Raw genomic sequence first — 230,686 nt, forward strand, 5'->3', positions numbered from 1 at the left:
AAGTGCCGGAAGGAAGTTGACCCTCGTGACCGGCCCTTTCCGCATGTCTTGCGGTCAGACTTTTGACGCGGCGCGCCCGGTGTTGTGACACAAAGCGCGGAAAAACTTCGGTGGGTCAAAGCCCGGTTTCCCAATAAAAATCGGGCGGTCGCCGATGGAAGCAACCGCCCGATTTGAGGAAGACCTGTGTGGGGGATACAGGGTGCCTGGTATCAGCTTTTGACGGCCTGAAGGGCGGTCAGAAGCGAAAGCATGTTGTCGGGAACATCGCTTTTGGCAATCTTCGAGGTCGCGACCGAGTCTGCCATCGTATCGACCGAATAGATCTGGATGACGCCCTGATTGGTGGCGGCCTGCGAGGTGATGCCGATCTGCTGCTGTGCGCTGACGGCGTTTTCATAAAGAATGCCGGTGGAATGTGCGAGGGACTGGAAGATCGAGCCCATTGCCATTGCCGGGGCGTCGCCCAGAACTTTCACGTTAGCCTGGGTGACTGCATCAGTGATCTGACCATTTACCGGGGTCGGAATCGCCATTGTAAAGTCTCCTTCGTGTGCTTGTGCTGTGTGCTGCTTGCTGTTGTGATCCTGACGGGGTTTCGCCGTCCCGTTTTCAGTCTAAAGACGTTGGCCCTGTTGGGTTGTGACGCGTCTTTTTATTTTATCGTCGGTTTTTTCAGTGCCCGTGGGGCTGTCCCCGTGTTTGTCCGGGGTTGAAAAAGGTTTGCTCGGTCCAGACCGGTTCTGATCGGTGCAGGACAGACGGATTATTGAATGCCCGCCCCTCTGAGATGTTCGCGGGCCAGCTGGACGCGCTTGCGCACCGCGCAATTGCTTAATCCAAGGGCCTCGGCAATCTCGTCGTAACTGCGATCCTGAACACATCGCATCAAAAGCGGTTTGCGCAATTTTTCATGCATCGCCAGAAGGGCCGTTTCCAGCTGATCAAGTTGTTCACCTGCCAGATAGGATTCCTCGGGGCTTGGAATGATCGGCGCTGTCATCGGGGAAGCCGGGGTATCGGCGCTGCCATGTGTTTCTTCACGATATTCGGCCTTGCGGCGGTTCTGGCGGTGCAGATCAATACAGGCATTATGGACAATCCGTGAAAGCCAGGCGCGGTGGTTGCGGATTTCGTCCATGGAATCTTCGAACTTGGTGGATGCCTTGACCATCGCCTCGGACAGCGCATCCTGCGCATCATCCATATTGCCCGACATCAGTTTCAGACACTGTTTTAAAAGACTGTCCTGCTGATCAATCCAGAGCGGCCAGAAATTGGGGGCGGCTGGTCCGGTATCACCGTCGAGATCCGGACCCGGATGCCGGGCGGGATTTGGCCACGCGTCTGATCGGCTATGGTCGGGGGCTCCCGTCGGGGAATGGGGCGGAATGTCGGTTGTGCCCGGCATGGGTTGGCGCAGATCCGGTTGAACAAGGCCGCTTGGCAGAAGCCCGCGCAAAACATCCATCGGGTTACTGCCCGATCCGTTAAAACCGGGAAGTGCGCCAGCAATGATATCTTCGGGGCGCGGGCCGGTATTTGACGGCTCCAGTCCCGGGAAACCCGCAAGCGGGTTGAAATCGGCCGGATAACCGGGCGGGGGACTGTGTCGGGGGGCCGGTATTTCCGATTGCGCAGTCGGTATGTGCATTTCTGTCGGATGGACAGGTGTTTGCTGCGCCTGACGTTCTGTCGCTGCTGCCAGATCGGCTGCCACCGTTGATCCAAAGGACATTTGTGTCGTGCGCTGGATAACCGATGCGGGATCAAGGGCAAAAGAAGATATATCTTCGTTGCCATCGACAGTTTGTCTGTCCTGTCGGGCAGGGGACAGGGCAGGGTTCTTCCGGGTGCCGAACTCGCCATCGTTGTCGCCCGCTCTGCAAGCTGCAGGGTCGGTTGTGCGAAGCCTGTCGAGATAGTCTTCGGCGATGCGCGCCCGTTGATCGGGTTTTAACCGCGACCAGATGGATGTGACGTTATCGCCGTCTGCCATCGCCTGACCCAAAGTTTGTTCAAGGCTATGAACGAAATGCAGTTCGACCTCGGTCAGACCTGCCTCTTCCTGTTGGTTGGTTTTTTCGTTCTGCACTATGGACCCCTCCAGTTGATAGATTGCAACCATAGGCTGTTTAAGTTATGCGGCCTTTATTATGACGTGAAAGCTAAGTGATTGTGAATAAAAGTTATAGTGCAATTATAAGTTGTGTAATGGTGCATGTCCTTGCAGCCTGCTTCTTCCGGCCCAAGAGAGTTTTAAGGCGCTTGTTTCTGCCTGATTGTGCGTTTCTTCCGAGCGCTGCTTTGTGTCGCTCTATCCACATTTCAGGCGCGCATCAGGGATGCCGGACCATCTTCCGGGTCCGCTCCGCTGTTATAGTGATCAACCTTTCTTTGGAGATCGTGAATTTCCGGAACTGTCTTTGCCTTTGGGCATGTTCGATGCTGTGGATTGATCCTGTGCCGGAAAGGCATCGGCAAGGGCAGCTTCGACCTTCTCTGAAAGCAATTGCATCCGCAAATCAATTTCGCGGGTAATGATGTTTCGAATTTCACTGGCGATATCAAACATGATCTGCTGATCGCCATGAAGGTTCGCCTGTGATGACATTTGCGGAGCACCTTGTGCGGGATAACCGTTTTGCGGGACCGGGGCGCCGACCGGGGGGCGGGGGCTTGTGGCACCTGATCTGACCTGGTCGGTGTGGTTCGAAATCGTATAGCGTTGATCAAGAACCTGTTCACGGGCGCGCTCGGCGGCCTGTGTCATGGCTTTCTGCGTTGCCAGATATTCCTGATTGAAGGCCTTCCTGACCGCGTCCTTGCGGTCACTGGCCGTGGCAATATCCCTGTGCGCCTGATCCGACATCAGGTGCCTCCCTTGGTGCTGTTGTTATTGTCAGTATTGCTACTACTGCCCTTTGCTGCCCGGCCGGACGATTTGGCGGTCGCGTTGCCGGTGTCTGATGACCCGGATTTATCGGTGCTGCTGTCTGGATCGCTGGCAGCACCCTTGGTCGATGCATCGGCTGTCGGGCTGCTATCCTTGGATGTGCCGGTCTTGGCCGTGCTGGCGGTGGCGTCCGGCTTGGCGTCTGTTTGTGTCGTGATCGTCGCCGGATCGGTCAGGACAAAGCCATACTGCGCCAGATCACCCTCGTCCGGGCTTGTGGCCAGTCCTGTAAGACAGGTTTCAAGTCGGCCATTGCTGTTGGACACCATGCTTGCGGCCTTGCAGGCAGAGTTATCGCTCTGTCCGGCACAGGTCAGGATGGCGGTGGGTGTGCAGGTGCGCGCCTCGGTCAGAAGCTGTGCCGTGACGTTAAAGCCTGTTTCCTGATCATAGCGCACCAAAGCAACAAGGCTGGCCCCCTTGTCTCCTTCGCTGGGCGGTGTGATCTGAACGCGGAACGGAATGGTATAGTTGGGACCGGCCAGAATATTGCCGCCGACAATCGGGCTGGGCAGGGTGCCGGTATATTCAAACTGCACAGGGATCGGAGCGCGATCGGCAAAGATCAACCGGATCAGGGCAAGGTTGGGAACCGTGCCGCTTGCAATCGATCCCACCGATTGTTCAAGATGCAGGGCAAGCGGCCCGCCACCATAGACCGGAACCTCGGAAACCCGGTTCTGTGCGTCATCCTTGGCCGTGCTGTCAAACATCAGGGCGCGCAACTGCGATGGCGCCGATGTTGGTACCGAGACCGACAATTCAGATTGCGCATCCGCCGACTGACCGACCCGCAAGCGCCAGCCTTTCAGACTTTGCGGCAGATCATCAGCAACAAGCCGTGCGCCGACGGCAGTTTGCGCACTTGTCCGCCCCGCCGAAAGTGGATGGCCCTGTGCCATCGAAATTGTCCAGTCGGGGTCACCGGTTGCGTCCGATGTATTACCGCTCAGGCGGGGCATTGACGTTCTGAACATGTCATCGGCAATGACCGGTCCGTTCAGATCGGTGCTGCTGCCATCACGATTGGTGATCGTCACCCCCCACTGCGCCTGTGTCGAGGTTTCGCCAGTCGATGACGTGTCAAAGAACGGATTATTCATTGCGGGTGCCTCGCTGTTAGACGGTTTGCCGGGCGGAGAATTTGTCTGGGCTGTCCCGGCGATCACGCTGGTCGGGTCCGGGATGGCATCGTTGAAATTCGGGCGCGGAGTGGTCGAACCGGGGCGACCCGGATCGTCGAACAGAAATCGTTGAATGATTTCAAAGGCCGTTTCACCGGGTTGGGACAGACCCGCGTCCTGATTTGCCGGATGTGACGGGGATGATGCATCTGCACTTTGCGGCGACGTGCCCAGAAGGCCGAATTCGTGGCACAATGCCGTCATGATATCGAGTGCAGCCTGCGGTTCATTAAGCGGACCCTGACCAAGCCCGTCCTGGGCCTCGACCGGTTCAGTCAGGCCGTTCTCGGCTGCTGCCGGGCCTGCTTCATGCAAATTCGCACTGCGATCAGTTGTGCCTGATGCCGGTTTTGTCTGATCGGGTTTGGGCGCGTCACTGTCTGTCATGCATGCATTCCCCAGTGTTGCCCCTGCAGCGGGTCTTGTGCCGGATGAACGGCCACCATCTATCTGCAAGGATTTAAACGGTTCCATGCATTCAGACGTGCAGGGCCGGGGAATGTGACAAAGATTGCACTTTTGCGGGGAAACGGGGCTGATTTCTGCAATTTCGTAAATCAGTCGTAATCAACGGCAGAAAGCCGGGATTTTCTTTTGGATGAGGAGCTGGTTTACGAATATTCGTAAACGTCAGAAACACAAAACCCGCCGAAGATGCAGTAAGCTGCGTCTTGGCGGGTCTTGGGTTTTACAAAATGGTGCTGGTGATAGGATTTGAACCTACGACCTACGCATTACGAATGCGCCGCTCTACCAGCTGAGCTACACCAGCACGATTCATTTTGTGGCGCGGAAAATACGGACAATCACCGGGCTTGGCAAGTGCTTTATTGTTCTTTTTGCCCACAAGCTGCTGCGGCGCAGCCATACCTTAAAATCAGGGCAGGAAGACATAATATCACATTGACCACGCTGTAATTATACGGCTTAGATGTGCGCCGTCCGAATTCGCGCATTGGGGGGCAGGATATGTGCCGTTGGCTAAGTTACGTTGGTGATCCGGTTTATCTCGAAAAGTTGGTCTTTGAGCCGCGCCATTCACTGGTCGAGCAAAGCCTGCATGCCGAACAGGCCAAAACACCCACCAACGGGGACGGCTTTGGCATTGGCTGGTACGACGAACGCCCGACACCGGGGCTTTATCGTGAAATCCTTCCGGCCTGGAATGATCCGAACCTGCGCGCATTGGCCCATCATATCCGTTCGGGCCTGTTCTTTGCCCATGTCCGGGCCTCGACCGGAACGCATACCAGCCGCACCAATTGTCATCCCTTCGCGCACAGCAACTATCTTTTCATGCATAACGGCCAGATCGGCGATTACCCGCTGGTCCGCCGGTCACTTGAAGGTATGATTGAAGACGAATTTTATGAAGGCCGTCAGGGATCAACTGATAGCGAGCTGATCTTTTGCCTGATGCTGACACTTGGCCTGAAAGACGATCCGCATCGTGCCATCCGCCGCACGATTGAAGTCGTCGAAAATGAAATGAAGGTACGCGGGGCGACTGCCCCGTTCCGTTTCACCGCCTGCCTGTCCAATGGCAAAAGTGTCTGCGCCATCCGTCATGCCAGTGACGACAAACCGCCATCACTTTACTGGCGCAAACGCGACGACCACGTGATTGTCGTCTCCGAACCGCTTGATACCGAAACCGCAAGCTGGACGGCGGTTGCGCCGAACCACACCCTGCATGTCGAGGGTGATCTGGTCGTGACCGAGGACGCGACACTGGCCTGTCATTAAGCCATTGCGTGCCAGACCTTACGTTACAACGACAATCTGACTGCGTGCCTTGACCAGTGCGCGTTGCAGGGCGTCGCCCGGTGCGGTGTTTAAAAGAACCGTTTGAAAATCGCTGGCATGGCCGTCGCGGCAGAGCGCCTTGCGGCCGACCTTTTTCTCGTCGATCATCAGGATCGCGTGATCGCAACAGCTTACAAGCGCGCGGCGTGCGCGGACTTCATCCATGTTGAAATCAAGCAGATCACCGTCATCCGTCATGCCGCCGACACTGACAATTCCGTAATCGGCGCGAAGCCCCCCAAAGAAATCAGCGCTATCCGCCCCGATGATATCAAGATCACGGGTGCGTACCGTGCCGCCCGCCAGGCGCAGTGTGACGTTTGGCGCGTTTTGCAATGTCAGGACCACATGCAGGTTATTGGTCAGCACTGTCAGATTGCGGTGCGATGATAAATGCTGGGCGGCGAGTTCGGCAGTGGTGCCGGTGCCGATGGCAATCGTGCAGCCCTCGGGGATCAGTTCGGCGACCCTGGCGGCAATCGCCATCTTGCCCGACCGGTTCCAGACTTCGCGTTTTTCATAGGCCGAGTTATCGGGATCGGGTGCCGGGCCCGCCAGCCCATGGCGGCGAAACACACGCCCCTGTTCCTGAAGATCGCGCAGGTCGGTGCGAATGGTCTGGACCGATACATTGAACCGGCGTGCAAGTTCCTCGACCGCCATAAAGCCACAGGATTTAACAAGGGTGACAATGCGGTCACGGCGACGGTCAAGCGGCACGGGATCAGGAATTTCTGACACTATTGTTTCTTTCGTTCGAAAGTCGTGGTTTCGTTTGTGTCGTGATTATAAACAGGCCAGATTGCGGCTGGAAAGGCCGGTATACCTATTGAAACAATTAATTCTTGGTGTTGTCACACAACTGTTATCGAAATCCATATAGCTTCCGGGTCGAAACGTTTTCGAACGAAACCTTATTTTCGACCAAGGGATGCCGATCATGCGTAACGTTCTTCTTGCTGCTGTCGCGACTGCTGCGATGATGCTGCCGGTTGTTGGCCAGGCTGCTGAAAAGCTTGTTGTCTATACCAGCCAGCCTAACCAGGATGCCCAGACCACTGTTGATGCCTTTATGGCTGCCAACCCGGATATTGAAGTTGAGTGGGTCCGTGACGGCACCACTAAACTGATGGCGAAACTGCGTGCGGAAATTGCCGCAGGCGACCCGCGCCCGGATGTTCTTCTGATTGCCGATACCGTAACGCTCGAAGGCATGAAACAGGAAGGTCTGCTTCAGGCTTATAAATCGGCCGAAGCCAAGTCCTATGAAGACGCGCTTTACGATGCCGAAGGCTATTACTATTCCACCAAGCTGATCACCACCGGTATTGTTTACAACACCGCGGCAAAGGCACCGACTTCGTGGACGGATCTGTCGAATGCAGATGCGAAGAACAAGATCGTCATGCCAAGCCCGCTTTATTCCGGTGCGGCCCTTATCCATCTTTCGACCCTGACCGAGAACAAGGATCTGGGTTGGGATTACTATCAGGCACTGGCCGCCAACGAAGCCCGCGCACAGGGCGGTAACGGTGGCGTCTTCAAGGCCGTTGCTTCGGGTGAAAAGCCGTATGGTGTGGTTGTCGATTTCCTTGCCATCCGTGGCAAAGCCAAAGGTTCGCCGGTTGATTTCGTCTTCCCGAAAGAAGGCGTAACTTATGTGACCGAGCCGGTTGCGATCATGAAAGACGCCAAGAACGTTGATGCTGCGCACAAGTTCGTTGACTTCGTCCTGTCTGATGCGGGTCAGAAGCTGGTTCTTGATATGGGTTATATCCCGGCCCGCAATGACATGGCCCTGCCAGAAGGCTTCCCGGCCCGCAAGGACATCAAACTGATGGACTTCAACCCGGCTATCGCTCTTGAACAGGCAGAAGCGAACAAAAAGAAATTCGCTGACATCTTCGGGGCTGAGTAATGCAGGCTACAGGTCGCCTTCGTGGCGCTCTGCCTGGCATCATGACCAGATCCACAGGCAACCGGTCTTCGGACCGGTTGCTTTACTGGTTGCTGTTGCCGGTCTTTGTGATTTCCATTTTACCGATTGTCCGGCTTGCCTTTGAGGGCGTTTTTGTCGGTGGTGTGCCGTCGCTTGATTATTTCCGGGATGTTCTGGGATCGGGCGCAACATGGCAGGCAACCGCCAACAGCCTTTATACGGCGGGTCTTGGGACGATCATTTCGCTGGTGATTGGCGGGGCATTTGCCTTTCTGGTCGCGCTGACCGACGTGCGCGCCAAGGCCGCACTGGTGTTCTGTTTCATGATCCCGATGATGATCCCGCCGCAGATCACGGCCCTGAGCTGGGTGCAGCTGACCGGGCCAAGCAGTGCGCTGTTAAACGCCTTTGGCATCGCACCACCCATGGGATCGCCACAGCCGCTTTATTCGGCTGAGGGCATTGCGCTTTTGCTGGGGATCCAGCATGCCTCCATCGTGTTCCTGACATTGCGCGCCAATCTGCGCATGATCCCGAGCGAACAGATCGAAGCCGCCCGGCTTGCCGGTGCGCGTGGCGGGCGCTTGTGGTGGCAGATCATTTTGCCGCTGACCAGTCCGGGGCTGATTGCCGGAACGGCGATGGCCTTTGTCACGGCCCTTGGCAATTTCGGCATTCCGGCGATGCTGGGTATTCCGGCCAATTATCCAACCTTGCCGACCCTGATTTATCAGAAACTGGCCGGGTTCGGCCCGTCAGTTCTGGGCGAGGTATCGGTTCTTGCCATGCTGATCGGGGCGATTGCGATTTGTGGTGTCGCCATCCATCACCGGCTGCTTGCCAACCGTGATTACCGTCTGATGGGGATGGTCGGGCGTCCGCTTGATATCCGCCTGGGGGCGCGGCGTTCATTGATTGAAACCGTTCTTTGGGTCGTTCTGGTGGCCATTCTGGTGGTGCCGTTAATGGCGCTAATTGCCACGTCGCTGGTTCCGGCATTTGGTGTGAAGCTTAATTTCAGCAATTTCAGCTTTGATGCCTTTAACGAAGTTCTGTTTGTTCAGCCTTCGACGATCCGTGCCTTTCATAACAGCTTCATGCTGTCGGTGGGCGCGGCGATGACGCTGGTTCTGGTCTGTTTGCCACTGGCCTATGTGATGGTGCGCAAACCTTCGAAACTGACCAAGCTGATCAATCTTCTGGTCGAAGTGCCCTATGCGCTGCCCGGTGTGGTTCTGGCGATTGCCTGTATCTTGCTGTTCATCAAGATCCCGCTGATCGAGATCAGCCTCTATGGCACGCTGGGCATTATCTTTATCGCCTATCTCGCACGTTTCCTTGTGATTGCGCTGCGCCCGGTGATGAACAGTTTCACCCAGCTTGACCCGGCTCTTGAAGAAGCAGCCCAGGCCTGCGGTGCCGGCATCTGGCGGCGCTTGCGCGATGTGTTGTTGCCGCTGGCGGCACCATCGGCGGCAGCCGGGGCGTTGCTGGTGTTCCTGACCGCGTTTAACGAACTGACCGTTTCGGCCCTTTTGTGGTCGGCGGGCAATGAAACGCTGGGTGTTCTGATTTTCAATCTTGATGACAGTGGCGACACCGTTCTGGCCTCGGCCGTGGCGGTTCTGGTCGTGCTGGTTGTGATCGCGTTGATGAGCTGTTTTCAGCTGGCTTCGCGTCGTTTGCCCAAGGGAGTTGTGCCATGGCAGACATAAATCTTTCGCGCATTACAAAATGCTTTGGTGATTACCGTGCCCTTAATCAGGTGTCGCTTGATATCGCCGATGGTGAATTCGTCGCCCTGCTTGGCCCGTCGGGCTGTGGCAAAACGACGTTGCTTCGATTGCTTGCCGGATTTGAAGAACCCGATGACGGGCAAATCTCAATTGGCGGGCAGGCGGTTGCCGATCCTGCCAACGGTCTGATGGTCAGTCCCGAAGACCGCAATCTTGGCATTGTGTTTCAATCCTATGCCCTGTGGCCGCATATGTCGGTCGCCCGCAATGTCGGTTATCCGCTTGAAGTGCGTGGCATGAACCGTGTCGAACGTGATCGCCGCATCTCTGATGCGCTCGATATCGTTGCCCTTGGTCCCTATGCGGATCGCAGTCCTGCAGAACTTTCCGGCGGGCAGCGTCAGCGTGTGGCACTGGCACGGTGTCTGGTGATGGAACCACGTGCGGTGCTTCTGGATGAGCCGCTGGCAAACCTTGATGTGCATCTGCGTGAAACCATGCAGCAGGCGTTTCTTGATTTCCATCGTCGTACCGGGGCGACGATGATCTACGTGACCCATGATCAGGCTGAAGCGATGGCAATGGCCGACCGGATTGCGGTGATGGACAAGGGCCATATTCGCCAGATGGCCGCCCCTGAAACGCTCTATCGTGAACCTGCCGATCATATGGTGGCGGGTTTTGTCGGGGCCGGGTCGGTCCTGCCGATAACCGGTGTTCAGGTCGAAGATGGCGGGACATGTTCAGTCAGGCTGGGCGATACCCGGATTGCCGCGCGCGTTTGTCCGAAACTGGCCAATAGCGGTCATATCAACGGGCAGGCGGGGTTGTGCCTGCGTCCCGAAGATGTCTGGGTCGAAGACAGTGCGCCCTTGCGTGGCAAGGTCGAGGACTGCGTTTATCTGGGCGGGCGGTTCCGTTTGTCGGTCCGGATTGATGACGATCACACCTTGCCGGTTTATGCCAGCCGCCGTGCCAGGGTTGGCGAACCGGTCGGGCTTAAAGTCGCCGACGGATGGGTGTTTGACCGGCTAGCAGGTGAGGTTGCCTGATGTCTGCCCGCATGCGTGTTCTTTCCGGGCTTGGCGAAAAAGGCCCGGCCTGTTTGCGACTGGAATTCTTTAACCGGCGCTGGATGCTTGATTGCGGTGTCGGCCCGGAAAGTGATCAGGGTTTTGATCCGGCATGGCTTAACAAAGTTAACGCCGTTTTCATTACCCATGACCATGTCGACCATATCGGAGCTGCTGACGAGATCGTGGCGGCTGGCCTTCCGATCTATTGTACCGAAGTTACCGCACGATCCTTGCCCAAGGGGGCAAATGTCATTCCCTTGCCGCCCTGCGGGGAAATTCAGGTCGATGGTGTTACGGTGACCACTGGGCGTACCGGTCATTCCTTTGGCGGGGTGTGGCTGCATTTAGAACTGGGGGGCGGGTTGCTTTATTCCGGCGATTTCTGTCAGGAATCCGATTACTTCCTGTATGACAGTCCCCCGGATGCCGCGACTGTGATGCTTGATGCCTCCTATGGCATGGAACAACTCAGCCAGCAGGTCCGGATTGACAGTCTTCTGACCACCATGACCAAGCTGGATGGCCAAATCCTGTTTCCTGTGCCGCCAAGTGGCCGAGCCGCAGAAATGGCGCTTTTGTTTGAAAGTCACGGCCTGACCGACTGGTCGATGGATGATCGCTGCTATGGGCAGGTCAAGCAGGTGCTTGATGCCCATGGATCAGATTATGTGAATGCCGATGCCATCCGGCGTCTGCGCGGGCTTAAGGACAAGGCAAAGCATTTCAATCCCGATGCCCGGTTGCTGCTATGTCATGCACCGTGTGCGACCTATGGCAAGGCGCGCGAACTGATTGACAAATGGCGTGATGCCGGACGACTTGGGGCAAGTGCCCATGTGATCTTTACCGGCTTCATGCCGATTGAAGCCCGCAAGATGGTCGAAAAGGGCCATGCGCATTTCCGGCGCTGGAACGTTCATCCACTGGCACGTCATGTCATTGAGCTCGCCAATCAGTGTCACGCCATGCAGGTGGTCCCGCTTTTCAATAGTTGTCCCGAGGATTTTGGTCTTGTCGACGGGTTCGACGGGCGGCTACAGCTTGCTGATCGGTTCTATTTGTAATGGGTTGCGATCCATTTCGATATTCAAACGGGTGATGCCTGATCATGATTTATGCTGCTGAGAAGTTCGAATTTCCCAAATTGCCGTTTGTCTTCATCCGGCATGGGGAAACCGATGCCAACCGCGCAGGTATCATTGCAGGTTCTAACGAACCGCCCCTGAATGACACCGGCCGCGAACAGGCAACCGCGATTGCGCCCCTGATGGCGCAGGCAAGATGGCGGGCGGTTTATGTCAGTCCACAAGACCGGGCGCGGACAACGGCAAGCCTTGTTCTGCCCGACTATGAGGCCAAGGTACTTGATGGTCTGCGCGAACGGCATTGGGGCGATCTTGAAGGTCGCCCGATTGCGGAATTGTGCCCGCGCTTTGAAACCCCGCCCAATGGCGAAGGGTTTGATGCCATGTGCCAGCGCGTTTCCTTTGCCATGCAACAGGCATTGGCAGAAGTCAGCGACGACCTGACCGTTGTTGTTGCCCATTCCGGTGTGGCGCGCTGCATTCTTTATATGACCGGGTTCGAGGCCGACGGGCCGCGTGTCCCCAATGCCACCCCGATCCTGTTCCGTCCGGTTCCGACCGGATGGGAATATGACTATCTGACTGAAACCCTGATCAAGGAGATCTCCGCGTGACCAACGCAAACGCCGATGCGCAACAAACCCGACCGACTTCTGTGACTGCACGGGATGCGGTGGTGTTTGATATGGATGGAACACTCGCGCATTTCGATGCCGATGCCCTGGGGCATCTGGTTCACGGTGTGGAAAAACAGTGGGATGCGTTTTTTGACGCGATGGACCATGCAAAGCCGATTGAAAATATCGAACGGCTTTTGCGTATCCTGCATGCGTCGGGCCATGCGATTTTGATCTGTTCGGGCCGCCCGGCAGGCTGGCAGCATCGATCAGAATCCTGGCTGCGTGCGCATAATATTCCGTTTGATGGCATGTATCTGCGCCCCGTCGACGCCGATCACCGCACCGATGAAGAGGTCAAGGAAGACCTTCTGGCAAAGATCATCGACGACGGGTTTAATCCATGGCTTGTGGTCGATGATCGCAGGTGCGTGGTCGATAAATGGCGCGATATGGGCCTGACCTGTTTGCAATGTGCGCCGGGTGATTTCTAGGGGCACGGCAAATCCTCATACAAATAAAAAGACCGGCTTTGCGCCGGTCTTTTTATTTCTGATTAATCGAAAAGGTGGCGATAGTCGCCATATCCCTCGGCCTCAAGATCATCGACGGTGACAAAGCGCAGCGATGCGGAATTGATGCAATAACGCAATCCACCACGATCACGCGGCCCGTCCGGGAAGACATGGCCCAGATGGCTGTCACCATGTTTGGACCGGACTTCGATGCGGCGCATGCCATGTGTATTGTCTTCGCGGGCAATGACGTGATCGGACTCAACAGGCTTTACAAAGCTTGGCCAGCCACAGCCGGAATCAAACTTATCACGCGATGTGAAAAGCGGTTCACCCGAGACGATGTCCACATAAAGCCCATCTTCCTTGTGATCCCAGAAATCATTGCGGAACGGCGGCTCTGTGCCGCTTTCCTGTGTCACATGATATTGTTCCGGGGACAGGTCTGCGATGGCGTCCGGGTCTTTGTGATATTTGCTCATATTCGGTCACTTCACATCTTTGGTCATCGGGATAGCTGAATTTCTCGTTCCCAAAGATGGTCGGATTATCGCGATTGTCCAGTGGCTTCACACCAATGTGACGGGGGATGTGATATCTGGCGGGCGTCTTGGCTTGGCTTAGCTTAGCCCTGGCACCATGGCTGACGCTTTGTCTTGCCGTCATAGGGGCGGGCAAGGCCGTTATGGATCAGTTCAAGATCAAGCGGGCTGCCGTCAATACGCACAGATGCCACGACGCGTCCGCCATACCGGCCCCATTCAGGTTCACAGAATTCAACTGATTTGGCTGTTTTCAGACGGTCACGTGCATAATCACGGGCCTTTTGCGCCAGTTGCTTTTCGCTTTCACATTTTCCGCGGATTTCGGGCGTATCAACACCGCGTACACGCACCGACATATTGGCGATCTCGCCGGGCAGACCGGGAATGGCGACATAGATCGTATCGCCATCATAGGCATATTCGCCCTTATGTTCACGTAGCGGCCAACCATAGCATGCAGCGCTGGCCGGGATGGCGGTCACCACTGTGCCGATGGCAACAAGCGTGATGAGTGCGCGCTTGGCAAGTCGCGGATTTGGAGAGGGCTGGGGTATCATATAGCCGTACTTACAGTTTGAGGCGGGGCAGTATTTGGGCGGCGCGCTGTTCGACCGGGCCCTTGCGAATTTCGACCAGTTCATAGCCGCATTCATGATAGGTCCGGCACAGCACGACATATGTTCTGACGGCTTCAGAGAAGCTTTGTGTTCGCGCGCTGTCGGTTTTGTATATTTCCGACCAAGGCGGCAGAACAAATGCCGTCTTGTGATAGCGATAGGTCCGGATCGCGTTCATCAATCCCTGATCTTCGGGAAGTTTCGATAACCTCCGATGGGCCAGGGTGTCGGGTAGACCGCGATCACAAAAAACGGTTCGCGGATGGGATTGAATGGCTTCTTGCCAGGCGCGGATCGAGCGGCGGCACATCAATCCCGCATAGGCGTCATTATCCCCCCATGGCAGGGCATTGCCCCCGCGTTCCTGCTGTTCTTCGATGATCGCACGCGCAACCTCGGGACTGGTGTCAAAGCCCCGTTCATGAAGATGATTGATCAAAGTGGTTTTGCCGACACCGGGGCCGCCGGTGATGACAACAAGGTTGGATGTTATAGGCGTTTGCATTCGTGTTTGTCTCCGCGAGCACGCCTTTTGGTCATGCTTTGCGGCAAGGTGATGGCAATATTGTTGTTGGTTTTTGACCCGCACCGGACATGTGCGGAATGCGCTTTTGACGGCGTTGGCAGACCTTGTCAACGCCAAAGGAAAAGCTGTGATTTTTCAGATGATTGGTCGGCGGTCACAGGCTCAGGAACAGCCTTCAAGCAGCGTGATCGCATCCGTTCCGGCATGAATGGCCGTGACAAGACCATCTTCATTCAGTTCAAAACGAATGCCTCGTGATTTGGCTGTGTCCGCCCACCAGGTGATGTAGCGGGCATCGGCCCCGAGATATTCGTGATCTTCCTCGATCAGGTCCTTGTCGCCAAAGGCGGCAAAAACGTCGTCACGGGTTGCGCCAAGGGCAATGCCGTTGACGGTTTTGACCAGGCTGGTCGCCACGTCATATTCATCAGCATAAAGCGAAATCCGGGCAAGCTTGCCATCAAGTACCAGATATCCCAATCCGGACGGATCAAGGTTGCGTTGCAGATAGGTGCAATTTTCATCGTCACCGGCGATAAACTGGTCAAGCTGCGGACCAAGCGTTTTGCGCAATGTTGCCTGATCCCAGCCAATCATGACGGGCCCGTATCCCTGCTCTGAAAGAGAAGCAAGGCGGGTCGCGATGGCATCCGATATTTCCAGATCAATAATCGCCGTGCCGTGTTCGATGCGTACCTTGCCGGGTTTTACGGTTTGATGGAGATGGAGCTGCGTCCATTGTGTGTTTTCCGGCCAGTCCTTTGGAAAGGCCAGATTGCTGGTTGGTTCAAGGCACAGCTGATCGGCCTTGCCAAGCACGTCCTTGTGGCGGGCGCGCACCGGGGACGGAATATCCATGCAGATGGTTTGCGGAATATCTTCCATCCAGCTCACCGGAATGCCCGGACCGTCACAGATTTCCGGATCGGGACGCAATTCGCAATAGGACGGAACGATGCTGTCCATTGCGAAATCAAGGCGCATGCTGTCCTTGCCTGCTGCGGAAATCACGGCGTCAAGGGCATCTTCAGCGGGTTCAAACCACTGATACTGCGTGATTGCCCATGCGGTGGTGCCACGTAAATCCATCAACGCAAATGTCGGGCCTTCCGGGTGCGGTTCTTCGGATTCCGTTGCCATCGCAAATGATGCGACAAACGGACCGCAAACAGCGATCAGGGTCCCCAGATAGTGTGCGATGCGCGGCATATATGATTCTCGACCAGAATATATTTTGTTGTATGACAGTAGCTTACGTCAGTCTGGCTGTAACGCACAGAATTTAACCAAATAACCGATCCGGATATATTGGCCTAAAGCAGCGGTTTTTCTATACGGGCAAGAACATGATCCGATACCAGCTGGGCAGACGGGGACAGACGATGACCACGCGCGGTGATCAGGCTGTAGGGTTTGATTTCAATCATCCCGTCAAACGGAAGTTCGGTAATGAGCCCGCCGCTTGCCAGAAGGGTTGTGACTTCCTCGGCCATCGGCGCAATGGCATCGGTATCGGCAAGCGTTGCAAGCGTCACCAGCAAGGATGCCGAGTTCAGGCTTGAATGCGGCAAGGGAAGATGGCGCGAAATAAATACGTCTTCGATGGTTCGACGCATCAGGTTGCCCGGCGGGGGCAATATCCATTCGAACTTGGCCAGTCGGGCAAGGGTGATCGGCTTGTTGGCTTCAAGCAACGGGTGTCCCGTGCGCACCATCAGGCGGATTTTTTCGCTGCGAATTTCGCGGATGTTGAATTGCCGTGGATTCATGTCCTCGGGCACGCGACCAATGACAAAGTCATGATCGCCTGCCAGCAAATCCTTGATCAGTAAATGCGACGGACCAACACTGACATGGGCTTCCAGTAACGAGTTGACCGCCTGCACGCTGCGAATGGCCGGAACGACCAGATCCACCGCCGCTGCCGTCACCGCACCGACAAAAACCGTTCCGCCGCCATGCTTGATGTCTTCGATTTCGCGTTCGGCCTCGCGGATTTCGATCAGCATGCTGCGTGCTCGCCGGGCAAGGGCGCGGCCGGCATTGGTCATCTCGATCCCGCGCGGGCTACGCACGCACAGCCGCGCTTCAAGGATGTTCTCCATTTCCGAAAGCAGTCGTGATGCCGCTGGCTGGGAGGTTTTAAGCATGTCGGCAGCCAGACTGATCTGCCCGGTTTCTTCCATGGCTACGATCATGCGCAGATGGCTGAGCTTGAGCCCGCGTTGAAACAGGTTTCCTGATCGGAAAAGCAAGGACTTGGCAGAGCTCAGTGGCTGGTTATTTCGAAACTCGGACATGGTTGTTCCTCCCTTGGTGGGGATTGTATTATATCAATTTTGATATGCAAGTTTCGAAATTACTTATTTGATTGTTATGTTGTGCCTCTGAATAATGGCGCCGTGTCCTTTGGGAAATGGGATGCATTATCAATTGAAAACAAAGACACGACATGTTCAGGCGCAATTTGCCTGAGAAAGTCGGGCACCAAAAATGGCTGATATGCCGTGTCTTGTAGGGAGGATAGCTATGAAACGTCTCAGTGCCGTAATGGCAGGGGTCGCCTTTGGTGCGGCCGCAATGATGAGCCCGATGATTTCTGGCGGTTATGCACATGCCGCCGAAAAAGGCTATGTCGGGATCGCAATGCCGACCAAATCTTCGGCACGCTGGATTTCTGATGGCAACTCGATGGTCGAGCAGTTTGAAGCAGCCGGTTACAAAACTGACCTTCAATATGCAGAAGACGACATTCCGAACCAGCTCTCGCAGATCGAAAACATGATCGTTAAGGGCGTTGATGTTCTGGTGATTGCCGCAATCGATGGCACAACTCTTTCGAACGCGCTGGAAAATGCTGCTGCTGCGGGCATCAAGGTCTTTGCCTATGACCGCCTGATCCGCGAAAGTGCCAATGTCGACTACTATTCGACCTTCGATAACTTCAAGGTTGGTGTTCAGCAGGCGACCTCACTGGTTGACGGTCTGGCTGCTGCGGGCAATCCGCCTTACAATGTTGAACTGTTCGGCGGTTCGCCGGACGATAACAACGCTTATTTCTTCTATAATGGTGCCATGTCCGTTCTTCAGCCGCTAATTGACAGCGGTGATGTCGTGATCAAATCCGGCCAGATGGGCATGGACAAAGTTGGTACCCTGCGTTGGGACGGTGCGGTTGCACAGGCACGTATGGATAACCTTCTTTCGGCATATTACACCGACGAACAGGTCGATGGTGTTCTGTCGCCGTATGATGGTCTGTCGATTGGTATTCTCTCCTCGCTCAAAGGGGTCGGTTACGGTTCTGGCGACATGAAAATGCCGGTCGTTTCCGGTCAGGATGCTGAGCTGCCGTCGATCAAGTCGATCCTTGCTGGCGAACAGTATTCCACCATCTTCAAGGATACCCGTGAACTTGCACGTGTAACCGTTTCCATGGTTGACGATGTTCTTGCCGGTCGCGAGCCGACCATCAACGACACCAAAACCTATGACAATGGCGTCAAGGTTGTTCCTTCCTACCTGCTTGAGCCGGTCATGGTTGACAAGTCCAACTGGGAAGAAATCATTCTTGGCTCTGGCTACTACACTGCAGAAGAAGTGAAGTAAGTCCCGACATTCGTATGGAACCCGGTGTGCTGTCTGATAGGGCAATCTACCGGGTTCTATCGTCTCGAAGAATGTCTGCGAACGGGTCCTGTTTTGCTGTAGCCTGAAAATACAGCACACTACAAACAGGTGTGATACCCGAAGGGTTTCCCCAAAGAAAACCAAGACAGCAAAGACCAAAATAGACAGAGGCGTTGTCAGGCGACTGACAGCAGTGGGAGGACCGGATGGATACCATCCTGGAAATGAAGAACATCACCAAGACCTTTCCGGGTGTAAAGGCGCTGGATGATGTCAGCATCAAGGTTGAACGTGGTGAAATCCACGCGCTTTGCGGCGAGAACGGTGCAGGTAAATCCACCCTGATGAAGGTTCTGAGCGGGGTTTATCCGCACGGTACGTATGAAGGCGATATTCTTTACGATGGCGGCGTACAGGAATTCAAAGATATCCGCGATAGCGAAGAACGCGGCATCATCATTATCCACCAGGAACTGGCGCTGGTGCCGTTACTGTCGATCGCAGAGAACATCTTTCTGGGCAATGAAATTGCCGAAAACGGCATTGTAAACTGGCCGGCGACCTTTGCGCGCACGGGGGAGTTGCTCAAAAAAGTCGGGTTGAAGGAAAATCCGGCGACGCTTGTGACAAATATCGGTGTCGGCAAACAGCAGCTGGTCGAAATTGCCAAGGCGCTGTCCAAAAAGGTCAAGCTTCTTATCCTTGACGAGCCTACGGCAAGTCTTCAGGAAAATGACAGCCAGAAGCTTCTGGATCTGCTGCTGGAGTTCAAGGCGCAGGGCATTACATCTATCCTGATTTCGCACAAGCTTAACGAGATCAACCGTGTTGCAGACCGCATCACGATTATTCGTGACGGTAAATCGATCTCGACCCTTGATGCCCGTGCAGGACAGATTACCGAAGACGATATCGTCAAGGACATGGTCGGGCGTGACATGGCGCACCGCTATCCGGAACGCACGCCCAATATCAGCAGCGAAAAACTTATGGAAGTCCGCAACTGGTCGGCAACCCATCCGCTGCATCCCGAACGCAAGGTCGTTGACAATGTCAGCATTGATGTTGCTGCGGGCGAGGTTGTCGGGATTGCCGGTCTTATGGGGGCAGGCCGTACCGAACTTGCCATGAGCATCTTCGGCAAATCCTATGGCACCGACATTTCGGGTGAAGTTCTGATCAAGGGCAAACCGGTTGATGTTTCGACCGTGGAAAAGGCGATTGCATCGGGACTGGCCTATGTCACCGAAGACCGCAAGGAAATGGGGCTGATCCTTGAGGAAAGCATTACGACGAATATCACGCTGGCCAATCTTGGCGGGGTATCGGAACGTGGTGTGCTCAATGACGGGGCGGAACGTTCCGTCGCCGAGGATTATCGCCAGAAAATCAATATTCGCACGCCCAATGTCGGGCAGAAGGTTGTCAATCTTTCGGGCGGGAACCAGCAGAAAGTCGTTTTGTCGAAATGGCTGTTTGCAGCACCCGAAGTCCTGATCCTTGACGAACCGACGCGCGGCATCGATGTCGGTGCGAAATACGAAATCTATACGATTATCAACCAGCTGGCTGCCGACGGTAAGGGGGTCATCATGATCTCGTCGGAAATGCCGGAGCTTCTGGGCATGTGCGATCGCATCTACGTCATGAACGAGGGTGAGATCAAGGGACAGCTTGCAGCAAAGGATGCAAGCCAGGAAGCAATCATGCGCATGATCCTGAAAGCGTGAGGAACAGACAATGACGGATACTGATAACAAATCAATTGGTTACTACTTGCGCACCCATATCCGCGAATACGGGATGGTTGTTGCGCTGGTGGCCATTCTGGCCTTTTTCCAGGTTCTGACCGATGGCATCATGCTCAAGCCGGTTAACCTGACAAACCTGTTCCTTCAGAACAGCTACATCATCATCATGGCCGTTGGCATGTTGCTGGTGATTGTCGGTGGGCATATCGACCTTTCGGTTGGCTCGGTCGTTGGTTTTGTCGGCGCACTGGCTGCGGTGATGATCGTGAACTGGGATCTGCCGACAGTCTTTGTAATTCCGGCCTGTCTTGTGGTTGGTGCGATCATTGGTGCTGCACAAGGATACTGGGTGGCCTATTGGCGCATTCCGTCCTTTATCGTGACCCTTGCCGGGATGCTGGTGTTCAAGGGCCTGACGCTGGCCCTTCTGGGTGGTGCGTCGGTTGGTCCGTTCCCGTCTGAATTCCAGGCGATGTCTTCGGGCTTCCTGCCGGACTTCTTTGGCGGGTTGATCGAAGGCCGCTTTAACGTCTTTTCCATGACGATTGGTGTGGTTCTGGCTGCTCTTTTGCCGATCCTCGGTCTGCGTTCGCGTGCCAAGCAGGCGAAGTTTGCAGCCGTTGACGAACCGATGGCGTTCTTTGTTGCCAAACATGCGGTTGCCGGTGTGGCGATTCTGTATGTCACCTATTTGCTGTCGACCTATCGCGGTCTGCCAAACATTCTGATCATCATGGCGCTTCTGATTGCGATCTTCACCTTTATTACCAACTCCACGACCCTTGGTCGTCGCATCTATGCGCTGGGTGGTAACGAGAAAGCCGCAAAGCTTTCAGGGATCAATACCAAACGCCTGACCTTCTTTACCTTTGCCAATATGGGCATGCTTGCGGCCCTTGCCGGTCTGGTTTTTGCCGCACGTCTGAATACAGCCACACCAAAAGCCGGCCTTGCGTTCGAGCTTGATGTGATTGCGGCGGTGTTTATCGGTGGCGCATCCATGTCGGGTGGTGTCGGCAAGGTGATTGGTGCGGTGGTTGGCGCCCTGATCATGGGCGTGATGAATAACGGGATGTCGATCATTGGTGTCGGTATTGACTGGCAGCAGGTGATCAAGGGTCTGGTGCTGCTCGCAGCAGTGATCTTCGACGTCTACAACAAGAACAAGGCTTAACAATACCATGACGCGGAACGACGCAGATCTGGGTGAAAACAGCCAACAAAGCCGGTTGGGTGCCAGTTTGTGTCGTTCACAGTCCCCTGTGCGGTCTTTGGGGTCGTACATTTCCGGACCCGTCTCGATAATAAGTCAAAAAGGAAAACGGGCATGACGAAGTTCAAACCGGCACCCTGGCCGCGGGTTTTAAGATCACAAGAAGGTTGGTTCGGCGGAACCAGCAAGGACAATATCTATCATCGCAGCTGGATGAAGAACCAGGGGCTGCCCTCGGATCTGTTTGATGGCCGTCCGGTGATTGGTATTTGCAACACATGGTCGCAACTGACCCCGTGTAATGCCCATCTGCGCGATCTCGCCGAACGGGTCAAGCACGGGATTTACGAGGCAGGCGGTCTGCCGCTTGAATTTCCGGTCTTCTCGGCTGGCGAAAGCACACTTCGCCCGACCGCAATGATGTTCCGCAACCTCGCCGCCATGGATGTTGAAGAAGCCCTTCGCGGAACCCCGCTTGACGGTGTGGTTCTGATGGTGGGGTGTGACAAGACAACGCCATCGCTTCTGATGGGCGCTGCCAGTGTCGATATCCCGGCAATCGTGGTTACCGGTGGTCCGATGCTTAATGGCAAATGGCGCGGTCAGGATATCGGTTCGGGAACCTCGCTCTGGCAACTTTCCGAAGACCGCAAGGCAGGCAAGATCAGCACCGAGGATTTCCTTGAAGCCGAAATCGCCATGTCGCGTTCGCCCGGGTCGTGCAACACCATGGGCACAGCATCAACCATGGCCAGCATGGCCGAAGCCCTTGGGATGGCGCTTTCGGGTAATGCGGCCATTCCGGCGGTCGATAGCCGTCGCCGCGTGATGGCGCATATCACCGGCCGTCGTATCGTTCAGATGGTCAAGGATGACCTTAAACCGTCTGACGTCATGACCAAGGAAGCATTTGAAAACGCCATTCGCGTCAATGGTGCAATTGGCGGTTCGACCAATGCGGTTATCCATTTGCTGGCGATTGCCGGACGTGTTGGCATTGACCTGAGCCTTGATGACTGGGATCGCCTTGGCCGTGATATTCCGACCATTGTCAACCTTCAGCCGTCTGGCAAATATCTGATGGAAGAATTCTTCTATGCCGGTGGGTTGCCTGTGGTGATCAAGGCACTGGCCGAGGCCGGAAAGCTGCATAATGATGCGCTGACGGTTTCGGGCGAGACCATGTGGGATCAGGTCAAGGACGTTCAGAACTGGAATGACGATGTTATTCGTCCGTTCGAAAAAGCTTTGACCGAAAGTGGCGGTATTGCGGTGGTCAAAGGCAATCTTGCTCCGAACGGCGCGGTTCTTAAGCCTTCGGCGGCAACACCGGCTCTGCTGACCCACCGTGGTCGTGCGGTGGTATTTGAGGATATCGACGACTACAAGGCCAAGATCTATGACGAAAGCCTTGATATCGATGAAACCTGCATCATGGTTCTGAAGAACTGCGGTCCGAAAGGCTATCCGGGCATGGCAGAAGTCGGCAATATGGGCCTGCCGCCCAAAGTGCTCCGCAAGGGAATCACCGACATGGTGCGTATTTCAGACGCGCGCATGAGCGGCACGGCATATGGCACCGTGGTCTTGCATACCTCGCCAGAGGCCGCGGCAGGTGGACCGCTTGCTGTGGTTCGGAACGGTGACATGATCGAGCTTGATGTGCCCAATCGCCGCCTGCATCTTGATATCAGCGACGAAGAACTGGCGCAGCGCCTTAAGGACTGGAAAAACACCGTCCCGGTTCCGGCCAGTGGTTATGCATCGCTCTATTACAAGAGCGTTATCGGCGCAGACAAGGGGGCCGATTTTGACTTCCTTGTCGGTCATCGCGGCAAGGAAATCCCGAAGGACAGCCATTAGGATTCAGGGTTTCAATCATACCCGTAATCAAAACCCGGTCGGCAACAAGGTCGACCGGGTTTTGTTTTAGGTTATGGCAAAGGCCAGATGACGTTGTTGGGCGCGTCACCGTCATGGGTGATCAGGAGTTTGCCGTCGACCAGTTCCCAACTCACGAAATAGGCACCGGTCACATCAATGACGGGTGTTGATTGCTGTGCCGGGGCAATCAGGCGGGCACGTTGTGAATGCGCGCCTTTGTGACAGACCAGCAAGAAGGCGGTTGTGTCTCTGACATCGGGTTCGGTGAGGACAAAGATGCCGTCCTGATTGCAATTATCTTCGTCGCCTTCACACATGAAGCAACCAAGGTCCTCGGCAATTTCGTCGCCAGTGTTCCAGTCACGGATAAACAGGGTTTGGTTCCCCTGTTTGGTGCTGAGTTCCCATTGGTATGGGGTATGCAGAACAATGACGGTTTGATCCTGCACTTCCCCCTGACGACTGGATGCCTCGTCCAGTACAAGTCCGCCCTTGGCCGGGTTTCCCTGATCAGATTGCTTTGCAAATGCGGCCAAAGGAAATGCCAACATCGCATAGGTGAACAGACCAAAACATCCGGCGCGCAGGAATGAGTGCATGGGCAATGCTCCGAGAAGTTTAATGTTGGGGCGTTTCAGACCGCTTCAAGTCCTGTGATGGATTTGATGGCTTCGGGCAGATTTTCATAGGCCGTGACGACGGCATCGGCACCCAGGGAATTTGCGCGGGTGTCATCAACTTCGAAGGCGACGGCGATGGCATGGACATTGGCATCACGGGCCGAATTCACGTCATTTGCATGGTCTCCAACCATGATAGCGATATCATCGCTGTCGGGTTTGTGCCCAAGCTGATCAAGGACAAAATGCAGGAAGCGCCCATCGGGTTTTTTGACTTCGAATGAATTGCCGCCTGCAATCACGGTAAACAGCTCGGCAATGCCAAGCTTGTTCAAAATCGCCTTGCAGGGGCCTTCGGGTTTGTTTGATGCAAGCGCAATGGTCCAGCCGTCAGCTTTAAGTTGGCGCAACACGTTTTCCGCATTCTCGTAAAGCCGTGTATAGGCATAATCGGTTTCAACATAACGATTGTTGAAGTCGATATTAAGTTCATCAAGTGTGGCATCGTCCGGCGTTTGATCGCGTTTGGCAAAGGCGCGTTTGGTCAGCATCCAGGTGCCATCACCCAGCATGGCTTCGATATCATGTCGAGTGATGGCGGATAATCCGTGCGCATCAAGCAATCCGTTCATTGCAACCAACAAATCCTCGACCCCGTCAATCAGGGTGCCGTCGAGGTCGAACATGATGAATTTTGCCATTTGGGCGGGGCTCCGTAAGGGGGTGGTTTGAGTGTGGTGACTGATTCAGAGGAACTTAACCGAGTTTGTGCCATTAACAAACGGTAACATCCGCTAACAGGCGGTAACAAAACGTGATTCTTTATGGGCTTTTGCAGCAAAAGAATATGTTCTAAGACTTGCTGCAAATCAGATTACCCGCGCTGTTGTAACCGACATGCGCGAAGCAGGAACAGGGGATGCTGCATCAAAAATGCGGCAAGCGGATTGATAAATGTCACTTGAGCTAAGTGTTATCGTTTTGGCTGCCGGTATGGGCACGCGTATGAAAAGCGCATTGCCCAAAGTCATGCACAAGGTTGCCGGCAAGCCGATGGTCAATCATGTCATTGATACGGCAGCCAAGCTGTGTGCGGCCAAGACAATGGTCGTCGTTGGCCCCGATATGCCCAAACTGATTGAAACGGTTTCCCCGCATCCCACGTTTGAGCAAACCGATCGTCTGGGAACCGCCCATGCCGTTCTTGCCGCCAAGGATGGTTTGGCCGGGCTCAGTGGCAACGTTCTTGTTCTTTATGCCGACAGCCCGCTTTTTACCGCCGAGACGCTTGAACGTCTGGTGGCCGCCCGCGAAGCTGGCGATCACGCGGTTGCTGTTCTTGGCTTCCGACCGGATGATCCCGCCGGTTACGGTCGCTTGGTGACGGATCCTGCATCTGGTGAATTGCTGGCGATTGTCGAAGCCAAGGAATGCGATGCGGCCCAGCGGGCACTTAACTTCTGCAATTCCGGTGTGATGTGTTTCCGCGCCGAAGATATGCTGACCACTCTTGAGGCGATTGATAATGCCAATGCCAAGGGTGAATTCTATCTGACCGATGCCGTCGCAGTTTCTCGCGCGGATGGCAAAAGCTGTGTTGCCATCGAAGTCGACGAGGAAGAAACACTTGGCGTTAATTCCCGTGCCCAGCTGGCCGTTGCCGAAGCCATCATGCAGGATCGTTTGCGCAAGGCTGCCATGGAAGACGGCGCGACCCTGATTGATCCGGCATCAGTGTTTCTGTGTGCCGATACCAAACTTGGTCGAGACGTTATAGTTGAACCGAATGTGGTTTTCGGACCGGGGGTCACGGTTGGCGATAACGTCGTGATCAAGGCGTTCAGCCATCTTGAAAGCTGTGTCGTTGGCGAGGCTGCCGATATCGGCCCTTACGCCCGTTTGCGTCCGGGAGCCGAAATCGGCGCAGGTGCCAGGGTTGGCAATTTTGTCGAGATCAAGAAAGCCATTGTTGAAGATGGCGCCAAGGTCAATCACCTCAGCTATATCGGTGATGCGCGCGTCGGGGCAAAGGCCAATATCGGTGCCGGTACGATCACGTGCAACTATGACGGCTATCGCAAGCAGCATACCGATATCGGCGCGGGGGCCTTTATCGGATCAAATTCGGCGCTTGTTGCGCCGGTTGAAATTGGTGATGGCGCGATTGTCGGTGCCGGGAGCACGATTACCGGAAAGGTTGAAGCCGATGCCCTGACACTGACCCGGGCAGAGCGCATTGAAAAAGCAGGATGGGCGGCAAAGTTTCGCGAGAAAATGCACGCGCTCACCGGCAAGAAATAACTGTAACTCCGATATCGAACTGGTCATGTGACGAACGAGCACGTCCGACCAAAACTGAAGCGATTTGAAGCAGGAATAAACGAATATGTGCGGTATCATCGGGATTATCGGCAGTGACATTGTTAGCGAGCGTATTCTTGAGGGGCTCAAGCGCCTTGAATATCGTGGCTATGACAGTGCCGGGATCGCAACGCTGGTTAATGGCGATATCGAACGCCGTCGTGCCGAGGGCAAACTGATCAATCTTGCCAACCGTCTGGAACAAAGCCCGCTTGCAGGCGACGTCGGGATCGGTCACACCCGTTGGGCGACCCATGGCGTTCCGACGGAGAACAACGCCCATCCGCATACCGATGGCAAGGTTGCTGTCGTTCATAACGGCATCATTGAGAACTATCAGGAAATCAAGGCAGAGCTCTCTGCCAAAGGACGCGTCTTTGCCACCGATACCGATACCGAGGTGGTTGTTCATCTGGTGTCCGATTTCCTCGATCAGGGCAAGTCACCGCGTGACGCCGTTGCTGCCACCCTGCACCGGATCGAAGGCGCCTTTGCGCTGGTGATCATGATCGCGGGTCATCACGATGTGATCTTTGGCGCGCGTCGAGGTACTCCGCTTGCTGTCGGGCTCGGTGAGGGGGAGATGTATCTTGGCTCGGACGCCATGGCGCTTTCGCATCTTACCAACAAGCTGATTTACCTCGAAGAAGGTGACTGGGTCGAGATGACCCGTGATTCTGTTCAGGTTCGCGATGAAAATGATGTTGATGTGACCCGCGAAACCAAACTGTCGGCCGTTTCTGGCGCGATGATGGGCAAGGGCAATTACAATCACTTCATGCAGAAGGAAATCTTCGAGCAGCCTGCGGTGATCGGCGACACCCTGCACGCGTTCATCAACCCGGCGACCCAGACCATCAAACTGCCTGATATGCCGTTTTCGTTTGCCGATGCGACCCGCCTGACGATTGTTGCCTGCGGCACGTCTTTCTATGCCGGTCTGGTGGCAAAGCACTGGATCGAACGTTATGCCGGTCTGGGCGTCGATGTCGATGTTGCATCCGAGTTCCGCTATCGCTGTCCGCCGCTACCCAAAGGCGGTGTGGCACTGTTCATTTCGCAATCTGGTGAAACGCTCGATACCCTTGCAGCCCTTCGGTATGCGAAGTCCAAAGGCCAGAAGATCGTCTCGATCGTCAATGTGCCGGAAAGCACGATTGCCCGTGAAAGTGACGTGGTGCTTCTGACTTATGCCGGTCCGGAAATCGGCGTTGCATCGACCAAGGCATTTACCACGCAGCTCACAGTTCTGGCCTGCCTTGCAGTGACCATCGGGCGCGAAAACGGCACCCTTGCCAAGGACGAGGAAGCTGCCATCGTCAATGCCCTGACCGAAGTGCCAAAACACGCGGCCGAAGTCCTGCATCATGACGAGGCGCTCAAGAAACTGGCGCTTGATATTGCCGATGCGCGCGATGTTTTGTATCTCGGGCGCGGGCTTGGCTATCCGATTGCGATGGAAGGGGCGCTCAAGCTCAAGGAAATTTCCTATATCCACGCCGAAGGGTACGCTGCGGGCGAGATGAAGCATGGTCCGATCGCCCTGATTGACCAGTCGGTTCCGATCATTGTCATTGCGCCGTCTGACGAGCTGTTTGAAAAAACCGCCTCAAACATGCAGGAAGCCGCCGCACGAGGTGGGCGCGTGATCTTTATCTCGGACGCGCCGGGGCTTTCGAAACTTGGTGATATGGCATCTGCAACGGTGGAACTGCCCAAGGTTGCCGATTTCGTCGCACCGATCCTTTATACCATCCCGGTTCAGATGCTGGCCTATCACGTTGCAGTCCATAAGGGCACCGACGTTGATCAGCCGCGCAATCTTGCAAAGTCGGTAACGGTCGAATAAGCCCACTTTTCATATCAGACACCATCAAGCCGGATGCCTTTGCATCCGGCTTTTTTATTGAGCGGCTCTCATGTGTGTACGCTGGTCGCAGCAACGCCGGGCATGAAAAGTGGCATGAATGCGTTGGAACGCGCCATTAAATTGACGGATTGAACCGCCAATACAGTTCGCAAGTTTTCCATGAATGATTGCAGTGCCTTGCACTGAATTACACGCAGCTTGCAGACAAAGAGTTCACGATGAGAATTATTGTAACAGGCGGTGCCGGTTTCATCGGTTCGGCAGTTTGTCGGCTTCTGGCCGGTCGGGATGACTGTGAAATTCTCAATATCGACAAGCTGACCTACGCGGCTGACCTTCGTGCGCTTGAAAGTGTGTCCGGACAGAGAAACTATCGATTTTGTCAGGAAGATATTTGCAACAGAGACGTCGTCGAAAAGCTGTTTGCGGATTTCAAACCAACAGCTGTCATGCATCTTGCTGCAGAAAGTCATGTTGATCGTTCGATTGATGGTCCAGCTGCGTTTGTGCAGACCAATATCGTTGGCACCTTTACCTTGCTCGAAGTGGCGCGGACCTATTTTGATACATTGACGCCCGCCGGGCAAAGCGCGTTCCGATTCCATCACATATCTACAGATGAAGTTTACGGTTCACTGGGTGATGACGGTTACTTCACCGAACAAACCGCCTATGCGCCAAACTCTCCTTATTCCGCAAGCAAGGCGAGTTCTGATCACTTGGCGCGTGCCTGGCATCAGACGTATGGATTGCCGGTTCTGATTAGTAATTGTTCGAACAATTACGGCCCATACCAGTTTCCGGAAAAACTCATTCCGCTGATGACAATCAAGGCATTGCAGGGCGGTAAACTGCCCGTCTATGGCACCGGTATGAACACACGCGACTGGTTGCATGTTGATGACCATGCAGAAGCTTTATTCGCCATCCTCACACGTGGAAAGGTTGGTGAAAAATACAATGTTGGCGGAGGCAACGAGGTCAGAAATATCGACCTTGTCCGGGCGGTTTTTGAGACGGTAAGGCAGCTTAAACGAGGTGATCAGAGCGGCCGGTTCGAGGATGTTCTTGAGTTTGTTGAAGACAGACCGGGGCATGATTGGCGCTATGCAATTGATGCGACCAAAATGCGCGATGAACTGGGCTGGAGCCCGAAATACAGTTTTGACACCGGGGTGCGCCAGACAGTGCAGTGGTATGTCGATCATCAATCCTGGTGGGAACCTCTTCTGAAAAAGCAGAATGCGATTGCACGATCCGGACTTGGGACGGAGAAGCGCAATGATTAGGGCGCTTGTTTTTGGACAGAATAGCCAGTTGGCCGGATGTCTCGCGCAAGAGGAAAGCAGCTTCTCAGATGTTGAGTTGAATTTCATCGGGCGCAGTTGCTGCGATCTTGAATATCCATCGGACATTGCCGCAGTTGTCGACAAAATACGTCCGGATATTGTCATCAACACAGCTGCCTATACGGCAGTTGATCTTGCCGAAAGCGAACCTGATCGTGCACTTGCAATCAATGCGACGGCAGTGAAAGTAATGTCCGAACAGACTGCAAAGCATGCAATTCCGTTCATTCATTTTTCGACGGATTATGTCTTTGATGGAAATGCCAGAAGACCTTATGTCGAGACGGATCGCGTTGCTCCGCTGGGCATATATGGGCAAACAAAACTTGCCGGAGAGCAAGCGGTTCGTGACCTGAACCCGAGACATCTGATTTTCAGAACCTCATGGCTCTATAGCCCGTTTGGCAAGAATTTCGTCAAAACGATGTGCCGCCTTTTGGCCGAGACCGATGAAATCAAAGTCGTTGACGACCAGATCGGATGCCCGACAAGCGCACTGGATTTGGCGCGCATTGTCTTGCAGGTTTTGCCGGTCATCGTGACTGACGGGTTTCGGGGATTTGGCACCTATCATGTGGTTGCGAATGAACCGGTAAATTGGTGCGCTTTTGCCCGTCGCATTCAGGTTCTTGGCGCAGACGTGTTCGGACCTGGCTGGTCGGGGGCGGATTGCCAAATCACACCCGTTCGCTCGGATCAGTTTCCGAGTGCGGTCAGGCGACCGGCCTATTCCGTCTTGTCAAACCGGAAGATCAGGGAAGACTTTTGTGTCGATTTTCCTTCTTTGACGGAAAGCCTCGGACGCGTACTGGCCGTTCTTGAGAAGGATGACCGCCATGCGTAAGGGGATCATTCTGGCCGGGGGCACCGGATCGCGGCTTCATCCTTCGACACTGGTCGTGTCAAAGCAATTGCAGCCTGTCTATGACAAGCCGATGATCTATTACCCGCTTACAACATTGATGCTTGCGGGGATCACGGAGATTCTTGTGATCAGTACGCCAAATGATGTTCCCCTGTTTCGGGAATTGTTGGGCGATGGCAGCCAGTGGGGGATTCGTCTGGATTATGCGGTGCAGACGGAACCACGCGGTCTGGCCGATGCATTTATTGTTGGTGCGGATTTCATCGGTGACGATACCTGTTGTCTGATACTTGGCGATAACATCTATTTTGGTCATGGCCTGACAGAGTTGCTGGCAAATGCCATGCAGCACCAAGAGGGGGCGACCGTGTTTGCCTATTTTGTCCATGACCCGGAACGCTATGGCGTGGTCGAGTTTGATCGCAATGGTATCGCCCTTGATATCGAAGAAAAACCGACTGTGCCGAAATCCAACTATGCAGTGACAGGGCTGTATTTCTACGACCGCAATGTCATTGATATTGCCCGATCCATAAAGCCATCGGCGCGTGGTGAACTTGAAATCACCGATGTTAACAAGGCCTATCTCGAACGTGGTGCATTGCGGGTCGAGAAAATGGGGCGCGGATATGCATGGCTTGATACCGGGACGCACGGGGCGATGCTTGATGCTGCGAATTTCGTTCGGACCGTTGAAAATCGTCAAAGTCTCAAGATCGCTTGCCCGGAAGAAATCGCGTTGCGCAATGGTCTGATTTCACTCAATCAGTTTGAGGAGCTGACCGCGCAATATAGTGCGAGCTCCTACAAGACCTATTTGCAAACTGTGTTGAAAACCTACGATCAGATGTAGGGATATCAGAAATCCGGGTCTTTACAGTAATCGGCAAAGCTCATTGCCGCCGCATCCTTGGCAGACAGGGTCACGTCATCAGTACCGAACGGCCAGGAAATACCGATGTCGGGGTCGTTCCACATGATTGCCCGTTCGCTTTCAGGCGCGTAAGGAGCAGACACCTTGTAAATGACTTCTGTATCAGCTTCGAGCGTTGCGAAACCGTGGGCAAATCCCTTGGGAACAAAGATCTGGTTCCAGTCATCAGCGCTGAGTTCAGCAGAAACCCATTTGCCAAAGGTCGGCGAATTTTTGCGAATATCGACGGCGATATCAAGGATGCGACCATGAACAACGCGGACGAGTTTGTCCTGGGCAAAGGGCGGGCATTGGTAATGAAGGCCGCGTAAAACCCCGGCTTCGCGCGAAAGTGAATGATTGTCCTGAACAAATTCGACTGAAATGCCTGCTTGGTTAAAGCGTGACTGACTGTAAGTTTCGGAGAAGAAACCCCGTTCGTCACCAAACTTTCGCGGAAAGAGCAACTTAATGTCGGTGATATCAAGTGTTTCAATCTGCAATGTTTCGACCCTATGCTGTGTTTTGTCGTCAGATGAAGGTTGGCTCAAAGGTGTTGCTGGTCCAGCCGCTCGCGTTTTGTCCGGATATGAAAGGGCAGTCGATGCAATTTCGTTTGCGCTATGTCCCGGTGCTTCTTGCTGGTTTTCTTTCAGCATGTAGTAGCCATCAAAGTGGCGTTTCTGTGGTCTCATCACCAAGTTGTTCACAGCAGCTCGGCGAGTTCGATGCGTTGATTGCCGATCAGGGGAAAAGAAATGTCGGTGCGGCACCTGTTGCCGGATACCGGTTTCTGCGGGCCAACCGAAATTCGGTGCTGATGGGCAAGCAGGTCGGGACCGCCATAGCGCAAGGCGCTCGGGGTGAGCCGTTGTTTGCCGACTGGGTGGCGCAGATGCGCGCACTTGATCGTGACGCGCGGGCAGACGAGCTGCGCAATCTTCCTGTTGCTGCGGAACTGTCTCTGACAGAAGTCGAAAACTGTGCGAGTCAAATGGCTGCGGGACTGACCATCGGTGATTACGCGTCGTTGTCCAAGGCGGTTTTCGTGCCTGATGACTATCTCGATTTTCAACGCATTGCCGGGTTTTATCCGTTAACAGCCTTTGCCGCGCATTTGGGCTATGAAAGCTGGAAGCGTGATAATTTTGCAAGCTTTGATCTGTCCGAAGAGGCCTTGCAGGCTTCTGGTCCCTGGCAGCGCTATCGTGCAGACGGGCAGGGAGATGCAGGGCAAGACGCCATCGCGATCAAAGCAATTGAAAAAGATGCCTTTGGCCGGATCATGCCAACGCACGCCGAGCTCAAATCGCTTGCCGAACGCTATGCGCCAGAATTTCGGATACGCACGCTGACAAGCAGTGATCGTATCGGTACACCGGCCCTGCCATCGCGTGAGGGCTTGTCGATTGTCGATCTTGATCGCCCTGCAATCTATTACCGACTCAGCCATACCTGGTTTAATAACCAATGGCGTCCGCAAATCATCTATTCGGTCTGGTTCCCAGAGCGACCGGCACAGGGAATGTTTGATATTCTCGCCGGGCATCTTGATGCATTGATCTGGCGCGTCACCCTTGATGGAGAAGGGCATCCTCTGATTGCGGACAGCATTCATGGGTGTGGCTGCTATCATATGTTCTTCCCGACATCGTCATTGCAGCGAATTGTGGCACCCGAAGATGGTGATATTCGCGAGACGGCTGAAAGCCCGGCCGGTGCTGTACCGTCGGCGACCCTTGCCCGTCCGGTGCTGTGGGTTGATGCGATCAGTCACTATCTTTTGGCCGTGACTCCGGAAAATTCAGACGTGAAGACCCTGGCGCCCATAAAGGCATCAATGCAGCCAGAGCAATCACTTGTGAGCATTCCGCTCAAAGATGGCAGCGGATATGAAAGCCTTTATGATGAAGACGGTTTCGTCCCGGGCACCGAAAGAATGGAACGTTTCATCCTGTGGCCAATGGGGGTGGACCGGCCCGGCGCAATGCGCCAGTGGGGCCATCATGCAACCGCCTTTGTCGGACGCCGACATTTTGATGAGCCAGCATTATATGAGCGCTATTTCGAACTTCGCTGACTGAATGTTGCGATCTTGTAATTGCAAGGACATGTGGGTCGGTTCGCAGCGAAATATTTTTGTACGGCAGGGTTGTGCGGGTTGATAGAAAATGGTGTGATCAGCAGCCCTTCGTGGAAGACGGTTTTTTGTTCGGTTTGAATCACCGGAAATGCGTAAAAATCGTGACATTTCTGCGTCTTTTTACATCTTCCTATTGACTTTAAACAGGCACTCCAATAAATGCTGTTAGCACTCGCCGGGGGTGAGTGCTAATACGGGCTCATCCCGGTTAGTCTTAGTTATTAACGAGCCTTAGCTTTAACACGGAGTTGTCTAAAATGAAGTTCCGTCCGCTGCATGATCGAGTACTGGTACGTCGTGTCGAGTCCGACACCAAAACTGCCGGTGGCATCATTATTCCGGATACCGCCAAAGAAAAACCGCAGGAAGGCGAAGTTGTCGCTGTTGGTTCTGGCGTTCGCAAAGAAGATGGCTCGGTCGTAGCCCTCGACGTCAAGGCAGGTGACAAAGTCCTGTTCGGCAAATGGTCGGGTACCGAAGTCAAGGTCGACGGCGAAGAGCTGCTGATCATGAAAGAATCCGACATCATGGGCATCATGGAATAAGTCAGCCCTTTGGGTGACTTAAGTCCACGTTCATCCGTCTCATAGAGAGGAAAGAATATTATGGCTGCTAAAGAAGTAAAATTCTCCACCGATGCACGCGCCAAGATGCTGCGCGGTGTCGACATCCTGGCAGATGCTGTCAAGGTGACCCTCGGCCCGAAAGGTCGTAACGTTGTTATCGAGAAGTCCTTTGGCGCTCCGCGCGTAACCAAGGACGGTGTTTCTGTCGCCAAGGAAATCGAACTTTCTGACAAGTTCGAAAACATGGGCGCACAGATGGTTCGCGAAGTTGCGTCGAAAACCGCCGATCTGGCTGGTGACGGCACCACCACCGCAACCGTTCTGGCACAGGCAATCGTTCGTGAAGGCAACAAGGCTGTTGCTGCCGGCATGAACCCGATGGACCTGAAGCGCGGTATCGACCTCGCGACCTCCAAGGTCATCGAATCCATCCAGGGCCGTGCACGTAAAGTTGCTGGTCGCGATGAGATCGCCCAGGTTGGTAACATCTCTGCTAACGGTGACCGTGAAGTCGGCGACATGATCGCTGAAGCCATGGAAAAAGTTGGCAACGAAGGCGTTATCACCGTTGAAGAAGCAAAAGGCCTGCACACCGAACTCGACGTTGTCGAAGGCATGCAGTTCGACCGTGGTTACCTGTCTCCGTACTTCGTAACCAACCCGGAGAAAATGGTTGCAGAAATGGATGCTCCGTACATCCTGCTCTTCGACAAGAAAATCTCCTCGCTGCAGCCGGTTCTTCCGCTGCTCGAAGCTGTTGTTCAGACCGGCAAGCCGCTTCTGATTATTGCTGAAGACATCGAAGGCGAAGCTCTGGCAACCCTGGTTGTCAACAAGCTGCGCGGTGGTCTGAAAATCGCTGCTGTCAAAGCACCGGGCTTCGGCGACCGTCGTAAAGCAATGCTCGAAGACATCGCGATCCTTACCGGTGGTCAGGTTGTTTCCGAAGATCTCGGCATCAAGCTTGAAAGCGTTACGCTTGACATGCTCGGTACCGCGAAATCGGTTACCATCACCAAAGAAGAAACCACCATCATTGATGGCGCTGGCGAGAAAGCACAGATCGAAGGCCGTGTTGCCCAGATCCGCGCTCAGATCGAAGAAACCACCTCTGATTACGATCGTGAAAAACTGCAGGAACGTCTCGCGAAACTCGCAGGCGGTGTTGCAGTGATCAAGATCGGTGGCGCTTCGGAAATCGAAGTTAAAGAACGCAAAGACCGTGTTGACGATGCTCTGCACGCGACCCGCGCTGCTGTCGAAGAAGGCATCGTTGCTGGTGGCGGTACGGCTCTTCTGTACTCTGTCCGTGCGCTTGACGGTCTCGAAGGTGAAAACCATGACCAGACCATCGGTGTTGACATCGTTCGCCGTGCCCTTCAGGCACCGGTTCGTCAGATCGCAACCAACGCTGGCGTAGACGGCGCGGTTGTTGCTGGCAAACTGCTTGAGCAGGACGACATCGAGTTCGGTTATGACGCTCAGAAGGGCGAATACACCAACCTGATCAAAGCTGGCATCATCGACCCGGCCAAAGTTGTTCGTACTGCCCTGCAGGACGCAGCTTCGGTCGCTGGTCTGCTGATCACCACCGAATGCATGATCGCCGAGAAAGCCGAAGACAAACCGGCTGGCGCACCTGACATGGGTGGCATGGGTGGTATGGGCGGCATGGGTGGCATGGGCTTCTAAGCCTTACCAACCAACCGACCTTTGCACTACAGGAAGGGCTCCGCAATTGCGGGGCCCTTTTTGCGTGCAGGTCAGAGAAATAAAAAAAGCCCGGCACATTGTTGTGCCGGGCTTTTGGTGGTTCAGATCAGCCAAACAGCTTTTTAAGGCTGCGCGGCTGACAGCGCAGATATTGCGGGGCAGCTTTGACTTCGGCCCCAAGGGTTGCTGCTGCGTGCCAGGGCCAGCGCGGGTCATAAAGGATGCCGCGCGCAAGGGCGATGGCATCGGCCTGACCGGTAAAGGTGATGGCTTCTGCCTGTTCGGCCTCGGTGATCAGGCCAACCGCAATGGTGGTCATGCCGGTTTCTGCCTTGATACGGGCTGCAAACGGAACCTGATAGTTCGGGCCAAGCGGGATTTTCTGATCAATGTGCAGGCCGCCGGACGAAACATCAATGAAATCGCAACCGCGTGCATGAAGCAGTTTGGCAAGTTCAACGCTTTGATCAATGTCCCAGCCGTCATCAACCCAGTCGGTGGCCGAAATACGGATACCCAGCGGGTAGTCGGTGCCGACTTCTGCGCGGATGGCGTCATAAATCTCAAGAACGATGCGCACGCGGTTTTCAAACGATCCGCCATATTCATCGTCACGCTTGTTCGAATGAGGGGACAGGAACTGATGGAGCAAATAGCCATGGGCAGCGTGGATTTCGATGGCATCAAAACCGATGCGGATCGAACGTTTTGCACTTTCGACAAAGGCCTGCACGATTTCGGAAATGCGCGACTTTGAAAGGGCTTCGGGGATCGGGTCGCCCTCGCGGAACGGAACAGCCGACGGTGCGCAAACTTGCCAGCCATTGGCATGATCCGGAGACAGTGCATGCCCACCCAGCCAGGGTTTCTCGCACGATGCCTTGCGTCCGGCATGGGCCAGTTGAACGGCGACTGGCATGTCAGAGTGGCTGCGTACCGCAGAAATGGTTCTGGCAAGGGACGCTTCGGTTTCGTCATCCCACAGACCTACATCGCCATAGGTGATGCGACCTTCGGGTTCGACGGCAGTTGCTTCGATAATCAAAAGTCCAGCGCCCGACTGGGCAAGGTTGCCCAGATGCATCGGATGCCAGTCCGAGGTTTTGCCGTTTTCAGCTGAATACTGGCACATCGGCGCAATGATGACGCGGTTGTCCAGGGCAAGCTTGCCCAGTGACAATGGTGAGAAAAGGGTACTCATGGATCTTCCTTGTTAAGGAGGTCGGCCATAAGCCGACAAACAATGAGAAGAAGCTAATCCGGTCAGGGGATGAGTGCCAGTCTCTGATTTGATTTTTCGAAAAAAGTTCGTCCGGATAATGTGTTATTGGCCATTCAGGTCGGCGGAATGCAAAAAAAGCAAAAAAAAATGCATGACGCCACTTGCGGAAAAAATCCTGTGCTCTATCTCAAGTTTGCAAAGGGGCATGGTGCCCTGATACGCGTCAAGGTTGCAGCCTAGTCTGGACTGATGGCGCAAGAATACTCGTCTGTAATGGAGGGTACTAATGACTGGTCTTCAGACTCTTAATGGATCCGCACGTCGTCTTGCAACTGCACCGACCTATGGTGATCCTTTCTCGCTTCTTTCCCGTGATTTCGATCGTATGATTGGCTCGATCTTTGGTGATCGTGCAACTGCATCAAAGGCGGTTGCAGATGGTCAGGAAGCAGCTCAAACTCTCTTGAGCCCGCGTATCGATGTTCACGAAGCCGAAGATCATATCGAACTGTCTGCCGAACTTCCCGGCGTTGAGCAGGATGATGTGGATGTGTCGGTTCTCGACGGTGTTCTGACCATCACCGGTGAAAAGAAATCCACCCGTGAAACCAACGAGGGTGCCCGCGTTGTTGAACGCAGCTTTGGCAGCTTCAAACGGTCATTCCGTCTGAATGATACCATTGATGTCGATAACATCACGGCGTCGTTCAAGAATGGTGTTCTGGTACTTACTCTCCCCAAAGTAGCAGAACAAAAGCCCGAGCCGCGCAAGATTGCTGTGAACGGCTAGGACTTGTTTGTCTCTCCTCCCTGAGAAGCTTTCCCTGTCTTGCCTGACGGGCGGTACTTGCCGCCCGTCTTTTTTTGTCTGGCTGCTCACATGCGATGAGGCTCCCCGTCTTCTGGTGCATCCGGATTATCAGAGGAGAAAGCCCGATGAGCAGTACGCTTGGCGATTTGGCCAATGATTATGCAGCCGCATACAAGGCCGATATCGCGTCCTTTCGAACTGAAACGCAAACCGAACAGCTTTGCGCCATTGCCACGCGCGTCGCACAAAGCTGCTCGGCCGTTGAAACCAGCAGCAAGCCTGTTTCAGTTGCGCAAAGCGAGATTTCCGGTGCGATCATCATCGGCGAGGCAACCGCGAAAAAGCTTGCCAAGGATGATGCCGCCTGGATTGCACGGCAGGCTGCTGTCAGTCAGACCGATCTGCGCAAGAAGGCCGAAGAACAGCAGGCGCGTGACCTGACCCTTCTGTCCAGTCTCAAGGAACTGTCGGGGAAGCTTGAAGGCACCGGCGCAACCGATAGCGGTTATGAGCAATCGGTCGAAGGATTTGAAGACACGCTTGCATCCGGCGCGCTGGTGGCTTCTTAACGCCGACGGCACATTCATTGAGGCCGGTCCCGTGCAGTGATGTCGGGACCGGCCTTATTCTTGTCATTACGGGGTCGGCAGGGCGTTTTGGGTGTTGATCAGATTATTGGTATTCCACCAGTTCTCGATGCGATCAGCAAAGGCCTTGTTATCTGATGCAGCCCACTGGTTTTTCCTGAGTTCGAGATAGGTGAAGGTGCCACCAGCATCATATCCCTCGCCAGCCCAGTCGCGCCGTACCCGAATGGCCGCGACCACGTCCTTATAAGCGACATTAAGGACCGCAAGCTCGCGCGCATAAAGGTTCTGGCGTGCCATCTGGCGTTCGGTCGCGCCAAACCTGGCAGCATTGCCATAGACCCGTTGCTGGATGGAATAGGTGGGGCACCAGTATCCACGCAAACGCACGCAGTAAACCCATGTCTCGGCAGCAGGATCCGGCTGATCAGGAACCTTTGGCGGGAAGAGGGCGCCGATTTCATGCGTACCTGACAGACACACGGCCGTATAATGCGCAAGATCCTGATCAGCCTTGCGATAAACAATGGCCGGGGTTGCGGGGGATGTCCCGCGCCGGGAAAAGCCGTGGCCGAAAATTTCATCGGGGGTGCGCGTATCCCCGCGCCATGCATAAAGGGCCCGGCTGCTTTGGGATGTGTTGCGTTTCAGATCGGGTGGCACCCAAAGATAGTCGACATAGGCAAATACAGAACGTTCATTTGACAGCAAAGCCCAGAAATCATCTGCGCAATTTGTCCCGTAAACCTTTTGTGTCTGTCCAGAATTTTCGAGATCCACATTCTCGATATAAAGCTCGATACCGCCGATTTTCTCTGTTGTCATGTCATGCCTCGTTTAAATCACTCCGATGCATTCCGACGGTGAGACAATGAAGCTGTGAGAAACGGGTAAACCGGGTCTGGACAAAAGCAAAAGGCCGGGTATGTGATCACCCGGCCTTAATCTGAATTCAGGAAACGGCTGGAGCCTGTCAGGCTTTGCGATACCCGGTCTTGTGATCTAGCGGCATGTCAAGAAGCCCGGTCGCATCAAACTGTTCAAGTGCTGATGTCCAGGGGGCGAGGTCGATATTCTGTGCCTTGATCCATTCCGGATTGTAATAGGTGTCGCAATAGCGATCCCCGCCATCACACAACAAGGTCACGACCGATCCGGTTTGCCCGGCCTTTTTCATTTCCGTGATCAGTGACAGGGTGGCAATCAGGTTGGTGCCGGTTGACCCGCCGCAGCGACGGCCAAGATGACGTTCAAGATAATGCAGGGCGGCAAAGCTTGCGGCATCGGGAATGCGATACATGCGATCGACAACGGTCGGATTGAAGCTTGGCTCGACACGGGGACGGCCAATGCCCTCGACGCGCGATCCCTTGGTGCCGGTCACCGAACAGTCGCCGGTTTCATAGGCATCATAAAAGACCGAGTTTTCCGGATCAGCCACGCAAAGCTCGCAGCCTTGCCCCAATGTCCGGCCATAACGGACATAGCGACCGATGGTCGATGATGTGCCGCCCGTACCCGCACCGACGACAACCCAGCGCGGAACCGGATGGGGTTCACGTTTAAGCTGATCAAAGATGCTTTCGGCAATGTTGTTGTTGCCGCGCCAGTCGGTTGCGCGCTCGGCATAGGTGAACTGGTCCATGTAATGGCCGTCAAGTTCGCGCGCCAGGCGTTGGGATTCTTCATAGATCTGACCGCTGTGATCTACCAGATGGCTTTCTCCGCCATAAAATGCGATCTGGTCGATTTTCTGTTGCGAGGTCGATTTCGGCATGACGGCGATAAAACGCAGGCCAAGCAGGCGTGCGAAATAGGCCTCTGACACGGCGGTTGATCCGCTTGATGCCTCGATAACCGGCGTGTCCCTGGTGATCCAGCCGTTGCACAGGCCATAGAGAAACAGCGAGCGCGCCAGACGGTGCTTGAGACTGCCAGAAGGATGGGTCGACTCATCTTTAAGATACAAGCCAATCCCGTCAAGTTTCGGCAGATCAAGGCGGATCAGGTGGGTGTCTGCCGACCGGTTGAAATCAGCTTCGATCTTGCTGATGGCGTCAGCCACCCATTGGCGGTCATATGTCATTTAACATCCTGGCGTCAGGTTGGATCACATCATGGCGAACATGAAAATCGCGAATGGGCACTTGTGTAGGGGATTATAATACAAAAAACTACAGTGAAATTGTGTCGATACATTTTGGCGATCTGACAATTTTTAAGAGATTGGGCTTGCTAACACTTTTTTCAAAGCTAACCTTTATAATTCAAGGTTCCCGATTCCTTCGACCAGACCGGATGGCGCTAAATCATGGCTGTTGACGATAAAGACCCGTTTTCCAAGCGGCATGGTGCATCAGAAATTGGTGCGGCCTATGACGTGCCGGTGCGCGTTTCGACGGTGATTGGCAAAAGCCAGATTCAGGTCGCGCAATTGATGCGTCTGACCCGTGGTGCGGTTCTTGAACTTGACCGTCGGGTTGGGGAACCCGTTGATATCTATGTCAATAACCGGCTGGTTGCGCGTGGCGAGCTGGTGGTGGTGGACGAAAATCTTGGTGTGACGATTACCGAAGTGGTCAAGACCGGCACAATCATCGAGACCCATCATTAGACGCGATACTGCCAGACAGACAGGCACGGGATAGAAGTTTTAAGGCCGCATGATGCGGCCTTTTAATTTGGAATGAATCCTTCCGTCTGAAGACGTTTGTCGATGCGCGTGATTTCCTCAGGACGCAGGCGGGCTTCAAGTGCCGAGACCGCGGCCATCGGGTCCATCGGGGTTTCAAGGTTCAGGCCCGGCGGCAAGGTGATCGGGCCAAGTGTGGCGCGCCTTAGCCAGTAATAGGCTTCTGCCTGGTTTTCTTCCTGCCCCCAGCCGCGTTCAAGCAGGGCGCCATACATGAACTGGGCGGCGTGATTGTCGGCCTTTGCGCCAAGTTCGAAATAGTGGGCCGCTTCAACAAAGTTCTGACGCACACCGCGCCCGTGGAAATATTGCGTGCCAGTCAGAAAGGCAGCATCCCCGTTTCCGGGATCAGCTTGCAAGGCGCGCTTGAAATATTCAGTGGCGCGGAACTGGTCATAATTCACGCCGTGCCCGTTGTAATACAAAAGCCCGATATAATAGATCGCGCCGCTATGATTGGCGCGCGCGGCCTTGTGAAACCATTTGACGGCTTCCGGATAATCGGGGCGTCCCATGTCTCCGCGATAGTTCAAAAGTCCCAGCGCATATTGTGCATAAGGGTCATCATTCAGGGCTGCGATTTCCCACTGCTGTCTGGCTTCGCTGAAGTCCCCGGACTGATAGGCGTAATAGCCGGTCTGATATTCGCGGCTCATTTTGCTGGCTTGGGCGGGGGTAGGCGTAAGGGCCAGCAAGAAGGCTGAGCTGATCAGGGCCGCAATTGTTGCGAGCCTGATGGTAGTCGAAACAGGGAGACGCACTTTTTTGTCCGCTTTTTTTGTAATCAGGAATTGTTTTTAAACAGCGGGACGACTTTACGCGCGCGCTTTTCGATGGCCTCGAGAACGTTGGTGATATCAGAACTTTGCTTGATTCGCTCGCCACTATGAAGTGCCAGATATTGTCCGGCATTCTTGTGTTCGCTGCCCAGCTTGATCACGGTGAAAAGCGGTGTTTCATGCGTGGAACGGAAAATCGAAAACATTGCCATGCCGTCAAGATGGTCAATCGCGTAGTCGCGCCAGGCACCACTTGCAACCTGGCGGGAATAGGTATTCATGAGCCGCATCAGTTCGGACCGGTCAAAATGTACAAAGCTTTTGGCTTTGCGATATTTTGCCAAATCGAACAGTGTTCCCATGTCATTCTCCGACAATGTGATCGTCTGGTTGCCCTGACCTGAAAGCAGAACATGACAACCATATGACACGGTAGCGCGGATTGACTTTCGCCTCAAGTTTCAATGGGCATTAACCGGTTCACAACGCGTGTGGCCGGTTTGAATATCCCAGGAAAATCAGGTGATTGGCTGTTAAAGGCTGCGTGATCTCGTCGGCGGCCAGTCAACGGTTTGTGCCCCGGTATTATAGGGGTCAGGCGTGCGATAGCAATTGACGGCTGCCAGCGTACGATAGCAATAGAGCGGGGTTTCGGGGACCGGATCCTTTTTGCAATAGGATTTACCGTCAAGCTTGCGGATGGTTGAGCAATCCTGACCGGTCGAAAGCGACACCACATGGTCAATCAGGGTTTTGTCGGTATTGATGATACTGACAACGTCAAAGGCCAGATACCATTCCCCGCCTGTGAAGATGCTGGTTCCGGCAATGTCAGACATTGTGGTGCTGCAGCCAGAAACGCCGGTTCCCAACAATGTTGCAAACAGCCCGGCCAGAATACGTTGTCGAATGACACGCTTGGCATCATGCCGGCTATACACTTTCTGACGACGTTCCATGGTGTCTCCGTCCATCTACCGGGCAATTTTGACCGATAGCATTGTGAAATCTGTTCCCTTGACTGTTAACAAAGCAAGCCCCGTGCCGGATTTGTCGTCATCTGTCCCTGTTCTTGTCATATGGGCAGGGTTAGGTTTGTTTTCAGTCGTTTTGGAGCTTTTCGCTGATCATTTTATGCTGATGATGATGTGTGGAAAATCTTTCAAACCGGTTTAAATCCGCCTGATCGGTCCGCGGGAACAGGCAATTCTTTCCCTGCATCGGTAAATTTGCCCCGATTTTGCCCAAAATGCGGACTTAACTGCTGGATGAAAAAGTACGGAAACAAGCTTTGCACTGGCCAGATACAGGCCATATAGCGGCAATCGGGCAAAATAATTGGCCGATTGCCGGGTTTGGCTTCGAGCAGACTTGACCCTGTACGTGCTGGCGCGTTAAATCCTTGCCAGAATTAATTCAGATAAGCGGGCAGGTTGCCCGCTTTATTGTGACCGGATTGGAGCCGTTTTCGTGGTTGATATTTTCCAGGAAGTCGAAGAAGACCTGAAGCGCGAACGCACAGAAGAACTGTGGCGCAAATACGGGAAATATGTCATCGGCACTGCTGCTGTGATTGTGTTGGGGGTTGCCGGTCGTGAAGGCTGGAAAACTTATGAACACACCACCAGCATCGAAAATGGCACCCGCCTTGCCAATGCTGTCGAACTGGCAAATGCAGGTGACGACAAACAGGATGCCGCGCTTGAAGCGCTTGATGCGATTATTGCCGACGGAAATGCCGGTTTTGTTGCCCTTGGTCATTTCCAGAAAGCCGCAGTTTACCTGCGTGCCGGTGCCGTTCCGTCCGCAGTGACCGAACTTGAAGCGATTGCTGGCAACTCCGAAATTGATGACGTTTACCGTGATCTTGCTGTGGTTCAAATTGCGATGAACAGCGCAAATGAAACCAATGCCAAGGACCTGATCACGCGTCTTCAACCGATCGCGGTTCCGGAAAACGCCTGGTACTATTCTGCGCGTGAAATGATTGCCTTGCTGCATGTTGCCTCGGGTGAAGTTGATGCAGCCAAACCGCTTCTGACGGAAATTGCCGATGACAATGAAGCACCGTCAGGCATGCGCGCACGCGCAAGTGAACTTCTCAAGGCCGTTGGTGCCTAACAAGGTCCAGACAGGATGGCCGGGAACAAACCCGGCCACCATGACGACAGCTTGAATCAGGGGAAACGGTTTTGACCACACGCGGTATTAAGTCAGTTCTGTGCGTAATGGGAATGACAGGCCTTTTGGCCGGGTGTTCGGGTTGGCTTGGTGGCGAAGAAGAACCGCCATTGCCGGGTGAACGCATCTCGGTTCTTGCCCTGCAAAGCACGGTTCAACCCGATGTCGAACTGTCTGACCAGCGTGTGATCCTTCCGGAACCCGAACCGATGGTCGACTGGCCGCAGAATGGCGGCTATCCGAGCCATGCCCTGCATCATGTCGGTCTGGATAATGACGTTCTCAAGCAGGACTGGTCGATTGATATCGGCGAGGGGTCAATGGATGACAACCTTTTGCTTAATCAGGCGATCATTGCGCGCGGTGTGATCTTTACCATTGATGCCAGTGCCGAAGTGCGTGCATTTGCTGCCAATAACGGCAAAAGAATCTGGTCACTCGAACTGGCGCCCGAAGACGAAGAGGACAGCACGCTTCTTGGCGGTGGTCTGGCCTATGAGCGCGGGATCATCTATGCCACCACCGGCTTTGCCGAGATCGTTGCCATTGATGCACCAAGTGCCAAGGTTCTGTGGCGCAGCCAGGTCAGTGCACCGATGCGTTCGGCGCCGACAGTGCGCGGTGGTCGTGTCTTTGCCATTACCATTGATAACCAGACCATCGCGCTCAATGCGATGACCGGTGAAACGCTTTGGAACCATCGTGGTGCAGCCGAAGGCGCATCCTTTATCGGTGGTGCAAGCCCGGCGGTTGATCAGGGTGTGGTGATTTCGGCCTATTCGACAGGCGAGATTTATGCCCTTCGTGTTGAAAACGGTCAGGTGATCTGGTCGGATGCACTGGCCGGTGCAGGACGTACCGATGCGGTGTCGGCAATTGCCGATATTCGCGGCCTTCCGGTCATTGATGATGATCTTGTGATTGCGACAAGTAACTCCGGTCTGACCGTTGCGATTGACCTTCGTACCGGCTATCGGGTCTGGGAACTGGAGGCCGGTGGCATCCAGTCGCCATGGGTGGCCGGCGATTACGTATACCTGCTAACCAACACAAATGATCTGATTGCCTTGCGTCGGAAGACCGGACAGGTTAAATGGGTGACGGTTCTGCCACGTTTTGTCGATCCCGAAGACCAGGAAGAGCCGATTGTCTGGACAGGTCCGGTACTGGTCGGTGACAGGTTGATCGTAGGTAACGAGCAGGGCGAAGTGATGACTGTTTCCCCTTATAGCGGTGACATTCTCGGCAAGGATGAGGTATCCGGGCCGATCACATTGCCGCCATCGGTTGCAGGTGACAGCCTTTACTTCCTGACTGCGGATGCCGATCTAATCGCATATCGCTGATCAGTCAGTTCGAACATAGAGTTTTTCGCAAGGTTTCCTTGCAGGATTTGCGATGCGCCGAGGGCAGTGAAAGCCGTCGGCGCATAACGCCTTTTATAACGAGAGTCTGAAAGTCAGATGTCGCTTAAAGTTGCCATTATCGGTCGCCCCAATGTCGGGAAGTCGACCCTGTTTAACCGTCTGGTCGGCAAAAAGCTGGCTTTGGTGGACGACCAGCCTGGCGTGACCCGTGATCGCCGCTATGGAAAGGCGCGTCTGGGCGATATGTCGTTCGACATTATCGATACCGCCGGTCTGGAAGAAGCATTCGATGATTCGGTCGAAGGCATGATGCGCCAGCAAAGCGAGAAGGCGTTCGAGGAATGCGATGTTGCGCTGTTCCTGATCGACGCCCGTGCAGGCCTGACCCCGCTTGATAACCATTTTGCCGACTGGCTGCGCAAGCGCCACAAACCGGTCTATGTCATTGCCAACAAACACGAAGGCAAGGATCAGGATCCGGGGCTTTACGAGGCCTATGGCCTTGGTCTTGGCGATGTCGCACCAATTTCAGCCGAACATGGTCTTGGCATCGAGCTTCTGTATGATTTGCTCGAACCCCATTGGAAAGAATGGAAAGACCGCGAGCGTGTTGCCAAACAGCATGCCCGCGAAGCGGCGGCCGAGGCGGCTGGTCTGGAAGATGAAGATAGCGACGATCTGATTGACGAAGACGGCTTTGCCGATGACGAGGGCGAGGTCTTCCCGTCCTTTGAAATCGAATTTGACGAAGATGACGAAGACGAAGATGGTGAACTGATCGTCGAAGGATCGCGCGATAATTCGAAAATTCAGCTGGCAATCGTTGGTCGCCCGAACGCAGGAAAATCCACACTTCTCAACCAGCTTCTGGGTGAAAATCGTGTGATGACCGGCCCGCAGGCGGGCCTGACCCGTGATTCGATTGCGGTTGACTGGTCCTATGAAGGTCGTCCGATCCGTCTGGTCGATACAGCGGGTATGCGCCGCAAGAAAAAGATCGATGACCGTGTCGAACGGCTTTCGGTTGCCGATACCCTGCGCGTCATCCGGTATGCACAGGTCGTTGTTCTGATGCTTGACGCGACCAATACCCTAGACAAGCAGGACCTCACGATTGCCCGTATGGTACTTGAAGAAGGCCGAGCCCTGATCATTGCGGTCAACAAGTGGGATGCTGTCCGCGACAAGGCAGAAGTGATGCAGGCCCTGCGTGACAAGCTTGATACGTCTTTTGCACAGGCCAAGGGTATTCCGGTTCTGGCATTCTCGGCATTGACCGGGCGCGGCACCGACAGCCTGATGCCAACCGTGCTTGATCTTCACGATATCTGGAGCCGCCGTATCCCGACTTCACAGCTTAACCGCTGGCTGGAAGCAACCACCGAACGGCATCTGCCGCCGGTCATTTCGGGGCGTCGTATTCGCCTGCGCTATATGACCCAGGCGAAATCGCGTCCGCCAAGCTTCTTTATCAACTGCTCCAAGGCGGCTGAACTGCCCGAAAGCTATACGCGTTACCTGATCAATGGCTTGCGCGAAGATTTCGACATGCCCGGCGTTCCGATCCGTATCTATCTGCGCAGCAGTGATAACCCTTATGCCAAGAAGAAAAAGAAACGCTAGTTTCGGGACTTCTTGTTCAACACATGAAAAAGCCGCCCTTGGTCAACAGGGGCGGCTTTTTGTCTGTCTGTATCGCGGACCGATCAGTTTTTGGGGATCGACGGGCCGTTATCGATGATTTCGCGGATATGTTCGGGCAGGTCTTCTTCGGTGAAGCTTTCCTGAATGTCACCATCCTGCACAAAGGCAAAGATATCGGCGATGTCCTGTCCGGAAAAATCAATCTGATAGCCAAGGTCGGCCTGTTGCAGATGAAGCATCGATTCTGCACCGCGCCACATGCGTGCAAAGAACTCGAACGGTTCACGCGCGATATTCATGTTGGATGCATCAAGTCCGGGGCCGATATCGCCCCCGACATTGTTGACTGCATGACAAACCACGCAGCCACGCTCCGCAAACAGGTCCTTGCCGCGTTCTGCATCCATTTCGCTTATGGCGGCGCTCGTCGAGCCGTTGTCGGCTGTTTGCGCCTCTGTGGCATTTGGCAGGGTCAGGGGTGTTGCAATGATCAATGCCAGGCCAAAAGTCCCCAAAGGAGAAAGAATGCAGTTACGAAGCGCCTGTTTCATGGCTATTCCCAGATTGTTTGTTGCGGGTTGCGGCCATGCTAACGACCCGGGGCGGGTAAATGCAATCAATTGATGGTGCGGGCAAATTTTAAATGGTCTCCCGGGTCATGAGCGGGGATCATCACCCGGGAAAACGGCCTAGTGTCGGGCAGGCGGATTAAGCAGCGCAAAGCCATCCTGCGTGTAATAGGGATAATGCGGATAGGGCGGTGTGCGATCACTGACCCGGTTAAGACGGGCGATCTGACCCTTGTCGAGCGACCAGCCGATTGCGCCAAGATTATCAATCAGCTGTTGCTGATTGCGTGCCCCGATAATCACCGAGGAAACGGTCGGGCGTTGCAACAGCCAGTTAATGGCAACCTGCGGAACGGTTTTGCCGGTCTCGACCGCGATCTCGTCAAGAACATCGATGATGTCGTAAAGTTTTGCGTCATCGACAGGCGGGCCGAACTGACTGGTTTCATGCAAACGGCTTTGGGTCGGGGCGGGTTTGTTACGGCTGATCTTGCCGGTCAGCCGTCCCCAGCCAAGCGGGCTCCAGACCAGTGCGCCAAGTCCCTGATCCTCACCAAGGGGCATCAGGTCCCATTCGTAATCCCGACCAACCAGTGAATAATAAACCTGATTGGCAACATAGCGTGACAGACCGTGGCACTCAGCAATAGAAAGCGATTTCATGATCTGCCATCCGGCAAAGTTTGAAACCCCGATATAACGGATTTTCCCGGCCCGGATCAGATCATCAAGGGTAACAAGAACTTCCTCGATGGGGGTATGGGCGTCAAAGGCGTGAAGTTGCAGCAGATCGATATAATCGGTGCCAAGGCGCGACAGTGCCTGTTCGGTGCCGGCAATCAGGCGGCTGCGCGCGGTGCCATAGTCATTGGGCCCCTGACCCATCGGGAGGCCGAGTTTGGTTGAAATCATGACCTGATCGCGCCGTCCCTTGATCGCCTGACCCAGAACGGTCTCGGATGCGCCATCGGAATAAACATCGGCACTGTCAAAAAGACTGGCCCCATGTTCGAGGCAGATATCAATCAGGGATGCGGCTTCGCGGGCATCCGTTGTGCCCCAGTTTGAAAACAGCGGACCTTGTCCGCCAAAGGTGCCCGTGCCGAGCGAAAGGGCGGGAACCCGAAGGCCGGACCGGCCCAGTTGCCTGTATTCCATATTCAGTCTCCTGAGAGGTGATCGTTTGAACTGGTGCGAATATGGACAGGGGATCAATTTTCAACTAGTACGACCTAAGGAACATTATTTGTGAGTTGAATTCCAAATGGCGCGTCTTGACACAAACCGGTCCGGGGAAATGGAAGTCTATGTCCGTGTGATCGAACGGGGCGGGTTTTCTGCCGCGGCGCGTGATTTCAAGATGACACCATCTGCCGTCAGCAAACTTGTCGGGCGGCTCGAAAGCCGCCTTGGCGTGCGGCTGCTCAACCGGTCGACGCGGAAATTGCAACTGACACCGGAAGGACAGCGGTTCTACGACCGTGCGGTCAATGTTCTGGCGGAACTGAGTGATGCAGAGGACGAAGCGGCAAGGGCCGTTCAGCCGCGTGGCAAGCTTCGCGTCAGTGTGAATATGCCGGTCGGTTTGTATCGCATCTTGCCGCTTGTTCCGGTTTTTCAGGCGCGCTTCCCCGATATCGATCTTGATATCACCGTCAGTGACAAGGTTGTTGATTTGTATGAGGAACGGGCAGATGTCGCCATTCGCAGTGGTCCTTTGCCGTCATCCGGCCTGATTGCGCGCAAGCTGGGACAATGCCGCATGGTGATTGTCGCCTCGCCGGATTATCTGGATGGGGCTGGCACGCCCCGCACTGTCGAGGATTTAAGTGAGCATCAATTGATCGGCTATAACTTTCCGCGTGCGATCAGTGAATGGTCGTTTGATGATCACGGGACGATCAAGACAGTCATGCCCGGCGGCAAGGTCTGTGTCGGGGATGCGGAAAGCGCGCGTCAGCTGGCCGTTGCGGGCGGTGGCGTTGCCCGTCTGGCGGCTTTTCATGTCAGAGACGATGTGGATGCAGGAAGGCTATGTGTGCTGCTTGAGGCGTTTAACCCCGGCGGCGGCGTTGATATTCATGCTGTCTATGTCGGGCAGGGCGGGCTTATGCCTGCGCGCGTGCGGGCATTCCTAGATTTCTGTATTGAAAATGTCGATCTGAACTGAAAAAGGCCTGGCAAAATACCCGGCCTTTGAAAATTGCGCTGGTTCGAAGCTTAGTAAGCGTCAACCACTTCGCCATGTTTGGTGCAGCTGGTTTCTGCCAGATCGACAAACACGTCGGTGATGCTGTCAGGTGTCGGAAGCGACTGCGGATCTTCACCCGGATAGGCTTCTGCACGCATTTTGGTGCGGATACGCCCCGGATTGACCAGATTGACACGGACCTTGCTATCATCGAGCTCCTGCGCATAGGAAAGCACAAGGGCCTCAAGGGCCGCCTTGGTGGCAGCATAAAGCCCCCAGAAAGCACGGCCCTTTGCCGATGCGTTCGAGGTCACGAAAATCGCACGGCCAGCATCGGAAAGCTGCAGCAGCTTGTCGACAGTACGGATCAGACGGAAGTTCGACGTCACATTGGTTGCAACGGTATTGTCGAAAATCTGCGTGTCGATATGGCCAACCGGTGCCAGTTCCCCCAGAAGGGCGGCATTGCCAACAACGATATCAAGCTTGCCGAACCGTTCAAAAATGGTCGGGCCAATGGCATCAACCTTTTCAAACATGGTCAGATCAATCGGAAGCAGCGAAATCTTGCCACCTGCGTCGGTAACTTCGTCGCTCAGTTCTTCAAGCGCGCCGACATTGCGACCAATCGCGATGACATGTGCGCCTTCGGCGGCAAAGCGTTTGGCAACAGCATAACCGATCCCGTGCGAGGCACCGGTAATCAGTGCCACGCGCCCTTCAAGACGTTTGGTTTCGGTCATGCAGATTGCCTTTCAACCAGCTGGCTCAGCTTGCGGTCCTTGTTTTCGGCATTGTGATCCGTCAGACGGATCGGATAGTCGCCGGTAAAGCAGGCATCACAGAATGCCGGGCTGTCATTGTCGCGGCCCGGAAGACCGGTCGCACGATACAGCCCGTCAATGGTGACAAAGGCAAGGCTGTCCACACCAATGATCTTTGCCATGCTTTCGATGTCGTGATTGGCCGCCATCAGTTTGTCTTTGGACGGGGTATCAACGCCATAGAAGCACGGGTTCATGGTCGGCGGGCTGGTGATGCGCATATGGACTTCGGCGGCACCGGCCTGACGGACCAGATCAACAATCTTGGTCGAGGTGGTGCCACGCACGATCGAGTCATCAACCAGAATAACGCGCTTGCCCTTAAGCTTGCCGGGGTTGGCGTTATGTTTCAGCTTCACGCCAAGATGGCGGATCTGATCGGTCGGTTCGATGAAGGTACGGCCGACATAGTGGTTGCGGATGATGCCCAGTTCGAACGGGATACCGCTTTCGTCGGCGTAGCCAAGGGCGGACGGAACACCTGAGTCGGGGATCGGCACGACAACGTCGGCTTCAACAGCAGACTCACGGGCCAGTTCACGACCGATATTCTTGCGCACGTCATAAACGCTTGTTCCTTCGACGATACTGTCGGGGCGGGCGAAATAGACATGCTCGAAAATGCAGAAGCGTGATTTGACCGGTTTGAACGGCTTGATCGAACGAAGACCTTCATCGGTGATTTCGACGATCTCGCCCGGTTCGATGTCGCGGATGAATTCCGCGCCAACAATATCCAGACCGACCGTTTCCGACGACAGGATATAGGCATCATTGAGCTTGCCGAGAACCAGCGGGCGGACACCAAGCGGATCACGTACACCGATCAGTTTCTTCTGGGTCATCACGACCAGAGAATAGGCACCTTCGACCTGACGAACCGCATCGATCAGGCGATCAATGATTTTCTCGTACAGGCTGGTTGCGATCAGGTGAATAAAGGTTTCGGTATCCGAGGTCGACTGGAAGATCGACCCGCGTTTGACCAGACGGTCACGTACCGCAAGCGAGTTGGTCAGGTTACCGTTATGGGCAATCGCCAAACCGCCAAATTCAAAATCGGCAAAAAGCGGCTGAACGTTACGAAGGCCTTTGCCACCTGCGGTGGAGTACCGCACATGGCCGACGGCACGCTGGCCGGGCAGGCTTTTGATTACGTCTTCCGAACCAAAGATATCACCAACCTGGCCAGAAGCCCGGTGGGCAGGAAAATCTTCGCCGTCATAGGAAACGATACCAGCAGCTTCCTGTCCGCGGTGTTGCAAGGCATGAAGGCCAAGAGCCGTCAGAGCCGCCGCATCGGGGGAGCCAAAAACGCCAAAGACGCCACATTCTTCACGTAGCTTGTCGTCATCAAATGGATTGGTGGTCAGCATGAGTGGGTTCCGCTCTCTCGCCGGTGGCGCACGGACAACGTATTCTCTACGAAACCCACACGCCTCACTCGTTAGTGGTCGCCTCAATCAGGCGATCCAAATCATCGCGCGAGGGCCTTGTATACCCGTTTAGGGGCTTGGGTCCAGTCCCTTTTGGCTCCGGACCAAGAAGTTGACGATAGGTTTGCTCATTTGCATCGGCCTTGCGCTGAGCGCGCTCAAGCTCTTGGGCCGTGGTATCGAAAATTTCGTCAGGAGCCATGCGCATAATGAGGAACGCACCTTCCTCAAGAACCGGGCGTGTGCGGGCGTCGCGAACCCAGTCAGGTTGCGAATCTGCGGGCAGAAGCCAAGACAATGCCAAAAAGCCGATACAGACGATCAGGGCGCCGCGCAAAAGACCAAAAACAAAGCCCAGCGTGCTGTCGAGACTATCAAGACCGGAATTCTGAACAGCCCGACCGATCCGGCCGCTGATGAACGAGAAAATCAGAAACGTGATCAGAAACAGGCCAACACCGGTTGCCAGATCGGCAATCAGTTCGGACGGGATCAGATCGCGCACATAGGGTCTGGCAACCGGATAGCCATAAAGCGCACACAGACCAGCCCCCAGCCAGCCCATCATCGACAAGGTTTCATGGATAAAGCCGCGGAAAAAGGCAAACACACCCGAGATCAGCAAGATGCCGACAACAATCAGGTCAAACACATCGCGTGCGCCAAGATCGGGTAGGGCGGAGAAATCCATCTGTTCTTAAACCTTGTCAGTCAATCAGTCTGGGGACGCACGGGCGAGCTCAATACATGCCTTCGCGCGGGCGTACCTTGTCGCGGACATCGTCGCCGAATAGATTTACCAAATCCTGAAGATGGCCGATTTCGGTCTGATTGAGGCCCTTGATCGACAGCTTCTTCTTGCCCTGTGTCCCGTTTTTGGGGGTATAGGCATTGCCAAAGCCAAGTTTGGTGGCTTCTTTGAGCCGCGATTCGAGTTGTCCGACCGGACGAACTTCGCCCGAAAGACCGATTTCACCAACAATCACGGTCTCGGCAGGAACCGGGGCATCTGCCACGGCCGAAATAAGGGCGGCGGCAACCGCCATATCGGCGGCCGGTTCGCCAACCCGCAGGCCACCAGCGACATTAAGATAAACGTCAAACTGGCTGAGCGGTAATCCGCAACGGGCATCCAGAACGGCAAGGATCATGTTCATGCGCGCAGAATCCCAGCCAACAACCGCACGACGTGGTGTCGCAAGGGCCGATTGCGCGACCAGCGCCTGGATCTCGACCAGCATCGGACGGGTGCCTTCCAGCCCGGCAAAGACCGCTGTTCCACTGACCGGTGCGTCGCGATCGGCAAGAAACAGGGCAGACGGGTTCGGAACTTCGACCAGACCGGCGTCGCCCATTTCAAACACGCCAATTTCATCAGTCGCGCCAAAACGGTTTTTCACCGCGCGCAGAATGCGGAACTGATGGCCACGTTCGCCTTCGAAATACAGAACCGTATCGACCATATGTTCCAGAACGCGCGGTCCTGCGATCTGGCCTTCCTTGGTGACGTGACCGACCAGAAGCACGGCAAAGCCCTTGCGCTTGGCAAGGCGGATCAGTTCCAGTGCGCAGGCGCGGACCTGTGACACTGTGCCCGGCGCGCTATCAAGTGTGTCGGCATACATGGTCTGGATGGAGTCAATGACCACGACTTCGTGGCTGCTGGATTCAAGGGTGGTTATGATATCACGCAGGCTGGTCGCGGCCGCAAAATCGACTTTGGACTTCTCAAGCCCCAGACGGGCCGCACGCATGCGAACCTGGTCAACCGCTTCCTCGCCCGAGATATAGGCGCATTTGTGCCGGGCGGCCATCGCGCCAACGGCTTGAAGCAGGATTGTCGATTTCCCGATCCCCGGATCACCACCGACCAGCAATGCCGATCCCGGTACAAGTCCGCCACCACAGGCGCGATCAAGTTCGGTGATGCCGCTTATGATGCGTTTGGGACTGGCGCTTTCGCCCTCAAGGGCGACGAATTCGATGGTTTTACCCTTGGCACCACCGGCAATGCCACCCGCGGCCTTCGGGCCGGTTTCAACGCGTTCTTCCTCGATGCTGTTCCATTCGCCACATCCATCGCAACGGCCGGTCCATTTGCGGTATTCGGCACCACAGTTCTGACAGATGAAACGGCTTTGGGTTTTGGCCACAGAATACTCCGATGGTCGTTAAGGTGGTCAGTAAATGCTTTGCAGGTGTGCGGGGCTTCTGGCGGACTAGAGGTGCTTGAGATCAAGCTCCAGCGGGCCTTCGATATCACCGGCAACGAACTGCTTCAAATAGGGGTTGTCGGACTGATCAATTTCGCTGACCGGACCATCCCAGATGATCTTGCCCTGATAGAGCATGGCGACGCGATCGGCGATCTTGCGCGCACTTGCCATATCATGGGTGATGGTCATCGCACTGGCACCAAGTTCGCGGGTGCATTTGACAATCAGGTCATTGATGATGTCGCCCATGATCGGGTCAATGCCGGTGGTCGGTTCGTCAAAGAACAGGATTTCCGGCTCGGTCGCAATGGCACGGGCCAGACCGACACGTTTTTGCATGCCACCTGACAAAGACGCCGGTGACATATTGGCAATTTCCGGACCCAACCCGACATCGGCAAGGCGTGCAATGGCAACCTCGCGTGCCTCACGCGGTTTCATGCCGCGCCCTTCGATCAGGCCAAAGGCGACATTTTGCCAGACCGAAAGGGAATCAAACAGGGCAGCGCCCTGAAACAGCACGCCGGTTTTCGCAAGCATTGCGTCGCGTTCTGCCTGGCTGGCATCGGTCATCTCGACACCGTCAACGGTGATCGATCCCTGATCCGGGTTCAGAAGGCCCAGCACGCATTTCAGCGTTACCGATTTGCCGGTGCCCGATCCGCCGATGATGGCAACGGATTCACCCGGCGCAACGTCAAGATCGACACCCTGAAGCACCTGTTTGGGGCCAAAGGCCTTGTGAACATTGCGAAGCGATATTTTGGCAGGGCTGGTCATAATGCGTTCACCGGCCCTTATCGCGAAAAGAAGAGTTCGGTGACGATATAGTTCGAAATCAGGATCAGGATGGAACTTGATACAACCGCATTCGTCGTCGCCTGGCCAACGCCCTGCGCACCGCCACGCGAATGATACCCGTGATAGCAGCCCATCAGCGTGATGATGAAGCCAAACACCGCCGCCTTGACCAGACCCGAGACAACATCAAGCTGTTCAAGATACTGGAACGTGTTGCGGATATAGGACCCGTCATTAAAGCCAAGCTTGTTCACACCAACCAGATAGCCGCCAAGAACCCCGATAATATCCCCGATCAGAACCAGAACCGGCAGGGTGATCAGACCGGCAATAACGCGCGGAACCACCAGATATTTGAACGGATTGGTCGAAAGGGTGACAAGCGCGTCGATCTGTTCGGTAACCCGCATGGTGCCGATTTCAGCTGCAATTGCTGCACCGACACGGCCAGCCACCATAAGACCGGCCAGAACCGGACCCAGTTCGCGGGTCATGGAAATGACAACCACGGTGGCAACGGCACTTTCGGCAGAAAAGCGCGAGAACCCCGAATAGGATTGCAGGGCCAGAACCATCCCGGCAAACAGGGTGGTCATGGCAACCACCGGCAACGAGAAATAGCCGATCTCGCGCATCTGTTTGAAAATGAGACGGAAATAGATCGGCGGCGTAACCATATGGCCAACTGTCCGACCTGCAAACACTGTCACGCGACCAACAAGGGCCAGAAAGGTCAGAAAGATATGGCCAACCGGCGCAAAGATCGGCATCTGTACTTCGAAGTCCCCTGTTATCGGCCTGCCAACATAGTCTGGCCAGTTTTTATGGATCAGCTTTCTGTATAGACCCGCCGATAGCGATGTCCAAGCGAAGTTAGTATCTCGTAACCGATTGTACCAGCAGCAGATGCGACATCGTCAACCGTCATCTTGTCATCCAGAAGCGATACCATATCACCGGCCTTGAGGGGCTTGCCCGGAAGATCGGTGATATCAACTGTGATCGCATCCATCGATACACGCCCGACATAGGGGACTTCGTGCCCTTTGATCAGCAATTTTCCGGCATTGGACAAGGAGCGCAGCCAGCCGTCAGCATAACCAAGAGCAATGGTTGCAATCCTGGATTTGCGTTTGGCCTGCCATGTCGCGCCATAGCCGACAGTCTGTGGTTCGTTGATTTCGCGAACTTGCAGAACCTTGACCTTAAGGTTTACCACAGCGCGCATCGGGTTTGCGGCTTCGGGTGTCGGGTTGCCCCCCCAAAGTGCATAGCCCGGACGGCAGAATTCGAGATGATATTCCTTGTCGCGGAAAATGGCCGACGAGTTACAGAAGCCGCGCGGGGCAGGCGGAAGCCTGCGATACCATTTCATGAACAGGTCATACTGTTCCTTGGTGATCGGGTTTCCGGCTTCGTCTGCTGCGACCGGGTGGGTCATGTAACCGGCCTTTTCAAACCCGTAAAGCAGGGATGAATAGCGATCAACCAGATGGCTGACATCAAGCGGGGTCAAGCCAAGGCGGCTCATGCCGGTATCGAGATGAATAAAGGCCGGGGCAGGGCGTTCATATTCGCGGCACAGATTTGACCAGCGTTCAATCTGTTCAAGATCGTTCAGGACCGGAATGACATCATTCTCGATGAAGAATTCCTCGTCGCCGGGCAGCACGCCATTGAGAACTGCGATCCGTCCGCCGCCCCGCAGAACCGGAAAAAGTTCGGCGGCCTCGTTGGCCTGTGCGACGAAGAACAACCGGCATCCCTGCTTTTTGAGAACCGGAACAATGGTATTTGCACCAAGACCATAGGCATCTGCCTTTACCACAGCGCCACAGGTGCGCCCGGTATAACGTTTGGTCAGGATCTTGTAGTTGTCGGCAACTGCTTTCAGATTGATCTGCAGTTCCGCGCACTCGGCAGCACGGCCGACGGCGGGAAGAACGGTCATTCGTAAATACCCCGTGGAATCCAGTTACGGATGGGCGTTACCCCAATCCTTACTCATATTCTTCTTCAATGTGATCAAGATCGCCAAACTTGGTGTAGTTCCCGTCAAAGAACAGGCGGACATTGCCCACCGGGCCGTGACGCTGCTTGGCAACAATTACCTCAGCGGTGTTGTAGACATGGTTCAAACGTTCCTGCCACTGCGCATAGCGTTCACCGAACTTGTCGGTGGCTTCTTCCGGGCGTTGGGCCGGTTCGGCACGTTCGAGATAATATTGTTCGCGATAGATGAACATGACGACGTCGGCGTCCTGCTCGATCGAGCCCGATTCACGAAGGTCAGAAAGCTGCGGACGTTTGTCTTCGCGCTGTTCAACCGCACGCGAAAGCTGTGACAGGGCAAGAACCGGAACTTCGAGTTCCTTGGCAATCGCCTTGAGCATACGGGTAATTTCCGAGACCTCCTGCACGCGACCGTCACCACGGAAGTTGGTTGGCGGTGCCAGAAGCTGAAGGTAATCGACGACGATCATCGCCAGGCCGTGCTGACGTTTCAGTCGGCGACAACGGGTACGCAGGGTAGATACCGGAAGGGCGGGCGTATCGTCGATATAAAGCGGAACAGTATTGAGTTCCTGTGTCGCCAGAAGCAGGCGTTCGAAATCCTGTTCGTTCAGGTCACCACGGCGCATATTATCGCCCGATACCTCGGCGGCCTGCGAGAGAAGACGACCGGCAAGCTGTTCGGCGGCCATCTCAAGCGAGAAGACGGCAACCGCACCTGTACGGACCTCGTCACGGGGGTCTTCACCTGCTGCGCGGTTCTGATGCGATGCGATGGCGGCGTTAAAGGCAACGTTCATCGCAAGGGCTGTTTTACCCATCGACGGACGACCCGCAAGGATCAGCAAGTCTGATGGATGCAGACCGCCCAGCTTGCGGTCAATGTCACGCAAGCCGGTGGTCACGCCAACAACGCGACCGGCGTTCTTATAGGCGTGATCGATATTCTCATAAGCCTTGGCCAGTGCAGGACCAAAGGCCACAAAGCCCGATTCAGCAGCCCCTGCCGTCGCCAGCGAGAACAGTTTCTGTTCTGCCTTTTCGATCTGGGTGGTGGCATCGGTATCAAGTTCGTGCTTATAGGCCTCGTTGACCACATCTTCGCCAAGCTCGATAAGCTCGCGCCGCAGATAAAGGTCATAGATCAGTTTGCCGTAATCACCGGCATTGATCACCGAGACAAGGTTGTTTGACAGTTCTGCCAGATATTGCGCCCCGCCGATTTCAGCAAGTTCCTCATCCTGCTTGAAATACGCCTTGAGCGTGACCGGGTTGGCCAGTTGGCCACGTTCGATCTGCTTGCCGCAGGCTTCGAAAATGCGGCCGTGCCGGGCATCTGCGAAATGTTCCGGTCGCAGGATGTCTGAAACGCGCTCATAGGCGGCGTTATTGTTCAGGATCGCGCCAAGAAGGGCAGCCTCTGCCTCAAAGTTATGAGGAGCCATGCGTTCGAGCACCATGTCGGTGTCGGCACCGTGGTTCATATCCAGAGGAGCGAAAAGGGCGTCAAGATTGGGATCTGTCATGGGCGGAAAAGGTATCAGTCATCCGGTTGGCCGCAAAGAGTTAATCGGTATAACTCATAGCGGGTATTCCGCAAGCGCAGAGGTCGACCGCAGTGCAGGTTTTTGATCCCGTTCGGGAAATCTGTTCCGACAATGGTCCAATGAACGCACCGGACAAAAGAAAACGGCATATCCTTGCGGATATGCCGTCTCTTGAATGGTCTTGGAAGAAAACCTGCAATTAAGCGTTGGTTTCTTCTTCGCCTTCAGCAGCTTCGTCAGCCATGTCAGCCGGAACGTCTTCTTCGAAGAGTTCTTCAGCAGCTTCCAGAGCTTCTTCAGCTTCCATCTCGTCGATGGTGCCAAGAACTGCGCCGCCTTTGCGGAGCTGTTCTTCAGCGTCTTCTTCAGAACGTGCAACGTTGGCAGTTACTTCGATAGCAACTTCCGGGTGCAGGTTGATTTTGACCTGGTGCAGACCAAGGTTTTTGATCGGCTGATCAAGAACAACCTGGGTACGAGCAACAGTGAAACCGGCTTCGGTTACTGCGTTTGCGATGTCGCGTGCAGTTACCGAACCGTAAAGCTGACCGACGTCGGATGCCTGGCGAACGAGGGTAACAGCGAGTTCACCCATGTTCTCGGCAACCGCTTCGGCGTCTTTGCGGCGGTCAAGGTTGTCAGCTTCGAGCTGTGCTTTCTGTGCTTCGAACACAGCAAGGTTTGCTTTGGTTGCACGAAGGGCCATGCCCTGCGGCAGCAAGCGGTTGCGGGCGTGGCCCGGCTTGACGGAGACTACGTCACCCATCTGACCGAGTTTTTCTACCCGCTGGAGCAGAATAACTTCCATCACCGATCCTCCTCATTGCTACGGGTCATCGGTTCTTTCCCCCGCAGCCTGATTAAATGCTCAATAATTCCAAGTCCGGTGATCGCAACAAAGGACCAACTGGACAGAACCGCGACGATGTAAAACACCGTCAGTATCATACGTTTTTGCGGCCATCGGGCTGCCTGCCCATGCACCAGTGCCAATCCCTGAAACAGGAACGGCACTGCCAGTACCACCGCGACGTTTCGCGCCACATAGGCCAGGGATCCATCGGCAAAGCCGACCGTAAACCCGGCCAGGGCGAACGCAAACAGTGACCAGCCAGGCAAGGCGAAAGTCGCCATTCTTGGTGTCGGACGCAGGTTTTTGCCTGCACGCACCAGAATTGCCTGTGCGATTGCCGCATTGGCGAACAGCATCATCAGCCAGCTCACCGCAGCAATCGCCGGGAAGTAAACCTGGAACATGCCAATCAGACCCTGAACATCGGATGTCATAGGGACACCCATTTCCGAGTACATCTGGCTCAGGAGCTTCGAAATGAGTTCCTGAATGTCCAGACCTTCCGCCGTCAAAGTCCCGGTAATGAAGATCATCACCGTTGCGACCATGACGGCCATGGCACTTACGACAATTCCGGATGGAAGAAAGGCAACATTGCCATTTTCATCTTTCCGGATGACCAGCGCCATGCGGGTCAACAACATCGCCGGTCCGGCAAACACGATCATAAAGACCGTGAAAGGCAGCAATCCCCCCAGAAGAACGAGGGCACTGCATGCGGCTACTGCCGCAACCAGCAGGCGTTTGGGTCCTTGCCAAAGTCCCGTAAGGAACAGCGGCAAATGCCCGAAATATGAGAGCAAAAGCGCAATCGGATTTCCTGATAGAACCAACAGGAACAGAACGGCACTGCCCAGTCCTGAACCAATCGCTATGAGGGTGTCACGTTGCATCATTTACTCCCGGCCCGAGACCACAAAAGGGTCTCTTGCCGACTGCCTCAGACCTGGTCTGCGTAGGGCAGCAGCGCCAGGAAGCGTGCACGTTTAATGGCTTTTGCCAGTTCGCGCTGCTTCTTGGCCGAAACCGCAGTGATACGGCTCGGAACGATTTTGCCGCGTTCGGAAACGAAACGCTGCAGCAGTTTGACATCTTTGTAGTCAATCTTCGGCGCATCATCACCCGAGAACGGGCAGGATTTGCGACGACGGAAAAACAGACGACGTCCAGCCATGATATTATCTCCTCGCTATCTGTTAGCCGTGCTGACGGGGACCGCCACGGCGATTACCGCCACGACCGCCGCGCTCGTCGCGGTTACGCAGAATGGCAGACTGTTCTTCTTCGAACTCGTCAACCTTGACAGTCATCTGACGCAGAACGTCTTCGTTCAGGCGCATCTGACGCTCATATTCCGCGATCACATCTTTTTCAGCTTCGATCTGGAAGAGAGTATAGTGGCCTTTGCGGTTCTTTTTGACACGGTATGCCAGGGAACGCAGACCCCAATATTCGGTTTTAGCGATCTTGCCACCGAGACCTTCGATGGTCTGGGTCAGCTTTTCGTTCAGGCTTTCGACCTGTGCGGTCGAGAAGTCCTGACGTGCGATAAACACGCTTTCGTACTTGCTCATAATACTCCTAATCACTCCTTGTGGCTTATCTCTTCCGTACATGACCTCATGTCATGCAGGCATAGCCGGGCAATCCCGGCAAGGAGCCGTGAGACGGCGGAATATACACTTTTCGCCCATTAGTGCAACGCCAAATGCACGTTTTCCACAGGCAGGCACACAGAGCGCGAAAACTTCAATGCGTGTTGGTTTGTATCGGGTTGTGACCATTTGGGGGCATATTGTCAGTGTTGCACTTTTCAGGAAGCCGATATGCGTGAACTGGTTCACACTTGAAACGAAAAATTCAAGCGAGTAGGCCTTGTTGCATTCGTTGTGCCGGTAACTGACGCGCCCTGTTGATTATTCCTGTTCAGCTACAGGGACGGGCCGGGTGACGCGTATCGAGCGTTCTTGTCCCGAATACCGGTTCTGCAGTCCCAAGTTTCATGACACGCGGATTTGTAATGCCAGAGCCTTCTATTGATGCTGCGTCTTCACGCCGGGCATCGTTATTCAATTTATGTTTACTTGCGTTATGTGTCGGTATCGTCACCGGGTACGGAGCAGTGGCGTTCCGTGCTCTGGTCGCCCTGATCCATAACATCGCGTATTTTGGCGTCTTCTCTATTGAATATGATGCCAACCTTTTGACCGAGCCGAGCAGCTGGGGGCCTTTATTCATTCTGGTGCCTGTCATCGGCGGGATGTTCGTGGTCTTTCTGGTCAATAATTTCGCCCCCGAGGCCAAAGGCCATGGCGTTCCCGAAGTGATGAACGCCATTTATTTCGAACAGGGCCGTATTCGCCCGACGGTCGCACTGGTCAAATCAATCGCGTCGTCGCTTTCAATCGGCACTGGCGCATCGGTTGGTCGCGAAGGCCCGATCATTCAAGTCGGATCGGCGCTGGGTTCAAGTATCGCCCAGATTTTCAGGCTGCAGACCGGCCAGCGCATAACGCTGCTTGCGGCCGGGGCGGGCGCAGGTATTGCGGCGACCTTCAATACACCACTTGGTGCCGTGCTGTTTGCCATCGAGCTGATGATGCCCGAAGTTTCTACCCGTACATTTTTGCCGGTGGTGATTGCAACCGGGGCTGCGACCTATATCGGACGGATCTCATTTGGTTTGGCACCAGCCTTTGACGTGCCCCTTGCTGCCGTCCCGCAAGTGTCGGCAATCGATCTTCAGGCGCTTGTTGTTTATGTCGTGCTTGGTCTTCTGTGTGGTGTTGCGGCCTGGATGTTGATCCGCTCGATGCTGATCACTGGGGCATTTTTCAAGAAAATGCCGGGAAATGATTACACCCGTCATGCGGTTGGCATGCTTTCGGTCGGTATTCTGATGTATGTCCTGCTGCTGACGGGTGGCAATTATTATGTTGACGGTGTCGGCTATGGCACGATCCAGCATATCCTGCGCGGGGCGATGACTTCCTTGCCGCTGCTGGTGATCCTGTTCTTTGCCAAGCTCTATGCAACCTCGGTCAGTATCGGTTCCGGGGCGTCGGGTGGTGTGTTCTCGCCATCCCTGTTTGCTGGGGCAACGCTTGGCGCAACTTGCGGCGTGGTCGGCAATATGATCTTCCCCGAAGCAGGCATTACGCCTGTCGAGTTCGCACTTGTCGGGATGGGTGGGGTTGTTGCGGCTGGTACTGGTGCGGCAATGACCGCGATCATCATGATCTTCGAGATGACGCGCGACTATAATATAATTGTACCGCTGATCGTCGCCGTTGCCATTGCGCTTGGTTTCCGTCGCATGATCATCAGCGAGACGATCTATACGTCCAAGCTGGTTCTGCGTGGACGTCATATCCCCAAAGAGCGTCATAGCAACATGTTCATGGTTCATCCGGTCCGCGAGGTCATGACAACCAGACAGCTTTATGTCGAAGCGGCGCTTCGGGTATCGGAAATCATCGACAAGATCGGCTCATCCCCGGAACCAAATCCGATGATTGTCCTCGAAGGAGACAGGATTGCCGGTGTTATTCCTGATCAGACAGCTTTGTTCTCGGTCGTTGGTGACAAGGGCAACAAGACGCTTAAGGAATTGATCGGCGAAGATTTCGTCGTCGTTGTCGATGACATGAACATGTATGACGTGATCAAACGTATGGAACGCCGCAAGGCGCGCGCCGCTGTTGTGGTGAAGCCGTGCCGTGGTGTGCCGCGTCAGGATGATGTTTGCGGTGTGATTACCAAGTCGCATATTGCGGACAGCGTGGTTTCGAGCATGCAGCACTATATTGGCTAAGTTCCAAGAACAATGGGCGAATTTGTGCGCTGCACGATAGGGAGTCCTTCATGAAAGGCAGCAAACATGTCATACATGTTTGCTGCCTTTTAACTTGAAATCATGAATTTCCGTGCCACCTTGTTTGCAAGGTTTGGATATGACAGCCAAAAAACCGCATCTGTCCTTGACAGCGGAGGCGGGCACGTTATCAAGGGTGGCTCAATTTTAAGGCCGATTATTCGGCACAGCCTTCGTAGAAGCGGACAAGGGTATATTTGATATAATGACACGCGCACTCGTTTTCCCCGGTCAGGGGTCGCAAGCGGTTGGTATGGGGAAAGAACTGGCAGAAGCATTCCCGGTTGCCCGCGAAGTTTTCCAGGAAGTCGATGACGCACTTTCCCAAAAACTGAGCGCATTGATGTTCGAAGGTCCGGAAAACGAACTGACCCTGACTGAAAACGCGCAACCCGCGTTGATGGCCGTCAGCCTTGCTGTTACCCGCGTTCTTGAAAAAGAAGGTGGCTTCATGCTGACCGACAAATGCGATCTGGTCGCGGGCCATTCACTGGGTGAATATTCTGCGCTTGCTGCGGCCGGGACCTTTGCGATTGCCGATGCCGCCCGTCTTCTGAAAATCCGTGGGCAGGCCATGCAGGCCGCTGTTCCGGTTGGTGTTGGCGCGATGGCGGCCCTTCTTGGTCTTGATTATGCCGATGCTGTTGCGGTTGCAGAAGAAGCCGCACAGGGCGAAGTCTGCACCGCGGCCAACGATAATGCCAGCGGACAGGTTGTTGTTTCGGGCCATAAGGCCGCTGTCGAGCGCGCGATCGAGATCGCCAAGGGCAAGGGCGCGAAACGCGCAGTTCTTCTGCCGGTATCCGCACCGTTCCATTGCCCGCTGATGCAGCCGGCTGCGGATCGTATGGCCGAGGCCCTTGGTACTGTCACCATGAATGCGCCGGCAAAACCGGTTGTTGCGAACGTGACAGCAGAAAAAACTGATGATCCGGAAACCATTCGTAAACTCCTTGTGGAGCAGGTTTGCGGCACGGTGCGCTGGCGTGAGTCTGTTCTTTACATGAAAGAACAGGGCATCACCGAGCTGGTCGAGATCGGCGCAGGCAAGGTTCTGACCGGTATGGTCCGCCGTATTGATCGTGATCTGAGCGGCACTGCCGTAAATGGTCCGGCAGATATCGAAGCATTCCTTGGCACTCTTTAGAGTGTTCCGAGAAAAGACGAACCCAAAGGGAATTAAAGTTAATGTTTGATCTTGCAGGGAAAACAGCACTCGTAACGGGCGCGACCGGCGGTATCGGTGGCGAAATCGCCAAGGTTCTGGCGCAGGCCGGTGCGAAGGTTGCTCTGTCGGGTACCCGTCAGGAACGCCTCGAAGCGGTTGCTGCCGACATCGGTGAAAATGCCGTTGTTGTTCCGGCCAACCTTTCGGACTCTGAATCGGTTGATGGTCTGATCAAGAATGCCGAAGAGGCCCTTGGTGGTCAGCTTGATATTCTGGTCAACAATGCGGGCATCACCCGTGACCAGCTTGCCATGCGTCTGAAAGACGAAGACTGGCAGGCGGTTCTTGATGTCAATCTGACCTCGGCTTTCAAGCTTGCGCGCAATTCGCTGCGTGGCATGATGAAGCGCCGTCATGGCCGCATCATCAACATCACCTCGATTGTCGGTGTGACCGGTAACCCGGGGCAGACCAACTATGCGGCGGCCAAGGCTGGCATGATCGGCTGGTCGAAATCGCTGGCACAGGAAGTTGCCGCACGTGGCATCACGGTAAATTGTGTGGCACCAGGTTTCATTACCACGGCTATGACAGAAGAACTCGGAGACGCTCAGAAAGAAAAGCTTTTGGGTGGTATTCCGGCAGGTCGCATGGGCGACAGCAAAGAGATCGCAGCAGCGGTTCTGTATCTCGCAAGTGACGAAGCTGCTTATGTCACGGGACAGACCTTGCATGTGAACGGCGGAATGGCGATGATTTAACCCGTTGCGGGTTGCCTACTTTTCTGCTTAAAAGGGGCCGCTATACCAAATATTGAAACCGGCAATTGTTTGTTGTCGGTTTCCGGTTCCCGGGAAGTCCTTCAATAGGGGGAATAAACGGGCACCACGTAAACACTAACTGACAGAAAACCTATTGAAGGATTTGAGCTATGAGTGATGTCGCAGATCGCGTGAAGAAGATCGTTGTCGAGCACCTCGGTGTTGAAGAAGACAAGGTCACTGAAAACGCAAGCTTCATCGATGATCTGGGCGCAGACAGCCTGGACACCGTTGAGCTGGTTATGGCGTTTGAAGAAGAATTCGGTTGCGAGATTCCTGATGACGCGGCTGAAAAAATTCTGACCGTCAAAGACGCGATCGACTTCATCGAAAAGGCGAACGGCTAATCTTGCCGTGAGACATGGGCGCCAGAGGGCATCCTCAGGCGCCCTTTTCGTCTTTGCTGGATTCATAAAATAAAGGCGTAATGCGGGATGAGACGCGTAGTTGTTACCGGACTTGGTGCTGTAACGCCGCTTGCTAGCGGTGCACAGAATACCTGGCAGAAATTGCTGAACAGCCAATCCGGCATCAAAGCCATCGATACTTTCGATGTGTCCGATATCCCTGCCAAAATCGCAGGCCTCGTGCCGCGCGGTGAGGGTGACGGACTTTTCAACGCGGAAGATCATGTCTCGATCAAAGACATGAAGAAAATGGACGATTTTATCGTCTATGGGATTGCCGCTGCAGATCAGGCACTGGCTGATTCGGGCTGGAAACCGGAAACCGACGAAGATCAGGAAGCCACTGGCGTTCTGATTGGTTCTGGTATCGGTGGCCTTCCGAAAATTGCCGAAGCTTCGGATCTCGTGAATAACGGCAAGACCCGCCGTGTCAGTCCGTTCTTCATTCCGTCATGCCTGATCAACCTGGTTTCTGGCCAAGTTTCGATCAAACACGGTCTCAAAGGTCCGAACCATGCGGTGGTAACTGCATGTTCGACCGGTGCACATGCCATTGGCGACGCATCGCGCATGATCATGCTTGGCGATGCGGACGTTATGGTTGCCGGTGGTGCAGAAGCTGCTGTTTGCCGTCTTGGCATGGCTGGTTTTGCTGCTGCGCGTGCGCTTTCGACCGGTTACAACGACACCCCGACCGAGGCATCCCGTCCGTGGGATCAGGGCCGTGACGGTTTTGTCATGGGCGAAGGTGCTGGCTGTGTCGTTCTTGAAGAATACGAACATGCCAAGGCACGTGGTGCGAGGATTTATGCAGAAGTCGGCGGCTATGGCATGTCGGGCGATGCGTATCACATCACCGCACCGGCCGAAGACGGCAATGGTGGCTTCCGCTCGATGCGCAATGCGCTTCGCAATGCGGGCGTGAACCCGGAAGACGTCGACTATGTCAACGCACATGGTACCTCGACTCCGCTGGGTGACGAAATCGAACTGGGTGCGGTCAAGCGTCTGTTTGGTGACCAGGCAACCAAGCTGTCCATGTCTTCGACCAAATCGGCAACCGGTCACCTTCTGGGTGCGGCGGGTGCGATTGAAGCAGTGTTCTCGATCCTTGCGATCCACGAAGGTGTCGTTCCGCCGACCCTGAACCTGCGCAATCCGTCCGAAGCCTGCAAAGGTATCGATCTGGTTCCGCTTGAAGCAAAACAGCGCAAGGTCAATGTTGCTCTGTCGAACTCGTTCGGCTTTGGCGGCACCAATGCCTCGCTGGTATTCAAGGCCGTTTAAAACAGCAGAGCCAACCTTAACGGGAGCTATCCCTTGAAGCGTTTTCTGCTTGTTCTTGGCTTGCTAATCATCACCGCCGCACTCACCATTGGTGGGGCGGCGGTGTATGTTTATGTGCAATACACATCGCCAAGCAAACTTGTACAGGACCGTGACATCATTATCCCGCAAGGGACCGGTGTTCGCGGCATTGCAGAGATTTTTCGACGCGAACAGATTATTGATGAGCCGCTGATCTTTATGGCTGGCGTGCGGGTTAGCGGGCTGGATCGCTCGCTCCGGGCGGGGGAATACCACTTCCCCAAACGGGTAAGCCCGAAGCAGGCTGCCGAAATCCTGGCCAATGGTGAAACAGTTAACCGGTTTGTCACCATTCCCGAAGGTCTTCGGTCGGGTGAAATTGTCGCGCGAATCAATCTGGTCGATGGATTAACTGGCGAAATCACCGAAATTCCCAAAGACGGTACTCTGTTGCCCGAGACCTATCAATTCTCTTATGGCGATTCCAAGCAAAGCATCCTTGACCGGATGCGGGCTGCCCATGACGAGATGGTCGAGCAACTTTGGCCGGGGCGCGACGCCAATCTGCCGTTTGATACAATCGAGGAGGCCCTTGTTCTGGCCTCCATCGTCGAACGGGAAACAGGTGTTGCCGCCGAGCGCGCCCGGGTGGCTGGTGTCTTCATCAACCGGCTTCGGATCAACATGCGTTTGCAGTCCGATCCGACGGTTGCCTATGCTATCAGTCCGGATAAACGTCTTGAACGGTCGCTGACGCGCAAGGATCTGCGTTTTGAAAGCCCGTATAACACTTATGTGACCGCGGGTTTGCCTCCGTCACCAATCACCAATCCGGGACGTGAAGCCTTTTATGCGGTTCTGCATCCGGCAACCACGAAAGAGCTTTATTTTGTGGCTGATGGTACGGGCGGGCACGCCTTTGCCCGGACCCTTAAGGAACATAACCGCAATGTCGCCAAATGGCGGCGCATCCGCGACGGTCAGTGACCGGGATTTTCAATCCGGATACAAAACAGGCGGCAATCCGATTGGGTTGCCGCCTTTGTTTTTCATTGATCCTGACAACTCAGGCTTCAGCATCCTGATTGCGGGAGGATGCCTTTCGCGGAACCCGGTTGGCGACCAGATCAAGAACCCATTGCGGGGTTATTTTCAGCAAGCCGATAATCATGTTCATTTGCCAGGGAAAGGCGATCATGCCGCGATTGCGTTCCAGTCCGCGGGCGATTTTGCGTGCGGCCTTCTCGGCCTGCATGAAGAACGGCATGGGAAAGTCATTGGCGTCCGTGATGCGGCTTTTGACAAAGCCGGGGCAGATGACATTGACCTTGATCCCTGTCGGAGCCAGTGCGCCCCGCAAACCTTCGCCATAGACGCGCACAGCGGCCTTGCTGGCGCAATATGCCGGGGCAGAAGGCAAGCCACGCCAGGACGCCTGCGAGGACACCAGCGCGATCTGACCACGCCCACGGACGCGCATGGCCGCGATTGCCGGATCGATGGTGTTCAGAACACCCGCGACATTGGTCGCCAGGATATCCCTTACCTGTTCGGGGCTTTCGCCACGGCCGCCTGTCCCGGCGGATATACCGGCATTGGCGACCACGAGACTAAGTGGGGCCAGCTCGTCACAATGGGTGACATAGGCGTTCATGGTTTCGCGGTTGGTCACATCAAGAATATCGGCATAGACATTGGCACCGGCAGCACGACATTCATTTTCAACAAGCCGCAAGCGTGTTTCATCCCGACCACTGATGAACAAAGTCACCCCGGTGCGGGCAAAATGTCGGGCAAGTGCGGCGCCAATACCGGAACTGGCACCGGTAATCAGGATGGCGTGATACTGAAAGGACATGGTTGCTCGAATACAGTTCTGAAATGCGGTTTATCGAATTTTGCGGACCATGATGCAGCAATAGGGCAGCATTATGAAATACATGCAACCGATACCATATTGTTGATATCGCACAGTCTGCAAGTGTTGGCCCTTGGCGTTACCGGGGGCAAACGTTATAAACGCGCAAACATGAAATTATACTGGATGGGAATATGACCGTTTCAAGCATGACCGGCTTTGCCCGCACTGATGGTGCGGCCGATGGATTTGGCTGGACCTGGGAATTGCGCAGCGTCAATGGCAAGGGGCTTGATGTGCGTGTGCGCCTGAATGGCGGGTTCGAGCGGCTTGAAGCCAAGGTCCGTGATGCGGTGTCCCAGCGTTTCAAACGCGGCAATATGGGCGTGACGCTTAATGTTGTACGCTCGGCGGACACCGGCGCGTATAGCGTTAATCGTGAATTGCTCGCAGAGCTTGTTTCAATTGCCGAAGAATTCGACAATACCAGCAGTCTGTCTTCCGGCACGATTGCCGACCTTCTTAATGTGCGGGGTGTTCTTGAGGCGGTTGAAACGCAGGAAGATGAAGCAACCCGTGACGCACGCGATGATGCCGTGCTTGCCAGCCTTGCAGATGCGATTGAGCAGATGGCCGATCATCGTGCCGAAGAAGGACAGAAGCTTGATGCGATGCTGCGCGGGCATGTCGACAATATCGAAGAAACTGTGACGCGGGCCGAGAATTGTGCTTCCGCGCGCGGGGACGCGATCAAGGAACGCCTGAAACGTCAGATCGAAGAATTGATGGATGCCGGGAAGTTCGATCCGGAACGCCTGCATCAGGAAGCTGCCCTGCTTGCGACCAAAGCCGATATCCGCGAGGAAATTGACCGCCTCAAGGCCCACATCTCGGCTGCGCGCGACATGCTGACCAAGGGCGGTGCCATCGGGCGCAAGCTTGATTTCCTGTGTCAGGAATTCAATCGTGAAGCCAATACCTTGTGCTCCAAGGCCAATGACATCGAACTGACCACTTGCGGGATGGAGCTTAAGGTCATCATTGATCAGCTCCGCGAGCAGGTCCAGAACGTTGAATAAGCGGGCAGGGAAGGAAACACGATATGATTGATCCTCACAATCGCCGTGGCGTGATGTTGGTATTCTGTGCTCCGTCGGGTGCAGGCAAGACAACCATCACCCGTCAGCTTCTGGAAAAAGACGACAAGATTTCGCTGTCAGTTTCGGCAACCACCCGTGCCGCCAGACCGGGCGAAGAAGAAGGAAAACATTACTTCTTCAAGTCCGTCGATGATTTCAAGCACATGATTGCCGATGATGAATTGCTCGAATGGGCCGAGGTTTTTGGCAATTATTATGGCACCCCGGTTGCTCCGGTCGAAAAGGCCCTGTCAGAAGGGCATGACGTTCTGTTTGATATCGACTGGCAAGGTGCGCGCCAGCTGCGTGACAAGGGTGGAGCCGATGTCGTTTCGGTCTTTATCTTGCCACCGTCTTCTGGGGAACTTGAACGTCGCCTGCGTGATCGTGGTCAGGACGCGGATGATGTCATCATGAAACGTATGGCAAAGGCCGGCGCAGAAATCAGCCATTGGGAAGAATTCGACTATGTTCTGATCAATGATGATCTGGAACGTTGCCTCGCCGACGTGCAGCATATCATTGGTGCAGAGCGCATGAAGCGCACAAGGCAGTCCGGATTGCCGGGCTTTGTCAAAAAGCTTCTGACCGACTGAGCCGCAAACAGGAAAATGGCCGCTTTACGAAGCGGCCATTTCATCATGAGCCTGGGTCAGGCGAACAAAGTCCGCGACACTGAGTTCTTCTGCGCGGGCCGTTTCGGTAATCTCGGCCTTCGCAAGCAATTCACCGACATTGACGTTTAGCGTCTTGAGACTGGCACGTAACATCTTGCGGCGTTGACCAAACGCGGCCTGTGTGATTTTGGCAAGACTGGCCAGATTGATGTCCGTACCACGGTCCGGTTTCGGGCGCAGCTGCACCACAGCTGATGTGACTTTGGGCGGTGGTGTAAAGGCACTGCGATGGACATCAAACAATATGTCGCAGTCACAGAGATACTGGCAAAGTACGGACAGGCGGCCATAGGCCTTGCTTTTGGGACCTGCGACAACGCGTTCGGCGACTTCCTTCTGGAACATCAGGGTCAGACTGGCAAACTGATCAATTTGCATCAGCCAGCCCAGCAAAAGCTGGGTTCCGACATTATAGGGCAGGTTGGCGACAATCTTGCGCGGGGCAGGGCCAAGTTTGGTGACATCGACTTCCAGTGCATCACCATCAATGACATGTAATGCACCGGGGTAATGATTGCTGATTTGCTCCAGCACCGGTTGGCAACGCGGGTCACGTTCAATAACGGTCAGGTTCTTGGCGCCGTTAAACAGCAAGGCGCGTGTCAGACCACCAGGCCCCGGTCCGATCTCGATCACCGTCGCATCGTCAAGCGGTGCCGCAGCGCGCGCAATACGTCCGGTCAGGTTCAGGTCAAACAGGAAATTCTGACCGAATTTTTTCTGGGCAGACAGGCCATGTGTAGCAATGACTTCGCGCAGCGGCGGCAGGCCGTCATTGGCAAGTGTCCCCGATTGGGTGGTTTCTTCCGACACGTGGGTCAGGCTCCTGTCAAAAGACGTTTCTCGGCCATTTCCGCAGCCATTTTAAGGGCTGCAATCAGGCTGTCCGGGCGCGCAATACCTTGGCCGGCAATATTCAATGCCGTGCCGTGATCGGGCGATGTTCTGATAAAGGGCAATCCGAGCGTCACATTTACACCGCCATGGAAATCAAGCGTCTTGACCGGTATCAGGGCCTGATCGTGATAGGGGCACAGGGCGACGTCGTAATTCGTGCGGGCTTCTTCATGGAACATCGTGTCGGCTGGCATAGGGCCAATAACGTCCAGCCCCTTTGCCCGCAATGTTGCAATTGCGGGGGCCATGATCGTTTGTTCCTCTGTTCCCATTGTCCCGTCTTCTCCTGCATGCGGATTAAGCCCCGCAACGGCAAGGCGTGGGGTCGCGATGCCAAAATCACGCTGAAGGGCGGCAGCTGTAATCTCGCACTGCTCAATAATCAATTCCGGTGTCAGAGAGTTCATGACATCGCTTAGGGCGATATGGATGGTCAGCGGCACGACGCGAAGCTTGGAATTAGCCAGCATCATCACGGGTATTGTACCCGGTCCAGCGAGCTCGGCAAGGAACTCGGTATGACCCGGATGTTTGAAACCCGCCGCATATAGCGCACTTTTTTGAATTGGGTTGGTAACCACAGCACTCGCAGCACCATTGCGGGCGAGATCCACGGCCTTGGTGATACTTTCGATTACCACGTTCGCGGTGCTGGCCGAAGCAATACCGGTGACAGCCGGGCTTTCTACGTCAGCAATTGCAAGCACAGGTAATGCGTGATCAAAGACCGACGCGGTTTCAGCGATGTCTGAAATGACCTTAAGGGGAACGTCTTTGCTGTGTTCCCGGCAAGCATTCTCAAGAATGCCAAGCGGGGCAAGAACGCAAAAAGGTGCCAGTCCGTCATCATGACGACGCAGCCATGCCTTCAGGCTAAGCTCTGGTCCGATACCGCCAGGCTCACCGATGGTCAGGGCAATCGGCGCGATTTTGGTCATCTGGTTTCCGTCTTCGCAATGATCACATGCGGATGTCGATAAAGGCCTGTCGGCGCAATTCACGAAGCTTGCGACGGGCAAGAATGTCAAGGCGCTCCATCATCAGCCGGTTCTCGATATCCCTGCGGTCTGGCAAATTGCTTTCCTCGGTCTTGTTACAGATCATGACCAGAAGGGCTCCGCCATCAACCTGAACAATATTGGACGGTTGTCCGGGCTTGAGGTTTGTGATGGCCTGTGCGACCGGACCGGAAAGTTCGCTTGGAGAAATGCCTTTCATCTCACCGCTAAGGTCCGAGCCAAGATCAACGGCGACATTTGCCAGGGTCTGACAGCTATCCGCTGTTTCCCGGGTGTTTCTCAGCACAGCCAGCTTTGCATCAATCTGATCTTTGGGCATGTCAGCGCTCAGAGGTACGAACAACTGATAAAGATCAAGCCTGACATCTGTAACGGCGCCTTCGTCGCCAACCCGACGATCAAGCAGCTTGATGATGTAGTAGCCTCGGATCGTCTGTACCGGTGCACTGACTTTTCCCGGTTCAAGCTGGTTGACGACCTGTTGCAGGTCGCCTGAAAGCTCGCCTGCATACAACCAGCCAAGATCACCACCGGTGGCGGCACTTGCACTTGCCGAGAACTGGCGGGCAAGGGCACTGAAATCAGCTCCTTGGTTCAAAGCACCGAGAATTTCCTGGGCAGTCTGGTAAACACGTGTGCTGTCTTGCGGATTGTCGACCGGAAGAAATATCTCCTGAACGCGGTTACGCGGTTTTCCCTGATTGCTGATAATCCTTTCCAGGTTATCATCAATTTCCGCATCGGAAATTTCGATCTGACTGCGCATGGAGCCAAGCAGTTTTTGCCAGGCAACCTGTGGGCGGATCTGGTTTTCGATCGTGCCCGGTGCGATCCGGCGCTGTTCAAGGAAGGCATCAAGCTTTCCATCCGGAAGCCCGGCATTTTGCTCGATCATGGATTTACCGCGTGCGATATCAGCATCTGTAACCTCAATGCCGCGACGCTCTGCTTCCTGCATCTGCAGGGTCTCATTGATCAGCTGCTGCAGGATCTGGGGCGCGATCTCATTGCTTTTTTCAGGTGTCATCTGAATATTTGAGGACACGGCAACAAGCTTGATGCGCTCGACCAGATCAATGATCGAGATCGGGTCATCATTGACAACAGCTGCAACGCCGACAGGCGACTGGGCTTTGGCTGGTGTACCCAGAGCAAAACCCATGGACAGAACCAAAGTCGCGCAGACGTTTGCAAATTTGAAAATTGGAAGTTTGGAAATCATGTTTTCTTACAATCCGGCTGCGGAGGCGACTTCACCAAGGGTTTTGAATACCAGACGGAACAGGAATTCATCAGACTCGCCAAGATCCTGATCCTGATAGAATGTACGACGGATACGTCCATCAAAGATAAAGCATTCATCTTCATATACAAAACCGATGCCGTATTCCAGAGGGTCAGACTGATCAATGTCATAGCGGCTATAGGCCATTCCCGACCAGTAGTCAGAAAACTGCCTGTCTGCTCTGAAATAGAGCTCTTCACGTTCGTTAAATTCCTCGCTTCCGGCATCATCGGAGAAATGAATGTAAGTTGCATTGATACGCAATGTATCCAGAGATCCCGCCGTAGCTGTTACCTGATTGCGTCGGGAAGAGAGGTTCTCGTTATCTAGGCGGTAGCGATACGTGAGATCCAGATAGTTGCTAGGGGCAACTGTGACCCGGCCCACATAGTCAGACAAATGCTCATCAAGGCCGGAGCCTTTGGCAAATGTGTCGTTTTTATTTGCGCGGTAACTTTGCCCGAACATGGCGCTGGTATAACCACCATTCGGTCCATAGACTCCCCATTCGACACCGTAACTTGCTCTTAAGCCATCTTCTGCGCGGTCGATGCCACCGAAGCGGTCGTGGGAGAACAGATTAATGTCGTCAAATTCGAAAGACTGAGAATCCTCATTGGGAATTTCTCCGGGGTTTCCGCCGTTGGGGGACCAGGCAACCATGGCAATTGGTGTTATGACCTGATGATAAAGTCCCTGATCATTGACGAACGGCATCTGCCAATCAAGTGCTGCTAACGGAAGCACGCGTCCAGTGTATCCGCTGTAATTGTCTTGTCCGTTACGTTCGACATCGGAAACCATATAGCTATCACCACGAACAGATAAACTCAGTTTGGTGACATCTCCCATGGATCCAACATGAGGAAGTTCCCACCCGACTTTTGCGGACGCGCGATGAGAATTTGTACCTTCCTTACGTGTGAGTGACAGGCCATCCAGGTCAAGTGTCGTAAAACTGCCATATTTTGCCGGTTGGGTTTGCCCATGGAATTGCATGTGCGGCAGGACAACTGGTGTTGTGTCCCTGTCATCACTGGATTTCAAACCCTGAAAATAATAGCTGTCAATGCGTGTGTAGCTGGCGCCCCGGAAACCTTCTGTAAACAGGTTTGACGTCAATACCGACGGAGACTCAAAGCCATATCTGGAAAGATATGTCTTTTCACTTACTTGTTCAGCGTCAAAACCCCAGCGCCAGGTAGGATCAATGTCAAAACGCCCTTCGGCATCTATGTGCCCTTGCCAGTCATCATTGCTGTCTTGCGTGACGCTACCGAAAGCCTCCAACTCTCCTGAATCAAATCGTTGACGATACTCAGTAGCAAGCAGCGGTCCTTCATCTGCTGTATAGGTTGGTGTTAAGGTCATATCCTTGCTCTTATCAATCGCCCAGTAATAGGGTTGACTGAAATAGGAGCCAACATAGCTGGTGCTGCCAAAGGACGGAGCAAGTAGACCAGACTGACGTTTTACAGTTGGGTCAGGGTGTTCGAAATAAGGCGTGTACATGATTGGTACACCTGCTACCTCCAGCCGGGCATCCTTGTATTCTACCGTTTTGTTTTCAGCATCATGCAAAACACGTGCAGCCCTGATGCGCCATAACGGCGTGCCTGCTCGTCCATCGTCCTCCTGACAGACTTTGCAGGGGGAATAGACTGCTTTGGCGATTTCAGTGTAGTTGCCTGCACTTCGACGTGCACCGGTTCCTGCAATACGGGTGTTCTCATCAAGCAAAACATAGATATCTTTGACGATACCGTTTTTAAAGTCACCGCTAAGTTCAACATAGCTTGCAAACGTAACTTCCCCGGTTGGTTCGGTGATGCTGACATTGCCAGAGGCTGTCAGTACATCCTGACTTCGGTCGTAGTTGACGGTGTCAGCAAGAAGTATGCGACCGTCGCGTGAAATTTCGACATTGCCGCGTGCAGTCACAGTTTGCAGCTCGCGATTATAGTCGACTTCATCAGCACTAAACAGAATAGCTGGTTCCTGCTGCTCTGGTTGCTCTGAGGCTGCGCCCTGGGCATATGCGTAGTTGAGGCTGAAGTGCCCGGCCATCAAAAATACGCCACAACCCAGTATGGTGCTCGTTGCCAGTCTTTTTATCATTCCCCCCGCAATGGCCATCTGTCTAGCCATCCTCAAGATGTAGCAATGTCGAAATCCCCAGTAGCAAAGATATACCGGCAGGTGCCCAAGCGGACAATATTGGTGGAATGCCACCCGACACACCAAGTGCCGAGATGACATCTGTGCAGAAATAAAGAATGAACCCTGTCGTCACCCCACCACCGATAACAAGGGATGCCCGCCTGCGTCGAGAAAATTTAAGGCAGAAAGCCGCCGCAATGAGAACCATCGCACATAGAAGGAGAGGTCGTGATAGCAGGCTGTGGAAATGAATTCGGTGTCGGGTCGCGTTAAAGCCTGCACGCTCAAGCAAATTGATAAATGGTCTTAAATCCCAGAAAGACATGGTTTCAGGTGATGCAAAACTATCCTGAATCTTGCGCGCTGTCAGGTTGGTTGGAAGTTTCAGGTTGTTCGAGAATACGCTAGCCTTCCCCGGAGTGAATGTCCATGCATCATAAAAATGCCAGGTACCGGGCTCGAGAACTGCACGTGCAGCATCAATTCGTGTGGTGAAGTCATCAGAATTCTGGAAACGAAAAATGGTTACATTTCGCAGATCAATCTGGTCGCCTTGCTGACTGCGTACGGCCCGGGCATAAATGACGGCTTGCCCGTCCTGCGTGCCCTGACGCAGCCAAAGTCCGCTCGAAGACAGGTTCATCACATTGACGTTATTCTGCAAGTAGCGTGCTTCGAGCGTTTCATAGCGCTGTAGAAGGATCGATGACAGTGGATTAAGCGCTCCGACCTGAATGCTGCCAAGGATCAGGGCGCATAGGATCGGCGGCAATAAAAACTGCCAGGCCGAAACGCCGGCTGCACGTGTAACTACCAGTTCCTGATTGCCGGTAAGTTTCCAGAAGGAGAACATCGATCCGAACAGGACGGCAAAGGGCAGAACTTTTTCCGTCATGAAGGGAATGCGGCTGGTCGCCATTTGCAAAACGATGCCGACTGTCGCGTCCGGTTTGCCGCCAGCACGCCTTAGAAGTTCGATCGTGTCGCCAATCAGGATAAGGCCGATCAGAAGGGCCAGAATAGCGAGAACAGACAACAGAACATGCTTGCCGAAATACCATGTCAGAAGCGGTGAAATTCTCATGCTTCGGCCTCTTCTGCGGTCGCGCGTTTGGCGCGGATCTGAGGTCCGCGGAATGTCCAGTAAAGCCCCAGGATGATCGGCAGGAAAGCGTTGACATACATCAGGGGTATCAGTGCCGGGTTTTTAGCAGCAAGGTTTTTCATCGCAATACCAAGGGCCTGACAAAGCACCATTACACCGATCGCGATGAGCAACCGACCAGTCTGTCCGCGACGTGAAAAGCTGCTCGAGACCAGAACCGCAAGCGCAATGCTGGCAAAAGCAATGGCATTCAATGGCGATATCAAACGATCATGCCCTTCCGCCCGGAAAGCATCAATGTCGTTTGGATTAACATCGGGGGTCGTGGCCGTCAGGAGATTGTAGACGTCGCGCTCACGTGCTTCGCGATAACGCATTGCCGGGTCTTCCGAGCTTTGAGCGATATCGACGGCATAACGGTCGAAATACAGGATCGACATGGTGCCGTCTTCCGGGTTCACTTCCTGACGGTTGCCATCAAGGAGGACTATGCGCGGGCCATCATCTGTACGTAGCAGCGCGCCATGCTTGGCCATCATGGTTGTTTGGCGATCCGGATTGCGAGAATCATGAACCAGAATACCGAGCAATTCATTGTCACGGCCGACTTCGCGCACATAGACTGTCAGACCATCAAGTTCCGTGAAGCTGCCTTCCTGTAAAAGGACAGAAGAAAAGTCATTGCGGATCGAAAACTGCAACTCTTTGAATTGTTGATAGCTATAGGGCAGATAAAACAGCGTCAGGAAATAACAGACGGCTGTCGAAATCAACGCCACCATCAGTGCCGGTTTGGCCAACGCCCACTGGTTTAACCCGGCTGATCGCATGATAATCAGCTCGCGATCCTGAATAAGCTTGTTGTAGGTGAAGACAATCACGAAGAACAAGGAAATCGGGATGATGATCGTCAAAAAGCTTGGCAGCAACAACGAGGTTAGCTGCAAAAACACCGAGATCGACAGGCCCCGGTTCACGATCATTTCGACAAAACGCAGGCTTTGCGATAGCCAAATGACACAGAGAAGTCCCAGTGTCACAAACACCATCATAATCAGCTGCTGTTTAAGCATATATCGGGTTAAGCGATTCATCGGGCGGATTATAGAGAAGCAATCAAAAACCGAAACAGGAAATTATCGCCAAATAGGGACAAACCGTACGGAATTTCCGAATGTTGGCGTTTATGAACGCTTCGATGATGTGGGCCGATAGGTGAGGTAGAAAAGGGTGCGCCATCGTCATCTACAGAGAACAATGGCGCACGGCAATCTCGGCAAAGAGTTTGTCAAAATAGTGGCTGGGTTTCGTGCAACTCGATCGAAGTACAATTTTTAATCTGCGTTGCCATAAAGGTCGCTTCGGGAAGCAACTGGTCAAAGAAGAACTGACAACTTTTGAGTTTGGCAGCTTGGAAGCTGTCAGAAACACCGTTTTGTGACGCAACGCTCATGGCGCGTAACATCAACCATCCCGAAATACACAAAGCCGCCTGCCGAGCATATGGTGTAGCAAGCACCTGCATCATCCTGTCATCGGCACTGCACCTTTCAATGACGATGGCAGTGCTTTTTCCCAGCTCATCAAGCGCGTTCGAAAGCGTTCCTGCAGCCTGTTTGGCATCTCCGTTCGTCACATCGGCAATGGTTGCGCGCATGTCCGAGATCAGCGCGCCAAGTGCCCCTGCCTTGTCGCGCATGACCTTGCGTCCAATGAAATCAAGCGCTTGAATACCGTTGGTTCCCTCGTAAATCGGGGCTATGCGGGCGTCACGCAGATGTTGGGCTGCACCGGCTTCCTCGATAAAGCCCATGCCGCCATGCACCTGAACACCTAAAGACGCATTATCCACGCCAAGATCTGTTGACCATGCCTTGACCAGCGGGATTAGCAAATCAGCACGCGCCTGTGCGTTGGCACGTGCCTCGTCATCTTCCAGATGATGGGCAAGATCAAGCTGTGCTGCTGCATAAAGCGAAAGAGCACGTGCCGCCTCGGTCGAGGACCGCATGCGCATCAGCATACGCTGAACATCACCATGGATGATGATCGGCGCATCGTCGCCGGTTTGCGGATCGCGTCCCTGTTTGCGGTTGCGGGCATATTCAAGTGCCTGCTGGTAGGCGCGTTCTGATATGGCAACACCTTGCTGACCAACTGCCAGACGGGCATTGTTCATCATGGTGAACATATATGCCAGGCCCTTGCCTTCTTCCCCGATAAGGTAACCGGTGGCACCTCCCTGATCGCCAAATGATAAAACCGCTGTCGGGCTGGCATGAATGCCAAGCTTGTGTTCAAGCGAAACACAGGTGACATCATTGCGCGCACCGATTTCACCAGAGTCCGATACAATGAATTTCGGCACAATAAACAGCGAAATGCCCTTAACTCCGGCCGGGGCATCCGGTGTGCGGGCCAGGACAAGATGCACGATATTTTCGGTCATATCGTGGTCGCCATAGGTGATGAAAATCTTTTGTCCGGTGATTTTGTAGGTTCCGTCGCCAGTCGGCACTGCCATGCTGCGAACTTTTGAAAGATCCGACCCTGCCTGTGGTTCGGTCAGATTCATGGTGCCAGTCCATTCGCCACTGATCATGCGTGACAGATAAAGGACGCGCTGATCTTCCGAGCCATGTGCGCCAAGTGCCTCAATCGCACCGGCGGTGAGCATCGGACAAAGCGCAAAGGCCATGTTCGATGCTTGCCACATTTCGGCAACAGCGGCACCAAGAAGGATCGGAAGCCCCATGCCACCTTCGGCCTCGGGGGCGGAGATGCCCTGCCATCCGCCTTCGCAGAATTGCGCATAGGCCTCTTTCCAGCCAGATGCAGTGCGCACCGTGCCGTTTTCAAGAAGCCGGGCGCCTTCCTGATCGCCAATTCTGTTGATTGGCGCGAGAACTGAGGACGCAAACTTTCCTGCTTCTTCCAGGATGGCGTCGACAAGGTCAGGACTGGTTTCGGAAAAGGCCGGAAGGTCGGCAACCGTATCAAGGCCGATTACGTTATGAATCAAAAACCGAAAATCGGAAACTGGCGGCGTAAAATCGCTCATGAAAAAAGACGTCTCCCTGAATTGTGAGCCGCCCGCTCGGTGTAGTCGGCTTTGTGCCGACTTTGATTGTTTGGCCGCAGCATAACGCTGCAATGCACCAAGATCGAGTCTGTTTCGACCCGGTGATGAAAAAACCGTCTTCGACATTGGTTGAAGGCTGTTTGTGCTGCCCTACTGGCAAAACGCCCAAAAGCTTCCGATATGTGAGTTCAAACAAGATTGATCAGCAGTTGATCAAATTCCGTCGGGAAATCCGCGCCGAGGGGTCGCCAATCGCGAAAAGGCAGGCTAGACTTGCCGCAATCAAGTCGCATTCATATTCGATTAACGTCGAAAACAAGTGCACATGTACCATCGGGAAGAATGCGGGTTTCGATCCGGAACTGAAGTTGCAAGACAGGAGTAGGCTATTGCTGCGCAAAGGATTATTGCCAATTTTGTTTGCGGTATTGATTTCGTTTGCCGGAACGAGGTTGGTCGCCTGTGCCGGGCCTGCCTGGCCAAGTGATGAAGAACGCAAGTTTCTGGATGCCTACCGTGACAGCGTAACCGCCGGTGCGACAGACGAGCAATTTGCCCATGCAGACAAGCTTTATGTCGAGGCCCTTCAGGTTCTTTCCGAACAGTATGTCGAAAAAATCGATCGCGTTGCCTTTGTCGAAAACAGCATCGCAATGCTGGGTGATATCGAGACAGAGGATAAAACACCGGTCGGCATTGTCGGTGCGGTTCTTGATGACAGCTTGCACAATCTTGACCCCCACAGCGCCTATATGACGGACGACATGTTCCGTCGCCTGCAGGAAAGTACAGAAGGCAGCTTTGCCGGGGTCGGGATTGTCATTGCGCTTGATGATGAAAAACGCATCCGGATCGTATCGCCAATTGATGATACGCCCGCCGCGCGGGCCGGTTTGCGTCCCGATGATCGTATTACCCATATTGATGGGTATCAGATGACGGGTGAACCGATTTCCGAGGCCGTGCGCCGGATGCGCGGGCGGGTCGGGGATCCGGTTACCCTGACAATCCAGCGTGTCGAGGACAGCTTTGATGTCACCGTCAAACGCGCGCGGATCGAAGTGCCATCTGTCAGTGCCGGTATTATTGATCAGGATATCGGATATATCCGCGTATCGCGTTTTGACGCAACCACACTGGATCAGACACAGGAATATCTTGCCGAGCTTGAAGACAAGGTCGCCAATCCGCGCGGGATCATCGTCGATTTGCGACGCAATCCGGGCGGGTTGCTTGATAGCGCGGCCGATATTGCTGATCAGTTTCTGACCGACGGGCTGATCGTTGCGACCGAGGGCCGGGGAGAACGCAAATTACGCAGCTACGAAGCAGATCGGGCCGATTACTTTGAAAAGGTGCCGATGGCAATTCTGCTTGATCGCGGCTCGGCATCCGGGGCGGAGCTTATGGCGGCGGCCCTGCGTGAAAACGGACGCGGGGTGATCATCGGCGAACGTTCGTTTGGCAAGGGGTCGATGCAGCGGATCATGCCTCTGACATCGGGTGGTGGTCTTAAAATCACCACGGGATATTACACGACGCCCGAAAATCATATCGTTCAGGGCAATGGTGTGATCCCTGATATCGAAGTCAATCGTGCCGATGACGACGAATTCGAACGTGAAGTGGATCTTGCCAATGCCTTGCCATCGCGTCGTCGTGATCCGCGCCAGTCACTGGCAAAGCTTGATGCCAAAAGCTGTGAACAGGACATCGTGATTGAGCGGCTTGGCAAAAACAATCGCGAGAATCTTCAGGAAGAAATGCCAAAAGGCGATGACTCCTATCGGGATTCTGTCCTTGAATGTGCGGTCGGCTATTTCAATGATGGTCCGCTGGCATCCTATCGCAATCAGGTGGAGCCGCTGCTGCGCGCCGGTCTGTAAGGCAAGCGGGAGCCTGTGTATAAAAAAAGCGCGGCCCGAATGGGTCGCGCTTTTGTTTTTGGCTATGTCGATATGATTACCCGCGGGCAAGCAGATCAATCAGGCTTGATGTATCCCAGCGATTGCCGCCACGTTCCTGCACCTGTGCATAGAACTGATCGACAAGGGCCGTTACCGGCAGGCGTGCGCCATTGCGTTTGGATTCTTCAAGGCAAATTCCAAGGTCCTTGCGCATCCAGTCAACGGCAAAGCCGAAGTCGAATTTGTTTTGAACCATGGTGCTGCCACGGTTTTCCATCTGCCAGCTGCCTGCGGCACCCTTGGAAATCACATCAAGAACCTTTTCCATATCAAGACCGGCTTTCACACCGAAATTAACACCTTCTGAAAGGCCCTGAACCAGACCGGCGATGCAAATTTGGTTGACCATTTTGGTCAGCTGGCCAGCGCCACTTTCGCCCATCAGTTTGCAGGAACGGGCAAAGGCATCAATAACCGGGGCAGCCCGGTCAAAAGCCGCCTGATCGCCGCCGCACATGACGGTCAGAACTCCGTTCTCTGCGCCAGCCTGACCACCGGAAACCGGTGCGTCGATAAAGGAAATGCCCATTTCCTTTGCCGCGGTGTAAAGTTCGCGGGCAACGTCGGCTGACGCGGTGGTGTTGTCGATCAGAACCGCACCCTTGTCCATGCCGGCAAACATGCCGCCATCGCCCAGCATGACACTGCGCAGATCGTCATCATTGCCAACGCAGGAAAAGACGAATTCGGCCCCTTTGACCGCTTCGGCCGGGGTCGGGGCGGATGATCCGCCATATTCGGATACCCATTTTTCTGCCTTGGCTGCCGTACGGTTATAAACAGTTACGTCATGACCTGCTTTTTGCAGGTGACCGGCCATCGGGTATCCCATGACACCCAGACCGATAAATGCACATTTTGCCATTGTTTGCCTCCCAAATACTGATGGTCACCAGTAAAGGTTGCGAGGCGGGCAATGTCAATGAAGGCAAATGTTACCGCGACAATGTTTTCACGATCTGGAAGACCAGAGGCCGTGATAGCTTCTAGTCCTCGTCAAGCTCTTCGGCGACGCTATGGATGATGCGCCGGTCGTAGACCAGAATTTCTGGCCGCTTTCCGGGATAGTCGAACTGGGACAGATAAAATCGCATGGCATTGATGCGTGCGCGTTTCTTGTCGTCGGATTTGACAATGGTCCACGGGCTGTCGGTGGTTGATGTGTGGAAGAACATGTCGCGCTTGGCTTCGGTATAGGAGTCCCAAAGATTCTGGGATGCCAGATCAACCGGGCTGAGTTTCCATTGTTTCAACGGATCGTTCTTGCGCTGTTTGAACCGTTTGGCCTGTTCTTTTTTGCTGACCGAGAAATAGAATTTGGTCATGCGGATGTTCGACCGGATCAGCATTCTTTCAAGTTCAGGGACAGATTGCAGGAATTCACTGACATCAAACATGCTGCAAAAACCCATCACCCGTTCAACCATGGCCCGGTTGTACCAGGAACGGTCAAACAGCGCCATTTCGCCACCACTTGGCAGATGTTCAATGTAACGCTGGAAATACCATTGGGTCAGTTCCCGGTCGTTGGGTTTGCCAAGAGCGACAATGCGCGCACCGCGCGGGTTCAGGTGTTCGGTGAACCGTTTGATGGTGCCACCTTTTCCGGCGGCGTCACGTCCTTCGAAAATGATCAGGGATTTAAGGTTTTCGGCCTTGATCCAGTTTTGCAATTTCAGAAGTTCGATATGAAGAGGGGCGATCAGTTCAAGATATTGTTTGCCAGGCATCTTCTTGGCGCGTGCCATGGGATCAGCGCTGATATCAGGCGGGAGATCACCGTTGGGAGCCGTGATGACAAAGTCAGCCTTTGATGGTTTGTCATCGAGGCGGTCCATTGTCATGTTCTCGGCATCAAGCAAAAATCGATCCTTGGTTTCCTTGTCAAGCCCGGTAAGAGCGGCCGTCTTGTTGGCGGCAGCACGGCTTTTGCCTGTATGACGGGTTGCTGCGCGCACCGGCTCGGATTCATTTCTGTTCGAGGATGGCGTCGACTTTTGGTGGGTTTTTTTGCTCTCACTCATGTCCGGAAATCCAAAGTTCTTGATGACCACTTTGAAAAGTTTGCGGGATAAAGCAGTAACTTGCAATGAACTGGATCAATTTATCCGGGTGGGCCGTGTATCGTCTGATCACTAAAAAAAGAAACCCGGTCGATCAGGGGATCAACCGGGTCTTGGCGGATTGTGCTGGTGGCACGAAGGGCGGACCTGTTCTGACTGTGAAATCCGTGGGGGCGGAAGCAAAGCAGGTCCGACTGGTGTTAAAGCAGCCGGAAAGACTGCCGGTATTCTTCCTCGGCATCGGCGCGCGTCAGTCCGATATCAAGAAGTTGTGCGTCAGACAGCGACATAAGGGTTCTGCGTTGACGGCGGATTTCGACAAACCGGGAGTACCGGTCTGAGAGGCTGTTGAGGGCTGCGGTCAGATGCGATGGACGCAGCATGGTTGCAACGATTGAAAGCGTATTTTGCGCGTTCTGGTGAGACTCCCGTGACGCAGGAGCAGGGCAAGCCGTGTAAGCCATGATCTTCTCCATGAGTTAATATTGCTAATGCAATGTTTGCTGTGAAAACCATATTGCTGATATATTTGGTTGATGACAAACGACGATTTCTGATCAATCGGATTAGCTCAACTAATTCATGAATTCGGAGAAGCCAGATGCGACTTCCGCCATTGCAGTCCCTGCGTGCCTTTGATGCCGCTGCCCGCCATCTCAGCTTTACCAAAGCGGCCGAGGAGCTGTTTGTGACACAGGGTGCGATCAGCCAGCAGGTGCGCCAGCTTGAAGACTATCTTGGTTTCAAACTGTTTCACCGTTTGCCGCGTCAGATCTATCTGACTGAGGAAGGGGCACAGCTGGCCCATGCCACAACAGCCGGCTTTTCTCGAATTTCTGATGAAATCGAACGTTTGATGCTGGTCGAGGAAACCGGCGTGGTTACCGTCAGTGTTCTTCAAAGTTTTGCCGTGAAATGGCTGGTGCCCAGACTGGGATATTTCCGTGAAGCCTATCCCGACATCGATGTGCGTATTCATGCCGATGACCGGATGGTTGATTTGCGCACCGAGGGCATTGATCTTGCCGTGCGGTTTGGGAATGGCAAATATCCGAACCTGCATTGTGAAATGCTGATGCGCGATGAATCGTTTCCGGTATGCAGCCCGGCCTATCTTGCAAGCAATCCCGGCCTGAAAACCCCCAAGGACATTGCGGGCCATCAACTGCTTCATGACGCAACGGCGGTGCTTGACCATCCCCATGCCGCAGACTGGGAATTCTGGCTTGATGGAGTTGGCGTCAGCGGCGTGGATGTCAGTCGCGGCCTTCGATTTAATTCGGGAGACATGGTTATTCAGGCCGCACTGATGGGGCAGGGGATCGGCATGGCGCGGACAAGTCTTGCCGCCCTTGATCTTAAGGCCGGAAATCTTGTTCGGCCCTTTCCGCAAACAGTGGCGTCAAACGGGGCCTATTATCTGGTTTATCCGGAAGAACATCTGCGGCGGCCGCGTGTGCAGGCCTTTGTCAACTGGCTTAAGCAGGAAGTCGCAGCAACCCTGCGCGAGATTGACGATGACGGGGCCATGGCCCCGGTCTGAACGCCGAAAAGGGCGCGATCAAATCAAACCAAGATCTCGCAATTCGTCGGCCATGTCGTCGGGCAGGGTTTCGGTGCCGCCCCCCTGCTTGTCATCGGGCGGGCATTTGTCGGCGGTCAGATAGCGCCATCCCTGAAATGCGCGATGCGGATAGGGGCGGGTTTCAATCAGCTCGGGATCAAGCACGATGCGGCAATATTTCGTGCCTTCCTCATTGACGAACTCTTCCAGGTCGATGACGCGCTGACGGCATCGTATAGCCCCTTTGAAAACCCAATAGATCGATCCGCCATCAAGAATTTCGTCGCGGCGTTTCGGTGTCATCCGCGTGGTGTGATAAACCCGGCCATAAGCAGACTGGAACCATGTTTGCCATTCGCGCAAACCTTCGGGTGTTTCTGTTCCGACGCTGAGCTTGATGATGTGAAGGGGCATTTTTCAGGCTTCTTTTGAGGTCGTTTCATCGCGGGGCAATATTCTGTGTCCTGACCTAGAACCAGTACGATCAGGGGTCAAGGGTGGATTAATTAAACACATAAAATTGTGTAATTAAGTATATTTAACAAAAAAAACTTGACCATTTGAGGTTAATCAGACAAATTCTTGTGCAGAAAAGGTCCCGCCATAGGACCAAACCCGAGAGATATACAGGCTGAGAGAACCGAATGTCCCTGCAAGTTGTCACGGCAAACCGTCTGGGTGACGGGTTGGTGGTGTTCCTGACCGCTGATGGTGGTTGGAGCGAGAACATCAACGATGCCCGCGTTGCCGACGGAAAAGATGCCGCCGAGGCGATCCTTGCCCAGGCAAGCGCCCCTGAGCTCGACGTCGTGATCGTCGGGCCGTATCTGATTGATGTCGAACAGCAGGACGGTGGACTGGTTCCGACAAAATACCGCGAAGTTCTGCGCACCAAAGGCCCAAGTGTCCGTGAAGACCTTGGCTATCAGGCGGTATAAGGAGAGACCCCATGTATCGTTACGACGATTTTGACCGCCAGCTTGTTCAGGAACGCACCGAGCAGTTCCGTGAACAGGTAAAACGCCGTCTGGCCGGTGACATCACCGAAGAACAGTTCCGCCCGCTGCGTCTTATGAACGGTGTGTATCTTCAGCTGCACGCCTATATGCTGCGCGTGGCCATTCCCTATGGCACCCTGCGCGCCGATCAGCTGCGTGAGCTTGGTTCGATTGCGCGTAAATATGACAAGGGCTATGGCCATTTCACCACGCGCCAGAACATCCAGTACAACTGGCCGAAGCTCGATGAAATCCCGGATGCGCTGCTTGATCTTGCCAATGTCGAGATGCATGCGATCCAGACGTCGGGCAACTGCATTCGTAACACCACGACAGACCAGTATGCCGGTGCGGCAGCTGACGAGATCGAAGATCCGCGTCCCTATTGCGAACTGATCCGTCAGTGGTCGACCTTCCATCCGGAATTCACCTATCTGCCGCGTAAGTTCAAAATCGCTGTCACCGGTTCGCCCAATGACCGTGCAGCGGTGAAGGTGCACGATATCGGCCTTCGCATGCATCAGAACGAGGCTGGCGAGACCGGCTTTGAAGTGATCGTTGGTGGTGGCCTGGGCCGTACGCCATTTGTTGGCAAGACCATCCGTGACTTCATCGGCAAGAACGACCTGTTCTCGTATCTCGAAGCCATCCTGCGCGTTTATAACCGTTTTGGCCGTCGCGATAACAAGTACAAGGCACGGATCAAGATCCTCGTTCACGAGGAAGGCATCGATAAAATCCGCGATCTGGTCGAAGAGGAATGGGCACAGATCAGGGACGGATCGCTTCGTGTCAGTGACGAGGAAATTGCACATTACATCGCGCAGTTCACTCCGCCTGCCTTCGAAACCCTGTCTGATGATGACGCCGATTTTGAAGTTCACAAGGCTGCAAACCGTCGCTTCTTTAACTGGGTGCGTTCGAATGTGATCGAACACAAACAGCCGGGCTATGCGATTGCCAACGTATCGCTGAAACCGATTGGCGGTATTCCGGGTGACGCGACTGATAGCCAGATGGAACTGGTTGCCGATCTTTCGGAAAAATACAGCTTTGGCGATGTCCGCGTGACCCATGAACAGAACCTTGTTCTGCCGCATGTGAAGAAAGCCGATCTGTTTGCGCTTTGGACTGCACTTGATGCGGCGGGGCTTGGTACGGCAAACCTCGGTTACGTGACCGATATCATTTCCTGCCCGGGGCTTGATTACTGCGCCTTGGCAACCGCGCGGTCTATCCCGCTGTCACAGCGTATTTCCGAGCGTTTCGGCGATCTGGATCGTCAGCACGATATCGGCGAACTCAAGATCAAGATTTCTGGCTGCATCAATGCCTGTGGGCATCACCATGTGGGTCATATCGGTATTCTTGGCCTCGATAAACGCGGTAAGGAATTCTATCAGATCACTCTTGGCGGCGATGCCAGCGAAAATGCCGAGATCGGCAAGATCGCCGGTGCCGGTTTCTCCGAAGCCGAAGTCGTTGATGCCATCGAAAGTCTGGTGACCAAATATATTGATATCCGCGAAAGCGGCGAACGTTTCATCGACACCTATCGTCGTGTCGGCATGGACCCGTTCAAGGAGGTGCTTTATGGCGATCGTTAAGAATGACAGCGTGATCGAACAGGAATGGGTCACGGTTGATGCCGAGGGCGATCTGCCATCCAGCGATGAAAACCTGATTGTACCGATGGCACGTTTCATGGAAGAGCGTGACCACCTTTTGGGGCGCAATGGTGGTTTGGGCGTGCAGCTTAATCCCGGTGATACGCCCGAAGATCTGGCAGATGACCTTGATCGCCTCTCGATCATCACGGTGAACTTCCCCGCCTACACGGATGGACGCGGCTATTCATATGGTCGTGTGTTACGAGAACGGATGGGCTTTACAGGGGAGCTTCGTGCGATTGGCGACGTGCTTCGTGACCAAATTCTTTATATGCATCGCTGCGGCTTCGATTCCTATGACCTCAAGGTCGATGGGGAAACAGCCCTGACCAAGGTGCGCGCTGCCCTGAAGGAAATGTCTGTCTATTACCAGCCGACTGGCGATGGTCGCGTGACAGCACAGTCGCTGCGCGAACGTCGTCGTGTCGCATTGGATCAGAAAGCTTCCTGACCACTTGATCCCAGTAATCACGTCAAGGGCACCAAGGTTGGTGCCCTTTTTCATTGGCGGAGCTGCAATCTTTGGTTGTTGTGTTGTTTGATGGATGGCTCTTTGGTGTAATTCAGAGTTTGAGGTTGTGATATCGGTCACACATTTTGTGACGAGGCCTATGGTGCTGCTTATATTCAACTTATCGAAGTTTATTCTGATAACGTTGCTTGTCGGGGGCTTTTCATGATCGGGGCATTCAATAATCTTAAAATATCGACCAAGGTTTTCGGTGGCTTTGGCATGGTATTGCTTTTGCTTGCCGGTATCGCTTTGCTTGGTGTTTTGTCTATTGCCAGCGTCAGCGACGATTTCGTCCGTTATCGTCAGGTTGCCTTGCAATCAAATCAGGCAGGACGTGTACAAGCTAATCTTCTGGAGGCACGGGTTTCAGTCAAAGATTATCTGCTAACGGGCAGTTCGGCTTCCGCCGATAAGGTGAAGGAACGTCTTGCATCGACGCTGGCACTTAATGAAGAGCTCTTTGCTCACTTATCGGAGCCGGAGCGCAAGGCAGTCGTCGAGGACGCGGAAAAGAATCTCAAAATATATGCAGAGACCTTTGACAGGATCCTGTCCATGCCTGCTGACGATCCGAACCGTATTGATCTTGTAAACGGCACGCTGGATCGGGTTGGACCAATTATTGCTGCTGACCTTGAGAACCTGAAGCTTTCGGTGAAGGCCGAGCAGGATGAACTGGGGCCACATGCGACGAAGGCGGCCCTTCAGTCAGAACTGCTGACAACAATATTGTCAGTGATTGCTGTTGCTCTGGGGTGCTTTGCTGCCTGGTTGATCGGAGCTGGAATATCAAAGCCAATCCGCCTGATCACGGCGACCATGAATGACCTGGCCGGTGGGGATAAGCAAGCTGACATTCCCTGTCAGGATCGTGGAGATGAAATCGGCGAGATGTCCAGGGCCGTGCTGGTTTTCAAGGAAAACATGATCAAGGCCGATGAACTTGCGGCTCAGGAAGTTGAAGCGGCGCGTAAGCGCGAAGAACGTGCGCGCAAAATCAGCGAACTGACATCCGGGTTCGATGCCGATATCTCAGAGGTTCTTAAAACACTGGCATCGGCTGCTACTGAAATGCAGGCAACGGCAACCGGTATGAGCAGCACGGCGGAACAAACCAGCCGACAGTCGGGTATCGTTGCCGCCGCTGCAGAACAGGCATCGACCAATGTGCAGACGGTTGCCAGTGCGACCGAACAACTTAGTGCCTCCATTGCCGAGATCAATCAACAGGTTAGCCAATCGACCGCGGTGGCGGGGCGTGCGGTTGATGACGCTGAAAAAACCAATGCACAGGTCCGTGGACTGGCAGAGGCTGCGCAGAAAATTGGCGATGTTGTCGGATTGATCAGTGACATTGCCGAACAGACAAACCTGCTGGCGCTGAATGCGACGATTGAAGCCGCCCGTGCGGGTGATGCTGGCAAGGGCTTTGCGGTTGTTGCCGCCGAGGTCAAAAACCTTGCCACGGCAACATCACGTGCGACCGAGGATATAACTGCGCAGATCACCGGCATTCAGAATGAAACAGAGGGTGCGGTAACAGCCATCGCAGCGATTTCGACCACCATCGCCGAAATTAGCGAAATTTCATCTGCCATCGCCAGTGCAGTTGAGGAACAGGGGGCTGCAACCCTTGAAATCACCCGCAATGTTCAGGAAGCATCGGTGGGTACATCAGATGTCACGACAAACATCGTCAGTGTGAACGAAGCCGCCGGATCCACCGGTGTGGCTGCCGAACAGGTCCTGGGTGCGGCGGGGGAACTGTCAAAGGAATCCGAAATCCTGCGCACCAAGGTCGAACAATTCCTGAATTCGGTTCGCGCGGCCTGATCAGGATTGCTGATCAATTTGAATTGGATCGTCAGGGGGCTAGTGTCATTAAAAGGCACGGCCCCTTGGCGGTTTCATATTCGCGTCCGGCAACAAAGCCGATGGCCTCATAACAGCGAATGGCGCGTTCATTTTCCGGGTCCGGGTCAATGCCGATCATCGGCGCGCCGCGTTCAAACAGCATCCTTGTCAGCGTTTTTAAAAACATCTGACCATGCCCACATCCCATCATATCGGGCACCCCGATAAAGGCATCAAGACAACGGGTGTTTTCGGGCAGGGGATCGAAATGGGCTTGTGGCCATTGATGGGCGTCGTAATGCTGCACAAAGGCAAATGGCCGATTGCGGTATGACACAATCAGGGTCGCCATTTCAGGCAGTTCGACATCTTCGGAAATCAGTTCAATCTGCTCGGCCGGGTCGCCCCACCAGCGGACAACTTCCGGGACGTGTAACCAGCGGCCAATCATTGGCAGATCATTTGGGGTGGCCCGTCGGAAGCTGTAATTTGACGGGCCCATCAATTATTCCCCGGCAGTGGATCGTTTCGCCGCAAAGGCCAGATTAACCTTCGAAGCACTTGATCTTCCTATCTGATCACAAATCCAGCTTCCTGTCTCGGCCAGCTTTTCAAGATCGATGCCGGTGTCGATGCCAAGGCCGTTCAACATATAGACGACGTCCTCGGTTGCGACATTGCCACTCGCCCCCTTGGCATAGGGGCAGCCGCCAAGACCGGCAACCGAACTGTCAATGGTGGCAACACCCATCTGAAGCACGGCCAGCAAATTGGAGAGTGCCTGGCCATAGGTATCATGGAAGTGCGCAGCGAGTTTTTCGACCGGAACATGCTTGGCAACGGCGTCAATCATCGCCTGTGCCTTGGTCGGTGTGCCGGTTCCAATGGTGTCGCCCAGACTGATTTCATAGCAACCCATGTCATAAAGGGCCTTTGAAACCTCGGCGACCTTTGCAGGCGCAATTTCGCCTTCATAGGGGCAACCCAAAACACAGGATGCATAACCACGCACGGCAAGACCCGCTTCGCGTGCGGCATCGGTTACCGGACGAAAACGATCAAGGCTTTCGGCAATCGAACAGTTGATGTTCTTTTGCGAGAAGCTTTCTGATGCCGCACCAAATACCGCAACCTCGGTCGCGCCGCTGGCTATGGCGGCATCAAGCCCCTTAAGGTTTGGGGTCAGAACCGGATAGGTCACACCGGCCTTGCGGGTGATCTGTGCCATGACATCGGGTGCATCGGCCATTTGCGGGACCCATTTCGGGCTGACAAAGGCGGTGGCCTCGATCACGGACAAACCGGCATTATTAAGCCGGTTGATCAGTTCAACCTTGGTTGCCGTCGCGACCATGGTCTTTTCGTTCTGAAGCCCATCGCGTGGGCCGACTTCAACGATTTTGACCCGGCTGGGAAGATCGGAAATCGCGGCCATTATTCGGCCTCCTCGATCGCGATCAGTTCAGCGCCATCGTCAACCTGATCACCCACGGCAAAGAACACTTCCCTGACCGTGCCCGAAACAGGGGCGGAAATGGTGTGTTCCATCTTCATGGCTTCCATAACGACAAGCTTGTCCCCGGCGGTCACGGTTTGGCCTGTCGCGGCCATCACGGCGATGATTTTACCGGGCATCGGGGCGGTCAGGCCGCCACCGGCACCTTCATTGCCACCGGCTGCTGCCAGCGGATCAAAGATGTCGAGACGATCAAGACGACCGGTCCGGAATATTGTCATACGATTGCCATCGCGCAGGACGGTTGCCCGCTTGCGGACATTATCGAGCTTGGCAACAATCGCACCGTTTTCGTCATGTTCGGCAGATGCGATGACAGCGTTTCCGTCAGGCATGTCGATGACATAACCCTGGTCGCGGTAATGAACCTTGACCGCAATATCCGATCCTTCATGGCGCAGGATCAGATCATGGTGGTTATCGTCATTCAGACGGAAACCGGCAGTGCTGTTCCAGGGGGAATAGGGATCGTTGCTTTGCGCAGCGTGACGGGCGGCCTCGGCATCGCGGGTCAGCAGGATATCAAGGGCGGCAAATGCCAGTGCCTCGTTATCCGGGGTTGCCGGGGCCGGGATCAGGTCATCCTGATAATGCGGGATAAAGCCGGTTTCGACTTCACCGCGCTCAAAGGCCGGATGGCGGGCAATGTTGCCAAGGAAACCGGTATTGGTGGTGACACCAACGATCTGCACATCATCAAGGGCGGATGCCATACGACGCAGGGCCGATTTGCGATCCACATCCCAGGTGATCAGCTTGGCGATCATCGGGTCATAATGGATTGATACCTCGCCGCCTTCATAGACGCCGGTATCAACGCGAACATGTTCGGTTTCGCGCGGCATGCGCATATGAACAAGCTTGCCGGTGGCGGGCAGGAAATCATTCTGCGGATCTTCGGCATAAATGCGGACTTCAAAGGAATGCCCGTTGATCGACAGTTCTTCCTGTGCCTTGGGCAGTTTTTCACCGTCAGCCACACGCAACTGCCATTCCACAAGATCCTCGCCGGTGATTTTTTCGGTCACCGGATGTTCGACCTGAAGACGGGTATTCATTTCCATGAAATAGAAACTGCCCGACGCATCCAGAAGGAACTCAACCGTGCCAGCGCCTTGATAGCCAATGGCCTTCGCTGCATCGACGGCGGCCTGACCCATCTGGGCGCGCAATTCTTCGGTCATTCCGGGGGCAGGGGCTTCTTCGATCACCTTTTGATGGCGACGCTGAAGCGAACAGTCACGTTCAAAAAGATAGACCGCGTTGCCATGACTGTCGGCAAAGACCTGAATTTCGACATGGCGAGGTTTGACGATCAGCTTTTCAATCAGGCAATGGTCATCACCAAAGCTGCTGGCAGCTTCACGTTTGCAGCTGATCAGGGCATCCTTGAAATCAGACGCCTTTTCAACAGCACGCATGCCTTTGCCACCACCACCGGCCGATGCCTTGATCAGAACCGGATAGCCGATTTTATCGGCCTCTGCGGCCAAAAGGTCAGGGTCCTGATCTTCACCGTGATAACCGGGGACCAGTGGCACACCGGCCTTGCCCATGATTTTCTTGGCTTCGGATTTTGACCCCATGGCGCGAATGGCACTGGCTGGCGGACCAACAAAAACGCAGCCTGCCTTTTCAAGCGCATCAGCGAAACCGGCATTTTCCGAAAGAAAACCATAACCGGGATGAACCGCATCAGCCCCGGATTGCGCAATGACTTCAAGCAGACGGTCGGTGCGCAGATAGCTGTCCTTGGGGGCCGGAGCACCGATGTGATAGGCCTCGTCCGCATGTTTGACATGGAGCGCATCGGTATCCGCATCGGAATAAACAGCAACAGTCGCAATGCCCATGCGACGGGCTGTCTTGATCACGCGGCATGCAATTTCACCGCGGTTGGCGATCAATAGTTTACGGGGCATTATTTCTTGCTCCAGTTCGCGGGACGTTTTTCCAGAAAGGCACCAACGCCTTCGCGGCCTTCATCGCTTGCACGCTGATCGGCAATGCGGTGCGCGGTATCGTCAATGACGGCGTCCGAAATCGGTTTGTTGGCAACCGCATAGATCAGGTCTTTGGCGGCATGCATGGCAGCCGGACCGTTGGCCAGCAGAATATTTGCCATGTCATCGCCGCGTGCAGCCAATTCATCGCCGGAAACGATTTCGTGAACCAGTCCGATCTGTTTGGCGGTTTCGGCGTTAAACCGTTCGGCGGTCAGGAAATAACGGCGTGCCTGATTAACCCCGATGGCTTCGACCACATAGGGCGAAATGACAGCCGGGATCAGGCCAAGCTTGACTTCAGACAGGCAGAAACTTGCACGATCCGATGCAATCACGATGTCACAGCACGCAGCCAACCCAACCCCGCCGCCAAAGGCAGCCCCGTTGACCAGTGCGATGGTCGGTTTTGATGCGAAGTTCAAAACCTTCATCAGTTTTGCAAGGGCGCGTGAATCAGCAAGGTTTTCAGCATGGCTGTAACCGGCCATGCGTTTCATCCAGTTCAGATCGGCCCCGGCAGAGAAGCTTTTGCCTGCTCCGGTCAGGATGATCGCGCGTACCAGCGGATCGGCATCAAGGGTTTCGATCTTTGCTGTCAGGTCGGCAATCAGAACATCGTCAAAGGCGTTATGAATGTCAGGACGGTTGAGCGTGATGGTGGCAACGCCGTTTTCCGCAATTTCGCAGATGGCGGCATCAGAAATGTTATTGGTGTTTACATTGGTCATGACGGCCTCACATTCTGAACACGCCAAACCGGGTTTCTTCGACCGGTTTGTTCAGTGCTGCCGACAGGCCAAGGCCAAGAACCATGCGGGTATCAGCCGGATCAATCACGCCATCATCCCACAAGCGGGCAGAGGCGTAATAGGGATGGCCTTGTTCTTCATACTGATCGCGGATCGGGGCCTTGAATGCTTCCTGTTCGGCCTGGGGCCAGGTTTCCCCGCGTTTCTCGGCGGCATCGGCACGAATTTGGGTCAGAACATTTGCGGCCTGTTCGCCGCCCATCACAGAGATTCGGGCATTTGGCCACATCCACAGGAAGCGCGGGCTATAGGCACGACCACACATACCATAGTTGCCAGCACCAAATGATCCGCCGATCAGAACGGTGAATTTTGGCACATTGGCGGTGGCAACAGCGGTGACAAGCTTTGCGCCATCCTTGGCAATTCCGCCGCTTTCATATTTGCGGCCAATCATGAAGCCGGTAATATTTTGCAGAAACACCAGGGGAATGCCGCGCTGGGCGCAAAGTTCGATGAAATGCGCACCCTTAAGCGCGCTTTCGGAAAACAGGATGCCATTATTGGCAATGATCCCGACCGGATAGCCAAAGATACGGGCAAAACCGGTGACAAGGGTGGTGCCATATTGGGCCTTGAATTCATCAAAGTCCGAGCCATCAACGATGCGGGCAATGATTTCGCGCACGTCATAGGGTTTCTTGGTGTCGGTTGGTACCACGCCATAAATCTCGCGCGGGTCATAGGAGGGCGCACGGGGCTCGGTCAAAGTCAGGCCGGGGTTCTTGGTCCAGTTCAGGTTCTTGACGATATCGCGCGCAATCGAAAGCGCGTGATTGTCATCCTGTGCGTAATGATCGGTGACACCGGACGTTTTGCAATGCACATCCGCACCACCAAGGTCTTCGGCCGAAACAACTTCACCGGTTGCAGCCTTTACCAGCGGCGGACCACCCAGGAAGATGGTGCCCTGCTTGCGCACGATGATGCTTTCATCCGACATGGCCGGGACATAGGCACCGCCCGCGGTACAAGACCCCATAACAACCGCGATCTGCGGGATGCCCTTCGACGACATGGTTGCCTGATTAAAGAAGATGCGCCCGAAATGATCGCGATCAGGAAATACGTCATCCTGACGCGGCAGGTTGGCACCGCCACTATCAACCAGATAGATGCAGGGCAGATTGTTCTCAAGCGCGATTTCCTGAGCGCGAAGATGCTTTTTAACCGTCATCGGGTAGTAGGAACCACCCTTGACCGTCGCATCATTGGCAACAATCACGCATTCGATGCCGGAAACCCGCCCAATGCCGGTGATAATGCCAGCTGCCGGGACTTCCTCATCCCCATACATGCCATATGCTGCAAGCTGGGAGAGTTCGAGAAACGGCGATCCGATATCAAGAAGCTGGCGAATACGTTCGCGTGGCAGCAGCTTGCCGCGGCTTGTGTGACGCTCGCGGGCGCGTTCGCCGCCGCCCAGCTTTACCGTCGCGATCTGTTCACGAAGATCAGCAACCAGTTTTTCCATGTGTTCGGCATTGTTGCGGAATTCTTCGGAACGGGAATTCACCGCAGATTTCAGTACCGTCATTGTCCGTCTGCACCGTTTGTTATGGGCAATCGGTCGCCCGAGTGAGTGGTGTTTATGGCTGTTGTTATGGGTGAAGTTTACGTAAACGTCAATATTAAATCGGTATTTCAGTACCGGATTTGTATATATGAGGCGTGATCACGATTTATGCGCAGTATTCTGCGGTTTTATATGCTCTCTGGCGCTACCTGTTCCGTGCGAAAGCGTATCTGTTCGCATCAATATTCAGCCGGTTTTTGTCAAATCCGGCATCTGGAAAGGTCAATATGCAAAGATCACGGCTGGTTAGCCAGGCAGGCTGTTTGCTGTGCTTCGGCGCAGTGAAATCCACTGTTCGAGTTGATCAAGGCGATCATTCCCGAAAAACGGTTCGTCCTCGTAAAAGAAGAAGGGGGATCCGAATGCGCCAAGGGCAATGGCCTCGTCGGTGACCTCGCGGGTGCGGTCTTTCCAGCGTTGCGACTCAACGGCCAGACGCATTTCACCGGGATTGATCGAATGACGTGTGGCCGCTGCAAAAACGTTTTCCGGGTTTGCCATATCAAGCCCGTCGGCAAAATAGCCGCGATAGATGTCCTTGGCAAAGCGCCGGGCAAGGGCCGGGGACCGCGACTCAAGCCAGTAGAATGCTCGTGTTGGAACAAGTGCCGAATAGGGGAAGTTGTCGGGGATATTGAAGGGAGTACCTTGCAGGCGCGCACATCGTTCCATGTCGTGGCGGAAATATTTGCCACGAATCGGCTGGCTAAGCAGCGGGCTTTGTCCTGTCTGTTTGAAGGCAGCACCAATCATGAAGGGACGCCAGATGACCGTAACCCCGACACGCGATTCGAATTCTTCCATTCGCTCGGCAGCGAGATAACCGTAGGGTGAAGAAAAATCGAAATAGAAACTGACTTCTGACATTTTCCTGCGCCTACCTTGTTTGGTTTCTTTTGGGCAATAGCCGATCCTAACAGGTTTTCATCCTGTTTGAATTTCACGGATTGTGCGCATTAAGCTATTGCAAAGCAACCAAAAAACAGTCGATCAGGGGATCGTGATGCCCGGACGGACTTTTACTTCTTCCATGACGACATATGTATGAGTCTGGCTCACACCCTGCACAGATGACAGGCGTTCAAGAAACTCGCGATAGGCATACATGTCTTCAACTCGCAGTTTGGCGAGGTAATCGAAGCCGCCAGCAACCATATGACATTCTTCGATTTCCGGCAGCTTGCGAATGGCGGCGGCAAATACGTCAAAAACGTCCGGGGTGGTGCGATCCAGGGTGATTTCGACAAAGACGACCAGAGACTGGTTAAGCTTGCGCGGATCAAGGGTCGCCATATAGCCGGTAATAAAGCCGTGCTGTTCGAGGCGACGTACACGTTCAAGGCAGGGCGTCGGGCTGAGATTGACCCGGCGCGACAGCTCCACATTGGACATGCGTCCGTCGTTCTGGAGTTCCCGCAGGATCTGCTTGTCGATCTTGTCGAGGTTCTTTTGGTTCTTCTGCATAATAATAAACTAACCAGTGTTTGTGACTGCTTAAAGTCGAATTGTTTGGATGATATATCGTATTTTACCGAAAATTGGCAGCACATTTTTTGGGTGAAATAATAATGTCTGTCGTCATAGAGGTGCCATCAGGCTCTGAAAACAGCACTTTGTCCTGTGACGGAGCCCGTGAAAGTCAATACTGCAGGGAGAGGTCGAACTAGATGTTCCGCACTGAATTGCCCCAACCGAATGCCATCCGTAGCCAGATCCGTGATGCCTATCGTGCCGACGAAGAAGCCGCGGTCGAGCGCCTTATCGAAAAGGCGCGTCTGAGCCCCGAACAGACTGCACGTGTGCAGGCCAAGGCCTATCAGCTGGTTGCCAATGTCCGTAAGGCCGATAACGGCAAAAGCGGCATTGATGCGCTGCTGCACGAATACGAGCTTTCAAGCAAGGAAGGCGTCATTCTGATGTGTCTGGCCGAGGCGCTGCTGCGCGTGCCCGATGCGGTGACGGCTGACAAGCTTATTCAGGACAAGCTGTTCGACGCAAACTGGCAGAGCCATCTGGGACATTCAGACAGCTTCTTTGTGAATGCCTCGACCTGGGGGCTGATGCTGACCGGTAAGGTCATCAAGTTTGGCAAGGCGGAAAAGGCCGATCCGGGCCGTTTGCTGAAACGCATGATTGCGCGGTCGGGCGAGCCGGTCATTCGCAAGGCATTCAACCATGCCATGCGCATCATGGGGCGCCAGTTCGTTATGGGCCGCACCATTGACGAGGCCGCCGTTCGTGCCAAGGCGAACGAGGAAAAGGGCTATCGCTATTCCTACGACATGCTGGGCGAAGCAGCCCGCACGATGGAAGACGCAGATCGGTATTACAAGGCCTATGAAGATGCAATCAACGATATTGGCCGTGTCGCCAATGGTCGTGGTCCGATCAACAGCCCGGGGATCTCGGTCAAGCTGTCGGCGATCCATCCGCGTTATGATTTCGCCAATTATGACCGCGTCATGAATGAACTGACGCCGCGTCTGAAACAGCTCGCACTGCTTGCCAAGAAATATGACATCGGTTTCACCGTCGATGCCGAGGAAGCCAACCGTCTTGACCTGTCACTTGATGTGATTGGTGCGGTCTTTGCCGACCCTGAACTTGATGGCTGGGAAGGTTATGGTCTGGCGGTTCAGGCCTATCAGAAACGTGCATATTATGTGCTGGAATGGCTGGCAGACCTGTCGACCAAGGTCGGTCGCAAAATGATGGTGCGCCTTGTGAAGGGGGCCTATTGGGATACCGAAGTCAAATTCAGTCAGGAAAACGGTTTTGAAGGCTATCCGTGCTTCACGCGCAAGGCATCAACCGACGTTTCCTATCTGGCATGCGCCAAACTGATGCTGTCACGTCGCGATGCATTCTATTGCCAGTTCGCAAGCCACAATGCGCATACGGTTGCCTCCATCCTTGAAATGGCGGGCAATGACCGTACCTTTGAATTCCAGCGTTTGCACGGTATGGGCGAGGCCCTTTATGAGCAGATCGTCGACAAGGCTGGCGAAAATGTTCCGTGTCGCGTTTATGCACCCGTCGGCACACATGAAGACCTTCTGGCTTATCTGGTGCGTCGTCTTCTCGAAAACGGTGCGAATACCAGCTTCGTGAACCGTATTCAGGACGAACAGCTGCCGATCGAGGAAATGATCGCCGATCCGATTGAAAAGATGGCGGCACTTCCGCGTAAGGGCCACCCAAAGATCCCGGCACCGGTCGATCTTTATGGTGCAGGGCGCGTCAATTCGCGCGGTATTGACCTGACCGATACCAATATGTTGCTGCCGCTTAATGCCAAGCTTGCCGAAATTCAGGGCAAGACCTGGAACGCGGCCCCGCTGATCGACGGCAAACTGGTTTCCGGAACCCCGGTTGATGTCGTGAATCCGGCAAAACTGGCTGAGAAGGTCGGTAATCTGGTGCAGGCCACCAGTGATGACGTGGAAGCAGCAGTTGTTGCCGCTGTCAAAGGCTATGGCATCTGGAACAAAACACCGGCTACTGATCGTGCTGCAGCTCTGCGTCGTTTGGGCGATCTGCTTGAAGCGAATATGGACGAGTTCATCGCGCTGTGTCAGCGCGAAGCAGGCAAACTTTATTCCGATGGTGTTGCCGAAGTTCGCGAGGCCGTTGATTTCTGCCGTTACTATGCAAACCGTGCCGAGGAAACCTTCCGCGAGGGAACAGCACTTGAAGGCCGTGGTGTGATTGTCTGTATCAGCCCGTGGAACTTCCCGCTTGCGATCTTCCTTGGTCAGGTGACTGCCGCGCTGGCAGCAGGCAATGCTGTCATTGCCAAGCCGGCAGAGCAGACTTCGCTGGTTGCGGCCCGTGCCGCAGAACTGATCCTTGAAGCCGGTGTGCCCGGTGCTGCGTTCAATCTGGTTCCCGGACCGGGTCGGGTGATTGGTAATCAGCTGATCAATGATCCGCGGATTGCCGGTGTGGCCTTTACCGGTTCGACCGAGACCGCACAGGTCATCAATCAGGCGCTTGCGAAGCGTCCGGGTGTGCCCTTGCCGTTGATTGCGGAGACCGGTGGGCAGAATGCCATGATCGTTGACTCGACCGCGCTTCCCGAGCAGGTCGTTCAGGATGCGATCATTTCCGGCTTCCAGTCCGCTGGTCAGCGTTGCTCGGCCCTGCGTGTCCTGTTTGTTCAGGAAGATATCGCAGACAAGCTGTGCCACATGCTGGTCGGTGCGATGAAGGAACTGCGCGTTGGTGATCCGAAATTCCTTGATATCGATGTTGGGCCGGTCATTGACGAAAAATCGCGCAAGACGCTTGAAGCACATGCAGAGCGGATGAAGAAAGAAGCCAAGCTGCTTCATGCCTGTGACGTTCTGCCGGAATGCAAGGACGGTACTTTCTTTGCCCCGCATTGCTTTGAGATTCCGTCGATTGACGTTCTTGAACGCGAAGTGTTTGGTCCGGTCGTGCATGTGGTTCGCTACAAGGCCCGTGATCTCGACAAGATTCTTGATCAGATCAATGCATCTGGCTACGGCCTGACGATGGGGATTCATTCGCGTATCGACGGCACGGTTCGCCAGATTTCGCAGAAGCTGCGTGTCGGCAACTGCTATGTGAACCGTAACATGATCGGAGCCGTTGTCGGTGTTCAGCCGTTCGGTGGTCAGGGCAAGTCGGGTACCGGTCCGAAAGCCGGTGGGCCGCACTATGTCGAACGCTTTGCCAAGCCGATTGCTGTTGCAAATGGTGCGGCTCATGATGCCGTGCTTGAGGATCGTGCGCCGATCATCGTCAAGGATGTGATACCGACCGCCGAATATGCCGCGATGCTGTCTGCGCAGGAAGAGTGGCAGGCGGTTGATGGCAATGAACGCGTCCGCATTCTTGAAACGCTTGCGGCAAAGCTCAATGGGTCTGGCAAGGATGAACTGGTGGCAGGTGCAAACCATGTGGCCAGCTTTGCAGCCCTGTCGGAAAACGGATTTGTTGCCCCCAAACGGATGCCCGGGCCGACTGGTGAAACCAACGATCTTTATTGTCTGGGACGGGGTGTCTATCTGGTGCAGGTCGATAAGGATGCCGAGCCGACCCGTGTGATCCGTCATCTTGGTGCGGCATTGGCAGCAGGGAACTCTGTGATCCTTGCCGGTGATCTGAAATGGTTTGCTGACATTCCCGCGCTGGCGAACGAAGCCGGACTTCCGGCCAGGCTGGTGAAGGTTGTTGGTGCCAATACCGGTCTGGGCGCGATGTATGATGGCGATATTGCCGGTGTGTCCTGTATCGCGCCGCTTGATCGCGTCACATCGTTCAAACAGCTGCTTGCCAAGCGTGATGGCGCGATCCTGTCGCTGATTTCCGATAGCGGGGCTGAGGATGACGGTGCGCTTCCTGATGAAGCGTTCCTGCATCGCTTTGCCACCGAGAAAACCATCACCATCAACACCACGGCCGCAGGGGGTAACGCATCCCTGATGTCGATGGAGGAGAATTGAGTTCGAAGGAGCACGGCGTGTCCGGAAAGCCGGACGATGAGCCCCCGAGATGGCAATATCCAGACCTTGGACCGGAAAGAAATTTCCGGTCCATTTTTCTTTCATTCACTTTCTTTTATGTAAGATGCGTCGCTGCGCATTTGCGTCGGGCTTTTTTTTGTCAAAATTCACTGTAATAGATAAAGACAGGAACCGATCAGGATTTTGCGCGTTTGATCAGAAACACTGATGAAGCAGCGATAATTGCCGGTCGCCAAATATTTTGAACCATGCCAGACGGGCATGAAAAGGAGAACATTGATGATCAAGGTTAACCGAGGCTTGCGCAGTGTGTTCAAGACGCTTTCCATCTGTGCAGTTTTGGCAGCACCTCTTGCCGCATGCGGGCCGCTTCAAATGCCGCTTGAAGACCGCACAGGCAATGATCAGTGGCTTGATACGCAGATCAAGTCAGGCATCCTTGGCGAGTTTTCCAAAGTGGATCATACCTATTTGCTCGATGTGAATGTCGACATCTGGAAACAGAATGTCATGGTCACCGGTCTGGTTGATTCCAAAGGTAAATATTATGACGTCATGTCGCTGGTCAGACAGGATAACCGGATCAAGACCGTTTATGATCACCTTGTGATTGCCGATCAGGAAACCATTGACGCCTATCACCGGGCCGAAGACGAATATGGCAAGAATGCCGTGCCGGCGGATTCGGCGACCCAATCTGTTTCCGATGTCTGGATCGAAAGTCAGATCAAGGCATTGTTATTGGCCGAAAAAGGCGTGAGTTCGGTCAACTATCGTTGGCAGTCTGTTCAGAACATTGTCTACATCATGGGCGAAGCACAGACCGATGAGGAGCTCAATAAAGTGCTATCCATCGTGCGTCGTATCAAAGGTGTGGCAAAGGTTGTAAGTCACATAAGTCTTGCCTGATCTTCTTGTAAGTAAACAGCTTTCCCAAAATTCCCTGCAGAAATCCAAACCTGCAGGGGATTTTTTTTGATCTGGTGTTTGCAAAAGTGTTTGAAAACTATTCGCATTTATCCTACATCTGTGTGCACGTAATTAATAACTGATTGCAATCGCACCTATGTATGTCTGCATTTGTAATGCGTTAAGGGAAAAAGACGTTCGTCGTGCCGCCGAGGAAGGTGGTGCCACGCGTCCGGCGGAAGTATTCCGTTTCCATGGCTGTGCACCTCAATGCGGCAAATGTGCCTGTCACATGCGCGCCGAATTGCTTCAGTCGAAAACCTGCGGCAATTGCGATTGTGAAGATGCAGCGGCTGTGACCGCAAATGTTGCGCCAATCGCGGCAGAATAACCGTCTCTCTGATCTGACGGCATACAATCGGTTAAATGAAAAAGGCGAAGCCATGTGGGCCTCGCCTTTTTGTTTTTGTGGATTTTGTGGCCGTCAGGCTGCCTTGCGAACCAGGCCGAACCGTTCCTCGGCAAGGCGGTCGGCGACAAAGCCGGTCGACAGGTTTTGCTGTTTGGCGCGATCAAAGATTTCGCGCACGGTGCCAGCGATGCCTTCGATATGCTTGTTGGTCTCGGCAACCGGTTTGCCTTCGCGGCAATAATGAACCTCGACGACGCCACCGGCATTGATGACGTAGTCTGGCGCATAGAGAACACCTGCTTCGCGCAGCATGTCGCCATGCCGGTCGTGTTCAAGCTGGTTATTGGCCGCACCGGCAATAATGCCAGCACGGAGCTTTTCGATACTTCTGTCGTTGATCACCCCGCCAAGCGCACATGGGGCGAGAATGTCGGCATCGACTGACAGGATTTCATCCACAGACACCGCAGTTGCGCCAAACTCGTTCACAGCGGTCATCACGCTGTTCTTGTTGAGATCAGCGACAATAAGCTTGGCACCTGCCGCAAACAGCATCCGGCACAGATGATAGCCAACATGTCCCAGTCCCTGAACGGCAACGCGAAGGTCCTTAAGGTCGTCGGTGCCGTATTTGAAACGAGCAGCTTCCTTCAGGCCTATAAATACCCCATAGGCGGTGAAGGGGGACGGGTCACCTGTTCGGGCCGGGTCCGAGCCATCATTGATCCCGCCAACATGTTTGGTCTGGCTTGCAATCTGTTCCATGTCTTCGGGGCTGGTGCCGACATCTTCGGCGACGATGTAGCGGCCGCCAACCTGTTCGACAGCGCGGCCCATGGCGCGGAACAGTTCAGGAGTCTTCTGACTGCGCGGATCACCGATGATCACGGATTTCCCGCCGCCAAGCGGAAGATTGGCAAGAGCTGACTTGTAGGTCATGCCGCGCGACAGACGAAGCACATCATGAATGGCTTCCTGTTCGCTGGCATAGGGCCACATGCGGCACCCGCCAAGCGACGGACCAAGATTGGTATTGTGGACGGCGATGATGGTTTTCAGACCAGTGGCTTCGTCACTGGCAAACACGACCTGTTCATGGCCATCAAATGCGGTATCGGAAAAGACGTTCATCCTCTTGCAGCCTCCTGGCAGCATCATTGTTCTGATGCAGGCTGATGCCTGCTTATCCTTTTATGTTTGATGCATTGCTCGTCCGATCAATTTCAAATTCATCACATGCTTAAAAAAGAACGTTTCGGTTGGGGTGGGGGCGATAGTGTGGAATTTTATGATCACTGCAGAAAAGCTTTGTAATATTATTGCGCGACCTGTGCGCTGCAGCATAATCGCAAATGATCAAAATGCTGCAAAACCCTGGGCAGGATGATTCTTAATGCGTCTGTCGAGGATCGATAAAAGCAGCAACTTGGTATTGTGTGGCATTTAAAACAGAAGATTTATTTCACAGAATAGCGATCCGGGCGTGATTTGTGCTGACCGGCGTTTGCCGGTGATGCAGCTATGACAAATTCGCACTTGAAACCGGAGCAATTAATCTAGAAATACAAATTAACCGGACAATTTACGGCTCGTTAAGGCGCGAAACGTAAGCTGGAGGTTGGGTGTCTTGTGGTTGAGATTCCCGGTTCAGGACACGACGGCGTCTGGGCGGCGCCGCCGGACAAAAAGTAAGGAGATCGGCGGAAATGTCTGCATTCACAGACCATCGCCAGACCGTTTTCGAAGTTGAACTGCACAACCAAGCCGTTCGCGAATGTGTCAAAGAAAATCGTTCCCACGAGATTTTTGACGATCGCTGGGCAGATGTGCAGACCCATGAAGTCGCCGCAAGTGACGAGCATAAGGCCCTTGCCATGATCGAAAACACTTATCCGTCATCTGACGGGTTTGTTGTCGATCACGTCAAACGCCTTGGCTAGGGGAACAGGAATTCTGGTTTATTGATCTGATCAAAGACCAAAACGAACGGGGCGGGAAATTTTCCCGCCCCGTTCGTTTTAAGCAATCCGTTCAGTACTGTCGGGGCAGATCAGCCGAGTGCCCGGTCAACGAAATCGAGCCGGTCCTGGCCCCAGAACATCTCATTGCCGATAAAATAGGTCGGGACTCCGAAAATGTTGTGATCACGTGCGGACTGGGAATTGCCATCGTAAATATTGGCGATCTCGGGCAGGTCGGCATTTTCAAGGTATTCTGCGGACAGTCCGTTTGCGATCAGAGCTTCGCGTATGACGGCTGCATCTGCGATGTCGCGTTCTCGCAACCAGATATCACCCATCAGGGTTTCGGTCAGTTGCAATACATCCTTGCCATCTTCCTGAACCGCAATGATGGTCCGCGCTGCGCGTGTTTCATCAACCGGGAAATATTTGGGATGCAGGTTAATCGGAATGTTCAGGAATTCAGACCAGCGTTTGAGTTCGACCAGTCGATAGTCCTGACGGGGTTTGGGACGTTTGGCCAGCGGGACACCGCCACCATGTTCCCACACATCCGCTGCCCGGCAGGGTTTATGAATGATATCGACACCATGTTTGCGGGCAATTTCGACAACACGCCGAAATCCGAAGAATGACCAGGGTGACTGGACAAAGAAATAATGAATGATGGGCTCGGACAAGATGACCTCCTGTTTCTGCAGCGCAGATTGTCTTTTATCAATGAGCTACAGTGCCCAAGCACAGATAGGTCGTCAAATAACCAGTCATATGGTTGCTCGGGCATGTGATCATAAATTCGTGATGGTCGTGAGGAGATCTGACCGGGTCAGTAATCAAGCCACCAGGAATGTTCATCCAACCCACCCAGAAGGACACCGTCAAAGCCGAGTTTCATGACGCCGCCAAGGTAGCTTGCTTCGCTGCCATATATCAGGCTCTGCCATTTCGGTGTCCAGTAATGGACATGATGTTCCTGCCCCCAGCGGGCAAGTAAATTGCCTTCACCGATGAAATCGGGTGATCCGGTGCGCCAGTTGCTTTTCCAGTAATAACGATAGGTTTCGGCTGTGGCGATATTGATATAGGCCATCAGTGTCCGGGGTGTTCCGGTCTTCTTGTAGCGCAACCGTTTCATATCGTCATAGGTCAGCGGGATGGTGCCGCGGTGGAACGGATCAATGATCAACGTGTCGTAATTGGTTTCGGCCAGCGCATTGATATAGGCGTCTTTGGTGCCATAAGGAGAACTGTCGAGCACCATGGCAAAGTTCTTTGCCTGACGCAGATTGTCGATCACGTGCGGGTTTGACCCGATTGGCGTCCGCGGGACCTTGGCAAGGGTCGATAACTGCATTCCCGGTGGCGGGGCAGCATAGTAAATGGCATCAAGCCCGGAAAGTTGCTTGCGAGCTGCCTGCATGTTCTCGATCTTGTTGGTGTAATCGACGATCAGATATTTCAGGCCCTCAAGCTTCAGACGGTCGAGATAGCCAAGGATATATTTGCTTTCCTCGCCATTGGTTGGCTCGCCGTAATTCTCATAGCCGAAAAACGGGGCTTCGCTCAGGATGCCATCAAGGGCGCGCAGATAATCCCGTGCCGGCTCTGCCGTGCCGCGAGCAGCAAATAACGTGGTTTCCAGATACTCGGTCAACTCCAACCCGTTCATCGCGACGATGGAAAAGTCGCTGCGATAACTTTTCGCCCACCGGCTAAGCGCAATAACGTATTCCCGCATCTTGTCGGTAAAATCGACTTTGGGCTTGCTGCTATCGCTGCCAAGACCGCGTCCTGTGGTCAGACTGTTCGGTGCAAGAGTAAAGGGTTCAAGTTGCTGGGCATGAAGGGCAAGCGGGCTGGATGCCAGAACCGCACCGCCCAATCCCAGCATGCTGCCCGCAAGGAAACGTCGCCGCGACAGACCGCCAACTGATTGCGCGGGTTTGGGTGTCGCAATCTCGTTCTGGCTATGTGTCGTCATGTTGCGGCGTGACTTGGTCATGTTCCACTCGTCGCTGTTCTCAGAGAACGACATCAAGATGCCGCTTGAAAATTGCCCTGTTGCGTAATCAGGTCTGAAACGCGTTCTCCAATGGCTATGGATGCCGTCAGACCAGGTGATTCAATACCATAGAGCATTACAAGTCCATTAAGACCGTGCAGCTTTTCATCAGCAATCATGAAATCGCGTGCGGCTTCTCCCGGTGCCTGAATTTTGGGGCGAACGCCTGCATAGCCGGTCTGAAGCGCATCCTCATTGAGGTCGGGGTAATATTTGCGAATGGCTTGGGCAAAGGCCGCCCGGCGTTCCTCCGGGACGTCATAGTCGGGCTGGTCGACCCATGTTACGTCCGGACCAAAACGTGCCTGTCCCCCCAGATCAAGGGTCAGGTGAATCCCAAGGCCGGCCTGCTCAGGGGCGGGATAGATCAGGGTCGAAAATGGTGCCTTGCCCGACAGGGTAAAGTAACAACCGCGCGCGTAGTGTTGTGGCGGGACGGTATCTTGCGGCAAGCCCGCAAAGTTCCGGCCAAGGGTCTGGCTGTGAAGACCGCCTGCGACGACAAGTTCTGCGCAGGTCAGGCTCATTTCCTCGCCATCGGCGTCGCGGGTGGTGAGTGTGTAGAGACCGTTTGCGTGATCGACCGAGACGACCTTGGTGTTAAGGGCCAGTGTCGCGCCATTATTCTCGGCCTCGCCCAGCAAGGTCACCATCAACTGGTGAGAATCGACTATGCCGGTCGACGGGCTGTGCAATGCGCCAACACAGTTCAGTGCCGGTTCACGTTCCAGTGCTTCTTGCTGGCTTAGCCACACAAGATCGGTCACCCCGTTTTCACGTGCCTTGCTTTCGATGCCATGAAGAGCTTCGATTTGATCCTGTGCTGTTGCAACGATCAGTTTGCCGGTGCGTCTGTGGCTGATGCCGTTTTCGGCACAATAGCGATACAGCATTTCGCGACCGGAAACGCACAATTTGGCTTTCAGGCTGCCCTTCGGGTAGTAGATACCGGCATGGATGACTTCGCTATTGCGTGCGCTGGTTTCGGTGCCGATCGCATCATGTTGTTCAATGATCAGAACTTCTCGGCCGGTTCGGGAAAGCGAACGTGCGCATGCAAGTCCGACAACGCCTGCGCCAATTACAATGGTCTGGATATCTGCGGTCATATTCGTTTGATTCTTTGGGGCAAAATGAGTTGGGTTTTCGGTCGTTCGGGATCAGTTGGCCTGGCGGAAATAGACTGCCTGTCCCTGATTGTCCTGTCCGTCACCTGTAACGGTTGCAGTCGTTTCGCTGGTATAGTGACCGCGGGCAAAGCTGCTGTCATTGCAGTACACATACCAGCTGCCAAAGGGCAATGTGCCACTTTGATATGCACCGCCTTCGTGGCGCCAGATACCCTCGCAATGGCGTTGGTCGTCATCAAGGATCATGGTGCCTTCGCCAGATGGCTGATCAAAATGCAGTTTACCGGTGCCACGTACACCCTGCCAGTTGGTGGTGATTGCAATGCCATCAGCCGGTGCCGGGGCAACGGAATCTGTTGACACGGGTGTATCCACGGTTGCGGCAACCTCTGCCGTGACCGGTGAGTTTTCCGGCAGCTTAATTGCCAGGCGACTGAAGAAGGCAGCGGCAAATTCCTGGGCATCAATCACGGGAAGACTGTTTTGCGGGGATACTGCACCCGTTTGCGCTTGTAGTAGTGCGGGAGTGCAGTAATAGCCAAGAATTCGGCTGCCGCGCTGTGTTTGTGTTTGAGGGTTCCATTGCCCGACAAAGGCAATACATTGGGAACCCTGACGAACAAACGGGGTAAGGGCAACAGGGCCGAAGCGGGTATCCTGTACAAATCCCTGACCATTAATGCTGGTGCGGTCTTTCAAGCTTTGGAACATCTCAAGCAAATTTTCGGGGGCCATCGCGGTACTAAACCGAAAACCCGGAGCGGACGTCGTATAGACGGCTTCAAGATACAGGTCGCTTGCTGTGTTCTGTGGTTCCTTTTCAGTGCGCGGCGCAAACCAACGGGCGACAAAGACTGTGCTGTTATCGCGATATTGACGCAGGAACGCGCGCTGGCCATCAATGCGGGTTGTATATGAGACGGGGCTCTGATCGTCGGGAATCTGTTCAAACCCGGCTGCTTGCTGTGCAAAGGCCGTAGATGTGGCCATCATCATCAAACTGGCCAATATGCCGCCAACCGCCGCCGCCCGATACCTCACATTGCGTCCTTTCATCTTGTTTTCATGCGCATTTTGGTGCTGCGCTACCCTTATCTTTACCTTTGTGCTCATAGATTGGCTAGTGATCAGTCACACGACTTCAGTCAGATGGGTTTCTTTTACCTTGATTTTTACTGGTAAAGTGGCTCATTGGGGGAGATTGGTCATGGGGACACAACCAATAAGCCTGAATAACGGAGCAGACATTCATGACGGTGGACGAGACCAGCGCAAACGGGGACAGCGCAGGCCAGCAGACCGCGACGGAAAAACAGCCGTCGTCCAAACGCGCCCATGTGATCGTGATCGGTAACGAGAAGGGGGGATCAGGCAAATCGACAACGGCGATGCATCTGATTGTTTCCCTGATGAAGATGGGATTTCGGGTCGGATCGCTTGATATCGATGCGCGGCAGGGAACTTTGACCCGTTATGTCGAGAACCGGCAAGCATTCAACGAGAAAAAACGTCTTCAACTTCCTGTGCCCGATCATCGTCCGATCTATCGCAGTGAACTTCCCGATGCCAACGAGGCCAAGCTTGACGAGCGCGAACGCTTCACGACTGCGCTGGGTGAGATGGTGCTGGCGTGCGATTTCGTGGTGATGGATTGTCCGGGGAGTGACAATTATCTGTCGCGCCTTGCCCATGCCTGTGCCGATACGCTTATTACGCCGATCAATGACAGCTTCATTGATCTTGATATGCTTGCGCGGATTGATCCTGACAGCCTTGCGATCAAGGGGCCGAGTATTTATGCCGAAATGGTCTGGGATGCGCGCAAACGCCGTGCCGCCATCGATGGCGGCACAATTGACTGGATTGTCATGCGCAACCGCCTGTCGCATCTTGATGCCCGCAACAAGCGCGACATCGCTGAAATCGTTGAAAAACTGGGCGAGCGTATCCGTTTCCGTTCTGCGCCGGGCTTTGGCGAACGTGTCATTTATCGCGAACTTTTCCTCAAAGGTCTGACCCTTCTTGACTTGCGTGAAAAAGGGGTCGGCATTCCGATGAGCATGTCCCACATGGCTGCCCGTCAGGAAGTTCGATCCCTGCTTGAAGTGATCGGGTTCAAACCGGCCGAAGGTGAAGAGTTGCCGATCTGATTGCCTGCAGCCTATATCTTAAGGGGCGCTATTCGTGCTCACACAGTATATGAAGCAGGCAGGTTTTCTTGGGACGCAAAGACATCATCTCGGATACATCGAGCAGACAGGAAGTCGATGACTTCCTGCATCGTGCGCGTGGTCTTTCTGTGCGTGCGCCGACATCTGGTCCGGCAATGGGGCGACTGGTCTTTGCAATGGACGCGACAGCCAGTCGCCAGCCAAGCTGGGACCGGGCGGCCGAAATTCAGGCCGAGATGTTTGATGCGGTTGACGGAATAGGTGCGCTTGATATCCAGCTTGTGTTTTTTCGCGGGCTGTCCGAGTGCAAGGCAAGCGGTTGGTGCCGCAATGCCAAGGCGCTCCGCGATTATATCTCCAAGGTCAGTTGCCATGCCGGGCATACTCAGATCGAGCGTGTGCTGGCGCATGTCGAACGAGAAGCCAGCAGCAAAAAAATTGATGCACTGATTTATGTTGGTGATTGCATTGAAGAGAACCCCGATCATTTGGCGCCGATTGCAGGAAACCTTGCACTCAAAGGTGTTAAGGCCTTCATGTTTCAGGAGGGCTATGACAGGGATGCCAGCTTTGCCTTTGGCGAGATTGCACGCATAACTGGCGGCGCATTCATGCAATTTGATGCGAGTTCCGCATCCAGACTTCGGGATTTGCTCGGCGCGGTGGCGAGTTATGCGGTTGGTGGGGATAACGGTCTTTCCGTTTATCAACAGAAAACCGGATCGCAAGAAGTTTTGCGTCTTGGTCATCAATTGCGAAAGCCCCGGTAATGCAGTGGGTTCTGATCGGGATTGCGCTTTTTGTTGGTGTGGGCTTTTTCATCCGCTGGATGAGCGAGGCTGAACCGAAGGATGTCCGAAAAGTCGGATTGTTCCTTATTGTCGGCCTTCTGATCCTGTTGGCGTTGTGGCTTCTTTTGACTGGCAAAATTGCCGCAATGTCGGCGGCTTTGGCCGTAACATCGCCATTTTTAGTTCGGATGATGAAGCTTGGTTATTTATGGCCATTGTTTCGACGGGTGTTTGCCTATTCCCGCCGTCGTGCCCGGCCGGGCAACATGGGGGGGAGTTCAAATGGTTCTGCCGGTTCTGGCAGGACATCGGAAATTCGAACGGAAATTCTGCATATGCTGCTTGATCTTGAAACCGGACAAATGAAGGGCTCTGTCATAAGCGGAACCTATGCCGGTGCAGATTTGGACAGCTTGGGGGTTGACGACCTGCAGTTGCTTTTTGTTGACTGTTGTTACGCAACCGACCAAAGCCAGACGGTTCTTGAGGCTTATCTTGAACGTCGTCCCGACTGTAGGGGATGGCAGGAATGGTCCCGCAACGATACTGGCAGTCAGGATGCACATTCCGGAGGAAACGACCGCAACAATGGCGATAGGAACCATGGCAATAGCAGGAGCAAAAGCGCGGCTGACATGAGTGCGGAGGAAGCGCGAAAAATCCTTGGTGTGGATGCGAATGCATCACGCGAAGAGATTAATCGTGCTTACAAGATCCAGATCAAGGCGGTGCACCCCGATCATGGTGGATCAGATTATCTGGCCGCAAAACTCAACACCGCGCGCAGCCTTTTGTTACGGCTATGTAAAGATTAGCGTGAATAATTCTTACGCTCGCTTGATCGGAGTTCCGGAAATGTGGCAGAAGCATACATGCCGTACTTTCGATCAGACTGGGCGTGCAGCGGTTGAAAAGGGAAGTGTTTGAATGTCGAGAAAAATCAAGAAGGCTGTATTTCCGGTTGCAGGTATGGGGACACGCTTTTTGCCAGCAACCAAGGCAATGCCCAAGGAAATGCTTCCGGTTGTTGATAAGCCCCTTATCCAATACGCTGTCGAAGAGGCCATCGCTGCGGGGATTGAAGAATTCATTTTCGTAACCGGCCGTGGCAAAACTGCCATTGAAGATCATTTTGATCGCTCTGCCGAACTTGAAGCGATCCTGACCGAACGCGGAAAAACCGACGCGCTTGAGACGGCCCTTGCAATGATCCCGGAAAATGGTCGTGTGACCTATACCCGTCAGGGCAATCCGCTTGGCCTTGGTCATGCTGTTTTGTGTGCCAAATCGTTGGTCGGGGATGAGCCGTTTGTGGTTCTTCTGGCCGATGATCTTATTCAGGCAAAGACACCTTGCATGAAGCAGATGGTCGAAAGTTATGGTCGCACAGGCGGTAACATGGTTGCCGTCATGGATGTTCCGCGTGAAGAAACCCAGCGCTATGGCGTTCTTGAAGTCGAAGGCACCAATGGCCGTCTGGTCAGTGCGTGCGGGATGGTGGAAAAGCCAAAACCCGAAGAAGCACCCTCAACGCTGTCGGCGATTGGCCGATATATTCTGGATCCGGGCATCTTCGAAACTCTCGAAAATATTCCGCGTGGTGCGGGTAACGAAATTCAGCTGACCGATGCACTGGCTGCCATGATCGGCAAAGTTCCATTCTATGGGTATCGGTTTGAAGGTCGCCGTTTTGATTGCGGCAACAAGATCGGTTTTCTTCGGGCGACAATGGCATTTGCCCTGGCGCGCGAAGATATGCAGGACGATGTCCGCCAGCTCATTCACGAATTCGCCGAAGGCGAAGCAGCAGAATAATCATTTGATTTCAACGATAGCTGACCGAAATGGTTCGATGATCTGTTTTGGTCAGCACCCTCTTACTAGGATTAAACTTCCATGCGTGTAGCAATGATTGGGACCGGATATGTTGGACTCGTCTCCGGAGCCTGTTTTTCTGAGTTTGGCACAGACGTGATTTGTGTCGACAAGGATGTGGAAAAAATCGCCCGTCTTGAAGGCGGAATCATGCCAATCTACGAGCCAGGCTTAGATGTTCTGGTAGAGAACAATGTCAATGCAGGTCGTCTGACATTTACCACGGACCTCAAAGAAGGTGTCAGTGGCGCAGATGCAGTGTTTATCGCGGTTGGAACGCCGACCCGTCGTGGCGACGGTCATGCGGATCTCAGCTATGTCTATGCTGCTGCCGAAGAAATCGCAGAAGCAATGGAAGGTTTTACAGTCATTGTGACCAAATCGACGGTTCCGGTCGGAACCGGTCGTGAAGTTGAGCGCATTATTCGTGAAAAGCGTCCGGATGCCGAATTTGCAGTGGTTTCCAACCCGGAATTCCTGCGAGAAGGATCGGCGATTGGCGATTTCATGCGCCCGGATCGTGTCGTTATCGGTACGAGCGACGAGCGTGCCCGCGAAGTCATGTCTGATCTGTATCGTCCGCTTTATCTGATTGAAACACCGATTGTCTTCACCACGCGTGAAACCTCGGAAATGATCAAATATGCGGCTAATACATTCCTTGCTGCCAAGATTACCTTCATCAACGAGATCGCCGATCTCTGTGAGAAGGTCGGTGCAGACGTGCATGACGTTGCCCGCGGCATTGGTCTTGATGGCCGTATAGGCAAAAAATTCCTGCATCCCGGTCCGGGCTATGGCGGATCGTGCTTCCCGAAGGACACGCTTGCACTGGTGCGTACCGCACAGGAACATGGCAGCCCGCTTCGCATCATCGAGACGGTTGTTGACGTGAATGCCAAACGCAAGAAAGCCATGGCTGATCGTGTGATTTCTGCCTGTGGTGGTTCTGTGGCTGGTAAGACCATCGGTATCCTCGGTCTGGCATTCAAGCCAAACACCGATGACATGCGCGATGCACCGAGCTTAGATATCGTTCCGGCCCTGATTGCAGCGGGTGCAAAGATCAAGGCATTCGATCCCGAAGCCATGGGCGAGGCCAAAAAGCTTCTTGATGGCATCGAATATTGCGATGGCGCGTATGACGCGATTTCCGGTGCTGATGCCATGGTCGTTCTGACCGAATGGAACGAATTCCGCGGCATGGACCTTGATCGTATCAAGGATGCGCTGGTTCACCCGACCGTGGTTGATCTGCGTAATGTTTATGACCCGACCGAAATGGCTGAAAACGGTTTTAGCTATTCCTGCGTCGGACGTGCAACTATTGGAGGCTGACCCAGGCTATGACGAATTCCGCAGCACACAAGTTTGACAGTTCGGTATTGCGTGAATACGACGTACGCGGGGTTGTCGGGGATACCCTTCATGCCGCAGATGCCAATGCATTGGGCAAGGCGTTCGGGACCATGGTGCGTCGGTCAGGAGGCAAGCGCGTCGCTTTGGGGCGTGACGGGCGTCTGAGCTCGCCCGAACTTGCTTCGGCGCTGGCAGACGGCATTCTTTCGACCGGCTGTGATGTCGTGCTTGTCGGCCGCGGCCCGACCCCGATGCTTTACTTCACGGTTTATGACGAAAAAACCGATGCAGGTATCATGGTTACCGGATCGCATAACCCGTCAAACTATAACGGGTTCAAGATGCTCAATGCCGGCAAGTCTGTTTTTGGTGCCGCCATTCAGGAACTGGGTAAAATTGCCGCTGCCGGGGATTTCGAGACCGGGCAGGGAACCGCAACCGAAATTGATGTCGAGGACCGGTTTGTTGCCCGTCTTCTGGCGGAACTTGATTGTGACGTTCCCGATCCGATGACCATCGTCTGGGATTGTGGCAATGGTGCCGCCGGTGATGTTGTTCGCAAGCTGACAGCCCAACTTCCGGGAACGCATCATTTGTTGTTTGACGACATTGATGGCACTTTCCCCAACCACCATCCTGATCCGACGGTTGAAGCCAATCTGGTTGATCTCAAGGCCGCCGTGGCCAAGCATAATGCCGATTGGGGGGTTGCCTTTGATGGTGATGGCGACCGTATTGGTGTGATTGATGGCAAGGGCAATGTCCTTTGGGGGGATCAGTTGCTTCAAATCTATGCCGCTGATGTCCTTGAACGGCAGCCAGGCGCGTCGATTATTGCCGATGTCAAGGCAAGCCAGACCCTGTTTGACGAGGTTACCCGCCTTGGTGGCAATGCCATTATGTGGAAGACCGGTCACTCGTTGATCAAGACCAAAATGATCGAGGCAAAAGCCCCGATTGCAGGCGAAATGAGCGGCCATATCTTCTTTGCTGAGCGCTATTATGGCTATGATGACGCAACGTACGCGGCGGTTCGTCTGTACCGTATTCTGGTCCAAAGCGGTAAAAGTCTTGCGCAATGGCGCGAAGCCATGCCGGTTGCAGTCAATACACCGGAAACCAGGATTGATTGTCCTGATGATCGCAAATTTGCCCTGATCGAAGAAGTGCGTGCGCGCCTTGCCGAGGCTGGTGCAGAGGTTAGCGGCATTGATGGCGTACGTGTCAGTACTGTGGATGGCTGGTGGTTGCTGCGTGCCTCCAATACCCAGCCAGCCATCGTTGCGCGCTGCGAGGCAGCAGATAACGATGGACTGATCCGGCTCAAGGCCCAGGTAACAGATCAGCTGGTTAAAAGTGGACTGGCATCAGATGACTTCTTTGCCCCCGGTGGCGGGCATTGATCCGACCATAACCCCGACGGCTTGATGTCGACACGGGATTTTGGACAAAAACAAAGGCTGTCAGATTGCTCTGACAGCCTTTGTTGTATCTTGATATTGTGGGAGTTGTTTAACCAGCGCCGCCGGAATTAACCGGGATACACGCCAGTTTTTCACGGCGCAGTGCTGCGCAAGCGGCGCGGGCTTCGCTTTCACCGTCAAAACCAAGAAGACGTGCGCGGTAAACGACACCGGTTCCGCTTGCCTGCTGTTCAACAGCCGCGCGGGTCAAACGCAACACATCCGGCGCCGTACGGGCGGCTGCAAGAACAGCTTCCTGTGCCCGACGCTGATCGCTGAACGCACCAACCTGAATGGCCCAGCTTCCATTGGTTTCCGGCTTCATGCGGGTCACCACGGTCTGTGTATCAATGCGGCCGGGTTGCTCTGCTTCACGCATGGTTTCACGCTTGGCCATCAAAAGCTGGGCATCGGCGGGAAGAATTTTATCTTCCGGGCTGACGCGTGGACGCGGAACCCTTATTTCGCCTTCCTTCGTCAGTTCGACATAGGCGCTATCAAGGAGCTTTTTCATCTGATCGTCACGGGTACGGGCGGTTCTGCCACCAAACACGACGCCGATCAGGCGTTTGCCATTACGGTTGACCGATGCAACAAGGTTAAAGCCCGAAGCATTGATATAGCCGGTCTTGATCCCGTCGGTTCCGTAATAGGACGCCAGAAGGTTGTTGTGGTTGCCATAGGTGCGGTCACCGAAACGAAACTTCTGGGTGGCAAAATAGTGGTAGTAGCTGCCAAAATTCTTGCGAAGCGCAACTGCAAGCGTGATCATATCACGCGCTGTAGTCATCTGGCCGCGATTGGGCAGGCCAGATGCATTGCGGAAGGTCGTCCGTTTCATGCCAATGCGACGCGCTTCGGCCGTCATCATCTGGGCAAATTTGATTTCTGTGCCGCCAAGATGTTCAGCAACAACGACGGCAACATCGTTGGCCGACTTCGTTACCAGTGCAAGAATGGCGTCCTTGACCGAAATGGTATCACCGGGCTGAACACCCAGTTTGGACGGCGCCTGTCCCCATGCACGCTTGGATACTTTCATTGGAGTTGACAGCGATACCTTTCCGCTATCAAGGGCGTCAAACAGCATATAAAGCGTCATGATTTTGGTCAGGGACGCAGGGTACACTTTATGGTCTGCACGATATTCATGCAGTACGTCGCCCGTATCACCATCGATGACCATGGCGGTATAGGTTCGCGCCAGCGCCTTGTTCGGGACAAGGGTCGCAGAAAGCGTGATTGCTGTCAGACACAAAAACGCAGCCAAACAGGCACGCAGAAAACGGCTGCGTGTCAAAAGCGGTGTCTTGGCCAACGCATTTGGCCCGGAAGGGGTCATTAAACGCATTATTCGGGCTCGGCTTTCGGTAGTCCCCAAGAACTAAATATAACCAATCTGGCATCACAGACTTAAACAAATGTTTAAGACCGTCAATTTTCGGCTTTTCTAATCGCGGCCATTCTGTGACCATCTTTCTGCGCCAATGTCACTTTTATATCTCCTGATCGGCAAAAAATCGAGGATCGAATGGTGAAAAGAATTGCCCCACTTCTCAAAACGATAAGCATGAAACGTGCCAGTTTGGCAGGGGTGGGGGTGTTTACACTTGCTGCCGTAGGGCTGGCCGGGTGCGCTTTCACGGAAAATAGTGACGTCAGTAATCCGCTGGTGCGCAAGTCGGCCTGGTTTTCGTATTTGAACGCAGATGATTTGCGCACGGCCTGTTCTGCCGGTGATGCAGAGGGTCGGATTCGCATCATCTATAATGCCGACTACTATAAAGAAGTTCGTGTCTTCGAGCTTGAGCCCAAAGCTGGCAACCAGCAATTCGATCTGACAACGCGTGTGTTCGGACCTGCTCAGGTCAGTGAAATCAATGTCGAGATCAATGCGCCTTTGGGAGTGTTCGGGGGAGAGCAGAGCGTTGATGTGATCGGACGCGATGACTATCTCGCGGTCACCGATGCCTTGCAAAAGGACGGATTTGGAACCCAGCAGGGCCGCGATGGTGTCCGACTATATTCCGACGATTTTTACTGGGTCGCACTTGGGTGCTCATCTGGCTACGTAACGCTGGGGACATGGATGTCCGGCGTTGATGATTTGCGCGCACTTGGGTTCCCGGCCGTGTTAACGAATTTGTCGAGCATCGAAACAAAGCTGCCGGAGCCGCCAGCGAAGGATAAAGCGCGTTCGCAATCAGCGGCACAGCTTCAAACCATTCAAAATAGCGAGTCTGGTACATTTTACCGGACTGTGCGTGGAAATATGCTGCGCTAAGGCGTGGACCGGATTGGAAATGTCTTCAAACGGGGATGCATGGAGATGCATCCCCGTTTGCATTTATGCCGCATTGCGAAATCAAGTTTGTCGCTAGAACTTTGTTGCTGCTGATCTTTTGTCGGCGCAGCAACGTCCGGACACGAATTTGTAACGTTTCCAAATGCGGATGCTGTGATTGGGTCGCTGTTTTGTCACCAAACTGTGCTTGACCTTTGGGGGGAATTCCATCTAGGGTTATGTTGCGATGCAGCATGAATTTGGGGCGTCCGCCCCGGCAAGTATGAGGTTGGAGACAATGGCTGTTTCAAAACAAAAGACCTCTGGGAAATCAGGTAAAAAAGCACCTGCTCCCGCCAGGGCCACAGCGCCCGCAGCACCGGTGTCATCTGTGGCTTCCGGACAAGTATCAAAATCGACCGCCGGGACTGCTTCGACAGGTGCAGAGCTGCCAGCCAAGCGGGTGGTGATGACCTCGTCAGAGATAGAGGCCGCGGCAAAGCAGGTAGATGATGCTCCTGTGCCCAAAAGTGATGCCGTTGTGGAAGATGTTTCGACGTCAAAGAACGCCCCGGTAACGTCAAAGGATGGTGCTTCGGTATCGGGCACCACGATTGATGAGGCAGGGACGCCAGTGCCAGTCAAGCTGACTGAAAATGCTCCTTCTGTGCCCGAGCCCGCCGTGAAGGCTGCGCCGAGCAAGGTGGCAGCCTCAAAAGTAACGCCGGCGACCCAAAAGGTTGCCCCTGTGAAGGCTGCTCCCAAGTCGTCATCCAAGCCAGCGTCAAAACCAGCCGTTGTTCAAGCGAAATCTGATGTCAAACCGGTACCGGCTGCAACAGCCACCGCTGCATCCTCGTCCAAGCCGGTAACGTCTTCTGAAACTGAAAGGGCCAGCACCGTGACTACGACAAGCAAGTCCGTAACTGAGACCAAAAAAGCAACAGCCTCGATTGCCCCGAAAAAAGCCGCGGCCCCGAAAAAGGTTCCCGCAGAGGCCCCGTCTGTTGCAAAATCTGCTAGCAAGTCGGCTGAAAAGCCGGTTGCAAGCAAGGAGGAGGCGCCGAAGCAGGCTTCGAAACCCGCTGCGCCAAAAGGGGATGATCTGTTCGGGTTTGGTCCGATGTTCATGGCGCCCGATGCGATGGAAAGTTATCTGGAACTCTGGAAGGCGCCCGAAATTGACGCGATTGTCGAAGCCGGAAATGATGCGCTTGAAGAAAGCGTAGCTGTCGCAAACGATGCGTTTGCCAAGCTGTTTGATGCAATGACCGGGCAGTCGGACGTGATTTCTGATGCCGGATCGCGCATTGCGGCCCAATGTGAAGAATTGGTCGATATGCACCAGAAAAATCTGGAAGAAACCTGGCTGGCTTCCAAGACTGTGTTCGAGAAAACTGGTGGTATTGGTGCAGAGCTTGCAGCTTGGATGCAGCGCGAGATCGAGGCATCTCAGGACGATCTTGATGCGCTAACCAAGGCTGAAAGCCTGTCCGACATTCAGGAACTGCAATCGAAAATTCTGACGCGCTATGTCGAAAGCAGCGTTGCCGAGGGCGAAAAGATTCAGGAAATCATGTTCTCGGCAATGTCAGATAGCTTTAACGCAATGACCAAAGCCGCTAGTGCTGTCATGAAATGACGGCAGATCAACCGGTTTTTCGGACCTTGCTTTGAATATGGAAACGGGCATGACATTGGTTGTGCCCGTTTTCTTTTGGCGCGATGGCCGGTTTGTTCGGGTTTCGAGTGCCGCGATCACGCGGGTTCGCACGAAGTTTACAGATTGATCTTGCAGCGGCTCAATCGCAGCCTAAATGAATTGAAGATAGACGATAAATTAGTGACACGATTTTAAGCTGCGGCCTTTGAAAGAGCCTGGCAATGACCTATCATGAAGTTCATGCAGGAAATAAGGGTTCCGGTAAGTAAACAATGACTGAACAGGATAATGACGGCACTGATCTGCCGAACACGGGGATCGTAACAAAGACACGGCCCAAGACGAAAAAGCCGTCCATGTACAAGGTGCTGTTGCTGAATGACGACTACACTCCGATGGAGTTCGTTGTGCACGTATTGGAACGGTTTTTTGAAAAGGGCCGCGAAGAAGCCACCGAAATCATGCTTCAGGTTCACCGCAAGGGCGTTGGAGTATGTGGTGTGTTCACTTACGAAATTGCGGAAACCAAGGTTAACCAGGTCATGGACCTGGCCCGCCAGAATCAGCATCCGCTGCAGTGTACCTTAGAGAAGGAGTGACATATGCTATCGCGCAATCTTGAGGAAAGCCTGCACCGTGCGCTCGCATATGCGTCGGAGCGTCGGCACGAATATGCCACTCTTGAACATCTTCTGTTGTCCCTGACCGAAGATCAGGACGCGCTTGCTGTGCTTAAGGCATGCCGGGTCGATATTGATCGGTTGCGATCGGATTTGCTGGAATTTGCAGATAGTGAGCTGTCCGGCCTGATCAGCGCACGCTTGATTGATCCCAAACCAACTGCTGGGTTCCAGCGCGTTATCCAGCGTGCCGCAATCCATGTGCAATCGTCCGGCCGCGAAGAAGTCACCGGTGCGAATGTGCTGGTTGCCCTGTTCTCTGAGCGGGAATCGCATGCTGTCTATTATCTGCAACTTCAGGACATGACCCGTCTTGATGCGGTCAACTATATTTCGCATGGTATTGCCAAGGCGTCCGAGCTTAATGAACGTCGCATCCCGCGGGGGGCAGACGAAGAACCGGTTGCCGGTATTCCGCCAGAAGGTGATGACAGCGGCCCGGCCGAGGGTGAGGCGCTTAAGGCCTATTGTGTGAATCTCAATGTCAAAGCGCAAAAAGGCAAGATTGATCCGTTGATCGGGCGTCAAAGTGAAATTGAGCGCACGATCCAGGTTCTGTGTCGTCGTACCAAAAACAATCCGTTGTATGTTGGGGATCCCGGGGTTGGTAAAACCGCCATCGCCGAGGGTCTTGCACGTCGGATCAATGACGGTGATGTGCCTGAAGTTCTGGCCGATGCAACGATCTTTGCGCTTGATATGGGGGCGCTTCTGGCCGGAACCCGCTATCGCGGTGACTTTGAAGAACGTCTCAAGGCGGTGGTCAAGGAACTTGAAGAGTATGAAGGTGCTGTTCTGTTCATTGATGAAATCCACACTGTTATCGGTGCCGGGGCAACGTCAGGCGGGGCAATGGATGCCTCCAACCTGTTGAAACCGGCGCTGGCAAGTGGTTCGTTGCGGTGCATCGGGTCGACGACCTACAAGGAATTCCGTGGCCACTTTGAAAAGGACCGCGCCCTTGTGCGTCGCTTCCAGAAAATCGATGTCGAGGAACCGTCCGAAGAAGATACCGTGAAAATCCTCAAGGGTCTGAAGCCCTATTACGAGGACCATCACAAGGTCAAATACACCAACGAAGCTATTCGTTCGGCGGTCGAGCTTGCATCGCGCTACATCAATGACCGCAAACGTCCTGACAGTGCGATTGACGTGATCGACGAGGTCGGGGCATCGCGCATGTTGATGGCGCCAAGCAAGCGCAAACGCACGGTGGGCAAGCGCGATGTCGAGGAAATCGTCGCGAAAATTGCCCGTATACCCCCAAAATCGGTTTCGACCGATGATCGCAAGGCGCTGGCAAATCTTGAGCGTGACCTTAAAACCGTCGTGTTTGGCCAGGACAAGGCCATTGAGTCGGTCGCAAGTGCGATCAAACTCGCCCGTGCCGGTCTGCGCGAACCTGAAAAGCCGATTGGTAGCTATCTGTTCTCTGGTCCGACCGGGGTTGGTAAAACCGAGGTCACCAAACAGCTGGCAACCGTTATGGGTATCGAGTTCATCCGGTTCGATATGTCGGAATATATGGAACGCCACAGCGTTTCACGCCTGATCGGTGCCCCTCCGGGCTATGTCGGGTTTGACCAAGGTGGTCTTCTGACCGATGCCGTTGATCAGCATCCGCATGCGGTGGTTCTGCTTGATGAAATTGAAAAGGCCCATCCGGACCTGTTCAATATTCTGCTGCAGGTCATGGATCACGGCAAGCTGACCGACAATAACGGCAAGACGGTTGATTTCCGAAATGTTGTGCTGGTAATGACGACCAATGCCGGTGCATCTGACATGGCCAAGCCGCCAATCGGGTTCAAGCGCGAAATGCGTATCGGAGAAGACGAGGAGGCGATCAAACGCACTTTCTCGCCGGAGTTCCGCAACCGTCTGGATGCTGTTATTCCGTTTGCCAACCTGCAGCCGGAAGTGGTCAAGATGGTGGTCGACAAGTTCATCTTGCAGCTTGAGGTGCAGCTTGCTGACCGGAATGTGTCAATTGAATTGACCGAGGCGGCCCGTGCATGGCTTGCCGAGCGTGGCTACGATGCGGCCTTCGGGGCGCGTCCGCTTGGTCGTGTTATTCAGGAATATGTCAAGAAGCCGCTTGCCGAAGAACTTCTGTTTGGGAAGCTTTCCAAGGGTGGTGCGGTTCTTGTGGATATCGAGGATGACGTTGTTGTCTTCCGCTATCCCGAAGAGGATGGTGACAAGAAGCAGGCCAAAAAGAGCCCCGAGATGGTCGAAGGTTGATGTCTTGCCCCGGACTTGGGGTGTTGTTAATCATTGGCGGTTAGATTGTGCCCGGGGAGTTGTTCCCCGGGCACGATTTTAGAATAAGAACGCCAAAGCAAAATGAGCCAAGCAGCACAACGACAATATCGAACAGAGGTCGAGGAGTTTCTGTCCCGGCTTGAATTACGTGCGCGCAAGCTGGTTGCGCTGGCTGATAATATGGATAAGACCACGGACAAAATGGACGTGACCGGATATCGGCCATTCCGCGAGGAGGTTGATAATTTCAAGGCTCTGTCACTTGTGATTTCCGAGCGCCTCAAGAGGCTTGAAAAACATCCGAAAAAGGAAGAGCTGGAAGGACAGTTTCACAAGCTTCAGGTTCTGATGTTGCGTCTTGTCATCAAAACCAGTCTTAAGTTCTTCTTTGTCATGAGTGCCAAGGAACATCTGCCGCTTGGTGCGCGCGAAATGTTCCAGAGCGAACTTCGAACCCTGTACGAAGCCGAGCGCATGATCTCTGACCCGCGCTATATCAGTCAGCTTGACGAGACAGCGCGCGAGGATCTTGATACGGCAAAATCTATCCTGGAAGAGATCATTGAGAAGGCTCCCGCCTTGCTGAATTTCGGGGCGCGCAAGAAAAAGCGCCGCCAGTAAACCGGTTTTTGCGCAGGCCTTGGTCTTCTGACAGAATTGCAATTTGCAAAATGCAACACAGGATCTTTGCGTTTTGCAATTTTTTGCGTTTTGAAATGCAAAGATCATTTAAAGCTGTCTATTCGTTCAGGTTTTGGATTGGCTAAATCCCCTAAGAAAATATGGTTTTTCATGGATTTAAAAAGTTGGCACGCTTCCTGCTTATAGGATTGTGGACAGTTGTTCTTTGCAGGGGCGCTTTGCGCCTGGAACAACGTAATCTTCTGCAGTTTGCTCGTGTCCCAACCAAACTCAGCGGCGGTTTTACCGCCGCTTTTTTCTTTCCCGGATTTCAAATCATTCCAGTTGCGGTCTTGTTGCTGCGCGCGCAATCCACATATGAACCTGTGTGGAGCTGCCCTTGTGCGCTGCGGTCAAGGGTCTGTTTCTAAAATAAGTTGTATGGGAATTATTACTTTGGTATAAAAACCTATACTTTAAGTTAGTCCCCCTTGACGCAAGAAAAACAAAATTCGGGAGAGAGACCGATGATGTCCTGCAGAAGTAAGGTTTTGACGGGCTTTTTCGCGGCGGCTTTGTTTGCGGCACCGCATGCAGCAATGGCCAAGGCAGAGCTACCTGGTGATCCGAATGTCCTTATAACCGACAAGATGATCAAAGATATTCGGGAATGGCTTGCAAACCCTGTTGTTTCTTTGTCGATCAATTCCCAGAACCGTCTGAGAACAGATATGACACAGGATCAGATTGATGCAGCAGATGCGCAATGGCGGGCTGAGCGCGAAGCGGATGATCAGCCTCTTGTTGCAGCGATCCTGACCAACCCGTTATCGAGTTATCTGACACAGGTGCAGGCCCGTTCAGGCGGGCTGTATGCCGAGATTTTTGTCATGGATTCAAAGGGACTCAATGTCGGGCAAAGCTCGATTACATCGGACTTCTGGCAAGGAGATGAAGGCAAGTTCCAGAATACTTATCCCAACGGTCCCAACGCGGTTTTCATTGATGAAGCTGAATATAACGAGGATACGGATACCTGGCGATCGCAACTGAACATGACCATGAGCGATGAGAACCGGCAGCCCATCGGCGCCGTGACCATCGAGGTCAATTTGAATGAACTTGTGCGTCGTGGTGGCCAGTAGGGAGAAACGTCATGAACTTCTTTAAGAACCTTTCCATTCCTGCCAAGCTGACGACCTGCTTTGCGATCATGATCGCTGTGATCCTTATGGTTGCAGCGGCTGGCATGTTTGCGACGATGCAGGTCAAATCCGCAAACGAGCAACGCGACTACCTGTCAACCTTTGAGCGGGATTATCGAGACCTTGATCGCGCATATCTCATGGCACGTCAGGAACTGATCTATTTCCTGACAACCGGTGATCGTGCCGGTCTTGTGAGCTATGAAAAGTCGCTTGAGGAAATCGACACCCGCACGGACGTTATTAAAACCTATGCTTCAATCAACAGCGAAGTCGCCGGTCTGATTGAAGCAATGGACGGGGCAATTGATCGTTGGGAAGAAATCGCCGGTCAGCAGGCAAAGCTGATGCGCCATTATCTGACGGTCAACCATGCGCGTGCGATTGAAGCATCAGGTGAGCCCCGCGAACTCTCTGATCAGGTGAGTGCTCTTGCAAGCCAGCTGGCGCAAGTGATTGACCAAATGGTTCTGGATGTCGAAAGCAGGGTCGATCAGGCCATGCGGATTTTCCAGGTTACGCTCGGGGTTGGAGTGGTTTTGCTGATTGCGATGGCGGCCCTGTTCGGGGGCACTTTGTCACGAATGATCGCAACGCCAATCCGCAAGATGACTGAAGCGATGGGAAGCCTTGCCTCAGGTAATCTGGATATTGAAACCCTTGACATGAAGCGCAACGACGAAGTCGGTGCGATGGCCAAGTCGCTTGAGGTTTTCAAGGAAAATGCCCGTGAACGTGCCCGTATGGCCGAGCAGGAAAAAGTCGAGGCCGAACGCCAGGTCGCACGCAGTAAACGCATGGGGGTTCTGACCAAGGGATTTGATGAAAAAATCCAGGATGTTCTGACCTCGGTAAATGCCGCCCTTGATGAGGTCCGTTCTGCTTCGGAAACCCTGACATCGCATGCGGTTCGCGCCAATCAGGATGCCCAGTCCGTGGCCGAACAGGCACAGGAATCATCAAGTAATATCGAAACGGTGGCCTCGGCCACGGCACAGCTTTCGGCATCGATCTCGGAAATCTCGTCGCAGATCGCACGGGTTACCGAAATCACCCAGCTTGCTGTTGGTGAAACCGAACGGACCAATGAACGGGTCGAGAAGCTTAATGATGCGGCACAAAGTGTTGGCGAGGTTGTCAACCTGATCAGTGACATTGCCGATCAGACCAATCTTCTGGCGCTAAACGCAACCATTGAGTCTGCCCGTGCCGGCGAAGCGGGCAAAGGCTTTGCCGTTGTGGCTGGCGAGGTTAAAAATCTTGCCTCCCAGACGGTCAAGGCGACCGAACAGATCACGGCCAAGATCGCCGAAATGCAAAGCGAAACCGGTGCTGCGTCCGAAGCAGTTCGCGGCTTTGCCGAAACAATTCAGAAAATCGATGAATTGATGTCGGTGGTCGCAAGTGCGGTCGAAGAACAGGGCGCAGCAACCGAGGAAATCTCGCGCAGTGTTGAAGGTGCGGCAAACGGTAACGTCGCCATTTCAAATGCGGTCAAAAATGTTGCCGATGCGACAACTGAAAGCGGTGATCTTTCCAATGGCCAGCTTGACAGTGTTGGCAAGCTTGCCGCGGCCAATGACGAGTTGCGCAGCCATGTGAATGGCTTCCTTGATGACGTCCGTGCCGTCTGATTGCTGAAAACATCCAGAAAAAAGGCGCAAGGTATAAACCTTGCGCCTTTTTCATATCTGAACGGCCTGCCTACTTGTTTGGCTCTGCATTGCGGTAGGGGCTGTGTTCGGCAAGGATATAGTCGCGGTCTTGCGTGATATGGCTCTGTTCCTGCTTGAGAAACTGGGCAACGGCACGTCGCAGGCCTTCATCAGCAATCAGGTGGGCTGAATGTGTGATCACCGGTTCATAGCCGCGCTGGATCTTGTGTTCGCCCTGTGCCCCGGCCTCGACCGTTGCAAGACCATGGGCAATCGCAATATCAATCGCCTGATAATAGCAGGTCTCGAAATGCAGAAGCGGGGTGCGATCAATCGTCCCCCAGTTGCGCCCATAAAGCGTGTTTGATCCGATCAGATTCAAGGCACCCGCAACCATGTCCTCATCGCGAAATGCAGCGACCAGAACGGTTTTATCGCCGATCCGTTCATGGATAAGTTCAAAGAACTCACGCGTCAGATAGGCCTGTCCCCATTTTCGGTCGGATGTATCGCGATAGAACTGATAAAATCGGTCCCAGTGACGGGGTTTAAGGTCATCCCCGCGCAATGCTTCAAACCGGTAACCGGCGTCAAGAACCTCCTTGCGTTCCTTGCGCAGGTTCTTGCGTTTACGCGAATTCAAGGCCCCGAGGAAGTCATCAAAACTTTGATAGCCGCGATTATGCCAGTGATACTGGATGCCGGTTCGACGCAGGAAACCCGCATCCTCCATCAACCGGCTCTCGTCACTGCTGCAAAAGGTCACATGTAACGTCGCCATGCCGAGTTTTTCGGGCAGCATCGCCAGACCATCAATCAGGATACGACGCACACGATCAGGATCCGGGTGATCGTCTGCGACCAGAAGGCGCGGGCCGGGCACCGGGGAAAAGGGCACGGATGATTGCAGTTTGGGATAGTAACGCCCCCCGGCGCGCTCATATGCCTCTGCCCAGCTCCAGTCGAAAACATATTCGCCATAGGAATGGGCTTTGACATAAAGCGGCACAATGCCAACCGCCTGACCGGCGTCATCATTCAAAACCAGATGAAACGGTTGCCAGCCAGTCTGGGCGGTCGTCGATGCGCTGTCTTCCATTGCCGAAAGGAATGCGAAGCTGACAAAGGGATTGTCTGTGCCTGCGCATTTGTCCCATTGGGCTTGGCCGATTGCGTGGATATCGGTGACGGTCTTGATTTCGGCAGACAAGATTTTATCCCCTGAACAGGCAACGATCTGGCAGTGACCCCTTGGCGGGCCTTTGTTTTTGTACGCATTAGCCGGTATATGCGTTCAGAAGATAGGGGCAATGCATATTTACGCAAGGGAAAGCCTTTGACGGACGCGCTTCAAGGCCCTATTTCATTGGTCCACGGGCCGTTATGGAACGGCCTGACAAACGGCTCGGGGATGATCCCGTGTCGCCCTCGCGAAGAAAAGGATGGTGCGCCGTGAACAGCAAACTTTCGTTGGAGAAGGACAAGATCAAGATAGTCCTGCTCGAAGGAATCCATGAAAACGCTGTAAAGATGTTCAAAGAGGCCGGCTACTCTAATGTCGACCACTACCCAGCTGCGCTCGACGCGGACGAACTCAAGTCCGTTGTCTCCGATGCGCATTTCCTGGGCATCCGTTCCCGCACCAAACTGACCGAAGAAGTTATTGAAGCTGCTTCCAAGCTGACCTCGATTGGCTGTTTCTGCATCGGTACCAATCAGGTTGACCTGACGGCCGCGGCCATGCGTGGCATTCCGGTATTTAACGCACCGTATTCGAATACCCGTTCGGTTGCTGAACTGGTTCTTGGTCAGATCATCATGCTGCTTCGCGGTGTTCCGCAGCGTAGTGCCGCAGCACACAAGGGCGGATGGCTTAAAAATGCCAAGGGTTCATACGAAGCCCGCGGAAAGACCCTTGGTATTATCGGTTATGGTCATATCGGCTCGCAGCTGTCGGTTCTGGCGGAATCGCTTGGCATGAACGTCATTTACTTTGACGTGATCAACAAGCTTGCGATGGGCAATGCGACGGCCTGTGCATCAATGGATGAACTGCTTGCGAAATCCGATGTGGTGTCGCTGCATGTTCCGGCCAACGAGCAGACCAAAAACATGATCACCGCAGCCGAAATCGCCAAAATGAAAAAGGGTGCGCATCTGATCAATGCTGCACGTGGCAATGTCATCGTCATTGATGATCTGACCGCGGCCTTGGAAAACGGCCATCTGGCCGGTGCTGCCCTTGACGTGTTCCCGGTTGAACCGGCAGGCAAGGACGAAGAATTCGTAAGCCCGCTGCGTGGTATGGATAATGTCATCCTGACCCCGCATATCGGTGGTTCCACCCAGGAAGCACAGGAAAATATCGGGATCGAGGTTGCTGACAAGCTGATCACCTATTCCGATAACGGATCAACCCTCGGTGCGGTCAACTTCCCGGAAGTCTCGCTTCCGGTCAAGGATCGCTCGCACACCCGTTTCCTGCATATTCACCGCAACGTTCCGGGCGTGCTGTTGAAAATCAACGATGTCTTCGCATCGCGCGGCATCAATATCAGCGGTCAGTATCTGCGTTCTGAAGGTGGTGTTGGTTATGTCGTCGTCGAAGTCGACGAGGAAATCAAGCCGGGTGCCGGCGTTCGCAAGGAACTCGCGGCTATCGAGGGGACGCTGCGTGTCCGCTTCCTGTTCTGATTTTCAGAGCCGTTAGACAAAAAACATGAAAAGGGCGGGTGCCAGATGGTACCCGCCCTTGTTCTTTTCAGACTGAATGTCCTAGAGCTTGCGATACATCACCAGTGCGTCGGTTTCGCCCAGTTTGGGATGCATGAAAGCACCGGGCAGGCGTCCGACAATTTCAAAGCCTAGCGTTGGCCACAGATGCACGGCGGCTTCGTTGCTGGCAATTACGAAGTTGTATTGCATTGCGCGGTAGCCAAGTTCTCTGGCGCGCACAAACGAATCTTCGCCCATGCGTCGGGCTATGCCCCGTCCGGTTGCTTTGGGGGATGTCATATAACCGCAGTTACATACATGCGATCCGCCGCCGCCCTGATTTTTGCGGATGTAATAGGTGCCAACGATCTCGCCGTCTTCTTCGGCGACCAGCGTGACCTTGTCTGGCCCCATCCAGTAGGCGATGACCTGATCATCATCCATATTGCTGTCGATGGCATAGGTTTCACCGGCACGCAGGGTCGGGGCAACGATCTCAAGAATGGCCGGGATATCTTGCCTAGTGGCGGGGCGGATATTCATGATGCGGGTGGCTCGTTTGATATGTGGGGCAGGGGGTTTGCAGGTAAGCTGATTTCGCAAGGTGCGGGCAGCTTAACTATCGCCGCCTGAAAGAGTTTGTTCAAGGAATTCCGGTTCGACCTCGAACGGAAGATTTGCCCGCCCTGCCAAGGCCTTGGCAAGTTCGTTGCGATATCTTTCACGCGGGATTTCCAGAACGCCAAACTGCTTGAGATGATCATTCACAAACTGTGTATCAAGCAGGCTGAAGCCACCCTGACGCATCAGGGCAACCAGATGGACAAGGGCAACCTTGGACGCGTTGGTCGCGCGCGAAAACATGCTTTCGCCAAAGAATGCCTTGCCCAGACTGACACCATAAAGTCCGCCGACCAGTTCGCCGTCTTTCCATGCCTCTATCGAATGCGCGCAGCCCATTTTGTGAAGCGCGCAATAGGCTTCAAGGATATTGCTGTTGATCCATGTGTCATCGCGGGTTTCGGTTTGTTCTGCGCAGGCGCGGATGACATCGGGAAAGGCGCGATCTACATGGATTTTATAAGTACCTTTGCGCACAGCCTTTTTGAGGCTGCGCGGGACATGAAACCCGTCAAGCGGCAATACGCCCCGCCATTCCGGATCGATCCAGTACAGGGTTGGATCGTCATGGCTTTCGGCCATGGGAAACAGACCGACGGAATAAGCGCGGATCAAAAGATCAGGGGTCAGCTGGTTCGACATGATCGCAGTGATAATTGTTTCTGTCCTGTCTATCTGGAGACAATTTACATATGAGAACGCGGGCAAGCCAGACAAGGGATCTTGTCAAATCTAGACGCGCGATACCATCAGGTTAGGCCCGGATCGATTAATTTTTTGATGCTGATTTGATGAAATATGCAGACAAAAAAACGGGAACCCGAAGGTTCCCGTTTGAAATCTGTATCATTTGTGATCAGAGGGTCTTTCTCATGCCCATGAACTTTTCCAGCCAGTGGATATCATAATCCCCTTTCTGGATGTCAGGGTTGGCAAGAAGGGTCTGATGCAGCGGAATGGTGGTTTTGATCCCGCCAATCGCATATTCAGCCAGTGCACGGCGCAGGCGCATCATGCATTCTTCGCGATCACGACCATGAACGATCAGCTTGGCAATCATGCTGTCGTAATAGGGCGGGATCGAATAGCCGGTATAGATGCCACTGTCGACGCGTACGCCAAGGCCGCCCGGTGCATGGTATTCCTTGATCTTGCCCGGTGACGGGACAAAGGTCTGCGGATCTTCTGCGTTGATACGGCATTCAATGGCGTGACCGTGAATTTCAAGGTCTTCCTGTTTGAATGACAGTTCAAGGCCCGCAGCAACGCGGATTTGTTCACGCACAAGGTCAACGCCGGAAATCATTTCGGTGACCGGGTGTTCCACCTGAAGACGGGTGTTCATTTCAATGAAATAGAACTCGCCATTTTCATAGAGAAACTCGATGGTGCCGGCATTGCGATAGCCCATGCCGATCATGGCATTGGCAACCGTGGAGCCGATCCGCTGGCGTTCTTCGACCGTCAGGGTCGGAGATGGTGCTTCTTCGAGAACCTTCTGGTGACGACGTTGCAACGAACAATCGCGTTCAAACAGGTGAACAGCATTACCGTGACTGTCACCAATGACCTGCAATTCGATGTGACGCGGTTTGCCAAGGTACTTTTCCATGTAAACGGCAGCATTGCCAAAGTTCTGCAATGCTTCCTTACGGGTCATGGAGAAGGCTTCTGCAAGGTCTTCTTCGCGTTCAACGACTTTCATGCCACGGCCGCCGCCACCACCCGATGCCTTGATCAGGACCGGATAGCCGATTTCCTTGGCGCATGTGCGGGCTTCGTCAACGGTGGTGATTTCACCATCAGAGCCCGGAACGCACGGAATGCCAAGTTTTTCGGCGGTTTGTTTTGCCGTGATCTTGTCACCCATCATGCGGATATGTTCCGCGGTCGGGCCGATAAAGACAAAGCCGTGTTCTTCGACCATGGCTGCGAAATCGGCGTTTTCCGACAGGAAGCCGTAACCCGGATGGATGGCTTCGGCGCCGGTGATTTCAGCAGCCGAAAGAATGGCCGGGATATTCAGATAGCTGTCTTTGGATGCAGGCGGGCCGATGCAAACCGATTCGTCGGCCAGACGCACATGCATTGCGTCAGCATCGGCGGTGGAATGCACCGCAACAGTTTTGATGCCCATCTCACGGCAGGCGCGCTGAATACGGAGCGCGATTTCGCCGCGGTTGGCAATCAGGATTTTGTCGAACATGCGGTTCTTACCCCGGCTTATTCAATAATGATCAGCGGTTCGTCATATTCGACCGGATGGCCGTCGGTCGCCAGAATCTGGCTTACTTTGCCTGATTTCGGCGCACGGATCGGGTTGAAGGTTTTCATCGCCTCGATCAGCATCACGGTCTGACCTTCGGAAACACTCGACCCGACCGAGATGAACGGAGCAGCGCCCGGTTCCGGTGCGAAGTAAACAACACCGACCATCGGTGATTTTACAGCGCCCGGATGCGAAGCCGCATCAGACGGAGCCGCTGCAACAGAGGCAGCAACCGGTGCCGGAGCCGCCGCAACCGGGGCTGCAGGAGCCGCAGCAACCATGGTGCCCTGGCGGGCAACGCGAATGCGGTTGTCACCAGCGGCAACTTCAATTTCGGTCAGATTGGTGTCGTCCAGCAGCTCGGCGAGCTGGCGAATGGCGTCATTGTCGATGTTGAACTTGCTCATTTCGATATCTTTTATGATGGTGTGTGGATCAATTCGCGCATGGCATCCAGGGCGTGTTTATAACTCTGGGAGCCAAAGCCATAGATCATACCGTTTGCAGCTTTCGAGACGTTTGCTTCTAGTCTGAATGCGTCCCGCTTTTGAATATTGGACAGATGGACCTCGATCATCGGCATATCTGATGCCCCAATCGCATCGAGGATCGCAACCGATGTGTGCGTATATGCCCCAGCATTGCAAAGAATGCCAGACTCTTCTTGTCGGGTTTCCTGAAACCAGTCAACCAGTTCACCTTCTTTGTTGTCTTCATGGCAGATGGCCCTAAGGCGCTCAGCCGTGTCATTGACTTCACATCGATCGTTGATCACGTGCAATGTCATCTTACCTCAGACATCCATTCGGTTATCGCATCCGGTTCCGATCTGGCACCTTATGTCCAACTTTTGGTGTTGCGTTTATAACACGACCAAAGTCTGACGCAACTTTGCAATAGTCTTGGCAATGCAGCATTGCATAACCGGTTTGCCATTCTTCATCGTCTTCGGGATGACTTTCCGCACATGAATGCTTAAAAGCCTTGGATGACGACTTGCCTCAGGCCGGGTCGCTGCGCATACTGCGCGGCAATCATGAAGATTTTAATACCACAGGGATTGAACGAAAAAGATGCTTCTGACGATCAACGGTGAAGACCGCAATATCGAGAATGCCGTAAACGTTGCCGAATTGCTTGGCGAGCTGGGCATTGCTGCAACCAAGGTCGCGGTTGAACGCAATCTCGAAATCGTTCCCAAAACAGCCTATGGCGAGACGCCTCTTGTTGATGGTGACAAGCTCGAGATCGTCCATTTCATTGGTGGCGGTTCGCAGGAGGCTGGGCTTGCCGCAGCGGATGACGACGGGTTCTTCGTTGCGGGCAAAAAGTTCTCCTCGCGTCTTCTGGTCGGTACCGGAAAATACAAGGATTTTGATGAAACCAAAATCGCGATTGAGGCATCGGGGGCCGAAATCGTCACGGTTGCTGTGCGTCGTGTCAATCTGACCGATCCCAACCAGCCGATGTTGGTCGATTATGTCGATCCGAAAAAATACACCTATTTGCCCAATACGGCGGGCTGCTTTACAGCCGATGATGCTGTCCGGACCCTGCGCCTTGCGCGCGAAGCAGGTGGCTGGAACCTTGTAAAACTTGAAGTGCTCGGGGATCAGGCAACGCTTTATCCCAATATGCCCGAAACGCTCAAGGCGGCCGAAGCCCTGATCAAGGATGGCTTTGATGTCATGGTTTATTGCAGCGATGATCCCATTCAGGCCAAGATGCTTGAAGACATGGGGTGCTGCGCCATCATGCCGCTAGGATCACTGATCGGGTCGGGCATGGGGATTCTCAATCCGGTCAATATTGCCCTGATCAAGGAACATGCCAATGTGCCGGTTCTCGTCGATGCCGGAGTTGGTACGGCGTCTGATGCCGCTGTTGCCATGGAGCTTGGCTGTGACGGGGTTCTGATGAATACCGCGATTGCCGGGGCAAAGGATCCGATCCGCATGGCTCGCGCGATGAAGCATGCAATTATTGCGGGCCGTGAATCCTTCCTTGCTGGCCGGATGCCCAAGAAGAAATATGCCGACCCATCTTCACCCTTGGCAGGCATCATCTGATTTTCGAGTTTGGCAAATAGCACAAAGGCCCGTTTCGAAATCGAAACGGGCCTTTGTTTTTTGTTCGCAGACCGAAATGGCGTGACTACAAATGTAGTCCGTCTCTGTCGCGCGTGATCATTGCGAAAATCATGATGCCTCTTCGAGACCGGCTTTCACAAGCGCATTGACACGGTCCATATCCGCACCGGAGACCAGACTGCCATTGATGATAAAGGCCGGTGTGCCACTGATGCCAACGGTGCGTGCCATTGCGGCATACTGGGCAATCATGCCGCCGATTTCCGGCGATTTCATATCTTCGCGCATTTTGGTCACGTCGACGCCAGCACCAGCAGCAAGCTCGTCAATCCGGACATCATCAAGAAGACCACGGTTGCTCATGAAGGCTTCGTGGACTTCCATGTATTTTCCTTGCTTGTCGGCCGCCAGCGCAGCACGCGCGGCTGTGGCACTCTCTTCTCGCAGGATCGGGAATTCGACAAAAATCGTGCGAACCTTGCCGTCATGTTCCTTGGCAATGTCCATCACGCCATCGAATGCACTTTTGCAATATCCGCAATGATAGTCAAAGAACTCGATGACTGTAACGGGTGCATCAACCGGGCCGATAGACGGTACAGAACTGTCGGCAACCAGTGCATCCCAGACAGGGGTGATGGCCTCTGCCTGCTGGCGGGCTTTTTCGGTTGCCTGCCAGATCTGGACATTCTGAATGGCGCGCAGAAGAACTTCGGGATTCTTCATCAGGTAGTCTTCGATCACGCTTTCGACTTCGGCCTTCTGACCTGTATTAAGGGCTTCGTCAGCCTGCGCAATCGATGCACCAAACAGCATGGTCGTTGCAATCGCGCTGCAGCCAAGGAAGCGTTTAACAATCTGGGAATTCATCGGGAGTCCTTCTGTGACTGTGGCCGCTTATGGCCTTGGAATGAGTGTGTTGGTTCTGTGATACGTGATCAGGTGTCTAACGGGAAAGTAAAATTTGCGTCAGATAGGTGATCCCACTCACAGACGCCTTGTGGTCGCGACCAGGCACAATACCGATCCAGACCAGCCGGACTTCGTCACTTGGGGTATCCGGCCAGTAGTGGCGGTAAAGGGCTGAAAGGTCGAAGTATTCGCGCTGCCATTCTCCATATTGTACGGTGCTTTGACCAATCGGAATACGTACAAGTTGATCCATGAACGGTTTGCCCGATCCCAGATCGCTTTCATTCCAGTTGCCTTGATCCTGTTTACGAAAACCAAGCTCAAGCTCAATGTCCCCGACCTGTGCTGTGCTGTTGAACTGCCAGTCAAAAGACAAATAGGGTGAAGCCAGAACAACCACATTGGTTCTGCGTCCGATCTCGAATGATCCGACGCCCGGACGCACTGCCAAGGCGATATTCCCGTCCTTATCGACCCATTGAAGCGGTGTATCGGCGCTGGAAAGCTGTCCCGGGTTGATTTTCTGGCTGACGGTCCAGTAAGGCGGCGGACGGTCAAGCGAAAAGGGCGCATATAACAGTCTCAGATCACCTGCGGCATCAACCCCGGCATCGGGCAGCGAACATCCGGCGACTGATGCAGACACAAATATCGAGCATGATAAATATGTTATGCGTCTAAATGCCGTGAATCTTGCCAAAGATATTTTGAGTCCAGCGCGACGCAGCAGACGACCGATCACTTCGGCGCATCCCTGCCCGGTGTTCCGTCAGGATTGGTCGCCTGCAAGATATCCTGTGCGCGTAGCCAAGCTGCCGTTCCTTTTTCAAGTTTCCGGTCGGCCTGTACCGCGTGATAGCTTGCAGCCTGACGGTCACCGGTCAGAAGGCTGTATTCGGCCTGTGACAGGGATGCCTCGCCCTCATTACCAAGACGGCTTTCAACGATTGCACGGAAACGCCAGGCAGATGCATTGCCACGCTCTCGCGACAAAACGCCCATCAGGGTGGTTTTCGCTGGCTCAAGAAACGCATTATCACCGGTTTCGATCATCGCATGCGCCAGCAAAAGACGGATCAGAGGAGCACCGTTCGAAAGTTCGACCGATTTTTCAAGCGGCGCTATTGCGTCATTGGCGCGACCGAATTCCAGAAGAACCTGACCTTTGAGTTCCTCGAAATAGGGGTTGGACGGCTCAACCGCGATCAGTTTCTCAATGATCTCAAGTGCCGGATCCAGTTCGGAATTCCGGTAATAGGCAATGGCGCGCGCATATTGGCCGGCAATGCTGGTATCGCTTTCGGGATAGATGCGCAGCGTGTTCTGGATATGGTTGGTAAAGGCATAAAGTTTGGCGCGCATACGGGCATGGCGCTCGTAAAACTCGGCGCTGACCCTGGCATCTTTCAGTGATGAATTGGCAACGTAATTTTCCAGAAACTCGACACGTTCGGTGGTCAGCGGGTGACTGCGCATATACGGATCCTGACTTGCCGTGCTCAGCAATTCCTGACCTTCAAGCGTTTCCATGAATTCCATCATGCCACGCGCAGAGATGCCTGCTGCTGTCAGATATTTTACACCGGCCTGATCGGCACTGCTTTCCTGTGTACGGGAATAGGCCAGAAAGTTACGCGTCGCAATATTCTGACCGCCCAGAATCGCCGCCGTCCCCACATCGGATCTGCCCGCGGCAACACCGGCAGCAACACCGGCAATGGTCGACAGGATCGAGATTGCAGAGGCATTGCGCAGTTGATCATGCACGCGCGAAAGGTGGCCGCCGGTGATGTGACCGGTCTCGTGGGCCATGACCCCGATAACCTGTTCTGGAGTCTCTGCTTTTAACAACAGCCCAGTATTGATAAAAAGCTTTTGTCCACCGGCAACAAATGCGTTCAAGCTGTTGTCAGAAACGATATAAACAGACACACCGTTCGGATCGAGCCCCGCTGCCTTGAAGATAGGTGTGGCATAGAGACGAAGGGTATCCTCGATCTCGGTATCGCGGATAAAAGAACGACCCTGCGCCAAAACCATGCTAGGCAGGGCAACAAGGAAAATGGCAGTGAGAGTTAAAATGCGTCTGAGCAAAATGTGCGTTCCATATTTTCGTTCGACTGATGTCGGTTCCGTGCCGACGCGCAAGCCATCATGGCGGATCGCGTTTGCAATCGCAATGACTGCCGGACTTGCGGCCTGTGGTAGTACTAATACAGAAAATCTTGGTCAAATAGGGGCAGTTACCGGATATTTCGGTGGTGTTGTCGCCGATGAGCCGCGGGCAGTAAGGGTTGCGCGCGACGTCCTGTCTGCTGGCGGTACGGCTGCGGATGCTTCTGTCGCGCTGTATGCGACCATGACAGTAACCAAACCATCTGTTGCCGGAATTGGCGGCGGCGGTGTGTGTGTCGTTCACGAACGCGCAGGCAAAAAGGTCGAGGTTCTTGATTTCTGGCCGCGTCCGGGGACTCGAACCAGTGCAGGTCAAACCGCAACCACGATTCCGGCCGTTCCGCGTGGTCTATATGCACTTAGTGCGCGCTTTGGGCGCCTGCAATGGGCGTCACTTCTAAGTGCGGCTGAACAATATGCCCGCCTTGGTGTGCCGGTATCGCGCTCACTTGTGAACGATATTCAGGCCAACCGTGCGCGCATCGAAGCTAGCCCGGCCTTGCGCAAGACATTCATGCCCGACGGCAAGTTGCTTGAAGTTGGTGATCGTATCCGTTCGGTCAATCTTGCAGCACTGCTGACATCGCTGCGTGTCAAGGGACCGGGTGATTTCTATAACGGTGCGCTTGGTGCAGACATTGCCGCAGCCGTCCAGAATGCCGGTGGCACGCTTACGGCTGACGATTTGCGCAATTATCGTCCGGAATGGAAAGCGGCGACCGAAGTCAAACATGGCAATGAAATTGTCTATCTTGCCTATCCGCCGCGTTCTGCAAGCGGACCATCCGTCATTACCGATGGCAGTGATGTTGCCGAAATCCTGAACCGTTATCTTGCCGATATCGCGTCTGGGGATTTGTCCGGGCAGGCACTTTCGGGTCGCAGTGGCTTTGTTGTCGTCGATCGTGCTGCAAATGCTGTTGCCTGTATGATGACCATGAATACGCCGTTTGGTGCGGGCCTTGGTGCGGATGCTTTTGGTCTTAACCTTGCCGCTGGCGATGCCGCACAGGCGGCTACGCCGCTGATCGGCCCGGCCCTGATGGTGAACCCGTTTGTCTGGGAATATTATTATGGCATTGCCGGGACAGGCACACCGGCCGGTGCAACCAAACAGATTGCCACCATGGCCGAAGATCTGATTGGTGCCGGGGCGGCATCGGGAATTACCCTTAATTCCCAGGGTGCGTCTTCGGTCAATGTGATCCGCTGCCTTGAAGGCGTGCCCCCCCATCCGGAAAGTTGTCAGTTCGTGGCTGATCCGGCGGGCGGTGGCATGGCCGGTGTTCGCTAACAGGACATTTCAACAGGGCAGGGATCATCCTGCCCTGTTGCACTTGAAATCGTAGTTAAAACGAATTGGGACCCCACACAATGGCTTTGAAACAATCCCTGCGCGGCGCAATTTCGCCCTTTATCGTCATGGATGTGATGCGTGCAGCCAATGCGCGCGAGACCGAGGGAAAAGCTGTTTATCATCTTGAAGTCGGACAGCCGGGGACACCTGCCCCGCGCAAGGTCCGCGAAGCTGCTGCCAAGGCGCTTGAAGCCGACCTAATCGGCTATACCAACGCCATGGGCATCGATCCGCTACGCGAAGCCATTGCCGGACATTACAAAACAAAATTTGGTGTGTCGGTTGATCCGTCGCGCGTTTGCGTTGCCAGTGGATCGTCGTCGATCTTTGTACTGGCGTTCCTCGCGGCCTTTGATGCGGGCGACCGTGTTGCGATGGCAGCACCGGGATATCCGGCCTACCACAATATTCTAAGCGCGCTTGGTATTGATACGGTCAACCTGCCTGCGGGCCCGGAAAGCCATTACCAGCCGACCGTTCAGATGCTCCGTGATCTTGAAGAGCCGGTTGATGGCCTGATCGTTGCCAGCCCGTCCAATCCGGCAGGCAGCATGATCGATGTCGAAACCTATCGTGAGCTGGCAACCTATTGCCGCGAAAACGGCATTCGCCTGATCAGTGACGAGATTTATCAGGGTATCTCGTTCGGGGATGTCAAGGAATGCACCGCCCTTGAATTCGGGGATGACGCGATCATCATCAACAGTTTTTCGAAATATTTCTCGATGACCGGCTGGCGTCTGGGTTGGGCAATTGTCCCGCCTGATCTGATGCGCGCGGTGGAATGCTTACAGCAAAACCTGTTCATATCCGCCCCGGCTTTGTCGCAAATCGCAGCTGTCGCCGCCTTTGATTGCGAAGAAGAACTTCAGGCCAATATCGCAGCCTATGCGCGCAATCGTGAAATTCTGCTCGAAGGTCTGCCCAAGGCGGGCTTTACCAAATTCGCCCCGGCGGATGGTGCATTTTATCTCTATGCCGATGTCCGCGAGCTGACGAATGACAGCGAAGTTTTTTGTCGCCAGATGCTCGAGGAAACCGGTGTGGCCACCACACCGGGCACGGATTTTGACCGGATGCGTGGCAAGGGCTATGTGCGCTTCTCTTTCGCGCATAGCGAGGCAACCATGATCGGTGCCGTCAAGGCGTTGCAGAATTGGAAACGCTAGACGACGTTGCATTCCGCTGGTAGCGACCATCTAGTCCTTTTCTGTCGGCGTTTTCGACAACATCCTTGATGAGATACAGTGTGAGAGGTGTCTGTCGAACTTTGTCAGTCATCGAGTGGATGCCACGTCTGGAGAAAAACGCATAGAAGTGACTGTGCAGCACCGAACCCAAACACAAGAAAAGTGATGATAGCGTCGCAAAGACAAGAATTGTGATCGGTATCGAGAAGTTCTTGATGGTTGCTGCCGTCATTGAGAGCAAGCCATAGACAATGAGAGCGGCAGCGATGTCTAGGGCAACGATGATGCCGATAATCTTGCCCCATCGTCTGTAAGTCATCTGAGGATGGAATAGTTTTTTGCTCATTGTGACCGATCTGATCCCTCAACGCTGACAGTTATCATTGCTAAAACCTTTATAGGTTTAAACAAAAAAAGACCGCTGAATTTCAGCGGTCTTTTTCTTTTAGCGACTTTGATCGGGTTAGCGACCAAGGCTCCACCAGCCGCGTTTTTTCGACTTGGGCTTTTCGTCCTTTGCCGGTTCGGCTGCAGGGGCTGCTTCCGGTGCTGGGGCAGGGACCTCGGTTTTGGCCGGTTCAGCCGGTTTTGGTTCAGCCGGTTTTTCGACAGGTGCCTCAACCTTTGGTGCTTCTGCTTTCGGTGCCGGTGCTGCGACTTCTGCCGGGGCAGTTGCCGGTGCAGCAACGGTGGTTTCCGGTTTGCTTTCAGCAACGGCTTCCGGTGCCGGGCCGCTCTGGATCGGGATGTTTTTCACATCACCACGATCATTGCTGCCTTCAGGGCGATCCGAACGCGGATTGCGGTCACGGCGGTTGCGACGGTTGTCGTTGCGATCCCGACGCGGACGGGCCGGGGCCGGTGCGGTGGTGCTGCGGACACGACCTGCACGAACGCCTTCCTGATCAAAGCTGTCAGCATCCTGACCGTCGCTTTCGGCGTCGATCACGCTGTTTTCTTCTGAACCATCCGGTGCTTCGTGATCACGGTTGCGACGCGCAGACGTCAGCGCCGGATCATCATTGGGCGAACGGGTACGGTTGGCATCGAAATCCTGACGACGCGAACGGCGACGGCCACCACGTTTGCCACGACGGCGACGCTTGCGCTGGCTTTCTTCATCATCGTCATCAAGGTTGCCGTGATCCGAACCATCAGCATCTTCGGCGTCGGTATCTGCCGCTTCTTGCTGGGTATCGTTACGATCATCACGATCATCATTGCGACCGCGACGACGACGGCGACGACGGCGGCGTTTGCCACCCTGATCGTCATCATCACCACGAACAATGTCTTCATCTTCGTCTTCGTCGTCTTCAACCGGGCTTTCAATTGCCGTCAGCGACACGCTGTCGGTATTGAGAACCGGGCTTACCTCTTCCTGCTCGTCACCTTTTTTCGCGCGGGTGCGCTCGATACGGTGATCCGGGGAAATCAGGCTGTCATCGCCAAAGATCATCACGGTGAAGCCGTAACGCTGTTCGATTTCAGCAAGCGAATCACGTTTACGGTTCAGGATGTAAAGGGCGACTTCGCTGGCGACATGAACGGTGAGCGCACCAGATCGACGGCGCATGCCTTCTTCTTCGATGACACGCAGCAGATGAAGGGCTGCACTTTCTATCGAACGGACAAGGCCGACACCACGGCAATGCGAGCAAACCTCGAACGCGCTTTCAACAAGCGACGGACGCAGACGCTGACGCGACATTTCAAGCAGGCCAAACGGGCTGATACGGCCAATCTGCAAACGTGCACGGTCATTGCGCATCGCTTCTTTAAGCTTGCGTTCAACCGATGCCTGATTGCGGTGATCTTCCATGTCGATGAAGTCGACAACGATCAGACCGGCAAGGTCACGAAGGCGCAGCTGGCGTGCCAGTTCCTCGGCCGCTTCAAGGTTGGTCTTGTATGCGGTTTCTTCGATATTGCGCTCGCGGGTCGAGCGGCCGGAGTTCACGTCAATCGCGACCAGTGCTTCGGTCGGGTTGATGACGATATAACCACCGGATTTAAGCTGTACGACCGGGTTGAGCATCGCATCAAGCTGACTTTCCACCTGGAAACGGTGGAACAGTGGCACGCCCTGATCCTTATAGGGCTGCACGCGCTTGGCATGTGATGGCATCAGCATTTTCATGAAGTCTTTGGCGATCCGGTAACCTTCGTCACCTTCGACCAGAACTTCATCAACATCGCGTGCATAAAGGTCACGGATGGAACGCTTGATCAGATCGGCTTCTTCGTAAATCAGGCAGGGAGCCTGGCTCTGAAGGGTGGTTTCGCGGATACGATCCCACAGACGCATCAGATAGTCGAAGTCGCGTTTGATTTCGGCTTTGGTCCGTTCTGCACCGGCGGTGCGAACGATCACGGCCATGCCGTCCGGAATCTCCAGCTCGGCCAGAATGGATTTCAGACGCTTGCGATCCTGGGCATTGGTGATTTTGCGCGAAATGCCGCCACCACGCGGGGTGTTTGGCATCAGAACACAATAACGGCCCGCCAGCGACAGGAAGGTCGAAAGTGCCGCACCCTTGTTGCCGCGTTCTTCCTTGACGACCTGAACCAGAATGATCTGGCGGCGTTTGATCACTTCCTGAATTTTGTAGCGTTTCTGAAGCTGACGGCTGTGTGATTCGACGAATTCGTCGGCATCGTCGCCACCAAGGTCTTCGATTTCTTCTTCTTCGCCACCGGCATCCGCAGACGGTGCCCCGTCGTCATTGTCGTCGTCTTCACCGTCGGCATCAATGTCAACGGTCAGTTCTGCGACTTCTGCCGACATTGCGGCATTACCGCCGGTCGGGGTGTCGTCAGAACCGTTGTCGTCACCATCATTGCTTTCTGCGGCCGGGGCATCATCAGATGACGCTTCGGTTGCTGATGCTTCGACATCATCGGACTTTTTGCGACGATTGCGGGTGCGACGACGACGCGGTTTGGCGTCTTCTTCCTCGGAAGATGCCTGTGCATCGCTTGCGTCAGCAGCATCGGCCGGGGCTTCTGCCTCGGCACCTGCTTCGAGCTCGGCTGCGTCACCTTCGGTCGGTTCAGCCGTTTCGTCCTTGTCCTTTGCGCGCGGTTTGCGACGCGAACGTGAACGGGCAGGTTTCTTTTCTTTTTTCGGGCTGTCTTCGGTTTCGCCGATATTGTCTTCGACAATTTCAGCGTCCTTGACCTGTGCGCCGCCCTGACTCAGGGCTTCGCGGTCGGCAACCGGGATCTGGTAGTAGTCAGAGTGGATTTCGCTGAAGGCAAGAAAACCGTGGCGGTTTCCACCATAATCAACAAAGGCCGCCTGCAAAGAGGGTTCTACACGCGTCACTTTCGCGAGATAGATGTTTCCCTTGATTTGTTTTTTTGTCGAAGTCTCGACGTCGTATTCTTCTAGGCGATTTCCATTAATAACAACGACACGGCTTTCTTCCGCGTGCGTTGCATCGATAAGCATGCGTTTAACCATTCGGAACCTGTTCCTGGAGGCCCCGCCAGTTCAATGCTACGCGCATTACTGCGCTGATATGCAAACAAACCGGCGTGACCGGAGGCGCCGTCCAATAGGGTCGCGATATGTCCTGTTTGTCTCTGGTTCATCGCGTGTCGGCTGCTCTTCCGGTTCGGACCTGGTTTTGATGTTGAAACAAAATAGGTTGTGTATTTTCGAGCGCGCCAAGGCAGCCTTTTTAAGGAGGGCTCTATCGGGAGCGGGAATTGCCGCGTCACCGAGACACCGACCGTAAGAACTGATCTAGTCGCGTCCTCAGCCTGGTGGCGTTTTAGGTACATACCACAAAGCATAGGAATCTCGGGTGCAACATATCCGGTTTATTCGCCTGCGACAAACAGTTTTGTTACATCAGACGATGACTTTCTGACACCGGCCCGTCAAAAGGCGAAGATTTCCGCGAATTTTCGCCTATGACGATCAATTGCCGTCAAATATATGAAAAAGCAAAGCTTTTGCCCTGCTGGCTGTGTCGCGACCATTAAAGGCAGGTTGATCAGGAGCGTGTCTAACTTCTTGCTTTGGTCAATTGCCCGTTAACCAACGCGTTGTTATAACCTTTGATCTCAGCTCTGGCAGGGTAAACAGGCGCAAGCACGACAGATGAATTCACCGCATGCAACATCACATTCCAATATGCGACCTGCACCGTGGGTTACGGTGTATCGTAAATTGACAAGATTTGCGATCTCGCTGTTTTTGCTGCTTTTTTCTGCCCAGATGGTTGCGTCGACGGCCAATGCACAGGCCGCCAAGGTCCTAGGCGCGCGACTTGGCGTCTATCCCGATTATACGCGTTTCGTAATCGATCTTGATCGGGATGTGGACTTTACCTATTTCCTGCTGCCTGATCCGTATCGCATCATTATCGATATGCCGGAAATCGACTGGAGCGCCCCTCCGGGCAAGGTGACCTCGGGCGGGGGGCTGATTTCCGGGCTGCGCTATGGCCTGTTCAAGCCCGGTACATTCCGTGTCGTGCTTGATGTTGCCGAACCGTCGCTGGTGTCCAAGATATTTGCGTTACCGGCATCCGGCGGGAAGCCCAATCGTCTGGTTGTCGACCTTAAACCGGCAAAACGTCAGGCTTTTCTGGATGCATCGCGTGACAGCATGGCAGCCTATTCTGCACGCAGCCGCAATGATACCAGTGCCACAGAACAAAGTGTTGATGTCGGTGTAAAATCCGGCCGTGGCGGCGAGGAAAAGCCGCTGATCGCCATTGATGCCGGACATGGCGGCGTTGATCCCGGTGCCATCGGGGTTGGCAATGTCTATGAAAAGGACCTGACGCTGGCCGCAGCCCGTCAGCTTGCAGATACCCTGACCGCGTCAGGGCGTTATCGTGTGCTTCTGACACGCGACAAGGATGTATTCCTTAAATTGCGCCAGCGTGTTGAAATTGCGCGTAAAAACGGTGCCGATCTTTTCATCTCGCTGCATGCAGACTCTATTGCCAATCCGAAGCATCGCGGCGGATCGGTCTATACCCTGTCTGAAAACGCATCGGACAAGGAGGCCGCAGCCCTTGCTTCCAAGGAAAACAAGGCCGACGTCATTGCCGGTATTGATCTCTCTGATGAAAACTCGCTGGTACAAAGCATTCTGATCGACTTGGCTCAGCGCGAAACCATGAACCTGTCGGCAACACTGGCTGCCAACATGGTCAGCCAGTTGTCACAAAGCATCGAACTGCAACGCAGAACCCATCGCTTTGCCGGATTTGCGGTTCTCAAGGCGCCTGATATTCCGTCTGCCCTGTTTGAAATGGGGTATCTGTCCAATGCAACAGATACCAAGCTTTTGCAAAGCCCGGCCCATCGTAAAAAGATTGCCGAAGCAGTCTTGCGGGCAATTGATATCTATTTCGAGAAACACAAATTCTAGAACTGGAACGCAGCAAAGGATTTGCCCCGCATTTCCAATATTTGGGGCAGGGCATTTTGATGCGTATATTCGCACGGAATGAACAAAAAGATACGCGGCGTGCGTGTCGTCACAACCTTGTCACTTTTTTGCCGCTATAGTCGGCATAACTGCGGTAGATGGACCAGACAAGGTCGATAATCTGCTGGGACATTGCATTTCCGGTGATTGTGCATGAATATGCGCCCTCGTCGGATCAGGCCAACAAATCGAAAAAGACCTGCTTACATGCGCATTTTACTAAGTATTTTCGGCTTTCTGTTTTTGATGGGGATCGCAGGCGGTGCCGGTGTTCTGGCCATCTTCTGGCATTTTGGTCAGGACTTGCCCGACTATACCCAGCTTGAAAACTACGAACCCGAAGTCATGACGCGTGTTCATGCATCCGATGGCGCGCTGATTGCTGAATATGCCCGCGAGAAACGTGTATTCGTTCCGATCACTGCCATCCCGCACAAGGTGATTGATGCCTTTGTTGCGGCCGAGGACAAAAACTTTTTCTCCCATCCCGGGATTGATTTTGCGTCGGTTCTTCGTGCTGCAGTGACCAACGTGGTCAATCTTGGCACCGGACGTCGTCCGGTCGGGGCATCGACCATCACCCAGCAGGTCGCCAAGAACTTCCTTCTGACCAACGAAGTTTCCTATGAACGCAAGATCAAGGAAGCGATCCTGTCCTTCCGTATCGAGCGTGCATTCTCCAAGGAGCATATCCTTGAGCTTTACCTGAACGAGATTTACCTCGGCAGTGGCGCATACGGTGTTGCTGCCGCATCGCTGCGTTATTTCGACAAGTCGCTTGATGAACTTAACGTCGAAGAGGCAGCCTATCTTGCGGCCTTGCCAAAGGCCCCGTCGAACTATCATCCGGTCCGTAATCACGACGAAGCAAAGGCGCGCCGTAACTGGGTGATTGGCCGGATGCTCGAGGAAAAATACGTGACCGAGGCCGAAGCACAGGCCGCATGGTCAGCACCACTGGTTAGCAAATCGCGTGAGTCGGTTGATACCTATCAGGCCGATTTCTTTGCCGAGGAAGTCCGTCGTCAGCTGGTCGACCGTTACGGCGAAGGCATGCTTTATGATGGCGGTCTTTCGGTACGTTCAACCGTTGATCCGAACATGCAGACGGTTGCGGACAAGGCGCTGTTTGAAGGTCTGGTTGCCTATGACCGTCGCCACGGCTGGCGCGGCCCGGTCACACAGATTGACCTGAATGGCAACTGGCAGCAGAAACTGCGCGAAGTTGAAAAGCCCGGTGACATTCCATGGGATCTGGCTGTTGTACTTAAAACAGATGCCAACGAAGCGACCCTTGGATTGCAATCAGGCGAGCAGGGCCGTATTCCGCTGCGTTTCCTGACCTGGGCGCGTCCGTGGCAAAAGGGCCAGACACTGGGTGCGGTGGTGAACCGTCCGTCGGATGTGCTTAATCCGGGCGACGTTGTCTATATCAAACATTTCGCAGAACTTGATGGCGAGAAACTGCCACCAAACACCTATGGCCTGCGCCAGATTCCCAATGTGAATGGCGGTCTGGTGGCGATGGATCCGCATACGGGCCGTGTTCTTGCGATGTCTGGCGGTTTTTCGCACGATCTGTCGAAATTCAACCGCGCAACCCAGGCCCGCCGTCAACCGGGCTCGGCATTCAAGCCATTTGTCTATCTGGCCGCTCTTGATCAGGGCTTTACCCCTTCAACTCTGGTGCTTGATGCGCCTTTCGTGATTGATCAGGGACCGGGGCTTGGGAAATGGAAGCCGGGCAACTATAGCGGTCAGTTCTATGGCCCATCGACCATGCGCCTCGGGATCGAGAAGTCCCGTAACCTGATGACGGTGCGACTGGCACAGACCATCGGAATGCCTATTGTTGCCGATTATGCCGAGCGCTTTGGCATTGTTGATGAGCTGCCAGAAGTACTTTCGATGTCGCTTGGCGCTGCGGAAACGACCGTCATGCGCCTGACGGCGGCCTATGCCGAACTGGTCAATGGGGGCAAGAAAATCACACCGACCCTGATTGACCGTATTCAGGATCGTCGCGGTAATGTGATCTATCGTCGGGACGAGCGCGATTGCGCACAATGTCAGGATGTGGCGTTCCGCAATCAGATGCCGCCTGATCTTCCCGATACCCGCGAACAGCTGACCGATCCGGCCAGTGCCTTCCAGATGGTTCATATTATGGAAGGTGTGGTGTCACGCGGTACCGGCCGGACCATTGCCGAGCTTGGCTACCCGCTGGCAGGCAAGACGGGAACGACCAATGATTCACGTGATGCATGGTTTGTCGGTTTCTCGCCTGATCTGGCGGTCGGGGTTTATGTCGGCTTTGATGATAACAGATCGCTTGGCGACAAGGAGCAGGGTGCCAGTGCTGCGGCTCCGATCTGGAAAGAATTCATGCGTGGTGCCCTTGCAGGAACCAAAGCCATTCCGTTCCGTACTCCACCGGGCATTCGCATGGTCCGTGTCGAGGCCCGCACCGGTATTCCGGCCCGTCCGGGCGATAAGGACGTGATCTGGGAAGCCTTCAAACCCGGTACCATTCCGGCATCAAACGACAATGTTATTGATGGTGGATATAACGAGTTTGGCGGCTCTGACAGCGGAAATGGCGGTGCTGTTTCCGGACCGGGCGGGATTTACTGATCAACCCCGATATACTTGATTGCGATGATCCAAATATTGCAGTCCAAATGTGATAAAAGCCGGATGTAATCAGCATCCGGCTTTTTTTTGACCATGGGGTCTTTCATCTGAAACTTTCTGTTTTCAGATCAGGCCATTTGGAAAGATGATCTGTCATCAAACAGTGACAAAAGAATCAACGCGATGACATTGGTCTGTCATCGGAATTTGACATGATCTCCAGGGATTTATTTCATGCATTAAAGAGGTTCCAGAGATGTCATTTCGTCTTTCCCGCCGAAAGTTTCTTGCAACAGGTGCGACTGCCGGTGCCGCAACGGCCATGGGTGGTTTCTTCATGCCGTCAATCTCGCGTGCGGCTGACCGTCCGGTCATCACGCATGGTGTTCAAAGTGGTGATGTGACTGCCAACACGGCCTGCATCTGGGGGCGTGCAGATCGGGCTTCGCGCATGGTAACCGAAATCGCAACCACTGAAGGCTTCAGGAATTCGGTCCGTATTCCCCATGTCGATGTTCTGGCCCAGCGCGATTTTGCTGGCAAGCTCGCATTGAATGATCTTCCAGCCGGTCAGGATATTTTCTACAAGATCCATTTCGAGAACCTTGATGATGGTCGCGCGTCTTCCGAACCGGTGATCGGCCATTTCCGTACGGCACCTGCGGCGAAACGCAACATCCGCTTTGGCTGGTCCGGCGATACCGGTGGTCAGGGCTGGGGAATTGACGAAGATCGCGGCGGCATGAAAACCTATGCCACCATCACCAAACACAATCCTGATTTCTTCATTCATTCCGGCGATACGATTTATGCCGATGGACCGTTTGCCGAGACCAAGGAAACGCCCGACGGGCAAATCTGGAAAAACATCACCACCGAAGACACCGCCAAGGTTGCCGAGACGCTGGATGAGTTCCGTGGCAATTACAAATACAACATGCTTGATCAGCATGTGCGCGAATTCAACCGTCTGGTGCCTGTGTATTATCAGTGGGATGACCATGAAGTGACCAACAACTGGTATCCGGGCGAGATGTTGCTGGGCGATGACCGTTATACCGAAAAATCTGCATCCTTGCTGGCTGCACGTGCCAATCGCGCCTTTCGTGAAATGCTGCCGATTACCGAACATGCATCCGAGCCGGGGCGGGTGTATCGCAAGGTGTCATACGGGCCGTCTCTGGAAATCTTCTTCCTTGATATGCGGACCTATCGTGGCACCAACGATGCAAATAACAGCCCGTCACCGACGGACAACACGGATTTCCTTGGTCGTGCGCAGATGGAATGGCTCAAACGGGGGCTTTTGAATTCAAAGGCGACCTGGAAAGTCATTGCTGCTGACATGCCGATTGGCATGATTGTCTATGATGACTGGAAAAACAAAAGCACGTTTGAAAACCTCGCCAACGGTGATGGTGCGCCAGCCGGACGTGAGCTTGAAATCGTTGAACTGTTGCGTTTCATCAAGAACGCCAAAATCAACAATACGGTCTGGCTGACTGCGGACGTGCATTACACCGCAGCCCATTACTATGACCCGAACAAGGCACAGTTCCAGGACTTCGACCCGTTCTGGGAATTTGTTTCCGGTCCTCTCCACGCCGGAACGTTCGGTCCCAGCGAGATGGACAACACATTTGGTCCGCAGGTAAAATTCACCAAACACCCGACCAAGGAACAGGGCGTTAATCTGCCGCCATCCTTTGGTTTGCAGTTCTTTGGTCTGGTCGATATTGATGCCGAAACCGAACAGTTCCGGGTCTCGTTGCGCGACGTCGCTGACGATGAACTTTATACCGTGACACTCGATCCGGTATTTGAGTGACCCCTGAATTATCCTGCCTTATCTTTGATGCGAAACCCGGTAGCAACCCGCTGCCGGGTTTTTGCATGGTTGCAGGGGTTTCAACTGCGGCAAAAACTGCTATAAGCGGCGCCGAGTTTGCCGCAGTCAAACTGCGGCCACAAATTTCAGATGAATAACGGAGACATCAATGCGCGCCGAAGCACAGGCATTGGTCGATGAAATCAAGCAGTCGATGGTACTGCTGAGGAGGCATCTTTGACTGGGATAACGCTCTTAGACGCCTGGACGAACTGAACGCACTGGCCGAAGACCCGACCCTTTGGGACAACGCCGCCAATGCGCAGAAAGTCATGCGTGAACGTACCCAGCTTGATGATGCCATCAATGGTTATAAAAAGCTCGCCCAGGAGCTTGAAGACAACATTGAACTGATCGAACTTGGCGAAGCCGAGGGCGATGCAGAAACGGTTGCCGAGGCCGAAGAAGGCCTGCGCGCAATCCGCGAGATTGCCGCACAGCGCGAACTCGAAAGCCTGCTTTCGGGCGAAGCCGACGCCAACGATGCCTATCTTGAAATCCATGCCGGTGCCGGTGGTACCGAAGCACAGGACTGGGCATCGATGATGGCACGCATGTATTACCGTTGGGCAGAGTCCAAGGGTTACAAGCTTGAGATGCTCGAAGAAAGTGATGGCGAGGAAGCCGGTATCAAGTCGGTTACCTACAAAATCACCGGGCATAATGCCTATGGCTGGCTCAAGAACGAAGTGGGTGTGCATCGTCTGGTGCGTATTTCGCCCTATGACAGTTCTGCGCGCCGCCATACGAGCTTCTCGTCGGTCTGGGTCTATCCGGTCATTGATGACAATATCGAGATTGAAATCCTTGATAAGGATCTTCGTGTCGATACCTACCGTGCATCAGGTGCCGGTGGTCAGCACGTTAACCGGACGGATTCCGCTGTTCGTATTACCCATATTCCGACCGGCATCGTTGCCCAGTGTCAGAATGACCGTTCGCAGCATAAAAACCGCGATACGGCGATGAAGATGCTCAAAGCCCGCCTCTATGAGGCCGAGCTTAAAAAGCGCGAAGCCGAGGCACAGGCGGTTGAGGACAGCAAAACCGACATCGGTTGGGGGCATCAGATCCGTTCCTACGTTCTGCAGCCCTATCAGATGATCAAGGACCTGCGTACGGGGACCGAAACATCCGATACCCAGGGTGTTCTGAACGGCGATCTCGATGCCTTCATGGCAGCTGCATTGGCCGCAAAGGTTACCGGTTCGGCTGGCGAGATCGAAGACATTGATTGATCGGTTGCCGATAACTGCTTGAAATCTAGAACACCCCGCTGATTGTTCGGCGGGGTGTTTTGCTTCAATGTGCAAACAGGTGGGTAAAATAAACTTCCGAAAACCCCGGAAAAAGGCGGTTTGCCCCCAAAAGTCCCATTTCTGTCACACAATTGCCGGATAGCTTTGCCATGGTGAGGCCAAGCGAGACCTGCCAAGCAATAACAAACCCCAGACAATGGCTGGAGACTGGCAGGCTTGCCTCAGAGCAAACATCTTTTGTCAGGTAGTCCCAAATGGCCCAGAACTCTCTTGGTCCGGTCGCAGTCGGTGACCAGTTCAAACTCGCAACTCCGAATGGCCCGGTTTTCGAGGTCGTCAAAATCCGTCAGATGGCACCGGTCGATCATGCCCTGATCACCAAAGTGCGCGATACCAAATCCCCGACACTGATCGCGGTGACCACCCTTTTAAATCGCGACTTCTATCTTCCGGTTGCGCCGGAAAACCGCCAGATGCCCGACAATGACGGGATATTGCGCGGTATCTGATTGTAAAGCAGTGCAGCAGACTGTTTTGCAACCCGCGAGATGAAAAACAGGTTGGCATGGCGGCCCTGACACGGTGAAATGGTACAAACAAATATCAGTACTTCAGGGGCCGCCATCATGCCAGAGACCACCGCCAGCCCGAACCTTTTGGAAAAGCTGTTCTCCGTTCTGGAAAACGACATTCTTCCCAAAACGCGCGCAGGTGTTGCGGGTGGCAACAAGCTGTTCGGGGCAGCGATCCTTCGAAAATCCGATCATTCGCTGGTCATTGCCGAAACCAACAATGAAACCGAGAACCCGCTTTGGCATGGGGAAGTCCATTGTCTTAAGCGGTTTTATGAAATTCCTGCTGATCAGCGCCCGGCAACCTCGGAGCTGATATTCCTCTCAACCCATGAACCCTGTTCGATGTGCCTGTCGGCAATTACCTGGGCCGGGTTTGATAATTTCTATTATTTCTTTTCCTACGAAGATTCCCGCGATGCCTTTGCCATTCCCCATGATTTGAAAATCATGAAGGAGGTCTTCACACTTGATGATGGCGAATACAACAAGTCCAACGCATTCTGGGACAGTCATTCGATGATGGGCATGGTCGCCGAACTGCCGGAAGACACGCGGGCAGGGTACCTTGTCCGGGCCAAGGCGATATCCGACGAATATGATCGTCTGTCGGCGCAATATCAGGATGGTAAATCCGATAACGACATTCCCCTGAACTAGGGCAATCAGACGATTTTACGTTTGAGTCCGAATCTGGCGAGTTTTGATTGCCGGTTCTGGTAAACTGCCAGGCATGGAACAGCTCAATAACGATATATGCTATCAGGCACTCAAAACCCGGGACCGTCGGTTTGACGGGCGGTTTTATACCGCCGTTCTGACCACCGGGATTTTCTGTCGCCCGATTTGCCCAGCAGTCACGCCAAAACGTGCCAATGTGGAATTCTATCCCAGTGCGGAGGCGGCAATTGCCCATGGCTTCCGGCCGTGCCTGCGCTGTCGTCCCGAAGCTGCCCCCGGAAGTCCTGCCAGTGCCGGTGTTCATGCAACCGTGGCCCGTGCCGTACGCCTGATTGATCAGGGCGTGCTTGAAACCGGATCGATTGCCGATCTGGCCGAGCGGCTTGGTGTCGGGGATCGGCATCTGCGCCGTATCTTCAAGGAACATACCGGCGTCACCCCGCAGGAACACGCCAAGGCCAGACGCCTTTTGCGGGCGCGCCAGCTGATTGTGGACAGTAACCTCTCGATGATCGAGATTGCTGATATTGCCGGTTTCGGCAGCTTGCGGCGGTTCAACGATGCGATGAAGCAGGCCTATGGTCAGGCACCGACGGCATTCCGGCGCGGCGTAAAACCCAGAACGTCGAGCCCGGCAAAGGACGACGATCCATTTGCCCCGCGCAATGATGATCTTGTGTTGCGTCTGCGTGCCAGACAGCCGTTTGATGCGGAATATCTTCTGGCCTTTTTCCGGGCGCGCGCCATTCCGGGGCTGGAAGCAGTCCGTGATCGCATCTATGCGCGCGGATTTGCCATGGGCGATCAGGTCGGTTTGATGATCTGCCATTTCAGCCCGGATCAAAGCGGGGTGGAGGTGATCCTGCGCGGCCCGGCGCGTGAAGCCGTGCTTGAAATTGGTGCGCGTGTCCGGCGCCTGTTTGATCTTGATGCAGATGTTCCGTCCATCACGGCACAGTTTTCCGATGATGCGTTGCTTGCGCCACTGATTGAAAAACGCCCGGGCCTTCGTGTGCCGGGGTGTTGGGACCGGTTTGAACTGGCCATGCGCGCCGTTTTGGGACAGCAGGTATCGGTTGCTGCGGCCAGAACACTGGCAGGGCGTATTGTCGCCCGCTTTGGCAGGGCACTGCCCGATGACCTGGTTACCCGAACCGGTGTCACGCATCTGTTTCCCGCCCCGGCACAGCTTGCCAATCAGGAACTGATATCCATCGGGCTTACAACCCGCCGTGCGCAGACACTGGCCGATGTGACTGATCTTTTTGCCGATCCCGGTTGCGATCAGAAGGCGGGTGAAACCCTGATTGCCGATCTGACCGCGATCAAGGGAATAGGTCCATGGACATTGAACTATTTCGGCCTGCGTGGACTTGGCGACCCGGATGCCTTTCCGGCGGCCGATCTTGGCATCCTCAAGGCATCAAGCATGGGCGGCGGCCCGGACAAGGCCAAGGCACTTGATGCCCTGTCGGAAAGCTGGCGACCCTGGCGGGCCTATGCCGCGCAATATCTTTGGTCTGCATTGGAAGGAGAAGGATGATGACAACCACGATCAATGTGATCCGTTATCCAAGCCCGATTGGCAAACTGTCGCTTGCCTCGGTCGAAGGCAAGCTTGTGCATCTTGATTTTGAAGATAACGATGATCGTCTGAAAACCATTCAGACGCGGCGTTTTAAAAAGCTCGACTGGATGGAAGGTGGCTCTGCGCCCGGATCGGTGATTGACTGGCTTGATGCCTATTTCGAGGGCGCGGCGATCAAACCGCCGATAGATGCTCTTACCATGATCGGGACCGATTTTCAGAAATCTGTCTGGGATGCCCTGATTACCATTCCCAATGGCAAAAGCGTGTCCTATTCCGGACTGGCGGTTCAGCTTGGAAAGCCAAATGCCGTTCGCGCGGTTGCACGCGCCAATGCACTGAACCCGGTTTCGATCATTGTGCCATGCCACCGGGTGATCGGATCAAACGGAACATTGACCGGCTATGCCGGTGGGCTGGCGCGCAAGAAATGGTTGCTTGATCACGAAGCCGCCATTGCCGCAAGCACCTTCTGATCCTCTTAGCTACGGCCCATAAGCCCTGCGCGCGTGGGCTGCCCTAACGAAAATTCACGCAAAACCGGAGACTGCCAACTGACCAGCGTCTTGGTCAGAACGCCATTTCGTTGCCTTTTTGAAAGCAAGTACCATGAAGCTCTATGATTATCCCGGATCGCAAAATGCCTGGAAAGTTCGGCAACTATGCGCGCATTTGTCAATTGCATATGATGCGGAATGGCTGTCTATTTTTGAAGGGCAAAGCCACACCGATGCGTTCATTGAACGCAACCCGGCGGGCGCTGTGCCGGTGCTGGAACTTGAGGACGGGCGCTGTATTGCTGAATCCAACGCGATCATGATTTATCTGGCCGAGGGCAGTGCCTATTTTCCAGATGATCGCTATGAACGTGCCAAGGTCCACCAGTGGCTATTTTTCGAAGCCGATTACGTGCAATCAACAATCGCAACCCTGCGCTACTGGAACTTGACCGGAAAGAACGCGCGCAATCAGCATCAACTTGAAAAGCGACGGCTTGGCGCCATCGGGGTTCTGGGAAATCTGGATCGGTACCTCACTGATAAAAGCTTCCTTGTTGGTGATCGCTATACCATCGCTGATATCGCCGTTTATGCATATGTCCACCTGGCCCACGAGGCAGATATTGATATGGCACCGTACGCAGCGATTAGGCGCTGGATCGACCGGGTTCACACCATTGTCGGGAATGAGGTGCCAGTGCGCTATTACGCCGAAGATCCTCACAGCACAGATGATCTTTAGCGCCAAGAAAAAATTCCCTGTGTCTGAAGGCACATTTGAAACAGGCCTCGGACACAGGGAACAATATGCAAATCACGCAAAGCGAAAATCAGATCGACATCACGATGCGGCCATCGATCTTGCCGTCGCGCATGCGATCAAAGATCGAATTGATGTTTTCCATCGGTTCGGTGGTGAAGTGTGAATGCACCTTGCCATCGCCTGCGAATTCAAGGGCTTCTTGCAGATCGGCACGGGTGCCGACGATGGAACCGCGAATGGTTTTGCGCGACAGAACCGTATCAAAGATATCAAGCTCGAACGTTCCCGGTGGCAAACCGACCAGCGCCATGGTCCCGCCACGGCCCAGCATGCCAACGCCCTGTTTGAAGGCCGCGCGCGATACCGCCGTGACAAGCACGCCATTGGCGCCGCCCATCTGCTTTTGCACTTCGGATATGACATCGGTTTCGGCAGCGTTCAGTGTCCAGTCCGCGCCAAGATCACGGGCAAGTTTCAGTTTGTCCTCGGCGATATCGACCGCAATCACCTTCATGCCCATGGCCTTGGCATATTGCACGGCCATATGGCCCAGACCACCAATGCCCGAAATCACAACCGTTTCGCCCGGCTTGCATTCGGTTTCCTTAAGCCCCTTATAGACCGTTACCCCGGCACAGAGCACAGGGGCTGCATTGCCAAATTCAAGGGCGTTTGGCAGATGCCCGATATAGTTCGGGTCAGCCAGAACATATTCGGCAAAGCCGCCATTAACGGAGTAGCCGGTGTTGAGCTGTTCACCGCAAAGCGTTTCCCAGCCGGTAATGCAGTGATGACAATGCCCGCAGGCCGAATGCAGCCAGGGCACGCCAACCCGGTCGCCTTCCTTGACGGATGTGACACCTTCGCCAACCTTGGCAACAATGCCGACACCTTCATGGCCCGGAATGAAAGGCGGGTTTGGTTTGACCGGCCAGTCCCCCTCGGCGGCATGAAGATCGGTGTGGCAGACACCGGATGCCTCGATCTTTACAAGTATCTTGCCCGGTGAAACTTCGGGAACAGTGACTTCTTCGATGGAAAGCGGTTTGCCAAACTCGCGAACGACGGCGGCCTTCATAGTGCGTGGCATGATCGTGCCTCCTGACGGAATGCAAAAATAGCCGCCTTGTCGCGGCTGTCTCATTCTCGCAAAAGGAATAAACCTGTTTTCTTATGCACGCATTGCGGTGGGTCAAATTCGCTAAATCTGAATCAGCGTACCAAGCCTGAACGACTCAGAGGTCGTCGGCTTCTCCGGGAAGTTCCAGAACATAATCCTGATAGTAATCAGGCGGCATTCCGGCTTCATACCGGGCTTCGTCATTGAAGGGCGGTTTTAGCGGCCCGCGGAAATGTTTGCGCAGCATGTCATGCCAGGTGGTGTAATAGGGCAGGTCCCGCTGATCGCACACATATTCATAATATTTGCGGCCCGCTGCCACATGGGCGATTTCATCATGTGCAATGATTTTAAGGATGCGCGCACTTTCCGTATCGCCATGGGCCAGAAGTCGTTCGATGGTCGGCGGCGTGGCATCAAGGCCGCGGGCCTCAAACACCATCGGTACGACGGCAAGGCGCGGCAGGATGTCATAGGCCGTATCCATTGACGTCTGCCAAAGGCCGTCATGGGCAGGCAGATCACCATAGGTCGCACCCATTTCACCAAGACGCTTGTTGATCATCTTGAAATGGCGCGCCTCGTCATCGGCAACCTGAACCCAGGCATCATGGAAATCGCGCGGCATGTCTGCTTCGGGGAAGCGCACACACAAATCCCACGCCAGATCAATTGCATTAAGCTCGATATGGGCCAACGCATGCAAAAGCCCGATGCGGCCCTGAACGCTGCCCTTTTTGCGCTTGGGCATCTTGTTGGGGGCCAGCAATTCCGGCTTTGCCGGACGTCCGGGACGATCGGGCAGATCGGTTGATCCGACTTCGGTAATCTCGCCATTGCGCCACATTGCGGCGAGTTCGGCCGTGATATCGGCTTTCTCGGTGGCGTCTTCGGTCAAAAGCGCCCGTTTGGCGGCTTCGGCGAGGGTGAGCTTGGTCATGATTGTCCGGGTGGTTGTGAAGATGTCTGGTGCCTGTGTCTGCCATTTGCCGGGCCCCCGGTCAATGGGCAAGGAAAAGGGCGATCCGCCATAACATGCCTGATCGCCCTTTGGGATTTGAATATGCCCGGAAACGTTCGGTGTTCCGGACGCATCATCAGGTGATGTTAAATCGCGCCAGTGCCTCGGCCAGATCTTCGCCAAACGCATTGCCCTTGCGGATGATTGCCGTGCGGCATGGCAAATCCTGAAGAGACGGGTGGTTGGGGGCATCCGATGTCAGAACAGCGGTCGGAATGGCACGCGTTTTGGGCATCGCTTGCAATGCATTGGCCAGATCAACACCGCTGAGCTCATCAATGGTTTTGGCAACAATGATGAAATCCGGACGGGTGCGAACGGCAAGTTCAATCGCTTCGAAAGACGTTTGCGTAACCGAGCTGCGGTATCCGCAAGCCGCCAGTTCACGTTCAAGGATCGTTGCCATGGAGCGTTGCGGAATGACCAGCAATGCTTCGACATTAGCCTGTTTCAACCAGTTGGGATCGATGTCAGGTGCACGCTTTGAAGGCAATTCACGCACGAATTCGGCGGTATCCGTACCACCTGCCGTCATGTCGCCTTCAAGCAGGGTCTGGATTTTGTCGACAAAGGCCTGAATATCATCAATGGAACCTTCGTTCAGTTCCTTGCAGGTGGTGACGTAATCTGCCAGACGATGGCTGGTCAGATTGATCAGCGGCGCTGCAACCGACTTGCCTTTGTAACGCAGATTGAAAACTTCGCGCTGGATGGCGGTCAGATGGGCGGGGTCGCTTTTGCCTCGGGCATTTTGCAGATGGACATCAATCGAATTGATGATGTCATTTGCTTCATCGCGAAAGTCCGCAAGCATCTGATCGTCGAGATCAACAACATTCTTGTTCATTGCAATACCTGCTTTGCCGGCGTGCCGGTTTGTTTTGTCTTAACAGGTGAAAAGCCTCTTCACCCATACTCCCATATGTAAATTGTTATCCTGACATGTAACCCAAGGCAACAAATTCAATGCGTTGTTCAATGCGCATCGGTATGAAATTTTGAAGTCAGAAAATGCCAAAAAACAAAGGCCCGGCAAATACTTGCCGGGCCTGACATATGTTCTGAAAAATCAGTTTTCTGCGGCACTCAAAGCGCGCGTACTGCTTCAAGAACTTCGGCGACATGGCCTTTGACCTTGACCTTGCGCCATGCATTGCGGATTACGCCATCGCCATCAATGACAAAGGTCGATCGTTCGATCCCCATGAATTTCTTGCCATACATGCTTTTTTCCAGCCAGACACCGAAATCCTCGCAGACAGTGCCGTTCTCGTCGGATGCCAGAATGAAGTTCAGGTCGTGCTTGGCCTTGAATTTGTCGTGGCGACTGACGCTGTCTTTGGAAATGCCGATGATCTGGGCGTTGACGGCGCTGAAATCAGGTTCGGCGTCACGAAACTCGCAGGATTCCGTGGTGCAGCCCGGGGTCATGTCCTTGGGATAGAAATAGATCACCACCGGTTTTCCTGCCAGATCAGACAATTTGACACTGTTGTCACCATCGGTCGGCAGTTCGAAATCAGGGGCCTTGTCACCTACATTGAGGGTCATGTTCCATCCTTTATCTGTTCGGTTTGTCGTGCGATCCGTATCCGCGCTGAAAATACAATCCTTTATAAGGATGGCAAGGCCGCGTGGATCATTGGCACGAACACTTATTCGCTGTCTTGTCCGTTCGGGTTTTATGCTTCGGCTGGCGGGGCGACCTTTTCAGCCGGTTCGGCAATGATGCGGTCATAGATTGCCTTGATCCGGGTGGCGGTGGCTTCGATCTTTTCCTTCAGGCTGGCGAAATCGTCACATTTTCCGGCCCGGGCCAACATCTGCTGCAAATCCGTGCTTGCCCGTTCGGGATCAAACGGTCCCTCGGTCGTCAGGCGCAACATCGCCTGAAGGGCCAGCCAGAACGCCCCGGCATTGGCAAGAAATTCTGCCTCCTCTGCATCAAGAATGCCCGCAGTGCCAAGGCGTTTGAATACTTCACGCGTGGTCGGTGACAGGATTTCGGGATGTTCATGCGCGTGACGCAGCTGCAAATATTGCGCAATGAATTCCAGATCGACCAGTCCGCCACGGCGCATCTTGATGGCCCAGGGGTGATTGTCACCCTTGCCGGCATCCATGCGGTTTCGCATGTCAAATACTTCGCGGACCAGTTGGTCGGGGTCGCGTGGTTTGCGCAGGACGGCATTGGTTGTCGCAAGAACCTTGTCGCACAGCGATTGCGGACCATAGACCGCGCGCAGACGGGTCAGTGCCATATGCTCCCAGGTCCAGGCTTCATTATTCTGATAGGCCTCGAAACTTTTGAAATGGGTTGCAAGCGGGCCTTTAGATCCGCTTGGCCGCAGGCGCAGGTCTGTTTCAAACAGAACCCCCTCGGCCGTCGGGGCGGAAAGGGCGTTGATATAGCGCTGGCTGAGCCGGATGAAATAATGACCGGGCGAAAGTGGCCTTTCGCCATCTGACTCTTCGGCCTCTTCGGGAACATCATAGATAAAGACCATATCAAGGTCCGACCCCGGCGACAGTTCCTGACCGCCGTGTTTGCCAAGGGCAAACACGGCCAGTCCACCATCTGTGAACGTGCCATGCTTGGCGGCAAAATCATCGGCAATGCGCGGGAACAGGGCGCGGATCGCCACATCGGCCACATCGGCAAGGGCCCGGCCTGCTTCATGCGGGGTCTGGCGATTCTGGATGGTCTGAACATCGATCTGGAATTTCTGATCATTGGCCCAGCGCCGTGCGGCATCGAGCCAGTCTTCGACCATGTCTTCGCGCGACAGGCGGGCGTCAAGATCGGCAAGCATGGTTTCGGCATCGGGAAGCTGTTCGTGGAAGCCTGACATCAGAACGAAATCAAGAACCGATGCGTTGCGTCCGATATATTTCGCCATGCGTGGTGCCGTTCCGGCAATCTGTGCCAGCAATTCCAGCAATTCGGGATGGGCTGTAAACAGCGAGAACAACTGAACTCCGGCAGGCAGGCCTTTGAGGAATTCGTCGAAGGCACGGAATGCCATATCGGGGTTGGTGGTTTTGGAAAGTGCACCAAGCAATGTCGGCATCAGTTCGGTCAGGATTTCACGCGCACGGCGTGACCGGGTCGCACGATACCGCCCGTGATGCCATCCGCGTACTGTCACCGATACATTTTCGGCATTCTCAAACCCCATCTCGCGCAGGTTCGAAAGGGTATCGGGATCATCTTCGGTGCCGGTAAAGACAAGGTTGCCCGTCTTGCTGTCACCGGTTAGCGGTGTGTCGTCTTCAAACAGTTCGGCATAATTGTTTTCGACATTGCGCAGATGAAGCAGCAAATCGGCCCTGAAATCATCAAGGGTTGCATAGCCAAGGAAGGTGGCAAGGGCGTGCAATCCCTCGTCGGTTTCCGGCAATGTCTGGGTCTGCTGATCATTGATCATTTGCAGACGATGCTCGACCGTGCGCAGAAACGCATAGGCGGCAAGCATTTCGTCGCGGACTTTTTCTGAAACCTGCCCGAATTTGGTCAGCGTATGCAAGGTGTCGCAGGTTGCCTTGCCACGCAGGGCAACTTCACGTCCGCCCCAGATCAATTGCTGGGTCTGGGCAAAGAATTCGATTTCGCGGATGCCGCCACGACCGAGTTTGATGTTATGGCCCGGCACATTGATCTTGCTGCCGCCCTTATGGGCATTGATCTGGCGCTTGATCGAATGAATGTCCTGAATGGCCAGAAAATCAAGATGCTTGCGCCAAACAAACGGACGCAGAATTTCCAGAAATGCATTGCCGGCCGGGCGATCGCCTCCGACGATCCGGGCCTTGATCATGGCCGCACGTTCCCAGTTCTGCCCGACCGTCTCATAATAGGTTTCCGCTGCAATCATCGACAGGATCGGCGGGGTTGAGGCAGGGTCGGGGCGCAAACGCAAGTCGGTTCGAAAGACATAGCCATCGCCTGTGCGTTCTTCCATGACGCGCGTGATGTCACGGACCATCCGGACAAGATCCTGTTGCAGGCGATCCGGATCAAGATAGGTCACAACATCCTGATCATACAGGAAGATCAGATCGATATCGGACGAGTAGTTCAGCTCGCAAGCACCAAGCTTTCCCATGCCAATCGCAAAGATACCCGATCCGTCCAGCGGATTTTCCGGGTTGGGCAGGTCGTATTTGCGCTGACGCGCCATGGCTGACAGGCAATGGGCCATGGTGAAATCAAGGGTGCATTCGGCGGTTTCACTGATCGCAGCGGTAATCTTGGCCAGTGGCCATGCCTTGCAGATATCGGCAATCGCAATGACCAGTGCTGCACGGCGTTTGGCCTTGCGCACGATGGTCATGGTTGTTGCCTGATCGATATTGCGCGCTTCTGCACTGACCCTGACCGGATCAAGTGCCACACCAAAGGCATGATCAAGCCCGTTATCAAAGACATCACAGACAATATCGGGATCGCGCAAACACAGATTGGTCAGATAGGGGCTGTTGCCAAAAAGTGCCGCGAGAACGGTCCTGCTTTGGGGATCGGACGCAATGTCGCCAATTTTTGATGCAAGATTTTCGAATGCCGGACGTTCTCCTAATATGTTCCAGCGTTCAAACGCATTGCGAACACGTTCGGCATCAAAGGGTTGGGGCAGGTCCTGTGAAATCCAGGAAAGAGACACTTTTTGCGTTCCTTGTATTGCGAAACGGTAACGAAACGGGCTATGCACAGAACTGTGCGTGATCGCATACTTCCGGCAAGAACTTCGAAGCCCCGCTCAAAAGGGTGACGATCTATATTTAGCTTTTCTGTGATCGGACAAAAAGAGATTAGATCGGTAAGAGCCTGGTACTTTTGACCAAGTATGTGCTGTTCATATGGTCGATATGAATACCAGACTGCGCTGATTGTTGCTATTGCTGCATATGTTATCGGGAAGACAGGATAAATAAGAGTGCGCCTTGTTAAAACCTTCGCTGGATGGCTGGCGCTGACCTTATCGGCGGTCGTCCTGTTTGTTGGCGTATTTGCAGCAGTCACCATCTGGCGACTGTCACAGGAACCTGTGTCCCTGCACCGCATCACTCCCTATATCGTTGATCATTTGAACAAGTCGATGGGAGACAACCGGCTTGCGGTTGGTGATGTTGTTCTGCGCTGGCGCGGTTGGGCGGAAAAGTTTGATGTCGGGCTTCGCGATGTTGTCATCATCGGTGGTGATGACCGTGAATTGCTGCACATCCCCGAAGCCGACGTGGTGTTTTCCAGCAAGGCCTTGTTTGAAGGTGTCCTTGCCCTGCGCGAAATGAACCTGATCGGGGCACGTATTCGCCTTGAACGTCGCGCCGATGGTCAGATCGATATCGGTTATGTGACAGACAATGTTGCGTCCGGCGAGGCCGTATCAGATGACAACTCAGGTAATCCGCCTGACCAAATCTATGAGTCCGGGCGCGGTGCATCCGTAATCATTGATCTGCCAGCTGGTCAGAATGCCCAGCCATCTGCGCCAATTGAGCAAAATACCCCGGTAGCAACAGCGCGGTCTGACGGAAAGACTGGGCCAGAACAGGCGGGCGAGCCGATCGAACGATCCGGTAGCGAAATGCTGCGCGATGTTGTCTCAATCCTGTCGGGCGAACGGACGGACTTTCCGGCGGCAGCCTATTTTGAAAGCTTTGGCATCGTGAATGCCGACTTGCAGGTGCGCGACGAACAGCTTGGCGTTGTCTGGGCCGCACCACAGGCTGATATTCTGTTGTCGCGCAAGCCGCTTGGCATTGGTGCCGAGGCATCCTTGCAGGTCAGTGCAGGTGCCCTGTCAACGCGCGTCAATATCACCGGCGATTATAGCACCAGGACAGGTGAAATCGATCTTGAAGCGCGATTGGGCGAGGTCGAACTTTCAGATCTGGTCAGTATCTCCGATATCTTTGAGCCACTGCGCGATGCCTATGTGCCGGTGTCGGGTGCGATCAAGGCCAGATACGATGTCGATGGCACACTGGTCTCTGCGGCAACCGATCTTGTGGTCGGGAGCGGTGTGATTTCCTTCCCGGACGAGATGCGCGCAACCTATCGCGTGACCGACGGGCGCATTGTGACAAGCTTTGTGCCGGGCCGCTTCAGTGTTGATGACGTGACCCTGAATGTCGGCGACGCAACCGCGGCTGTTACCGGGGTGGTTCTTGATCCGTTCGGGCAATGGCGGGTCAGTCTTGACGCGCGGGCGACCGATGTTGCTACCAATGATCTTGATCGTCTGTGGCCGGAAAATGTCGGCATCGATGCGCGTACATGGGTTGTCACGAACCTGTCCGAAGGCATCGTCCATCAGGCAACCATGCATACCGAACTTCATCAGGATGAAGCAGGCGAGGTGGTTCTTGACGCGTTGGGTGGTCAAATGACCATGTCGGGTGTGACAGTGCATTATCTTGGTGACATGCCCGAGGTGCTTGACGCAGCCGGCCATGCCGAATTCGATGAAACCAGCTTCAGGATTTATGCTAATCGCGGACAGGCGGATGGCCTGACCGTGACCGATGCCAGTATCCTGTTTACCAAGCTTGATGAACCGGTTCCCTCGGCTGATATCGAGGTTGTTGCCAATGGTAGTGCGCGCAAGGCACTTGAACTGATCGAGGCACAGCCGCTTGGATTTGCCACCCGTCTTGGTATTGATCCCGCGCAGATTGAAGGGGAACAGGCAACCCGTGTTCGTTTGCATTTCCCGTTGCTTCGCGCTGTGACTTTCGATGATGTCGAGGTCGCCGCAGCATCGCGGATCGAGAAGGCCAGTATCACCAATGCATTCCGCGAGCTGGATGTCAAAAACGGCAGCTTCGAATTGCAGGTCAACACCAAGGGGCTTGAACTGAACGGTACGGCATCCGTTGGTAAGGGCAAGACGGCAATCAACTGGGTCGAAAGTTTCGATACCGCGGCCAGGGTCAGAAGCCATTACACCCTTTCGGGTGACCTTGACCTGGCCGTTCTGCCCGATGTCGAACTTGATGTGTCGCCATATCTTTCCGGAATGGGCAAGGGCAAACTTGATATCAGGGTCTTGCCCGACCAGGTAGAGCTTAAAGGCGATGTCGGCCTTAAGGGTGTCGCGATTTCGCTCCCGCTTGAGGAACTCGCCTATGTCAAACAGGCCGGGGCAGAGGCAAACGCAAAGTTCGATGCTGCAGTCCTCTATGAGGGGGGCGGGCAACTGAAATCCTTTGCGATCACGGCGCCGGCACTTGAGGCTTCCGGGCGCGGAAACTGGCGCGGCGATAACCCGATTGCCGATCAATGGGCGTTCGAGATCGAAGATACACGTTTTCGCGAAAATACCGGGCTCGAAGGCTCTATCCGCCTTGCCAATGATGACAAGCTGACGGTTGATCTTCGTGGCGCGCAGTTTGATCTGCGTCCCTTCGTTGAAAAGGACACATCATCCGAACCTGCTGTAGTGACAGGGGACGACAAGGCTGATCTGCGCAATGTTATTGTCACCCTGACAGGGGACAGTTTCTTGCTTAAGGGGGCCGACCCGCTTCTTAATGACGGCAAAGTCACATTCAATCAGGCGAATGACAGCCGCGAAATCGAAATTTCTGCACGTCAGCTGATTGCAACGCCCTGGATTGTCAATGATGAGACCGACAGTCCCAAATCCGGGGAAAGTGCGGCCCCCAATAGTGGCGGTATCGGTCAGCGCGCCAGCCGCGAGGGCGGTTCAACTGCAATCTTCCTGAATATCGAACAGTTGGTTATGGCCAATGGCGAGCTGTTCAGTGACGTCAAAGGATCGATCCATGTAGTCGGGCAGGAATGGGATCGTCTGGTGTTAAACGGGTCGCTGGCGGATCGCGCGACCGTTTTCGCACAGGTCAGCCGCGAAGATTTCGCGACCCGCAAAGTCATGCTGACCGCCGAAGATGCAGGCAAGTTCCTGCGCGCGCTTGATATGTATGACAACCTTCTGGGCGGCAACATGTCGATCGAAGGCACGGTCGATGAAAGCGACGTTGCACAACCCTTTGCCGGAAAGGTCAATATCACCGAATTCCGGGTTGTTAATGCCCCGATTGCCGCCCGTGTTCTTGGCGCAGCATCGCTATCGGGCCTGAACGACGTGCTGCAAGGCAATGGTATCGCCTTTGCCGAACTTAATGGTGACTTCACCTATGTGAATGACGTTTTGACCTTGGCCAAGGTCGCCGCAAATGGAACGGCAGTTGGCGTAACCGCAAACGGATCAATTGATCTGGCAAAATCGGAAATCCGTCTTGCCGGGTCTATTGTGCCGATCTATGCGATCAACTCGGCACTTGGGGTGATCCCGATCCTTGGTGATCTTCTGGTTGGTGAGGAAGGTGGCGGTATCTTTGCCCCGACCTACACGATTGAGGGTGATCTGGGCGAACCGGACGTCACGGTCAATCCGCTTTCGACCTTTGTGCCCGGCGTGTTTCGAAATCTGATCACCGGGGCCGAACCCGGCTAGTCATGCCTGTTATCGACAAACAAAAAGCCCCGCAGCATGAGCTGCGGGGCTCTTGTATTTGATAAGGGGCGACCTGATCAGACCGGTTTGATCAGTACGTGGCGCTTTTTGCCTGCGGAAACCTTGATGACGCCATCGGCATTCAGGGCGTCTGATGTGATATTGGCGTTTTCATCACTGACTTTCTCGTCATTGATTTTTGCGCCACCACCTTTAATCAGGCGACGGGCTTCGCCACCCGTATTGGCCAGCTCTGCACGGCGGAAAAGATCGAAGGCCGGGATACCGGCATCAAGTTCGGCCCTTGCGACTTCAACGGTCGGAAGGTCATCGGCCAGAACACCTTCTTCAAAGGTCTTGCGCGCCGTTTCGGCTGCGGCAAGGGCCGCTTCTTCGCCACGACACAGCTTGACGGCTTCGAATGCCAGAACCTTTTTGGCTTCGTTGATCTGCGATCCTTCAAGCTTGGCGAACGCGTCAATCTGCTCAAGCGACATTTCGGTAAACAGACGCATGAACTTGATAACGTCGGCGTCTTCGGTGTTGCGCCAGAACTGGTAATAGTCATAGGACGACAGGCGTTCCTCGTTCAGCCATACCGCACCGGCGGCGGTTTTGCCCATCTTGGCACCTGACGCGGTGGTCATGAGCGGTGTGGTCAGGCCAAACAGTGATTTCTCGTCAACGCGACGGCCAAGCTCAACACCATTAACGATATTGCCCCACTGATCCGAACCGCCCATCTGCAACATGCAGCCGTAATTGCGATTCAGTTCAACAAAGTCATAGGCCTGCAGGATCATATAGTTGAATTCAAGGAAGCTCAGCGACTGCTCACGTTCCAGACGCAGCTTGACCGAGTCAAAGCTCAGCATACGGTTGACCGAGAAATGGCGACCGAAATCACGCAGGAATTCGATATAGTTCAGCTTGTCGAGCCAGTCGGCATTGTTGACCATAACCGCATCGGTCGGGCCGTCGCCAAAAGTCAGGAACTGCTGGAAGACCTTTTTGATACCGGCCATGTTGGCTGCAATGACTTCATCGGTCAGAACCGGGCGGGCATCATCACGACCGGTCGGATCGCCAACGCGCGTCGTACCGGCGCCCATCAGAACAATCGGCTTGTGCCCGGTTTTCTGCAACCAGCGCAGCATCATGATCGAGACAAGCGATCCGACATGCAGGCTGTCTGCGGTGCAGTCATAACCGACATAGCACACCACCGTATTTTCCGATGCATAGGCATCAAGGCCTTCAAGATCAGTGCATTGGTGGATGTAACCGCGGTCATTCATGACGCGGAGAAAATCAGACTTCAGTTCAGTCATGGTTTTTGCGCTATGTTGGTTGTGATAGAAAATTCGGGCCGCATAATGTGCGGAGGCGATGATCTAGCACAGAAAACATGCGCTGGGCAACGCATCGGCGAACAGATATGCAATCAGGGTAACGATTTCGCCAGAATTTCGATCTAACCTGCTTTTCCAACCACAAAAAGATCAGGCGGAGCAAGATATGACGCAGGGCAGGACACCGGGCTGGATCACTGCAATTGGAATGATGAGCGGCACCTCGCTTGATGGCGTGGACGCGGCGCTGATTGAAACCGATGGTGTCGAGGTTAGGCGTCTGGATCAGTCTGTTTTTGTGCCTTATGCACCGGAATTACGCGAAAGAATGCGGGCCTGTTTTGGCAACCGCAGTGCGACCAACTCCGAACATGTGGTCGCCGATGATCTGACACAGGTTCATGTTGATGCTGTTAACATGCTGCTGGAGAAATCCGGCATGACGCCGGGTGACATCGGGGTGATCGGTTTTCATGGTCAGACCGTGTTTCACGAACCGGCGTCGGGCCTGACCCGTCAGATTGGCACGCCAGATATGCTGGCTGATAAAACCGGTATTCCGGTGGTCGCGGATTTTCGTCTTGCTGATGTTGCAGCAGGCGGCGAGGGCGCACCGCTGGCTCCGGTTTACCACGCAGCCCTGATGAAAAGTGCAGGAGTGGAAGTGCCTGTTGCTGTGCTTAATATCGGTGGTGTCTCGAACGTTACATGGATCGGCGAGGGCGATGATATCCTTGCCTTCGATTGCGGGCCGGGCAATGCACGTCTTGATGACTGGATGTTGCGCCATACCGGCAATCCGGTAGATCTGAACGGTGCAACGGCGGCGTCAGGCAAGGGGGATCTGATGGTCGAGGTCAAATTCCTTGAAGACCCGTATTTTGATCGTGTCCCGCCGAAATCACTTGATCGCGAAGACATGGCTGCCCGGATTGATGGTCTGGTGACCGAGGCAAAGCTTGGTGTTTCAGATGGGGCGGCAACCCTTGCCAATTGCACGGTCGCCGCCATTGTTGCCGGGGTGAACCATCTGCCGGTTGCACCCAAAAGCTGGTTTGTCTGCGGTGGCGGGCGACACAATCATTATGTCATGGAAACGCTGGCAAGCCGTCTTGGGGTTCCGGTGCATTCGGTTGATGAACTGGACTGGGACGGGGATGCGGTCGAGGCAGAATGTTTCGGCTATCTTGCCGTGCGTCACCTGCACGGCTTGCCACTAAGTTTTCCCGGGACGACGGGCGTGCCCGCGCCGTGTTGTGGTGGTAAATTATACACAACGAAAAAGGCCGCCTGATCAGGCGGCCTTTTTCGTGATTGTCTGACATGCTGGCGGGCAATTATGCGCCGCGCTTGTCCAGATAGGCGATCGAATGCTTGATCACGTCATCTTGCTGTTTGGCAAAATAGTGATCGGCACCATCAATCGTGCACATGTCAACTTCGATGCCTTTCTGGGCATTGAGTTTGTCTGCAAGCTTGTTGACTGATGATACCGGAATGTTGCTGTCCTGCGATCCGTGGATCAGGATACCCGATGACGGGCAGGGGGCAAGGAAGGTGAAGTCGTATTCACTTGCCGGTGCTGCAACCGAAATAAATCCGTCGATTTCCGGGCGGCGCATCAGAAGCTGCATGCCGATCCAGGAACCGAACGAGTAACCGGCAACCCAGGTTGCACGTGCATTGGCATTATAGGTCTGCATCCAGTCAAGCGCAGATGCCGCATCCGACAGTTCACCGATTCCCTGATCGTAAACGCCCTGCGAGCGACCGACACCGCGGAAGTTGAACCGCATGACAGAATAGCCACGATCCTTGAACATGTTGAACATGTTGAAGCACAACTTGTTGTTCATTGTGCCACCCTGTTGCGGGTTCGGATGGAGGATAAGTGCGATGGGCGAATCGTCAGCGCCGTTATGGTGGTAGCGACCTTCAAGGCGACCTTCGGGGCCGTTAAAAATGACCTCAGGCATGGATCAGACTGCTCCTGTCCACGAATGGAATGATGTGTGCAACAAAAATATCCGAGTGTTTTTGTAAGTTTTTTCGTGTTTGCGCATAAATTGCTTTGGGCAAATACTTGACCAAGTTACTCGGTTATCCTATATTCCGGCTAACCCGTTAGTGCCGACTTAACCCGATCTTGCAGGTGATGCAGGGCCGGGCGTGGACGTGGCTGCCGGGAATCGAAGCTACTAATTACACAGTGGACCGCCCCATGTTCAAGATAATTCGTCAGGAAATTGACGCGATGATTGCCCGCGACCCCGCGGCCCGATCCCGTTGGGAAGTCGTGATCAGTTATCCGGCGTTTCATGCGATCATGGGATACCGCGCAACACACTGGCTCTGGCAGCGTGGTTTTCGCATTACGGCACGCTTCTTTTCCCAGATTTTCCGCTGGTTGACCGGGATTGAAATTCACCCGGGTGCCAAGATCGGCAAGCGGTTCTTTATCGACCATGGCATGGGTGTCGTGATTGGTGAAACCGCCGAGATTGGCGACGATGTGACCCTGTATCAGGGGGTTACCCTTGGCGGAACATCGCCCAGCGTAAACAGCGATGGCCAGCGCGGCCTCAAACGCCATCCGACACTTGAAGATGGTGTGATCGTTGGTTCGGGCGCGCAGATCCTTGGTCCGTTCACCGTGCGTAAGAATGCCCGTGTCGGCGGCAATGCCGTTGTGCTTTCCGAAGTGCCCGAAGGGGCGACTGTGGTTGGCATCCCGGCCAAGATCGTTCGCCGTGAAACCGATGATCGTTTCTGTGCTTATGGTACGCCGCTTGGCGATCTGCCCGATCCGGTGGCGCGCGCTCTTGAAGAACTCGGTCGCGAAGTACAGACGCTGCGCAATCAGGTCACCGCACTTGAAGCCGAAAAGTCGGGTGCTGCAGGAAAGCCGGGCGGGGATGCGACGCCGGAAAAACCGCGTATCGTCGCATCATCGGAATAATTTGCGCGTATCGCGCAACTTGAATGAACAGCCCGCTGTCAGGTTCATGAGCAACAGAACCGAACCAGCAAGGCAGGAGGACGCACCGTGAAGCTGAGTACCAAAGGCCGCTATGCCGTTATGGCGATGGTCGATCTCGCTGAAAGCAGCAAGGACCGACCGGTCGCGCTTGCCGATATTGCGGACCGTCAGGAAATTTCGCTGTCTTATCTTGAGCAGCTGTTTGGCAAATTGCGCAAGGGCGGGCTTGTCCGTTCCGTGCGTGGCCCGGGTGGTGGATATCTGTTGGCAAGAACTGCCAGCGAAACCCGTGTGGCCGATGTCATTCTTGCTGTTGATGAACCGATCCGTGCAACCCGTTGCAAATCAGGTTCTCCCAAGGGCTGCAAGGCCAACAAGGGCCGCTGCCAGACCCATGAATTGTGGGAAGAACTGGGCAACCAGATCTATCTTTATCTGGCTTCTGTCAGCCTTGCCGATGTGGTGGATCGCAACGTGACCGGTTCTCTTCGGGTTTTTCCGGGTAAAACAACGCAAATAGAAGAACCGTCGCAGGTTGCGGCACAGTGAATGCTCCTCTATATCGAGGGTAGATGCGAATAAGGATGATTACAAACTGATGGCCGACCAGGTTTATCTCGACTACAACGCAAGCGCGCCGCTGTGCTCCGAAGCACGGCAGGCCATGATCGCTGCGATGGATGTTGCAGGTAATCCGTCATCGGTTCATGCCAGCGGCCGTGCTGCACGCAAGATTGTCGACCATGCACGTCGCACCATTGCCGAACTGGTCGGTGGTGATTCAGAACGGATCATCTTCACCAGTGGCGGTACCGAGGCCAACAACCTCGCGCTGAACGGTCTTGAAGACGTCACTGTCTTCACAAGCGCGGTTGAACATCCCTCGGTGATCGAAGGGCGCGTTGATGCAAAACGTATCCCGGTGGATGGCAACGGTGTGGTTGATCTCGATGCCCTTGAAGCGATGCTCAAGGAAGCATCGGACGCCGGGCAGAAGGTTCTGGTTTCGGTCATGCTGGCCAATAATGAAACCGGTGTGATCCAGCCGGTGGCCAAAGTGGCCCTGCTGGCCCGCGAATACGGGGCAAAGGTCCATTGTGATGCCGTTCAGGCATTGGGCCGGATGCCGGTGGATATGGGGCGCTTGCTGGTTGATATGGTGTCGATTTCGGCCCATAAGATCGGCGGACCCAAGGGAATTGGCGCACTTGCGATCGCGCCCGGCGTGATGCTGGTGCCGCAGATCCGCGGGGGCGGACAGGAAAAATACCGCCGTGGCGGCACCGAGAACGTTCTGGGCATTGCAGGCTTTGCCGCCGCAGCCGAACGGGCAGAGGCCAAAATGGCAAACATGGCGAATGTCGCAGCCTTGCGTGATCGCCTTGAAACAGAATTGGCATCAGAGGCGCCTGAGCTTCTGATCGCTGGTAAGGGAACGGAGCGACTGGTGAATACAAGTTGCCTGATCTTGCCGGGAATGCCAGGGGAAACCCAGGTTATGGCGCTGGATCTGGCAGGTGTTGCCATCAGTTCGGGATCAGCCTGTTCGTCAGGCAAGGTGCGTGAAAGCCACGTGCTCAGGGAAATGGGGGTTTCGGATGCCGGATCGGCCATCAGGGTCAGTCTGGGACTGGAAACCACCGACGAGGATATTGATACATTTATCCGTGTTTGGAGCCGGATGAGGGGCAATGCAGCGCGTAAGAAAGCGCGTCACGCTGCCTGACAAGAGAGTGAGTGAGGAAGCCTTTAATATGAACGAGCTTAAAGCAAAGCCGATCTATCTGGACTACCAGGCCACGACGCCGACCGACCCGCGTGTCGTCGAAGCGATGCTGCCGTATTTCACCGAGAAGTTCGGTAACCCGCATTCGCGTAACCACAGCTTTGGCTGGGAAGCCGAAGATGCGGTTGAAATTGCACGTGGTCAGGTTGCCAAGATCATTGGCGCATCGGCAAAAGAAATCATCTTTACCTCGGGTGCGACTGAATCGAACAACCTCGCACTCAAAGGTGTGATGAAGTTCTATGGCAAGAAAAAGCCGCATCTGATCACGGTCGTGACCGAGCATAAATGCGTGCTCGACAGTGCCCGTCACCTTGAGCAGGAAGGTTACAAAGTGACCTATCTTGGTGTTAAGGATAATGGCCTGATCGACCTTGAAGAACTTAAAGCTGCGATCACCGATGAAACCGCACTTGTTTCCGTCATGGGCGTGAACAACGAAATCGGTGTCATTCAGCCGCTTAAGGAAATCGGTGCCATTTGCCGCGAACGCAAGGTGTTCTTCCACACCGATTGCGCACAGGCTGTTGGCAAAATCGACCTTGATGTTGAAGACATGAATATCGACCTGATGTCGATTTCCGGCCACAAGATCTATGGCCCGAAAGGCATCGGTGCGCTGTTCGTCCGTCGTCGTCCGCGCGTTCGCGTTATCGCCCAGATCACCGGTGGTGGTCAGGAACGCGGTATGCGTTCGGGTACGCTCCCGACCCCGCTGATCGTGGGTCTTGGCAAGGCATGTGACATTCTGTCGAACGAAATGGCAGAAGAAAATGCACGCCTGACCGAACTGCGTGACTACACGCTGGCGCGTTTCCGCGATCGTCTTGACGACATCTATCTGAATGGTGATGAAGAAGCCCGCGTTTGCGGTAACCTCAATGTTTCCTTTGCCTATGTCGAAGGCGAAAGCCTTCTGATGGACATCAAGAACATTGCTGTTTCTTCGGGTTCGGCATGTACGTCGGCATCGCTTGAACCGTCTTACGTTCTGCGTGCGCTTGGTGTTGACGAAGAACTCGCACACACCTCGCTGCGTATCGGCCTTGGCCGTTTCACGACCAAGGAAGAACTCGACACCGCTGTAGATGCAATCTGCACCGCGGTGGAGCGTCTCCGCGAGATGAGCCCGCTTTGGGAAATGGCCCAGGAAGGCATCGACATCAAGTCGATCGAGTGGGCTGAGCACTAAGAAGCGCCTGAATTAACGTCATTGTCTCGCGAGAGACCAAAAGAATATTGGAGAGAAATCATGGCTTATAGTGAAAAGCTGATCGACCATTACGAAAACCCGCGCAACGTTGGTTCCATGGACAAAAACGAAATGTCCGTTGGTACCGGTCTTGTTGGTGCACCGGCTTGTGGCGACGTGATGAAGCTGCAGATCAAGGTCACCCCGGAAGGCATCATCGAAGACGCAAAGTTCAAGACCTTTGGTTGCGGTTCGGCGATTGCGTCAAGCTCGCTGATCACCGAATGGGTCAAGGGCAAGTCGCTTGATGAAGCCGGCTCGATCAAGAACTCGCAGATTGCCGAAGAACTGGCGCTTCCGCCGGTCAAGGTTCACTGCTCGATCCTCGCTGAAGACGCCATCAAGGCTGCTATCAGCGACTACAAATCCAAAAACGGTGTGGCGGACGCTGCTGAATAAGCAACGTCCCTACCGCTGCGTTTTCCGGAATTTGGGAGAATACCATGGCTCTACCGTCACCGATTTCTGTCACACCAGTTGCGCTTGATCATATCAAGGCGTTGCTCGATAGCCGCGGCAAACCGTCGCATGGCATTCGTCTGGGTGTGCGCAGTAAAGGGTGTTCGGGCCTGTCTTACACGCTTGAATATGCTGACGATGCCAGCGGCTTCGAAGAAGTTGTCGAGCTGGAAGACGGCGTGAAAATCCTGATCGACCCCAAAGCCATCATGTTCGTGCTCGGCACCGAGATGGATTACGAGGTCAATAAAATGGAAGAAGGTTTCGTTTTCCGGAACCCCAACGAAAAAGGTCGTTGTGGTTGCGGGGAATCCTTCCACGTCTGATCGGCCGGGCTTTCCCTGCTTTCTGATTGGTCATGGCCCCGGCTTCATCGCCGGGGCCATCGACTGAAAAGGGTGGTCTGATCGCATCAAGTCCGACTGCCTTGCTATTTGTTTTTTGATTTTAATCCTCGGAAGTGCACCGCGTGAGCAATACAGAACATCCGGCACACAAAGCTTGCTGGTCCTGCAAGGGGCCGGTTGAAGTCAGCGCACTGTTTTGTGACACCTGCAACGCCATTCAGGCCCCGGGTCAGCTCGACCATTTCAAACGGTTTGGTCTGGAACGGTCCTTTGTCGTTGATATTGACGCGATGGAGGCAACCTATCTCAAACAGCAGCAGCTGTTGCACCCCGACCGCTTCGCGTCGAAGTCTGGCCGTGAGCAGGCCCTGTCTTCGCAACAGGCTGCCAGCCTGAACGAGGCTTTCGAGACCCTTAAAAATCCGGTGGCGCGTGCCCATTACATGCTGCGTCTGGCCGGGATCGAACCCGAAGGTGGCGAAGGCCATACCGTCAATGATCCGGAACTTCTGATGGAAGCGATGGAAATGCGCGAAGCGCTTCATGATGCCGAAGACAAGGGCACCATTGATGCGATGATCAAGGATACCCGCAAGCAGGCCCGTGCCTGTGAAAAGGACCTTGGCGATGCGATTGACGGCAATGCCTTTGATTCGGCCAAAAAGCTTACCACCCGTCTGAGATATCTCATGAAAATGACCGAGGAAGCGCGCGCGAAGAAATCGCGCCTTGCCGCTGCCTGATCATTTCAAATAACCGATACGGATAGAATTCATGGCTCTGCTTAAAATCCACGAACCGGGCGAAACGCCGCTCCCCCATGAGGACGAGCGCCAGATCGCGGTTGGTATCGATCTTGGAACCACCAACTCGGTCGTTGCGATTTCACGCGATGAAAAGCCCGAAGTGCTCCGCGACAAATCCGGTGGCAACGCCATCGTGCCGTCGGTTGTCTATTATGGCGATGGTACTCCGGTGGTCGGCGAAGAAGCCCGCGAACATATCAATACCGATGCCAATCGCGTCGTATCCTCGGTCAAGCGCCTGATGGGCCGTGGTCTTGAGGATGTGAAATCGGTGGCCGGTACACTGCCCTATGACGTCGAAGTTCCCGAAGGTGCCGAAGACGGCACGGGCGAACCGATGATGGTGCGCCTTAATGTCGGGGATCGCGTTCTGACCCCGGTTGAAGTTTCGGCTGATATCCTGCGCGCATTGCGGGCACGTGCCGAGGAAAGCCTTGATAAGACGGTCGAAAAGGCCGTGATCACGGTTCCGGCCTATTTTGACGATGCGGCACGTACCGCGACCAAGGATGCGGCCAAGCTTGCCGGGATTGAAGTCCTGCGTCTGGTCAATGAACCGACTGCGGCTGCCCTTGCCTATGGCCTTGATAACGGGGCAGAAGGGCTTTACGCCGTGTACGATCTTGGCGGCGGAACCTTTGATATCTCGCTTCTGAAAATGCAAAAGGGCGTTTTCCAGGTCAAGGCAACCGGCGGTGATGCCGCCCTTGGCGGTGATGATTTCGATCATGCCATTGCCGAACATCTTCTGGCCGAGCGCAAGGATGGCGGGGCGGCTGATGCGATTGATGCATCCGATGCCAAGCGTCTTCTGAAAACCGCGCGCAAGGTCAAGGAAGGCCTGACCGATCAGGATGCGGTAGAAGTCGTTGTTGACCTGAATGGCAGCAAAACCACCCACACCGTCACGCGTTCCGCGTTCGAGGCGATGATCGCCAAGCTGGTATCGCGCACAACCGCGATCACCGAACAGGTTCTTGACGATGCCGATATCCTGCCCGAAGACGTCAAGGGCGTGGTGCTTGTCGGCGGTTCAACCCGTGTTCCGGCCGTGCGCAAGGCGGTGGCAGACCTGTTTGAACAGGAACCGCTGTCTGATATCGACCCGGACGAGGTCGTTGCCCTTGGTGCCGCCCTTCAGGCCGAGGCACTCACGGGTGGTTCTGACAACCTTCTTCTGGATGTCACGCCATTGTCGCTTGGTCTGGAAACCATGGGCGGGATTGTTGAAAAGGTCATTGACCGCAATACCCCGATCCCAGTCGCCAAGGCGCAGGAATTCACCACCTATCAGGATGGCCAGTCGGCCATGATGATCCATGTGGTGCAGGGCGAACGCGAAATGGTTGATCAGTGCAGATCGCTTGCCCGTTTTGTCCTGACCGGTATCCCGTCGATGGCCGCCGGGGCGGCCCGTATCCGCGTACAGTTCAATGTGGATGCGGATGGTCTTCTGACCGTCTCGGCCCGCGAGGAAACCACCGGCACCGAACAGGAAGTCGCCGTCAAGCCGACCTATGGCATCAACGAAGTCGATATGGCCAATATGCTGCGCGACAGTATGGTGCATGCCCGTGAAGATATGGAACTGCGCGTCCTGACCGAGGCACGTGTTGAAGCGCGGCGCAATATCCTGGCTGTAGGTGCGGCAATGGAAGCGGATCGGGCGTTACTGGCGCCTGAGGACGAGGAGAATATCAATAACGCCATTGCCGCCCTTGAATCTGCAATGGCGGGCGATGACCGTGATGCCATCAACGAGGCCGCCGAGGCCCTTGAAAATGCATCGCGTCCCTTCGCCGAAGCCCGAATGGATAGCCGGATCCGGCAGGCACTTGCCGGCCAGAATGTTGATGAAGTGAATTAATCGACACCGGTGGAATTGACAAACCGGTCATCTGCGGCGATTGTCCCGAACAACCGCCAAGGTCAGGGCCGGACGAATGTGTTGCTTTCGGGTATCCGGGGCAGCGCATCAAACAGAGATCGAACGAAAAGTATTACCGAGGAGAAAGGCACAGATGCCTAAGATCGTTTTTGTTGAGACCGATGGCACCGAAAAGGAATTCGAAGTTGCCGACGGCCTGTCCGTTCTGGAAGCTGCCCATAAGAACGGCATCGACCTTGAAGGTGCATGCGAAGGTTCGCTGGCTTGCTCGACCTGTCACGTCGTTCTGGACGAAGAATGGTTCGACAAACTGGACGAGCCGTCTGAAGACGAAGAAGACATGCTTGATCTTGCTTTCGGCCTGACCGAGACCTCGCGTCTTGGCTGCCAGATCATCATGAGCGACGAACTCGACGGCCTGCGCGTCAAGCTGCCGGCTGCGACCCGCAACATGATGGTCGACAAGTAAGTTTGACCTTCTGTTGTCCGGATGCTTTTGCATGCCGGGCGTCAAAGGAGACGAATATGCGTTGGACAGATATTCAGGACATCGCGATCGAGCTTGAGGAAGCACATCCTGACAAGGATAACCTCAACCTTCGCTTTACCGACCTGCATAAATGGGTTTGCGAGCTTGAAGGTTTCGAAGACGATCCCGAGAAATCGAACGAAAAGATTCTCGAAGCCATCCAGATGGCCTGGATCGACGAACGCGAAGACTGATTTCGGAAGGGTTGAGACGTGCGCCTTGCGGCCTGCACCCTGACCAGAAAAATGACGGACCAGCCTGCATCTGCGGGCTGGTCCGTTTTTGTTTGTGCCAAAACCGGCCTGCCAAAACCATAAAACGGGACGAAATATCCATGAGCCAGACCGCCACCTTTACCGACATCATTCCGGCCGACAGCCTGTTTGGCAAACTGCGCGCACGCGCAAGTGACGCCTGGGAAAGCTATGTCTGCCATTATTTCGTAAAACAGCTTGGCAATGGAACCCTGCCCGAGGCCGCCTTCAAGCATTACCTCATTCAGGATTACCTGTTTCTGATCCAGTTTTCGCGCGCCTATGCCCTTGCGGTCTACAAGGCCGAAGACCTGACCGCCATGCGCCAGTTTTCGGGCACCGTGCATGCCATCCTTGATATGGAAATGAGCCTGCATCTTGATTTCTGCAAAGGCTGGGGCTTGACTGAGGCCGACATCATCGCCGAACCCGAGGCGCGCGCCTGTGTGACCTATACCCGCTATGTGCTTGATCGCGGCGTGCAGGGCGATGTGGTTGATCTTCAGGTTGCCCTGATGCCCTGTATGGTTGGCTATGCCGAAATCGCAAACCGCCTGATGGCAAGTTCTGATACAAGGCTTGATAACAATCCGTACCGGGCATGGATTGAAATGTATGCGTCCGCCGAATTCCAAGACGTGGCCAGGGCCGAGATCGATTTGCTCGAACATACCGTTGCCAAACGTGGCGGTCATGATCGCATCGATGGTCTGGTGGATACCTTTGCCATGGCAAGCCGCCTTGAAGCCGATTTCTGGCAGATGGGACTTGATCTGGCAAAATAGGCCAACATCGCCTATATAAGCTCGAAATATAACGTGCGGGTGGCGGCAATGCCGCCCGTTGCTTTTTGGATCAACTTCTTGTCGCTGCGGCCTTGACCCGCAGATGGGTGGGAAAAATGAACTCTCTTGGCTTTGATAAGGCCCCCGAAGATACCCGCGTGGTTGTTGCCATGTCGGGCGGTGTGGATAGCTCCGCGGTCGCGGCCCTTCTGAAATCAGAAGGCTATGACGTGGTGGGCATCACCCTTCAGCTTTATGACATGGGTGCCAATGCGCCGACCCGTGCGAAATCCTGCTGTGCCGGGCGCGATATTTATGACGCGCGCAAAGTGGCCGAGGATATCGACATTCCCTATTACGTGCTTGATTACGAATCACGCTTCCGCGAAGAGGTGATCGATGATTTTGCCGACAGCTATATGCGCGGCGAAACTCCGATCCCGTGTGTGAAATGCAATCAGACCGTCAAATTCCGTGATCTGCTGGAAACCTCGCATGATCTTGGCGCGGATTGCATGGCGACCGGCCATTACGTGCAGCGCAAACTCGGTGCCGATGGCCGTGCCCAGTTGCACCGTGCCGCCGATCCGAACCGTGATCAAAGCTATTTCCTGTTCACCACCACCCAGGAACAGCTCGATTTCCTGCGCTTCCCGCTCGGCCATTTGATGAGCAAGGCCGAAACCCGTGCCCTTGCGGCCAAGTTCGGCCTTGAAGTCGCTGATAAACCCGACAGTCAGGACATCTGCTTTGTCCCGGATGGCAAATATGCCCGTCTGGTCGAACGCCTCCGGCCCGAGGCGGGCGAACCCGGCCAGATCGTTGATATCGATGGCAATGTCATGGGCGATCACCGTGGCCTGATCCATTACACGGTCGGGCAGCGTCGCGGGCTTAATATCGGTGGCACGGCAGAACCGCTTTATGTGGTCAAGCTGGTCCCGGAAAAACGTCAGGTCGTGGTTGGCCCCAAAGCCGCCCTTGCCAAGAAAATGGTCTATGTCAAAGACCTCAACTGGCTTGATGGCGACCAGATCGATGAAAAGGGTGTCGAGGTCGAAGTCAAACTGCGCTCGGCCATGCAGCCAACCACAGCAACCGTCTTCCCCGAAGCCCGCGGCGAAGCCCGGATCGAGCTTCACGATGCCCAGTTCGGGATCGCACCGGGGCAGGCGGGTGTGTTCTATCAGGGGGAACGTGTCCTTGGTGGCGGCTGGATCACCCGTGAAGAGCTTCTGGCCAATTCGGCGACTGCTGCCTAAGGTGGCCTGATCAATGAGTGTGGTGGGCGAGGGTGCATGTTCCTCGCCCGCTGGTTTTGTGGAAATCTTTTTTGATAAAAACGTCAAAAAGGCGCTTGACGGGGACGGCTCCCTGACTTAAAAACCGCCTCGTTCCGAACATTGCGGAACACCACAGAATATCCTGTGGCCGAGTAGCTCAGCTGGTTAGAGCAGCGGAATCATAATCCGCGTGTCGGGGGTTCAAGTCCCTCCTCGGCTACCAATTAAATAAGCCCTGCATCCCTGATGCAGGGCTTATTTCATTTGTATCCTTGGATCGGGCTTGCCCCCGTGGGTTCGCGAGAAAGCGAGGCACGCAGCTTTCGAGAGACATCGCCATCGGGCGATGGTCCGCAGGGCATTGCCCAAGGATAAAAAGCAGCCCAAAGGCTGATTTTTACAATTCCCTCCGGTTCGTTTCCTCAACAGTGATTTAGCCTGCTAAATGTACAATAACGTTACCATCGTTTTCACGTAAGGAAATGTGTGGTTTCGAAAATTAGTATATTTTATCAATTGTATAAAATTACGTGTAGGCACGGAGCATCATATTATGGGAAACGAGAGTGAGAAACTGAGCGATGAAGACCATTATGCGTTAGGTCGTGTTGACGCGATGCTAAACTTACGTCAAGGAATACTTGATAAGTTATACACATTCTCTAATGATGGAATTAAAGGACTAATTCTATTAAATGGCGGTACTATTCCCGTCTTGCCTACATTGAAAATCTTATCTCCTCAAACAGATATCGAAAACATAAGTCCAGCTATAGCATGTTTCTTGCTGGGCCTATTTGCGGCGCTTTTTGCCCAGCTCGCCATTTATCTGTCGGTGTCGTTAACGGTACGAGAGTACGATTCTGAACTGAATGACTTTATTGATAGATATAGAGAAAAGCGCCGAGCTCGAACTCAGACTGTCCGAACAAAAAGTGAAGTTTCCTCTGCGCAAGAGCATACAAAATATTCTGATCGAATTACGAAGTGGGAGAAAATTGCGCTCTACTCTGCATTAGCTTCAATGAGCTTGTTTATCATTGGAGGTGTAATCGCAATGATCGCGTTTTATCCTAGTGAGATCGATATCGCTTGCTTGATGCATATGAGCTAAAAAGGGAGCAGTCTCTTTTGGGCTGCTGTCCCCTTTTTGCACCTTTTCCCAGCGCCTACCGGCCCAATTTCAACAACAACTCATCCAGCCGTTCGAGCGTTGAGGCCAGGCCAGCCTCCATACCCATGTCAATGACCGTTTGCAGGTCTTTTGCAGAGTTATAGGCCACCACTGTCTCGGTAAGCGTATGTTCGCCCTGATCGGTGAAGGTCATGGTGACGTGAGAACGTGGCAAACTAGGATTTGCGATGCCGGTTTCATCGGTAAAGCTGTCATAGCCGGTATAGCCGTCAATCGGGGTGATTGTTTCGTAATCCGTGCGGCTCCAGTAATGGGGGCATTCGGGTCGATCTCCGCCAAATACTCAGCTGCAGCCTACGTCTGCAACGCTCGCCAAATCTCACCCAATACCCGCCCCATCGTCTGATCGCGCCGCCGGATCGCAAATACTTCGGTGTGCCGGGGGCGAAAACCTTCGACATTAAGTGCCACAAGCTCGCCGCTATTAAGCTCGTTCGTGATCATGTGTTCCGGAAGGCCGCCCCAGCCGTGACCATTCATGATGACGGATTTTTTGGTGGCGAAATCCGAGACGGTCCAGCGTCGTCCACCTGCAAGCACATCGCGCGACTGATCATAATCCGGGCCACCGGTGCCCGAGACGATGACTTGTACATAGCTTTGCATTTCCATGCGTGATCGCATGCCACTGCGCCCCGCGATGGCGAAGCTTTTATGGGCGACCGGGCGGATCACCACAGAGCCGACCGGCGTGGTTTCCACATGGTCGATATCAACCCCTTCCAGCCCCGCGATAATAAGATCAGTTTCGCCCTTCATCAGACGTGCCAACGGACCGCCCATCATTTCGGTTGCAACGGTGATATGGGTGTTGGGGAATTTGTCGCCAACTTCGCCAAGGATTTTCAGGATCGGCTCAAGCGACATGGTCGCGGTCAGCGCGATCCGCACCAGTGGTTCCTGTGTGCTGCGCAGTTCTTTGGCGGTGGCCTGAAGCTGGTGAAACTGGTCAAGCACGCGGGTGGCTTCGCGCAGGAAGACTTGGCCTTCTGATGACAGGCGCGGGCGATAATCCGCGCGTGAGAAGATGGCAAAGCCCAGTTCATCCTCAAGCTTGCGGATTTGATGGCTGATGGCTGATTGCGCCTTGTTCAGGCGCTCTGCAGCACCGCGAAAGGTGCCGGTGCTGACAACCGCATCAACCGCAATGAGTTGTTCCAGGTTCATCGGGTCCTCAGGATGATCTATATTATAGATCGTTATCATGAAAACTCGATATTATCAATTGCTCGTCCGGTTTGGCAAAAGGGGGCATACACCAAACCAAAGGAGCTACCCATGAAGCTTTATTATCTTCCCGGCGCATGTTCGCTCGCCAGCCATATCATGTTGCATGAAGTCGGTGCGCAGTTTGACATTGAAAGTGTGGACACCAAGGAAGGGCGCACGGAAAGCGGCCGTGCCTATCGCGAGATCAGCCCGAATGGCTATGTCCCCGCCCTTGAGATTGAAACAGGTGACTATCTGACCGAGGGGGTCGCGGTTCTTCAACATATCGCCGATACCCACCCCGAACGTGCCTTTTCCCCGAAACCGGGTTCAGTGGCGCGCGCACGTTTGCAGCAGTTTTTGAATTTTGCTGCGGCAGAGCTGCACAAATCCTGGGGGCCGCTGTTTACCGATGGCGCAAGCGCGGCAGAGCAGGCCGCGGCAAAGGCCAAGGTCGCGACAAAGTTCGACCATCTGGAAAGCGTGCTTTCAGACGGTCGTGATTATCTTGTCGAAAACCGGTTTTCGGTGGCGGACGCCTATACCTTCGTTCTGGTGAACTGGGCGAGTTTCAAGGAAATCGACCTTTCAAACTGGCCAAACCTTGCCGGGTTTGTTGCACGTATTCAGGCGCGCCCGGCGACGCTGGCCGCCATGAAGGCCGAGGGGCTTGTGTGATGAAATCTGCTGATGAGGTGGAAACTGATGGACTGATGGGGCGCTATTTCGATGGCCTCTATCATTCTGACAGCGGCGTCCTGCGCACGGTGTTTCACCCTGAACTTGCCTATGTCAATGCGACCGGCGGCAATCACGAGTTCATGGATCTGGAAGCCTATATGACGCGGATTGATAACCGTGAACCCCCGGCAGCGCGTGGCGAGAAGCGCAGCGAAAGCGTTGATCGGGTCACCCTGACAGGGCGTCAAATGGGGCTGGTCGAAGCCCGTATGACCATGATGGGGCGCGACTATCAGGACCTGCTGACGCTGATCCACACCGATGCGGGCTGGAAGATCATCACCAAGGTCTTTGCCTATCATGAACAGGAGGATTGAAACGTGCCTTACGTCAATATCAAGGTTACCCGCGAAGGCGGACCGGACGGAACCGGGCCAACGCCGGAGCAGAAAGTGCAACTGATCAAGGGCGTGACCGACCTGCTTCAGGATGTGCTGAACAAATCACCGGCGACAACCTTTGTTGTGATTGACGAGGTGTCTCTGGATGACTGGGGCATATCGGGGCAATCGGTGCGTGATATCAGGCCGACACAAAGCTGAGCATTGATTGCACATCATGCCGTTATGGCGACAGGCCCTGCATCCGGTGGTGCAGGGCCTGCGTCATTTGAGTGTTGGCAGATGAGTGCCTGGCACCTTTGATGTGGGCCTGTCAACGCCGTTACCGCAATCCTCTATTTTGTGACGCTGGCGCGGCCAAGGACCTCGTTATGGATGCAGGAGGCGTAAATCCAGTCAGAGTCCGTAACGCCCAATTTGTTACAAAGCGCCTGTGAGGACGGGTTATCAAGGCGCACACCGGTCATGAAACCCCGCGCTGTTTCTTTTTCCCACATGTGAATGATGGCCTTGGCGCCAAGGATCAAGCCGATCTTTTCACCGCGTCTGTCTTCGCGCGTGGCCAGCATCCCCCAAAACACGTCGTTTGGTCGCAGGCCTGACGCGTGATGCATGACAAATGATGATGCACTTGCAACCGGCACACCGGCCGCGTCAATTGCCACCAGATTTATGCCGCGTCGGGCTTGGCCGCGCATGATGGAACCCGGGACGGGCATGACATCACAGGATTGGCAAAGGGCCGCGACATCCGCGACCAGTTCTGTCGGGGACGTTTCGTCGAGTGCAATAATCGACAGGTCATCTGGCAGGGTATGCTTTTCAAGGATTTGACGACTGGCCTCATAGGCGGCTTCGCCACCCCAATAATGTTCGTGGCGGTCGCACGAAAAACCGCGTGCCTCCAGCTCCGCGAACAGTTTATCTGCCTTGAATTTGGGGAAGTAATAGGCAACTGATGCCCCAAGAAGGGTTGCGACAGAGGCCAGCACATCGGCGGTATCACCTTGCGGATCTGAAAGCGCAACCGTCCGGCCGTAATACGCAAATCTTGGATTGTATTGGATGAGTGTCCAAAGAGCCGCACTCCTCTTCATCAGGGCTATGCTGCTTTCTGTCCCGAAAAATTCCTGATGGTGATCCAACTCTGTCCCTTTTCATGCTTTGTCGATTTGCGAACCGTTTCTTGAGTTCGCTCAGCTGATTAAAGGTGGCGCGTACGATTGCGCCGTCTGGCTAGATGGGCACGGCTTTATCTGGAATTCACGTGTATTGGGTCACGCGGATGCCGGGGCACGCCTGCAAATGCCAGTCGGCCAGCTTATCCGATGGTACAGGATTTTTCATGCTTCTGCCAGCAAGGTCGGGCACCTGCACGATGCTTGCTGCCGAGGGGGTGCGGCTGGTCCCATGCTGATGTGTCTGTTCGTCAGGGGGGTATATCTCGTTCTTAAGGATAGATAGCCCAAAGGTCGGCTTTTAATTATACGGATGTATGTATATATCTTGCGCGACGAATTTACTCGGGAAACCCACGCCTACCGATGATCTATGCCGTTTCTTTTTCCATTTTCCTGGCGCTCCTTGCCGTTGGTGCATTGGCATATTCGATCCGTGCGCGCAGGCAGGCGCGGGCGCGGTTAACTATATGCGAAACCCTGATATCGAATATGTCAGACGGTGTGGTGACGCTGGGTGCCGATGGATCTTTTCAAAGCGTAAACGCCGCCGCGCAAAGCATGTTCGGCCGATCCGAAAGCGATTTGAAGGGGGCGGCCCTTGCGGCCCTTTTTCCAAATCTGCCTGCCGGTTACGATGAATCACAGAAAACCAGATACCAAATCGATGCCGTTCGGGCCAGTGGCGCGAAATTTCCGGTTGAGGTGACATTTGTCGGGCCGGGGTATCGGCATGACAAGACCCGCATGATGCTTGTGCGCGATCTTTCGTACGTGCGCGCCGAGACGACTGACGAAGAGCACCGTTTCAAACAAAGCCAGTATTTCGCGCGGATCGGAACTTGGGACTGGCGGGTCGATACTGAAGAACTTTATTGGTCTGACGCCATCTATGCCATGTTCGGATACAAACCGGGCGAGGTGACTCCAAGCTATTCCCTGTTCTGTAATGCCGTACATCCCGACGACCGTGAACGCGTGCGCCAGGGTGAAATCCGGTGTATCGAAACCGGGGAGAACCACGACGAAGAGTACCGGGTTGTCTGGCGGGACGGGCGTATTCGCTGGCTGCGTGAAACCGGAAACGTGATCAAGGATGATGCCGGTGAAACCGTCAAAATGATGGGGGTTGTCCGCGACATTACCGAAGAACGCGAGGCATCTGATCATATCCGCGAACTGGCGTTCAATGATCCCCTGACACGTTTGCCCAACAGGATCATTTTCGAAGACCGGCTGACAAAGGCCATCGACCGCGCCAAGCGTAACAAGAAACGCGTCGCCGTTGTCTTTATTGATCTCGACGGTTTCAAACAGATCAACGACCAGCGTGGCCACGCCGCCGGCGACCGCATTCTGATCGAAACCGGTCAACGTTTGATGAAGGCCGTACGGGCATCTGATACCGTGGCCCGCATCGGCGGTGACGAGTTCACTGTCGTGCTCGAAGATCTTGAAACAGATGCAGAGGTCCATGGCATTGCCGACAAGATCCTTGGTGCCGTATCCGCCCCGATGACCACGGACGACCGGACCTGCCGGGTGGGGGCCAGCCTTGGTATTTCGATCTATCCCGAACATGCCCGCACGCTTGATACCCTGATCCATCTGGCCGATCAGGCGATGTATGCCGCCAAGGCAGAAGGCACAAACCTGTACCGCATCGGTGCCATAGGGGCTGAATGATGAAGACAGCAATTGAAATCCGCCCGGTCGCACAAGCAGACCGCAAAATATGGGCCGCGTTGTTTTCCGACTATATGGCGTTTTATGGCTGTACGCCGGCTGATGCGGTGCTTGAAACCACCTGGCGCTGGATCCTTGATCCCGCTGGACCAATGGAATGCCTGGTTGCCGTCAAGGGCGGACAGGTCGTCGGGTTTGCGCAATACCGGGCCGTACCGGAAACCCTGACCGGTGCCTGGTTTGGCCAGCTCGACGACCTTTTCGTCGCGCCGACAGAACGCCGCCAAGGTGTCGCCGATGCCTTGCTGGCCCGTCTGGACAACATTGCCCATGAACGCGGTTGGTTCAAGCTTGTCTGGATCACCGCCCAAGACAATGCAACGGCGCGCAAGCTGTATGACCGGATCGGCAAGGCATCGAACTGGGTGGTCTATGAGCGACCACAAGGCGACTGACGGTTAAAAGGCGTTGCTGCGTTCAAAGGCGGCTACTGGTTCAGTTTCAGCAACAACTCATCCAGTCGTTCAAGCGTTGAGGTCAGGCCTTCTTCCATGCCCATATCAATGACCGTTTGCAGGTCTTTTGCAGAGTTATAGGTCACCACTGTTTCGGTAAGCGTATGTTTGCCCTGATCGGTGAAAGTCATCGCAAGGTGAGAACGTGGCAAATCAGGATTTGCGATACCGGTTTCATCGGTAAAGCTGTCATAGCCGGTATAGCCGTCAATCGGGGTGATTGTTTCGTAATCCGTGCGGCTCCAGTAATGGGTGCCATTCGGGTCGATCATGGCAAAGTGCCAGTGACCGCCTTCGCGAAAATCAAACGATTTGGTCTTTGTCGTCAGCGGCTTGGGCGCGTACCACTGATCGAGCAGTTCGCTCTTGGTGTAGCAATCCCAGACCAGTTGGCGAATGGCTGCAAACTCGCGGCGGACGGTAAGGGTGCTTTTTTGCATGTCCGCGATAAAATTGAAGCGCAAATCAGGTTTCATCGTTTCCTCCCTGTAGAGATGACAGCAAAGTATCGAGATTGTCGAAGCGGCTTGCCCAAAGGGCGCGTTGTTCATCGAACCACTTTTCTACCGCTTCGAGTTTGTCCGGATTGAAGCTGCAGGTGCGCACGCGGCCTTGCTTCTTTGAAGCAATCAACCCTGCTTCTTCCAGAACGTTGAGATGTTTCATGAAGGACGGCAGGGCCATGTCATATGGCTCTGCCAATTCCTTCACCGGCGCTGGCCCCTTTGCCAGACGCTGGACGACGGCCCTGCGGGTTGGATCTGCCAGGGCGTGAAAGATGGTGTCGAGTGATGTGCTATACTTATCCATGTGGCTAACTATAGATGAGGTCAATAGTTAGATCAATGGCTAAGTTTTATTATTTGTTTCGAGTACCTGTCGCAGCAATCAACCGCCCATCAATCACCGCCAACCCAACCCCGATCACACCCATGCCGATAATGTGCTGAACCAGCAGCGATTCCCCAAGGAAACCGACACCAAGCAGGATCGCGCTTACCGGGATCAGGAAGGTGACAAGCAGCAGGTTGGACGCCCCGGCGCGCTTGAGGATCGCGAAATAAAGAATATAGGCAAGCGACGTCGAAAGGGCGGCAATCCCGAAAACTGCCAGAATGGTGTCGGTCGAGGGGACGGGAAGTGCCCAGGGCTGATCAATGACGGCGGCAAGCGGGATCAGCATGATGCTTGATGCGCTGGTCATTCCGGCCGCGGTCAGGATCGGGTTCATCGCGCCAAACCGCTTGCCAAAGACCCCGGTACAGCCATAGCAAAATGTCGCAAGCAGAATGGCGAAGGGTGCAAGCGGGGCGAGGCCTGAGGTCGATCTGGTCGCACTTTGGGCAATGCCGTCCGATCCGGGCAGGCCGATGATGATCACCACACCGCCAAAGCCGGTCAGAACACCAAGCGCCTTGCGCAGATTAAGCTTTTCATTCTCGGTGGCGATATGGGCAATGACGATGGTGAAAAGCGGGGTGGTGGCATTCAGGATGGCGGCAAGGCCGCTTGCGATATGGGTCTGACCCCAGACAATGAGCGAGAAGGGCACAAGATTGTTAAACGCCCCCATGATCACAATCGCGCCCCAGAATTTCGGGTCCTGCGGGATCGGGATATGACGGAGCAACACCACCCACCATAGAATAACCGATGCAATCGTCACCCGCAGCAAAACCAGCGTAAAGGGTGGCAGATCGACAAGGGCGATCTTGGTAAAGAAAAACGATCCGCCCCAAAGTACGGAAAGGATCAGCAGCATCGCCCAGCTTGTGCCATCCATTTTAAGATCGGGTTTGGCAGACATGGGGCGGGTTTCCTTTTTGGATATGCTTGCATTATCCGTGGTGGCGGTGGCAAAGCGCTGCTGATAATCGCGCGCAGATACAGGTTTGCCGCAAAGCTGATTTTCTTCAAGTGCAAAGCGTTTGGGGGTGATTTCGGTGGGCAGCATGATCTTGTCCGTTCCTTGCTGATCTGGTGACCCGCAAAGATTAGGCGAGCAACATTTCTGCTGCTCGCCACTTTCGGACTTCAATGCTGACAGGGGGTGGGGGGGGGCGGGGCTAGCGCGCCTCGTTCACCGCGCTCAGAAATTGTCGGGTGCGTTCACGCTGCGGGTTCTCGAACACGTCGCTGGCCGAGCCCTGTTCCTCGATCTTTCCGTCATAGAAGAAACAGATGCGATCAGAAATATCGCGGGCAAACCCCATCTGGTGCGTCACCATCAGCATGGTCAGTTTATGATCGCTCACAAGGCGGCGGATCACGTTTGTCACTTCGCCAATGACCTCGGGATCTAGGGCCGACGTTACCTCGTCAAACAGCATGACTTTGGGGCGCATGGCAAGGGCGCGTGCGATGGCGACACGCTGTTGCTGTCCGCCCGAAAGGCGCGAGGGATGCTGGTCACGTTTGTCGGCGACGCCAACCATATCAAGCAGTTCAAGCGCGCGTTCCCGGGCTTCCTTTTTGTTCATGCCAAGGGAGTAGACCGGGCCTTCCATACAGTTTTCAAGGGCGGTCATATGCGGAAACAGATTGAAGTGCTGAAAACACATGCCGATATCCTTGCGCATGTGACGAAGATGCTGCTGGTTGGCCGGGACAAGCCGGTTGTCCCTGGTCATATGCGTTAGTGGCTTGCCATCAATATAAATGACGCCATCATCAATCGTCTCCAGGGTCATCAATACCCGCAGCACGGTGGTTTTCCCCGAGCCTGACGGGCCGATGATGCTGACCATTTCACCTTCACTGATATCAAGATCAAGCCCGTGCAAAACCGTCAGCCCGCCATACCGCTTGGAAACATTGCGAAATTGCACCATCGGGATGTCCGGGCCGTTAAGGCAAAGCGGATATTCCACCTGTGTATCCATAATCTTTTTGCTCCTTGCCACCTGCTGTCGGATGTGGCGATCACGAATTAAAACATGCTCCAGTCAGTCTGTGGGGTGAGAATTCAGGAAAGATCAATTTCAAGGTCGGATGCCGGATGTGCACAACATAAAAGGATCGATGATGTCGGTGGTGGCGACACATTTGGCGGATAGGCGACTTCACCGCGTCTGAGATCTGCTCGACAGGTCCGGCAAAGTCCGGACCGGCAAGCAGCAGGCGGGCGCAATTCGGTGTGGCTTTCGATCCAGTTTAAAAGGCTGCCATCTTTCTGGTTCCAGATGCCCTGATATCCGGTCGATGCGATGGTGATTTTGGCCTGCTTGATCCCGACGCGCGGCGGCAATGCAGGGCTGTCACTGGCAAACAGTTCGAAATGCAGGTGACTGGTCAAACGGTCCAGAGTGGTGTGAATGGTGCGCACGGCCTCGATCATCGGGGCGGGGCCACATACAAACAAATGACTGGTCTCATCCTGTGATGAAATGTGGCGCACAAGATCGGGATAGCCGCTTTGCCATGTGCCGGGGGCATCGACAGGAAGGTTTTCCTGCCGGGTCAGATAAAGCCGCAAGTCAAACTGTGCAAGGCTTTCGCCAAGCGCAATCACGTCATCCCGAAACGGTATGTGATTGCTGTCCGGTACAACGTAAATCAGCGTGACCGGGCCATCGAACCGCTGTCGGGCCAGTTCGCGAAGCTGGGCCAGAATAGGCGTGATACCAATTCCCCCGGCGATGAAGCTGATCCCCGCGGTCAGGTCGTCAGGCAGGGTGAAGTCCCCGGCAGGAGGAAACGCAAAACAGGTTGTGTCCATCCCGACCCGGTCATGGATCCAGTTGGAAACCGAAAATGTGCTCTCATCCACAGGTCTCCGTTTAACCGCAATGCGCCAGACAGGGCTGTCATCATTGTTGTCAGTGTCGGGGGTGAACGGGGCTTCGATCAGCGAATAGCAACGGAAATGCCGGTTTCCATCCTCGTCCTCGATCCCGAATGTCACGAATTGTCCGGGTTTTGGGGGCTGACCGGACGGGCATGACATGCGAAAGGCAACGGATATGACGTCATCGCATTCCTGTTTGCATTCCAGGATTTTGACCGTTTGCGCGCGGGGTTCGTTATCAAGGCCGAGCATGGTCATGCGTTCATTAATCTGAAGACGCAACGCATCAAATAATGCCGGGGATGATTTGACCCGTGCCAGCAGATCGGCCGCTGGTGCAGGCCCGGTCAGCACCATATTAAGCTCTGATATCAGGGCGTTGCGCGGATCTGACTTTGTGACGGTTAAGCTGTCGCCGGGTTTGATCACACCCGCCTCGATCACGCGGGCATAGATTCCGGTGCGCCCGGATGCGGAAAACAGGCTGGGAAAACCGGCCTCCGTCTGAAGGAAATGCGCCATTTTGTAACACGGGATACGCGGTATCGTCAGTTCGACAAGTGCCGTTCCGATGCGAATATGGTCGCCAATGCGCAGGCTGTTTTCATCGGGCCCGGTATAGGTAACGTTTTCTGCAAACTGACCGGGGTTGATCGGGCGTTTCAGGACGTCCTCGTAATGTCGGTAGTGATCGGCATGGAACAGATATATCGCATGATTGATCTTCCCCAGACGGCGTGCCGTGCCAAGCTCGTTTCCAACGATGCCGGACAGGTCGAGTTCGATCGAAGACACGTGCCCGGTGCGAGCAAATGCCGTCACCTCGGGGCGCCCGTCAATTTCAACGGGTTTGCTGTGTCCGACATAAAGGTCAAGAGCCTGTCCGGTGGTCGCCATTTCGTCCCTCTGTTCTCACTCGATTTATCAAGAGATATACATCTAACGATAAAAAACGGATTTAATGAAGAAAAAACTGCCAAAAATGGTCCTTTAAAGTTTTAGTTGTATCCATCATTGGGATTTTATACCATTCAGAACCTCAGCTCAGAAAACGGAGGGCACATCCGTCGGGCTGCATCAGGGAACCAACACTGGAGACAAGTATGAAAATGATCAAAAAGCTGGTGGGGGGCTTTGCGGTTACTGCTTCGCTCTTTGCTGCGACCACGGGTTTTGCTTCTGAAAATCCGCTTCTCGATAAATACCGCGCCGAAGGTGCAACTGTCGGCATCGCCGGTTATGCGCCATATGGCTACAAACAGCCCGATGGCAGTTTCACCGGCGAACAGGTTGAAATCGTCAAACATGTACTGAATCAGATGGGGGTCAGCGAACTGGAATTCGTTGCGATGGATTTCGGGGCCCTGATTCCGTCACTGGTTGCCGGGCGTATCGATGTGGCGGCGGCGGGCATCTATATTCGCCCGAAACGCTGTGAGCAAATCCTGTTTGCCGAACCGACCTGGGGGCAGGGGGCTGCGTATATTGTTAAAACCGGAAATCCTAAAAATCTGCACAATTTCAAGGATATCGCCAGCACACCGGATGCAAAACTGGCGGTGCTGGCCGGTGGAACCGAAGAAACCCTGGCCAAAAAGGACGGTGTTCCCGATGACAAGCTTTTGAAAGTCGGGGATAAGGCCGCGGGGATTTCAGCAGTGGTGTCCGGGCGTGCAGATGGCTTTGCGCTTTCGGCATTTGCGATCAATGACATCGTTCGAACGGCTGGCGAGCTGATCGGGGTCGAAAGTTCCGGCTCGATTACCGAAATTGCTGGCGAAAACTATCAGGGGCATGGCGCAATCGGTTTCCCGAAAGGTGAAGGAGATGCGCTTAAGGCTAATATGGCGTTCCGGGATGCATTCCAGCAGGAACTGGAAAAATGGATGGCAGGTGGCGGGTATCATGAAATGGCCGCCGCATGGGGCTTTGGTCCCAAAGATGCGCCATCCAAGAAAATGGCCGAGTTGTGTGGCGAAGGCCTGTGATTAACCGCGATCCCCGTTTCCGAGCCAATCAGGAACGGGGATCGACCATATTCAGGGCGGATTGATCAATGTCCATTCGTATGCTGGTCTGCATTCTTGTTGTGACGGTGGTGGCGGGGCTTGTCTATTTCTGGAACTCGCCATTTGTTGACAGTGCGGCGGTCTTTGTCGAAGCCGCACAGACGACGCTCGAACTTCTGATTGTGTCGGCACTGGTGACCCTTGCCATATCTATGGCAGCAGGGATTGGCCGGTTGTCGGAATTTTTGCCGGTGCGCTGGCTCAGTATTGCCTATATCGAGATTTTTCGGGGTACATCAGCACTGGTTCAGCTGTTCTGGCTGTTTTATGTCCTGCCGCTGTTTGGTCCGAAAATTGATCCGTTTACCGCCGGAGTGCTGGGCGTGTCACTGAATGTCGGGGCCTATGGCGCGATCATGGTCGAGGCATCCATTCGTGCAGTCCCCAGATCACAATATGAAGCGGCAATTGCCCTTAATCTCAGCCCGTTTAACCGGATGCGCCGGATCATTTTGCCACAGGCAATCCGGATCATGATCCCGCCCTTTGGCAATCTGGCGATCCAGCTGTTCAAACTGACCGCGCTTGTATCTTTCATCGGGATTTCGGATCTCACATATACCGCCTATCAGTTGAACCAGACCACCTATCGCACGGTCGAGGTCTTTACCATCATCCTGTTTATCTATTTTGCTATCGGGCTCAGCATTACCATCGGGATGCGATTGCTTGAACATCGTTACTCCCGTGGCATCCGTCTGGGAGGTGCACGATGAACTGGGATTGGGCTTATACATTTGAAATTTTGCCGCAAATGGCCGAGGCATCGCTGGTCACCCTTCAGGTCACAGCACTTGGTTTCGTTCTTGCTGCGGTTCTCGGACTGGTTTGGGGAATTATCGGACTTTTGGAAATCCCCGGTCTGACATTCTGTGTACGGTTGTTTGTCGAATTTGTCCGCACGACCCCGATGCTGATCCAGCTTTTTGCCATGTATTACTTCCTGCCGCAGTTCGGGATTCTGTTACCGGCAATGGTGTGTGGGGTTGTGACGCTGGGCATCCATTATTCGGCATATTGTTCCGAAGTTTACCGCTCAGGATTTGATCAGGTGGATCGTGGCCAGTGGGAAGCCGCAAAGGTCATCAATCTGACGACCTGGCAGACGCTAAAGCGCATCATTCTGCCACAGGCCATTCCGCCGATTATTTTGCCGCTGGGCAATTACTTTGTGACCATGTTCAAGGAAACGCCGGTTTTGCTGGCGATTACCGTAATCGAGCTGGTTGCAACGGCGCGCATCATCGGCAATGACACCTTTAAATATACCGAACCAATTACTTTGGCTGGCGTGTTTTTCCTGTTACTCAGTTTGGCTGCAGCCAAGCTGACACGCTATGTCAGTGAAAAAGCGGCCCTGCCAAGCCGATAAGAATATTGAGGAAACGACCAGATGCTCCTTGTGCGTAATCAGGCCAAAACCACTGCCCAGCAGCGGATTGTCTCCATTTACGAGCAGGTTCGCTATCGCATATGCACCAATCGGTATCCGCCCGAAACGGTTTTGCATGAAGAAGTTCTGGCACAGGAATATTCCGTCAGTCGGTCGCCGATCCGGCGGGTGTTTTCGATGCTTGAACATGAAGGTCTGGTCGAAATAAAACACGGCATCGGCACCATCGTCACCAGCATTGAACCCGATCAGCTGGCCGAGGTTTATGCCGTGCGTTTGATCCTTGCCGAATCAATGGGGCCGTCTATCAAGATCCCGTTTGATCCGCAAAAACGCGAGATTTTCGTGCAATGTGCCGATGATTTCAGGGCGCTGAGCCCCGGTGACACCATCGGCTTTGCCGAGGTCAATATTCGCTATATGACCGCAACGCTTGATCTTTCAAGCAATGCGACATTGAGCGAAATCCAGCAGAACCTGTTCTTCCAGACATCACGCATGTGGCTGATGTTGCTGCCTGAAATGCCGTGGGATGAAACCATTGCTGCGGTCTCCGACGAGCCGCTTGAAGTTGTACGGCGCATGGATATCGAAGATCCGGTCGGTCTGGCTTATGCCATCCGCAACCATATCTTCAAAGGTCAGCAATTATTGCTCAAGGCACTGCATCGCCGATCGTCATAGGGGCACGGCGATGCAGGTCTCGTACTTCTGACGCTTCGGTGTTATTTGACGGCCGCTGCACCACCCGGAAGCCGGAAGAATTTCGGCAGTTTGGCAAAGATCGTGATATTGCCCAGCAACACCATGGCAAGGCCGCTCGCACCAATCGGCGTCCAGACATAGCCTTCCAGGAAGGTTGAAACGGTCAATGCCACGACCGGGAACAGAACGGTGACATAGGCCGCGCGCCCTGCACCCACCCGGTTGACCAGTGCAAGATAGGCGATGAATGCCACCACCGATCCCGGAATGGCAAGATAAAGCAACCCGCCGATATAGAGCGGGTCGGTTGGCATGACCGGGCTCTGGCCACGCAGGGTGGCAAAGATAAACAGCAATACCGTGCCATAAATCATGCCGCGTGCGACCGCATCGCGGTTGGGAATGCCCATGCTGTGCAGCTTGACCGACACCATGTTGCCGCAACTGAAAACGGCCGTGCCGCACAGGGCCAGCAACATGCCGGTAATCGCATGGGGATTATGCGACAGCGCATAAATCTGGTTGGCAAACAGGCAGGCAATCCCGCCAAGGCCAAAACCCGCGCCAAAGACAAAGCGTATCCCTGGACGGTTGCCATAAAAGGCCCAGTTGCCGAGCGCATTGAAAATGGTCGAGGTGGTAAAGATCACCGCGACAATGCCGCTCGCGATATAGGCAGTCGCCGAATACATCAGGATAAAGTTGATGCCAAAAAGCCCGCAGCCCAGAAGCACGATCCAAGGATGGGCGCGCAAGGGAACCGGACGCCATTTGCGGGCAATCAGCAAAAATCCGCAAAGAACGACCGCCGCCAGGGCAAAGCGATAAAAGATGGAAATTTCAACCGGGATCGGGCCGATCTGAAGCTTGATCGCATACCAGGTAAATCCCCAGCAGAAGGTAACAATGGCAAACAGGAGGGCAGTCATTTCGGGGCTTTCAATATTGGCGCGAGGGGTGAAACCCGGTCACTGGTGGCGCGAGCGGGATCAGGTTGTGCACCGGATATGTGGGGCATATCCGATCTGATGATTAAGCCATAATCAACCCACGGCATCTTTCACGTTCTTGCGGTGTTTTTCACATTCTTGCGCAATTCGGGGCAGGGATGCGTTGAACATGCTTTGCAAGTTCGGGGGCTGGTGCGAATATGAACATCTGGAATTTCAGGAAATCTTGATGTCAGAATCGCATATGTCGCAATTTTCCCGGTCCGGCTTTCAGCCGAACGGGCGCTATCAGAAATTTGAAGTCTTCAGTCAGTTGATCGGGGACGCAAATCTGCTGCGCGCGGGGGATTTTGGCGACAGCATTTCGGCCGCACACTGGCGGCGCAAGGCCGATGTGATGACGCGCTATACCGATCCCGATCATCACACCATCAGTCTTTATGTGAATGGTGGAACCGGCATCCAGCGCCATGCCGGTGCCGATTCATTGACCGGTGGCGGGCCGGGGCGCTGTTGCCTGATGCCGGCTTTCATGACGTCGGACTGGCTGGTGCAGGGTGAGGTGGAACTGTTTCATCTTTACATCCCGCATGCCGCTTGGGAACGCGCCGTGGTCGAGGCTTTTGACATCGAACCCAATGCGGTCGAAGTACCTGAAAAGACCTTCTTCCTTGATCCCCTGATCGAACATACGGTGCGGCATGCCATGCTGCCCCTTGACTGGGATGTGGCGGCTGACCGGATGGCGATGTCCAATGCCGGACAGATGTTGATGGGGCATATGCTGCGCAGCTATTCGACGCGTCGTGATCTTGATTTCAAGGTGCGCGGTGGTCTGTCACCGATTGTCAAACGCCGCGTCATCGACTTTGTCGATGCCAATCTTGATCAGCCGCTGACGATTGAAGAACTGGCAGATGTGGCGGATTTGTCGACCTATCACTTTGCCCGGATGTTCCGCAAAACGCTTGGCGAGGCACCGCATAAATTTGTCCTGCGTCGCCGGATCGAACGGGCCATGGAAATGCTGCGCGGTGATCCGGCCTCGGTTGCCGAAATCGCCCTTGCTACCGGCTTTTCCAGTCAGGCCCATCTGACCACCCGGTTTGCCAGTTTTACCGGACTGACGCCAGCAAAATACAGAAGCGTCGCACAGTAAGGCGACGCTGCGTCTGTATCTGCACTTTTGCAGTCTGACCAAAACCCTCCCTGATCTTAATTCTGCGTGCATCCGTCACCTTGGGCCGTTTCGCGTGCCCGTTCCAGGCTTGGCTCAGTTGGCAGGTAACGGCCGGACAGGGGTTTCAATGTCCCGGTTGTTGCTCTGCAACTAGTTGTCACGACCGGTGATGGAAAATTGTGTTCTTGCTGCCGGAAATAGCGCCCGAAAAGTGGTCAATCTTGATGTGTCATGTCGGGCTGAAGCGGGCTCTGATTTTCAATTTCATCGGGGTCGGTTTTGCCATGTTTGCGCCCTGGTTGATTACAAGCGGAACGTGTGAAAATGAATTTTTCAGTTTAAGTCATTGTTTTTTATATAAATTAACAAGCTGAGAATTTCGTTGACAAGATTGGCAATTGATAATTAGGATTTCACAACAACTAAAATATCAATTTAGGCAAAATGCCAATCCAACGGGAGGATATCCAGATGAAACTAGCGGTAAAAACACTCGGACTCTGTGCTGTGCTGGCCGGGGCTGTGGCCCTGTCGGTGCCAGCAACGGCTGCAACCACGCTTCGGATCGGAACCGTCTTGTCACCCAATGATCCGATGGGGCAGGGGCTTGAGAAGTTCAAGGCGGACGTGGAAAAGGCGACCAATGGTGATGTGATCATCGAGGTCTTCCACAATTCCCAGCTTGGCGACACCACTGAAATGATCGATCAGGCCCGTGCCGGTGCTGCAATCGGCACCGTGACCGATGTTGCCCGCCTTTCAAGCTTCGTGCCGTCACTGGCCATCATGTCGGCGCCGTTCTTGTTCGATGCCTATGAGGAAGCCGACAAATTTGCGCTTTCGCCTGAATATATCGCCTGGGGGGATGAGTTACGCGAGAAGTCCGGCCTCGTGATGATTGCGTCAAACTGGTATCAGGGCGCACGCCATGCCTTGACCCAGAAGCCGATTTCAAGCCCGGCCGACCTTGCCGGTGTGCGCATGCGCACCATCGGTGCGCCGGTATGGATTGAAACCATCCGTGCAATGGGGGCCGAACCAACCCCGATTGCCTGGGGCGAAGTCTATACCGCCTTGCAGCTTGGCACGATTGATGGTGCCGAAGCCCAGCCGACTGCGATCTGGAATGCAAAACTTTATGAAGTGATCAAGAATGTCACCAAAACCGGTCACATTCAGCTGGTCACAGCCCTTGTTGTCGGCGCACAGGCCTGGGACGAAATTTCCCCCGAAAACCAGAAAATCGTTCGTGACCTTGCGGTTGAGGATGGCCGTTATGCGTCGCAGCTGACCATCGAACTTGGTGACAAGGCGCTGGCAGATGTGGCGGCAAGCGGTGTTACCGTCAGCGATGTCGATCTGGCCCCGTTCAAGGAAGCCGTTGCCCCGGTTTACCAGATGCTTGATCTCGAAGCAGAGGCCGCCATCGTCAAAAAGGTTCTCGGTCGTTAATCGACGGATTTGACCCACCTGCCGTGCCTTCGTGCGTTGCCTTGTTTGCAGGGCAACGCACATCAAACTTCAAAATGGAATGGAATACATGCTCAAGCGAATTGAGTTTGCCTGTGCCGGGGGGCTTCTGGTTGCGGTTGTTGTTCTTGTGGCAATCGCGTCTGTGGCGCGCGCAATGGGAACGCCGATCATCTGGTCGGTCGAAATGGCGCAGCTGATCTTTGCATGGCTTTGCATGCTGGCGGCCGACATTGCCATGCAGGAAGACCGGCATTTCGGCCTTCAGGTTCTTCAGGAAGTCTTTTCCGCACGGACCGTTGGCATGATCGAGATTTTCAACATTCTTGTCGTCATCAGTTTCCTTGCGTTTCTTCTCTATTACGCATGGGGCAACATGATCCTGATGCATCCGCGTCTTGTCGGTGCCGCACAGATTCATGCCTCCTACATTCACGCGTCGATGGTTGTCGGCATTCTTCTTATGTTGCGGACCATGGTGTCCCTGCTGATCCGGCGTATTCGAAACCGGGGGACCGTCTGATGCTGATCCTGATTGCCATTCTGTTTACGGTTTTCCTCATTATCGGCTTGCCGGTTGCCTTTGCACTCGGACTTGCATCCATTCCGGTCTTTGTTGTCAGCGGTGCGATGCCGCCGACCGTGGTCATCCAGAAAATGGTGACTGCAACCCAAAGCTTTCCGCTTTTGGCTGTGCCATTCTTTATCCTTGCCGGGAACCTGATGAATGTGACCGGCATTACCTATCGGCTTGTCAAATTTGCCCGTCTTCTGACCGGCTGGATGGCTGGCGGGTTGGCACAGGTATCAATTGTGCTGAGTTTCATGATGGGCGGCATTTCCGGCTCTGCGGTTGCCGATGCCTCGATGGAGGCACGCCTTCTTGGCCCCAGCATGATCAAACAGGGATTTTCCAAAGCATCGACTGCGGCGGTCCTGGCGTTTGGCTCCGTGATCACGGCGACCATTCCGCCCAGCATCGGGTTGATCCTGTTTGGTTTCGTCAATGAAGTTTCCATCGGTCGTCTGTTCCTTGCAGGGATCATTCCGGGCATTTGCCTGACCATTGTTTTGATGATCACGTCATGGTTTGTGGCAAAGAAAAATGGCTATCAGCCTGATCTGCCGCACATGCCCGCAGGCAAGGAACTGCTGAAAAGCTTTGGTGAAAGCATCTGGGCACTGGCCTTTCCGGTGATCCTGATTGTCGGGTTCCGTTTTGGTCTGTTTACGGCGACCGAGGCTGGCGCGTTTCTTGTCTTCTATGCGCTGGCGGTCGGGTTTTTTGCCTATCGTGAACTCGATTTCGCGAAGTTCAAAGAGGCCGTGACAAGCTCGGTATCCGATCTTGGCATGGTGATGTTGCTGATCATAATGGCGGCGGTTCTTGGTTATGCCATGACCATTGAACGTGCCCCGCAACAGATCACCGAATTTGTCACGACCCTGACGGAAAATCCGACCGCGATTCTGATGCTGGTTGTGGCGGTTCTGGTGATCAGTGGCATGTTCCTTGAAGGGGCGGCCAATATCTTGCTGGTGACGCCAATTGTCATGCCGGTCCTGGTCAATGCCGGGTATGACCCGGTTCATATGGGGATCCTGATCGTGACCTTGATCAATTTCGGCGGTCTTACACCGCCTGTCGGGGTCATCATGTTTACGGTTTGCGGTATTCTTGATGTCAAAACAGGGGCCTATACCAAGGCATCAATCCCGTTCTTCATCGCGATGGTGATCTTTTTCATCCTGATGGTCGCGGTCCCGAGTTTGACGTTGTTACTGCCCAATGCATTAATGTAATGAGTGATCTCAAGGATTTAGGCATTCATAGAATTGCCAGGGAGATAGATGAAAATGAATACATCTACGAGCGGACTGATTGGGATCTCTGATAGCGGGATCAAGGGCAATGCCCATGTTCCGGCCTCGGCACTGGTCTATGAAGATATCCGCAACCGGATCATTTCACTGGCGCTGCTGCCCGAAACAACACTTGTGCGCGCTGAACTTGCCGAAAGTTTCAAGGTTAGCCAGTCGCCCGTGCGCGAAGCCATCATGCGCCTTGAGCAGGACGGGCTTGTGGTTTCCTATCCGCAATCGCGCACTGTGGTGACCAAGATCGACGAAGCCCGCATTCGCGAAGAACATTTTCTTCGGGTTGCTGCGGAATGCGAGGTGGTGCGCCAGCTTGCCGAGATCAAGGAATCCCCGGCCGTCACCAAGGCCAAGGGGTTGTTGAAAATGCAGGAAGCGCTTGTCGGCGATATTGAACAGATTGATCTGTTCAAACAGCTTGATGACAGCTTCCATGCGGCTTTGTTCAACGGTGTGAACCAGTCCAACCTGCATTTGCAGATCACCGCGCGCAGCGGCCATCTTGCCCGTGTCAGGACGCTTGATCTGCCGCGTGCAGGCAAGATGGTTTCGGTCCTTGATGGCCACAAGGCGGTTATTGAGGCCATTCAGTCAGGGGACGGGGCAACAGCGGTTACCGAGATGCGCCATCACCTTTCTGGCACCATGGAGCGCCTGCCTCTGATTATCGAAGAAAACAGATCCCTGTTTACCTAGTGAAGACCTCCCTGTCCCCGGATAGGGTGTTGCTTGAACTGGTGCGTAGCGGCCTTACCGGCTACGCACCATTTTTTTATGCGCGTTTGGCAAGCCGCCATATCCCGCTTTTGGCAACGTCAGCTGCAAATTGCGTCAATGTGTTTGGCTGCCGTCCAAGGATTTTCTCGACATCGCTGGTCGGCGTACTGTTTCGACCATCCAGAACTTCGCGAAACAGATAGCCGATCAGGGCGCGGAAATCTTCGGGAACCCCGTCATTGGCCAGACCCCGATCAAGGTCTTCAAGGGTGATTGACACAAAATCAATCGGGCGGTTGCTTGCGGTGCTGATGATGGCGGTCACCTCGGCAAAGGTCAGTGCTTGCGAACCGGAAAGCTCATAGGTTTTGCCAATATGCACCGGATCGAGCAGGCAGGTTACCGCGCAATCGGCAATGTCATCGGCATCTATGAACGGTTCGGGGATGTTTCCTGCCGGAAGGGCAAGCGTGCCTGACTGAAGATAGGGCAGGAAAAGATCCTCGTTGAAATTCTGAAAGAACCAGTTGGCACGCAGGATCGTGGCATCTGCACCTGATTGCAAAAGTACTGCTTCTGCCTGATGTGCGGCTTCTTCGCCACGACCAGACAGCATCACAAGCCGTTTTGCACCGTGGGCGAGGGCGGTTTTGGCAAACTGCGCGATGACCTTGTCTGATCCGGGAACCGCAAGGTCGGGCTGGAATGTGATGTAAACGGCATCAACATCGTGCAGGCAATCATCCCAGCTTTCAGGCTTGGTCCAGTCAAAGGCCGGTGTCGTGCTGCGCGATACGGCTTTTACCTCGTAGCCACGGGATGCAAGTTTTCCGGCAACGCGACGGCCGGTTTTGGCCGTCGCGCCAAGAACAAGAAAACGCGGATTTGTGGGCATGGTGGTTCCTCCTGATGTGAGATTTCAAAATGTGAGTAATCCTCACATTTGCCAAATGTGATAAATCCTCGTATTTTGTTCGTCAAGAGAGTTTGGTCATCATCAACCTGTGTCAGGTGTCGAAAATTACCGGAGATCACAGGTGAAAACAGGGCGTAACCAATTGTCGGAAAACGCGAAAACAATGCGCAAGGCACCATCCCAAAAACGCAGTCGCGAGCGGGTCGAAAATATCCTCAAGGTCGCCTGCGAGCTGATTTCAGCGCAGGGAAGTGATGCCATGAAGATGGGGGAACTCGCAGAAAAGGCGGGAGTCTCTATCGGATCGCTCTATCAGTATTTCCCCGACAAGGCATCGATCATTCATGCCCTTGCCGACCGGTATAACGAGGAATCACAGCACTGCATCGAAGAGGCGCTGACACATGTCATGGATGCAAAGGGCTTTGTTGCGGCCTTTGAACAGCTGATCGATACCTACTATGAGCTGTTTCTGGCCGAACCGGTCATTTGCGATATCTGGATCGGAACACAGGCGGACAAGACGCTGCGCGATATGGAACTTGAAGTCAGTCGGGCGAATGCGGCCTTGCTGACCAAAACCATCCTGCGTATTCGCAACAATGATGGTGACCACAATGTACTTGCCGCCCGGTGTCTTCTGATCATGTATAATGGCGAGGCAACCATGCGGCTTGCGATCTCGGTGTCGACCCACGAGGGGCGCGAGATCATTAACAGCTACAAACGCATGGTGCGGCGGGAATTTGATGAAATGCTGCGGGTCTAGGGCCTTAAATCACGCAGGGTTTGCGACAAAAGGACCGTTTGCCGGACGGCCAAGCAGGAAACCCTGAACATAGTCGACATCATGTTCGATCAGGAAATCGAGTTCTTCCTGACGTTCGATCCCCTCGGCGATCACTTCAATTTCAAGCTGCTTTGCAAGCGCGATCAGTTTGCTGACGATGGCCTGTTTGTAATTGTCGTGATCGACATGGTCGACCAGCTCACGATCAATCTTGATGATATCCGGGCGTAATTCCGGCAGCAAATTAAGCGTTGAATACCCCGAGCCAACATCGTCAAGTGCGACCCGGAACCCCGAACTGCGATAGGATTCAAGGATGGCGCTCAGATGCGCTGTGCTGCGGACCTTTTCCGTTTCAATAACTTCAAAAACAACGTTTTTGCGATCGAGTTCGCATTCCTCGACAACCTCGATTGTTGAACGCAGGCAGGAATCCGGATCATAGATCGAGCTTGGCGTGAAGTTGATGAACAGGTTGCCGTTGATCCCGGCTTTGGTGGCATTTCGCACATTGGCGGCACGTGCGGCGCGATCAAGTTGAAACAGCAAGGTTGCTGACTGTGCCGCATCAAATAACTGACCCGGATTAATCACCGTTCCATCCGGCGCTGCGCCGCGAATAAGGCATTCATGCGCAAAAGGAACGTTGAAGTTATTGATCGGGAAAATCGGCTGAAACACCGAATTAAGCCGATTGTCGCGCAACAGATCGCCAAGCCATTCGGCCCCGATTGCAGCACGAATGGCATTGAGGCTGGTCAGACGCGCAATATCGTCAATCTCCGGGGTCCGGTTTTCGGGCATGATCAATGCCTTGGTATCAACAAGCTCCTCGGGCAGGAGGTCCTTTGCAATTGCATCAATCAGTGCGCGCAGGCCGGGGCGGCTATATTTGATGGCAAGTGTTGCGACCGACGGTGACTTTTCGACATCCAGACTGATCGACTTTGCCCCGGCCAGTATTTTTCCCGTCGTATGGGCAACAGGCGGCCACAGAAACAGCGTTCCGGTTTGGGGGGCAATTTCGGGTATGGAGTCACACTTTTCGCAATAGGTCATCACATCCTCCCCGGTTGTTTTCGCCTTACGACATCGTCACTTGCCGTTTTGTCGTACATTTGAATGTTGTGTTTTATAGCATACGGGACCGGGGTCCGAAAAGTTTGGCCGTATAATAAATATAATTATCAAGGCTATAGGTTGTCATGTCGCAATAAACGGCACGCAGACCAAGAAAGTTTCAGACGGGATTTGATGGGGTAACCTGCTGACGGGCAGGCGATTAATGCTGCTTGACGTCTCTTGGCTTGATATTGTTTTGTCAGGTTTGATGGGCAGCCAAGTACCGGTCAGATAGCGATCCAAGGATCAGAGAAAGTAATGCAATACAGTCTGCGGCAATATCGGGCGCAAGCCGAAAGCCACAGCCACAGTGACTTCCACCAGATCATTATCTCCGATCTCGGGCGGCTTGAGCTTGAGATCGAGGGGCGTGGCGGTGAAGTCTGTGGCCGTCAGATGGCATTTGTCGAAGCTGGCCGGACCCATGCATTCCGGGCCGAGGGGCTGAACCGTTTTCTTGTACTTGACGTCGATATTGATCTGGCCCGTCGAACCGGGATTGAGGCACTTTGGCAGAAAACTGCGCATGCATCGGCATATCTTGAAGTTCTGGCAGGACATCAGTCCGGGCTGCTTGGCTTGTTAAACGGTTATCAGGACTGCGATGTAATCGGTTTGTCAGGCAGGTCATTGAATGCGGCCAATGATGCGGGGAACGATATTGTCGTTCGTCTGCGTCAGATATTGTCTCATAGCCGACAGGTGCCGGGCGGCAGTTATTCGGCACTGGATGGTGTTCCGGCACGTCTTGTCCGCGTGGCCGCCTGGGCTGAAACGCGTTTGGGTGACAATATATCGATCTCAGATATGGCGCGGATTGCCGCACAGTCGGAAAGCAGCCTTTTCGTTGCATTTCAGCGGTATTTCGGGGCCAGTCCGATGCGCTGGCTTGCGGAGCAACGGTTGCAGACAGCGTGGGCGATGCTGCGCGACGCTGATATTGATCTGTCGATTGGCGACATTGCCAATTCCGTCGGATATCAGGATCAAAGTGCGTTTTCCCGTGCGTTTTCCCGGCGGTTTGGCTGTGCACCGGTTCTGGTGCGCAGTCAGAACCCCAATGCTGCCGATACCTGATTTCCCCGGCCTTTGGTCATTTCACAGTGTATGAAGCCCGAAATTCGGAGTTTGGGCAAAGACGGATTTGAAAATTCCCTGCATCTTCCGGTTCGCCTTGAACGAAATCCGGACGATGAAAATGACAAACGGGATTGAAAAACGAACGGCAACATTAATCGGTGTTCTGGCCGTCCTTTTATGGTCGTTGCTTGCGTTATTTACCACTGTGGTTGCCGCGATCCCGCCCTTTCAGCTCGTCAGTTTGTGCTTTTCGATCGCCAGTATCCTGAGCTGTATCTGGATTACCCTGCGTGGTGGCAGCGTTTTCAGGGCATTGCGACAGCCCGTCGGGGCTTGGATGCTTGGTGTGGCGGGGCTGTTTGGCTATCATTTTTTCTATTTTGTGGCACTGGCAAATGCGCCAGCTGTTGAAGCCAGCCTGATTGCCTATCTGTGGCCGCTTTTCATCGTTTTGTTCTCGGCACTCCTTCCGGGGGAAAAGCTGCGCTGGCATCATGTTGCCGGTGGCCTCCTGGGACTTTCGGGTGCGGTTTTGCTGGTCAGCAAGGGGCAGGGGCTATATTTCGATCCGGCTTTTGCGCTGGGTTATGGTGCGGCGATGGTCTGTTCATTCCTGTGGTCGGGTTATTCGGTTTTGAACCGGCGTTATCGTGACGTTCCTGTTAACGCGGTCTGCGGATTTTGTGCGGGGGCAGCGGTGCTTGGCTTTGTCACCCATGGCATGACAGAAGTCTGGGTCTCGCCGGATTTTTCCCAGTGGATGGCGATCCTTGGTCTCGGTCTTGGTCCGGTGGGGGCGGCATTCTTTGTCTGGGATTACGGCACCAAGCATGGTGATATCCAGATACTTGGTGTTGCATCCTACGGCGCACCGTTGCTGAGCACTTGCTTCCTGATCATCTTTGGCAAGGCGCTGGCAACGCCGGTTGTGATTGCGGGTTGCATCCTGATTGTTGCGGGTGCGGTCCTCGCATCCCGGGAACTTTTGTTTCGGTCAAAGAGCAGGACCAATTTTCAGCAACCTTGATTTTTAACCCGGTTTTGCAAGGCGTTCTGCTGTGGCTCCGCTTTCCGGAGCAACTAAAGGTGGAAAATGTATCTGCTGTTGCCATGTTGTCACATTTCCGTGATTTTCGACATGAGAGCGGCTATTTGTGCTGTGCAGCATTTGTAAATGAACTATAGTCGGTTTGTGCTTGGGGAGGGGGCGTGTAACTCAGATACGCATCCAGGGACAAACGAATGACGCAGCTACAAAACGATGTTGCCAGGGATCTGAAAAAGGCAATGTCTGCAGCCGAATTTGACGAGGCTGCCAGGATTGGTGTCCGCATTTTACGGAGCCATCCCAAACGGACTGACATCCAGATAATGACCGCTGTTAGCGAGTTGCAAGGTTCAAATCCTGCTGCCGCTGGTGCGCGTTTGCGCAAGCTGTTCCGAACTGTCCCGACAGATCACAAACTGTTTGGGGCTATTGCGCAGAATCTTTTGCAATATTCGTATATTTTAAATGACTTCTGTTCATTCGAGTCGCTTATTGAACAGCGCCTCCGTGCTGCGCCGCAAGACGATTTTCTGGCCTTTATGCTGGGTGATGTGATTTTCCGGGGAGAAGTTTCTACAAGTCCGGGAAAATGTATCGCGCCGAAATTTGATCGCGCTGTTGAAGTGCTGAAATCAATTTCCGGGCACAGCCATTATTTTGATGAAGCCCAGAAGTTGCTGGCACGCATTCACTTGCATCAGGAACGCCATGACCAGGCTTTCGAACTGCTTGAAAAGGCGGTCGATCGTGCCCCCGAGAATCTGGATTTGCAGATTTTTCTGGCGTCGAGCTATGCGATGGCTGGCAAGGTTGAACAGGCTGTCGCAAGAAGTCTGTCTGTCCTTGCGAAACGGCCGGGATATTGCGCGCAACCCTATGTGATTATCTCGTTCGTCCGTCCGCAAGCGATGCCTGCGGATGCGACGGCTCGGCTTGATGCGATCCTTGATGATCCGACGTCTGGTGGTGCCGAAAAATACGGGGCAGCTTATGCTTTGGCCAAGATTGCCGAGACTGGTGGCGATATGCAAAAGGCCTTTGACTATTACAGCAAGGGCCATGCCGCCAATCGCGCCGCACGTCCGTTTGATATGGATCGCGAATTGCGCGAAATGGAGGCATTGGTAGAGCTGGCTCATCTGGGGGCCGCTGATGATATAAGCATCGCAGATATTGCTGCGCTTGATTCCAAGGGACCCAAACCGATCTTTGTTCTTGGCATGCCCCGTTCGGGGACAACCCTGACCGAGCGTATTCTGGGGGCTCATCCCGATGTATATGCGGCGGGCGAAATCGGCGACTTTGCCAAGGCTGTTATCGAAACAGTTGGAACCGGTTCAATTTCCCAGCAGTTGTCACGCATCGATGACAAGGCCGCCCGAAAAATCAGAAAGCAATATCTTGATGCATTAAGAGTTTATGCACCAGACAAGGCTTTTGTGACAAACAAGACGCCAGCCAACTTTTTGCGTACCGAGATGATCCGGCGCATTTTCCCCGATGCACCGATTATTCATACCCATCGTCATCCCTTGGCAACCTGTCTGTCGATCTATACGACGCCATTCGCCATCCCGATGCGCTACTCGGACGATCTTGGTGAACTTGCCGATTACTATCGTGCTTATGTTGATCTGATGAATGTGTTCTTTGAAACAGATCGCACCGGCATGCTTTATGATCTGTCCTATGAGGATCTGGTGACAGACCCGGTTGCTGTTGCCAAGGACTGCCTTGCCCATTGTGGTCTGGATTGGCATCCCGGATGTCTTGAATTCTACAAGACAGACCGGACAGCCGCGACGGCAAGCATGATCCAGGTCCGTCGCCCGATCTTCAAGGACTCGCTGGGCAAATGGCAGCGGTTTGAACCCTATATCGGTGCGTTGGCCAAGCTTGCCGATGCGGGGGAAGATGCAAAGGTCAATACAGCCCGGAAATCATCGCGCAAAGCGGTTGCCGCGTGACCTGACGGGGGCTTCGGGGTAGAAGGTATTCTGATATAAAAAAGATACCGACAAAACCGGAGCACCCCATGACCCTGTCCATTCCAAAGGCCGAGCTTCATCTTCATCTTGAAGGTGCGCTGACCCCGGCACTGGTGCGAACCTTTGCCAAGCGCAATAACCTGACCCTGCCCGATGACATTTATGATGCGCAGGATCGTTATATTTGGGGTGACTTCCCGGAATTTCTCAAAAGCTTTGACAAGGCCAGTGCTGCAATCCGCACCAAGCAGGATTATTCGGATCTGACCTGTTTCTATCTGACTGAACAGGCCAAGGTTGGAGCACTTTATGTCGAACTGTTTTGCTCACCGACCCATGCGGCTGAATGCGGTTTGTCATATGATGAACATCTTGAAGCGGTGGTTGACGGCATTGACCGTGCCGAGAAAGAAACCGGCATCATTGGCCGGATCATCATGACCTGTGTGCGGCATGTCGGCGGCGATATCGCGGTCAAGGTCGCCAGGGAAACCGCAGATTGCGGGCATCCCTATATTGTCGGATTTGGCATGGGCGGGAATGAAAGCATGTTCTCGCAGGAGACATTCTATCCGGCCTTCAAAATCGCGGCGGATGCGGGGCTGGGCTGCACCACCCATGCGGGCGAGGTACAAGGCCCGCAAAGTGTCTGGGACGCGATTGACAAGCTTCCTGTGACCCGTATCGGACACGGGGTCCGTTCGATCGAGGATCCGAAACTTGTCGAAACACTGGCAAAGCGCGGCATCGTTCTGGAAGTTTGCCCGGGATCGAACATTTCATTGTCGGTTTATCCCGATTATGCGTCCCATCCGCTGCGCAAGTTCCATGATTCCGGTGTGAAGGTCACACTCGGGTCTGATGATCCGCCCTTCTTCCATACCAGTCTGGCCGAAGAATATCAGCGCGCCAAGGATGTATTCGGTTTTAGTGACGCCGAATTGCTCGGCGTGACCCGTACGGCAATTGAGGCTGCTTTTGTCGATGATGCCACCAAGGCGAAATTGCTCGCAAAGCTGTAGTTTTTCGTTCGTGCGCCTAATCAAAAAGAAAAGATCGCCCGCTGTGATCAACGGGCGATCTTGATGTTTTCAGGTGTCGCGTTTTACCAAGGCGTCTTACCCAGAATTTTCTCGCCAAGCGATGTCAGTTCGGCGCGTTCATAGCGGGTCTGTTCCCAGTTGCGCGGATCTCCGGGGAATGCATAGCCGCGGGCTGGAAGGCGCTCGGACCAGCTTCTAACACGCCAGTCCACAAGGTCCTGTTCTTCGGGGGTCGCAGGTGCCATTGAGATATATTGCGCAATGCGGGCCTGATCAGACCGGTTGGCGCGAATGCCGTGCGCCAGCAAGCTGTTGAAAATCACCAGATCACCGGCCTTCATGGCGATGCATTTGGGCTGATAGGGGATCGTGTCCATGTCCGGGCGGAACGGATCACGATCGGCCGGTGCGGATTCGCGCCATTCTTCGAAATTGGCGAAAAGGTCCGGGACACACTGGAAACCGCCCATGTCATCGGTGGTATCAACAAGTGACAGTACGCCCTGCACATTGATTGGCAGCGGGGCGGCACTGGTGTCTGCATCCCAGTGAATGAAACCGTCAAACGCGCGTGACCCTTTGTTCCGGGTGTTCAGATTGGCGCGGTCAATCGAAACCCAAAGGTCGGTGCGATCCCAGATATCGACAAACGCATCATAAACACGCTGGGTCTGGCGGTTATCCCAAAGTGTCTGGTGATTATAAATCTCGACCATGCCGGAATTGTTGAGTTCCTTCATTGCATTGTCGCGCATTTGCGGGCGATTCCAGCTTTCCGGATCATCGGGATCCATTTCCTGGAACTCCCACAAAAGATCGACCGTAGCGCGGACCTGTTTTGCAGGAACAGCATTGGGGACAACGACATAGCCATAAGTCTGCCAGTGGGCAAAGTCGTCTTCGGACAACACACGAAGCGGCAGTTTCTTTTCAAGGTCGCGCAATTGCGTGCCGCTGACTTCCCTGGTGGATGCATTTCCCGGGCGGTCGCTGTTGGGCGTCATCGTTGCGCTTGGCGTTGCGAGCATGGACATCAGGTTCCTCCGTCTTTCTGATTTGATCTGTTAAAATTAAAGCAGGAAGACCGTGTCCTGCACACTGACAGGACGGACAAAGAATGATACTATTCGGCCAGATTGTTAGATAATTTGTTCCGTAAAGACGTGGTGCCGGTCTGATGAAACTTCTGTTTGAACATGTCCAGATCGCGCCAGACCGGTCGTGGAAAGGCCTTTATCGTAATCTACTGGCGATCCCGTTTGAATGGCACTTTCACCCGGAATATGAATTGACCCTGACACTTGGCAGTTCGGGGCAGCGTTATGTTGGCGACCATATCGGCGATTATGGGGATGATGATCTGGTGCTCTTGGGCCCCAATTTGCCTCATACCTGGCATTCATCAAATGCGGCTCCGCCATCGGTCAGTCACGGCGGATTACGCGCCCATGAAGAAGCACTTCAGGTCAAGGGACGGGCAAAGGGCCATCAGGCGTTCGTATTCTGGTTTACCGCCGACTGGATCAATAGTGTCTGCAAGACCATGCCGGAACTCGCCGGGCTGGAAAAGGTTCTTGGTCTGTCCAAGCGTGGCGTGCAGTTTGACGCAGCAACTGCGCGCAAGGTCGCGGCATTTGCCCCGGCCTTTGACAAAGGCGCGCCAGCTGACCAGTTGCTGCTTTTGATCGAGGTGCTCAGAACGCTGCTTGATGCCACGAAACTTACGCCACTTGCGTCGGATCGTTTTGATGCAGCCATCCCCGATCATGATGATGCCAGCCGGTTGGGCAGGGTGCTTGATCTGCTTCATGGCAGCTATTTCGATGCACTCAGCAGTGCCGAGATTGCCCGTCACGCCGGTATGAGCGAACGCACCTTGCGCCGTTTTTTCCAGCGCCATATGGGATCGAACATTCAGGATTACCTGATGGGGTTGCGCCTTGGGCGGGCGGCCAGCCTGTTGCTGTCTTCTGACATGCCGGTCTATCAGGTGGCAGAGGAATCCGGTTTTCAGAATCTGTCACACTTCAATCGTCAATTCCGTCGTCACCGCAACGTTTCCCCCAGTGCATTCCGCAAGTCACGGTTTGAGGGGCAGGCTGTGCGTAATCCTGTGCCCGCGAACACCTGAGACGCGGAATACAGCAACGAACTAGCCGGGATAACGCGCCATATGGGCATCGAAGAACGCCCAGAACTGATCGCGAAAGATGTCTCTTTCCTGCAGGATTTCATGACGTGCTTCGGGAATTTCACGAATGGTTACATTCGGGTTTTTTCCAAAAAGATCTTCGGTCACCTTGTTTGAAACCACCTGATCATTCCCGGCAAGCACCATGGTAATGGGCGGCAAGTTCTGGCCGATATCGGTTTGTTCAAGGCGTAGAGCGATATCTGTCTGGGCGCGAAAACACGCATCAAGCCACCCGGCCGAGGTGCCGCCAACCACAAGGTCGGGAGTAGCTTCAAGGATGTTGCGGCTGCTTTCGTGACGATGCGGATCGGATGTCAGAATGTTTTCAGGATCGAAATCGGCAATCGGGCTATATCCGCGTTGTCCCGGAAGATACTGTTTGTCAAAACCGTATCGGCACATCTCGCCCGACAGGATCTGTGCGGCAATTGAAAACCACCGTGGCCCGCCCAGGCCAAAAAACGGGGCAACCATGACGGCACTTTTCCAAAGATCGGGTTGATCCAGCATCATGGACATTGCCACCAGCCCGCCGGTTGAGTGGGTCAGCAAACCGTCACAGACAATACCGTGCTGTTCCCTAATATGGTCCAGAACGTGGCGGGTGTCGGCTTTGTAATGCGTGATATCGCGAACATAGCCCATCGCAATATCAGGTGCCTCACGCGTAGATCCACCGTGGCCGCGAAAATCAAAGGTTACGGTGCCATATCCGCGTTTGGCCAGATCGCGGGCAGTTTCGCCATAGCGTTCAATGAACTCGCCACGTCCCTGAAGGATAAGAACATATCCCTTGGACGCACATGGCGGTGTAATACCGGCTCTGAGCGTGACCCCGTCAGGTGCAGTAAAGCGATCTATGGTAAAAGGCATGGGGCGGCTGTTCCGGATCAAACTGTTATCAAAGGCGACTTTATTGTGCAGCGGGGGTTTGACCGCCACCAAGCGATGCAACAATAAAAGCCGCCATCATTTCGATCATGTTGGGGAAATCCGGATTGAACGTCCCGCGTCGCAATGTGCCAGCGGTTGCAGATTGCAGCAGATTGCGTTCGCCATAGACGGTGTCGCTGCCTGTTTCGCAGGCTTCATGTTCTGCGGGATCATCATAATGACCGCAATCGCGAATGGTGCCGTTGAGGCCATAGACAGGGTTATCCGGGCTCATGGTTATCGCGGTATGGGCGTGATTGATGGTGCGCATGTCATCATTTGACGAACTGATAATGTCGATATTATCGCATCTCGGATGTCCGGAAAGCTCGTTGATCTCGCCCTGATACCAGATCATTTTTTTGATGCCGGAATTCACCTTGCTGCAGAAATAATCCACAGCGGCCAATGGATTGACTGTCTGATCATCGGAGCTGATGGCGATAAAGACCGGGGTCGTTGATGTGGGCAACGAACCATCCCGATAGGGTTCGGTAACCAGATGAAACTCTGCTGCTGCATTCATCGCCATGGAGCCATATTTGGCCGGATCGCTTTCGGGATCCTGACCGACCCAATCCTTGAAATAGCGCACATAGGGGGTGAGCCAGGCCATCTCGCTTTTGGCCTCAAAACCGGGAGACAGCATGATCATGGCACTGATGCGTTCATCCGTGCCACGGGCGGAAATGTCGCGCCCGATCAGGGCTGCCCCCATCGAATAGCCAATCGGAATGATATGTTCGATATCATCCCCGAAGGCGTCGATGCCAAATCGTACGGTATCAAGCCAGTCCTGATAGCTGACATCAATCAGATCGCCCGGGGTTGTTCCATGTCCGGGCAACAGCACGCCATTAAATGTTGCGCAAGGGAACCGCATGCGAAGCTGATCGCGAACGTCGCTCAGCCAGTAGGGGCTGTCGGTAAGGCCGTGAACGGCAAGAAAACCAACCTTCTCGCCATGAACAAGATCACCTCCTGCCGCATCACATGCAGCTTGATCCGGTGCGATACTATAGGGGCTTCGCATATCGACGACCTGATCAATGTCATAATCGCCAAATGGTTTGGTTTCCGATGCATAACGCCCTTTGGACAGAATATCGTAAAGCTGTGTGCGTGTTGATTGCACATAGGCGTCAAACGAGGTTCCCCTGACCGGAGCGCTTATCGCATTGCCCGATGGTGCATGCTGCGCATCCGATTCTGAACAGGCACCGATAGCCAACAGGGTGCCCAGTACAAAAGAAGTCAGTCCGGTACGGATTGTCCGTCGTGTGACCATGGGGAGGCTCCATATTGGTTGGTGCAAGGGATTGTATTCGATATCGTTTTGCGCGTGATGTTAGCGCGTGTGGTCCCGTGGTGCGAGCAACAAAAAAGCGGTCTGGCGACAGACCGCTTTTTCAAGCATACATCATGACCGGCCAAAGCCTGCGGGCTGCCAGTTTATTCGATCACTTCCCAGCTATGGGTTACTTCGGCAGCCTTTGAGAGCATGATCGAGGCCGAGCAATATTTCTCGGCCGAAAGTTCGACCGCGCGACCAACCTTGGTTTCATTAAGGTTTTCGCCCTTTACCTTGAAATGCAGGTGAATTTTGGTGAAGACCTTGGGATCGGTTTCCGCGCGTTCTGCCTTGACCTCTGTCTCAACATCCTGAACGTTCTCGCGGCCTTTTTGCAGAATGTGAACCACGTCGATCGATGAACAGCCGCCAAGCCCCAAAAGCAGCATCTCCATCGGACTTGGGCCAAAGCCGGTGTCCTTGTTGCCATCCATGACAACCCCGTGTCCGGTGCCGCTGGTGCCCGTGAAAGTAAGGTTTTCAAGCCACTTGACGCGTGCTTCCATGATCGAATTCCTGTGTTTGAAAAATCATTGCCTCATCCTCTAGCGCGGTTGACGCCTGCCTGCAAGTTGCGATCATGTTTCCGGGTAACTTGTGAATTTGTCGCATGGGCATTTCGGGTAGCAAACTGTTATAGGTGTTTTTACTTTCCCGCGTGATACTATCGTAAGAATTCAGTCCCTTATGGTGTAGGAGTAAAGGGCATGACACAGGATCAAAACCGCAGCAAAAGCCGTTTCATGATGGGCATGGAGCACGTCCTGCGCGAGATTAACCATGAAATCATCAGCCCGGCGATCCCGGATATGTCGGTTGAAAATGCCGTGCCGTTGATGATTACGGTTGCCCGCTTGCGTGCCGACTACCTGAAATACGCGTTCAAGCTAAGTGCGGATCGCACCGAACGACACCCGACCGAAGAAGAACTGGCAAAGCTCAAACATTTGCGTGAAACCTATCAGGAAATGCTTGCTGCGGCGCGCGAACTCGAACATTGCATTGATCGTGGTTATATCGATTTGCCGGTACCGGCGAAGTAACACACATAAACATCTGGGGGGAGGGGATTTTCAATCGCCGGTCATGTGAGAAAAATCATGACTTATCCTCAAGGATATGTAATTGCTGTTGCTCATATAAAACAAGACCGGTCAATCAGGTCTGATTTGGGACATCAATGATAACATAGCCAAGGGAGTGCACTGCAAAGCGGTGCGCGGGGTGTATTGTCTGTCAGTGTAGATGTTGTGGCGACCGCGGCGTTGTCGCGTGATAGCCTTGTCTTTCTAGATAAGAACGATCTGAAAATCGTTCATGTCAATCCGGCTGCAGAAAAGCAGTTTGCCGCGGCTAGGACGGTTTTACGCACCGGGACCGAGATCAAACAGTTTCTGGCCTATCTTGCAAAGAATGGCGAGTTTTCTGACGGGGATCCGGTTGGCGCTGTTCGTCAGGCGCTTGGGGCCATTTCATCCGGGACGCGGGCGGATTTGCCCGGTGTTCGACTTGAAAAGACCCTGTTTTCCTGGCATTGCGATGTCGGGCCTGGCGAGACCATCGCGCTGGTTCTGCGAGATAGTGGCAAGGCGCAGGAACTTGCCCGCGCGCTGGCCGACCACAAGATTTTTATCCAGCATCTGATCGACGTGCTGCCGATACCGGTCTATCTGAAAAATCTTGATGGCGTGATCACGCGCTGCAACGCTGTGTTTGCCGAACTTTTCGGCCATGCGGTCGGGGATGTGATTGGCAAGAAGCTGATCGAAATCGCCCCGGACAGTCTTGCCAAAACGATTTCCGCCCATGAAAAGCCGCTTCTGATTGCTGAAGGACAGGTGCGCGACGAGATCAGCTTTGTCCTTGATGACGAGGAACGATCAGCCCTGTTTGCCGTCTCGAGCCTTAAGGGACCAAGCGGCAGTATTGCAGGCACCATCGGATCGCTTGTTGATGTCACCAGTCTGAAAAAGGCCCAGGCCGAAGTTGCCGAAGCTGCGCAGCGCCTGACAGGGCTTCTGGAAAGTGCGCCTGTAGGAGTGGGGATTTCCAGTCGCGAAACAGGTGTCTTCCGGTTCTTTAACAGCACATTTGCCAAGATGCTCGACATCAAGGACGAAAAGGAACCAACGGATTCCATTTTGTTGTCGGAACGCTATCGCAAGCAGTCTCTTCAAGATATGGATATGATCGGCGAGCTCCATGATGTTGAAATCAGGCTGCGCCGCCCGAACATGGCCGAAGCGAAATGGCTCAAGACTTCGCTGGAACCGCTGTCGTTCGAGGGTGAAGACACCGTGTTGTGGTGGACGAGCGACATCACCAAACAAAAGCACGCCGCCCGCGAGCTGCAAAACAAGGCCAATAATGATGAGCTGACCGGATTGGCCAACCGGGCGCGTTTCATGCAAAAACTTGATCAGTGCGAAACGGTTCTGCGCGGGACCAATACGCCGGCCTCGATCTTCATTCTTGATCTGGACGGGTTCAAGAATCTCAATGATACCAAGGGGCATGCGGCAGGGGACTGGCTGCTGACGGAAACGTCAAAAAGGCTGAAGCGTGCAGGGCGCCGGGCCGAGGAAGTCGCCCGTCTTGGCGGCGACGAATTCACCATGCTGTTCATCAACAAGGGCGGTGCCAGGGAAATGGGTGAGATCGCCGATGCAATCCTCAGGGAGCTTAGCCAGCCCTTCCTCTGGAAAGGCGAAGATTGCGGGGTTTCGGCCTCCATCGGGGTTTCGGTCTTTGATGGTGGTAATTGCGATATGAGCGAGCAGCTCAGACGCGCTGACAAGGCAATGTATCAGGCCAAATCAGCAGGCAAGGCGCAATATTGCCTTTACACACCGGATCTGGAACCCGAACTTCATCAGGACGACTGATGCGCACCCGCATGTCCGGTCATTGCGGGCCGTTACGAAGGCAAATCCGGCCTAAAGGAAAGAAATTTCCTGAAGAATCAGTCAGGCTTTATGCCAAGCGCCTCGATTAGAGGGGCAAGTTCCTTCTGGTACGGGCGCCATCGTTCAACACTGCTTTGATAGACCGGTTGGCGCACTTCAAGGGCGCTATGGGTGCGCACTTCGCGTTTATTGTCATAGAATCTCAGGCACGCATCCTGCCATTCAAGATCAAGGAAATTGATCAGACGGCGGGCTTCGTGATCAAGGTCGGCGATGACCTTTTCATAGTCGATCGTAATCAATTGATCGGGGTGCAGCGTCTTTTCCCAGTGTGTCATCAGATCACGATAGGCGAGATAGAAATGCCCAATCTCGCGAAGGTCACAAAGATATTTGTGACCGTCACCAAAGAAATGGGTAAAGCACGAAAAACCGGTATCAAGCGGATCGCGCCGCGAATGGATGATCTTTGAATTGGGAAAAGCCATTGCGATCAACCCGACAGAAACAAAGTTCCCGAGCATCTTGTCGACGATATAGCGCGGGGGATTGCCATCGCGTATCGCTTCGGGAGGCAACATACGAAGAACTTCATCGCGGTAGGCCTTGGCAAACATCGCAAGGCGTTTGGGATCGGCCAGAAGCTTTTCATGGGCTGGCAGAGATGGAAAGGCATCGCCATAGGCGCGTTTCAACAGATTGGGAAGTGTCCGGATTTCACCAACCCCGAAGGCATCCGTGTGGCTGTCCAAAATCTGTTCAAGCAGGCTCGATCCGCTGCGCGGCATACCGACGATGAAGATGAATTGCTGCTCGTCCCCGGTTTCGCGCAGGGTGTTCCGCGCGATACTTTCGGGCGTAAAGAAATCTGGCAGTTTTTTGAGGAAACCAAGTGTGCTTTCCTCGTTATAGTCAATCTGTTCGCGTTGATACCGGTTGGCGGTGAAATAATGATCCATGGCGGTCTTGCCATCGCCACGCGTCATATAGGCCAGACCAAGTGCGTAATGCAGATGTTGGAGATCGGTCTTTGACAGCTTTGATTTTTCAGACCGGATCATCTTTTCAACGGCAGCAAAATCGTCATCCTCGAAGGCCTTGAGTGATGCCAGTTCCAACCATGCACGCGTGAAATATCGGGAATGACCAATGGCTGCACGAATAGTGGCCTCGCAGCCCTTTTTATCCCCGATGGTTTTGAGGTGGTCTGCCTTGTTGACAAGGATATTGGCCAAATCATGCGGGGATGGCACCAAGGTGACTTTGCTAGTGTCCGATGCAGTTTCAAGTGCCCGGTCATAAAGCTCCAATGCCTGCGCAGGGCGTTTCGAATTGGCAACCGAATAGGCAAACAGGTTCCATTTTTTCCAGTCGGACGGCGATTGTGACAGAGCATGACTGAAAAGCCTTGTTCCTTGATCAAAAAAGCCATTGAGTATCAAGATACTTGCAAGTTGTGCCTGTATCTCGGTATCAGCTGGATCGCGTTTCATCGCGATATTAAGAACATTCTGGGCTTCCAGATTCATGTTCCGTTTGATCAGGAGTTTTGCCAGATCAAGGAAGTATCGGTTTTGCGGATCAGGTGCCTTGCAGGCAAACTCCAGATGCTTTAGCGCGCCGAACTCGTTGCCCATGGCTTCCAGTACACCTGCAAAAAAGTACAGTAGCGGCCCGTGGCTGGGATTGCTGCGCAAGGATTGCGCGCAGATGTCATGGGCTTGCTTGTGTTTACCCTTCTCCCACAATGTTTGCGCCCGTTTCAGAACGTTATCGGGTGACAGGTCTGAGGTGGAATTCATCAAATCTCTCGGTCCTGATGTTCGATGCCAAGTGCATGCAATAATGGCTGAATATAAGGCGCATACGGTTTCCAGCGTTCAACACTGGTTTGATAAAGGTTCTGACGTACCTGCGTCGCACTGGCAGTACGAACCGACCGTTTTGCATTCTGGAAATCGAGAACAGTTTCGTCCCATGGTAAGCCCAGAAATTCGATCAAGCGACGGGATTGCGGCTCGGGGTCTGAAACCAGGTCTTCATAGTTGATCTCAATGAAGCGGTCCTTGGGGAGGACTTTACGCCAATGAGCCATCAGGTCTTCATAGGCCCGATAAAACTCGCCAAGCTCTGTTTGATTGCAGGTATAGACCTGCAAGTTGGCAAATCGCTTGGAATAGCATGACAGGCATGTATCAACCGGATTGCGTCGACAATGGATAATCTTGGCCCCAGGAATTGAAAGCAAGATCAAGCCGGCCCAGGAAAAGTTTCCGAGCATCTTGTCGATTACCACCTTTGTGTTGGGCGCAGACGGGTAAGTGCAAAGAACGTCATCGCGATATGCCGTATGCAACTGGTTCAGAAGTTCCCCGGATGCCAGTTTTGCATGGTCTTCCGGTTGGCTCGGGAACAGGGGGCCGAACAGCCGGTCCTTGAACTTTGGAAAGCTGCGCAATTCGCCGGTCGGCAGAGCTGCGGGATGGCTCGTCAGGATTTGTTCGGTCAATGTACTTCCCGAACGCGGCATGCCGACAATAAAGGCATGGTGTGGCACATTGCCAGTTTCCTCGGGAAGGTTTTCAAACAACGCGGCCGGGAAGAAATCGGCAATCGCGTTAACACGATCGCAGGTGGTCTTTGAATCATATCCGGATTTCTTGATCGGGTCATAGGCAAAGTCGGAACGTCGCAGGGCATTGGCTTGATCAAGATGTGCGATGGCCTGCTTTGGATCGCCAAAGTCCATATAGGCCTTGCCCAGGGCAAAGCCGATCATTTCCCTGTCCACTTTCGCCAGTGTCTTCGTCTTTTGCGACAGGATGCTGTTCATTGTGCTGATATCTGCCTCGTCATCGGGCGTGAACGTGATCACGTCAGAAAGGTCATGCCAGGCCCGTCCGGAATTCGGGTTGACCTCAAGCACCTTGCGGAAAAAATCAGCAGCACCTTTCAGGTCCCCCAAATGGCGTTTTGCTTCGCCTATTGAAATTAATGTGCGTTCCAGACATCCGGGATCATCTGCGGCGATTTTGGCGGCCTGCTCCAAGTATTCAAGTGCTTCCTCGTCCCGCCCTGTCTTGATGAGTGCCGAGCCAAGATTATGAAAGCTGGCCCAGTCATTCTTGTTAAACTGAACAGCCTTTCTAAGTATCTCGACCCCCTGACTGTCATATTCCCTTTGCACAAGAATGACGCCAAGTTCGCGATAGGTTGGTCCGTCGGTTGGAAAGCGACGCAAGGCGGCAAACAGGATCTGCTGGACCAGATCAAATTTCCCCAAAGCGCCAAGCACGCCAGCCAGCTCATGGAAATAGCCGACAATAGCATCCGGACTGTTGCAGGCGGTTTGCAGCAACCGCGCAGCTTCCGGGAGGTTATCAGTCGCGCGATTAATCCGCGCCATCACGAACAGGGCAGGCGCATGGTCCGGAACAACTCCAAGCGCCTGCTGGGCAGAGCCAAGTGCACTCGCAATGTTGCCAGCCGAAAGGGCTGTTTCGGCTGCGCGGGCAAGCTTGTCAGCTTTTTGCCTGTTTCGCTTTGCTGAGAAACTGTTGGTTGAGCTGTTTCCGGGCATTGGATTTGTTTTCTTCCCGCTCGTTTGGGTAGGGAGAGCCTAGTCTAACAAGGGTAATCAAACTGTTTAAACCCAAAAAAGAAAACGCCCGGCCAGAAGGCCGGGCGTTTCCGAATGCATCTTCCTTTCGGTGAAAGGAATTAGCCGCTGTAGTACATGTCGAATTCGACCGGATGCGGCGACTGTTCGAAGCGGATGACTTCTTCCATTTTCAGGGCGATGTATGCGTCGATCAGATCGTCGGTCATAACGTCGCCTTTTTTCAGGAAGTCGCGGTCTGCGTCGAGGTTGTCGAGAGCTTCGTGCAGCGAGCGGCAAACGGTCGGAACTTCTTTGAGCTCTTCCGGCGGAAGGTCATAGAGGTTCTTGTCCATTGCTTCGCCCGGATGGATCTTGTTCTCGATACCGTCAAGGCCAGCCATCAGCATTGCAGAGAATGCGAGATACGGGTTGGCAAGGGCATCCGGGAAGCGGATCTCGACGCGTTTGCCTTTCGGGGACGCGGTGTACGGGATACGGCAGGATGCAGAACGGTTACGTGCAGAGTAAGCCAGCAGAACCGGAGCTTCGAAGCCCGGGACCAGACGCTTGTAGGAGTTGGTCGTCGGGTTGGTGAAAGCGTTCAGTGCCTTGGCGTGCTTGATGATACCGCCAATGTAGTACAGAGCGGTTTCAGAAAGATCCGCATAGCCGTTACCAGCGAACAGCGGTTTGCCTTCGTGCCAGATCGACTGGTGGGTATGCATGCCCGAACCGTTGTCACCGAAGACCGGCTTCGGCATGAAGGTTGCGGTTTTGCCATACTGGTGTGCAACCATGTGGATGCAGTATTTGTAGATCTGAACAGCGTCGGCATGTTCGATCAGGGTGCCAAAAGCGATACCCAGTTCGTGCTGCGACGGAGCAACTTCGTGGTGGTGCTTTTCGCAACGCACGCCCATTTCGTTGATGTAGTTGACCATTTCGGCACGAATGTCGTTTGCCGAGTCAACCGGCTGTACCGGGAAGTAGCCGCCCTTCGGACCCGGACGGTGGCCGCGGTTGCCGCCTTCGAATTCGGTGCCGGTGTTGTACGGACCTTCTTCGGAGTCGAGCTGGTAGCCCATGCCTTCGCCAGCGGTGGTCCAGCGAACGTCGTCAAACATGAAGAATTCCGGCTCTGCGCCGAAATATGCGGTGTCGCCGATACCAGCGGATTTCATGTATGCCAGTGCGCGTTTCGCGGTCGAACGCGGGCAACGCTCGTAACCCTGGCCGGTGGCCGGTTCGATAACGTCACAAACGATGATCAGGGTCGGCTGTGCGGTGAACGGATCAACAACGGCGGTCGACGGATCCGGCATAAGGATCATGTCGGATTCGTTGATTTCTTTCCAGCCGGCGATCGACGAACCGTCGAACATGATGCCGTCAACAAAGACGTCCTCGTCGATCGTGCAGATATCCTGCGCGGTATGCTGCCATTTACCTTTGGAATCGGTAAAGCGCAGATCAACAAACTGGATGCCTTTTTCTTTGATCAGATTAAGTACAGAAGCAGCGTCAGACATGATGCAACCCTTTAAAACTCATAATTAGTTACCGTACGGTGTTCAATGACAGGCAAGACCGATCAGATCGCGTCGTTGCCCCGTTCACCGGTACGAATACGGATCGCGTCCTCAAGTGAGGAAACGAAAATTTTACCGTCGCCGATACGGCCGGTATGAGCGGCTTGCTGGATTGCCTCAATCGCACGCTCAACCAGCGTGTCCTCAACGACGATTTCCAGCTTTACCTTCGGCAAAAAGTCCACAACATACTCGGCGCCGCGATACAGCTCCGTGTGGCCTTTCTGACGTCCGAAACCTTTGGCTTCGGTAACGGTAATCCCTTTGAGGCCGATCTCTTGAAGGGCCTCTTTTACCTCGTCAAGCTTGAATGGCTTGATGATGGCTTCGATCTTTTTCATTAAGCGCCCTCTGCTTTTTGCGAGAGTTGCGTAGAACTCGGAAAGCGTAATGCTTCGCACGGTGTCTGTTGCACGGACCATGCCAAGTTTGATCCGCGATGGCATTCTAAGGATTCTTTGCGCGAAAACCCAGCAAAACCCATGAAACTTTTGAGATTTTCTGGGGCGAGGGTGATTGAGTTTTAGGCAAAATGATTAAAAATTATGCAAATGCGCTGCATTGAAGGCAGGCAGTGTGATCCGGATTGCTTCTGACCCTACGCTCAAAGGATCGCATGCGACAGAATTTGCTGCAAAAGAGTGATTTCGTTCGCAGATATTTGCCAAATGGGTGTGAATCGATCTGTTTGATTTATAGACTCGAACAAACCATGCCCGCGCGATTATAGTACGGCACAGATTTACAACAATATGGCCCAACGGGTCGGGGAAAAGCCGGAGGCCACCATCCGGTGAACGCATATAATATAAAGGACGCCTCATGACCGAATTTGTCGGCAACCCACTTTTCGCCTCGGGCGGGATCACGATCTTTGAAGTGATGAACGAACTGGCCCAGAAGCATCAGGCCATCAATCTGGGGCAGGGCGCACCCGATACGGACGGCCCGGCCGATATCCGCGAAGCGGCTGCCAAGGCAACCATGGAACTGTCCAACCAGTATCCGCCCCTTGCCGGTGTACCGGAACTGCTTCAGGCGGTTGCTGACCATAACAAGCGTTTCTATGGCATCGAGGTTGATCCCAAGAAAGAAGTGCTGGTTGCCGTTGGCGCGACCGAGGGGCTGGCGGATGTGATCCTTGGTCTGGTGGCGCCGGGCGACGAGGTCATCCTGATTGAACCGCTTTATGACAGCTATCTTCCCATGGTGAAGCTTGCGGGTGGTATTCCCAAACTGGTGCGCGTCACTCCGCCGCACTGGGAATTGCCGCGCGAGGAACTGGCCGCAGCGTTTAGCGAAAAGACCAAGCTGATCCTGATCAACTCGCCGCAGAATCCGTGTTCAAAGGTCTATGGTGATGACGAGCTGCAATTCATCGCAGATCTTTGCATCAAGCATGACGTGATCGCGCTGTGTGACGAGGTTTACGAGCATATTGTCTTTGACGGTCGCAAGCACAAACCGCTGATGACTTTCCCCGGCATGCATGATCGCACCGTGCGTATCGGATCGGCGGGCAAGACATTCTCGCTGACCGGCTGGAAAATCGGCTATATCACAGCCTGTGCAAAACTGATGGAGCCGATCAAGAAAGCGCATCAGTTCCTTGTCTTTACCGTGCCGCCGGCATTGCAGCATGGTGTGGCTTATGGCCTGAACAAGGATGACGAATATTTCGAAACCTTTACCGCGGAAATGCAGGCCAAGCGTGATTTCCTGATGAAGGGACTCAAGGAAGTCGGCTTTGATGTTCTCGATTCCCAGGGCACCTATTTCATTACCTGCGATTTCCGACCGCTTGGCTATGACTGCGACGATGTCGAGTTCTGCCAGATCATGATCAAGGAAGCAGGCGTGGTTGCCATCCCTGTTTCGGCCTTCTATCAGGGCGAAGATGGCGGTGTGCGTCATTTTGTGCGGTTCTGCTTCTGCAAGCAGGAAGAAAAAATGGCGGCTGCGATTGAACGCATGAAAAAGGCGTTTGCCAAATAAACTGGCCAGACCAGTTAACAAATATCCATGCCAAAACGGGCCGATACTGGATCGGCCCGTTTTGGTTTCAGGTTTTGTCCAGCGCGGGACAGGTCAGGCAGTGACTGCAAGCACGCCCTGACCCTGAAGCGGAAGACCGGCTTCGCGCCAATCCTGTTTGCCATCGTGATAATCACGAACATTGCTATAGCCCAGCTTGCTCAGAGCCATCTGGGCAATGCCGGAATTCTTGCACGGGCCGTTGGCGCAATAGACCACAATCGGTGCATCAGGATCGGGCAGGATGGTTTTGACATTTTCGTCAATGGCATCATGGGGAATGTTGATTGCACCGGGCAGATGCGCATCAACATAGTAACGCGCCGGAAGCGCTTCGATCAGGACCGGTGCGTTTGCACTGCCAAGCACGGCCTTGAGTTCATCACGGGTAATCGTTCTGGTCATCTTCCAATCTCCATCTGGAATATCGTTGACTGATGGGATCAGTATTGATGTGCAATGGTACGACGTAAATTTGGGAAAATTCGAACAATGTGTGCAATAATGCGAATGATTGGGTAGGGGCCAAGGGAGAGTTGTGCGAATGCTCGAATGGGATGACCTGAAACTGGTGCTGGCGATCGCGCGTGCGCGCAGCATTACGCAGGCTGCAAAGCAAACCGGCATCCATCATTCGACGCTGTTTCGCCGGATCGCCGATATTGAAACCCGGTTGGGGACACCGCTTTTTGAGCGTCTTCAGGGCGACTATCAACCCACCAGTACCGGACAGGCAGCGATTGAAACCGCTGAAACACTCGAAGCCGAAATGGCCGTACTGGCCCGCAAACTTGCCGGGCAGGATATCCGGCCGTCGGGGATTTTGCGCCTGACCACGACCGATACGCTGTTGCATGCGGTGCTGGCTGATGATCTTGCTGCCTTTGGGAAGGCTTATCCGGAAATCACCCTTCAGGTCGTTACCGATAACCGGTTCTATGATCTGAACCGCCATGATGCCGATATCGCGATCCGGCCCAGCAACGCGCCCAATGAAAATCTGGTCGGGCGCAAAATCGCCCCGATCCGCTCGGTGATCTGTGGTCCGTCGGGGCTGGATGATCCGGCCAAAGGTCCCTGGATTACCTGTGACGAGACGCTTGCCCATATCAAGGCTGCGCGCTGGCGCGACAAACATTTTGCGGATCAGCATGTCGCGTTGCGCAGCAACTCATTGCTGAATGTGGCGCGCCTCGTTGATGCCGGAGGCGGTTTTGCGGTTTTGCCTGCTTTTCTGGTTGCAGCATTTGCCAATATCGCTGTGATTGGCGATCCGGTAGACGGGCTTGATAACGATCTCTGGATGCTGATGCATCGCGATCTTAAGGCCACACCACGTGTGCGGGCCTTTAACGATTTTATGTTTCCGCGCCTGAAACAAAAGGCCCCCCTGTTTGCCGGGGCTTGAGAGGGGCATAAAGAAAAAGCCGGGTTTCCCCGGCTTTTGTCATCTTCTCTGATGGCCCATGCAGATCAGGCTTTGACCATTTCCCAACTGCCGGTCTTGGCCGAGCGCGTCAGGGCATCAAGGATTTGCATATTCATGATCGCATCCTCGATCGGATAATCGACCGGACTTTCCCCCTTAAAGATCGCAGTCGCCGCATCCCCCTGAAGGGTATAGTGATTGCAAAGCGGGAATTTGATCTCGCGGGCTTCGTCAAAGCCTGGCTGTTTCTGGCCAGCCACCCGGATGATCGCCGGATTTTCCGGGATCGGGTTGAACGGCATAATGATTTCGATGCGGCCTTCGGTGCCCAGAATATGAACGCGCTGTACGGCGGCCGACTGGGTGCCGCAGACAAAGCTTGCCTGTAACCCCGATCCGAAATCAAGCATGCCCGAAACAAGACGGTCGGTTCCGAATTTCGGGTCCTTGTCCATCAGGGATACAACACGAACCGGCTCCCTGCCTGTGACAAAGCGCGGGCCGACAATGCAGTAGCATCCGATATCAAGCAGCCCGCCGCCGCCAATATCTTTCTTGTTGCGCACATTGTTCGGGTCGGCATTGAAATAGGTAAAGATGGTCTGCACCGTGGTGATGTCACCGATCTGGCCGCTTTCAACGATCTTGCGGGCTTCAAGCCACTGAGGATGATGGCGCACCATAAAGGCTTCAAGAACCTGTTTGCCGCTTTTGTCCCGGGCGGCGATCAGGCGTTTGGCATCCTCGGTATCAAGACCGATCGGCTTCTCGCACAGGACATGTTTGCCTGCTTCAAGCGCCTTGATCGTCCATTCAACATGCAGATGGTTGGGCAGGGGATTGTAAACCGCCTCGATAGACGGGTCTGCCAGAAGTTCCTCATAGGAACCATAGGCGCGCGGAATACGCAAATTTTCGGCGACCTCACGGGTCTTTCCAAGATCGCGTCCGGCAATGGCAAGGATTTCAAGCTTGTCGCTTTCCTGCATGGCCGGGATGACCTTTTCCGTGCCGATCTTGGCGGTGCTGATGACGCCCCACTTCATTCCGATACTCCGTCTGTTTTTCTGTTTTGTGGCCCGCCAACCCGAAGTCAACCCTTGGGTGCGGGCAGTCCGCAATGACGTATATGCATGGTTTCGCACATTGTTTTGCGGTTCAGTTCCTGGTTCCGATTAATTAAGGCATGTGGCCCGACATGCAAGATGTTCAGACGGGTAGGTGAGTTAAATTATCATACAAATAACGCCATTGGTTTGGTGTCAAACCGCCCAAGCCCGCAAAATTCGGCGCTTTGAAGGGGTTGGGGAGATTCAGCGGAAAAAAGTGAAAATATGCGCTTGACGTTGCGGGCCACGGGCCATATAAACCGCGCCACACGATGGCGGGTGTAGCTCAGGTGGTTAGAGCACCAGATTGTGGCTCTGGGGGCCGTGGGTTCAAGTCCCATCACTCGCCCCATGTGAAAAGGTCAGGCAGAAATGCCTGGCCTTTTGTCTTTTCTGGTCACATTTCCCCCGCTTTGACATTCCCAATTCCCACCCAATCTGCTAGGTAACGCTCCATATTCCCAAACGGGGCTCAATGGTTGCCAGGAGATCGTCACATGTCGACACATCGCATTACCCTTCGCCGTCCGGATGACTGGCATTTGCATCTGCGTGATGGCGCGATGTTAAAAGGTGTGATTGGCGAGACTTCCGCGCATTTTGCCCGTGCGATCATCATGCCGAACCTTGTGCCGCCGGTGGTCAAGACCGCCGATGCCGTTGCCTATCGCGACCGCATCACGGCGGTCATTCCGCAAGGCCATGATTTCACCCCGCTGATGACCCTTTATCTGACCGAGGGCACCAATCCCGATGATATCGAGGAAGGTTACAAGGCCGGTGTGATCACCGCATTGAAGCTTTATCCGGCAGGGGCGACCACCAACTCCGATAGCGGGGTTCGCAATTTTGATAATGCGATGCCAGCGCTTGAGCGCATGGCAGAGCTTGGCATTCCGCTGTGTGTGCATGGCGAAGTCACTGATCATGATATCGATATCTTTGACCGTGAAGCGGTGTTTATCGACCGGGTTCTGGAGCCGCTGCGCAAGCGTTTGCCGGAACTGCGCGTGGTGATGGAACACATCACCACCGAAGACGGCGTTGAATATGTCAAAGCCAATGACAAAAATCTGGGTGCAACGATCACCACGCACCATTTGATCATTAACCGCAATGCCATTCTGGTGGGCGGCATTCATCCGCATATGTACTGCCTGCCGGTGGCCAAGCGTGAAAAGCACCGTCTGGCGCTGCGTGCCGCCGCCACATCGGGCGATGCGCGCTTCTTCCTCGGGACCGATTCCGCCCCGCATACGGACGAGCGCAAGGAAAGCCCGTGTGGTTGCGCCGGTATCTTTACCGCCAATAATACCGTGCAGCTTCTTGCCCACGTGTTCGAGCAGGAAAATGCCCTTGATAAGCTCGAAGCCTTTGCCTCGGTCAATGGCCCGCAATTCTATGGCTTGCCGTTGAACGGTGATCAGATCACGCTGGAAAAACGTGCGGAACCGGCGAAATTCGCCGCCAAGATCGAAACCGGCGAAGGCCCGGTCACGGTGTTTAATCCGGGCTTTGATATCTTCTGGCATTACGCCGACTAATATCGAGCTTCGGATCAGACAAAGCAAAAGCGGCTCCGTGCGGGCCGCTTTTTTGTTGGGTGAATGCAGCGGGAATTAGCCGCTAAGATCAATCGTACTTGGCGCAGCATTAAGGCCAAGGGTGATGCGATAGCTTTCTGCTGCGGCACTGGCCTGTGATGCGATCATGGCCGAGATGCTCATGGATGCGCCCTTGGCGACGTTAAAATCCGCAGCCGAGCTACCCGGAACCGACGCAGCACGTGAAATTGCAGCCTGATTGGCGATGGCGGCAATGCCATCAAGTCCCTGAAGGGGATGAATACTGACTTTCCCGCCCGTGGCGTAAAGTCGCCCGTCGGGACCTGCGGTATAGCTGTAACTGATCATGCCGGCATTGGCACCGGCCAGTGTCTGGTGGCTTTCTTCCTCGGTCCGGACGACCGCATCACGGGCGCGCAGTTGCTGAATGATTTCACGTTCGCTTGCGGTCAGAAGGGCCGGGTTGGATGTACGCGGGCGCGCGCTTTTGGGCGTGTCTTCGCGTTCCTGTTGCTGGCGTTCGGTCGGGGATCCGGTGTCGGTTTCAGGGGCAGCCGGTTCACCACTAATATCACGCGGATCGAGTTGCTGGATGATCGTGATGACCGACGCGGCACGATTGACCGGTGCGGTTTGCGCGGGCGGCGCTGGTGGCGGTGGCGTCTTTTCCGCTGTCGTCCCGGTGCTGTTTGATCTGGATGGTTCGGTGCGGGGGAGTGATCCGCTGGCAGGTTGCGATGTGCCTGAAAGCGGAACAAGCGCCACGGCGGCAGGCATGGTTTGCGGCGCAGACGCGCCCGTTCCGCCCGACCCGCTGGTCGGCGGCTGGCTCCCGGAACCTGGCAGGGCGCGTGTGGCTATGATCTGGCCAAGTTGCCCGCCACTTCCGGGGATAACCTGTATTGCACCTGCCTGTATCATGGTCGTTATTGTATCTCAACTCGGGGTTAAAAGTATATAAAACAGGTTTGCGTGATCACGCCGGTTTGATGAGGTCGTTTTGCCCCTATGCGGTTAACACTGATGATATGGTGCCTCACACTGATTTCTAAAACGGGTCTTCCCGGCTGGTACGTTACTTCGTCGCCCTGAAAAATGGTTTGCTGATCATGCGCGTGTTTCTGTCTGTTCTGATGCTTGTCCTGATATCGGCTTTTGCGCCGGTCGGGGCTTATGCCGCCCCCAAAGCCGATCTTTGGCCGGACTGGCAGGCGCATGATCCTGACAGCATGCAGAAAATTGATCATTCCGGCTGGCAGGCGGTGCTTGATCGGTTCGTTGCGCAGCCTGAACCCGGTGTCACCACCTTTGATTACAAGGCAGCACTTGATGATCGGGCCAACGGGATTGAGGCCGTGGCGGGCTATGTCGGGAAAATGGTCATGGTTCCGGTCAGCGACCTTAATCGCAATCAGCAACTGGCATACTGGATCAATCTTTATAATGCGCTGACCGTAAAGGTGGTGCTTGATCATTATCCGGTGGCATCAATCCGCGATATTGATATTTCGCCCGGTCTGTTCTCGCTGGGTCTGTTTTCATCGGGGCCATGGGACAAGAAGCTGATCACAGTCGAAGGGCGGACCTTGTCGCTTAATGATATCGAACATCGCATCCTGCGTCCGATCTGGATTGATCCGCGCATTCACTATGCGGTCAATTGTGCATCGGTCGGCTGTCCGGCACTCGCAGCCGAGGCCTATGATGCCGACCTGCTTGATGATCAGCTTGATCAGGCAGCACGTGATTTTATCAATCACCCACGCGCCATTCACAGTGACGGGGACGGCGGCTTTGTGATTTCAAGCCTGTATGACTGGTATCGGGAAGACTTTGGTGAGCGTGATGCGCAACTGGTTGCCCATCTTCTGACCTATGCCGGGCCGGAGCTGACCCGTCAGCTCGACAGCATCGGCCGGTTTGATGTGAGCGATGACGTCTATGACTGGTCGCTGAACGACGACCGGCCCTAAACAACATTACCTGTATGGGTTCCCGGCATAGGGCGCGGGATGGTGCTGGTGTCGGCTTTCAGGCGGCCTTGTGGCGCAACCTGTTGCCCTGTGCAGACTCGCTGCCCCAAGATATGTGGGTGTGATGGGTGCTGCCAAATTCGCCAAAGGCGGATTTTCCGGCACGGGTTTGAGTTACCTGTTCAATCGTGTGACGAACGTCACTGGCAGAAATGCCATCATAGCGCATTAATGTCTGCACGATCGGGTCGGCAAGCATGTCTTCAATCGACAGTTCCTGATCAACGTAGCTCATCTTTTCGTATCCCGGTTTTTATTGTTGTGCGTAATGTAATGCTATTGCAAATCATTCGCAACTAAAAACATGTGCTGATTGTGCTTTTTTCCACTTTTTCCATTTTGCTTCATTGATCTGCCTTATGGACGGCAGCACAATGAAGGTGGAATATCGGCTGTTTGGAGGATGATTATCCGCATCCAGGATCCCTCCGGTCGGTTGCGTGTCTTTCTGTCGACAGATGGTCCTGACCCGGAATGAAAGGACGGTCCGGGTTCTATTTTCTTGATTAATTGGTGCTTGGCCTCTAACGCTGACTGCTGGTTTGATCACGACTGTGATGAAGCCCAATAACTATGGCGAAAATAGGCTGGGAACATGACACGTCCGGGAATTCGTGAATATGGCTTGCTGTTGCTTCTTGCCATTATCTGGGGAAGCTCGTTTACCTTTATCAAGATCGGTGTGCATGCCTATTCCCCGCTTGTGGTGGCTGCAGGGCGGCTGACCTTTGCCGCAATCGTGCTGTGGTGTTTTGCATTGATGCGCAAATCCGAAATGCCCAAGGGCAGGCGGGCCTGGATTTCGACCTTTATGGTCGCACTGGTCGGCAATGCCATTCCGTTCTTTTTGATCAGTTATGGCGAAACCCGTGTTGATGCCGGGCTTGCCGCCATTCTGATGTCGACGGTGCCACTGACCACCGTGGTGCTTGCGCATTTCTTTACCCATGATGAAAAGCTGACAGCAGGTAAGGTGGTCGGGGTTGTTCTGGGAACGATTGGCGTGATTGTGCTGGTCGGGCCGGAAACCCTTTCGGGGCTGGGCGGGGAATTCCTGTTCCAGCTGGCCATTCTGGTTGCCGCTGTCGGTTATGCCATCTCGTCACTGGTGGCACGCAATCTGCGTGATCAGCCGCGCATCGGATCCACGGCAATTATCCTGACATTTGCATCCGTAATGCTGGTGCCCTTTACCCTGATCATCGATCAGCCCTGGACGATGACATGGGATCTGAAAGCGGCGGTGTCGATCATGTATCTGGGCATGTTCCCGACCGGGATTGCCATGTTCATGATCCTGCATCTGATTGCCGTTGCCGGGGCCAGCTTCCTTGTCTTTAACAATTACCTTGTTCCGGCGGTTGGTGTTCTGATCAGTTTCA

General features: G+C 54.2%; 212 protein-coding genes, 3 tRNA genes and 1 pseudogene (1 of these 216 running past the window's edge). 114 read left to right on the forward strand and 102 right to left on the reverse strand.

Annotated features, from left to right (window positions below; all coding sequences use genetic code 11):
* Positions 1-212 precede the first annotated feature (212 nt).
* From WA318_RS15360 to WA318_RS15380, 5 genes are all read right to left on the reverse strand, one after another.
* Positions 213-536, reverse strand: a complete 324-nt coding sequence (locus WA318_RS15360) for a RebB family R body protein (RefSeq protein WP_068518667.1) — start codon at positions 534-536, stop codon at positions 213-215.
* Positions 537-766: 230 nt separating this feature from the next.
* Entirely contained in the window at positions 767-2,095 is a 1,329-nt protein-coding gene (locus tag WA318_RS15365; protein ID WP_336082503.1) for an RNA polymerase sigma factor, read from the reverse strand.
* Between the two features lie 291 nt (positions 2,096-2,386).
* Positions 2,387-2,872 carry a hypothetical protein gene (locus WA318_RS15370; protein WP_114098410.1) on the reverse strand — a complete coding sequence of 162 codons (486 nt, stop codon included), beginning with the start codon at positions 2,870-2,872 and terminating at the stop codon, positions 2,387-2,389.
* The gene (locus WA318_RS15375; RefSeq protein WP_336082505.1) at positions 2,872-4,527 is read right to left on the reverse strand and encodes a hypothetical protein; all 1,656 of its coding nucleotides are present in this window, start codon (positions 4,525-4,527) and stop codon (positions 2,872-2,874) included. The genes WA318_RS15370 and WA318_RS15375 overlap by 1 nt, the downstream gene beginning before the upstream one ends.
* 309 nt (positions 4,528-4,836) lie before the next feature.
* Positions 4,837-4,912: transfer RNA gene (locus WA318_RS15380), tRNA-Thr, on the reverse strand.
* A 197-nt stretch (positions 4,913-5,109) separates the two neighbouring features.
* Between WA318_RS15380 and WA318_RS15385 the strand changes: the two genes are divergently transcribed.
* Complete coding sequence (locus WA318_RS15385) at positions 5,110-5,886, forward strand: class II glutamine amidotransferase (RefSeq protein WP_114098408.1); 777 nt, start codon at positions 5,110-5,112, stop codon at positions 5,884-5,886.
* A gap of 18 nt (positions 5,887-5,904) precedes the next feature.
* Here the strand turns inward: WA318_RS15385 and WA318_RS15390 are convergent, their stop codons facing one another.
* The gene (locus WA318_RS15390) at positions 5,905-6,687 is read right to left on the reverse strand and encodes a DeoR/GlpR family DNA-binding transcription regulator (RefSeq protein WP_114098407.1); all 783 of its coding nucleotides are present in this window, start codon (positions 6,685-6,687) and stop codon (positions 5,905-5,907) included.
* A gap of 199 nt (positions 6,688-6,886) precedes the next feature.
* Between WA318_RS15390 and WA318_RS15395 the strand changes: the two genes are divergently transcribed.
* From WA318_RS15395 to WA318_RS15420, 6 genes are read left to right on the forward strand one after another with little or no spacing between them, the layout of a single operon-like run.
* The gene (locus WA318_RS15395) at positions 6,887-7,864 is read left to right on the forward strand and encodes an ABC transporter substrate-binding protein (RefSeq protein WP_181850262.1); all 978 of its coding nucleotides are present in this window, start codon (positions 6,887-6,889) and stop codon (positions 7,862-7,864) included.
* On the forward strand, positions 7,864-9,600 hold the full coding sequence (locus WA318_RS15400) for an ABC transporter permease (RefSeq protein ID WP_336082509.1): 1,737 nt from the start codon (positions 7,864-7,866) through the stop codon (positions 9,598-9,600). Before WA318_RS15395 ends, WA318_RS15400 begins: the two co-directional genes overlap by 1 nt.
* A complete protein-coding gene (locus WA318_RS15405) occupies positions 9,588-10,673 on the forward strand; it encodes an ABC transporter ATP-binding protein (RefSeq protein WP_336082511.1) in 1,086 nt (361 codons plus the stop codon). The genes WA318_RS15400 and WA318_RS15405 overlap by 13 nt, the downstream gene beginning before the upstream one ends.
* Positions 10,673-11,761, forward strand: a complete 1,089-nt coding sequence (locus WA318_RS15410; RefSeq protein ID WP_336082513.1) for an MBL fold metallo-hydrolase — start codon at positions 10,673-10,675, stop codon at positions 11,759-11,761. Before WA318_RS15405 ends, WA318_RS15410 begins: the two co-directional genes overlap by 1 nt.
* A gap of 44 nt (positions 11,762-11,805) precedes the next feature.
* Entirely contained in the window at positions 11,806-12,396 is a 591-nt protein-coding gene (locus WA318_RS15415) for a histidine phosphatase family protein (RefSeq protein WP_114098403.1), read from the forward strand.
* Positions 12,393-12,893, forward strand: coding sequence for a phosphatase domain-containing protein (locus tag WA318_RS15420; protein WP_336082516.1), 501 nt, complete (start codon positions 12,393-12,395; stop codon positions 12,891-12,893). Before WA318_RS15415 ends, WA318_RS15420 begins: the two co-directional genes overlap by 4 nt.
* Positions 12,894-12,955: 62 nt before the next feature.
* On the opposite strand, the gene msrB is transcribed toward WA318_RS15420, so the two are convergent.
* The 5 genes from msrB to WA318_RS15445 all read right to left on the reverse strand — a co-directional run bounded on the left by msrB (position 12,956) and on the right by WA318_RS15445 (position 16,902).
* Positions 12,956-13,396, reverse strand: a complete 441-nt coding sequence (gene msrB, locus WA318_RS15425; protein WP_336082518.1) for a peptide-methionine (R)-S-oxide reductase MsrB — start codon at positions 13,394-13,396, stop codon at positions 12,956-12,958.
* A gap of 143 nt (positions 13,397-13,539) precedes the next feature.
* Positions 13,540-14,016, reverse strand: a complete 477-nt coding sequence (locus tag WA318_RS15430) for a thermonuclease family protein (RefSeq protein ID WP_114098401.1) — start codon at positions 14,014-14,016, stop codon at positions 13,540-13,542.
* Positions 14,017-14,026: 10 nt separating this feature from the next.
* Positions 14,027-14,581 carry an AAA family ATPase gene (locus WA318_RS15435; protein ID WP_336082520.1) on the reverse strand — a complete coding sequence of 185 codons (555 nt, stop codon included), beginning with the start codon at positions 14,579-14,581 and terminating at the stop codon, positions 14,027-14,029.
* Positions 14,582-14,764: 183 nt separating this feature from the next.
* The gene (locus tag WA318_RS15440; RefSeq protein ID WP_336082522.1) at positions 14,765-15,811 is read right to left on the reverse strand and encodes a hypothetical protein; all 1,047 of its coding nucleotides are present in this window, start codon (positions 15,809-15,811) and stop codon (positions 14,765-14,767) included.
* Positions 15,812-15,915: 104 nt separating this feature from the next.
* Positions 15,916-16,902 (reverse strand): LysR family transcriptional regulator, encoded by a 987-nt coding sequence (locus WA318_RS15445; RefSeq protein ID WP_114098398.1) that lies wholly within the window; start codon positions 16,900-16,902, stop codon positions 15,916-15,918.
* Between the two features lie 229 nt (positions 16,903-17,131).
* On the opposite strand from WA318_RS15445, the gene chvE reads away from it, so the two are divergent.
* From chvE to araD, 4 genes are all read left to right on the forward strand, one after another.
* Positions 17,132-18,211 carry a multiple monosaccharide ABC transporter substrate-binding protein gene (gene chvE, locus WA318_RS15450; protein WP_114098397.1) on the forward strand — a complete coding sequence of 360 codons (1,080 nt, stop codon included), beginning with the start codon at positions 17,132-17,134 and terminating at the stop codon, positions 18,209-18,211.
* A 227-nt stretch (positions 18,212-18,438) separates the two neighbouring features.
* Complete coding sequence (gene mmsA, locus WA318_RS15455) at positions 18,439-19,962, forward strand: multiple monosaccharide ABC transporter ATP-binding protein (protein WP_114098396.1); 1,524 nt, start codon at positions 18,439-18,441, stop codon at positions 19,960-19,962.
* A gap of 10 nt (positions 19,963-19,972) precedes the next feature.
* Positions 19,973-21,157, forward strand: coding sequence for a multiple monosaccharide ABC transporter permease (gene mmsB, locus WA318_RS15460; protein ID WP_114098395.1), 1,185 nt, complete (start codon positions 19,973-19,975; stop codon positions 21,155-21,157).
* Positions 21,158-21,310: 153 nt separating this feature from the next.
* Entirely contained in the window at positions 21,311-23,059 is a 1,749-nt protein-coding gene (gene araD / locus WA318_RS15465; RefSeq protein ID WP_114098394.1) for an L-arabinonate dehydratase, read from the forward strand.
* Positions 23,060-23,130: 71 nt separating this feature from the next.
* On the opposite strand, the gene WA318_RS15470 is transcribed toward araD, so the two are convergent.
* Positions 23,131-23,679, reverse strand: coding sequence for a hypothetical protein (locus WA318_RS15470; RefSeq protein WP_336082528.1), 549 nt, complete (start codon positions 23,677-23,679; stop codon positions 23,131-23,133).
* 35 nt (positions 23,680-23,714) lie between these two features.
* The gene (locus WA318_RS15475) at positions 23,715-24,401 is read right to left on the reverse strand and encodes an HAD family hydrolase (protein ID WP_336082530.1); all 687 of its coding nucleotides are present in this window, start codon (positions 24,399-24,401) and stop codon (positions 23,715-23,717) included.
* Between the two features lie 253 nt (positions 24,402-24,654).
* Between WA318_RS15475 and glmU the strand changes: the two genes are divergently transcribed.
* The 5 genes from glmU to rfbA all read left to right on the forward strand — a co-directional run bounded on the left by glmU (position 24,655) and on the right by rfbA (position 30,998).
* The gene (gene glmU, locus WA318_RS15480) at positions 24,655-26,001 is read left to right on the forward strand and encodes a bifunctional UDP-N-acetylglucosamine diphosphorylase/glucosamine-1-phosphate N-acetyltransferase GlmU (protein ID WP_336082532.1); all 1,347 of its coding nucleotides are present in this window, start codon (positions 24,655-24,657) and stop codon (positions 25,999-26,001) included.
* An 85-nt stretch (positions 26,002-26,086) separates the two neighbouring features.
* Positions 26,087-27,910, forward strand: coding sequence for a glutamine--fructose-6-phosphate transaminase (isomerizing) (gene glmS / locus WA318_RS15485; protein ID WP_336082534.1), 1,824 nt, complete (start codon positions 26,087-26,089; stop codon positions 27,908-27,910).
* Between the two features lie 239 nt (positions 27,911-28,149).
* Positions 28,150-29,220 (forward strand): dTDP-glucose 4,6-dehydratase, encoded by a 1,071-nt coding sequence (rfbB, locus tag WA318_RS15490; protein ID WP_336082536.1) that lies wholly within the window; start codon positions 28,150-28,152, stop codon positions 29,218-29,220.
* Positions 29,213-30,124, forward strand: a complete 912-nt coding sequence (gene rfbD, locus WA318_RS15495; protein WP_336082538.1) for a dTDP-4-dehydrorhamnose reductase — start codon at positions 29,213-29,215, stop codon at positions 30,122-30,124. Before rfbB ends, rfbD begins: the two co-directional genes overlap by 8 nt.
* Positions 30,117-30,998 carry a glucose-1-phosphate thymidylyltransferase RfbA gene (gene rfbA / locus WA318_RS15500; protein WP_336082540.1) on the forward strand — a complete coding sequence of 294 codons (882 nt, stop codon included), beginning with the start codon at positions 30,117-30,119 and terminating at the stop codon, positions 30,996-30,998. Before rfbD ends, rfbA begins: the two co-directional genes overlap by 8 nt.
* Before the next feature lie 5 nt (positions 30,999-31,003).
* Here the strand turns inward: rfbA and rfbC are convergent, their stop codons facing one another.
* On the reverse strand, positions 31,004-31,561 hold the full coding sequence (rfbC, locus tag WA318_RS15505) for a dTDP-4-dehydrorhamnose 3,5-epimerase (RefSeq protein ID WP_336082543.1): 558 nt from the start codon (positions 31,559-31,561) through the stop codon (positions 31,004-31,006).
* Positions 31,562-31,662: 101 nt separating this feature from the next.
* Here rfbC and WA318_RS15510 point away from each other — a divergent pair, with 101 nt between their 5' ends.
* From WA318_RS15510 to groL, 3 genes are all read left to right on the forward strand, one after another.
* The gene (locus WA318_RS15510; protein WP_336082545.1) at positions 31,663-33,138 is read left to right on the forward strand and encodes a hypothetical protein; all 1,476 of its coding nucleotides are present in this window, start codon (positions 31,663-31,665) and stop codon (positions 33,136-33,138) included.
* A gap of 320 nt (positions 33,139-33,458) precedes the next feature.
* Positions 33,459-33,746: a co-chaperone GroES gene (gene groES, locus WA318_RS15515; RefSeq protein WP_181850257.1), complete on the forward strand. Its 288-nt coding sequence runs from the start codon at positions 33,459-33,461 to the stop codon at positions 33,744-33,746.
* A gap of 60 nt (positions 33,747-33,806) precedes the next feature.
* Entirely contained in the window at positions 33,807-35,459 is a 1,653-nt protein-coding gene (gene groL / locus WA318_RS15520) for a chaperonin GroEL (protein ID WP_114098385.1), read from the forward strand.
* A 127-nt stretch (positions 35,460-35,586) separates the two neighbouring features.
* Here groL and WA318_RS15525 read toward each other — a convergent pair whose 3' ends face one another.
* Positions 35,587-36,681 (reverse strand): NADH:flavin oxidoreductase/NADH oxidase, encoded by a 1,095-nt coding sequence (locus tag WA318_RS15525; protein WP_336082549.1) that lies wholly within the window; start codon positions 36,679-36,681, stop codon positions 35,587-35,589.
* A gap of 307 nt (positions 36,682-36,988) precedes the next feature.
* On the opposite strand from WA318_RS15525, the gene WA318_RS15530 reads away from it, so the two are divergent.
* Positions 36,989-37,492, forward strand: a complete 504-nt coding sequence (locus WA318_RS15530; RefSeq protein WP_336082551.1) for an Hsp20/alpha crystallin family protein — start codon at positions 36,989-36,991, stop codon at positions 37,490-37,492.
* A 146-nt stretch (positions 37,493-37,638) separates the two neighbouring features.
* Positions 37,639-38,082 carry a hypothetical protein gene (locus tag WA318_RS15535; RefSeq protein ID WP_336082553.1) on the forward strand — a complete coding sequence of 148 codons (444 nt, stop codon included), beginning with the start codon at positions 37,639-37,641 and terminating at the stop codon, positions 38,080-38,082.
* A gap of 66 nt (positions 38,083-38,148) precedes the next feature.
* On the opposite strand, the gene WA318_RS15540 is transcribed toward WA318_RS15535, so the two are convergent.
* Positions 38,149-38,925: a hypothetical protein gene (locus tag WA318_RS15540; RefSeq protein WP_336082555.1), complete on the reverse strand. Its 777-nt coding sequence runs from the start codon at positions 38,923-38,925 to the stop codon at positions 38,149-38,151.
* Positions 38,926-39,073: 148 nt separating this feature from the next.
* Entirely contained in the window at positions 39,074-40,186 is a 1,113-nt protein-coding gene (locus WA318_RS15545) for a PLP-dependent cysteine synthase family protein (protein ID WP_114098380.1), read from the reverse strand.
* Positions 40,187-40,411: 225 nt separating this feature from the next.
* On the opposite strand from WA318_RS15545, the gene fliN reads away from it, so the two are divergent.
* The gene (fliN, locus tag WA318_RS15550) at positions 40,412-40,714 is read left to right on the forward strand and encodes a flagellar motor switch protein FliN (protein WP_114098379.1); all 303 of its coding nucleotides are present in this window, start codon (positions 40,412-40,414) and stop codon (positions 40,712-40,714) included.
* A gap of 62 nt (positions 40,715-40,776) precedes the next feature.
* On the opposite strand, the gene WA318_RS15555 is transcribed toward fliN, so the two are convergent.
* From WA318_RS15555 to WA318_RS15565, 3 genes are all read right to left on the reverse strand, one after another.
* Positions 40,777-41,448, reverse strand: coding sequence for a tetratricopeptide repeat protein (locus WA318_RS15555; protein WP_336082559.1), 672 nt, complete (start codon positions 41,446-41,448; stop codon positions 40,777-40,779).
* Between the two features lie 128 nt (positions 41,449-41,576).
* On the reverse strand, positions 41,577-41,933 hold the full coding sequence (locus WA318_RS15560; protein WP_114098469.1) for a DUF2794 domain-containing protein: 357 nt from the start codon (positions 41,931-41,933) through the stop codon (positions 41,577-41,579).
* Between the two features lie 171 nt (positions 41,934-42,104).
* On the reverse strand, positions 42,105-42,530 hold the full coding sequence (locus WA318_RS15565) for a hypothetical protein (protein WP_114098378.1): 426 nt from the start codon (positions 42,528-42,530) through the stop codon (positions 42,105-42,107).
* A 511-nt stretch (positions 42,531-43,041) separates the two neighbouring features.
* Here WA318_RS15565 and WA318_RS15570 point away from each other — a divergent pair.
* From WA318_RS15570 to der, 3 genes are all read left to right on the forward strand, one after another.
* Positions 43,042-43,692: a DUF2659 family protein gene (locus tag WA318_RS15570; RefSeq protein ID WP_114098376.1), complete on the forward strand. Its 651-nt coding sequence runs from the start codon at positions 43,042-43,044 to the stop codon at positions 43,690-43,692.
* A 113-nt stretch (positions 43,693-43,805) separates the two neighbouring features.
* A complete protein-coding gene (locus WA318_RS15575) occupies positions 43,806-45,098 on the forward strand; it encodes an outer membrane protein assembly factor BamB family protein (protein ID WP_258548709.1) in 1,293 nt (430 codons plus the stop codon).
* A gap of 117 nt (positions 45,099-45,215) precedes the next feature.
* Positions 45,216-46,742: a ribosome biogenesis GTPase Der gene (gene der, locus WA318_RS15580; protein ID WP_336082567.1), complete on the forward strand. Its 1,527-nt coding sequence runs from the start codon at positions 45,216-45,218 to the stop codon at positions 46,740-46,742.
* A gap of 83 nt (positions 46,743-46,825) precedes the next feature.
* Here the strand turns inward: der and WA318_RS15585 are convergent, their stop codons facing one another.
* A complete protein-coding gene (locus tag WA318_RS15585) occupies positions 46,826-47,314 on the reverse strand; it encodes a c-type cytochrome (protein ID WP_336082569.1) in 489 nt (162 codons plus the stop codon).
* A gap of 138 nt (positions 47,315-47,452) precedes the next feature.
* Positions 47,453-48,490, reverse strand: a complete 1,038-nt coding sequence (locus WA318_RS15590; protein ID WP_336082571.1) for an aldo/keto reductase — start codon at positions 48,488-48,490, stop codon at positions 47,453-47,455.
* Positions 48,491-48,596: 106 nt separating this feature from the next.
* Between WA318_RS15590 and WA318_RS15595 the strand changes: the two genes are divergently transcribed.
* Positions 48,597-49,502 (forward strand): LysR family transcriptional regulator, encoded by a 906-nt coding sequence (locus tag WA318_RS15595; RefSeq protein WP_336082573.1) that lies wholly within the window; start codon positions 48,597-48,599, stop codon positions 49,500-49,502.
* A gap of 50 nt (positions 49,503-49,552) precedes the next feature.
* Here the strand turns inward: WA318_RS15595 and WA318_RS15600 are convergent, their stop codons facing one another.
* From WA318_RS15600 to rpsF, 12 genes are all read right to left on the reverse strand, one after another.
* Complete coding sequence (locus tag WA318_RS15600) at positions 49,553-50,266, reverse strand: SDR family NAD(P)-dependent oxidoreductase (protein WP_336082575.1); 714 nt, start codon at positions 50,264-50,266, stop codon at positions 49,553-49,555.
* Entirely contained in the window at positions 50,263-51,723 is a 1,461-nt protein-coding gene (gene purF, locus WA318_RS15605) for an amidophosphoribosyltransferase (protein WP_114098370.1), read from the reverse strand. Before purF ends, WA318_RS15600 begins: the two co-directional genes overlap by 4 nt.
* Before the next feature lie 64 nt (positions 51,724-51,787).
* Positions 51,788-52,474 (reverse strand): CvpA family protein, encoded by a 687-nt coding sequence (locus WA318_RS15610; protein WP_114098369.1) that lies wholly within the window; start codon positions 52,472-52,474, stop codon positions 51,788-51,790.
* Positions 52,475-52,523: 49 nt separating this feature from the next.
* Complete coding sequence (gene radA, locus WA318_RS15615; RefSeq protein ID WP_336082578.1) at positions 52,524-53,936, reverse strand: DNA repair protein RadA; 1,413 nt, start codon at positions 53,934-53,936, stop codon at positions 52,524-52,526.
* 66 nt (positions 53,937-54,002) lie between these two features.
* On the reverse strand, positions 54,003-54,779 hold the full coding sequence (locus tag WA318_RS15620) for an ABC transporter ATP-binding protein (RefSeq protein ID WP_336082580.1): 777 nt from the start codon (positions 54,777-54,779) through the stop codon (positions 54,003-54,005).
* Between the two features lie 17 nt (positions 54,780-54,796).
* The gene (locus WA318_RS15625; protein ID WP_114098366.1) at positions 54,797-55,570 is read right to left on the reverse strand and encodes an MlaE family ABC transporter permease; all 774 of its coding nucleotides are present in this window, start codon (positions 55,568-55,570) and stop codon (positions 54,797-54,799) included.
* 59 nt (positions 55,571-55,629) lie between these two features.
* On the reverse strand, positions 55,630-56,751 hold the full coding sequence (gene alr, locus WA318_RS15630; protein WP_114098365.1) for an alanine racemase: 1,122 nt from the start codon (positions 56,749-56,751) through the stop codon (positions 55,630-55,632).
* Positions 56,752-56,800: 49 nt separating this feature from the next.
* Positions 56,801-58,339 carry a replicative DNA helicase gene (locus tag WA318_RS15635; RefSeq protein ID WP_336082585.1) on the reverse strand — a complete coding sequence of 513 codons (1,539 nt, stop codon included), beginning with the start codon at positions 58,337-58,339 and terminating at the stop codon, positions 56,801-56,803.
* 220 nt (positions 58,340-58,559) lie between these two features.
* Positions 58,560-59,168: a 50S ribosomal protein L9 gene (rplI, locus tag WA318_RS15640; protein ID WP_114098363.1), complete on the reverse strand. Its 609-nt coding sequence runs from the start codon at positions 59,166-59,168 to the stop codon at positions 58,560-58,562.
* Entirely contained in the window at positions 59,168-60,109 is a 942-nt protein-coding gene (locus tag WA318_RS15645; RefSeq protein ID WP_336082587.1) for a DUF2232 domain-containing protein, read from the reverse strand. Before WA318_RS15645 ends, rplI begins: the two co-directional genes overlap by 1 nt.
* Before the next feature lie 44 nt (positions 60,110-60,153).
* The gene (rpsR, locus tag WA318_RS15650; protein ID WP_114098362.1) at positions 60,154-60,387 is read right to left on the reverse strand and encodes a 30S ribosomal protein S18; all 234 of its coding nucleotides are present in this window, start codon (positions 60,385-60,387) and stop codon (positions 60,154-60,156) included.
* Positions 60,388-60,409: 22 nt separating this feature from the next.
* Positions 60,410-60,787, reverse strand: coding sequence for a 30S ribosomal protein S6 (gene rpsF, locus WA318_RS15655; RefSeq protein WP_068518611.1), 378 nt, complete (start codon positions 60,785-60,787; stop codon positions 60,410-60,412).
* A 548-nt stretch (positions 60,788-61,335) separates the two neighbouring features.
* Between rpsF and WA318_RS15660 the strand changes: the two genes are divergently transcribed.
* The 6 genes from WA318_RS15660 to mltG all read left to right on the forward strand — a co-directional run bounded on the left by WA318_RS15660 (position 61,336) and on the right by mltG (position 67,778).
* Positions 61,336-63,027, forward strand: a complete 1,692-nt coding sequence (locus WA318_RS15660) for a chloride channel protein (RefSeq protein WP_336082591.1) — start codon at positions 61,336-61,338, stop codon at positions 63,025-63,027.
* 265 nt (positions 63,028-63,292) lie between these two features.
* A complete protein-coding gene (fabD, locus tag WA318_RS15665; protein WP_114098361.1) occupies positions 63,293-64,234 on the forward strand; it encodes an ACP S-malonyltransferase in 942 nt (313 codons plus the stop codon).
* A gap of 41 nt (positions 64,235-64,275) precedes the next feature.
* Positions 64,276-65,016 carry a 3-oxoacyl-[acyl-carrier-protein] reductase gene (gene fabG / locus WA318_RS15670; RefSeq protein WP_114098360.1) on the forward strand — a complete coding sequence of 247 codons (741 nt, stop codon included), beginning with the start codon at positions 64,276-64,278 and terminating at the stop codon, positions 65,014-65,016.
* 170 nt (positions 65,017-65,186) lie between these two features.
* Positions 65,187-65,423 carry an acyl carrier protein gene (locus tag WA318_RS15675; RefSeq protein ID WP_007090351.1) on the forward strand — a complete coding sequence of 79 codons (237 nt, stop codon included), beginning with the start codon at positions 65,187-65,189 and terminating at the stop codon, positions 65,421-65,423.
* An 87-nt stretch (positions 65,424-65,510) separates the two neighbouring features.
* Positions 65,511-66,770, forward strand: a complete 1,260-nt coding sequence (gene fabF / locus WA318_RS15680; RefSeq protein WP_114098359.1) for a beta-ketoacyl-ACP synthase II — start codon at positions 65,511-65,513, stop codon at positions 66,768-66,770.
* A 33-nt stretch (positions 66,771-66,803) separates the two neighbouring features.
* A complete protein-coding gene (mltG, locus tag WA318_RS15685) occupies positions 66,804-67,778 on the forward strand; it encodes an endolytic transglycosylase MltG (RefSeq protein WP_336082602.1) in 975 nt (324 codons plus the stop codon).
* Between the two features lie 79 nt (positions 67,779-67,857).
* Here mltG and WA318_RS15690 read toward each other — a convergent pair whose 3' ends face one another.
* A complete protein-coding gene (locus WA318_RS15690) occupies positions 67,858-68,649 on the reverse strand; it encodes an SDR family NAD(P)-dependent oxidoreductase (protein ID WP_114098357.1) in 792 nt (263 codons plus the stop codon).
* Between the two features lie 194 nt (positions 68,650-68,843).
* Between WA318_RS15690 and WA318_RS15695 the strand changes: the two genes are divergently transcribed.
* Together WA318_RS15695 and gmk are read left to right on the forward strand one after the other, a co-directional pair.
* A complete protein-coding gene (locus WA318_RS15695; RefSeq protein WP_336082606.1) occupies positions 68,844-69,728 on the forward strand; it encodes a YicC/YloC family endoribonuclease in 885 nt (294 codons plus the stop codon).
* Positions 69,729-69,751: 23 nt separating this feature from the next.
* Positions 69,752-70,384, forward strand: coding sequence for a guanylate kinase (gene gmk, locus WA318_RS15700; RefSeq protein ID WP_336082608.1), 633 nt, complete (start codon positions 69,752-69,754; stop codon positions 70,382-70,384).
* Between the two features lie 24 nt (positions 70,385-70,408).
* On the opposite strand, the gene rsmA is transcribed toward gmk, so the two are convergent.
* From rsmA to WA318_RS15735, 7 genes are all read right to left on the reverse strand, one after another.
* On the reverse strand, positions 70,409-71,278 hold the full coding sequence (gene rsmA, locus WA318_RS15705) for a 16S rRNA (adenine(1518)-N(6)/adenine(1519)-N(6))-dimethyltransferase RsmA (protein ID WP_336082610.1): 870 nt from the start codon (positions 71,276-71,278) through the stop codon (positions 70,409-70,411).
* A gap of 5 nt (positions 71,279-71,283) precedes the next feature.
* The gene (gene pdxA, locus WA318_RS15710; RefSeq protein ID WP_336082612.1) at positions 71,284-72,300 is read right to left on the reverse strand and encodes a 4-hydroxythreonine-4-phosphate dehydrogenase PdxA; all 1,017 of its coding nucleotides are present in this window, start codon (positions 72,298-72,300) and stop codon (positions 71,284-71,286) included.
* 22 nt (positions 72,301-72,322) lie between these two features.
* Positions 72,323-73,603: a peptidylprolyl isomerase gene (locus WA318_RS15715; protein WP_336082615.1), complete on the reverse strand. Its 1,281-nt coding sequence runs from the start codon at positions 73,601-73,603 to the stop codon at positions 72,323-72,325.
* Positions 73,604-73,609: 6 nt separating this feature from the next.
* A complete protein-coding gene (locus WA318_RS15720) occupies positions 73,610-75,802 on the reverse strand; it encodes an LPS-assembly protein LptD (protein WP_336082617.1) in 2,193 nt (730 codons plus the stop codon).
* A gap of 4 nt (positions 75,803-75,806) precedes the next feature.
* A complete protein-coding gene (gene lptG, locus WA318_RS15725; RefSeq protein ID WP_336082620.1) occupies positions 75,807-76,910 on the reverse strand; it encodes an LPS export ABC transporter permease LptG in 1,104 nt (367 codons plus the stop codon).
* Positions 76,907-78,025 carry an LPS export ABC transporter permease LptF gene (gene lptF / locus WA318_RS15730; protein ID WP_336082622.1) on the reverse strand — a complete coding sequence of 373 codons (1,119 nt, stop codon included), beginning with the start codon at positions 78,023-78,025 and terminating at the stop codon, positions 76,907-76,909. Before lptF ends, lptG begins: the two co-directional genes overlap by 4 nt.
* Before the next feature lie 194 nt (positions 78,026-78,219).
* A complete protein-coding gene (locus WA318_RS15735) occupies positions 78,220-79,992 on the reverse strand; it encodes an acyl-CoA dehydrogenase (protein WP_336082624.1) in 1,773 nt (590 codons plus the stop codon).
* A gap of 410 nt (positions 79,993-80,402) precedes the next feature.
* Between WA318_RS15735 and WA318_RS15740 the strand changes: the two genes are divergently transcribed.
* Entirely contained in the window at positions 80,403-81,899 is a 1,497-nt protein-coding gene (locus tag WA318_RS15740; protein WP_336082626.1) for a S41 family peptidase, read from the forward strand.
* Positions 81,900-81,975: 76 nt separating this feature from the next.
* Here WA318_RS15740 and WA318_RS15745 read toward each other — a convergent pair whose 3' ends face one another.
* The 4 genes and pseudogenes from WA318_RS15745 to WA318_RS15760 form a co-directional block, all read right to left on the reverse strand.
* A complete protein-coding gene (locus WA318_RS15745) occupies positions 81,976-82,362 on the reverse strand; it encodes an NAD(P)-dependent oxidoreductase (protein WP_258548717.1) in 387 nt (128 codons plus the stop codon).
* Positions 82,363-82,368: 6 nt separating this feature from the next.
* A pseudogene (locus WA318_RS15750) lies at positions 82,369-82,848 on the reverse strand (NAD(P)-dependent oxidoreductase); the annotation flags it as partial.
* Between the two features lie 118 nt (positions 82,849-82,966).
* Positions 82,967-84,004 carry a polyphosphate kinase 2 gene (gene ppk2 / locus WA318_RS15755; RefSeq protein ID WP_336082628.1) on the reverse strand — a complete coding sequence of 346 codons (1,038 nt, stop codon included), beginning with the start codon at positions 84,002-84,004 and terminating at the stop codon, positions 82,967-82,969.
* A gap of 239 nt (positions 84,005-84,243) precedes the next feature.
* Positions 84,244-84,507, reverse strand: a complete 264-nt coding sequence (locus tag WA318_RS15760; RefSeq protein WP_181850256.1) for a DUF1127 domain-containing protein — start codon at positions 84,505-84,507, stop codon at positions 84,244-84,246.
* 137 nt (positions 84,508-84,644) lie between these two features.
* Here WA318_RS15760 and WA318_RS15765 point away from each other — a divergent pair, with 137 nt between their 5' ends.
* On the forward strand, positions 84,645-85,586 hold the full coding sequence (locus tag WA318_RS15765; RefSeq protein WP_114098345.1) for a transcriptional regulator GcvA: 942 nt from the start codon (positions 84,645-84,647) through the stop codon (positions 85,584-85,586).
* Positions 85,587-85,604: 18 nt separating this feature from the next.
* Here the strand turns inward: WA318_RS15765 and WA318_RS15770 are convergent, their stop codons facing one another.
* A complete protein-coding gene (locus WA318_RS15770; protein ID WP_114098344.1) occupies positions 85,605-86,021 on the reverse strand; it encodes a DUF1489 family protein in 417 nt (138 codons plus the stop codon).
* A 230-nt stretch (positions 86,022-86,251) separates the two neighbouring features.
* Here WA318_RS15770 and WA318_RS15775 point away from each other — a divergent pair, with 230 nt between their 5' ends.
* The 4 genes from WA318_RS15775 to WA318_RS15790 all read left to right on the forward strand — a co-directional run bounded on the left by WA318_RS15775 (position 86,252) and on the right by WA318_RS15790 (position 90,622).
* Positions 86,252-86,545 (forward strand): DUF2849 domain-containing protein, encoded by a 294-nt coding sequence (locus tag WA318_RS15775; RefSeq protein ID WP_336082634.1) that lies wholly within the window; start codon positions 86,252-86,254, stop codon positions 86,543-86,545.
* An 11-nt stretch (positions 86,546-86,556) separates the two neighbouring features.
* Positions 86,557-88,212 carry a nitrite/sulfite reductase gene (locus WA318_RS15780; protein ID WP_114098342.1) on the forward strand — a complete coding sequence of 552 codons (1,656 nt, stop codon included), beginning with the start codon at positions 86,557-86,559 and terminating at the stop codon, positions 88,210-88,212.
* Positions 88,199-88,726 carry a DUF934 domain-containing protein gene (locus WA318_RS15785; protein ID WP_336082638.1) on the forward strand — a complete coding sequence of 176 codons (528 nt, stop codon included), beginning with the start codon at positions 88,199-88,201 and terminating at the stop codon, positions 88,724-88,726. Before WA318_RS15780 ends, WA318_RS15785 begins: the two co-directional genes overlap by 14 nt.
* Positions 88,727-88,951: 225 nt before the next feature.
* Entirely contained in the window at positions 88,952-90,622 is a 1,671-nt protein-coding gene (locus WA318_RS15790; protein WP_336082641.1) for a methyl-accepting chemotaxis protein, read from the forward strand.
* A gap of 31 nt (positions 90,623-90,653) precedes the next feature.
* Here the strand turns inward: WA318_RS15790 and WA318_RS15795 are convergent, their stop codons facing one another.
* From WA318_RS15795 to WA318_RS15825, 7 genes are all read right to left on the reverse strand, one after another.
* Complete coding sequence (locus WA318_RS15795; RefSeq protein ID WP_114098340.1) at positions 90,654-91,145, reverse strand: GNAT family N-acetyltransferase; 492 nt, start codon at positions 91,143-91,145, stop codon at positions 90,654-90,656.
* Between the two features lie 3 nt (positions 91,146-91,148).
* Positions 91,149-92,078, reverse strand: coding sequence for a hydroxymethylglutaryl-CoA lyase (locus WA318_RS15800; protein ID WP_336082644.1), 930 nt, complete (start codon positions 92,076-92,078; stop codon positions 91,149-91,151).
* Positions 92,078-94,081: an acetyl/propionyl/methylcrotonyl-CoA carboxylase subunit alpha gene (locus WA318_RS15805; RefSeq protein ID WP_336082646.1), complete on the reverse strand. Its 2,004-nt coding sequence runs from the start codon at positions 94,079-94,081 to the stop codon at positions 92,078-92,080. The genes WA318_RS15800 and WA318_RS15805 overlap by 1 nt, the downstream gene beginning before the upstream one ends.
* Positions 94,081-94,893: an enoyl-CoA hydratase/isomerase family protein gene (locus WA318_RS15810; RefSeq protein ID WP_336082648.1), complete on the reverse strand. Its 813-nt coding sequence runs from the start codon at positions 94,891-94,893 to the stop codon at positions 94,081-94,083. The genes WA318_RS15805 and WA318_RS15810 overlap by 1 nt, the downstream gene beginning before the upstream one ends.
* Before the next feature lie 7 nt (positions 94,894-94,900).
* Entirely contained in the window at positions 94,901-96,511 is a 1,611-nt protein-coding gene (locus WA318_RS15815) for a carboxyl transferase domain-containing protein (RefSeq protein ID WP_336082650.1), read from the reverse strand.
* Between the two features lie 285 nt (positions 96,512-96,796).
* Positions 96,797-97,417, reverse strand: coding sequence for a 2-hydroxychromene-2-carboxylate isomerase (locus WA318_RS15820; protein ID WP_114098335.1), 621 nt, complete (start codon positions 97,415-97,417; stop codon positions 96,797-96,799).
* A 123-nt stretch (positions 97,418-97,540) separates the two neighbouring features.
* Entirely contained in the window at positions 97,541-98,014 is a 474-nt protein-coding gene (locus WA318_RS15825; protein WP_336082653.1) for an Lrp/AsnC ligand binding domain-containing protein, read from the reverse strand.
* Positions 98,015-98,217: 203 nt separating this feature from the next.
* On the opposite strand from WA318_RS15825, the gene putA reads away from it, so the two are divergent.
* From putA to WA318_RS15840, 3 genes are all read left to right on the forward strand, one after another.
* The gene (gene putA / locus WA318_RS15830; RefSeq protein ID WP_336082655.1) at positions 98,218-102,021 is read left to right on the forward strand and encodes a bifunctional proline dehydrogenase/L-glutamate gamma-semialdehyde dehydrogenase PutA; all 3,804 of its coding nucleotides are present in this window, start codon (positions 98,218-98,220) and stop codon (positions 102,019-102,021) included.
* Positions 102,022-102,321: 300 nt separating this feature from the next.
* Entirely contained in the window at positions 102,322-102,951 is a 630-nt protein-coding gene (locus tag WA318_RS15835) for a BON domain-containing protein (RefSeq protein WP_114098333.1), read from the forward strand.
* Positions 102,952-103,108: 157 nt separating this feature from the next.
* Positions 103,109-103,342 (forward strand): (2Fe-2S)-binding protein, encoded by a 234-nt coding sequence (locus WA318_RS15840; protein WP_114098332.1) that lies wholly within the window; start codon positions 103,109-103,111, stop codon positions 103,340-103,342.
* A 93-nt stretch (positions 103,343-103,435) separates the two neighbouring features.
* Here the strand turns inward: WA318_RS15840 and WA318_RS15845 are convergent, their stop codons facing one another.
* Positions 103,436-104,494: a Glu/Leu/Phe/Val dehydrogenase dimerization domain-containing protein gene (locus WA318_RS15845; protein WP_336082659.1), complete on the reverse strand. Its 1,059-nt coding sequence runs from the start codon at positions 104,492-104,494 to the stop codon at positions 103,436-103,438.
* Between the two features lie 575 nt (positions 104,495-105,069).
* Here WA318_RS15845 and WA318_RS15850 point away from each other — a divergent pair.
* Complete coding sequence (locus tag WA318_RS15850) at positions 105,070-105,303, forward strand: hypothetical protein (RefSeq protein ID WP_114098330.1); 234 nt, start codon at positions 105,070-105,072, stop codon at positions 105,301-105,303.
* 110 nt (positions 105,304-105,413) lie between these two features.
* On the opposite strand, the gene WA318_RS15855 is transcribed toward WA318_RS15850, so the two are convergent.
* From WA318_RS15855 to WA318_RS15870, 4 genes are all read right to left on the reverse strand, one after another.
* Positions 105,414-106,004, reverse strand: coding sequence for a 2-hydroxychromene-2-carboxylate isomerase (locus tag WA318_RS15855; RefSeq protein ID WP_114098329.1), 591 nt, complete (start codon positions 106,002-106,004; stop codon positions 105,414-105,416).
* Positions 106,005-106,150: 146 nt separating this feature from the next.
* Positions 106,151-107,326: a hypothetical protein gene (locus WA318_RS15860; RefSeq protein WP_258548705.1), complete on the reverse strand. Its 1,176-nt coding sequence runs from the start codon at positions 107,324-107,326 to the stop codon at positions 106,151-106,153.
* A 32-nt stretch (positions 107,327-107,358) separates the two neighbouring features.
* On the reverse strand, positions 107,359-108,495 hold the full coding sequence (locus tag WA318_RS15865; protein ID WP_114098328.1) for an NAD(P)/FAD-dependent oxidoreductase: 1,137 nt from the start codon (positions 108,493-108,495) through the stop codon (positions 107,359-107,361).
* 51 nt (positions 108,496-108,546) lie between these two features.
* Entirely contained in the window at positions 108,547-109,572 is a 1,026-nt protein-coding gene (locus WA318_RS15870) for a hypothetical protein (RefSeq protein ID WP_336082664.1), read from the reverse strand.
* A gap of 194 nt (positions 109,573-109,766) precedes the next feature.
* On the opposite strand from WA318_RS15870, the gene WA318_RS15875 reads away from it, so the two are divergent.
* The 6 genes from WA318_RS15875 to pgmG all read left to right on the forward strand — a co-directional run bounded on the left by WA318_RS15875 (position 109,767) and on the right by pgmG (position 116,115).
* Positions 109,767-110,666 carry a division plane positioning ATPase MipZ gene (locus tag WA318_RS15875; protein WP_114098326.1) on the forward strand — a complete coding sequence of 300 codons (900 nt, stop codon included), beginning with the start codon at positions 109,767-109,769 and terminating at the stop codon, positions 110,664-110,666.
* Between the two features lie 68 nt (positions 110,667-110,734).
* On the forward strand, positions 110,735-111,457 hold the full coding sequence (locus WA318_RS15880; protein WP_114098325.1) for a VWA domain-containing protein: 723 nt from the start codon (positions 110,735-110,737) through the stop codon (positions 111,455-111,457).
* The gene (locus WA318_RS15885; protein WP_114098324.1) at positions 111,457-112,293 is read left to right on the forward strand and encodes a molecular chaperone DnaJ; all 837 of its coding nucleotides are present in this window, start codon (positions 111,457-111,459) and stop codon (positions 112,291-112,293) included. Before WA318_RS15880 ends, WA318_RS15885 begins: the two co-directional genes overlap by 1 nt.
* Before the next feature lie 112 nt (positions 112,294-112,405).
* Positions 112,406-113,293: a UTP--glucose-1-phosphate uridylyltransferase GalU gene (galU, locus tag WA318_RS15890; protein ID WP_336082668.1), complete on the forward strand. Its 888-nt coding sequence runs from the start codon at positions 112,406-112,408 to the stop codon at positions 113,291-113,293.
* Between the two features lie 81 nt (positions 113,294-113,374).
* Positions 113,375-114,691: a UDP-glucose dehydrogenase family protein gene (locus tag WA318_RS15895; protein ID WP_336082670.1), complete on the forward strand. Its 1,317-nt coding sequence runs from the start codon at positions 113,375-113,377 to the stop codon at positions 114,689-114,691.
* Between the two features lie 8 nt (positions 114,692-114,699).
* Entirely contained in the window at positions 114,700-116,115 is a 1,416-nt protein-coding gene (pgmG, locus tag WA318_RS15900) for a phosphoglucomutase/phosphomannomutase PgmG (protein ID WP_336082672.1), read from the forward strand.
* A 109-nt stretch (positions 116,116-116,224) separates the two neighbouring features.
* On the opposite strand, the gene WA318_RS15905 is transcribed toward pgmG, so the two are convergent.
* The gene (locus WA318_RS15905) at positions 116,225-117,526 is read right to left on the reverse strand and encodes a D-alanyl-D-alanine carboxypeptidase family protein (protein ID WP_258548704.1); all 1,302 of its coding nucleotides are present in this window, start codon (positions 117,524-117,526) and stop codon (positions 116,225-116,227) included.
* A gap of 219 nt (positions 117,527-117,745) precedes the next feature.
* Between WA318_RS15905 and WA318_RS15910 the strand changes: the two genes are divergently transcribed.
* The 5 genes from WA318_RS15910 (at position 117,746) to WA318_RS15930 (ending at position 123,688) form a co-directional block, all read left to right on the forward strand.
* Entirely contained in the window at positions 117,746-118,459 is a 714-nt protein-coding gene (locus WA318_RS15910) for a hypothetical protein (protein ID WP_336082676.1), read from the forward strand.
* A 391-nt stretch (positions 118,460-118,850) separates the two neighbouring features.
* Positions 118,851-120,101: a phasin family protein gene (locus WA318_RS15915; protein ID WP_336082678.1), complete on the forward strand. Its 1,251-nt coding sequence runs from the start codon at positions 118,851-118,853 to the stop codon at positions 120,099-120,101.
* A gap of 293 nt (positions 120,102-120,394) precedes the next feature.
* The gene (gene clpS, locus WA318_RS15920; RefSeq protein WP_008890601.1) at positions 120,395-120,721 is read left to right on the forward strand and encodes an ATP-dependent Clp protease adapter ClpS; all 327 of its coding nucleotides are present in this window, start codon (positions 120,395-120,397) and stop codon (positions 120,719-120,721) included.
* A gap of 3 nt (positions 120,722-120,724) precedes the next feature.
* A complete protein-coding gene (gene clpA / locus WA318_RS15925; protein ID WP_114098319.1) occupies positions 120,725-123,046 on the forward strand; it encodes an ATP-dependent Clp protease ATP-binding subunit ClpA in 2,322 nt (773 codons plus the stop codon).
* Between the two features lie 102 nt (positions 123,047-123,148).
* On the forward strand, positions 123,149-123,688 hold the full coding sequence (locus tag WA318_RS15930; RefSeq protein WP_114098318.1) for a hypothetical protein: 540 nt from the start codon (positions 123,149-123,151) through the stop codon (positions 123,686-123,688).
* Positions 123,689-123,792: 104 nt separating this feature from the next.
* Here WA318_RS15930 and WA318_RS15935 read toward each other — a convergent pair whose 3' ends face one another.
* Positions 123,793-124,059 carry a hypothetical protein gene (locus tag WA318_RS15935; RefSeq protein ID WP_114098317.1) on the reverse strand — a complete coding sequence of 89 codons (267 nt, stop codon included), beginning with the start codon at positions 124,057-124,059 and terminating at the stop codon, positions 123,793-123,795.
* Positions 124,060-124,215: 156 nt separating this feature from the next.
* On the opposite strand from WA318_RS15935, the gene WA318_RS15940 reads away from it, so the two are divergent.
* Both WA318_RS15940 and WA318_RS15945 read left to right on the forward strand, forming a co-directional pair.
* Complete coding sequence (locus tag WA318_RS15940) at positions 124,216-124,833, forward strand: hypothetical protein (RefSeq protein ID WP_336082687.1); 618 nt, start codon at positions 124,216-124,218, stop codon at positions 124,831-124,833.
* Between the two features lie 11 nt (positions 124,834-124,844).
* Positions 124,845-126,527: a methyl-accepting chemotaxis protein gene (locus tag WA318_RS15945; protein ID WP_114098315.1), complete on the forward strand. Its 1,683-nt coding sequence runs from the start codon at positions 124,845-124,847 to the stop codon at positions 126,525-126,527.
* A gap of 70 nt (positions 126,528-126,597) precedes the next feature.
* On the opposite strand, the gene WA318_RS15950 is transcribed toward WA318_RS15945, so the two are convergent.
* A complete protein-coding gene (locus tag WA318_RS15950) occupies positions 126,598-127,758 on the reverse strand; it encodes a GNAT family N-acetyltransferase (protein ID WP_336082690.1) in 1,161 nt (386 codons plus the stop codon).
* Between the two features lie 242 nt (positions 127,759-128,000).
* On the opposite strand from WA318_RS15950, the gene serA reads away from it, so the two are divergent.
* The gene (gene serA, locus WA318_RS15955) at positions 128,001-129,242 is read left to right on the forward strand and encodes a phosphoglycerate dehydrogenase (RefSeq protein ID WP_336082692.1); all 1,242 of its coding nucleotides are present in this window, start codon (positions 128,001-128,003) and stop codon (positions 129,240-129,242) included.
* An 81-nt stretch (positions 129,243-129,323) separates the two neighbouring features.
* On the opposite strand, the gene WA318_RS15960 is transcribed toward serA, so the two are convergent.
* From WA318_RS15960 to WA318_RS15980, 5 genes are all read right to left on the reverse strand, one after another.
* The gene (locus WA318_RS15960; RefSeq protein ID WP_114098313.1) at positions 129,324-129,806 is read right to left on the reverse strand and encodes a GNAT family N-acetyltransferase; all 483 of its coding nucleotides are present in this window, start codon (positions 129,804-129,806) and stop codon (positions 129,324-129,326) included.
* A 72-nt stretch (positions 129,807-129,878) separates the two neighbouring features.
* Entirely contained in the window at positions 129,879-130,526 is a 648-nt protein-coding gene (aat, locus tag WA318_RS15965) for a leucyl/phenylalanyl-tRNA--protein transferase (RefSeq protein WP_114098312.1), read from the reverse strand.
* Positions 130,527-130,740: 214 nt separating this feature from the next.
* Positions 130,741-132,090 (reverse strand): acetyl-CoA carboxylase biotin carboxylase subunit, encoded by a 1,350-nt coding sequence (gene accC, locus WA318_RS15970; protein WP_114098311.1) that lies wholly within the window; start codon positions 132,088-132,090, stop codon positions 130,741-130,743.
* Positions 132,091-132,107: 17 nt separating this feature from the next.
* On the reverse strand, positions 132,108-132,560 hold the full coding sequence (gene accB / locus WA318_RS15975; protein ID WP_114098310.1) for an acetyl-CoA carboxylase biotin carboxyl carrier protein: 453 nt from the start codon (positions 132,558-132,560) through the stop codon (positions 132,108-132,110).
* Positions 132,561-132,571: 11 nt separating this feature from the next.
* Positions 132,572-132,940, reverse strand: coding sequence for a type II 3-dehydroquinate dehydratase (locus WA318_RS15980; protein WP_114098309.1), 369 nt, complete (start codon positions 132,938-132,940; stop codon positions 132,572-132,574).
* Between the two features lie 286 nt (positions 132,941-133,226).
* On the opposite strand from WA318_RS15980, the gene thiS reads away from it, so the two are divergent.
* Positions 133,227-134,222 (forward strand): sulfur carrier protein ThiS, encoded by a 996-nt coding sequence (gene thiS / locus WA318_RS15985; protein ID WP_336082698.1) that lies wholly within the window; start codon positions 133,227-133,229, stop codon positions 134,220-134,222.
* Between the two features lie 129 nt (positions 134,223-134,351).
* Here thiS and WA318_RS15990 read toward each other — a convergent pair whose 3' ends face one another.
* From WA318_RS15990 to WA318_RS16000, 3 genes are all read right to left on the reverse strand, one after another.
* A complete protein-coding gene (locus tag WA318_RS15990) occupies positions 134,352-135,113 on the reverse strand; it encodes a DsbA family protein (protein ID WP_336082700.1) in 762 nt (253 codons plus the stop codon).
* 76 nt (positions 135,114-135,189) lie between these two features.
* On the reverse strand, positions 135,190-135,801 hold the full coding sequence (locus tag WA318_RS15995; RefSeq protein WP_336082702.1) for a hypothetical protein: 612 nt from the start codon (positions 135,799-135,801) through the stop codon (positions 135,190-135,192).
* Between the two features lie 92 nt (positions 135,802-135,893).
* The gene (locus WA318_RS16000) at positions 135,894-137,249 is read right to left on the reverse strand and encodes a M48 family metalloprotease (RefSeq protein WP_336082705.1); all 1,356 of its coding nucleotides are present in this window, start codon (positions 137,247-137,249) and stop codon (positions 135,894-135,896) included.
* Between WA318_RS16000 and WA318_RS16005 the strand changes: the two genes are divergently transcribed.
* Together WA318_RS16005 and WA318_RS16010 are read left to right on the forward strand one after the other, a co-directional pair.
* Positions 137,236-138,624 (forward strand): gamma-glutamyltransferase, encoded by a 1,389-nt coding sequence (locus WA318_RS16005; protein ID WP_336082707.1) that lies wholly within the window; start codon positions 137,236-137,238, stop codon positions 138,622-138,624. The genes WA318_RS16000 and WA318_RS16005 overlap by 14 nt on opposite strands.
* Positions 138,625-138,704: 80 nt before the next feature.
* Entirely contained in the window at positions 138,705-139,856 is a 1,152-nt protein-coding gene (locus WA318_RS16010; protein ID WP_336082709.1) for a pyridoxal phosphate-dependent aminotransferase, read from the forward strand.
* On the opposite strand, the gene WA318_RS16015 is transcribed toward WA318_RS16010, so the two are convergent.
* Positions 139,828-140,223, reverse strand: coding sequence for a hypothetical protein (locus WA318_RS16015; RefSeq protein WP_114098303.1), 396 nt, complete (start codon positions 140,221-140,223; stop codon positions 139,828-139,830). The two genes, WA318_RS16010 and WA318_RS16015, sit on opposite strands and share 29 nt — an antisense overlap.
* A 117-nt stretch (positions 140,224-140,340) precedes the next feature.
* A complete protein-coding gene (locus WA318_RS16020) occupies positions 140,341-143,343 on the reverse strand; it encodes an Rne/Rng family ribonuclease (RefSeq protein WP_336082712.1) in 3,003 nt (1,000 codons plus the stop codon).
* 678 nt (positions 143,344-144,021) lie between these two features.
* On the opposite strand from WA318_RS16020, the gene WA318_RS16025 reads away from it, so the two are divergent.
* The 9 genes from WA318_RS16025 (at position 144,022) to WA318_RS16065 (ending at position 155,196) form a co-directional block, all read left to right on the forward strand.
* Entirely contained in the window at positions 144,022-145,272 is a 1,251-nt protein-coding gene (locus tag WA318_RS16025) for an N-acetylmuramoyl-L-alanine amidase (RefSeq protein ID WP_443082644.1), read from the forward strand.
* Positions 145,273-145,539: 267 nt separating this feature from the next.
* Complete coding sequence (locus tag WA318_RS16030) at positions 145,540-147,966, forward strand: penicillin-binding protein 1A (protein WP_336082716.1); 2,427 nt, start codon at positions 145,540-145,542, stop codon at positions 147,964-147,966.
* 256 nt (positions 147,967-148,222) lie between these two features.
* Entirely contained in the window at positions 148,223-149,794 is a 1,572-nt protein-coding gene (locus WA318_RS16035; protein WP_336082719.1) for an alkaline phosphatase D family protein, read from the forward strand.
* A 169-nt stretch (positions 149,795-149,963) separates the two neighbouring features.
* Positions 149,964-151,092, forward strand: a protein-coding gene (prfB, locus tag WA318_RS16040) for a peptide chain release factor 2 (protein ID WP_114098299.1) whose coding sequence is annotated in 2 segments (ribosomal slippage) — positions 149,964-150,032 and positions 150,034-151,092 — 1,128 coding nt in all. Because the reading frame shifts where the segments join, the coding sequence is not laid out codon by codon here.
* Between the two features lie 275 nt (positions 151,093-151,367).
* Complete coding sequence (locus WA318_RS16045; protein WP_114098297.1) at positions 151,368-151,622, forward strand: hypothetical protein; 255 nt, start codon at positions 151,368-151,370, stop codon at positions 151,620-151,622.
* Positions 151,623-151,739: 117 nt separating this feature from the next.
* The gene (locus WA318_RS16050) at positions 151,740-152,345 is read left to right on the forward strand and encodes a nucleoside deaminase (protein ID WP_336082722.1); all 606 of its coding nucleotides are present in this window, start codon (positions 151,740-151,742) and stop codon (positions 152,343-152,345) included.
* Between the two features lie 73 nt (positions 152,346-152,418).
* On the forward strand, positions 152,419-153,909 hold the full coding sequence (locus WA318_RS16055; RefSeq protein ID WP_336082724.1) for a DNA-3-methyladenine glycosylase 2 family protein: 1,491 nt from the start codon (positions 152,419-152,421) through the stop codon (positions 153,907-153,909).
* On the forward strand, positions 153,906-154,430 hold the full coding sequence (locus tag WA318_RS16060) for a methylated-DNA--[protein]-cysteine S-methyltransferase (protein WP_336082726.1): 525 nt from the start codon (positions 153,906-153,908) through the stop codon (positions 154,428-154,430). Before WA318_RS16055 ends, WA318_RS16060 begins: the two co-directional genes overlap by 4 nt.
* Before the next feature lie 133 nt (positions 154,431-154,563).
* Positions 154,564-155,196, forward strand: a complete 633-nt coding sequence (locus tag WA318_RS16065) for a glutathione S-transferase family protein (protein ID WP_114098295.1) — start codon at positions 154,564-154,566, stop codon at positions 155,194-155,196.
* 88 nt (positions 155,197-155,284) lie between these two features.
* Here WA318_RS16065 and adhP read toward each other — a convergent pair whose 3' ends face one another.
* The 5 genes from adhP to WA318_RS16090 form a co-directional block, all read right to left on the reverse strand.
* Positions 155,285-156,307 carry an alcohol dehydrogenase AdhP gene (gene adhP / locus WA318_RS16070; RefSeq protein WP_336082729.1) on the reverse strand — a complete coding sequence of 341 codons (1,023 nt, stop codon included), beginning with the start codon at positions 156,305-156,307 and terminating at the stop codon, positions 155,285-155,287.
* 145 nt (positions 156,308-156,452) lie between these two features.
* Positions 156,453-157,277, reverse strand: coding sequence for a ferritin-like domain-containing protein (locus WA318_RS16075; protein ID WP_336082732.1), 825 nt, complete (start codon positions 157,275-157,277; stop codon positions 156,453-156,455).
* 157 nt (positions 157,278-157,434) lie between these two features.
* Positions 157,435-158,205, reverse strand: coding sequence for a response regulator (locus tag WA318_RS16080; protein WP_114098292.1), 771 nt, complete (start codon positions 158,203-158,205; stop codon positions 157,435-157,437).
* 239 nt (positions 158,206-158,444) lie between these two features.
* A complete protein-coding gene (gene bcp / locus WA318_RS16085; protein WP_336082734.1) occupies positions 158,445-158,909 on the reverse strand; it encodes a thioredoxin-dependent thiol peroxidase in 465 nt (154 codons plus the stop codon).
* A 131-nt stretch (positions 158,910-159,040) separates the two neighbouring features.
* A complete protein-coding gene (locus WA318_RS16090) occupies positions 159,041-162,019 on the reverse strand; it encodes a bifunctional [glutamine synthetase] adenylyltransferase/[glutamine synthetase]-adenylyl-L-tyrosine phosphorylase (RefSeq protein WP_336082737.1) in 2,979 nt (992 codons plus the stop codon).
* A gap of 273 nt (positions 162,020-162,292) precedes the next feature.
* Here WA318_RS16090 and WA318_RS16095 point away from each other — a divergent pair, with 273 nt between their 5' ends.
* Positions 162,293-165,838, forward strand: coding sequence for a YhdP family protein (locus tag WA318_RS16095; protein WP_336082739.1), 3,546 nt, complete (start codon positions 162,293-162,295; stop codon positions 165,836-165,838).
* A gap of 77 nt (positions 165,839-165,915) precedes the next feature.
* On the opposite strand, the gene tyrS is transcribed toward WA318_RS16095, so the two are convergent.
* Positions 165,916-167,169, reverse strand: a complete 1,254-nt coding sequence (gene tyrS / locus WA318_RS16100) for a tyrosine--tRNA ligase (protein WP_114098288.1) — start codon at positions 167,167-167,169, stop codon at positions 165,916-165,918.
* Between the two features lie 187 nt (positions 167,170-167,356).
* Between tyrS and WA318_RS16105 the strand changes: the two genes are divergently transcribed.
* Positions 167,357-168,484 (forward strand): anhydro-N-acetylmuramic acid kinase, encoded by a 1,128-nt coding sequence (locus tag WA318_RS16105; RefSeq protein WP_336082742.1) that lies wholly within the window; start codon positions 167,357-167,359, stop codon positions 168,482-168,484.
* 43 nt (positions 168,485-168,527) lie between these two features.
* Here the strand turns inward: WA318_RS16105 and WA318_RS16110 are convergent, their stop codons facing one another.
* A complete protein-coding gene (locus tag WA318_RS16110; RefSeq protein WP_114098286.1) occupies positions 168,528-169,166 on the reverse strand; it encodes an alpha/beta hydrolase in 639 nt (212 codons plus the stop codon).
* 245 nt (positions 169,167-169,411) lie between these two features.
* Between WA318_RS16110 and cysE the strand changes: the two genes are divergently transcribed.
* The 14 genes from cysE (at position 169,412) to WA318_RS16180 (ending at position 180,673) form a co-directional block, all read left to right on the forward strand.
* Positions 169,412-170,149, forward strand: a complete 738-nt coding sequence (gene cysE, locus WA318_RS16115) for a serine O-acetyltransferase (protein WP_336082746.1) — start codon at positions 169,412-169,414, stop codon at positions 170,147-170,149.
* A gap of 87 nt (positions 170,150-170,236) precedes the next feature.
* Positions 170,237-170,719 (forward strand): Rrf2 family transcriptional regulator, encoded by a 483-nt coding sequence (locus WA318_RS16120; RefSeq protein ID WP_114098284.1) that lies wholly within the window; start codon positions 170,237-170,239, stop codon positions 170,717-170,719.
* A gap of 49 nt (positions 170,720-170,768) precedes the next feature.
* A complete protein-coding gene (locus WA318_RS16125; protein ID WP_336082748.1) occupies positions 170,769-171,896 on the forward strand; it encodes a cysteine desulfurase family protein in 1,128 nt (375 codons plus the stop codon).
* A gap of 28 nt (positions 171,897-171,924) precedes the next feature.
* Positions 171,925-173,148: an IscS subfamily cysteine desulfurase gene (locus WA318_RS16130; RefSeq protein WP_114098282.1), complete on the forward strand. Its 1,224-nt coding sequence runs from the start codon at positions 171,925-171,927 to the stop codon at positions 173,146-173,148.
* 60 nt (positions 173,149-173,208) lie between these two features.
* Positions 173,209-173,607: a Fe-S cluster assembly scaffold IscU gene (gene iscU, locus WA318_RS16135; RefSeq protein WP_114098281.1), complete on the forward strand. Its 399-nt coding sequence runs from the start codon at positions 173,209-173,211 to the stop codon at positions 173,605-173,607.
* A 44-nt stretch (positions 173,608-173,651) separates the two neighbouring features.
* Positions 173,652-173,993, forward strand: coding sequence for a HesB/IscA family protein (locus tag WA318_RS16140; protein WP_068518526.1), 342 nt, complete (start codon positions 173,652-173,654; stop codon positions 173,991-173,993).
* 143 nt (positions 173,994-174,136) lie between these two features.
* Positions 174,137-174,757, forward strand: coding sequence for a Fe-S protein assembly co-chaperone HscB (gene hscB, locus WA318_RS16145; RefSeq protein ID WP_336082754.1), 621 nt, complete (start codon positions 174,137-174,139; stop codon positions 174,755-174,757).
* Between the two features lie 31 nt (positions 174,758-174,788).
* On the forward strand, positions 174,789-176,687 hold the full coding sequence (gene hscA, locus WA318_RS16150) for a Fe-S protein assembly chaperone HscA (protein WP_336082756.1): 1,899 nt from the start codon (positions 174,789-174,791) through the stop codon (positions 176,685-176,687).
* A gap of 154 nt (positions 176,688-176,841) precedes the next feature.
* Positions 176,842-177,177, forward strand: coding sequence for a ferredoxin family 2Fe-2S iron-sulfur cluster binding protein (locus tag WA318_RS16155; RefSeq protein ID WP_101247649.1), 336 nt, complete (start codon positions 176,842-176,844; stop codon positions 177,175-177,177).
* Between the two features lie 56 nt (positions 177,178-177,233).
* Entirely contained in the window at positions 177,234-177,431 is a 198-nt protein-coding gene (iscX, locus tag WA318_RS16160; protein ID WP_068518522.1) for a Fe-S cluster assembly protein IscX, read from the forward strand.
* A 140-nt stretch (positions 177,432-177,571) separates the two neighbouring features.
* Positions 177,572-178,276, forward strand: coding sequence for a thiaminase II (tenA, locus tag WA318_RS16165; RefSeq protein WP_336082761.1), 705 nt, complete (start codon positions 177,572-177,574; stop codon positions 178,274-178,276).
* Between the two features lie 116 nt (positions 178,277-178,392).
* Entirely contained in the window at positions 178,393-179,538 is a 1,146-nt protein-coding gene (gene mnmA, locus WA318_RS16170; protein WP_114098455.1) for a tRNA 2-thiouridine(34) synthase MnmA, read from the forward strand.
* Positions 179,539-179,705: 167 nt separating this feature from the next.
* Positions 179,706-179,782 (forward strand) — tRNA-Met (locus WA318_RS16175).
* Positions 179,783-180,112: 330 nt separating this feature from the next.
* The gene (locus tag WA318_RS16180) at positions 180,113-180,673 is read left to right on the forward strand and encodes a hypothetical protein (protein WP_336082764.1); all 561 of its coding nucleotides are present in this window, start codon (positions 180,113-180,115) and stop codon (positions 180,671-180,673) included.
* A 55-nt stretch (positions 180,674-180,728) separates the two neighbouring features.
* Here the strand turns inward: WA318_RS16180 and WA318_RS16185 are convergent, their stop codons facing one another.
* Complete coding sequence (locus tag WA318_RS16185) at positions 180,729-180,908, reverse strand: SRPBCC domain-containing protein (RefSeq protein ID WP_336082766.1); 180 nt, start codon at positions 180,906-180,908, stop codon at positions 180,729-180,731.
* Between the two features lie 140 nt (positions 180,909-181,048).
* Positions 181,049-181,921, reverse strand: coding sequence for a LysR family transcriptional regulator (locus tag WA318_RS16190; protein ID WP_336082768.1), 873 nt, complete (start codon positions 181,919-181,921; stop codon positions 181,049-181,051).
* A gap of 111 nt (positions 181,922-182,032) precedes the next feature.
* Here WA318_RS16190 and gstA point away from each other — a divergent pair, with 111 nt between their 5' ends.
* The 3 genes from gstA to WA318_RS16205 are packed head-to-tail and all read left to right on the forward strand — an operon-like array spanning position 182,033 to position 183,246.
* Positions 182,033-182,641 (forward strand): glutathione transferase GstA, encoded by a 609-nt coding sequence (gstA, locus tag WA318_RS16195; RefSeq protein WP_336082770.1) that lies wholly within the window; start codon positions 182,033-182,035, stop codon positions 182,639-182,641.
* Positions 182,641-183,021 (forward strand): nuclear transport factor 2 family protein, encoded by a 381-nt coding sequence (locus WA318_RS16200; RefSeq protein WP_336082772.1) that lies wholly within the window; start codon positions 182,641-182,643, stop codon positions 183,019-183,021. Before gstA ends, WA318_RS16200 begins: the two co-directional genes overlap by 1 nt.
* Before the next feature lie 3 nt (positions 183,022-183,024).
* Entirely contained in the window at positions 183,025-183,246 is a 222-nt protein-coding gene (locus WA318_RS16205) for a tautomerase family protein (RefSeq protein ID WP_336082774.1), read from the forward strand.
* A 134-nt stretch (positions 183,247-183,380) separates the two neighbouring features.
* Here the strand turns inward: WA318_RS16205 and WA318_RS16210 are convergent, their stop codons facing one another.
* Positions 183,381-184,142, reverse strand: a complete 762-nt coding sequence (locus WA318_RS16210; RefSeq protein WP_336082776.1) for a hypothetical protein — start codon at positions 184,140-184,142, stop codon at positions 183,381-183,383.
* A gap of 447 nt (positions 184,143-184,589) precedes the next feature.
* Here WA318_RS16210 and WA318_RS16215 point away from each other — a divergent pair, with 447 nt between their 5' ends.
* Together WA318_RS16215 and WA318_RS16220 are read left to right on the forward strand one after the other, a co-directional pair.
* Positions 184,590-185,909, forward strand: coding sequence for a diguanylate cyclase domain-containing protein (locus tag WA318_RS16215; RefSeq protein WP_336082778.1), 1,320 nt, complete (start codon positions 184,590-184,592; stop codon positions 185,907-185,909).
* Positions 185,906-186,364 carry a GNAT family N-acetyltransferase gene (locus tag WA318_RS16220; protein WP_336082780.1) on the forward strand — a complete coding sequence of 153 codons (459 nt, stop codon included), beginning with the start codon at positions 185,906-185,908 and terminating at the stop codon, positions 186,362-186,364. The genes WA318_RS16215 and WA318_RS16220 overlap by 4 nt, the downstream gene beginning before the upstream one ends.
* Before the next feature lie 32 nt (positions 186,365-186,396).
* Here WA318_RS16220 and WA318_RS16225 read toward each other — a convergent pair whose 3' ends face one another.
* The 5 genes from WA318_RS16225 to WA318_RS16245 all read right to left on the reverse strand — a co-directional run bounded on the left by WA318_RS16225 (position 186,397) and on the right by WA318_RS16245 (position 191,108).
* Complete coding sequence (locus WA318_RS16225) at positions 186,397-186,900, reverse strand: SRPBCC family protein (protein ID WP_336082782.1); 504 nt, start codon at positions 186,898-186,900, stop codon at positions 186,397-186,399.
* Entirely contained in the window at positions 186,890-187,234 is a 345-nt protein-coding gene (locus tag WA318_RS16230; protein ID WP_336082785.1) for an ArsR/SmtB family transcription factor, read from the reverse strand. Before WA318_RS16230 ends, WA318_RS16225 begins: the two co-directional genes overlap by 11 nt.
* A gap of 49 nt (positions 187,235-187,283) precedes the next feature.
* Entirely contained in the window at positions 187,284-188,378 is a 1,095-nt protein-coding gene (locus WA318_RS16235; RefSeq protein WP_336082787.1) for a DMT family transporter, read from the reverse strand.
* Between the two features lie 112 nt (positions 188,379-188,490).
* Entirely contained in the window at positions 188,491-189,306 is an 816-nt protein-coding gene (gene ehuA, locus WA318_RS16240) for an ectoine/hydroxyectoine ABC transporter ATP-binding protein EhuA (protein ID WP_336082789.1), read from the reverse strand.
* Between the two features lie 83 nt (positions 189,307-189,389).
* Positions 189,390-191,108: an MOSC domain-containing protein gene (locus WA318_RS16245; protein WP_336082791.1), complete on the reverse strand. Its 1,719-nt coding sequence runs from the start codon at positions 191,106-191,108 to the stop codon at positions 189,390-189,392.
* 206 nt (positions 191,109-191,314) lie between these two features.
* Here WA318_RS16245 and ehuB point away from each other — a divergent pair, with 206 nt between their 5' ends.
* From ehuB to WA318_RS16265, 4 genes are all read left to right on the forward strand, one after another.
* Positions 191,315-192,199, forward strand: a complete 885-nt coding sequence (ehuB, locus tag WA318_RS16250; RefSeq protein ID WP_114100040.1) for an ectoine/hydroxyectoine ABC transporter substrate-binding protein EhuB — start codon at positions 191,315-191,317, stop codon at positions 192,197-192,199.
* Positions 192,200-192,267: 68 nt separating this feature from the next.
* Complete coding sequence (gene ehuC / locus WA318_RS16255) at positions 192,268-192,996, forward strand: ectoine/hydroxyectoine ABC transporter permease subunit EhuC (RefSeq protein WP_336082794.1); 729 nt, start codon at positions 192,268-192,270, stop codon at positions 192,994-192,996.
* A complete protein-coding gene (gene ehuD / locus WA318_RS16260; RefSeq protein WP_114100042.1) occupies positions 192,993-193,652 on the forward strand; it encodes an ectoine/hydroxyectoine ABC transporter permease subunit EhuD in 660 nt (219 codons plus the stop codon). Before ehuC ends, ehuD begins: the two co-directional genes overlap by 4 nt.
* A 21-nt stretch (positions 193,653-193,673) precedes the next feature.
* Positions 193,674-194,357, forward strand: coding sequence for a GntR family transcriptional regulator (locus tag WA318_RS16265; protein WP_114100043.1), 684 nt, complete (start codon positions 193,674-193,676; stop codon positions 194,355-194,357).
* A gap of 41 nt (positions 194,358-194,398) precedes the next feature.
* On the opposite strand, the gene WA318_RS16270 is transcribed toward WA318_RS16265, so the two are convergent.
* Complete coding sequence (locus WA318_RS16270) at positions 194,399-195,307, reverse strand: DMT family transporter (protein ID WP_336082797.1); 909 nt, start codon at positions 195,305-195,307, stop codon at positions 194,399-194,401.
* Positions 195,308-195,557: 250 nt separating this feature from the next.
* Here WA318_RS16270 and WA318_RS16275 point away from each other — a divergent pair, with 250 nt between their 5' ends.
* The 5 genes from WA318_RS16275 to WA318_RS16295 all read left to right on the forward strand — a co-directional run bounded on the left by WA318_RS16275 (position 195,558) and on the right by WA318_RS16295 (position 200,552).
* A complete protein-coding gene (locus WA318_RS16275) occupies positions 195,558-196,487 on the forward strand; it encodes an AraC family transcriptional regulator (protein ID WP_336082799.1) in 930 nt (309 codons plus the stop codon).
* 492 nt (positions 196,488-196,979) lie between these two features.
* Positions 196,980-197,960, forward strand: a complete 981-nt coding sequence (locus WA318_RS16280) for a C4-dicarboxylate TRAP transporter substrate-binding protein (RefSeq protein WP_114100076.1) — start codon at positions 196,980-196,982, stop codon at positions 197,958-197,960.
* A gap of 88 nt (positions 197,961-198,048) precedes the next feature.
* Positions 198,049-198,501, forward strand: a complete 453-nt coding sequence (locus WA318_RS16285; protein WP_114100077.1) for a TRAP transporter small permease — start codon at positions 198,049-198,051, stop codon at positions 198,499-198,501.
* Entirely contained in the window at positions 198,501-199,781 is a 1,281-nt protein-coding gene (locus WA318_RS16290) for a TRAP transporter large permease (protein ID WP_114100045.1), read from the forward strand. Before WA318_RS16285 ends, WA318_RS16290 begins: the two co-directional genes overlap by 1 nt.
* A 54-nt stretch (positions 199,782-199,835) precedes the next feature.
* The gene (locus WA318_RS16295) at positions 199,836-200,552 is read left to right on the forward strand and encodes a GntR family transcriptional regulator (protein WP_114100078.1); all 717 of its coding nucleotides are present in this window, start codon (positions 199,836-199,838) and stop codon (positions 200,550-200,552) included.
* A 76-nt stretch (positions 200,553-200,628) separates the two neighbouring features.
* Here the strand turns inward: WA318_RS16295 and WA318_RS16300 are convergent, their stop codons facing one another.
* Positions 200,629-201,468: an NAD(P)H-binding protein gene (locus WA318_RS16300; protein ID WP_336082803.1), complete on the reverse strand. Its 840-nt coding sequence runs from the start codon at positions 201,466-201,468 to the stop codon at positions 200,629-200,631.
* 184 nt (positions 201,469-201,652) lie between these two features.
* Between WA318_RS16300 and WA318_RS16305 the strand changes: the two genes are divergently transcribed.
* Positions 201,653-202,258 (forward strand): TetR/AcrR family transcriptional regulator, encoded by a 606-nt coding sequence (locus WA318_RS16305; protein WP_336082805.1) that lies wholly within the window; start codon positions 201,653-201,655, stop codon positions 202,256-202,258.
* Between the two features lie 9 nt (positions 202,259-202,267).
* Here the strand turns inward: WA318_RS16305 and WA318_RS16310 are convergent, their stop codons facing one another.
* Positions 202,268-203,338, reverse strand: coding sequence for an EAL domain-containing protein (locus WA318_RS16310; RefSeq protein ID WP_336082807.1), 1,071 nt, complete (start codon positions 203,336-203,338; stop codon positions 202,268-202,270).
* A gap of 321 nt (positions 203,339-203,659) precedes the next feature.
* Here WA318_RS16310 and WA318_RS16315 point away from each other — a divergent pair, with 321 nt between their 5' ends.
* The 4 genes from WA318_RS16315 (at position 203,660) to WA318_RS16330 (ending at position 208,539) form a co-directional block, all read left to right on the forward strand.
* A complete protein-coding gene (locus WA318_RS16315) occupies positions 203,660-204,478 on the forward strand; it encodes an AraC family transcriptional regulator (protein ID WP_336082809.1) in 819 nt (272 codons plus the stop codon).
* Between the two features lie 121 nt (positions 204,479-204,599).
* The gene (gene yddG, locus WA318_RS16320; RefSeq protein WP_336082811.1) at positions 204,600-205,508 is read left to right on the forward strand and encodes an aromatic amino acid exporter YddG; all 909 of its coding nucleotides are present in this window, start codon (positions 204,600-204,602) and stop codon (positions 205,506-205,508) included.
* A 215-nt stretch (positions 205,509-205,723) separates the two neighbouring features.
* On the forward strand, positions 205,724-207,496 hold the full coding sequence (locus WA318_RS16325) for a tetratricopeptide repeat-containing sulfotransferase family protein (protein WP_336082813.1): 1,773 nt from the start codon (positions 205,724-205,726) through the stop codon (positions 207,494-207,496).
* 68 nt (positions 207,497-207,564) lie between these two features.
* Positions 207,565-208,539, forward strand: a complete 975-nt coding sequence (locus WA318_RS16330) for an adenosine deaminase (protein WP_114100052.1) — start codon at positions 207,565-207,567, stop codon at positions 208,537-208,539.
* Positions 208,540-208,622: 83 nt separating this feature from the next.
* Here the strand turns inward: WA318_RS16330 and WA318_RS16335 are convergent, their stop codons facing one another.
* Positions 208,623-209,594: a phytanoyl-CoA dioxygenase family protein gene (locus WA318_RS16335; RefSeq protein ID WP_336082816.1), complete on the reverse strand. Its 972-nt coding sequence runs from the start codon at positions 209,592-209,594 to the stop codon at positions 208,623-208,625.
* Between the two features lie 143 nt (positions 209,595-209,737).
* On the opposite strand from WA318_RS16335, the gene WA318_RS16340 reads away from it, so the two are divergent.
* A complete protein-coding gene (locus WA318_RS16340; protein WP_114100054.1) occupies positions 209,738-210,691 on the forward strand; it encodes a helix-turn-helix domain-containing protein in 954 nt (317 codons plus the stop codon).
* A 21-nt stretch (positions 210,692-210,712) separates the two neighbouring features.
* Here the strand turns inward: WA318_RS16340 and WA318_RS16345 are convergent, their stop codons facing one another.
* The 3 genes from WA318_RS16345 to WA318_RS16355 all read right to left on the reverse strand — a co-directional run bounded on the left by WA318_RS16345 (position 210,713) and on the right by WA318_RS16355 (position 213,544).
* The gene (locus WA318_RS16345; RefSeq protein ID WP_336082819.1) at positions 210,713-211,627 is read right to left on the reverse strand and encodes an alpha/beta hydrolase; all 915 of its coding nucleotides are present in this window, start codon (positions 211,625-211,627) and stop codon (positions 210,713-210,715) included.
* 40 nt (positions 211,628-211,667) lie between these two features.
* Positions 211,668-212,975: an alpha/beta hydrolase gene (locus WA318_RS16350; protein WP_336082821.1), complete on the reverse strand. Its 1,308-nt coding sequence runs from the start codon at positions 212,973-212,975 to the stop codon at positions 211,668-211,670.
* A gap of 164 nt (positions 212,976-213,139) precedes the next feature.
* Positions 213,140-213,544, reverse strand: coding sequence for an OsmC family protein (locus WA318_RS16355; protein WP_114100057.1), 405 nt, complete (start codon positions 213,542-213,544; stop codon positions 213,140-213,142).
* Between the two features lie 201 nt (positions 213,545-213,745).
* Here WA318_RS16355 and WA318_RS16360 point away from each other — a divergent pair, with 201 nt between their 5' ends.
* Both WA318_RS16360 and WA318_RS16365 read left to right on the forward strand, forming a co-directional pair.
* Positions 213,746-214,081 carry a hypothetical protein gene (locus WA318_RS16360; RefSeq protein ID WP_114100058.1) on the forward strand — a complete coding sequence of 112 codons (336 nt, stop codon included), beginning with the start codon at positions 213,746-213,748 and terminating at the stop codon, positions 214,079-214,081.
* A 186-nt stretch (positions 214,082-214,267) separates the two neighbouring features.
* Positions 214,268-215,923: a diguanylate cyclase domain-containing protein gene (locus tag WA318_RS16365; protein WP_258548815.1), complete on the forward strand. Its 1,656-nt coding sequence runs from the start codon at positions 214,268-214,270 to the stop codon at positions 215,921-215,923.
* Positions 215,924-216,000: 77 nt separating this feature from the next.
* Here WA318_RS16365 and WA318_RS16370 read toward each other — a convergent pair whose 3' ends face one another.
* From WA318_RS16370 to WA318_RS16385, 4 genes are all read right to left on the reverse strand, one after another.
* Positions 216,001-217,746 (reverse strand): tetratricopeptide repeat-containing sulfotransferase family protein, encoded by a 1,746-nt coding sequence (locus WA318_RS16370; protein ID WP_336082824.1) that lies wholly within the window; start codon positions 217,744-217,746, stop codon positions 216,001-216,003.
* Complete coding sequence (locus tag WA318_RS16375; protein WP_336082826.1) at positions 217,746-219,524, reverse strand: tetratricopeptide repeat-containing sulfotransferase family protein; 1,779 nt, start codon at positions 219,522-219,524, stop codon at positions 217,746-217,748. The genes WA318_RS16370 and WA318_RS16375 overlap by 1 nt, the downstream gene beginning before the upstream one ends.
* A 140-nt stretch (positions 219,525-219,664) precedes the next feature.
* Positions 219,665-221,074: a type I glutamate--ammonia ligase gene (gene glnA, locus WA318_RS16380; RefSeq protein ID WP_336082828.1), complete on the reverse strand. Its 1,410-nt coding sequence runs from the start codon at positions 221,072-221,074 to the stop codon at positions 219,665-219,667.
* Positions 221,075-221,136: 62 nt separating this feature from the next.
* A complete protein-coding gene (locus WA318_RS16385; RefSeq protein WP_007091888.1) occupies positions 221,137-221,475 on the reverse strand; it encodes a P-II family nitrogen regulator in 339 nt (112 codons plus the stop codon).
* Positions 221,476-221,956: 481 nt separating this feature from the next.
* Here WA318_RS16385 and WA318_RS16390 point away from each other — a divergent pair, with 481 nt between their 5' ends.
* On the forward strand, positions 221,957-223,129 hold the full coding sequence (locus WA318_RS16390; protein WP_336082835.1) for an aminotransferase: 1,173 nt from the start codon (positions 221,957-221,959) through the stop codon (positions 223,127-223,129).
* A gap of 93 nt (positions 223,130-223,222) precedes the next feature.
* Here WA318_RS16390 and WA318_RS16395 read toward each other — a convergent pair whose 3' ends face one another.
* A complete protein-coding gene (locus WA318_RS16395; RefSeq protein ID WP_336082838.1) occupies positions 223,223-223,573 on the reverse strand; it encodes a rhodanese-like domain-containing protein in 351 nt (116 codons plus the stop codon).
* Between the two features lie 139 nt (positions 223,574-223,712).
* Between WA318_RS16395 and WA318_RS16400 the strand changes: the two genes are divergently transcribed.
* Positions 223,713-224,576, forward strand: a complete 864-nt coding sequence (locus WA318_RS16400; protein ID WP_336082840.1) for a LysR family transcriptional regulator — start codon at positions 223,713-223,715, stop codon at positions 224,574-224,576.
* Positions 224,577-224,641: 65 nt separating this feature from the next.
* Here the strand turns inward: WA318_RS16400 and WA318_RS16405 are convergent, their stop codons facing one another.
* Complete coding sequence (locus WA318_RS16405; protein ID WP_114100065.1) at positions 224,642-225,643, reverse strand: Gfo/Idh/MocA family protein; 1,002 nt, start codon at positions 225,641-225,643, stop codon at positions 224,642-224,644.
* Between the two features lie 338 nt (positions 225,644-225,981).
* Here WA318_RS16405 and WA318_RS16410 point away from each other — a divergent pair.
* Positions 225,982-226,058: transfer RNA gene (locus WA318_RS16410), tRNA-His, on the forward strand.
* Positions 226,059-226,203: 145 nt separating this feature from the next.
* Complete coding sequence (gene pyrC, locus WA318_RS16415; RefSeq protein ID WP_336082843.1) at positions 226,204-227,250, forward strand: dihydroorotase; 1,047 nt, start codon at positions 226,204-226,206, stop codon at positions 227,248-227,250.
* A 75-nt stretch (positions 227,251-227,325) separates the two neighbouring features.
* On the opposite strand, the gene WA318_RS16420 is transcribed toward pyrC, so the two are convergent.
* Positions 227,326-228,192 carry a putative metalloprotease CJM1_0395 family protein gene (locus tag WA318_RS16420; RefSeq protein ID WP_336082845.1) on the reverse strand — a complete coding sequence of 289 codons (867 nt, stop codon included), beginning with the start codon at positions 228,190-228,192 and terminating at the stop codon, positions 227,326-227,328.
* Between the two features lie 188 nt (positions 228,193-228,380).
* On the opposite strand from WA318_RS16420, the gene WA318_RS16425 reads away from it, so the two are divergent.
* A complete protein-coding gene (locus tag WA318_RS16425) occupies positions 228,381-229,244 on the forward strand; it encodes a DUF547 domain-containing protein (RefSeq protein WP_336082847.1) in 864 nt (287 codons plus the stop codon).
* A gap of 58 nt (positions 229,245-229,302) precedes the next feature.
* On the opposite strand, the gene WA318_RS16430 is transcribed toward WA318_RS16425, so the two are convergent.
* Complete coding sequence (locus WA318_RS16430) at positions 229,303-229,539, reverse strand: hypothetical protein (protein ID WP_336082849.1); 237 nt, start codon at positions 229,537-229,539, stop codon at positions 229,303-229,305.
* A 360-nt stretch (positions 229,540-229,899) separates the two neighbouring features.
* Between WA318_RS16430 and WA318_RS16435 the strand changes: the two genes are divergently transcribed.
* Positions 229,900-230,686 carry the 5' portion of a DMT family transporter gene (locus WA318_RS16435; protein ID WP_336082851.1) on the forward strand. Its footprint extends 188 nt past the window's final position, so only the first 787 of its 975 coding nucleotides appear in the window; its start codon is at positions 229,900-229,902; its stop codon lies off the right edge, out of view.

This window comes from Thalassospira sp. CH_XMU1448-2, assembly GCF_037027285.1.
GTDB lineage: Bacteria > Pseudomonadota > Alphaproteobacteria > Rhodospirillales > Thalassospiraceae > Thalassospira > Thalassospira profundimaris_C.

Bases quoted from the DNA above. Each gene is read 5' to 3' on its own strand.
- WA318_RS15360 (WP_068518667.1), bottom strand. From the start codon at position 536: ATGGCGATTCCGACCCCGGTAAATGGTCAGATCACTGATGCAGTCACC.
- WA318_RS15370 (WP_114098410.1), bottom strand. From the start codon at position 2,872: ATGTCGGATCAGGCGCACAGGGATATTGCCACGGCCAGTGACCGCAAG.
- WA318_RS15375 (WP_336082505.1), bottom strand. From the start codon at position 4,527: ATGACAGACAGTGACGCGCCCAAACCCGATCAGACAAAACCGGCATCA.
- WA318_RS15385 (WP_114098408.1), top strand. From the start codon at position 5,110: ATGTGCCGTTGGCTAAGTTACGTTGGTGATCCGGTTTATCTCGAAAAG.
- WA318_RS15395 (WP_181850262.1), top strand. From the start codon at position 6,887: ATGCGTAACGTTCTTCTTGCTGCTGTCGCGACTGCTGCGATGATGCTG.
- WA318_RS15400 (WP_336082509.1), top strand. From the start codon at position 7,864: ATGCAGGCTACAGGTCGCCTTCGTGGCGCTCTGCCTGGCATCATGACC.
- WA318_RS15405 (WP_336082511.1), top strand. From the start codon at position 9,588: ATGGCAGACATAAATCTTTCGCGCATTACAAAATGCTTTGGTGATTAC.
- WA318_RS15410 (WP_336082513.1), top strand. From the start codon at position 10,673: ATGTCTGCCCGCATGCGTGTTCTTTCCGGGCTTGGCGAAAAAGGCCCG.
- WA318_RS15415 (WP_114098403.1), top strand. From the start codon at position 11,806: ATGATTTATGCTGCTGAGAAGTTCGAATTTCCCAAATTGCCGTTTGTC.
- msrB (WP_336082518.1), bottom strand. From the start codon at position 13,396: ATGAGCAAATATCACAAAGACCCGGACGCCATCGCAGACCTGTCCCCG.
- WA318_RS15430 (WP_114098401.1), bottom strand. From the start codon at position 14,016: ATGATACCCCAGCCCTCTCCAAATCCGCGACTTGCCAAGCGCGCACTC.
- WA318_RS15435 (WP_336082520.1), bottom strand. From the start codon at position 14,581: ATGCAAACGCCTATAACATCCAACCTTGTTGTCATCACCGGCGGCCCC.
- WA318_RS15440 (WP_336082522.1), bottom strand. From the start codon at position 15,811: ATGCCGCGCATCGCACACTATCTGGGGACCCTGATCGCTGTTTGCGGT.
- WA318_RS15445 (WP_114098398.1), bottom strand. From the start codon at position 16,902: ATGTCCGAGTTTCGAAATAACCAGCCACTGAGCTCTGCCAAGTCCTTG.
- chvE (WP_114098397.1), top strand. From the start codon at position 17,132: ATGAAACGTCTCAGTGCCGTAATGGCAGGGGTCGCCTTTGGTGCGGCC.
- mmsA (WP_114098396.1), top strand. From the start codon at position 18,439: ATGGATACCATCCTGGAAATGAAGAACATCACCAAGACCTTTCCGGGT.
- mmsB (WP_114098395.1), top strand. From the start codon at position 19,973: ATGACGGATACTGATAACAAATCAATTGGTTACTACTTGCGCACCCAT.
- araD (WP_114098394.1), top strand. From the start codon at position 21,311: ATGACGAAGTTCAAACCGGCACCCTGGCCGCGGGTTTTAAGATCACAA.
- WA318_RS15470 (WP_336082528.1), bottom strand. From the start codon at position 23,679: ATGCACTCATTCCTGCGCGCCGGATGTTTTGGTCTGTTCACCTATGCG.
- WA318_RS15475 (WP_336082530.1), bottom strand. From the start codon at position 24,401: ATGGCAAAATTCATCATGTTCGACCTCGACGGCACCCTGATTGACGGG.
- glmU (WP_336082532.1), top strand. From the start codon at position 24,655: ATGTCACTTGAGCTAAGTGTTATCGTTTTGGCTGCCGGTATGGGCACG.
- glmS (WP_336082534.1), top strand. From the start codon at position 26,087: ATGTGCGGTATCATCGGGATTATCGGCAGTGACATTGTTAGCGAGCGT.
- rfbB (WP_336082536.1), top strand. From the start codon at position 28,150: ATGAGAATTATTGTAACAGGCGGTGCCGGTTTCATCGGTTCGGCAGTT.
- rfbD (WP_336082538.1), top strand. From the start codon at position 29,213: ATGATTAGGGCGCTTGTTTTTGGACAGAATAGCCAGTTGGCCGGATGT.
- rfbA (WP_336082540.1), top strand. From the start codon at position 30,117: ATGCGTAAGGGGATCATTCTGGCCGGGGGCACCGGATCGCGGCTTCAT.
- WA318_RS15510 (WP_336082545.1), top strand. From the start codon at position 31,663: ATGCAATTTCGTTTGCGCTATGTCCCGGTGCTTCTTGCTGGTTTTCTT.
- groES (WP_181850257.1), top strand. From the start codon at position 33,459: ATGAAGTTCCGTCCGCTGCATGATCGAGTACTGGTACGTCGTGTCGAG.
- groL (WP_114098385.1), top strand. From the start codon at position 33,807: ATGGCTGCTAAAGAAGTAAAATTCTCCACCGATGCACGCGCCAAGATG.
- WA318_RS15525 (WP_336082549.1), bottom strand. From the start codon at position 36,681: ATGAGTACCCTTTTCTCACCATTGTCACTGGGCAAGCTTGCCCTGGAC.
- WA318_RS15530 (WP_336082551.1), top strand. From the start codon at position 36,989: ATGACTGGTCTTCAGACTCTTAATGGATCCGCACGTCGTCTTGCAACT.
- WA318_RS15535 (WP_336082553.1), top strand. From the start codon at position 37,639: ATGAGCAGTACGCTTGGCGATTTGGCCAATGATTATGCAGCCGCATAC.
- WA318_RS15540 (WP_336082555.1), bottom strand. From the start codon at position 38,925: ATGACAACAGAGAAAATCGGCGGTATCGAGCTTTATATCGAGAATGTG.
- WA318_RS15545 (WP_114098380.1), bottom strand. From the start codon at position 40,186: ATGACATATGACCGCCAATGGGTGGCTGACGCCATCAGCAAGATCGAA.
- fliN (WP_114098379.1), top strand. From the start codon at position 40,412: ATGGCTGTTGACGATAAAGACCCGTTTTCCAAGCGGCATGGTGCATCA.
- WA318_RS15555 (WP_336082559.1), bottom strand. From the start codon at position 41,448: ATGAGCCGCGAATATCAGACCGGCTATTACGCCTATCAGTCCGGGGAC.
- WA318_RS15560 (WP_114098469.1), bottom strand. From the start codon at position 41,933: ATGGGAACACTGTTCGATTTGGCAAAATATCGCAAAGCCAAAAGCTTT.
- WA318_RS15565 (WP_114098378.1), bottom strand. From the start codon at position 42,530: ATGGAACGTCGTCAGAAAGTGTATAGCCGGCATGATGCCAAGCGTGTC.
- WA318_RS15575 (WP_258548709.1), top strand. From the start codon at position 43,806: ATGACAGGCCTTTTGGCCGGGTGTTCGGGTTGGCTTGGTGGCGAAGAA.
- der (WP_336082567.1), top strand. From the start codon at position 45,216: ATGTCGCTTAAAGTTGCCATTATCGGTCGCCCCAATGTCGGGAAGTCG.
- WA318_RS15585 (WP_336082569.1), bottom strand. From the start codon at position 47,314: ATGAAACAGGCGCTTCGTAACTGCATTCTTTCTCCTTTGGGGACTTTT.
- WA318_RS15590 (WP_336082571.1), bottom strand. From the start codon at position 48,490: ATGGAATACAGGCAACTGGGCCGGTCCGGCCTTCGGGTTCCCGCCCTT.
- WA318_RS15595 (WP_336082573.1), top strand. From the start codon at position 48,597: ATGGCGCGTCTTGACACAAACCGGTCCGGGGAAATGGAAGTCTATGTC.
- WA318_RS15600 (WP_336082575.1), bottom strand. From the start codon at position 50,266: ATGACCGAAACCAAACGTCTTGAAGGGCGCGTGGCACTGATTACCGGT.
- purF (WP_114098370.1), bottom strand. From the start codon at position 51,723: ATGCTGACCACCAATCCATTTGATGACGACAAGCTACGTGAAGAATGT.
- WA318_RS15610 (WP_114098369.1), bottom strand. From the start codon at position 52,474: ATGGATTTCTCCGCCCTACCCGATCTTGGCGCACGCGATGTGTTTGAC.
- WA318_RS15620 (WP_336082580.1), bottom strand. From the start codon at position 54,779: ATGACCAGCCCTGCCAAAATATCGCTTCGCAATGTTCACAAGGCCTTT.
- WA318_RS15625 (WP_114098366.1), bottom strand. From the start codon at position 55,570: ATGCCGATCTTTGCGCCGGTTGGCCATATCTTTCTGACCTTTCTGGCC.
- alr (WP_114098365.1), bottom strand. From the start codon at position 56,751: ATGACCGTTCTTCCCGCCGTCGGCCGTGCTGCCGAGTGCGCGGAACTG.
- WA318_RS15635 (WP_336082585.1), bottom strand. From the start codon at position 58,339: ATGACAGATCCCAATCTTGACGCCCTTTTCGCTCCTCTGGATATGAAC.
- rplI (WP_114098363.1), bottom strand. From the start codon at position 59,168: ATGGAAGTTATTCTGCTCCAGCGGGTAGAAAAACTCGGTCAGATGGGT.
- WA318_RS15645 (WP_336082587.1), bottom strand. From the start codon at position 60,109: ATGATGCAACGTGACACCCTCATAGCGATTGGTTCAGGACTGGGCAGT.
- rpsR (WP_114098362.1), bottom strand. From the start codon at position 60,387: ATGGCTGGACGTCGTCTGTTTTTCCGTCGTCGCAAATCCTGCCCGTTC.
- rpsF (WP_068518611.1), bottom strand. From the start codon at position 60,787: ATGAGCAAGTACGAAAGCGTGTTTATCGCACGTCAGGACTTCTCGACC.
- fabD (WP_114098361.1), top strand. From the start codon at position 63,293: ATGACACGCGCACTCGTTTTCCCCGGTCAGGGGTCGCAAGCGGTTGGT.
- fabG (WP_114098360.1), top strand. From the start codon at position 64,276: ATGTTTGATCTTGCAGGGAAAACAGCACTCGTAACGGGCGCGACCGGC.
- WA318_RS15675 (WP_007090351.1), top strand. From the start codon at position 65,187: ATGAGTGATGTCGCAGATCGCGTGAAGAAGATCGTTGTCGAGCACCTC.
- fabF (WP_114098359.1), top strand. From the start codon at position 65,511: ATGAGACGCGTAGTTGTTACCGGACTTGGTGCTGTAACGCCGCTTGCT.
- WA318_RS15690 (WP_114098357.1), bottom strand. From the start codon at position 68,649: ATGTCCTTTCAGTATCACGCCATCCTGATTACCGGTGCCAGTTCCGGT.
- WA318_RS15695 (WP_336082606.1), top strand. From the start codon at position 68,844: ATGACCGTTTCAAGCATGACCGGCTTTGCCCGCACTGATGGTGCGGCC.
- gmk (WP_336082608.1), top strand. From the start codon at position 69,752: ATGATTGATCCTCACAATCGCCGTGGCGTGATGTTGGTATTCTGTGCT.
- pdxA (WP_336082612.1), bottom strand. From the start codon at position 72,300: ATGACCAAAATCGCGCCGATTGCCCTGACCATCGGTGAGCCTGGCGGT.
- WA318_RS15715 (WP_336082615.1), bottom strand. From the start codon at position 73,603: ATGATTTCCAAACTTCCAATTTTCAAATTTGCAAACGTCTGCGCGACT.
- WA318_RS15720 (WP_336082617.1), bottom strand. From the start codon at position 75,802: ATGGCCATTGCGGGGGGAATGATAAAAAGACTGGCAACGAGCACCATA.
- lptG (WP_336082620.1), bottom strand. From the start codon at position 76,910: ATGAGAATTTCACCGCTTCTGACATGGTATTTCGGCAAGCATGTTCTG.
- lptF (WP_336082622.1), bottom strand. From the start codon at position 78,025: ATGAATCGCTTAACCCGATATATGCTTAAACAGCAGCTGATTATGATG.
- WA318_RS15735 (WP_336082624.1), bottom strand. From the start codon at position 79,992: ATGAGCGATTTTACGCCGCCAGTTTCCGATTTTCGGTTTTTGATTCAT.
- WA318_RS15745 (WP_258548717.1), bottom strand. From the start codon at position 82,362: ATGGGCGAAAGTGGCGCTGGCCAGCTGACCAAAATGGTCAACCAAATT.
- ppk2 (WP_336082628.1), bottom strand. From the start codon at position 84,004: ATGAGTGAGAGCAAAAAAACCCACCAAAAGTCGACGCCATCCTCGAAC.
- WA318_RS15760 (WP_181850256.1), bottom strand. From the start codon at position 84,507: ATGGCTTACACGGCTTGCCCTGCTCCTGCGTCACGGGAGTCTCACCAG.
- WA318_RS15765 (WP_114098345.1), top strand. From the start codon at position 84,645: ATGCGACTTCCGCCATTGCAGTCCCTGCGTGCCTTTGATGCCGCTGCC.
- WA318_RS15770 (WP_114098344.1), bottom strand. From the start codon at position 86,021: ATGCCCCTTCACATCATCAAGCTCAGCGTCGGAACAGAAACACCCGAA.
- WA318_RS15775 (WP_336082634.1), top strand. From the start codon at position 86,252: ATGTCCCTGCAAGTTGTCACGGCAAACCGTCTGGGTGACGGGTTGGTG.
- WA318_RS15780 (WP_114098342.1), top strand. From the start codon at position 86,557: ATGTATCGTTACGACGATTTTGACCGCCAGCTTGTTCAGGAACGCACC.
- WA318_RS15785 (WP_336082638.1), top strand. From the start codon at position 88,199: ATGGCGATCGTTAAGAATGACAGCGTGATCGAACAGGAATGGGTCACG.
- WA318_RS15790 (WP_336082641.1), top strand. From the start codon at position 88,952: ATGATCGGGGCATTCAATAATCTTAAAATATCGACCAAGGTTTTCGGT.
- WA318_RS15795 (WP_114098340.1), bottom strand. From the start codon at position 91,145: ATGGGCCCGTCAAATTACAGCTTCCGACGGGCCACCCCAAATGATCTG.
- WA318_RS15800 (WP_336082644.1), bottom strand. From the start codon at position 92,078: ATGGCCGCGATTTCCGATCTTCCCAGCCGGGTCAAAATCGTTGAAGTC.
- WA318_RS15805 (WP_336082646.1), bottom strand. From the start codon at position 94,081: ATGCCCCGTAAACTATTGATCGCCAACCGCGGTGAAATTGCATGCCGC.
- WA318_RS15810 (WP_336082648.1), bottom strand. From the start codon at position 94,893: ATGACCAATGTAAACACCAATAACATTTCTGATGCCGCCATCTGCGAA.
- WA318_RS15815 (WP_336082650.1), bottom strand. From the start codon at position 96,511: ATGACGGTACTGAAATCTGCGGTGAATTCCCGTTCCGAAGAATTCCGC.
- WA318_RS15820 (WP_114098335.1), bottom strand. From the start codon at position 97,417: ATGTCAGAAGTCAGTTTCTATTTCGATTTTTCTTCACCCTACGGTTAT.
- WA318_RS15825 (WP_336082653.1), bottom strand. From the start codon at position 98,014: ATGCAGAAGAACCAAAAGAACCTCGACAAGATCGACAAGCAGATCCTG.
- putA (WP_336082655.1), top strand. From the start codon at position 98,218: ATGTTCCGCACTGAATTGCCCCAACCGAATGCCATCCGTAGCCAGATC.
- WA318_RS15835 (WP_114098333.1), top strand. From the start codon at position 102,322: ATGATCAAGGTTAACCGAGGCTTGCGCAGTGTGTTCAAGACGCTTTCC.
- WA318_RS15840 (WP_114098332.1), top strand. From the start codon at position 103,109: ATGTATGTCTGCATTTGTAATGCGTTAAGGGAAAAAGACGTTCGTCGT.
- WA318_RS15845 (WP_336082659.1), bottom strand. From the start codon at position 104,494: ATGAACGTCTTTTCCGATACCGCATTTGATGGCCATGAACAGGTCGTG.
- WA318_RS15850 (WP_114098330.1), top strand. From the start codon at position 105,070: ATGTCTGCATTCACAGACCATCGCCAGACCGTTTTCGAAGTTGAACTG.
- WA318_RS15860 (WP_258548705.1), bottom strand. From the start codon at position 107,326: ATGACCAAGTCACGCCGCAACATGACGACACATAGCCAGAACGAGATT.
- WA318_RS15865 (WP_114098328.1), bottom strand. From the start codon at position 108,495: ATGACCGCAGATATCCAGACCATTGTAATTGGCGCAGGCGTTGTCGGA.
- WA318_RS15870 (WP_336082664.1), bottom strand. From the start codon at position 109,572: ATGAAAGGACGCAATGTGAGGTATCGGGCGGCGGCGGTTGGCGGCATA.
- WA318_RS15875 (WP_114098326.1), top strand. From the start codon at position 109,767: ATGACGGTGGACGAGACCAGCGCAAACGGGGACAGCGCAGGCCAGCAG.
- WA318_RS15885 (WP_114098324.1), top strand. From the start codon at position 111,457: ATGCAGTGGGTTCTGATCGGGATTGCGCTTTTTGTTGGTGTGGGCTTT.
- galU (WP_336082668.1), top strand. From the start codon at position 112,406: ATGTCGAGAAAAATCAAGAAGGCTGTATTTCCGGTTGCAGGTATGGGG.
- WA318_RS15895 (WP_336082670.1), top strand. From the start codon at position 113,375: ATGCGTGTAGCAATGATTGGGACCGGATATGTTGGACTCGTCTCCGGA.
- pgmG (WP_336082672.1), top strand. From the start codon at position 114,700: ATGACGAATTCCGCAGCACACAAGTTTGACAGTTCGGTATTGCGTGAA.
- WA318_RS15905 (WP_258548704.1), bottom strand. From the start codon at position 117,526: ATGCGTTTAATGACCCCTTCCGGGCCAAATGCGTTGGCCAAGACACCG.
- WA318_RS15910 (WP_336082676.1), top strand. From the start codon at position 117,746: ATGAAACGTGCCAGTTTGGCAGGGGTGGGGGTGTTTACACTTGCTGCC.
- clpS (WP_008890601.1), top strand. From the start codon at position 120,395: ATGACTGAACAGGATAATGACGGCACTGATCTGCCGAACACGGGGATC.
- clpA (WP_114098319.1), top strand. From the start codon at position 120,725: ATGCTATCGCGCAATCTTGAGGAAAGCCTGCACCGTGCGCTCGCATAT.
- WA318_RS15930 (WP_114098318.1), top strand. From the start codon at position 123,149: ATGAGCCAAGCAGCACAACGACAATATCGAACAGAGGTCGAGGAGTTT.
- WA318_RS15940 (WP_336082687.1), top strand. From the start codon at position 124,216: ATGATGTCCTGCAGAAGTAAGGTTTTGACGGGCTTTTTCGCGGCGGCT.
- WA318_RS15945 (WP_114098315.1), top strand. From the start codon at position 124,845: ATGAACTTCTTTAAGAACCTTTCCATTCCTGCCAAGCTGACGACCTGC.
- WA318_RS15960 (WP_114098313.1), bottom strand. From the start codon at position 129,806: ATGAATATCCGCCCCGCCACTAGGCAAGATATCCCGGCCATTCTTGAG.
- aat (WP_114098312.1), bottom strand. From the start codon at position 130,526: ATGTCGAACCAGCTGACCCCTGATCTTTTGATCCGCGCTTATTCCGTC.
- accC (WP_114098311.1), bottom strand. From the start codon at position 132,090: ATGTTCGACAAAATCCTGATTGCCAACCGCGGCGAAATCGCGCTCCGT.
- accB (WP_114098310.1), bottom strand. From the start codon at position 132,560: ATGAGCAAGTTCAACATCGACAATGACGCCATTCGCCAGCTCGCCGAG.
- WA318_RS15980 (WP_114098309.1), bottom strand. From the start codon at position 132,940: ATGACATTGCACGTGATCAACGATCGATGTGAAGTCAATGACACGGCT.
- thiS (WP_336082698.1), top strand. From the start codon at position 133,227: ATGCTTCTGACGATCAACGGTGAAGACCGCAATATCGAGAATGCCGTA.
- WA318_RS15990 (WP_336082700.1), bottom strand. From the start codon at position 135,113: ATGAATTCCCAGATTGTTAAACGCTTCCTTGGCTGCAGCGCGATTGCA.
- WA318_RS16005 (WP_336082707.1), top strand. From the start codon at position 137,236: ATGCGTCTGAGCAAAATGTGCGTTCCATATTTTCGTTCGACTGATGTC.
- WA318_RS16010 (WP_336082709.1), top strand. From the start codon at position 138,705: ATGGCTTTGAAACAATCCCTGCGCGGCGCAATTTCGCCCTTTATCGTC.
- WA318_RS16015 (WP_114098303.1), bottom strand. From the start codon at position 140,223: ATGAGCAAAAAACTATTCCATCCTCAGATGACTTACAGACGATGGGGC.
- WA318_RS16020 (WP_336082712.1), bottom strand. From the start codon at position 143,343: ATGGTTAAACGCATGCTTATCGATGCAACGCACGCGGAAGAAAGCCGT.
- WA318_RS16025 (WP_443082644.1), top strand. From the start codon at position 144,022: ATGCGACCTGCACCGTGGGTTACGGTGTATCGTAAATTGACAAGATTT.
- WA318_RS16030 (WP_336082716.1), top strand. From the start codon at position 145,540: ATGCGCATTTTACTAAGTATTTTCGGCTTTCTGTTTTTGATGGGGATC.
- WA318_RS16035 (WP_336082719.1), top strand. From the start codon at position 148,223: ATGTCATTTCGTCTTTCCCGCCGAAAGTTTCTTGCAACAGGTGCGACT.
- WA318_RS16045 (WP_114098297.1), top strand. From the start codon at position 151,368: ATGGCCCAGAACTCTCTTGGTCCGGTCGCAGTCGGTGACCAGTTCAAA.
- WA318_RS16050 (WP_336082722.1), top strand. From the start codon at position 151,740: ATGCCAGAGACCACCGCCAGCCCGAACCTTTTGGAAAAGCTGTTCTCC.
- WA318_RS16055 (WP_336082724.1), top strand. From the start codon at position 152,419: ATGGAACAGCTCAATAACGATATATGCTATCAGGCACTCAAAACCCGG.
- WA318_RS16060 (WP_336082726.1), top strand. From the start codon at position 153,906: ATGATGACAACCACGATCAATGTGATCCGTTATCCAAGCCCGATTGGC.
- WA318_RS16065 (WP_114098295.1), top strand. From the start codon at position 154,564: ATGAAGCTCTATGATTATCCCGGATCGCAAAATGCCTGGAAAGTTCGG.
- adhP (WP_336082729.1), bottom strand. From the start codon at position 156,307: ATGCCACGCACTATGAAGGCCGCCGTCGTTCGCGAGTTTGGCAAACCG.
- WA318_RS16075 (WP_336082732.1), bottom strand. From the start codon at position 157,277: ATGACCAAGCTCACCCTCGCCGAAGCCGCCAAACGGGCGCTTTTGACC.
- WA318_RS16080 (WP_114098292.1), bottom strand. From the start codon at position 158,205: ATGAACAAGAATGTTGTTGATCTCGACGATCAGATGCTTGCGGACTTT.
- bcp (WP_336082734.1), bottom strand. From the start codon at position 158,909: ATGACCCTCAATGTAGGTGACAAGGCCCCTGATTTCGAACTGCCGACC.
- tyrS (WP_114098288.1), bottom strand. From the start codon at position 167,169: ATGACTGAACTGAAGTCTGATTTTCTCCGCGTCATGAATGACCGCGGT.
- WA318_RS16105 (WP_336082742.1), top strand. From the start codon at position 167,357: ATGACGCAGGGCAGGACACCGGGCTGGATCACTGCAATTGGAATGATG.
- WA318_RS16110 (WP_114098286.1), bottom strand. From the start codon at position 169,166: ATGCCTGAGGTCATTTTTAACGGCCCCGAAGGTCGCCTTGAAGGTCGC.
- cysE (WP_336082746.1), top strand. From the start codon at position 169,412: ATGTTCAAGATAATTCGTCAGGAAATTGACGCGATGATTGCCCGCGAC.
- WA318_RS16125 (WP_336082748.1), top strand. From the start codon at position 170,769: ATGGCCGACCAGGTTTATCTCGACTACAACGCAAGCGCGCCGCTGTGC.
- WA318_RS16130 (WP_114098282.1), top strand. From the start codon at position 171,925: ATGAACGAGCTTAAAGCAAAGCCGATCTATCTGGACTACCAGGCCACG.
- iscU (WP_114098281.1), top strand. From the start codon at position 173,209: ATGGCTTATAGTGAAAAGCTGATCGACCATTACGAAAACCCGCGCAAC.
- WA318_RS16140 (WP_068518526.1), top strand. From the start codon at position 173,652: ATGGCTCTACCGTCACCGATTTCTGTCACACCAGTTGCGCTTGATCAT.
- hscA (WP_336082756.1), top strand. From the start codon at position 174,789: ATGGCTCTGCTTAAAATCCACGAACCGGGCGAAACGCCGCTCCCCCAT.
- WA318_RS16155 (WP_101247649.1), top strand. From the start codon at position 176,842: ATGCCTAAGATCGTTTTTGTTGAGACCGATGGCACCGAAAAGGAATTC.
- iscX (WP_068518522.1), top strand. From the start codon at position 177,234: ATGCGTTGGACAGATATTCAGGACATCGCGATCGAGCTTGAGGAAGCA.
- tenA (WP_336082761.1), top strand. From the start codon at position 177,572: ATGAGCCAGACCGCCACCTTTACCGACATCATTCCGGCCGACAGCCTG.
- mnmA (WP_114098455.1), top strand. From the start codon at position 178,393: ATGAACTCTCTTGGCTTTGATAAGGCCCCCGAAGATACCCGCGTGGTT.
- WA318_RS16180 (WP_336082764.1), top strand. From the start codon at position 180,113: ATGGGAAACGAGAGTGAGAAACTGAGCGATGAAGACCATTATGCGTTA.
- WA318_RS16190 (WP_336082768.1), bottom strand. From the start codon at position 181,921: ATGAACCTGGAACAACTCATTGCGGTTGATGCGGTTGTCAGCACCGGC.
- gstA (WP_336082770.1), top strand. From the start codon at position 182,033: ATGAAGCTTTATTATCTTCCCGGCGCATGTTCGCTCGCCAGCCATATC.
- WA318_RS16200 (WP_336082772.1), top strand. From the start codon at position 182,641: ATGAAATCTGCTGATGAGGTGGAAACTGATGGACTGATGGGGCGCTAT.
- WA318_RS16210 (WP_336082776.1), bottom strand. From the start codon at position 184,142: ATGAAGAGGAGTGCGGCTCTTTGGACACTCATCCAATACAATCCAAGA.
- WA318_RS16215 (WP_336082778.1), top strand. From the start codon at position 184,590: ATGATCTATGCCGTTTCTTTTTCCATTTTCCTGGCGCTCCTTGCCGTT.
- WA318_RS16220 (WP_336082780.1), top strand. From the start codon at position 185,906: ATGATGAAGACAGCAATTGAAATCCGCCCGGTCGCACAAGCAGACCGC.
- WA318_RS16225 (WP_336082782.1), bottom strand. From the start codon at position 186,900: ATGAAACCTGATTTGCGCTTCAATTTTATCGCGGACATGCAAAAAAGC.
- WA318_RS16230 (WP_336082785.1), bottom strand. From the start codon at position 187,234: ATGGATAAGTATAGCACATCACTCGACACCATCTTTCACGCCCTGGCA.
- WA318_RS16235 (WP_336082787.1), bottom strand. From the start codon at position 188,378: ATGCTGCCCACCGAAATCACCCCCAAACGCTTTGCACTTGAAGAAAAT.
- ehuA (WP_336082789.1), bottom strand. From the start codon at position 189,306: ATGGATACACAGGTGGAATATCCGCTTTGCCTTAACGGCCCGGACATC.
- WA318_RS16245 (WP_336082791.1), bottom strand. From the start codon at position 191,108: ATGGCGACCACCGGACAGGCTCTTGACCTTTATGTCGGACACAGCAAA.
- ehuB (WP_114100040.1), top strand. From the start codon at position 191,315: ATGAAAATGATCAAAAAGCTGGTGGGGGGCTTTGCGGTTACTGCTTCG.
- ehuC (WP_336082794.1), top strand. From the start codon at position 192,268: ATGTCCATTCGTATGCTGGTCTGCATTCTTGTTGTGACGGTGGTGGCG.
- ehuD (WP_114100042.1), top strand. From the start codon at position 192,993: ATGAACTGGGATTGGGCTTATACATTTGAAATTTTGCCGCAAATGGCC.
- WA318_RS16265 (WP_114100043.1), top strand. From the start codon at position 193,674: ATGCTCCTTGTGCGTAATCAGGCCAAAACCACTGCCCAGCAGCGGATT.
- WA318_RS16270 (WP_336082797.1), bottom strand. From the start codon at position 195,307: ATGACTGCCCTCCTGTTTGCCATTGTTACCTTCTGCTGGGGATTTACC.
- WA318_RS16275 (WP_336082799.1), top strand. From the start codon at position 195,558: ATGTCAGAATCGCATATGTCGCAATTTTCCCGGTCCGGCTTTCAGCCG.
- WA318_RS16280 (WP_114100076.1), top strand. From the start codon at position 196,980: ATGAAACTAGCGGTAAAAACACTCGGACTCTGTGCTGTGCTGGCCGGG.
- WA318_RS16285 (WP_114100077.1), top strand. From the start codon at position 198,049: ATGCTCAAGCGAATTGAGTTTGCCTGTGCCGGGGGGCTTCTGGTTGCG.
- WA318_RS16290 (WP_114100045.1), top strand. From the start codon at position 198,501: ATGCTGATCCTGATTGCCATTCTGTTTACGGTTTTCCTCATTATCGGC.
- WA318_RS16295 (WP_114100078.1), top strand. From the start codon at position 199,836: ATGAATACATCTACGAGCGGACTGATTGGGATCTCTGATAGCGGGATC.
- WA318_RS16300 (WP_336082803.1), bottom strand. From the start codon at position 201,468: ATGCCCACAAATCCGCGTTTTCTTGTTCTTGGCGCGACGGCCAAAACC.
- WA318_RS16305 (WP_336082805.1), top strand. From the start codon at position 201,653: ATGCGCAAGGCACCATCCCAAAAACGCAGTCGCGAGCGGGTCGAAAAT.
- WA318_RS16310 (WP_336082807.1), bottom strand. From the start codon at position 203,338: ATGACCTATTGCGAAAAGTGTGACTCCATACCCGAAATTGCCCCCCAA.
- WA318_RS16315 (WP_336082809.1), top strand. From the start codon at position 203,660: ATGCAATACAGTCTGCGGCAATATCGGGCGCAAGCCGAAAGCCACAGC.
- yddG (WP_336082811.1), top strand. From the start codon at position 204,600: ATGACAAACGGGATTGAAAAACGAACGGCAACATTAATCGGTGTTCTG.
- WA318_RS16325 (WP_336082813.1), top strand. From the start codon at position 205,724: ATGACGCAGCTACAAAACGATGTTGCCAGGGATCTGAAAAAGGCAATG.
- WA318_RS16330 (WP_114100052.1), top strand. From the start codon at position 207,565: ATGACCCTGTCCATTCCAAAGGCCGAGCTTCATCTTCATCTTGAAGGT.
- WA318_RS16335 (WP_336082816.1), bottom strand. From the start codon at position 209,594: ATGTCCATGCTCGCAACGCCAAGCGCAACGATGACGCCCAACAGCGAC.
- WA318_RS16340 (WP_114100054.1), top strand. From the start codon at position 209,738: ATGAAACTTCTGTTTGAACATGTCCAGATCGCGCCAGACCGGTCGTGG.
- WA318_RS16345 (WP_336082819.1), bottom strand. From the start codon at position 211,627: ATGCCTTTTACCATAGATCGCTTTACTGCACCTGACGGGGTCACGCTC.
- WA318_RS16350 (WP_336082821.1), bottom strand. From the start codon at position 212,975: ATGGTCACACGACGGACAATCCGTACCGGACTGACTTCTTTTGTACTG.
- WA318_RS16355 (WP_114100057.1), bottom strand. From the start codon at position 213,544: ATGGAAGCACGCGTCAAGTGGCTTGAAAACCTTACTTTCACGGGCACC.
- WA318_RS16360 (WP_114100058.1), top strand. From the start codon at position 213,746: ATGACACAGGATCAAAACCGCAGCAAAAGCCGTTTCATGATGGGCATG.
- WA318_RS16370 (WP_336082824.1), bottom strand. From the start codon at position 217,746: ATGAATTCCACCTCAGACCTGTCACCCGATAACGTTCTGAAACGGGCG.
- WA318_RS16375 (WP_336082826.1), bottom strand. From the start codon at position 219,524: ATGCCCGGAAACAGCTCAACCAACAGTTTCTCAGCAAAGCGAAACAGG.
- glnA (WP_336082828.1), bottom strand. From the start codon at position 221,074: ATGTCTGACGCTGCTTCTGTACTTAATCTGATCAAAGAAAAAGGCATC.
- WA318_RS16385 (WP_007091888.1), bottom strand. From the start codon at position 221,475: ATGAAAAAGATCGAAGCCATCATCAAGCCATTCAAGCTTGACGAGGTA.
- WA318_RS16390 (WP_336082835.1), top strand. From the start codon at position 221,957: ATGACCGAATTTGTCGGCAACCCACTTTTCGCCTCGGGCGGGATCACG.
- WA318_RS16395 (WP_336082838.1), bottom strand. From the start codon at position 223,573: ATGACCAGAACGATTACCCGTGATGAACTCAAGGCCGTGCTTGGCAGT.
- WA318_RS16400 (WP_336082840.1), top strand. From the start codon at position 223,713: ATGCTCGAATGGGATGACCTGAAACTGGTGCTGGCGATCGCGCGTGCG.
- WA318_RS16405 (WP_114100065.1), bottom strand. From the start codon at position 225,643: ATGAAGTGGGGCGTCATCAGCACCGCCAAGATCGGCACGGAAAAGGTC.
- pyrC (WP_336082843.1), top strand. From the start codon at position 226,204: ATGTCGACACATCGCATTACCCTTCGCCGTCCGGATGACTGGCATTTG.
- WA318_RS16420 (WP_336082845.1), bottom strand. From the start codon at position 228,192: ATGATACAGGCAGGTGCAATACAGGTTATCCCCGGAAGTGGCGGGCAA.
- WA318_RS16425 (WP_336082847.1), top strand. From the start codon at position 228,381: ATGCGCGTGTTTCTGTCTGTTCTGATGCTTGTCCTGATATCGGCTTTT.
- WA318_RS16430 (WP_336082849.1), bottom strand. From the start codon at position 229,539: ATGAGCTACGTTGATCAGGAACTGTCGATTGAAGACATGCTTGCCGAC.